Genomic DNA, 230,686 nt, shown 5'->3' with positions numbered 1-230,686 from the left:
AATCGTCTTCGCCGAAGGTGGTCTGGGCATTGATCGCACCTGTCAGGAAGCCTTTGCCGAGCGGGCTGAACGGCACGAAGCCGATCCCGAGTTCAGCACAAAGCGGCAGGATCTGCGCTTCGGGTTCGCGCCACCACATCGAATATTCGCTCTGGAGCGCGGTAACGGGCTGTACCGCATGGGCGCGGCGGATGGTTTCGGCACCGGCTTCGGACAGGCCGAAATGCCGCACCTTGCCCTCGGCGATGAGATCGCGCACCGTTCCTGCCACATCTTCGATCGGCACGTTCGGATCGACGCGGTGCTGGTAGAACAGGTCGATATGATCGGTTCCCAGGCGCCGGAGCGAGGCTTCGGCCACGGCGCGGATCGTTTCCGGTCGGCTGTCGAGCCCGCTGGCGGGCTTGCCGTCGATGAAACCGAACTTCGTGGCGATCACGACGTCGTTCCGAACGTCGGCCAGCGCCTTGCCGACCAGTTCCTCGTTGGCATAGGGGCCATAGGCCTCGGCCGTGTCGAAGAACGTGACGCCGCCGTCATAGGCGGCACGGATCAGGGCCATGCCATCGGCTTCGCTGACCGCAGGTCCATAGCCGTAGCTTAAACCCATGCAGCCCAGCCCGATGGCCGAGACCTGCAATTCATCAATTCCAAGGCTTCTTGTCTGCATGGCTGCATCTCCTGTCGTGGCGCATGTCATGGCCGCGATCTTGCAGGCGAGGAGATAGATTGCATCCGGCTGCACGATTAGTGCATAATTATGGCATGGCTCTATTAACAGGAATCATCAATGCAGCGCGATGACCTGATCGACCTGAACGCCTTCATCGCGGTGGCGGAGGAGCGCAGTTTCACCAAGGCTGCCAACCGGATGGGGCTGTCGCAGTCCGCGCTCAGCCACAAGCTGCGGCGTCTGGAGACGCGGCTGGGCGTGCGATTGCTGTCGCGCACGACGCGCAGCGTATCGCCTACCGACGTCGGAGAACGCCTGCTGGCAGGGCTCATTCCTGCCTTCGCGCAGATCGAGGGCGAGCTTGACCAGATCGGCGAATTGCGTGAACGGCCTTCCGGTTTGATCCGTATCACCGCCCCCTCGCATGCCAGCAAGACCGTGCTGTGGCCTGCCGTCGCTGGGCTCATGCGCGATTACCCCGAGATCGAGGTCGAGATCAGCGTCGATTCCGGCCTGCGGGACATCGTTGCAGATCGTTTCGATGCCGGTGTGCGTCTGGGCGAGCAGGTGGCGCGGGACATGATCGCGGTAAGGATCGGACCGGACCTGCGTATGGCGGCAGTGGCGGCGCCCGGTTATTTTACACAGCATGGCTATCCCGTCGTTCCGCAGGATCTGGCCGGCCACCGCTGCATCAATCTGCGCATGGTGACATCGGGGGGGCTCTATGCCTGGGAACTGGAGCGGGAGAGCCGCGAGCTGAACGTGCGGGTCGAAGGCAGTTTCACGTCGAACAATGTCGATCTGATCATCCAGGCGTCGCTGGACGGTTTCGGTATCTGCTTCGTGCCGGAGGATTACGTCGCGCAATATGTTGCGGCAGGGCGATTGGAGAGGGTGCTGGAAGACTGGACGCCGCCGTTTACCGGCTACCACCTCTATTATCCCAGCAGGCGTCAGCCCAAGGCCGCTTTCACGCTGCTGGTGGAGGCCCTGCGCTTTCGCGGCTGAGCCTCCGTTTGATTTGCATTTTCATTCCGATATCGGGGAAATTCTACCCGAGGAGGATATATGTTCTTCAAGGGGCGTCCGGTGATCTTTCGTATGTAGCCCTTGATCGGAAAGGGATAGGGATTCTCGATTTTACACTGCCGTACGGTTCGAAAGTCCAGTCTCGCTCATGCCAAGTAAAATGGGAAGGACGACGATCGCTACGAATGCAATCATCATGCCGGGAACCAAAGGAGCGCTTAGCTTATCACTCAGCAGTTGCGCGGTGTAAGGTGCGAGTCCCCCGAAAATGGCTGTGGCGCCAGTAGCGCCGATGGCCAGTCCGCTGAGCCGGCTTGCAGTGGGAAAAAGCTCTGCGGTTGTCACTGCGCCGACGGCACTGACAGCGCCGCCAAGCACGGCCAGAAGTAGAACCGAGCCCAAGATCAGACTGGAACTGTTTCCGCTCATTGTGGCGAAGAGGGCGATGGGCAGCGGGATTGCGCAAAGGCACACCGTGAGAAGGACGGGTCTGCGCCCGATCCGGTCAGCGGCGATGCCGACCAATGGCGTTATCGCAATCACGGCGAGCGCGGCTGCCGTGGAGAGCCGCAAGGCGGCGACTTCCTGCATTCTGCCGATATGGGTCAGGAATGTGGGGACGTAGGTTATGCCGATGTAATAGGTGATCGAACCCAGCGCGGAGATGGCAAAGCCCTGGGCAATCGCCCGGCGATGATGGCGCAGGGCGTCGAATAACGGGTTACGTGGCGTGCGACCGGTTGCGACCTGCTGCTGGAACGTTGGAGTTTCCTCGATGAACGAACGAGCGATCCAAAGTCCCACTGCAAGCAGGGCGCCAAGGAAAAAGGGTATGCGCCAGCCCCAGTCGGTCAGCGCCTGCGGGCTCATGAGGCTGACCGTGATGGTGCAGACGGCCGCTGCCAGCAGTCCGCCAACTTCGCTCGCCGCTGCGGCAAGGGACGTGACAAGGCCTCGGCGATGGGAAGGTGCGCTTTCCAGCAGATACGCGACCACGCCGGTATATTCACCGCCGACCGAGAACCCCATCGCACAGCGCAGAACGACCAGCAGAATGCCCGCCATATGGCCTATCATCGCACGGGTCGGCAGGCAGGCGGTGGCCAGCATGGCAAGGCTCATCAATCCCATGGAGATCAGCATCATGCGCCGACGACCGAAGCGATCGCCGATATGGCCGAACACCGCGGCGCCCAGAGGACGCATGAGATAGGCCACCGCGAAGCCCCCCAATGTGGAGGCAAGAGCGGCGTTGCCCTGACCGAAGAACACGCGGGAAATCACCGTTGCGAAGTAGAGGTAAAGCGTGAAATCGTACCATTCGACGATTGTCGACAGCGCCGCGACGATGATCGACATTTTCGAAACGCTGGCGGCCTCGTGCGTCGTCATGCCCGGCCATGGGCCTTGCGCTCAAGGCGGCGTTGCAGAAAGGCCAGAACGACGGCTTCTTCCGGGCGCAGGGTCGTGACATCTTCGCGCAGTTCCGTCTCAACGGCGTTTCTGGTTTCGAGCACCAGTTCGTTGTTCAGGTAACTCTCGAAGATCTCGGGGTGGATATAGCACTTGCGGCAAACAGTAGGCGTATTGCCCAACCGGGCGGCGACGGCTTCGATCGCGCTGCGGACATTGCGCTTGGCAGCAGCCTCGCTATCCACCTTTTCGTATTCCGCCAGCGCCATTGCGGCGAGCACGGTTCCGTTCCAGGTGCGGAAATCCTTCGCGGTGATCCGGGGGCCGGATATCTCTCCCAGATAGGTATTGATATCGCCGGAAGTCACTTCGCATTCCTGCCCATCTTCGTCGATATACTGGAACAGGTGCTGGCCCGGCAGGTCCTGGCTGCGTTTGACGATCGCGGCAATGCGCCGGTCTTTCAGTTTCAGGTTCCACTGCTTGCCGCTCTTGCCCTTGAAACGGAAGCGCAGTTCCGAGCCGTTCACCGTGACGTGGCGATCGCGCAGCGTGGTCAGGCCATAGCTCTTGTTCTGTCTGGCGTAATCGCTGTTGCCGATGCGGATCATCGTGCTCTCCAGCAGGTGAACCACGGCGGCGAGAACTTTCTCTTTGGGCAGGCCGCGCCGGGAGAGATCGGACGCGATACGGCTGCGGATGGCCGGCAAGGCCCGCGCGAAATCGAGCATGTGCTCGTATTTCGTGCTGTCGCGGACTTCGCGAAAAAGCGGATGATAGCGGTATTGCTTGCGGCCCTTCGCGTCCCGTCCGGTTGCCTGCAGGTGGCCGTTGGGGCGGGAACATATCCAGACATCGGTATAGGCGGGCGGAACGGCCAGAGCCGCCAGCCGTTGCAGTTTCTTCTCGTCCTTTATCAGATGGCCTCGGGTGTCGTGGTAGCGAAAGCGCCCGCGATAGGGTGTGCGGGTTATGCCTTTGCTCTCGTCCGAGACGTAGATGAGCCCCGCGTTTTCCGCAGCTTCGCGGGGATCGACGATGCCGCCGTCATACCGCTGTTCCGATTTTCCTGCCTTGGCCATACATGCTCAAGGCGTAACGGCGCGTCGCGTTCCTTAGCCTAGGACCGGCCGTGCGATTTTCATTGCCCACACTGCTTAGATGTCTTTCCGCCTTTGCAGAATCCGGCCACAGGCGCGCTTGATGTCCGCACGATGCGTTGCCCACGATGCCATGATCATGCGGAAGGCGTCCGGGGACATGACTTGTTCCTGTGCCCCTGCTTCATTGGATGTGGTGTGAGGGTTCATGCGTGGAACATCTCGGATCGCGGTTGTGATTGTCGCGATCGTAACATGATGCACGCGTGAGCGGTTCCGCTATGTGGCTCTGCCAGCCCTTCTTATGGAGCAATCCATCGCACAAAGGCGCCGAGTGACAGAATGTTGAGCAGGGCATGCATCTTATCCGGCCCCTTGCCGTTACGAAGGCATGGCGACTGTACTGGAAACATCGCGCGCGCCCCGCAGCGCCGCGCTTGAGCGCTTTCGGGCGGTAAGGGCGCTTTCGCAGGCACTTGCCGAGCCGCTCTCGGACGCCGATGCCACGGTACAGTCGATGCCGGATGCCTCCCCTGCGAAGTGGCATCTGGCGCACACCACCTGGTTCTTCGAGACTTTCGTGCTGCGCGATCACGTTTCGGGATATCGCCTGTTCGATGCGGACTGGGCCTTTCTGTTCAATTCCTATTACGAGGCAGAAGGGCCACGGCACGCGCGTCCGCTGCGCGGCATGCTTACGCGCCCCTCTCTGGCAGCGGTGCTGGATTACCGCCATCATGTCGATCGGGAGATGGAGCGGCTGCTGGAACGGGACGACCTTTCGGATCTGATCACGCTTGGTCTCAATCATGAGCAGCAGCATCAGGAATTACTACTGACCGACATCAAGCATGCGCTGTCGCTGAACCCGCTTGCGCCTGCCTATTCTTCCGTATCGACGCCCCGCACCTGTGTTGTCGATGTCGACGATTGGTGGCGCTGCGATGGAGGGATCAGGTCGATCGGGCATTCCGGCGAGGGTTTCGGCTTCGACAACGAAGGTCCGCGCCATCAGGTGGTGATTGAGCCCTTTGCGCTTGCGCGGCGGCTCGTCACGAATGGCGAATGGGCCGAGTTCATTACGGATGGCGGCTATCGCAATCCGGCGCTGTGGCTGTCCGATGGCTGGGCATGGATCAACGCGCAGGAGATCGAGGCGCCGCTCTACTGGCGCGACGAGCAGGCGTTCACGCTCGCTGGGATGCAACAGCGCCTGCCCGATGCGCCGGTCGCCCACATTTCGTTTTACGAGGCCGATGCCTACGCGACGTGGGCGGGCTACCGCCTGCCGACCGAATTTGAGTGGGAAGTGATGGCCGGCGATCACGATCCCCAGGCCGGTATTCAACTGGACACAGCAGAAGCCGTGGCGCCGTCAGGTTCGTCGGGGCTGTTCGGGGACTGCTGGCAGTGGACCCGCTCGGCCTATCTTCCCTATCCGCGCTTCCGACCGGCGGCAGGCGCAGTAGGCGAATACAACGGCAAGTTCATGTCGGGCCAGTGCGTGCTCAAGGGCGCCAGTTGCGCGACGCCGCGCGGCCATTCGCGCGCCAGTTACCGCAATTTCTTCCCCCCGAGAAACGCTGGCAGTTCACCGGCCTGCGCCTGGCAAAGGACATCTAGACCATGGCTACCGCAGTACACGATCTGATCGACACCGATCGCGACCTTTTGCGCGCGCAGTTCCGTCGCGATGTCCTGACCGGTCTGGCCCAGCGGCAAAAGGCTATCCCCGCGCGATGGTTCTATGACCATCGTGGCAGCGAACTTTTCGAGGCCATCACCCGTCTTCCCGAATACTATCCGACCCGGACCGAGGCGGGCATCCTGATGGCGCATGCGCCCCGGATCGGACGCATGGTGGGGTCGCGCCACCATGTCATGGTCGAGTTCGGTGCAGGCAGCGCAACGAAGACACCGTTGCTGCTCGACGCGATCTGGACAGCGGCCTACGTTCCCATCGATATCTCCGGCGACTTTCTGGAGGAGGCCTGCGCTGCACTGGCGCAACGTTACCCCGATCTGCCGATCCATCCGGTGGAAGGCGACTTTGGCACGCCGACCCGCCTGCCACCCGAAGTGGAGGGCCATCCGCGCCTCGGTTTTTTCCCCGGCTCCACCATCGGCAACATGGAGCCGATGGCGGCGGCGGATCTGCTGCGCGCGATGCGAAGCACACTGGGTGAGGATAGCCTGCTGCTGATCGGCTTCGACCGGATCAAGGCAACGACCGAACTGGTCTCGGCCTATGACGATGGCCAAGGCATCACCGCGGAATTCAATCTCAATCTCGCGTGCCGGATCAATCGGGAACTGGGCGGTAACATGCCGCTGGAAAGCCTTGCGCACCGGGCGGTCTGGAACGACGAGCGCGCCCGGATAGAGATGCATATCGAGGCGCTCGATCCCATCCGCTTCGATGTCTGCGGACGTCGCTTCACGATGCAGGCGGGAGAGACCATCCACACCGAAAATAGCCACAAGTACGACCCGCGCAGTGCCAACACGTTGCTGCTTGCTGGAGGCTGGGAGCCGCTGCACTGCTTTGGAGATGCAGAGGACAAGTTCATGGTGATCCTCGCCCGCGCCATCGGCAACGAACAGACCGCCTGAATTGATAAGAGCGCCGGTAGCGGGCGCTCGCCGGGTCTATCGTGCGGTTTTGCCTATCTTGCGGTTTTGAGCGCCCGGTACAGCGCGCGGAAATGCGGCTGTTTCGCTGCCAGACGTGCCGTGATGTCAGGTTCCGGGTCGATGCGTGCGCTGACGGGGCCGGGTTTCGCGATACTGGCGATGTCGTCTTCCCCCAGCGCCAGTCGGGCAAGGTGTGCGGCGCCCAGCGCCGGGCCGACGGCAGCGCCTTCATGCCAGACGAGGGGGCGGTCGAGTGCGCCCGCGATGATCCTGCCCCACAGGGCCGAGCGCGAGCCGCCGCCCGCCATCGACAGGCTGGTGATCCGCTCCCCGTTCGCCTCCAGCGCATCGAGACCATCGCGCAGGCCCATCGCCACCCCTTCGAGGATGGCAAGGGCAAGGTCTGCCCGAGCTGTCGCGCCGGTCATGCCGAGCCACGCCCCGGTGGCATCGGGATCGGCATGGGGAGAGCGCTCGCCGGAAAGATAGGGCAGGAAGATCACCCCGGATCGCGGATCAGCCTCCTCCGCTTCCTGAAGCAGTGCGGGAACATCGGCAAAGCCAAGAACACGCGCGCCCCAGTCCAGACAGGCGGCGGCTGACAGCATCACGGTCATGCGGTGCCAGGTGTCCGGAATGGCATGCGCGAAGGCGTGAATGCCGTGCGATACGTCCGGCTGGAAGCCATCCGAAACACTGAAGATCACGCCGGAAGTGCCCAGCGACAGGAACGCCTGCCCCGGTCGCACAACGCCCAGCCCGACCGCGCCCGCCGCATTGTCTCCGGCGCCGCCTGCCACCGGCACGCGGTCCATGCCCCAGCGGGCGGCAACCTCTGCGGTCAGGCGTCCGGATGGCGCGCTGCCCTCCACAAGCTCCGGCATCGCGCTGCGGGTGAGCCCGCAGGCTTCCAGCATGGCGTCGGACCACTGGCGGGCGCGAACGTCGAGCCACAGCGTGCCGCTGGCATCCGACATGTCGGACACCCGCTCACCGGTCATTTTCAACCGCAGCCAGTCCTTGGGCAGCAGGATGCCTTGCGTGGCGGCGAAGACATCGGGTTCGTGCTCTGCCAGCCACAACAGCTTTGGGGCAGTAAAACCGGCAAGGATCGCATTGCCGGTGATCGCGCTGGCATGCGGTTCGCGCTCCAGCAGCGCAGCGCATTGCGGCCCGGCGCGGCCATCGTTCCACAGGATCGCGGGGCGCAGCACCCGGTCGGCCTTGTCCAGCACCACCGCGCCGTGCATCTGCCCGGACAGGCCGATCCCGCGCACCTTGCCGCGCAGACCGGCATCGAGTTCGCCGATCGCGGCCTCGGTGGCAGCCCACCAGTCGGCCGGGCTCTGCTCCGACCACAACGGCTGCGGGCGCGACACGTCGAGCCGCGCAGTCGCCTGCGCGACGACGATCCCGCCATCGTCGACGATCACCGCTTTGACGCCCGAGGTGCCCAGGTCGATCCCGAGATACATGTCCAAGTCCTTGTTACTGCTGCCCCGAGCGGTATCATGATAGCAACGCATGATGGAGCCGAAAGGCCGCACGGGCGTTGCAAAGAAACGCAAACCTGCCGGGAAGAGGTATTTCGCTCATGGCCATCACCGTCACGCCGTCCTCGGTGCCCTCGCCTGACGGGAAGGGGCCGTCGCTCGCTAATCGCGGCCTGCTGGCGTGTATCGTCACCACGGCACTGGCGGGACTGCTGTTCGGGTTCGACACGGCGGTGATCTCCGGTACGACGGAATCGCTTCGGCGGGTCTATGCGCTCGACGATGTGTGGCTGGGTGTCACGGTGTCCTCGGCGCTGTGGGGCACGCTGGTCGGCGCGCTCACGGCAGGCATTCCCGGAGACCGCTTCGGCAGCCGTAACACGTTGCGTATCCTGGCGATCTTCTACGTGGTCGGCGGCCTAGGCTCGGCAATGGCGTGGGACTGGGGTTCGCTGATCGTCTTTCGTGTGATCGCCGGGCTGGCGGTGGGCGGTTCTTCGGCATTGGCGCCGGTCTATATCGCCGAGATTGCGCCGTCCTCGCGCCGGGGCGGACTGGTCGCCTCGTTCCAGTTCATGGTGATCTTCGGTATTCTGGCAGCTTACGTCTCCAACGCGGTGATCGCCGGAATGGACATCGGCGCGGACGACTGGCGCTGGAAGTTCGGCGTTTCCGCCGTGCCCGCTGCCGTGTTCCTGATCCTGCTGCTGCGCATCCCCAACAGCCCGCGCTGGCTCCTGGCCAAGGGGCGCGAAACCGAGGCACGTGAAGCCTTCGTCCATGTCGGTCTCGGCGATGCGGGCGCCGATGCGGAAATCGCGGCGGTCCGCGAAGCCCTGATCGAGCGACCGAGCGGGGCGAAGCTCTCGTGGTCGCGCCACCGCAAGCCGATCCTGCTGGCCTTCATGGTCGGTCGCAGCGTTCAACCAGCTTTCGGGTATCAACGCGCTGCTCTATTACCTCAACGACATCTTCGCGAAGGCTGGCGGAAGTCTTTCACCCGATCTTCAGGCGATCATCATTGGCGTGGTCAAGGCCGTGTTCACGGCTGTTGGCATGGCGCTGATCGACCGGCTGGGGCGGCGCACGCTGCTGCTGATCGGCTCGGCGGGGATGGGGGCGTGCCTTGTCGTTGCAGGCCTTGCGATGAGCGGCCTGCTGCCCGGATGGATCGTGCTGCCCGCGCTGATCGGCTTCATCGCCTTCTTTGCGCCCAGCACCGGGGCGGTCATCTGGGTCTATATCTCGGAAGTCTTCCCCACCAGCGTTCGCAGCCGGGGCAGCGCGATCGGCGCCTCGACGCACTGGGGTTTCGATGCGGTGATCGCAGCCGCGTTCCCGGCCATTGCGGCGGTGTCCGGCGGCCTGCCGTTCTTCTTCTTCGCCGCGATGATGGCGGCGCAGTTCTGCCTCGTGCTGTTCTACTTCCCGGAAACTAAAGGTGTTCCTCTGGAGGAAATGGAGCGGCGTCTCGGGGTGTCGAAGGATTGATTGTAATCATGGGTATAGCGCAGCAGGGCCGTTGAACGTCTTCTCGGCGCGCGCAAATCGCACGGTAAGGGAGATATGGCGGCAAGAACCACCTCTCGCGTGGCGATAGCACTGTTCTATGCGACGGCAGGAAGCCTGCATTTGTTTGTGCCGGAGCCGTTCGTCTCAATTGTGCCGTCCTGGGTTCCGGAACCGGCTCTGACTGTTCTGTTCACAGGACTGGCTGAGATTGCCGGTGCTGCTGGTATGGTACAGCCTTGGAGTGGTACCCTTCGTATTCTGGCAGGATGGGGGCTTGCCGCTTACGCGCTATGTGTCTGGCCAGCCAATGTTCAGCACATGCTTCTGGATATTGCACGTCCGGATCATGGCCTGGGTCTTGTCTATCATGTGCCCCGGCTGGCTTTGCAGCCCGCTCTGATGTGGTGGCCGCTGTGGTCGGTGGGTGTAATATCGTGGCCTTTTCGGAATTGCTGACCCTATCCTGACCGGTCGTGCAGAAACTGCGAGGTGGAGAATGATCCTGCTGGATGCTCGCAAGGGAGCCATTCAACCCTCTTCACCTTAAGGAAAATAGCTCTCATGTGAGCAGGCCCGATGACCAAGCGACTGACATCGCTGGTCAAGCTGACACTCAAGCCTGACCGTGTTCCTGAATTTCGCGATCGCTACGATGGCTGTCCAACGCCATCCCGCACGGGCGCGGACCTCAGGTGCAAATTTGTTCGTCGTCTTGCTGGCATCGGCTCTACTTTCTCAGAAGGTTGAGCCTCTGGCAAACCCGGTGGGGGATGCATGCTCGTTCTTTGCTTCTGTCTAGCCGATCGTCTGGCTGCTCTCAGGCAGAAAACCCAATTATCTCAGAGTGCAGATTTTCCAGACCGCCTCTCTTTAAATTGATTCCGATATCGGAGCGTTCCCGTGTGTCTGCTTGCTGAAGGCGTTGGGTTTGTGCCTGCCTGCGCGGCAGGCGCGTGCGCCTAATCAAGCGTCCGCAAATCCCGCGCAAATGCAGTTTCACAGGCATGTGAGCAGAAGGGAAATGCCATGGTTGCGCAGATCACGGATAAGGCCAGCGGTAAGACGCATGATGTTCCGGAAGAAGCCATCCACCTTGATCACCCAAGTGTCGTTAAGCTGCACATAAATCACGGCGATGTCGTTGCCATGAGCCGTGACGGCAACGACCTGATAATTCAGTTGCGTTCGGGCAAGAGCATTCGCATCGTCGATTTCTATAACGACTTCGCGGGCGCAGGACAAAGTGATGTTGTCTTTGAAGATCAGGATGGGCACGCTTGGGGCGTTTCCCACGATCTCCACCCTCACCTCTACGAACTTCAGGATACTAATGACCTTGGGGCAGGTGCTGCTGTAGCCGGGGAAGGTGGCGGGGGCGGTGGTCTTGGTATTCTTCTTCCGGTTCTAGGTGTGCTTGGAGGAGGTGGCTTGATCGCAGGATTATCCGGCGGTGGTCATAAATCCTCAGGGCAGGATACCAGCGTTGCCCTTCCGGGCTGGCGCTGGAGAGCGACACCGGGACCTCTGCGAGCGATCACGTGACGAGCGATGGCACGGTCTTGGTCAGCGGCCTGGAAGATGGGGCGAGCTACGAGTACTCCACCGACGGCGGCACCACCTGGGTGGCAGGGACCGGCACCAGCTTCACGCTGGGCGAGGGGACTTATGCCGACGTGCAGGTGCGCCAGAGCGATGCGGCGGGCAATGTGAGCGCGGCGGCCTCGCTGGGCGCGGTCACGGTGGATACGAGCGCGGCGGCACCGGTGGTGGCGCTGGCGAGCGATACGGGTACCTCGAACAGCGATGGCATCACCAGCGACGGCACCGTCACGGTGAGCGGGCTGGAAGACGGGGCGACCTACGAGTACTCCACCGATGGCGGCACCACGTGGATTGCGGGCACGGGCACCAGCTTCGAGCTGGCGGCAGGCACCTATACCGATGTCGAAGTGCGCCAGACCGATGTTGCGGGCAATGTCAGCGAGGCGGCGTCGCTTGGCAGCGTGACGGTGCTGACGCCCCCGACCGGGGATCTGACGGCGGTGCTGGCGAACGACACCGGGGTCTCGGCCAGCGATGGGGTGACCAGCGACGGCACAGTGACGGTCGGCGGGATCGCGGCGGGCTCGACCTACGAGTACTCGACCGACGGCGGGGCGACGTGGCAGGCGGGCACCGGAGAGACCGGGACGGGCGGTGCGAGCTTCACGCTGCCCGAGGGCACTTACAGCGACGTGCAGGTGCGCGAGGTGGATGCCGCAGGCAATCCCGGCGCGCCGACCTCGCTGGGCGGGGTGACGGTGGATACGGGCGCGCCCGATGCGCCGCAGGCCGGGCTGGTGCAGGATACCGGCATCTCGGATGCCGATCAGATCACCAGCAACGGCACGGTCGCGGTCAGCGGCCTGGAAGCCGGGGCGACCTTCGAATACTCCACCGACGGCGGCACGACCTGGGTGGCGGGGACCGGCACCAGCTTCACGCTGGGCGCGGGCACGTACGAGGACGTGCAGGTTCGCCAGATCGATGTGGCGGGCAATGTCGGCGAGGCGAGCTCGCTGGGCAGCGTGACGGTCGATGTGAGCGCGGCAGCGCCCACGCTGGCGCTGGAGAGCGACACCGGGACCTCTGCGAGCGATCACGTGACGAGCGATGGCACGGTCTTGGTCAGCGGCCTCGAGGATGGCGCGAGCTACGAGTACTCCACCGACGGCGGCACGACCTGGGTGGCCGGCACCGGCACCAGCTTCACGCTGGGCGAGGGGACTTATGCCGACGTGCAGGTGCGCCAGAGCGATGCGGCGGGCAATGTGAGCGCGGCGGCCTCGCTGGGCGCGGTCACGGTGGATACGAGCGCGGCGGCACCGGTGGTGGCGCTGGCGAGCGATACCGGGACCTCGAACAGCGATGGCATCACCAGCGACGGCACGGTCACGGTGAGCGGGCTGGAAGACGGCGCGACCTACGAGTACTCGACCGATGGCGGCACCACGTGGATTGCGGGCACGGGCACCAGCTTCGAGCTGGCGGCAGGCACCTATACCGATGTCGAAGTGCGCCAGACCGATGTTGCGGGCAATGTGAGCGAGGCGGCGTCGCTGGGCAGCGTGACGGTGCTGACGCCCCCGACCGGGGATCTGACGGCGGTGCTGGCGAACGACACCGGGGTCTCGGCAAGCGACGGGATCACCAGCGACGGCACAGTGACGGTCGGCGGGATCGCGGCGGGCTCGACCTACGAGTACTCGACCGACGGCGGGGCGACGTGGCAGGCGGGCACCGGAGAGACCGGGACGGGCGGTGCGAGCTTCACGCTGCCCGAGGGCACTTACAGCGACGTGCAGGTGCGCGAGGTGGATGCCGCAGGCAATCCCGGCGCGCCGACCTCGCTGGGCGGGGTGACGGTGGATACGGGCGCGCCCGATGCGCCGCAGGCCGGGCTGGTGCAGGATACCGGCATCTCGGATGCCGATCAGATCACCAGCAACGGCACGGTCGCGGTCAGCGGCCTGGAAGCCGGGGCGACGTACGAATACTCCACCGACGGCGGCACGACCTGGGTGGCAGGGACCGGCACCAGCTTCACGCTGGGCGCGGGCACGTACGAGGACGTGCAGGTTCGCCAGATCGATGTGGCGGGCAATGTCGGCGAGGCGAGCTCGCTGGGCAGCGTGACGGTCGATGTGAGCGCGGCAGCGCCCACGCCGGCGCTGGAGAGCGACACCGGGACCTCTGCGAGCGATCACGTGACGAGCGACGGCACGGTCGTGGTCAGCGGCCTCGAGGACGGGGCGAGCTACGAATACTCGGTCGATGGCGGCACGACCTGGGTGGCCGGGACCGGCACCAGCTTCACGCTGGGCGAGGGGACTTATGCCGATGTGCAGGTGCGCCAGAGCGATGCGGCGGGCAATGTGAGCGCGGCGGCCTCGCTGGGCGCGGTGACGGTGGATACGAGCGCGGCGGCGCCGGTGGTGGCGCTGGCGAGCGATACCGGGACCTCGAACAGCGATGGCATCACCAGCGACGGCACGGTCACGGTGAGCGGGCTGGAAGACGGCGCGACCTACGAGTACTCGACCGATGGCGGCACCACGTGGATTGCGGGCACGGGCACCAGCTTCGAGCTGGCGGCAGGCACCTATACCGATGTCGAAGTGCGCCAGACCGATGTTGCGGGCAATGTCAGCGAGGCGGCGTCGCTTGGCAGCGTGACGGTGCTGACGCCCCCGACCGGGGATCTGACGGCGGTGCTGGCGAACGACACCGGGGTCTCGGCAAGCGACGGGATCACCAGCGACGGTACGGTGACGGTCGGCGGGATCGCGGCAGGCTCGAGCTACGAGTACTCGACCGATGGCGGGGCGACGTGGCAGGCGGGCACCGGAGAGACCGGGACGGGCGGTGCGAGCTTCACGCTGCCCGAGGGTACTTACAGCGACGTGCAGGTGCGCGAGGTGGATGCCGCAGGCAATCCCGGCGCGCCGACCTCGCTGGGCGGGGTGACGGTGGATACCAGCGCCCCTGCCGAACCGCTGGCGGCGCTGGTGCAGGATACCGGCATCTCGGATGCCGATCAGATCACCAGCAACGGCACGGTCGCGGTGAGCGGTCTGGAAGCCGGGGCGAGCTTCGAATACTCCACCGACGGCGGCACGACCTGGGTGGCGGGCACCGGCACCAGCTTCACGCTGGGGCGGGCACGTACGAGGACGTGCAGGTTCGCCAGATCGATGTGGCGGGCAATGTGGCGAGGCGAGCTCGCTGGGCAGCGTGACGGTCGATGTGAGCGCGGCAGCGCCCACGCCGGCGCTGGAGAGCGACACCGGCACCTCTGCGAGCGATCACGTGACGAGCGACGGCACGGTCACGGTCAGCGGCCTCGAGGACGGGGCGAGCTACGAATACTCGGTCGATGGCGGTACGACCTGGGTGGCAGGCACCGGCACCAGCTTCACGCTGGGCGAGGGGACTTATGCCGACGTGCAGGTGCGCCAGAGCGATGCGGCGGGCAATGTGAGCGCGGCGGCCTCGCTGGGCGCGGTCACGGTGGATACGAGCGCGGCGGCACCGGTGGTGGCGCTGGCGAGCGATACCGGGACCTCGAACAGCGATGGCATCACCAGCGACGGCACCGTCACGGTGAGCGGCTCGAGACGGTGCGACCTACGAGTACTCGACCGATGGCGGCACCACGTGGATTGCAGGCACGGCACCAGCTTCGAGCTGGCGGCAGGCACCTATACCGATGTCGAAGTGCGCCAGACCGATGTTGCGGGCAATGTGAGCGAGGCGGCGTCGCTTGGCAGCGTGACGGTGCTGACGCCCCCGACCGGGGATCTGACGGCGGTGCTGGCGAACGACACCGGGGTCTCGGCAAGCGACGGGATCACCAGCGACGGCACAGTGACGGTCGGCGGGATCGCGGCAGGCTCGAGCTACGAGTACTCGACCGATGGCGGGGCGACGTGGCAGGCGGGCACCGGAGAGACCGGGACGGGCGGTGCGAGCTTCACGCTGCCCGAGGGTACTTACAGCGACGTGCAGGTGCGCGAGGTGGATGCCGCAGGCAATCCCGGCGCGCCGACCTCGCTGGGCGGGGTGACGGTGGATACAGCGCCCCTGCCGAACCGCTGGCGGCGCTGGTGCAGGATACCGGCATCTCGGATGCCGATCAGATCACCAGCAACGGCACGGTCGCGGTCAGCGGTCTGGAAGCCGGGGCGACCTTCGAATACTCCACCGACGGCGGCACGACCTGGGTGGCGGGACCGGCACCAGCTTCACGCTGGGCGCGGGCACGTACGAGGACGTGCAGGTTCGCCAGATCGATGTGGCGGGCAATGTCGGCGAGGCGAGCTCGCTGGGCAGCGTGACGGTCGATGTGAGCGCGGCAGCGCCCACGCTGGCGCTGGAGAGCGACACCGGGACCTCTGCGAGCGATCACGTGACGAGCGACGGCACGGTCGTGGTCAGCGGCCTCGAGGATGGCGCGAGCTACGAATACTCGACCGATGGCGGCACGACCTGGGTGGCCGGGACCGGCACCAGCTTCACGCTGGGCGAGGGGACTTATGCCGATGTGCAGGTGCGCCAGAGCGATGCGGCGGGCAATGTGAGCGCGGCGGCCTCGCTGGGCGCGGTGACGGTGGATACGAGCGCGGCGGCGCCGGTGGTGGCGCTGGCGAGCGATACCGGGACCTCGAACAGCGATGGCATCACCAGCGACGGCACGGTCACGGTGAGCGGGCTGGAAGACGGCGCGACCTACGAGTACTCGACCGATGGCGGCACCACGTGGATTGCGGGCACGGGCACCAGCTTCGAGCTGGCGGCAGGCACCTATACCGATGTCGAAGTGCGCCAGACCGATGTTGCGGGCAATGTCAGCGAGGCGGCGTCGCTTGGCAGCGTGACGGTGCTGACGCCCCCGACCGGGGATCTGACGGCGGTGCTGGCGAACGACACCGGGGTCTCGGCAAGCGACGGGATCACCAGCGACGGTACGGTGACGGTCGGCGGGATCGCGGCAGGCTCGAGCTACGAGTACTCGACCGATGGCGGGGCGACGTGGCAGGCGGGCACCGGAGAGACCGGGACGGGCGGTGCGAGCTTCACGCTGCCCGAGGGCACTTACAGCGACGTGCAGGTGCGCGAGGTGGATGCCGCAGGCAATCCCGGCGCGCCGACCTCGCTGGGCGGGGTGACGGTGGATACGGGCGCGCCCGATGCGCCGCAGGCCGGGCTGGTGCAGGATACCGGCATCTCGGATGCCGATCAGATCACCAGCAACGGCACGGTCGCGGTCAGCGGCCTGGAAGCCGGGGCGACGTACGAATACTCCACCGACGGCGGCACGACCTGGGTGGCAGGGACCGGCACCAGCTTCACGCTGGGCGCGGGCACGTACGAGGACGTGCAGGTTCGCCAGATCGATGTGGCGGGCAATGTCGGCGAGGCGAGCTCGTGGGCAGCGTGACGGTCGATGTGAGCGCGGCAGCGCCCACGCCGGCGCTGGAGAGCGACACCGGGACCTCTGCGAGCGATCACGTGACGAGCGACGGCACGGTCGTGGTCAGCGGCCTCGAGGATGGCGCGAGCTACGAGTACTCCACCGACGGCGGCACGACCTGGGTGGCCGGCACCGGCACCAGCTTCACGCTGGGCGAGGGGACTTATGCCGATGTGCAGGTTCGCCAGAGCGATGCGGCGGGCAATGTGAGCGCGGCGGCCTCGCTGGGCGCGGTGACGGTGGATACGAGCGCGGCGGCGCCGGTGGTGGCGCTGGCGAGCGATACCGGGACCTCGAACAGCGATGGCATCACCAGCGACGGCACCGTCACGGTGAGCGGGCTGGAAGACGGGCGACCTACGAGTACTCCACCGATGGCGGCACCACGTGGATTGCGGGCACGGGCACCAGCTTCGAGCTGGCGGCAGGCACCTATACCGATGTCGAAGTGCGCCAGACCGATGTTGCGGGCAATGTCAGCGAGGCGGCGTCGCTTGGCAGCGTGACGGTGCTGACGCCCCCGACCGGGGATCTGACGGCGGTGCTGGCGAACGACACCGGGGTCTCGGCCAGCGATGGGATCACCAGCGACGGTACGGTGACGGTCGGCGGGATCGCGGCAGGCTCGAGCTACGAGTACTCGACCGATGGCGGGGCGACGTGGCAGGCGGGCACCGGAGAGACCGGGACGGGCGGTGCGAGCTTCACGCTGCCCGAGGGCACTTACAGCGACGTGCAGGTGCGCGAGGTGGATGCCGCAGGCAATCCCGGCGCGCCGACCTCGCTGGGCGGGGTGACGGTGGATACGGGCGCGCCCGATGCGCCGCAGGCCGGGCTGGTGCAGGATACCGGCATCTCGGATGCCGATCAGATCACCAGCAACGGCACGGTCGCGGTCAGCGGCCTGGAAGCCGGGGCGACGTACGAATACTCCACCGACGGCGGCACGACCTGGGTGGCAGGGACCGGCACCAGCTTCACGCTGGGCGCGGGCACGTACGAGGACGTGCAGGTTCGCCAGATCGATGTGGCGGGCAATGTCGGCGAGGCGAGCTCGTTGGGCAGCGTGACGGTCGATGTGAGCGCGGCAGCGCCCACGCCGGCGCTGGAGAGCGACACCGGGACCTCTGCGAGCGATCACGTGACGAGCGATGGCACGGTCTTGGTCAGCGGCCTCGAGGATGGCGCGAGCTACGAGTACTCCACCGACGGCGGCACGACCTGGGTGGCCGGGACCGGCACCAGCTTCACGCTGGGCGAGGGGACTTATGCCGACGTGCAGGTGCGCCAGAGCGATGCGGCGGGCAATGTGAGCGCGGCGGCCTCGCTGGGCGCGGTCACGGTGGATACGAGCGCGGCGGCACCGGTGGTGGCGCTGGCGAGCGATACGGGACCTCGAACAGCGATGGCATCACCAGCGACGGCACCGTCACGGTGAGCGGGCTGGAAGACGGGCGACCTACGAGTACTCCACCGATGGCGGCACCACGTGGATTGCGGGCACGGGCACCAGCTTCGAGCTGGCGGCAGGCACCTATACCGATGTCGAAGTGCGCCAGACCGATGTTGCGGGCAATGTCAGCGAGGCGGCGTCGCTTGGCAGCGTGACGGTGCTGACGCCCCCGACCGGGGATCTGACGGCGGTGCTGGCGAACGACACCGGGGTCTCGGCCAGCGATGGGTGACCAGCGACGGCACAGTGACGGTCGGCGGGATCGCGGCGGGCTCGACCTACGAGTACTCGACCGACGGCGGGGCGACGTGGCAGGCGGGCACCGGAGAGACCGGGACGGGCGGTGCGAGCTTCACGCTGCCCGAGGGCACTTACAGCGACGTGCAGGTGCGCGAGGTGGATGCCGCAGGCAATCCCGGCGCGCCGACCTCGCTGGGCGGGGTGACGGTGGATACGGGCGCGCCCGATGCGCCGCAGGCCGGGCTGGTGCAGGATACCGGCATCTCGGATGCCGATCAGATCACCAGCAACGGCACGGTCGCGGTCAGCGGCCTGGAAGCCGGGGCGACCTTCGAATACTCCACCGACGGCGGCACGACCTGGGTGGCGGGACCGGCACCAGCTTCACGCTGGGCGCGGGCACGTACGAGGACGTGCAGGTTCGCCAGATCGATGTGGCGGGCAATGTCGGCGAGGCGAGCTCGCTGGGCAGCGTGACGGTCGATGTGAGCGCGGCAGCGCCCACGCTGGCGCTGGAGAGCGACACCGGGACCTCTGCGAGCGATCACGTGACGAGCGATGGCACGGTCTTGGTCAGCGGCCTCGAGGATGGCGCGAGCTACGAGTACTCCACCGACGGCGGCACGACCTGGGTGGCCGGCACCGGCACCAGCTTCACGCTGGGCGAGGGGACTTATGCCGACGTGCAGGTGCGCCAGAGCGATGCGGCGGGCAATGTGAGCGCGGCGGCCTCGCTGGGCGCGGTCACGGTGGATACGAGCGCGGCGGCACCGGTGGTGGCGCTGGCGAGCGATACCGGGACCTCGAACAGCGATGGCATCACCAGCGACGGCACGGTCACGGTGAGCGGGCTGGAAGACGGCGCGACCTACGAGTACTCGACCGATGGCGGCACCACGTGGATTGCGGGCACGGGCACCAGCTTCGAGCTGGCGGCAGGCACCTATACCGATGTCGAAGTGCGCCAGACCGATGTTGCGGGCAATGTGAGCGAGGCGGCGTCGCTGGCAGCGTGACGGTGCTGACGCCCCCGACCGGGGATCTGACGGCGGTGCTGGCGAACGACACCGGGGTCTCGGCAAGCGACGGGATCACCAGCGACGGCACAGTGACGGTCGGCGGGATCGCGGCGGGCTCGACCTACGAGTACTCGACCGACGGCGGGGCGACGTGGCAGGCGGGCACCGGAGAGACCGGGACGGGCGGTGCGAGCTTCACGCTGCCCGAGGGCACTTACAGCGACGTGCAGGTGCGCGAGGTGGATGCCGCAGGCAATCCCGGCGCGCCGACCTCGCTGGGCGGGGTGACGGTGGATACGGGCGCGCCCGATGCGCCGCAGGCCGGGCTGGTGCAGGATACCGGCATCTCGGATGCCGATCAGATCACCAGCAACGGCACGGTCGCGGTCAGCGGCCTGGAAGCCGGGGCGACGTACGAATACTCCACCGACGGCGGCACGACCTGGGTGGCAGGGACCGGCACCAGCTTCACGCTGGGCGCGGGCACGTACGAGGACGTGCAGGTTCGCCAGATCGATGTGGCGGGCAATGTCGGCGAGGCGAGCTCGCTGGGCAGCGTGACGGTCGATGTGAGCGCGGCAGCGCCCACGCTGGCGCTGGAGAGCGACACCGGGACCTCTGCGAGCGATCACGTGACGAGCGACGGCACGGTCGTGGTCAGCGGCCTCGAGGATGGCGCGAGCTACGAGTACTCCACCGACGGCGGCACGACCTGGGTGGCCGGCACCGGCACCAGCTTCACGCTGGGCGAGGGACTTATGCCGATGTGCAGGTTCGCCAGAGCGATGCGGCGGGCAATGTGAGCGCGGCGGCCTCGCTGGGCGCGGTGACGGTGGATACGAGCGCGGCGGCGCCGGTGGTGGCGCTGGCGAGCGATACGGGTACCTCGAACAGCGATGGCATCACCAGCGACGGCACCGTCACGGTGAGCGGGCTGGAAGACGGGGCGACCTACGAGTACTCCACCGATGGCGGCACCACGTGGATTGCGGGCACGGGCACCAGCTTCGAGCTGGCGGCAGGCACCTATACCGATGTCGAAGTGCGCCAGACCGATGTTGCGGGCAATGTCAGCGAGGCGGCGTCGCTTGGCAGCGTGACGGTGCTGACGCCCCCGACCGGGGATCTGACGGCGGTGCTGGCGAACGACACCGGGGTCTCGGCAAGCGACGGGATCACCAGCGACGGCACAGTGACGGTCGGCGGGATCGCGGCGGGCTCGACCTACGAGTACTCGACCGACGGCGGGGCGACGTGGCAGGCGGGCACCGGAGAGACCGGGACGGGCGGTGCGAGCTTCACGCTGCCCGAGGGCACTTACAGCGACGTGCAGGTGCGCGAGGTGGATGCCGCAGGCAATCCCGGCGCGCCGACCTCGCTGGGCGGGGTGACGGTGGATACGGGCGCGCCCGATGCGCCGCAGGCCGGGCTGGTGCAGGATACCGGCATCTCGGATGCCGATCAGATCACCAGCAACGGCACGGTCGCGGTCAGCGGCCTGGAAGCCGGGGCGACGTACGAATACTCCACCGACGGCGGCACGACCTGGGTGGCAGGGACCGGCACCAGCTTCACGCTGGGCGCGGGCACGTACGAGGACGTGCAGGTTCGCCAGATCGATGTGGCGGGCAATGTCGGCGAGGCGAGCTCGCTGGGCAGCGTGACGGTCGATGTGAGCGCGGCAGCGCCCACGCTGGCGCTGGAGAGCGACACCGGGACCTCTGCGAGCGATCACGTGACGAGCGACGGCACGGTCGTGGTCAGCGGCCTCGAGGATGGCGCGAGCTACGAGTACTCCACCGACGGCGGCACGACCTGGGTGGCCGGCACCGGCACCAGCTTCACGCTGGGCGAGGGGACTTATGCCGATGTGCAGGTTCGCCAGAGCGATGCGGCGGGCAATGTGAGCGCGGCGGCCTCGCTGGGCGCGGTGACGGTGGATACGAGCGCGGCGGCGCCGGTGGTGGCGCTGGCGAGCGATACGGGTACCTCGAACAGCGATGGCATCACCAGCGACGGCACCGTCACGGTGAGCGGGCTGGAAGACGGGCGACCTACGAGTACTCCACCGATGGCGGCACCACGTGGATTGCGGGCACGGGCACCAGCTTCGAGCTGGCGGCAGGCACCTATACCGATGTCGAAGTGCGCCAGACCGATGTTGCGGGCAATGTCAGCGAGGCGGCGTCGCTTGGCAGCGTGACGGTGCTGACGCCCCGACCGGGGATCTGACGGCGGTGCTGGCGAACGACACCGGGGTCTCGGCCAGCGATGGGGTGACCAGCGACGGCACAGTGACGGTCGGCGGGATCGCGGCGGGCTCGACCTACGAGTACTCGACCGATGGCGGGGCGACGTGGCAGGCGGGCACCGGAGAGACCGGGACGGGCGGTGCGAGCTTCACGCTGCCCGAGGGCACTTACAGCGACGTGCAGGTGCGCGAGGTGGATGCCGCAGGCAATCCCGGCGCGCCGACCTCGCTGGGCGGGGTGACGGTGGATACGGGCGCGCCCGATGCGCCGCAGGCCGGGCTGGTGCAGGATACCGGCATCTCGGATGCCGATCAGATCACCAGCAACGGCACGGTCGCGGTCAGCGGCCTGGAAGCCGGGGCGACGTACGAATACTCCACCGACGGCGGCACGACCTGGGTGGCAGGGACCGGCACCAGCTTCACGCTGGGCGCGGGCACGTACGAGGACGTGCAGGTTCGCCAGATCGATGTGGCGGGCAATGTCGGCGAGGCGAGTTCGTTGGGCAGCGTGACGGTCGATGTGAGCGCGGCAGCGCCCACGCCGGCGCTGGAGAGCGACACCGGGACCTCTGCGAGCGATCACGTGACGAGCGATGGCACGGTCTTGGTCAGCGGCCTCGAGGATGGCGCGAGCTACGAGTACTCCACCGACGGCGGCACGACCTGGGTGGCCGGCACCGGCACCAGCTTCACGCTGGGCGAGGGGACTTATGCCGATGTGCAGGTTCGCCAGAGCGATGCGGCGGGCAATGTGAGCGCGGCGGCCTCGCTGGGCGCGGTGACGGTGGATATTCCGGTCGCGGTCGACGATGCTTCAACTTTGAACATGGGGGCGCAGAGCAGTGTTACGCAACCTGCCCAGACGGATACGGACGTTCAGGTTCTGGGGCTGACGGAATCGACCATTGGAACCGATAACAGTGTCACGATCAGTGTGCCTGCCGGTGATACCGGATCGGTCCGCATCGAAGTGGACCAGACTGCGCTCGTTGCTGTGGCCGATGCATATCGCCTTGATGTCATCGATTCGAATGGCAACGTTGTCTATTCGGCAGTTACCCCGGATTCGCTGGTGGGGGATGTCGCAGGGCTGCATGTTCTGGGGCTGACCGGAAACGATGGCCTTGTTGCCATCGTCGAGGGTTTGCAGCCGGGTAATTACCAGGTCGTGGTGCGCAACGATGAAAGCGCTCTGGCACAGCTCCTCGATACGGATGGTGGTGGTGTTTCGCTTCAGGAACTCGGGCAGGCGGGCGTTGTTCTGGGGCCGAACAACCAGACACTCGTGCTCGATGCCGTCGACAATGCCTTGGGTGGGGGGCTGCTGGGTGATACGGCGCGAGGACTGTTGGAAACGACCCTTAATCTGACGACCAATCTGGGTGTGGGAGATCTGGTCGGCATTTTGACGACGCTGCTGAGCAACCCGTTGATCAATGCGCCGCAACTGCTCGATAATGTGCTTGGTGCTGTGTCCGATACGCTGTTGAGCAATACATTAACGCTGCTGCAGTCTACATCGATCACGACCCAAGTCACCGATTACAGTTATGCCAACGAGACGGTGACAGGAAACGCTATTCAGGGCGGAGCGAACGGAGGGCAGGACCACCTTGGCGGCGGAGCGACGATCACCCAGATCGCGAATAGCGATGGTGACACAGTCGCCTTGTCGGCCACCGGCAACACGTCGATCGTCGGAGAATATGGCGTCCTGACCATCGCAGCGAACGGAGCCTACAGCTATTCTGCCTTCGGTAATCCGAATTCGGCCGGTCACTCGGATGTGTTTACGTATACGCTTTCCGATGGGCACTCGTCGGATACGGCGACCATCACAGTCGGTATTCAAGGGGCTGCGGTAAGCGCTGCCGGAGACGTTGCGACTGCCGGAATCCACTGGAACAACGTGGTCGACAACAATTACTACAATGCAAATGCATCCCTGATCGGCGCGCTTGGGACGCAGACCTACAACAGTTCCAATATCGTGATCGGAGCCAATGAAACGGTATCGGGAAGCGTTATCGTTTCTACCACGGTATCGGCACTGGCCAACGGCGTGGTGCAGATACAGGAACTGACCGGGACCAATACGTGGACCACGGTAGGTACAGCCAGCTATAATATTGGAGTGGGCGTGCTGGGGCAGATCGCATCGATCAACCTTTCGACGCTCAATCTGGATGCGGGCACATACCGGGTGCATACGACCCTGAACGGGGTTCTATCGACGCTGAACATCGCTACCGATGTCAATGTCACGTATACCAATCAGTACGTGCACGACACGTCGACGATAGCCACGGGCAATATCCTGAGCAATGATCACCAGGGCTCGTTGGTGACGGAACTGGAAGTCTACAACCGGACGACCGGGGCATATGTGGACGTCGATGCTGGCAGCCCTGTCACGGTCGCAGGCCAGTATGGATCATTGCTGCTGAATGCGGACGGCAGCTATACCTACACGCCTTACGCCACTCAGTCCCACTTCACGACCGCGCAGGTTGACAGCTTCCAGTATCAGCTGGTCCATCCCTCCGGCCAGATCGCCACGGCGACACTGGCTGTGACAGTGCAGCCTTCGGGGGCAGGTATTCCGACTACGGCGATCGCCTCTACCCTGAGCACGGAGAGCGACACCGCAACGACCACGCATTCGCTGCTTGCGACGACAAGCGTCGGTGCCGAAACGGTTTCGACCGAAGGTTTGACCGCAGCGAACGATGATACGGCAAGTTCGCATGCCCTTGCGGCAAAGGCCGCCACGAGCGCGGTCGCCTACGATATGTTCGAAGGGCAGGGCAGTCTGGAAACGGTTCTGGAAGGATACCTCGATCGCGTGCATCCGCGCACCGAAACCGATACGACGACGCCCTTGCCAACCGTCAGCGAAAGTTCACAAGACACCAGTATTGCTGCAGTCTCCAATGATGACCCTCTGGGCTATCTGGATATGCATCCGCAAATCCTGCGGGAGGATCAGTCCAACCACCATCTGCAAGTATAATTAAATTTGTTCCCAATGGATAAGGGGCTTTACCTAACTGATAACTTACTGCAACCTCGCCCTTGCTAACTTCCTGGAGGTGGCGGGTGAGGATGATGCGGCGACCAGAAGCGGGCCTGCAAGATCTAGTCGGACTTGCTTGTCTGATTTCGATTGCATTGCCGGTATCTGTTGCAAGTGCGCAGAATATAGAACCCCTCAAGCCAGCCGGGCCATTGACTCTGGAAGTCGCGGCCCGGCGAGCCGTGGAATGGCATCCATCGATCCAGGCCGCTATCGATCAGCTCAAGGCGAGCGGGACGGCGGTCGATGTGGCCAAGTCTGGATATCTGCCGCAGGTGACGGCGGGCGGCAGCACCGCTTACGATAATCTCACGAATACCAGCTGGCGGCCGCGTGCCAGCATTTCCGCGACGCAGATGCTGTATGACTTCGGCAAAGTGTCCAGTTCGGTCGCCGCTGCGCGAGCGGGCACGCGGATTTCGGAAGCGGATGTGTTGCTGGCCGTCGATACGGTGGTCAGGGATACCAGTTACGCGGTCATCGAAATCCAGCGCAATGCAGCCCTCCATCAGGTTGCGGTGGAGCAACTGCATACCATTCAAGGCATCAGCGATCTGGTAAGCCAGCGCTTCAGAAAAGGCGCGGCGACGCGATCCGATGCGCTGCAGGCGGAATCTCGCGTGCAATCCGCGCAGGCCACGCTCGAACAGATCGAGGCGCAGCAGCGGCTTTGGAACAGCAATCTGGCGCATCTGCTGGGCGTAAGTGAAGCTCCGCCGGTGTCATCCGACGTCTCCGCTGAGCTTGAGCATGCCTGCTCCCGCGGAGAGCCGGATTGGGATCGCATTCCAGCGATGATGGAAATCACGGCGGAAAAGGATCAGGCCAAGGCCAATCTTCGCCTGAACAGGGCAAATTCCATGCCGACCATCTCGCTCGGTGCAGGGGCATCGGCGGATGTCAGCGATCCGCTGTCGCGAACGGCCGAATACAATTTCGGTCTCAGCGTATCGAGCCCGCTCTACAGCGGCGGCGCGAACCAGGCGCGGACAAGGGGCGCCTCGTTCGCGCTGGGCGCGGCTGAAGCAGCCGAAGCCAACGTGCGCAACGAAGTGAGCCGGGCATTGGCTGAATCCCAGCGGCAGATCGGCAGTTACGAAAGCGTGGTGAATACCCTTCAGGCTCGCCAGGAAAGCATGAAGGAAACGGGAACGCTGTATCAGCTTCAGTATCTGGACATGGGAACGCGCACGCTTGTCGATCTGCTGAATGCCCAGCAGGAGTTCCATCAGGCCCGCTTCGATCTTGTGAACACCCGGCACGATCTGCTGCGCCTGAATGCGGATTGCCTGTACAACTCCGGTGCTGAACGCGACGCTTTCAGGTTGACCGGCATGACTGTCGAGGGAGTCGAGCTGTGACCGAGAACCCTGGTGAAGCGGCCGAATTCCGGGTGGATGCTTGGCTGGAGGGGTTCCGGCACGTTGCGCAGCATTACCGGATTCCCGTCTCTGCGGAAAACGCGAAGATCGCGAGCCTGTGGCAGGGGCATAGCAGCACGGACGAGCGCATTCGCAACCTTGCGCGGGGGATGGGGCTGCGTATCCGGTTCGCGGATAGCAAGGCCTTTGCTGTCACCAGCGGGAGGCTGCCCGTCATCGCTGAACTGGCCAGTGGCGATCTTGCGATTGTAACGGCCATCAGTCTGGAAAACGACGCTGCGGTGATCGTGACCGGGGAAGGGGGGCTGCCGAATGCCTTGCCTCTGGACGAGATCATGCGCGAGGCGGTGCGCTTTGCGATCGCACGGCCTGCGCGCGGAGTGCCCGATGCTCGGGTGGACACGTATATCCGGCCCTATCAGGAGCATTGGCTGCGGCGCACGCTGCTGAAGGATGGCGGCTCCTACACCCATGTGGTTGTCGCTTCGTTTATCACCAACCTGCTGGGTCTCAGCACTGTCCTGTTCTCCATGCAGGTTTATGACCGGGTAGTACCGGCGGAATCCTTCCCGACCCTCTACGTGCTGTTCATCGGCGTGCTGCTGGCGATCGGCTTCGATTTTCTGCTGCGGCGATTGCGCATGAGCATCATCGACGTATTGGGCAAGCGGGCAGACATGCGCGTGTCCGATCAGGTGTTCGGACATGCCATAAGGGTGCGTAATCGCGATCGGCCTGCTTCCACGGGAACATTCATTTCGCAGCTGCGCGATCTGGAGCAGGTGCGCGAGTTGCTGACATCGACGACGGTTGCGGCTCTGGTCGATCTGCCGTTCTTCTTCCTTTTTCTGGTGTTCTTCTGGTTCATTGCCGGGAGCCTGATGCTGGTGCCGCTGGGCGCGCTGGTGCTGCTGGTCCTTCCGGGGCTTCTGGCGCAGCCGAAGTTGCGTGCCTATGCCACGGAATCGATGCGGGAATCGTCCCTGCGAAACGCAATGCTCGTCGAAGCGGTGCAGCGCTTGGGAGACATCAAGACGCTGCAGGCCGAAAGCCGCTTCCAGCATCACTGGAACCATTTCAATGCCGTCGCCGGAGAGGCGCAGCTGAAGTTGCGGGAACTGACGAACAGCCTCACCGTCTGGACCCAGAATGTTCAGAACCTGTCTTACGCCGCCGTGATCTTCTTCGGTGCACCGCTGGTGATGGCGGGCGAGATGACGACGGGCGCACTGGTCGCGGCATCGATCCTGGGGTCGAGGATGATGGCGCCGATGGCGCAGATAACGCAGGTTCTCGGGCGGCTTCAGCAAGCTCGGGTCGGCATGAAAAGCGTGGATCAAATCATGGCGCTGCCGGTGGACAGCCCGGCGGACGAGCACCGCATCCCGGTTCCCTCCGTCGCTGGCCATTTCACCTTGCGCTCTGCCGTGTTCCATTATGGCGATACCACCGCAGCGCCGGCCCTGAGCGTGAACGAACTCGACATCCGGCCCGGAGAGAAGGTCGCATTGCTGGGGCGCAATGGTGCTGGCAAGAGCACCTTGCTGCAAGGTCTCTCCGGAATGATGCAGCCCACTTCCGGAGAAGTGCTGCTGGACGATCTGGCGCTTCACCATATCGATCCGGGCGACGTGCGCCGCGACGTCGGCCTGATCACGCAAAGCAGCAGGCTGTTCCATGGCACCTTGCGCGACAATCTCCTGATGGGGGCGCCCAATGCCACCGGGGCGGAAATCGTCGATGCGCTGCACATGGTGGGTGCGGACGAATTCATCCGGCGAACGCAGGCCGGGCTGGAATACATGGTGCAGGAGGGGGGCGAGGGGCTGTCCGGAGGGCAGGTGCAGGCACTTCTGCTCGCGCGCCTGTTGCTTCGCCAACCGACGGTGCTGCTGCTCGATGAGCCTACCGCTTCCATGGATGATGCCACCGAACGGTTGTTCATCGAGCGGTTCAAGGCCTGGAGCGCGCCGCGCACCGTTGTGGTGGCCACGCATCGTCTGCGGGTGCTGGATCTTGTTGACCGTATCATCGTGATTCACGACGGACAGGTCACGCTCGACGAGGGCAAGGATACAGCGTTGCAGATCATGCAAGGGAAGGGGAAGCCCTCATGACTGGCTGGAACGATAGCGACGACGATCTGTTCGAGGACGAAAAGGACAAGCGTTTCACGCTGGCCACACGAACGATCTGGGCCGTGGCGGGACTGTTCGTGGTGGGGGTTGCCTGGGCCTCGCTCAGCCCGCTGGATGAGGTGTCCACCGGAACCGGACGAGTGGTGCCCACTTCGCGCGATCAGGTGGTGCAGTCGCTGGAAGGCGGCATCCTCAAGAAGATGTTCGTGCGCCAGGACGATATCGTCGAGCCGGGTCAGTTGATTGCGCAACTCGATCCCACGCAGGCGGGGTCGACGGTCGAGGAAAGCGAGGCGAAGTATCATGCCGGGCTGGCTGCGGCGGCTCGCCTGAAGGCGGAAATCAACGGCACCCCGATCAGTTTTCCGCCGGAACTCGACAAATATCCCGATCTCAAGGCATCCGAGACCAAGCTCTACAATGACCGGCGCCAAAGTCTGGCCAGCTCGGTGGCGCTGGTGGATGAATCCCTTGTGCTCATCAACAAGGAGGTGGGGATCGGTGAATCGCTCATTGATGTCGGTGCTGCAAGTACCGTGGAGGTTCTCCGCCTCAAGCGTCAACGCGCGGATCTTGAGCTGAAAAAGTCGGATCTCCGCTCTCAGTATGTCGTCGATGCCCAACAGGAACTGGCAAAGGTCAATGAAGACACGACGGCCCTGGCGCCGGTTGTTCGCGGACGCTCCGACACCTTGCAGCGCCTGACTTTGCGCTCGCCTGTGCATGGCATCGTGAAAAGCATCGATGTCTCGACGGTCGGCGGCGTCATCCCCCCCAATGGCGAGGTCATGCAGATCGTTCCGCTGGGGGATCAACTGTTGATTGAAGCGCGCATGTCGCCTCGGGATATTGCCTTCATCCATCCGGGGCAGCGCGCGACGGTCAAGATCACGGCTTACGATTACGCGATCTACGGAGGGTTGCAGGGAAGGGTCACGACCATTTCACCGGATACGATCCGTGATGAGGTGAAGCCGGATATATATTATTATCGGGTGTTCATTCGGACCAATTCGGAAGCCCTGGTCAACAAGCTTGGTAAGCGCTTGCCGATCAGTCCCGGCATGATCGCCACGGTTGATGTCCATACTGGCGAAAGGACCGTTCTGGAGTATCTTCTGAAGCCTTTCAACAAGGCTCGGGAAGCGTTGCGTGAACGATGAGCTATAGTTCACTTGTGTGCATAAAAATATGTAATAATTATAATAAATTACGTCAGTTCATAATCGAAAAAGTGAATTTTTTGTTAAGGCCTTTGCGTCCATTTTGGTGCTGGCGGTAGCAGGTGCAGGATGAGATGAATGGCTTATGCTGAAGCTTTCATTGAAGAGTTTGGGGTCGGCACATATTTGCGTGATGCTGCAAGAGGGCAAGGACCCTCCCATTCCAATCTCTGTGGAGGTGTAAATAATAGCCTTCTGGAATGTGCCAAGAGGCTGCTTTCTTCTCGTCAAAGAATTGCAAAAATTGCACCGAGAGGGCTATTTCGTGATTCTGCTTGGGATATGATGCTCGAGCTTTTCATAAGCTCGGAACAAAATACGACAATTTACATAAAGCAATTGATGCTTGTCTCCGGCGAAACAGCTGCTTCGGCGATGCGCCGAATAGACCGTCTCGCTGCAGCAAATTTTCTTGAGCGAATTCCCGATATATTTGATCATCGCCGAGTTGTTGTAAAGCTGACGCAGCGAGGTAAGGAAGCCATGAAGATCATGCTGAACGACCTTGATAGCGCGTCCTGCGCGTAATTCCCATTATGGAATTTTTGGCGAGCTGGGCGGCGTGGATATTATGCGGCGCGCGGCTTGCTGTGTCTGCGGATCAGGGCAGCGGTGTACCATCCGGTGCCCAAGTTCTTGATGTATTGTCTGCGTGACTATTGGGGCGGCCGATGCTTACGCGCTTGGCGGTGCGCCCGACAGGAATTAGCCGGTTTGGTGCTATCCGGCCCGATTTTGCCCGACATCGTTCAGCTGCCATCCGCTCGCCGACAAGGGATGTCAAAAGCCGCTGTTCTACCGTTTGGGCGCATACTGTATGATCGATCACACGGCGGTAGCTGTTCTTCACCAGTGAATCGGCACCGATCCGGATATCGCCATCTTCGCTTATCCGTGCCTCTGTAACGAATGCAGTATTTTTAGGCTATTACGCAAGACATGCCGCACGAATCGTTACTCCAGATACTTTGTCGAAGGGCATGGGGCCTTCTTTGCACACTGGCGCTTCTTGTGGTTGCGGGCGGATGGTCCGGGCCTGCGTCAGCTACAAACCTGCACATCAACCGGCCCTTGTGCCATGCCGTGAGCGCGGTCGAAGTTCCGCAAGGCTATATGCCTGCGAGGTTCAATTGTACGGGCATGCCCAGCGGGTATCAAAAAGGCGTTCTGTGGTTTTACGATGTCCTGCCTTCGGGCGTGGACCTGAATGACGAGTTGTCGCTCATCATCCACAGTTCGCGCTTCGACCGGTTGGCGGTGACTTTCGTCTATGCGGACGGGAAGACGGAACGACAGGGCGTGCGCAGCGGTGATTTTGGCGAACACTGGCGGGCAGGGGGGCAACTTGCTTTTCGCGCACCGCAACGCGACGCTCGCCTTGTCGGTTTCATTATGCGCTTCGACAAAGTCGCAAGCGCACGCCTTTTGCGTATGCGGCTCGTCGAAAACGGTGAGGAAGCTACGCAAACCACTGGCTTGGCGGCCCTGGTCGGCGCGGCTCTGACGCTGTTGCTGGTGGGCGCCATCTACAATGCATCCCTGGCGCTGACCATGCGCAACCAGTTTTCTGCCTGGCAGGCATCATGGGCAGTTTGCATGATCGCGTGGGGAAGTTGCTGGTCGCAGCTTCATCTCTTCTTCCTGCCCTGGATGGCCGGAGCAGTCTCGGCGCAGATCTGCACCGGCCTTTCCTGTCTCGCGATCTCTCTGGCAACCCTGAGCGCGGTCACGGCGCTCGACAAGAGCGATGTTGCCAAATGGCTCAGGGGGCTGGCTCTGGGGCTGACGCTTGCCGTCAGTCTTCTGGGCATTCCGATTTCACTGATGCGGTCTGGACCGATCGACCTGTTGGGCAGCGTGCTATCCTTGGCAGTTCTCGCCGATCTGCTCGTTGTCACGTGTTGCCTCGGCCAGGCCTGGCGGCGGGGCAGTCTCTCGGCGCGCCGCTTTGCGGGAGCGTGGGCAGTCCCGATGGTCGCGCTGGCCTCGACCAACTTTTTCGACGCCGACGCCATGTTCTGGGGAGGTGGATCCCAGATCCTGGTACTCTTCGCGGCAGCATGGCAGACCCTGTGGCTGTCTGTGGCAGCTTCCCGTTCGCACGCGCGCCTCAAGATGGAACGGGATTTGGCACGTCACGCTGAAGCCCAGGCGCAGGAACTGGCACGCCGAGATGTGCTGACCGGATTACCCAACAGGCGGGGGTTCATTGAACGTTCGCAAGCAATTATGGGCGCTGCGCACGATCGAGACGAGGCCATTGCGCTCCTTTTGATCGATGTCGATTGGTTCAAGTCCATCAACGACGTGTACGGTCACGATGCCGGTGATGCGGTGCTTCAGGCGATCGGCGAATGTCTTGCTGACCACGAAAGCGCATCTTGTGCGGTTGCACGGCTCGGTGGCGAGGAGTTCGCCATCATGATTGCTGGTCTGATGGACATGGATCTGATGAATTTTGCAGATGGCCTGCGCACGCAGATACGGGATTGCAGGCACGGAGAGCGAATTGGAAATCGTCCCGTCACGGTCAGCATTGGCGTCGCGCAAAGTGTACTGATCGCGGATTTTCAAGCGCTCTACCGCCTGGCCGATGAAGCACTTTACCAGGCAAAGCGGGGCGGTCGCGACCAGGTCTCGGTTCGCAGTCTGGATTTTTCGGAAGCAGGGCCGGACGGTGCAGAGGCCATGATCCTGCTAAAATGACAATTGCCAAGGTGGTTGCAGAAGTTTGGTCCAATCCAGGCAGGATGGCGAGGGCGAAATCCCCGTGTCGCGGCTGGTTGTCTCGATCTCGAGGCAGGCCTGTCATGGCGGCGGCGGGATTTTCGAAATCGCAGTCGGTGCAAGGGGGCATCTGATCATGTCTTGGTGGCGTGAAAGGACCAAGTATTACTGGATGCTCGAGATGTGATTTGCCCTACGAAAAATTGCGCCTGGACTGTCGAATATCCCGTATCTCCATACGGAATACGCTCACTGCCATGCGACAAGATGATGTTTTTGATGTTAATTTTCCGGTATCAGAGAGAAATCCTGTTGCGAGGTCGACACGCTCAGGTGTTTTGATAATCCTGACTTGATCCCGTCTGGCGGCATAGTAGACTTTAGCCGCATCGAATATCTTCGGTGCCGAGGCGTGAGAACCTCGCAAGTGTATGGATTTAGGGTTCATCCTGCCCCGCAGGGTGGGGCCGGGTTGCCGACACATATGTCCAAGCCGCTTTGAGCGGTCGAAAAGCGTCGGCGCATGTCACTTGCATGTTCTCGTACCCGGCCAGCCCGCAAGCCGGACCGGTGGTCGTCACAGCCGGTGCCCGGAGCGCAAAAGTGACCGGCGCCGTGTTCGACGCGACGACTGGGGAGGGCGCGTTGCAGATTGCCGCGCCGGACGTGCCGATCGCACTGGAAGAAACCGGCCCCGAGCGCGCCGTATTTCTGCGGGGAGTGCACTCGAGATGGACACTCCGGCCGTCCCCAAGACCATCGAGCGCCAGGACTGACGTGGGTTTCGGGGATGCTCACACTGGATGCGAGCCCGCTTGGGGACGCGATTGGCGCGATCAATCGCTACAACCGGGTCAGGATCAGACTGGCGCCTGGCGTATCGGGATCCCGCCCCTGACCGGTGCCTTCCGGGCGACCGATCCTCAAGGCTTTGCGCAGGCCGTGGCGCGGTTGCTGAGTTTGCGCGTGGTACAGGATAACGCAACCCTCCTTACCCTGTCGCCTCGAGAATAGTCTGCGCCAGGTCCGTTAAAAAATCTCATGGTGATTTCCTAATTCTGCGTCCCATCTCCTGAACGTCCAATAAGGTCTTCAGTGGAAAATAAAAAAGTGAGGAAAAATGCCTGTGCCGCCACGCTGTGGTTAGCAACGACTTCGCTTGCCGTCGGGATTGTTTTTTCATCGGCCGCTTTCGCGCGTTCGGACGATACGATTACGATCGATTTTCCGGAACAAAGCCTTGCACAATCGCTCGCGGACGTGGCTTTGCTTTCGGGACGAACCGTCCTGGCCGACGACAGCAGTGTGTCCGGTCAGCGCACGGCTGCTCTTCGCGGCACTTTCACGCTCCGGGAAGCGCTCGCGAGGCTCCTGGCCGGGACCGGTCTGCTCGCCGTGCGCGCGCAGGACGGATTTGTCGTACGACGCGCAGGCGCGCCTGTTGCGACGCACGGAACCTGATCAGCGCCGGAAGCGGATCAGCCGGCGATTATGGTGACGGGCAGCCGCATCCGCGGGGCGCCGGTTTCCTCGCCCGTCATTGCTCTCAGCCGCGAGCAGATGCAGGAGGAGGGCAAGGCCGATCTGGGCGATGTCGTTCGCAGCATTCCGCAGTCGTTCGGCGGTGGGCAGAATCTGGGGCTGGGCTCCAATATCCCGACGGCCAGCGGGGGCGATGTCGGCGACGAGCAGGCGTTGACAGAGGACATCATCGCCTTGGCGAAGCAATATGGTGGTTACGGTTACCGCCGGGCGACAGCGTTGCATGTGCCATGCGGGATGGACGGTAAACCATAAGCGGGTCGAGCGGATATGGCGGCGCGAAGGGCTCAAGGTGCCGCAGCGCCAGCCAAAGCGCGGACGTCTATGGCAGGGCGACGGATCATGCATCCGCCTGCGGCCTGAGTATCCGAGGCATGTGTGGGCTGGATCGTCGAACCGCTGAGAGCCTGCAAGAGCTGGAGCAGGGCACCCGACGCTTCAGTCGCAGACTGACCGGAAACCTTGAGCGCCGCCGACGTGCCGGACACGAACTCCAGCAACTGCGACTGGCTCAGGCCGAGGTCTTTGGCGCTGGCGGAAATGCGGCTGTAGAGCGTGCCGACGCTATCGAGCTCGGTGCCGTACTTCTGGGCGATCTCGTACAGGTCGTTCTGGGTCTTTGCGAGGTTCTGCCCCTCCAGACCAGCGACCTTCAGGCTGTTCGTGAAGCGGGTATAGCCGTCAGCCAGATTGGCAATTTCGCGGACAGAAAGGCCAGCGCCAATGCTGGCGGCGAGCCCCTTCACAGACGACGAGATCACGCCTGTCGACTGCCGCATCTGCCGCTCAAGCGACATGACGCCGCGCTCCATCTCCGTGAATCCGCCATTCGCAACACGGGTGGCGTTCTTCATGTCGGAGAGGAACTGACCGTTCTCGACGATCAGGCGCAGGATGACGGGATCGATTTCTGCCATTGCGGCAGGCTATCGGAGGGGGTTAGGTGGGATTACCGTTGTTGGAGGGATGCCATGCTGTAGATTATCGGTTGGCTCGGCTGCGCTTACCTGGTGATCAAAGCCTTGGAGATGACCGCGAACCCAGCCTATCGCGATGATGCTGGTATGCTGAAGTCCCCGGCAATGGGGGCTATTGGTCTGGCCTGGTTCGGCGCAGTTGGGTTTGCGCTATGGCTAGCGGCCCAAGGTGGCGCCTTTCCGCAAAAGTCCAGTGCTGAACAGGCTTCTGATGATCTGAGGGCTAGAATTACGGCTCAATGCATTGAACTCGCCCATACCCCGGAGGCCGCTGCAAAATGCGGAGGATCGGGGGGCAATTAAATCATTTCCATCCCCTTGCAGAATCAGCGGTCCGGGCTTTTACCTACCGGCTGATCTTGAGGGGATTCAATGAAACGACTTGTGATGGCTGCGGGGCTTGCATCGTGCTTGATGCTGACTGCGGCTGCGAAACCGCCGCGTATGGTCCGCCTGGACATTGCCACTGCACAGTCGCCGGATATTCTGATCCAGTGCATCAAGCAAAAGATATCAGGACTTCCCTCTAAGGAGGTGCCTATAGAAGGTGGCGGGGTGAGCGTTCAGTTCAGCCAGCAGATGAATTGGTTCAAGCGAGCACCGATGCTGTACTGGAACATCGTTCCGAGGGACGGGGCCAATCACATCACTTTAGGATACCGTCACCCGATGTCAGAAAAGACAGCGGCCAAAGACCTCAGGATCGTTGGCCGTAAATGCTTCCCTTACGAACTGGAGGCAGCGGGAGGAGGCAGGCTGTCGGATGATGCCGATGCTGTAGATACTGGCGCGCCAGTGGCTGATGGGTCTGCAGGAGCCCGGTGACGATTACCCAGCGCGGACTGCGAGAAGGCAGGGGGCTTATTTTTTCCCTGCTCCGTCATGCGAAATGTGAATGGGTAATCTGCCCCATTGAAGTGAACCGTAAGCGTAACATCGTAAGGAATGCGAACGCCAGACGGCTTTTCAATCACAACCACCCCGCCGTAGCTGTTGTCGGGATCAACGGTTGTGGTCTGCAGAATGTCCGTGGCGAGGGTTCCCAGGGTGTATTCTAGCCGGTTCTGGATTCCGACAATACCAGCGGTCCCCGCTGCGACCGCTCCAGTGGCTGCCAGCACCCCGAGAGAGTTGTCTCGATAGCTGGTCGCCCAGGAGTATGTGCCGCGCGGCGTTCGCACGTTACCGTAATAATGATCAGTTGTGTGAGCGGTGGACGCCGCTGCCGCTGCCACTCCAGAAAGTAGCGCAAGCCCGACCATGGACCAGGCGGCACGGCTCTTTGCCCTTTTTTGTAGCTCTTCGCGGCTTAAAACAGGGATTTCATTCTGCCCTATCGATGCCGTGACATTCTCGATGCCGACGTTCACGGAGTCATCACCCTTATTGTAGACCGCTACAGCGAAGGTCGCGTGATTGTGGTCCAGCGGCAGCGGTGTGACCGTCACCGATCCGGTAGCCGTCTCAATATTCAGCGTGGGAATGCCGGTGCGGTAACGGATAGTTTCTGGCCCGGATTGGATGGGATAGAGGATCAAATCCGCAGCCTCTGCCGGAACCGCTCCAAAACAAATCGCCGCAATCGCGATCCCATGCACAATCTTCATATTGCCCCCTCTATGTCGCCCTGATCAATTCGCATAGCATCGGCGCATGGGTTGCTAAAGTGTATTTGGCGACGTCTACCCCCGATGCGCATCAACAAACCGCCGCAACCGTTCCGGATCGCTGACGCCCGAAGATACTCCCGGCTCGGTATGCGCTTCCTGATCCGCGGCCGCTTTTTTTTGAGCGAAATGCCGGAGATCGCGGCGTGCAGAATTGACCAGGCGATGTGCAGACCCTCGATCATGGGCCGGTTCGGGAAGGTGTATTCGTCGACGAGATTGCGCGCCGTGATCGGCCCGACCTCGATCTCGGAGCCGTCGACAAACCCCGCATTGCTGCCCAGCAGGCCAAGCCGGATCGTCTCGCGAATGTCCGTGACCTTGGCCGATCCGCCACCCATGTAGACCGGCGCCTCGCCCTGCATACCAAGGCCCGCGCCCATTTCGTCGTACATCTGGAAGATCGACTTGTTGCCGCATACCCGCTCCAGTTCCAGCACACGGGGTAGCGGGAGCCAGAACGAGTAGCGACCGTTCGCGAAATCCAGTTCGACGCGGGTGTCAGGCATCAGGCGGCGACGGTCCAGACGAGATCGCCTTCACCCTCGATGGTGACTTCGATCGTGCCGGGGGTGTCGGTGGTCATCGCCTGGTTGCGCGTGGTGAGGATGCCGGTGCCTGCATCGGTGCCGTCGTCGCGGTAGAGCTCGACATTGTACGTCTTGCGGACACCGAACGCATCGCCGTACTCGGTTTCGAGGTCGATGTTGTCGTTGCCCGAGCCGCTGGTCTGCCACGACGAGCCCGTGACGCGCAGCTTGCGCTTGCCGGGGCGGTTCGGCTTGGCGCAGTCCCGGCGATACGTCTCGCTGGTCTGGGCCGAGCGGTTGATGGTGGCGCTCTCGACGCCGCACAGCAGGGTGAAAACTGCCGGCGGGCCGTCAGCGGTCTGCAGTTTGATCAGGGCGAAGTCGGCGCTATTCGGCTCGGACACGGGCAATCTCCAGCATGGGTTTGCTGGAAGGTAGGGCTGCTTAGTCCTCGGATTTACCGCCGTTGCGCTGGGCCTGCTTCTCCAGCCATGCGGTACGCTCGCGCATCTGGCGACGGCGATAGTCGGCCTCGAACTCGGATGCGGACATGGAGCTGGCTTCCAAGGCGAGCATGTGCAGGTTCGTCGATGCGGTCTGGCTGATCCGGGCCAGTTCATCGACGCCGACCGAGATATCCTCTTCCGTGATGATGCCCTTGCGGATCAGGATCTTCATCAGCTCCTTCATCACGAGATAGTCGGTGTCCTGCATGACGCGCAGGGTATCAGCCTGCGAAGGCCTGCGCCACTACAGATGCAATGCCATGCCAAGCGTCGGCCTCATCGCCATTGGCCATCAGGCGGGATGACTGGACGATGAACCGGTAGCGGCGACCCGCGACCGTGAAAGCGTGGTTGTGGATGGCCTCGATAACCGCGCTGTTCATCCGGCCGGTATAGTCCCGCGCCGTCTCGATCATCGCGCCGCTGGTGTCGTAGGCGGGCTTGGCGAAGCTGTGCAACTGGAAGCTCACCTGCGACCGGGCGGTGCATCCGCGACCCGCTGGGATCGCCTACGTCCCGTCAAGGCGGATGAACGGCCAGACCGCCGCGCCGTCAGCGTCAACACCGGCAGTACCGGGCTGGGGATCGATCAAGGCCTTCGCAACGATCTGGGCAAGCGGTGCATCGGACTTGAGCGAGATTATTGCGGCACGCTCAGTTTCCCTCAGCAGATCGCTCGCCATCGTCCGTCGCCTCCTCTTCCTTCACGGCACCGGCCTTCTGCGCGGCGCAGGCGACCTCGTTTGTCACCTCGATCTCGACGTTCGGCGGATAGACAGCCTCGCGGTGGCCGGGCAGGGGGTGGCGATATTCGCGGGTGAAGGTGACCGTCTTCATCATGTGTCTCCTGATTTCGATCTGCGCACCACGCTGTCCACGGCCTTGCGGACGAGCTGGGTGACTGCCTTGCGCTTGGCGTTCTTGGCGGGCTCCATGTACGGGCGCGCGGCCATCTTCGACGTGCCGAACTCCAGCGGGGCGGCGTAGGGCGCGTTGCTGCTGACCTCGACCGCATCCAGCTGGCTGACCGATGGGCCGAGGCCTATCACATTCTACCGGAGGGTTTCACGCGGGCCGCGACCCAGAAGTTCGCGCTCGAAATCGCGGAGGCCGATGCGGCTGCCGAGAGCGGCATGACCGTGCTGACCTTCGACCAGGCCGAAACGATCGAGGCCGTAGCTGCCGCGATCCGTCGCAGCGATCTGGCGGTGGCCACGCTGACCAATGGCGTGACAGAGGAAACGCTGTGCTGGCAGGACCCGGAAACTGGCGTGTGGCTACGCGCCCGGCCCGACTTCCGACCGAACAGCATCCTGACCAAGCGCGCCATGATGGTGGTGTCCGATCTCAAGTTCGTGGCCGAGAGCAATGCGAGCCCGGAAGGCTTCGCCAAGGCGATCCACAACTTCGGATATCACCAGAGTGCCGCCTTTTACATGGACGGCATCAAGGCGATCTACGGCCACTATCCGACCCATTGGGTCCATGTCGTGGTCGAGCGGGATGCCCCGCATTGCGTCGCTCTCTACGAGCTGCCCGGCGAGGACATTGAGCGGGGCAGGGTGCTGAACCGCCGCGCGATCAACCTGTTCGCCCACTGCCTGCGCGAGAACCGCTGGCCCGGATACGCCGATGAGCCCGCACAAGTCGGTTTGCCGACATGGGCCCGCATGCGCATCGACGACCTGACCCCCGAAGAAATGGCCTTCGCGGCCGCTGCCTGAGCAAGGAATCCCCATGGCTACCCAGATTGTGACCCACGAACCCGCCAGCGCCCCCATGAGCCGCGAGGGCGAGGTTTTCGCCCTTCGTCGGCGGCAGGCACGCATGTTTGCTACCTCTCCGCTTGTGCCCGATCATCTGCGCAAGGGCACCGCAGAGCAGGCGCTGGCCAACTGCTACATTGCGCTGACGCTCGCGGAGGCCATGGGCGAAGTCCCGCTGATCGTGATGCAGAATATCCATGTCGTGAACGGCAAGGCAGGGTTTGCCACGCAGTACATGATCGCGCGGGCCAATAGCTCCGGCATCTTCCATGGCCGGATCGACTGGCGCATCGATCGATCAAACCCTCAGAACCTTTCCGTGACCGCATATGCCGTGCTCAAGGACACCGGTCAGGAGGTTTGAGGAAGGAGCACTGCCGCTGGAAATGATGGACCGGGCCGTGAAGACTGCGGCATTCCTAGTGAAGTACTACGGCACAGATGGCGACGGTGAGACGTCGTAGATCCAGCCGGTCGATCGCCCGCTGGACACCGTCACCACCCGCGCTCGGTTCGCCGTCGTAACGGTTACGATCGATGCGAAGACTTACATCATCGTTGACATCGGCCTGCGCATGCTGACGCCGCGCGAGCTGGCTCGGGCGCAGGGCTTCCCTGAAACCTACGTGCTTGACCCGATCGTTCGCAAGTTCCTGCGCGGCAAGTGGGTAGAGCGCCGCCTGACGATCGCTGAGCAGATCAGCGCGATCGGGAACAGCGTTTGCCCGCCTGTTGCCCGCGCGCTCGTCGCCGCAAACCAGCCAGGCATTTCAGACCTGAGGATGGCCGCATGATCATCCCCTAAATCCAGAGCAACCTGCCCGGACTGGCGCGGAATCCTATCGAGCCGGGCGCACGCCTCGATGACCTCGGCGCCGACGCGCTGACCCGTCATGGCATTGCGCTCGATCTCGGCAACATCACGGGCCGCGACATTCCCGACGCAGAGGCGCTTGCCTGGGATACCGTGGGCGATGTGATGGCGAGTGCGGGGGAGGTGGTGACATCATGAACGCCATTGCTCTCCCGACCACCGTCGCCGACATCATCGCGGAGTACGCCGCGTATGCCGGTCTACTCCGGCCTTCGTGCCTTGCTGGACGCGATGCCCAGGACGGCAAAGACGATCCTGACGACGGCAAAGGGTGAGCTGCGGAAAGTCGATCCGCGACCGACCCACTTCATGCACAAATGGGGTGAGGCGACGAAGGCTGCAAAGCTGTCGGGCCTTCATTTCCACGACCTGCGCGGGACGGCCTGCACCATGCGGGCCGATGCTGGAGCGACCCCTTCGGAGATCGCTTCGATCCTTGGTTGGACCATCAAGACAGTGATCGAGATGTTGGAGCGGTATCAAGCCATGACCGCCACACAGAGTGATTCTGCCGTGGCGAAACTGGAGGCGCACCGCCTCATAACTGCTGAAAATGGAAAGTGCCTCAGATGATTGACACCATGAGACTCAGCAAAAACCCTTGGCTGGGGCGGCAGGATTCGAACCTGCGAATGCCGGTACCAAAAACCGGTGCCTTACCACTTGGCGACGCCCCATCAGGGAAGTGGCGCTTAGCGATAAATTACCGGGCTGAAAAGGCCTCTCGGCAGGAAAAATAGTCATTTCGCAGCCGGTGCGGCGGCGTTCCTCCGCACCGGCTGCAAAGCATCAGTTCGTGCCGAGGATTGCGTCGATATCCGCTGCGCTGTGACGGTTTTCTATGAAGCCTTCACCCTTGCGGTTGACGATCGAGCCGCGCTTCACGCCGCGACGCTGGCCAAGCTGGTTCGACCAGCGCACGAGATTTGCATATTCGCTGATCTGCAGAAATTCACCGGCATTGCCATAAGCCTCGCCATTCACCATGCGCGAGAACCAGCCGTAGGCGGCCATGTCGGCAATGGTGTAGTCTGCGCCGGCCAGATATTCACTATCGCCCAGGCGCTTGTCGGCCACGTCGAGCAGGCGCTTGGTCTCCATCGCGTAGCGGTTGATCGGGTACTCGTATTTCTCGGGCGCATAGGCATAGAAGTGCCCGAAGCCGCCGCCGATCATCGGTGCGCTGCCCATCTGCCACATCAGCCAGGAAAGGCATTCGGCGCGTGCCGGGCCGGACGTGGGAAGGAAGGCGCCGAACTTTTCTGCCAGATGCATCAGGATCGCGCCCGATTCGAACACGCGAAAGGGTTTGTCGCCCGAGCAGTCGAGCAGGGCGGGAATTTTCGAATTCGGGTTGATGGCAACGAAATCGCTGCCGAATTGGTCCCCATCCATAATTGATACGAGCCAGGCGTCATACTCAGCCTCGGAGAATCCGGCGTCGAGCAGTTCCTCGAACAGGATTGTCACCTTCTGGCCATTGGGGTGCCGAGCGAGTGCAACTGGAAGGGGTGTTCGCCGCGCGGCAGGTCCTTGTCATGCGTGGCACCTGATACGGGGCGATTGAGCGTTGCCCATTGGCCCCCGTTGGCCTTGTCCCAGGTCCAGACTTTGGGCGGGGTGTAAACGGGATCGGACATGGCAAGCTCCTGCGAGGAAAGGTCGCGAGGGGAAGTAGGAAGCGGTCTGCATCCCGACAAGGCTCCGATGAACCCATCATCAATCCAGTGAAAATACCTAAGGTTATCTTCAGGTGCGGATCAGTGATGTGCCGGTAAGGAGGGCGGCAGGCGCCATCGCCCAAGGGCACAGAAACGCCCGGTCGCACATCCATCCCTGAGGTCATGTCTGCATGTCGAGCCTTTCCGCGTTTTCGTCCCTGTTGCCGCGCCGTTTTTCCGCGCTGGAGCCTTTTGTCGCATACTGGGCTGTCGACGATGCGCACTTGCGGGCGACACGGCGCGATGCGGCCAGTCTTGAAGCGTGTCGGGATTTCGATGTCGCCGTGCGCGCTTTTCTGCCGCTGGCGCTGGCCTATCTCGATCTGCTGCCACGCACCGCGCACGGTCTGGAGGAGCAGCGCTTGCGGAATTTGCTGCTGGGGCATGCACATGCCTTGCAGGTTCTGCGCTGTGGTGAGGGTCTTGCGCAAGGTAAGCCGCTCTCCCCGTCACCAAGGCCGTTTCATTGATGGCGTGAAACGACAGAGGCCTAAGAAAATTCGGCGCATGAAAAGGGCGCCGAACCCTTATGGTTTCGGCGCCCTTTTTTAGATCCGGTCGATGCGGTGCCTGCTCAGGCGATCTTGCGGACCCAGCCGTGCGTGTCGCTTTCCTGGCCGCGCTGGATCGCGACAAGACGGGCCTTCAGCTTCTGGGTGAGCTGACCGGGGCCGCCCGTGCCTATTTCGAAATCGCCGTCATGGCCGCAGACCTTGCCCACCGGCGTCACCACAGCGGCAGTGCCGCAGGCGAAGGTTTCCAGCAGCTTGCCGGAAGCAGTATCGGCGCGCCATTCGTCCATCGAATACCGGCCTTCGATCACCTGCAGTCCTTCTTCGCGCGCCAGTGTGAGCAGGCTGTCGCGCGTGATGCCGGGCAGGATCGTGCCGGTCAGTTCGGGGGTCAGGAGAGTGCCGTCCGCAAACACGAAGTACAGGTTCATGCCGCCCAGTTCCTCGATCCACTTGCGCTCTACGGCATCGAGGAACACGACCTGATCGTGCCCGCGCGCGATGGCCTCACCCTGCGGCACGAGGCTGGCGGCGTAGTTGCCTCCGCACTTGGCCGCGCCGGTGCCGCCGGGCGCGGCGCGAACATAGTCGCTGACCCAGATCGAGACGGCGGGTGAGCCGGATTTGAAGTAGTTGCCTGCCGGGCTGGCGATGACGATGAACTTGTAGCTCTTGGCCGGACGCACGCCCAGGAACGCTTCGGTCGCGATCATGAAGGGGCGGAGATAAAGCGAGGCGCCTTCGCCTTCGGGAATCCAGCCGCGATCGGCGCGGACCAGTCGCTCGATCGCCTCGATGAACAGCGCCTCGGGCAGCTCGGGCATGGCGAGGCGGCGGGCGGAGTCGTTGAAACGGCGGGCGTTCGCTTCGGGGCGGAACAGCGAAACGCTGCCATCGGCCTGCACGTAAGCTTTCAGACCTTCAAAGATTTCCTGCGCATAATGAAGCACGGCGGCGGCCGGATCGAGGGCCAGCGGGCCGCGCGGGCCGAGCGTTGCGTCATGCCAGCCGGTGCCTTCGCTCCATTCGATGACGACCATGTGATCGGTGAAGTGCGAGCCGAAACCGGGGTTGGCGAGTACCGCCGCGCGCTGCTCGTCGCTGGCCGGAGCCGGATGGGGCAGGGTGGTGAATGCGAGGCCGGTATCGGCGAGAGTCGCCATCGAAGGGTCCTTTGAAACGGGTGGGGGACGGCCCCAGTGAACTAAAATTGCCTAAATGACAAGGTAATGGAAATTTTCCATCGCGTGCATTTTTCTTAGCACCTTGTGCAAGCCACGCAAACTGCGGAAAAAGCGAGGGCTCCGATGGCCTCACTGGCGTGCGGTTCGTGGATGCGGCAAGGCGCATGGATAATGCTCGACAACACTGCCATTGAATCTGCCGCTCTGGGCCTTCTCAACCGCTCGCTGCCCAAGGTGCAGTGGACGCATGAGGCGCATTTTGCGGCCGTGCTGTGGTTGCTGCGCCATCGTCCCGAGTCTTCCGAGCCTGCCGCTTTGCGCGCCATTATCCGCGCGTACAACGAAGCGACGGGAACGGCGAACACCGACAGTTCGGGCTATCATCACACGATTACCCTGGCCTCGCTGCGCGCGGCGAAAGCATGGCTCGATGATCGACAACTCGCTGATGTGCTTGCCGAAATCATGGCGTCATCGCTGGGGCGTTCCGATTGGCTGCTGATGCACTGGAGCCGGGGGCGGCTGTTTTCGCCGCTCGCCCGGCGTGACTGGGTGGCGCCGAATCTGGTTGATTTGCCGTTCTGAAGGCTGTGTTCGCGGCGACAGCTGAAACGCACTAAACCTGCGCAAGGCCGTCCTTTCCGTAAGGCCATAACTGAGAAGGGCCGCACCGATATCTCGGTACGACCCTTCGCATGGTCAGCGGCCGGGAAGTGCCGCCAGTGAGACCTTTATCGCAAGCGCTCAAAAGAGCGTATCAGCGATAATGCCTCACGACGGAAATTGCCGACCTCTCTGCTGAACCATGAGACATCGGATCACCTCCTTTCGCGCTGTTGAGCCATAGGCGCCGCATCGCTGCGGCTGGGACTTCGGCTGCGCCCAGGCGCGTAAACCGGGGGCCGTTGTCTTGAGGAAAATGTGTCGCATTCCGCAGTGCATCACAAGACTTGTAATCCTGTTTTTTGCGGTCAATATCGTTGCTTCCCGCCCGTTATCCCCAGCGAAACGGCGCAGGGATCGGAGCCTTTTCGCCGTTGTTTCGGCAAAGGCCCGCTGCGTGCCCGAAAGGCACGAAAACGGCGCAAATTCTCCCAATTACCTGCGCACTTTTACACAATTGACGCGAGAGAATCGCTGCCGGGACCGACCGAGAACGTCCGCTCTCAGCGGCAGTCCTCGATCACCCGGCCAACCTCGGCCCAGCTGGGCAGGTAGAGCGTGGGGGCGCCGCTGGTGAACACCGCGAAGCGGCCGCGGCTGAAGGCCATGGCATCGAGCTGCGGATCGTTTGCCGCCAGCGTGATGGCAAGTCCGCCGGGCACCGGGCTCGCGGTGAAGCTGCGCGCGCCGTAGGTCGTGGTGATCTGCATGGTTGCAGGCGTGGTTATCGAGGAGGTGCGCATCAGCACCACTGCGCGGGCGGCGCGGTTGCAGGTCAGCGAAAATAGGCTTCCACCTGATAGATCGCCATAGCTGGCGCGCGTGCCGCCGCTGACCGGTCCCCATGTCCAGTCGCCCATGGTGCGCGGGGCATCTCGCCAGTCCTGTGAAACGGGAGCGGCAGGTGCAGAAGGCGAGGTCGGCATATATTGCGGCGCGGGGCGCGGGGGCAGGTGATGACCGTGATGGCCTCCGCCGGGCGCCTCGGCCTGCGGTACGCACGCTGCTGCCAGCAGGGAGGTCAGGGCGGCGCCTGCCGCAAGAATTGTACGGCGCGGTGTCGTGGGCGCGCGGTTGTCTTGGGGGCGGAGAGCGCGGATAACGGGGCGGGCCGGATTTGCCTTCATCCCCTCGGTATGGAATGAGGCGCCGCCTATCACAAGGGCCCTTTGCCGATGACCGACCCACACCAGCCCCAATCTGCCCCAACGCCTGCCGAGGCGGATGCCGCCCGCAAGGCGCCCGAAAAGCCCGCCGCCAAGCAGCGCGTCGATCAGATGCTGGTGGACAGAGGCCATGCCGAAAGCCGCACGCGGGCACAGGCGCTGGTGCTGGCGGGGCTGGTCTTCTCGGGCGAGACCAAGATCGCCAAGCCCGGCCAGTCGCTGCGTGGCGATGCGCCGCTGGAGGTGCGTGGGCGTGATCATCCCTGGGTATCGCGTGGGGGGCTGAAGCTTGCTCATGCCATCGCGCACTTCGGTCTCGATCCGAAGAATGCCGTTGCCATGGACGTTGGCAGTTCGACCGGCGGCTTTACCGATGTGCTGCTGACGAACGGCGCTGCGCATGTCTTCGCGGTCGATTCGGGCACCAACCAGCTGGCATGGAAACTGCGGCAGGACCCGCGCGTCACGGTGATGGAGCAGACCAGCGCGCGGGTGCTGACGTCCGAGATGATCGACCGGCCTTATGGCTGGGTGGTTTGCGACGCCAGCTTCATCGGCCTGTCCAAAGTTCTGGAAGTGCCCTTGCGCCTTGCTGCGCCGCACTGCCGTCTGGTCGCGCTGATCAAGCCGCAGTTCGAGGTCGGGCGCGGCGAGGTCGGCAAGGGCGGCGTGGTACGCGATCCGGCGCTGCACCAACGCGTCTGCAACGAGGTGCGCGACTGGCTGGAAGCGGACGGCTGGCAGGTGCAGGGCATCGTCGAGAGTCCCATTACGGGACCTGAAGGCAACGTCGAGTTCCTGATTTCCGCGCTTCGTGCCCCTCAAGGCGAGGCAAATGCGGGATAAACCTTGCGATTGCGCGAGCGGCACACAGCCTGCACAAACCGTCCCCTGTTCCAGCGAACCTCCCGATTCGGAGGGTTCGCGCCACGGAGTACGAAACGCCGATGCACTCGATTGCCTCTCCCGGTCAGTTGCGGGCCAGTTTCTGGCGCTGGACTCTGGTGATCGTGCCGCTGGTGATCCTGCTCGGCTTCATCTCAAGACGCGCCTCGGTAAGCGGGCCGGACAACCCGTGGTTCGCCGCGCTGGTGAAGCCTTCGGTTTACCCTGCGCCGCTGGTGTTCCCGATTGTCTGGTCGCTGCTCTACGTGATGATGGGCCTGGCCGCCGCGATGGTTGGTGCTGCCAGAGGCGCGCGTGGGCGTGGGTTGGCGCTGGTGTTCTTCGGCGTGCAACTGGTGCTCAACCTTGCGTGGTCGCCGGTGTTCTTCGGCGCGCACAAGATGCATGCCGGGCTGGTGGTGATCAGCCTGCTCGACCTCGCGGTGATCGTCACCATCGCCGCCTTCTGGCGCGTGCGTCGCCCTGCCGCGCTGCTGCTGGTGCCCTACCTCGCGTGGATTCTGTTCGCGACGTATCTGAATTACGCCTTCCTTCAGGCGAACCCCGGACAGGACGGCGCGCAAGGCTCAGGCGCAGTGCAGCGGATCGAGATCTGAGGGGGAGGGGATGCCCGGCGCGCTGCGTTTCCTGTTACCTCTCCTGTTGCTGGCGAATGCGCCAGCAGAAGTCGATCATCCGCAGACCTATCTTCTTTCCATCGATAAGCTGGGGCTTACCGGGACGGATCAGCTCAACAGCTTCTCGTTCGATACTTGGGGTGTGACGGTGAACGCAGTCTGCCATATTCCGGAGGGTTGGACGATCACGGCGGGCGGGAGTCTTACCCCGGACGGTGTGATAAAAGGGGAGGGAAGTCTGGGCACAAGCTGGCTTATGGAAACGAGCGGGGGTGAACTGCAAAATCTTTTGCTCATCACGATGTATGCGCCGGTCCAGCAGGACGACATCAAATGGCCGGGTGGCGAAATCCCGGCGACCTTCAAGGGAACGGCGACCATTGGGGCAGGCGATGATACGCGCGAAGAGGTATTGAGCGCGAAGAATATCACATTAGTCCCCGCCAGCGCCTGCAAGGCTCCAACGACCAAGGACAGTCAAGGTGGGGTGACGGGTTCTCCATAACGTCACCCCAGCGCAGGCTGGGATTGCGGTGGGCAGGGCGCTTCATCGAGAGCGGTCCCAGCTTCCGCTGGGACGACGAGTGGGGAGGGAGACGAGATGTAACTCCCTCTTGCGATAACGCGCACAAGCCGCCATCTAGGCGCCATGCAGAGCGAAAACCCTTTCATCGCCGATGTCGTCAAGATGATGAACAGCGCCGCCGGCACCCTGGCCGGCATGACCCGCGAAGCGCGCGATTCGGCGCGCGAGCGGTTCCGCGAGATGCTGGGCGACATGGACTTCGTCAGCCGCGAGGAATTCGAGGCAGTGAAGGAAATGGCCGCTTCCTCGCGCGCCGAGGTCGAGGATCTGAAGGCGCGCATCGCCGTGCTCGAAGCTAAAGGTTGATCCTAAACCCCCATTTCGATTTCCGTGAGCGCGTCGGGCCTTCCGGCGCGTTCGTCGTTTGGGGTGTCTGAGACGTGCAGCTTCGCACCACCGCGCTGGTCTGCGCCGTGCGCGCACATGGGGAGACAGCCTCGATCGTCCGTCTGCTGACCGTTGAGGCGGGACTGGTCGCGGCCTATGTCGCAGGCGGGCGCGGGCGCGAATTGCGGCCCGTGCTGATCCCCGGAAACCGGGTGGAGGCGGACATCCGCTCGCGCACCGAAAGCCAGCTGCCTTTTGCGCGGCTGGAACTAGTGCAAAGCCGCGCGCCCTGGCTGACCGAGCCGCTGCCCGCCGCCGCGATCGGCTGGGTGACGACGCTGACCGCCGCCGCCTTGCCCGAGCGCCAGCCGTATCCGGCGCTGCCTCCTGCGCTCGATGCGCTGCTCGATGCGGTATGTCTGGCCCCCTCAGCACGCGGATGGCTGATCGCGCTGCTTTCCTACGAAGTGCTGATGCTGCGCGAACTGGGCTATGGCGTGCCGGTCAGCCGCCCGGAAGACGACGACTGGGAGGCGATGCTGGCGGTTTTCGATAGGCTGGGCACCCAGCTTTCGCGCTATCCGCTTGCCGATCGCCGCCAAGACGCTATGGCGGCCCGCGCTTTGCTGCGCGAGCGGCTGGCGCGTATCAGCGGTTGAAAGACGAGGAAGCGGACATCATGCGTATCGCGGTTTTTGCAGGCGACGGAATTGGCCCCGAAGTGACTGAACAGGCTGTTCGGGTGCTCAAGGCGCTTGATCTTCCGGGTCTCGAACTCGTCGAGGGCGATGTCGGCGGTGCGGCCTATCACAAGCACGGCCACCCGCTTCCCGCTGCAACGCTGGAGATAGCGCGCTCGGCCGATGCGATCCTGTTCGGCGCGGTTGGCGATTTCGCGCTCGATCATCTGGAGCGTGCGCTGCGTCCCGAGCAGGCCGTTCTGGGTCTGCGCAAGGAACTGGGTCTGTTCGCGAACCTGCGCCCCGCGCAGGTGTTCAAGGGGCTGGAAGACCTGTCCTCGCTGCGTCCTGAAGTGTCGGCCTCGATCGACCTCCTCATCGTGCGCGAGTTGAATGGCGACGTGTACTTCGGCGAGAAGGGCACCCGCACGCTCGAAGACGGCCGCCGTCAGGGCTGGGACATGATGTCCTACGCCGAGGACGAAGTGCGCCGCATCGCACACGCGGGCTTCAAGGCGGCGCTGACGCGTGGCAAGAAGCTGTGCTCGGTCGACAAGGCCAATGTGCTGGAAACCTCGCAGCTCTGGCGCGACGTGATGATCGAGGTCTCGGCGGAATACCCCGAGGTCGAGCTGACCCACATGTATGTCGATAACGCGGCGATGCAGCTGGTGAAGAACCCCGGCGCCTTCGACGTGATCGTCACGGGCAACCTGTTCGGTGATATCCTCTCCGATCAGGCCAGCATGTGCGTGGGTTCGATCGGCCTGCTGGCCTCGGCCAGTCTCGCGGAAGGCAGCTTTGGCCTTTACGAGCCGATCCACGGTTCGGCGCCGGACATCGCGGGTAAGGGCCTTGCCAACCCGATGGCGACGATCCTCTCGGCGGCCATGCTGCTGCGCCACTCGCTGGGCCTTGAGGTCGAGGCGCTGCGCATCGAGGCCGCGGTCGCGGCGACGTTGGCCGATGGCATCAAGGGCGGCGATCTGGGCGGCAGCCACGGAACGCGCGAAATCGGTGACGCCGTGCTCGAACGCCTGTAAGAGCGATCGCTGACGGAATTTTCAGGTTTAGATTTTAAGACACCCTACGCATGACCATCACCGGTACACACATCGCTCTCGATACTGCGCCGCAGGCAGACCTGCGCCCGCTCGAACTCGCCATCGTCCTGCCGACCTATAACGAGCGCAAGAACATCGCCACGATGGTCGAGCGGATCGACAAGGCACTGGCAGGCATCGCGTGGGAAGTGATCTACGTCGACGACAACAGCCCCGACGGCACTGCCGACGAGGTGCGCCGCATCGCGCAGGAAGACACGCGCGTGCGCTGCATCCAGCGCATCGGTCGCCGGGGCCTTGCCAGCGCCGCGATCGAGGGCATGTGCGCCACCAGCGCGCCCTTCGTCGCAGTGATGGATGCCGATCACCAGCACGATCCGGCGCTGCTGCGCGGCATGCTGGCGGCGGTGAACTCAGGCGAGTACGACCTCGCCTATGCCTCGCGCTTCGCGGAAGGTGCGAGCACCGAGGAGTGGGGCCGCCCCGACCGCGTGAAGGCCTCGGGCTTCGCCAACAAGATCGCCAACAAGGTGACGGGTGTCGAACTGACCGACCCGATGAGCGGCTTCTTCCTGATCCCCGCCAAGATACTGCGTGCCGATGCGCATCGCCTTTCGGGCGTGGGCTTCAAGATCCTTCTCGATATTCTCGCCACCGTTGACACGCCGCTGCGGGTCAAGGAATTTCCCATGAACTTCGCCGCCCGCGCGGAAGGCGAGAGCAAGCTGGACCAGACCGTCGTGTTCGAATTCCTCGTTGGCCTTTACGACAAGTGGCTCGGACGCATCATCCCGACGCGCTTCGCGCTGTTCGGCACGGTGGGCGCGATGGGCGTGGTGGTTCAGGTCGCCGCGCTGTGGGTGCTGCTGCACTTCGTGTTCGGCGTGCGTTTCGTGATCGGCAACTGGTCGGAAAGCACGACCTTCAACGTTGCCAACGCGATTGCGGCGCTGGTGGCGATGACCTTCAACTTCGTGTTGAATAACGAACTGACCTATTCCGACAAGCGCCTGCGCGGCTTTGGCCCGGTGCTGCGTGGCTGGGCGCAGTTCGCCGTGGCCTGCTCGCTGGGCCTGCTGACGAACGTTGGTTCGGCGGCCGTGCTCAAGACCATTGGCATCCACTCGGCCATCGCGGTCGTGACCGGCATCGTGCTGGGCGCGGTGTGGAACTTCGCGCTGTCGTCCAAGTTCGTCTGGGGCAAGTACTGACCCGGCGTTCCCTGCCGATCATCTGACGAAAAGGCCCGCGCAACCGGATGGTTTCGCGGGCCTTTTCGCATCTTCTGCATGTGCATTCGCCAGTTGTGGCTTCATAGGAATGACCAGGGAGGCAGTGTCCGCAAGCGCCCCGTTACAGACATTTCTCTATCTTGCACGATGGTCTGAAAGCAGACAGAACCAAGCCAAAATGAATGGCGTGAGAACCCAATGGTCTATGTATTTTGCCATGTTGAAGAAGTCGGGGACGGCTTTCCGCCAATGTGCGACATGACCTTTGAAATTATCGGCAAGGAATATGATGAAGCTAGCGCGTGTTGGCACCTAGCTTTCCGAGCAGATGCAACCGCTTATGAGCCTATTGGATTCGGCGCGACGATCCCGGTTTCTGGATGGCGAGAGCAAGTCGATGGGGATGGTGAAAATGCATTCCACAGCTTTTGGGGAACTGTCACCCTTCATTCACGCGGCGTCGAAAGTGATCGACTGCTGGGCCTTCTAGCAAAAGAATATGGCATCCCAGCGCCACAAGAAACAAGGGGTTTTCTCCAAAGAATACTAAAAAAGAAAAGCGATGGAATTGATCAGGGGTGGATTTTTGCAAATAGCATTGAATGCTTCGCTGTTGGTATCAATTCAAATCCATCATTAATCAATAATGAGGTTGTTCATATGAAGCTCTTCTTGGAAGACGGTGTCGAAAACGGCCGCTTTGCAGAAGTATTTTTCAATGTCGATATGGATCAGGGGTTCGCAGCGTTAAACGAAAAGGACCAAGAATATCGGGCAGATTTAGTTCATTGGTTATCGCTTCCGGGTAACGTCAATGCAAATCCATATTAAGGCGGACAACCTATCTGCTGGGAGTTGATGTCCTCTATAGCCTAACGTGCGCCCTAAAGCAGGCCGTCCGTTCACCACCCATAACAGAAGTTGCACTGGGGCCCCGTCCGGTTAGGTCTCTGCGTTCCCAAGCCTTTCGGCCTTCCCGCAGGCGGGAGGGCAAAACGGTGCGCGACGGATTCCCCTGTCGCTTGCCGGGGGGGGACGAGACTTGCAGAGTCGCAGCGGGGTGGGCCAACGCGACGGTTGCTCACCACCCATCGCAGATCGGTGATATATTCGGTCAGTTCGCTCTCTGGCGGGGCAAGCCAGACTGGAAACGACCACCGTGGGCGCCTAGCTTCCGGAGCCTCGCTGATTGCGTCGCGCTGCCTCGAAGGCTGGGAGTTTTATACCCTTGGTGCGGCTGGTGAGGTGGTATTGGCGACACAGCGCACAGCGATAGGGGCGCAAGGGGAAGGGCGCGCGTTCGGCCACGGCGAGGGCGTCAGCCTCGCTCGCATAACGGGTCTTGCGCTGGCAGACGCTCCAACTGGTCTTCGTGCCCAAGCGCGTCAGCCGAGCAGAGCGGCGCCCAGCGCCATCAGCAGCTTCACGTCCATCGCGTAGCCTGCCTCGCGAAAGTCGGCGATGGTCTGGCTGATGCTGGCGAGGGGGGCGCGGTGGACGCGGATATCCTCGTCCTCGACCCCGCCGCCTGCGCCGACCTTTTCGAGGCCGTGGGCGCGGAACAGGGTGAAGCTTTCGCTGACCATGCCGGGCGAGGAGTAGAATTCGCCCAGGTTCTCCATGCGCGCGGCGCGGTAGCCGGTTTCTTCCTCCAGTTCGCGCGCGGCGGCCTTGGCGGCGTCCTCACCCTCGCTGCCTGCCGTATCCCCGACGAGCCCGGCGGGCAGTTCGAGGCAGCGGCGGCCCAGTGGCACGCGATACTGGTCGACGAGGATGACGTGGCGCTCTCCGCTTTCATCCTCGTCCACTGCAAGGATCACCGCAGCGCGAATGCCGCGCGCGCGACCGACATATTCCCAACGCCCCTGCGTGTAGGCGGCGATGAACTTGCCCTGCCACATCGTCTCGCGCGGGACCTCGGCATCGAGGGGGAGCTTGGTTTCGGTCATACTTCGATCAGCCTGTCGGGAAGTTCGTTGATATCGTCATCGGCGCGCGGGAAGTGCGGGGCAAGGATATCGCCTACCTGCTCGACCGCGACGGCCATGCCTTCGGCCACGCGGCCTTCGCGGACATGCGAGAGCAGGGCGCTCATCGCGCTGCCCCAGACTTCTGGGGCTACTTTGGCGGCGATCGCGCGGTCGGCGACGATCTCGGCGCGGTGCTCGCGCATGGAGAGGTAGATCAGCACGCCGGTCTTGCCTGCGGTTCGCTGGTCGGCGGCAATGCGGAAGGCGCGCAGAGCACGATCCCGCACGCGGGCGCTCTTCACCGCTCCGGGGATCAGCCAGTAGCGCAAGGGCGCCCACATCTGGATCAGCATCATGCCTGCGAACTTGAAGCCGCAGACGAACAGCGCGACCATCAGCACCGAGTGCGGGGTCCATTCATGGCCCCAGTCGGCAAACAGCCGGTCATAGAGGCGCAAGTAGAAGTCCGGCGCCAGCGCCAGCCCCCAGAGCGCGAGGAAGGCGACGCCCGCCGCCCAGCTGAGCGCGACGTCGGTATAGCCGTCGGAACGCTCGGCCAGGATCGTGACGATCTCGCCCGAGCTTTTCAGTTCGGCCGCGGCGACTGCGTCGGCCACGCGCTGGCGGTCGGCGTCGGTCAGGCGCGATGGCGCGGATGTGGTCTTGGTCATTGCCCCCGGTTCCCTTTACCAGCTGCCGCTCGAACCGCCGCCGCCGAAGCTGCCGCCGCCGCCCGAGAAGCCGCCACCATCGCCGCCGCCAAATCCACCGCCGCCAAAGCCACCGAAACCGCCGCCTCCGCGATCATCGTCATCGTCATCCCAGCCGCCCAGCGGGGGCATCCAGATGATCGGCCCCCCACCCAATCCGCCACCCATGCGGCTGCGGCGGCCACGAGCGCGCAACTCGTTGAGAATCGGCAGGGCGACGAAGAACAGGATGAACAGGATGAAGATCACAGTGCCCAGCGAAACACCGTCGCCAGCGCTCTGCTGATGCGATTTCTGCGCTTGTGCGGCGACCTTCTGCGCTTCCTCTGGCGGGAGCGTCATCTGCTTGATGAGCGCGTCGGTCCCGGCCTCGATCCCGCCGGGCATGTCGCCGGCCTTGAAGCGCGGCAGGATCTGCTGGTTGATGATGAGGAAGGTCAGGCCGTCGGTAAGGATCGGCTCCATGCCGTAGCCGACCTCGATTCGCACCTTGCGCTCGTTGGGGGCGACAAGGAGGATGGCCCCGTTGTCCTGTCCCTTCTGGCCGATGCCCCAGCTGCGCCCCAGCTGATAGCCATAGTCCGAAATCTCGTAGCCCTGCAGGCTGGAGACGGTCGCCACCACCAGCTGGCGGTTCGACTGCTGTTCGAGCGCGGCCAGCTTCTGGTCCAGCCGCGCAACTTCGTCGGCAGGCAGGATATGCGCATCGTCGACGACGCGGCCGGTCAGCTTGGGAAACTGCGGACCGCTGGCAGCGGCGTCTGCCCACGCCGATGGCGCGGACAGACCCACAAGCAGCAGCAGGAAAAGCGCGGCAAGCGCGCGCAGGTGCTTCACCGGATCAGATCTTGCCTTCGAGGCTCGGCGCGACGTCGGCACCCGGCGTCACCGCCTTGTAGGGCACCATCGTCGAGGCACCGCGCAGGCGCGCGCCAATCATCGTCGGGAAAGTGCGGACGGTGGTGTTGTAGTCCTGAACCGAGGCGTTGTAGTCGCGGATGGCGATACGGATGCGGTTCTCCTGCCCCTCAAGCTGGCTCTGGAGCATCTGGTAATTGGTGTTCGACTTGATGTCGGGATAGGCCTCGACGCTGGCGAGCAGGCGGGAAATGCCCTGGCCCAGGTTCGCCTGCGCCTGCTGGAAGGCCTGCATCTTGGCCGGATCGTTCAGATCGTCGGCAGTGAGGTTGATCGAGGTGGCCTTGGCGCGCGCCTCGGTCACACCGACGAGGATCGACTTTTCTTGCTCGGCCGCGCCCTTGGCGACGGCGGCGAGGTTGGGCACGAGGTTGGCGCGTTCCTGGAAGGCCGCCTCGACATCGGCCCACTTGGCCTTGGCGGCTTCCTGCTTGGTCGGCACCGAGTTGAAGCCGCAGGCGGCGAGTGCGAACAGCGCCAGCGAAACGACGACGACGCGGCCCCGGCGGGCGGCAGCGGACAGGCTCATGAACAGGAATCCTTTTGTTCGAATGGGGAACAACCCCATCCCTGCTGCGATAGATAGCAAGCGGCGGGGCGCGTTCAAGCGGGATCGCTGCCGGATTGCCTGCGGGCAATGCTTCGTAACTATCGCGGCTCGATGTAGCGGGGCTGTCCGCAAGCCTGCGGCCAATGCGCGATAGTGAACAAAGAATTGAGGCGGTCCTGCGGCTGTGGCAGGGTCGTTTCCGTATCAGCCCATATATTACATGCCAGGGGAGAAACGGCGTGGCTCTGTTTGACGAATTCAAGAAGTTCATTGCGCGCGGCAATGTGCTCGATCTGGCGGTCGGTGTGATGCTGGGCGCGGCCTTCGGCAAGATCGTGACCTCGCTGACCGAAAACGTGATCATGCCGGTGATCGGCGCGATCTTCGGCACCATCGATTTTTCGCGCTTCTATATCCTGCTGGGCTCGATCCCGCCGGAACTGCAGTCCAAGGCGACCGACTATGACGCGCTCAAGACCGCAGGCGTGCCGATGATCGGCTATGGCATGTTCATCACGCAGGTGATCAACTTCCTGATCATCGGCTTCGTGCTGTTTCTGCTGGTCCGCTCGGTCAACAAGCTGGTCGAATCGGCCAAGAAGCAGGAAGCGGAAGAGGCCGCAGCGGCACCGGCGGCAGCGACCGTCGATCCGCAGCTCGAAGCGCTCAAGGAAATCCTTGAGGAACTGCGCAAGGGACGCGGGGAAGCCTGATCGCTTCCTGCCCCTTCGGGCATCATCAACAGGGAAGGGCGGGGCCATGCGGTCTCGCCCTTTTCTTTTGGCGCGAGTTCCCTATATGGACCCTTGCCGGTTTCGACCGGCTATGACGATAAATTGTGCCGAGTAATAGATGCAGCGGACCCGGGGGCGGTACCCGGCGGCTCCACCATCACCCGTCTTCGTTCACGGAGACTCCCTGTTGTCGCAGGGGTGATGACGGGGCCGAACTAGGATCGACGTGTGTTCAAAAGCGGTGTTTTCGTCCGGGCTGAGTAACCCGTTAAAGGCTCAAAACTCATAAGTGCCAACGACAACGAAGCACTTGCTCTCGCTGCGTAATTCTAGGGCCTAACGGCCTGACTTTACAAAGCCAGAACACGGTTGGACCCACCGGGTAACAGAAGGGATTCCAGGGGCTGGGGGCGAGCCTTGCAACAGAATCGCCCCACCGTTCCAGATAGAGGTGGTTCAGCCCGCGAACTGTGCAGCTTCAGGCTTCGCGGGCGTCCTTACGGCTGCGCGCATCGTTGTCGTTACCGGCGAGCGCGGCAGGAGCCGGGGCGAGGCGTTCGCGCTCGGCCTTTTCGTATTTCAGGCAATCGAACACCTTGGCGCCTGCAAGCACGACCGAGCCCATGCAGGCGAGGAACAGCAGCTTGCCGCCGAAACCCGGAAAACGCGCAATATAGACGGTCCCGCGCTCGGTCGCGCCGAGAGCCAAGGCGTAGATGATCATGCACGCTTCCCAGCGGGTCTTGATCGTGAACAGGCGGGCAATCTTGCGGAGCATCGTCATCCTCTTGCTGCCCGGCCTGCGAAGCAAGTCCCATGCCAATTGCGCAATTTACGCAAGAAGAGATGGCGTGAAGGGATGAGGGTGTAAACCGGGTCGACACAGGGTGTCGGATTTCGGGACAGGTTCTCGCAAGCGTTTCCGGCCATGTGGCGCTATCTCCCGGAAGGCGTCGCTTCCCCAAAGAAACAGCGTTTGAACGGCGGCGAAGTTCCCGCGCGGCGGCGAGCCTCAGCGATCGAGGAAGAACCGGGCGCTGCCGTTGTTCGGTGCCGGTTCGGCAAGATACTGGCCGCGGGAAATCATCATCACCCTGCACTGGTCCACGCGCATGTCTACTGCCATGAGCGTCAATGCTCCGGCTTTCGGTGTTTACGGTGCGGCATCTACGCTGAGGTGGTTATCCGAGGCGGCCGATTTTACTGGCGCGATGTAGGCCGGAGAGGGCGCCTGGGCGGCCTTAAGGCCGTCCGCAGGTGCGGAGGCAGGCGCTACGGCGCTGATGATCGCGGCGCCAGCGCCGATTGCAATCCAGAAGCTCATGGCAGTCTCCCTGTCTTGATCGCTATGATGACATGACCTTCCCGGCGAGATCCGTCCTGCGTAAAACCGTTCGGGATCAGCGCGTCAGGACGCGGGCGATGCTGACGAATTCGGTGACCGAGAGCGTCTCGGCGCGGCGCTGTGGGTCGATGCCGAGCGTCTCCAGCGCCTCCAGCGCGCCGGGAACGCCTTTCAGGCTCTGGCGCAGCATCTTGCGGCGCTGGCCGAAGGCGGCTTCGGTCACGCGCGCCAGCACCCGCATCGAAACGCCTTCGGGCGCGTCGCCGGGCACGACATGGACGATGGCCGACATCACCTTGGGCGGCGGCGTGAAGGCGCTGCGGTGGACCTTCATCGCCAGACGCGCATGTGACCGCCACTGTGCCAGCACGGCAAGGCGGCCATAGGCGGAAGTATCCGGCTCGGCGACGATGCGCCGGGCGACTTCCTCCTGGAACATCAGCGTCAGCGATTGCCACTGCGGGGGCCACGCCTCGCCGCCGAGCCAGCCGATGAACAGCGCGGTGCCGACGTTGTAGGGCAGGTTGGCGACGACATGCCACGGGCCCTCGAACAGCGTTTCGGGCGCGATCTTCATCGCATCGCCCTCGATCACTTTAAGCTGGCCGGGGAAGGCCTCTTCCAGTTCCGCCAGCGCGGGCAGGCAGCGGCGGTCCATCTCGATCGCGGTGACATTCGCACCTGCGCGCAGCAGCGCGCGGGTCAGGCCACCGGGGCCAGGGCCGACCTCAAGGACGTTCGCGCCGTTCAGGCTGCCGGGAATAGCGGCGATGCGATCGAGCAGTTGCTCGTCGAACAGGAAGTTCTGGCCGAGGGCCTTGCTGGCCGAAAGGCCATGCCTGGCAATGACTTCGCGCAAGGGGGGAGCTTGGGAGCGGTCACGAGGCGAGCGCTCCGGCGCGACGGGCGGCGCATTCGCCCGCCATCCGCAGTGCCGCGATCATGGCGCCGGGGCTGGCGATGTTCTGTCCGGCGATGCCGAACGCCGTGCCGTGATCGGGCGAGGTCCGCACGATTGGCAGGCCGAGCGTGACGTTAACGCCCGCGTCGAAGTCCAGCGTCTTGATCGGGATCAGCGCCTGATCATGGTACATGCACAGCGCCACGTCGTAGCCTTTGCGCTCGTGTGCGGCGAACAGGGCGTCGGCAGGACGCGGGCCGCTGACGTCGAGCCCCTCGGCGCGCAGGGCGGCGATGGCAGGGGCGATGATCTCGATCTCCTCGCGCCCCATGCGTCCGTCCTCGCCCGCGTGCGGGTTGAGGCCGGTAATGGCGATGCGCGGGCGCTCAAGGCCGAAATCGCGGGCGAGCGCTGCGGCCACGACGCGGGTGCGGCGCAGGATAAGGTCATGGGTGATCCGGGCGAAGACTTCGCTCAGCGCGCAGTGGACGGTCAGCGGCACGGTGCGCAGGTTCGGCCCGGCCAGCATCATCACCGCATCGCTGTGCGCAACGCCGCTGGCATCGGCCACGAATTCGGTCTGGCCCGGCTGGGTGAAGCCGACTTTGGCAAGGTGTGACTTGGCGATGGGGCCAGTGACGATCGCACCAGCCTCACCGGCAACGGTCAGCCGCGCCGCTTGGCTGAGAGAGGCGAGGGCGAGGCGAGCCCCGTCCTCGTCCGGCTTACCGGGGCGATAGGCTCCGTCGAGGCTTCCCAGTACGGGCAGCGCCGTGCCGAACGCGGCAGGCGCCTGCGCGGGGCTGTCGATGAGAACAACGGGCAGATCGATCCTGCGCGAGGCCGCGGCGGCGCGCAACACTTCGGCGCCGCCTACCGCGAAGAACGGCGCAAGGCCTTGCTCTTCACGCGCGGCCCAGGCGGCCGCGATCAGTTCCGGGCCGACGCCGGCCGGATCGCCGAGCGAGACCGCGATGGGCTGCTCGGGCGAGGGTGCTCCTGCCATGGCGTCAGCGCCTTTCGTCGGCTCAGTTGTACTCGATCACCGCGTCGCGGCGAAGGTCGCGCAGGTACAGCTGCGCACGCTTGCCGATGCGGTCGTCTTCCATCTGCGACTGCAGCTGCTCGAAGTTCGGGCCTTCGTCGTCAGCCTGCTGCGGATCGTCACGACCGCAGAGCATCAGCATTCGGACGCCATCCTGCAACGAGCCGAAAGGGGGCGAGACTTCGCCGACCTGCATCTTGAGCACGGTGTCTTGCAGCGAGGCGGGCAGATCGCGCGCCTTGACCTGATCGTTGGCGACGACCGTTGCACCGATCGAAGCGGCCACCTTGTCGACCGCGCCGCAGCCCTTGGCTGTGTGGATCGCGTCCGAGAAGGTCTTCGCCTTGTCCGAGGCCTGCTGCTCGGTCGTCCCCTTGGGGAAGGTGATCGAGATCTGCTTGAGGGCCAGCACCGCATCGCGCGGGTCGGCCGTGAGCACCTGGCGCTTGTCGATCAGATAGAGGATGTCAAAGCCGCCGGGCACTTCGACCGGGCCGACCATCTGGCCGGGCTGCATGGTCTTGGCGGTATCGGCCAGGACCTGCGGCAACTGGGCGAGGTGGATCCAGCCCAGATCGCCGCCGACTGCTGCCGTCGAGGCCTGCGAGTACTGGCGCGCATAGGCGACGAAGCTGCCGCCCTTCTTGAGCTGGTCCATGATCTGCGTGGCGTTCTGGTGAACCTGCTCGGCGTTATCAGGGTTTGCCGAAAGGTAGATTTCGCCGATGCGGTATTCGTCCGTGCCCTTCGAAGCCTTCAGGCGGGCGATCACTTCGTTCACTTCGTCTTCCGAGACGTTCACGAAAGGCGCGACCTTCTGCTGCAGCAGGCGCTGCCAGGCCATTTCGCCCTCGATCTGGCGCTTGAGCGAGGAGGGGGCGGAGCCGATGCGCTTGAGGTATGCATCCATCGCATCGCTGTCCTGCCCGAAGTTCTGGGTGGCGACGCGGTTGTAGGTCTGGTCGATGTCGGCCTTGTCGACGGTGACGTCGTTGGCCTTGGCTTCCTGGATCTCGAGCGTTTCGTCGATCAGGTTGCGCAGAATCTGCATGCGCAGGCGGTTCATTTCCTCGGGCTGGATCTTGCCCTGGTTGGCCGCCACGATCAGCGCGAGGCGCTGGTCCACATCGGTGCCGGTGATGACATCGCCGTTCACCACGGCGGTTGCGCGGCGCACGTTGGGGTTGTCATTGCCGAAGATCTTCACGTCACTGGGAATGACGATCTCGCCCTGCGCGGAAGCGGCGGGCTGCATGTCCTGATCGTCGTCCTGCTGGGCCTGGGCGACGGCGGCGACAGGCGCCAGGAGCGGACCGGCGACCGTGCTGCCGAGAGCGGCATAGGCGAGCGCGTGCTTCAGGAACCTGCTGCGAGTGAATGCTTGCACCGTTTAATCAATCCCGTCTTCGACCCGCCCGAACCTGACATGAAGGTTGCCGGGGCCTGAAATCCGTTAATCCTGCCGCTTCGACCGCTTGGGGAACCCGCGCCCCGCAGCCGGACATGGCGTGTGAAAATCGTGCCGCGCGGCGGCTTAACGCAAAATGAGCATAGCGGATAGCGCCTTTGCGCAAGGCTGCCAATGGTGCGCCGACCTGCGGCGCGTGCTTCGCGGTCCGATCAGCGATTCCCCAAATTCTTCAGCGCGAAGCTGACCATGAAGGAGTCGCCGCGTTTGGCGTCGCCGTTGGTGATGTAGTTGCGTCGCCAGGTGAGGGCGATCTGCATGCAGTCATCCTCGTAGGCGACGCCCATGCGCGTGCGCAGCGGCTGGAAGCCGTTCGAGCCATATGTCGGATCGTCCGCGCTGTTGGTCAGGTTGATGACCGTCGAGCCGAACATCGACCAGTAGCGGTGGAAGGCCGCGCGCGCGGCGACGCGAACTTCCTCGCGGTCCTGCAGATCCTCGATCGTTTCGTCGATATTGCGATCGAGCTTGGTGTAGCCGACTTCGAGATACGTCTTTGTCGAGCCGACCGAGGCGTCGATCTCGTTGCGGCGCACCGCCATCGTGTCCTTGTCGAGACGGAAGCGGTGAATGAGGCTGACGAAGTCGCGATAGCGGATTTCGGTGCGCCCCACGATATCGGAAAGCGTGCCGCTGAAGCCCGTTCCCTGCGGCATGCCGCTGGTGTCCCGCGTCAGCCGCACCGACTGGCCGATATTGGTCTTGATCTTCCAGCGCGGTCGCTCGAACTGCCAGTCGAATCCGTAAGTCAGCCGCACGCCGTCTTCCACCCGGTCATAGCCGGGTAGCGGTTGAGCGAGAACAGGTTGTCGTCTTCCAGCTCGATCGAACGCGAATCCTCGTCGGGGATCGAGAGGTTCTTGGTCTTGGGTGTCGCCACCAGCTGGATGCGTGGCGTGAAGACCTGCGTGCCGCCCCAGACCGCACCGACCAGCGGCCATTTCACATCGACCGCCGCAGTCGCCACGACACGGCCCTCCCAGCCGGGCGAACCGGCGTAGAGCGCGGTGTCGTTGAGATCGTTGTCGCTGGAGTGATAGACGTCCCCGCGCACGAGGCCGGTGAAGATCACTTCCTGGCCCCACGGCGTCAGCTTGCGCAGCGACCATTGCGCCTTGGCGAAGGCGCGCTGGGTGTCCTGCCCCTGACTGCGCTGGATGCCCAGCGTGTTGAGTTCTGTCTCGAACACGCCGCCCAGCAGCGGATCGTTGAAGCGATGGCGATAATCGATGACCGGCAGCGCGACCGGGATCTGCCCTTGCGCAGTGTCGGCGATCATCGTCTGCGTGGCGTAGGCGCCGATCGACAGATAGCTGTTCTGATCGATCCGCTCGACATTGACCATCGAGCGCAGGCGGTCGTCGTCGCTGATGTTGTAGCGGCGCAGGAACGTGCGGTCGGTCGCCCGGCGCAGCGAGAACGTCACGCTCCAGTTCGGATCGAGCTGGAACTTGCCGTTGGCGAAGATATAGCCACGCAGCGCGTTCTCGCTGTCGGGCGTGGTGATGTCGTCGATCGAGGTGCGTTTGCTCGACGTCAGGTAGCCGGTGATTTGGAACGCGCCCTTGCTCGTCAGCTGGCGATATTCCAGCTCGCCCATCGGCGCACTGTTGGTGAACAGCGTACCGGTGGTGGTGAGGTCCTTGTCAGGCGCGATCTTCCAGTAGTACGAACTGCTGACGGCCAGGCCGTTCGACGCGCTCGATCCCACGTTGGGCATCAGGAAGCCCGAGACGGACCCACCGTCGGTGCTGACCGTCACGCCGAACATCGGGATCTGCACGGCGTTGAACAGTTCGAGCCGCGCGTGGTGGAAGCTGACGCGCTGCATCGTCTCGCTGTACGTCACCTTGTCGGCGAGAATCTTCCACGTTGGCTGGCGTGGGCAGCCGTTGGCGCCGATCACGTCGCAGCCGGTATAGGCGGCGCGGTTCAGGGTGACATCGCCATTGGCGTTGCGCTGGCCGGAGTTCGCGGCAAGGCGGCCGCCTTCGCGCAGCGCGAGAAGCAGGTTCTGCATCGCGCCGGTCTTGAACTCGTCGGTCAGTTCGGCGCTGTCGGTGTAGACCTGATTGCCGTTCTCATCGACCATGCGGACATTGCCGGTGGCGAAAATCTTGCCGTTGGTGCGGTTCCACGTCACCTTGTCGGCACGGACGGACTGGTCCTGACGGCGCAGCACGACATTGCCGGTGGCCGTGACCGTATCGCCGTTCTTGTCGTACTGAACGTTGTCCGCCTCGAACGCGACGGGAATCGTATTGGGATCGGTGGACGCTGGCGGGGCAGGCGGCTGGCCGGGGATCGGTCCGCTTTCCACCGGGCGCATGAGATCCTGCGCAAAGGCAGCGGTCGAGCCGAAGCCTGCCGTCAGGCCGATGACCAGCGCGCCAAGCGACAGCGATCGCAGCGCAGGCAAACGATTACCCGAAAGGGGCAAGCGATTACCCGGCAGGGAGTATCGCGAACGGAGCCCGGAACGAACGATAAGGGCTTGGCGTGGTGTCGGCACGGCAGGGAGCATGGGTTGCCTATCGCACCGCACGTGCCTAACTGCAATCCGCAGTTGCGGTGAAGCGCACAACGATGCGTGTTCGCCGGGGCCGCTCGCGATTTTCAGGAGTCTTCATGCATATCCAGTTCCTCGATGCCGCCACGCCTTCGGCCGGTCTTCTCGTCAGCCTCGTGAATCAGGATGCACTGCCTGCCGCCATCGAGCCGGTGCTGGCCGAAGGCGCACGCCGTTCGCGCTTCGCGGGCAAGGTGGGGCAGGTCTTCGAAGGTTTCGCCGAGCGTGAGGGCAAGGTCGTGCGCGTGGCGCTGGCGGGCCTTGGTGCTGCCGATGCCGCAGATCGCGCCGAAGCCGCCGAAAAGGGCGCCGCCGCCGTGGTCGCGCGCTATCTCGTTTCGGGCGAGACGTCGCTCGCGCTCGATTTCACCGATGCCGGTCTGACGGCTGAGGAAGCCTCGCGCGCGGTGCTCGCGGCCTCGCTGCGTTCGTGGCGCCATGATGTCTATCGTACCAAGCTGCCCGAAGACGCGCGTCCCAGCCTCACCACCATCGAAGTGATCGGCGCGCCCGAAGGCACCGAAACGCTGTGGTCGGGCGAAGCGGCGCTGGCAGAGGGCGTGGCGTTCACCCGCGAACTGGTGACCGAACCTGCCAACATCATCTATCCCGAAAGCTTCGTCGCCCGCTGTCAGGCGCGTATGGCTGACACCGGCCTGAAGATTCGCGTACTCGGCGTCGAAGAGATGACCGCGCTCGGCATGGGTGCGCTGCTGGGCGTGGCGCAGGGCTCGGTGAAGCCCGCGCAGCTTCTGGTGATGGAGTGGAACGGCGGCGCCGAAGGGCAGGCTCCGGTCGCCTTCGTCGGCAAGGGCGTGTGTTTCGACACCGGCGGTATCTCGATCAAGCCCGCTGCCGGCATGGAAGACATGAAGTGGGACATGGGCGGCGCGGGTGCCGTCGCGGGTGCCATGCTCGCGCTCGCCAAGCGCGGCGCCAAGGCGAACGTCGTGGGCGTGTGCGGCCTTGTCGAGAACATGCCCGACGGCAATGCCCAGCGCCCCGGTGATGTCGTCACCTCGATGTCGGGCCAGACCATCGAGGTCATCAACACCGACGCCGAGGGCCGTTTGGTGCTCTGCGATGCGCTCACCTGGGTCCAGCGCGAGTACAAGCCCGCCCGCATCATCGACCTCGCCACGCTGACCGGCGCGATCATCCTCAGCCTCGCGCACGAATATGCAGGCCTGTTCACCAACGACGATACGCTGGCCGCCGATCTGACGGCGGCAGGCAATGCCTCGGGCGACCGTCTGTGGCGCATGCCGATGGGCCCGGCCTACGACAAGATGATCGACAGCCCGATCGCCGACATCAAGAATGTCGGCCCGCGCTGGGGCGGTTCGATCACCGCCGCGCAGTTCCTCCAGCGCTTCATCGAGAACGGCACCCCCTGGGCGCACCTCGACATCGCGGGCACGGTGTGGACCGACAAGCCCGGCGCGACGTGGGACAAGGGCGCCTCGGGCTTCGGCGTGCGCCTGCTCGACCGTCTGGTCCGCGACACGCTGGAAGGCTGAGCCTTGCAGGGATGAACGGCCGGAGCGGGTTTGCGCTCGCTCCGGCCCCATCCTTCAGGATACGACTGAGATATGCGCGTCGACTTCTACCAACTGAGCCAGGACCCGGCCGAGATCGCGCTGGCGCAGATCGCCCCCAAGGTGCTCGAATCCGGCGCGCGCCTGCTGGTCGTGAGCGAGAGCGAGGACTTGCGCGAGCGGATCGACCGCGCGTTGTGGTCTGCTCGCTCCGACAGCTTCGTGCCGCACGGGCGCGACAGCGAGCCCCATGCCGAGCGGCAGCCGGTCTTGATCTCGGACCGCCTCGAACCTCTCAACGCGCCTGCCAACGGCGCCACCTGCCTCGCACTCGCCGATGGCCAGTGGCGCGAGAGCGAGACCCCGTTCGAGCGGGTGTTCTTCTTCTTCGATGCCGATACCCTCCAGCACGCCCGCGAGATGTGGGTGGCCATGCGCAGCCGCGAGGGCGTGGAGCACAACTTCTGGCGGCAGGAAAACGGCCGCTGGGTAAAGGCCGCCTGAGGGTAGAGCGCTGGAGAGGGGAGTCGCAGGGGCAGTTCCGTTGGAAGCGGCTTTTCCGCAGCGTCCCCAAGCCGGTATTCATCTTAATTGCTGGATCGCCTCAAAGCGGGCATGCTACGCATGAAGAATGAGTAACTGGACCGCTGCGATCCGCCGCCACTATGAGGAGTTCTGGAAGTCAGCGAGTTCGCGATGCGAATTCAGCGATGGTCCTATTTGGCAGTTGCCGCCTGACTTCGAGGTGGTGCACCTCTTACGGTCTGACACTGTTGCGCTCCATGTCTATGCTACCGTAGGAATGTCACGGCCAAGCGACGTGGATCGGCTAGAACTCTTCGTGCTTTCGAGGCAGCAGAATATCAAGCTCGTCGAGCTTCTCTATATGGCTGCCCACTTCCACCGGACCGGCAACAGCCTCGGTTTAGATCACTCGATCAATATCGGCCGCCCTTGGCTTGAGGGGTCTCAATGTGATCACGCACTAATTTCACTGCCATATGGACACTTCGAAGAACCGCCTGATTTCGGCATGATAGCAAGGTGACGGCGCGCGGGGCGAATTGGGAGCGTCCGTTTTTGAGGCTGATTCAGTGATTTGCGTAACGGATCCGAGAGCATAGGCCGTGTTCGGCGTCATGCAGGCGCAATTCGCCCCTCGAGCCAGGCCAGTCGCTGGAAATTATAGGCGAGATTCGCCATCCCAATCTTGATGCGGGCGCGAGCGATGCCGATGGTCCGCACCACGAGGCCCATGCGGTGCTTTTGCCCGGCGAAGACGTGTTCGACGGCAGAGCGAACCACCGACCGCTTCGCATTGGCCCGTGCAATACGCTCGGGCATCGCTCGGCGGTGCGGCTTGCGCTGGTGGATGTGGCTGGTGAACATGCCCTTGGCGAGGAACGCCTCGTTCTTCTTTGATCGGTAGGCCGTATCGGCCCAGACGCCCGAGGCGGTGTTATCTGGACTGATCAACACCGGCAGCCTTGCACCATCATGGGCATTGGCGGCGCTGGCATCCCAGGTGCGGATCAAGCCATGTGCGCGATCGATCCCTATGTGGTTTTTGTAGCCGAACATGGGGATAGCAAGATCGACCGGCTTGAAGGCCTTGGGAGCCGCGCCTTCCTTGACCTTCGCCTTGGTGTACTTGACGCTCCAGCGGGCATCGCGATCCTTTTGCCGGATCTTCGCAGGGTTACCCTTCCAGCGCTCGGGTATCCGGCCCTCCTTGATGGCCGCCTTCTCCTCCTCGGTGTTCCGCTGCTTCGGGGCCGGCACTACGGTCGCGTCGATGATCTGCCCGCCCATGGCAAGGTACCCTCGCTCCGTGAGAGCGGCATCGAAGCGGGCAAATAACCTGTCGATCGCCTTGGCCTTCACCAGACGCTCCCGGAACAGCCACACTGTCGTCGCATCGGGCACCGTACCATCCAGACCAAGCCCCAGAAAACGCTGGAAAGAGAGGCGATCTTTGATCTGGAACTCGGTGGCTTCGTCCGAAAGCGAGTAGAGCGCCTGGAGCACGAGGACCTTGAACATGAGGACCGGATCAAACGGCGGGCGGCCACCCTTGCCGCGAGGGCTACGGCGCAGCGCCACTACCAGCGGTCCCCGGAAAACCTCGAAGTCCACCACTGCCGCCAGACGCTCCAGCGGATCGCCCGCCGCGCTCAACGCCTCATATCGGTCCGAAAGATCGAAGAAACCCGGCTGCCCTGCCATCATCACCTCCGCTATCGCGCAAAGGCAGTGAAGCACTTCACGCCGTCAGACGCCACGAGTTTTTCGAGGTGTCCATATTTAGACGGTCCAGCTCTCGAAAATGGAAAAGTTGGGTCAATGCCGTTTCAGGTGTGCTGGCTTATACCTGTTACATCGGATGAAATTGACTATAGGAAAGAGCATGGAACTGACGCTCTCGAAGAATTGTTCGAAACTCGACAATTCGACTACAGCGATCCCTTTAGAGCCTCTGTTGTGGAACTCTCTCGCTGAAAAGTAAGGATAGGGTCAGCTTTTATCGGGCGTTGGCGAGAAGTCGACCGTCGCAACCCACTCATCGTTGACGTCTGCAACGCCGGTGAGCGTTACCGATCACCCTCGCCACCCACCCACAATCCCCACTCCCGATCAGCGCATGCTTGCCGCCTTTGCAATTCCCGGCTAGGGGCGCGCGCAACTTTCCTCCTTATCACCAAGGACACTTCCCATGGCGCTGACCCGCACTTTTTCGATCATCAAGCCCGACGCCACCCGCCGCAACCTGACCGGCGCGGTCACCAAGATGCTTGAGGAAGCCGGCCTGCGCGTCGTCGCCTCGAAGCGCATCCAGATGACCAAGGAACAGGCCGAGGGCTTCTATGCCGTTCACGCCGAGCGTCCCTTCTTCGGTGATCTGGTCTCGTTCATGATCTCGGGTCCGGTCGTCGTGCAGGTGCTCGAAGGCGAAGATGCCGTGAAGCGCAACCGCGACATCATGGGCGCCACTAACCCCGAGAACGCCGATGCCGGCACGATCCGCAAGGAACTGGCCGAGTCGATCGAAGCCAACTCGGTCCACGGTTCGGACTCGGAAGAGAACGCCGCGATCGAGATCGCCTACTTCTTCAAGCCGGAAGAGATCGTCGGCTGATTTCAGAGCATTTTCTAATCAGGTGGAAACACCTGATGACTCGGAAAATGCGACCGCTACAGCCTGACCTTTCCGGTTGGAAAACACGAAAGGCCGTCCCGCAAGGGGCGGCCTTTTTTGGTGTTGCGGAGCGCTTTCAACGCTGATGCTTGCCCGAAACGCGGGGGTGGTTGCGCGTTTGCGCGCTAGACAGATACCAATCAGTATTTAAATTTGTCGGCAAGGGCACTCGCCCGATGGAAGCTGCTGCAAGGATGCTCTGCCGATGATCTTCGTTTCCCCATCGCTCGCCACGCGAGGTGCCGCGCGATGAGCTATCGCACCACGCTCGACACACTGCCGCTGGCTGCCGCTGACCGGCTGGCGGATCTCGCGATTGCCGAAGCCTCTGCACGCGGCCACCGGATCTGCATCGCGGTGGTCGATATCGCGGGGCAACTGCTGGCGTTCCGCCGCATGGACGGTGCGGTTCCGGTCGCGATCGAGGTTGCCATCGGCAAGGCGCGGACCTCGGCGCTGTTTCGCAAGCCGCTTCATCTGTTCGAGGGCATGATCGATGCAGGCAAAGCCTCGATGCTCTCTGTTCCGGGGGCGGTGCCGCTCAGCGGTGGGGTTCCGGTTACGATCGATGGCGACGTGCTGGGCGCGATCGGTGTCAGCGGCGCCGCCGGAGAGGAAGACGAAGCGATGGCGCAGGCCGTGCTCGCCGCCTTCGCGGGAGCAGCGGCATGAGCGGCGCACTGAAGGACAAGGTGGTTCTGATCATCGGCGGCACCTCGGGCTTTGGCCTCGAAGTGGCGCATCAGGCAGCGGGCGAGGAGGCAAGGCTGCTCCTCGTCGGTCGAAACGAGGCGAAAGTCGGCGAGGTGCTGCAACGCTTCCGGGCCGAGGGTGTCGGCGCGCAGGGTGCGGCGCTCGATGCCACCGAGAGCGCGGCGCTGGAGGCGTTCCTTGTACGGCATGGGCCGGTCGACCATCTTGTCTCGACAGTGGGCGGGGCGATGGGCGGTGGATTTCTGAGCGCAGAGGTGAAGGACATCCGCGAGACCGTCGAAGGCAAGGTCTTTGCAGCGATGACCATCGCCCGCGCCACCGCGCCGTACATCAACGATGGCGGCAGCATGACTTTCACCGGCGGCTCGGGCGGGCGGCCCGACAATGCCTCGGGTGCTTATCTGGGCAATATCGGCATCGCCGCGCTGGTGCGGGGACTGGGCGTGGAACTGGCAGGGCGGAACATCCGCGCCAATGCCGTCGCGCCGACCTGGACGCCTACGCCGCTGTGGCGCGACATGGCGCCGGAGCAGGTAGAGGACATTCGCGCCAGTTTCGCCTCGCGCATTCCGCTTGGCCGCGTGGCGCAGGTTCCGGAAATCGCCGAGGCCTATCTGTTTCTGATGCGCTGCACCTTCATCACCGGCCAGACCTTGACCGTGGATGGCGGGCTCACGCTGGTCGAGTAAGGCAGCGGCGAAGTCTCAGAACGCGTCGGCGGCGTCGAGCCGCGCGGTGAGCTTCTTTGGTGCCACCGAGCGCCATGACCGGGCGATGCGCGCAGCGATGTCTTCCCAGTCGGTATCGTCCAGATCGAGGCAAATGCCGATCCAGCCGTCGCCGAAATAGGCGGGGCGGAAATAGCGCGCCTCGTCCTGTTCGATCAGCATCGCCTGCTCGTCCACGCCGTCGATCTTGACGAGCAGCGCCTTGCGCCCGTCTCCGTGATGATCTGCGCTGAACCAGGCGAACTTCTTGCCTTTGACGATGCCGAAGCAGGCCATGCCGTGGCTGACGGTTTCCTCCGCCTCCGGCATGGCCATCGCAAGGTCGCGCACGCGCTCCAGCAGCCATTCCACGCTGCTCTCGCGCGTGACGAGGTGGGCAAGGCAGCGCGAATAGAGCTGGTGCTCGGCGATCAGCACGCGGCCTGCGAGGCTGTCCGGCGTGTCGCCGGGCAGGATCGCGACCGGGGTCTGGCCCAGGGCCGGGCCATCGTCGAGTTCCGCCGTGACGAGGTGGACGGTGACGCCGCCGTGGCTGTCGCCCGCCTCGATGGCGCGCTCGTGGGTGTGCAGGCCGGTGTACTTGGGCAGCAGCGAGGGTGGATGTTGACCATGCGGCCCTCCCACCCGGCGACGAATTCGGGGGTGAGGATGCGCATGTATCCGGCCAGCGCCACCCACTGCGCGCCGCTTTCGCGGATCGCGGCGTCCATCGCCATGTCATGATCGGCGCGGCTCATGCCTTTGTGGCTGAGCGCGAAGGTTGCCACGCCCTCCGCCGCTGCCAGCGCAAGGCCACCGGCATCGGCCTTGTTGCTGGCGACCAGCCCGATTTCGTAGGGGCAATCTTCTGCGCGGCTGGCATAGAGCAGGGCGGCCATGTTGGTGCCGCTGCCCGAAATCAGCACGGCGACTTTCGCGCGGCTCATGCGATCACCTCACAGCCTGTTGCGCTGCAGCTTATCGGATTGCAGACACGGAACAGCACCGTTACCCGTACGTTTGCCATGGCGATGCGTTTCCTCCGATCCAGCCGCGCACACCGCGCTTCCGCAATCCGGGCTCCCTATGCGTTCCCGCCGCGCCGGGCAACTCCTGCCGCACGGTTGACCGCCTTGGAGGCGCATCGCTGATGCGCGCGCCGTTCGCCCGCGCGAGGAAGACCTGCCGTTCCTGCGAAGGCTCGGCTGGCTGGTACTTGTCGTCCTCGCGCTGGCGCTGCTGTGGCGAGCGGGCAACCTGCTACTGCTGGCGTTCGGCTCGGTGCTGGGCGCGGTCATGTTCCGCAGCGCCGCGCGGCTGCTGCAACGGCTGGGTCTGAAGAACTGGCCGCTTGCGCTGGGCTTCGGCACCCTGATGGTCCTCGCGCTGTTCGGCGCCATCGGCTACCTGCTGACCGTCCAGTTCGGTAGCGAATTGGCGGGCATGCTGGGTAATCTGCCGGGCACGATTGCGAAGATCGAGGATGGCTTGTCGGTCAGTCCGGTGGGCGCCGCCGTGGTGCAGGCCTTCCGCGTCGCGACCGGCGGCAGCACCATCGCCACGCGCCTGAGCGACCTTGTGACCGGCGCGGGCGAGGTCATGCTCAATTTCGTGATCGTGATCGTCGGCGCGCTGTTCATCGCAGGCAATCCGGGGCCGTATCGGCGCGGCATCGTGCTGATGACGCCAAAGCCTGCGCGCGAGACGATGGAGCGGGCGCTTGATCAGATCGCGGGCGCGCTGCGGCTCTGGCTCAAGGCCAAGCTGATCTCGATGACGTTCATGGCGGTGGTGATCGGCGGATCGCTGTGGTTCGCAGGGCTCGAATCGTGGGCCTCGCTGGGGCTGCTCGGAGGCTCAGCGAGTTCGTGCCCTATGTCGGCCCGGCCATCGCCATGCTCCCCGCGATAGGCCTTGCCGCTGCGGCGGGCGGCGATGTGCTGTGGCGCACGCTGGTCGCCTATCTGGCAGTAAGGGTGATCGAGGGCTGGGCGCTGACGCCGGTGGTCAACCGGCAGGTTGTCTCGATCCCGCCTGCGCTGACGCTGTTCACGATTCTGGGCGTTGGCCTCGTCTTCGGACCTTACGGGGTGTTCTTCGCAGGGGCACTTCTGATCGTTGCCTTCGTGGCGGTGCGCGAGTTCTATCTGCGCGACACGCTGGGCGAGGATATCGAAGGCATTCCCCGCCGCCACTCGCGTGAGAGCGAGGCTGAAGACCCCGCTTCCGCGCCGCCGGATTGAGCCGCTGGCGCAAGCTCATCGCGTTCCCCATGCAAAACGGCGCCGGACCCTGATCGTGATCAAGGTCCGGCGCCGCTGAATTTCAGGCCCGGAAAGAAGCCGTAAGGCCTTATGCGTCGTGCCCGGCTTCCCAGGCGGCGCGTGCGCTCCAGACTGCCGCGCTGCCCGTCACCGTGCAGCCGCGCTGGCCTTCGCGGATCTCGCCGATGCGATGGACGGTCTCGCCCGCCGCTTCAAGCGCTTCGGTAACGCCGGCCACTTCGTCGGCCGAAACGGCCAGCACCATGCCGATGCCGCAGTTGAAGGTGCGGGCCATCTCTGCCGGCTCGATGTTGCCCTGCGCCTGCAGGAACGCCATCAGGCGCGGCTGCTCCCAGCTGTCGACATCGACATGCGCCCGAAGGCCTTCGGGCAGGACGCGCGGGATGTTCTCCAGCAGGCCGCCGCCGGTAATGTGGGCGAGGGCATGGATGCGGCCCGAGCGGACCAGCGGCAGCAGGCTCTTCACATAGATGCGCGTGGGCGCGATCAGTGCGTCGATCAGCAGCACGTCCTGATCGAACAGGGCCGGGCGGTCTAGCTTCCAGCCCTTGTCCTCGGCAAGACGGCGCACCAGCGAGTAGCCGTTCGAGTGTACGCCCGAGGAGGCAAGGCCCAGCAGCACGTCGCCTGCGGCCACCTTGTCACCGGTCAACTGCTCGCCGCGCTCGACCGCGCCGACGCAGAAACCGGCAAGATCATAGTCGCCAGCGGCATACATGCCCGGCATCTCGGCAGTCTCGCCACCGATCAGCGCGCAGCCGGAAATCTTGCAGCCCTCGGCAATACCCGCGACGACGCGCGTGGCGACGCCGTTCTCCAGCTTGCCGGTGGCGAAATAGTCGAGGAAGAACAGCGGCTCTGCGCCCTGCACGATAAGGTCGTTCACGCACATGGCGACAAGGTCGATGCCGATGTGATCGTGGCGATCGAAGTCGATCGCGAGCTTGACCTTGGTGCCCACACCGTCGTTCGCGGCGACCAGCAGCGGGTCCTTGTAACCGGCCGCGCGGGGATCGAAGAAGCCTCCGAAACCGCCGAGTTCGGCATCGGCGCCAGGGCGCGCGGTGGACTTGGCGAGCGGACCGATGGCCTTGACCAGCGCGTTGCCGGCAGCGATCGACACGCCGGCCTGCTCGTAGGAATAGCTCTTTGCGGGGGCTTCGTCTGACATGGCGCGCGCATAAGCTGCATTGGGGCGCGGATCAAGACGAACCGGATAAATGAGGCTTGTGCGGTAATATTGAACTGGTTGGAGGAAAAGGGCTGCCTTGCGCCGAAGTGTTGGGGTGTGGATAGCGTGGACAATTCCGGCTTGGAAATTCTCCGGGCATCGGCCACAAGGCCAGCCGGATTGCACATGGCAGACACCTTTTACAGGACATTCCGGCGGCTTGGTCGCAACGGAGCGGGCGCTTCCCGCAAGCGCTTCGGCAGCGGACGCGGAGTCGCGCTGGCGCTGGGCGGTGCGGGCGTATTGGCGCTCGGTGTCGTGGGGGGCTCGCAGCTCCTTGCGCAGATCGAGGGCGATCGCGGGATCGCGCCGCTGGCCAATTCCGAAGACATTCAGGTCAACAACATCAAGGTAGACGTCACCGGCAAGACCGGCGAAGACGCGCGTCAGGCCGGATGGAAACAGGCTGAACAGCTCGCCTGGAAGCAGATCGGCGGCCCGGCGATGCCGGTCGAATCGATCGATGCCATGGTTTCCTCGGTGGTCATCCAGCAGGAGCAGGTCGGCCCGCATCGTTATATCGCAACGCTGGGCGTGATCTTCGACAAGGCCAAGGCCGGGCAGTTCGTCGGCTCCAGCGGGCCGGTCTCGCGCTCGGCCCCGATGCTGGTGTTGCCGGTGCTCGATTCGGGCGGCGTGCGGCAGGTCTTCGAGGTGCGCGGCGCATGGCAGCGCGCCTGGGCCGAGTTCCAGACCTCGCAGAGCCCGGTGGACTATGTCCGTCCGGTCGGTTCGGGTGGCGAATCGCTGATCCTGACGGCAGGACAGTCCGGGCGGCGCAGTCGCCTGTGGTGGCGCACCGTGCTCGATCAGTTTTCCGCCGCCGACGTGGTGATCCCGGTCGCGCACCTGACGCGCGAGTGGCCGGGTGGCCCGGTCCACGGCACGTTCACGGCGCGCTTCGGCCCGGACGATACCAGTCTTGGCAGCTTCGAGATGACCGCGCTGGACGATGATGCGCTGCCCGCCATGCTGGCGCAGGCCGTTTCGCGCATCGACGGTATCTATCGTCAGGCGCTGATCGACGGCCGCTTGCGCCCCGATCCCACGCTGATGAGCAGCACGCTGGCGCTCGACAAGGCCTTCGCCGAACTCAAGACCAAGCTGATGCCGGGCGGCAGTGCGGCGGTGGGCGGTGATATGACCGCGCCGCCGATTGCGATCACGCCTTCTGCGCCACCGGTCATCACGCCCGAAGTGACGATTTCCGTGCCGACCGCGACTGTCTCGGTCCAGTTCCCTTCGCCGGACGCGGGCGCGGTCGATGCCGCGCTGTCTGCCGTTCGCGGCGTGCAGGGCGTGCAGTCGGCCACGATGAGCAGCCTTGCTATGGGCGGCACTTCGGTGATGCGCGTGACCGCAGAAGGCGGCGAGGAGCGTATTGCCGCTGGCCTTCGCGCGCGTGGTTGGAAGGTCGCCGGAAGCGGCGGTATCCTGCGCATCTCGCGCTAGGGCACCGCAAGGCTATTTCCGGCGTTTCCTCTTCGTCATGCGACAGATACCCCTTCCGCTGCCCACCGGGGCCGACCAGCCGACGCGCATCGTCGTGGGTGCCGCCAATATCGAGGCGGTCGATTCGATGATGCGGGCCGAGCATTGGCCGTTCCGTACGGCGATGCTCAGCGGCCCGGTCGCCTCGGGCAAGTCGCTGCTGGCGCGCTGGTTCGTCGAGAGCGGGCAGGGCGATGCCATCGACGATGCGCCCGATGTTCCCGAAGATGCGGTGTTCCATGCGTGGAACCGTGCGCAGGAAAGCGGACGTCCGCTGCTGATCGTTTCGGCCGAGCTTTACGGTGCGGGCGAGGGCCACTGGAACGTCAAGCTGCCGGACTTGCGCTCGCGTCTCGGCGCGGCGCTGCAACTCCAGATCGGCGCGCCCGACGACGAGATGCTGGCCGATCTGATCGAGGTCCACGCCGAAGCGCGCGGCCTCGCGCTCGATCATGCCTCTACCGCCTACCTTGCAGGACGGGCCGAGCGTAGCCATCTGGGCGCCAGGCAGCTTGTCGAGGTGATCGACCGGCTCAGTCTGGAGCGCAAGCAGCCGCCCACACAATCGATCCTGCGCGACGCGCTGGCTGAAGTGCGGGGGCAGGGATGAACCGGCGGCATGAGGGCCGTGTGCTCGTTCAGCCGATTCCGGCTCGGGCTTGCCAAAATGATGGTTTGATGGGAGTCTTGCGCCATGTTCGGTAATCTGACCCGCTATCTCGACTCCGTCGTCGCGCGCGATCCCGCGCCGCGTTCGCGTTGGGAAGTGCTGCTCTATCCGGGCGTGTGGGCGCTGTTCTTCCACAAGATCGCGCACCGCTTGTTTCTGGCAGACCTGTTCTTCGCTGCCCGCGCGGTGAACCACTTCTCGCGCTTTATGACCGCGATCGACATTCATCCTGGCGCGACGATTGGGCGTAACTTCTTCATCGATCACGGTTTTACCGTAATCGGTGAGACGGCGCATATCGGCGATAACGTCACGATCTACCAGTGCGTGACGCTGGGCGGCTCGAACCCCACCAACGGCAAGGGCGGCAAGCGCCACCCGACGCTGGAGGACAACGTGATCGTCGGTTCGGGCGCGCAGATCATCGGCCCTGTCACCATCGGTCGCCGCGCGCGCATCGGCGCCAGCGCGGTCGTGACCGAGAACGTGCCCGAAGGCGCCACGATGATCGGCGTCAAGGCGCGCTCCACGCTCGTTGCCGCAGAAACCTATGCGCGCGAATTCATGCCTTACGGCACGCCCTGCAAGGAGCCGTGCGAGCCTGCACCGAACCAGCGCGTTGACGAACTGGAAGAGCAGGTCGAGGCGCTGCGCCGTCAAGTAGAGGCGCTGGTCAGCGAGCGTGCCCTTGAGCAGGCCGAGGCCGTGCCGGTCGAGCAACTCGTCCACAAGAACGCCTGAGGTCGATGGTTTCCGGCCCCGCAGGACCTAGCGCCAGCGTCGTTCCCTTTCCGCCGCGCGTACCCTTGCAGATCGGTTTCGATCGCATGGAACTCCAGCGTATTCTCGATCTCTATGGCCGTATGGTCGCCGCCGGTCTGTGGCGCGACTATGCGATGGATTTCGACAAGGATGCGGCCCACTTTTCGGCCTTTCGCCGCGCCGCCGAGCGTCCGCAGGCCCGCGTGGAAAAGCGCCCGGCCCTGCGCGGCAAGCAGGGCATGTGGACGCTGTTCGGCGAGGCCGGACAGATCCTCAAGCGCGGCCACGAGCTGGCCAACGTCCTAAGCCCTCTGGAGCGCAAGCTACTGAAGGTAGTCGAGGATTAGGGCGAGGACTGCTCCGGCCCGTACAAGGGATCGGGAACAGTCCAAGCGGCGGGTAAATCCGAGAAATTGCCCCACAAGTTCCACGTTTCGGTAACTGTATCAACCGAAGCCAGCCCCCATTGAGGTGGATCAGGCCATCCGAACCAGTCCCGGTCGATCAGGAACAGGCGCTCCTTGCCCTGTTCGGCGACGAATCCAGCGCCCGTCTTTCGCGCCCAATCGTGGTCGTCTCCTAAGGCCTGCATCGCCGGCCAGTTCTCTGCCTCGGCATGCTGCCAGATAAGCGGCCATTTCGCGCGTTCGCGAAATCCCCTTTTCATGGCACGGGATCGTAGAAATCCCGATTTCCATGGGTGTGCTTCCCAGAACATTCGGCGGTTACCCTGCAGGCGGCAGTCGGTCGCGCCACGATGCAGGCAGGGGCTTCAACACGATCCGGCGGAGCGGCGCCCACAGGATCGACAGCGCCAGCAGCGTGCAGCCGATGGCCAGTGTGGAGATCGCGAGGTTCATCTCGATACCGTGGAGATGCTGTAACACGCTGTTCAGCGCGACCAGCACATAGAGCAGCGCCGAGACCAGCAGCGCCCGGCGGTCCACGATCAGCGCGATCAACGCAAACAGCGCGTAGATGGTGAGCACTCCGACCGCGTTGAGCGTCGACAGGTTGGTGTAGTCGAGCACATGCAGCCAGTAGAACAGCGGGTGCGCGATCAGCGGGGCGGCCAGCAGGTGGAGCCAGAAGGCGATGTCCGCACGTTGGGTCACGCGCGTCCGGTCCGACAGGTCCCAGCGCATGGCGAAGGCGAATACCGCGATCCCGCAGACGAGCGCAGCCGGGGCGAGGACCGGGTTGGTCTTCAGTTCCAGCCCCGTCGCCCATGCCAGCAGTGCGAGCAGCAGCAGCGCCAGCGCCGCGGTTCCTGCGGCAACAGTGATCGGCACGCGGAAACGCTTCCAGTGGGCGATGGCGCCGATCATGCTGGCGACTGCTCCGGCGGCGGCGATCAGCGAGATCTGCCAGGGCCAACGCTCGTAATGCGTCCAGCTGTTGACATGGCCTTGGTATGTATAGCTTTCGGTGACGGGATGTTCGGGCAGCGCCAGCATGGCAAGGCCGGAGACGAACATGCCGAGGCCGCCCACGAAAGCGACCAGCACCACGATCGAGGGCAGCGCCATGCGGCGCTTGCGGGTGAAGATCTCGGCCATCAGCCAACTGACTACGGCGACCACCAGACCACCGATCCACAGACGATCCCCACCGCCGACATAGACGCCGGAGAAGATCACGAGCAGGCAGGCAATCGTGACGAAAATGTCGTTGAACCCGGTGACGAGGCGGATGTTCTCCTCGTCTGCCATGGCGGGAATCGCAGGCCGTGCGGAAACGTGGTCGCGAAACGCCTGTGCGGTCCCGGCGTCCATCACGCCTGCCGCAACGGCCGATTGCAGATCTTCTTCGCTGAACATTATCGTCCCTGCCTGTTGTCGAAGTTCGAGGTGCTCGAGCAGGGAAGGGGCGTCAACCACGCCTGCAAGATGGTAATCGAGGGCGATCATGCGTTCAGACGGGAAAGAACGGGCAGGAGCGTCTTGCCCCGGCGCGCGTGGCGAGTCATAGGCGCACTTGAACGAATCTGTCGGATCATGTCGATCCGGTCCGAAGTTTGCGCTTCTGAAAGTTTGCGCATCATGCGAAAGGCCATGCGATGAAAATCCGCGTCCACGTCAGCCTCAAGCCCGGCGTCCTCGATCCTCAGGGTCGTGCGATCCACCACTCGCTCGAAGGTCTGGGCTTTGCGGGCGTCAATGACGTGCGCGCCGGCCGCCTGTTCGAGCTGGACGTCGCCGAAAGCGTCACCGACGAGGCGCTCGACGACATGTGCCGCAAGCTGCTCGCCAACATGGTGATCGAGAACTACCGCATCGAGAAGGTCGCCGCATGAGCTTCACCTCCGCCGTCATCACCTTTCCCGGCTCCAACTGCGACCGCGACATGGCGACGGCGCTGGAGAAGGTCTCCGGCACCGCGCCGCACCGCGTGTGGCACGGCGATGCCGAGCTTCCCGAGGGTCTGGACTTCATCGCGCTGCCGGGCGGGTTCTCCTATGGCGATTACCTGCGCTGCGGGGCAATTGCCTCGCGCTCGCCGGTCATGCAGGCCGTGATCGCGGCGGCGAACCGAGGCGTGCCGGTGCTCGGGGTGTGCAATGGCTTCCAGGTGCTGACCGAAAGCGGTTTGCTGCCGGGCGCTCTGCTGCGCAACTCGGTGATCCGCTTCGTGTGCCGCGATGTGAAGCTGACGGTCGAGAACAACCAGTCGCTGTTCACCGCCGGTTACGCGCAGGGCCAGGAAATCTCGATTCCCGTCGCGCACCACGATGGCAACTACCACGCCGATGCCGAGACGCTGGACCGCCTCGAAGGCGAGGGCCGCGTGGCGTTCCGCTATGCCGAGCAGGTCAACGGTTCGGCGCGCGGCATTGCCGGTGTCCTCAACGAGGCAGGCAATGTTCTGGGCATGATGCCGCACCCCGAACGCGCGATCGAGAGCACCCATGGTGGCACCGATGGCCGCGCGCTGTTCGAAAGCGCGATCCGGGGTCTGATAGAGGCCTGATCGAGGCTTGTTTCCGGACCGACAAAAGGGCCGCCTGCTTAATCTGCAGGTGGCCCTTTTTGTGTGTCAGGCCTGCTGGGTCTGCTGGGTGTGGAACAGCGAGCGGGCGTCGCTGGCGCTCATCGGGCGGCCGAACAGGAAGCCCTGGACATTGCGGCAGCCAAGCGCCCGGATCATGTCGAGGTCCCGCTGGGTTTCGACGCCTTCGGCGGTGGTGGAGAGTTCGAGACTTTCCGCCATCGCCACAACCGCGCGGATGATCGCCAGGCTTTCGACACTGCCGTCCGAGACGCCGCGCACGAACGAGCGGTCGACCTTGATCGTCGAGAACCGCAACTGGCGCAGATAGCCCAGCGCCGAGTAGCCGGTGCCGAAATCGTCGAGCGCGATCCGGCAACCCAGTGCCATGGCCTGCTCCAGTGTGGCCTGCGCCTGTACGGCATCGCGCAGGAAGATGCTTTCGGTGACTTCCAGTTCGAGGCGGTGCGGGGAAAGGCCGGTCTCGCTGAGCACAGACACCAGCGTGTCGCCGAAGTCGGGTGCGAGCAACTGCTCGCCCGAAACGTTGACGGCGACGCGGATATGGTCCGGCCAGTTCAGCGCCTCAAGACATGCCTCGCGCAGCACCCACTCACCGATGGGCACGATCAGGCGTGTTTCTTCGGCGACCGGAATGAAACGGTCCGGCGGAATCAGGCCGTGATCGCGGCTGTTCCAGCGCAGCAGCGCCTCGAAAGCGACGACATTTTCCTCGTTGGCCGCCACGACAGGCTGGAAGTTCAGGAACATTTCGTTGTTGTCGAGCGCCTGTCGCAGGGCAAATTCCAGCTGTCGTCGTTCTTCGGCCTGGACATGGAGCGCGGGTTCGTAAGTGAAGTGCCCATTGCCGCCCTTGCCTTTCGAGCGATAGAGCGCGAGATCGGCGTTACGCATCAGCGCTTCCACGCTCTGCCCGTCGCGCGGGCCGACAGAGGAGCCTACCGAAGCTCCTACGTAAAGCGTGTGACGGTCCACCTCGTAAGGCTGCGAGAGCCGCGCGATGACCTTTTCGGCAACCGCGCGCACTTGCGCATCGTCGCGGACATCGCGCATGACGATCGCAAACTCGTCGCCGCCGAGGCGCCCGCACAACTCAGTCTCGCTCAATAGATCCTTCAGTCGCTCGGCAACGCGGGCCAGCAGTTGATCGCCGATGTGATGGCCCAGCGTATCGTTCACCGCCTTGAAGCGGTCGAGATCGATCATCAGGAAGGCGCAGCGGGTTTTCCAGCGTTCGACATCGGCCAGCGCTTCGGCGAGCGCGTCGGTCAGCATGGTGCGATTGGGCAGTCCGGTCAGCGTGTCGTAGCGCGCCATCCAGGCGATTCGTTCAGAGCTTTCGCGGGCTTCGGTCACGTCCGAGCCGACGCCGCGAAAACCTTCGAATGCGCCGCTCGTATCGAAACGCGGGGTTCCGGAAAGTTCCCACCACCGCCACTCCTCGTCGATGTTGACGCGAACGAGCAGGTTGGAGAACGGTGCGCGATGCTTCAGTCGTTCTGCCAGTTCATGGAGGCTGGGGGGGAAGCGTCCGGTCTCCCAGGCAGAACCTGATACCAGTTGAACGAACGGCAGGCCTTCGGTGTCAGCGGCATGACGACCGAGCGCAAAGGCGAAGCGCGGGGAGGCCGTGCGAACACGGCGGTTCATGTCGGTCTGCCACAGCCAATCAGCCTTGTTGTCCTCGAATTCGCGCAGCAACAGCGAAACGACTTCCTGATTTTCGTCGCGTCCGGCTTCGGCGATACGCGCGGACAGGAACCGACGGGCATTCTCCGCCGTACCGAAGGCGATCACAGCCGTAAAGGCGAGCGAGATCGCGGTCATGTCGAACGCACGGGCCATGGCGAAGCCGGCGACGCTGGAAAGGCCTGTCACTATGATGAACGCCAGCGCGGCGAGCGGCGCTGCGGGCAACAGCAAGCCCGAGGCGGTCATGAGAACCGCGATCACGAACCACAGCTTCAAGGCCAGCATCTGTCCCAGCAATAGCGGCGTCACCAGGATCGGCACCGCCCAGACCGCCGCGTTCAACAGGGCAGAGGGCAAGGGAACCGGTTGGGCGCCTGTACGGGCAGCATGGCTGGCCTTTTTGGTGAGCAGCCACAAGGACGCCAGTAAGGCCGCGATCCAGCTGCTCAGAACGGCCGGGTGTACATCGTGGAGCGATAGCACGGCGGCCACGAAACCGCCGGCAAGCTGGATGGCAAGACGCATTCCGCGCTCGCTGGCACCGGCGTGCTGCAAAGCCCGCAAGCGCCCCCATTCGTTGATGTCGGCGCGCCCGGCAGGCGTCGTCAGGCCGACCACAGCCAGCAAGGGCAGCGAGCTAGAAGGGCTCGGCGAAACAGAAGCGCGCATGTTCACGGGTGCATGCATAGCCAACCAAGAGTTATCGCCCGGTAAAGCATGCGATGGGCGATAAGTTTCCCGAATGGGGCATCGTGTGACGAAATATCCGGCCTGGAGGCTTATTTTTTAAGAAATGCCGTAAAATATGTGAGAATTTCGGCGCCAAGACAGGGACTAGTACCGACCTGGCGAAGGGCGGAGCAGTAAGGACTGCGCCGCCCTTTGCGGATTATTCCACCGTGACGCTCTTCGCCAGATTGCGCGGCTGGTCTACGTCGGTGCCCTTCACGCAGGCCACGTGATAGGCCAGCAACTGCACCGGTACGGCATAGACCAGCGGCGCGATCAGCGGGTGAACCTTGGGCATCTCGATCGTGGCGAGGCAACCTTCGCCCGCTTCGGCGATGCCTTCGGCGTCGGAGATCAGCACGACCTTACCGCCTCGCGCGCGCACTTCCTGCATGTTCGAGACGGTCTTCTCGAACAGTGGGCCTGACGGGGCGAGGACGATCACCGGCACTGCTTCGTCTATCAGCGCGATGGGGCCGTGCTTCATCTCGCCCGAGGCATAGCCTTCGGCGTGGATGTAGCTGATTTCCTTGAGCTTGAGCGCCCCTTCGAGAGCGAGCGGGAAGTCCGGGCCGCGCCCAAGGTACAGAACGTCGCGCGCCGGTGCGATGAGGTGCGCCATCGCGGCGATTTCCTCGTCGTGCTCCAGCGCGGCGTTGAGGCTGGCGGGCGTCTGCACCAGATGCTCGACGACGTGCATTTCCTCGTCGCGATCCATCCGCCCCTTGCAGACGGCGAGGCGCGCGGCGAGCGCGGCGAGCACGGCCAGCTGGCAGGTGAAGGCCTTGGTCGAGGCGACGCCGATCTCCGGCCCGGCGTGCGTGGGCAGCAGCAGGTCTGCCTCGCGCGCCATCGTGCTGGTGGGCACGTTGACGACGACAGCGATGGTCTGCCCGGCAGCCTTGCAGTGCTTGAGCGCGGCGAGAGTGTCCGCTGTCTCACCCGATTGCGAGATGAACAGGGCGAGGCCGCCCGCTTCCAGCACCGGGTCGCGATAGCGGAACTCGCTCGCCACATCGATGTCGACGGGCACGCGCGCGAACGTCTCGATCCAGTACTTGGCGACCATGCCCGCATAGAAGCTGGTGCCGCAGGCGACGATGGTGATGCGCTTGATGGCGGAGAGATCGAAATCGATCTGGGGCACGGCGATGGACTGGTCCACCGGACGCACGTAGCTGCGCAGGGTCTGCGCCACCACGGTCGGCTGCTCGTAGATCTCCTTCTGCATGAAGTGGCGGAAGTTGCCCTTCTCGATGGCGACGGCAGAGGCGCCCGAGGTCACGATCTCGCGGGTGACGGGATTGTTCTGTGCATCGAAGATCTGCGCGCCCTCGCGGGTGATGATCACCCAGTCGCCTTCTTCCAGATAGGAGATGCGCTGCGTCAGCGGGGCAAGGGCGAGCGCGTCCGAGCCGAGGTAGGTCTCGCCTTCCCCATATCCCACGACCAGCGGCGAGCCGAGGCGGGCGCCGATCAGCATGTCGGGGTGCTGGCGGAAGGCGATGGCGAGCGCGAAGGCACCGCGCAGCTGTGGGAGGACGGTCTTCACCGCCTCCTGCGGTGAGGCGCCGGCCTCGACCTGTTCGGACACCAGATGGGCGACGACTTCGGTGTCGGTCTGGCTCTCGAAGGTGCGGCCGCGCGATTCGAGGGCTTCGCGCAAGGGGCGGAAGTTCTCGATAATGCCGTTGTGGACGAGCGCCAGCTCGCCGGTCGCATGCGGATGTGCGTTGGCCGCGGTGGGCGCGCCGTGGGTCGCCCAGCGGGTATGGGCGATGCCGATCAGGCCTGGCGCAGGATTGCGCGCCAGTTCGGTGACGAGATTGAGCAGCTTGCCCTCGGCGCGGCGCCGGACGAGCTGTCCGTCATCGACAGTACACACGCCCGCGCTGTCGTAGCCGCGATATTCCATGCGGCGCAGGCCATCGACAAGACGCTCGGCAACATCTTCCTTGCCGACAATTCCGATAATTCCGCACATAGGGCCGTGTTTCTTGCTGCTCCGCGCCGGGGTGGCCGCGAAAGGGAAGGGGTAGGGCGCAAGGCCCGTTACAGCGGACCTTACGATCCGCCCCCTGCACCTGCAATGCTGTGTGAAGGCTTAACGGCCTGACGGGTCAGCCAAGAGGGGTGCGATTTGCCTTGCGACCGCCCTGATGGAATAGCGCGCCAACAATCACCAGCGCTATGGCGATCCACAGGGCATTGTTGCCTCGCGCGGCGGCGGCGTGGTCGCAGAAAATTCGCACCTCGAACAATGCCGAGCCCGGTGTGGTATAACAGCGCGTCAGTAACGTCCAGGCGAATACCGCGATACCAAGAACGGCACCGGCCCAGCAAAACCAGGCCAAAAATCGCAGGGCATCCTTGAACGAGATCGGCACGGGGTTGGGGCTCCGGCGTTGCGAATAGTGAAGGCCGCGCTGTTATCCGCCAATTCGTAACGTCCGGTAAATAAACCTCAATCGCCGTCGATAAAATCACCCAACGGTCCCAGTATCGAGCCTTCGCCACGCCGTTGACCGCCTGGCAGCGCGGCCGAAAGCATGCGTCCGGCAAGTCGCGAGAAGGGCATCGACTGGATCCACACCTTGCCGGGGCCGCGAAGACGGGCGAAGAATACACCCTCGCCGCCGAAGATCATTGATTTGACCGAGCCCGCACGGATCACGTCGAAGTCGACGCTTGCCGTCATGGCCGCCACGCATCCGGTATCGACGTGCAGTTCCTCGCCGGGGGCAAGCTCGCGCTCGACGACCATGCCGCCCATCTGCACGAAGACCATGCCGTCGCCATCGAGGCGCTGCATGATGAAGCCTTCGCCGCCGAACAGGCCGGTCATGATCTTCTGCTGGAAGTGGATGCCCATCTGCACCCCGCGTGCGGCGCACAGGAACGCATCCTTCTGGCAGATCAGTCGTCCACCCACGTCGGTCAGCCGGATCGGCAGGATGGTGCCGGGCACGGGCGCCGCAAAGGCAACGCGCGCCTTGCCGGTGCCGTGGTGGGTAAAGACCGTGGTGAACAGGCTCTCGCCCGTGACCAGCCGCTTGCCCGCGCCCAGCAGCTTGCCCATGAAGCCGCCGCCCTGCTGGCCCGAACCGTCACCGAACACGGTGGTCATCTCGATCGAGGCATCCTTCCACACCATCGCACCGGCTTCGGCGATGGCGCTTTCACCGGGATCGAGTTCGATCTCGACGAACTGGAGTTCCTGGCCCCGGATCTCGTAATCGACCTCATCGGCGTCGGTCGTGCGGCGGCTCTGGCCCCAGGGACTGTCGGACATGGAATGCTCCTAAACGGAAAGGTTCAGTTCTCGGCCTTTTCGGCTTTCTTCTTCTTCATCGCGTCGTGGAACGCGTCGGCCCAGCCGGGCTTGACCAGCTGTTCGCCGCGCACGATGCGCAATTCGCCGTCGCCGACGTCGCGCGTGACGGTACTGCCCGCCGCGACGATGGCGTCGCTGCCGATCTTCACCGGCGCCACCAGCGCGCTGTTCGAGCCGACGAAGGCCCGCTCACCGATCACCGTCTGGTGCTTGAAGTAGCCGTCGTAGTTGCAGGTGATAGTGCCCGCGCCGATGTTCGCGCCCGCGCCGATCGTGGCATCGCCCAGATAAGTGAGGTGGTTGGCCTTGGCGCCTTCGCCCAGTTGCGCGTTCTTGATCTCGACGAAGTTGCCGACCTTCGAGCCCTTGTGCAGCACCGCGCCGGGACGCAGACGCGCATAGGGACCGACCGAGACACCGCTTTCCAGCGTTGCGCCTTCCAGATGCGAGAACGCGTGGATCACCACGTTGTCGGCAACCGACACACCGGGGGCGAACACCACGTTGGGCTCCACCGTCACGTCGCGGCCCAGCTGCGTATCCCAGCTGAAGAACACCGTTTCGGGTGCGATCAGCGTGGCGCCGTCGACCATCGCTGCCTCGCGGCGACGCACCTGCCAGCGCGCTTCGGCACCGGCCAGTTCGCCCCGGCTGTTGATCCCCGCCACCTCATCGGGATCGTCGGTGGCGATCACCGCGCAGGGCTTGCCCTCCAGCGTCGCGACATTGACGATATCGATGAGGTAGTATTCGCCCTGGGCGTTGTCGTTGCCGACGCGGGCGAGCAGGTCGAACAGATCGGCGCTGCGGGCCGCCATAAGCCCCGAGTTGCACAGGCGGCAGGCGCGCTGTTCCTCGCTGGCGTCCTTGTATTCGACCATCATCGCAATCCGCCCGTCCTCGTGCGCGAGGATGCGCCCGTACTGGAGCGGGTCTGCCGGCTCGAAGCCCAGCACCACCACGGCAGGCGCATCCGCCTCGTGCAGGCGGGCGATCATCGCGCGCATGGTTTCGGGGCGCACGAAAGGCACATCGCCGTAGAGAATCAGCACGTCGCCCGCGAAGTCCGCCAGCGGCCCTTGCGCTTGCTGCACGGCGTGGCCGGTGCCGAGCTGTGGTTCCTGCACGGCGATCGTCGCGCGTGCGCCGAGCGCCTTTTCCAGCTGCTCGCGCCCGTGGCCTGCCACCACGACCTGCCGCTGCGGCGCCAGTTGCGCGGCGCTGGCCAGCAGATGCTCCAGCATCGGGCGACCGGCGATGGGGTGAAGCACCTTGTGCAGGTCGCTTTTCATGCGGGTGCCCTTGCCGGCGGCGAGGACGACGATAGCGAGCGGGGCGGTGTCCGTGGTCATCTTGTCCGTTTGCCAGCAAAGTGTTGCAGTTTCCATCCCGAGGTTGCACCACACCGGCAATGACTTCGTTTCCCTTTGATATCGTTGGTTTCGACCTCGACGGAACCCTGCTGGACAGCCATCGCGACCTTGCCGGTGCCGTCAACCATGCGCTGTCGCTGGCGGGGCGTGCACCGCTTCCCGACGATGCCGTGCGTGATCTGATCGGCGGCGGCACCCGCGCCATGCTGCACAAGGCGCTGGAGGTCACGGGCGGCCCTCTTCCCGAAGAGCAGATGCCCGCACTCTATGAGGCGCTGATGGTCTGGTACGAAGCGCATATGACCGACCTGTCGCGCTTTTATCCGGGCGCCGAGGCGATGCTCGACGATCTGGCCGCGCGCGGCGTGAAGCTGGCGGTCGTCACCAACAAGCTGGAACGGCTGGCGACGAAAATCCTCGACGATCTTGGTCAACGCCATCGTTTCTTCACGGTGATCGGCGGCGATACGCTGGGGCCGGGGCGCAGCAAACCCGCGCCCGATCTGCTCGACCTGATGATCGAGCGGGCAGGGGGCGGAAAAGCGGCCTATGTCGGCGACAGCAGCTTCGATACCGGCGCGGCGAAAGCGGCAGGGCTGCCCTGCGTGGTCGTCAGCTTCGGTTTCAACGATGGCGACCCCGCCGCGCTGGGCGGCACGGCGGTTATCGACGGGTTCGAGGAACTGGCGCCGGTATTGTCGAAGCTTTGAGATGCGGCATCGACCCTCGCCCCCCCGGCCTCCCGACGATAGTATGCTATGGGAGGCCGGGTGGGGGCGAGGGCTGGTGTCGATGAAATTCGCCTACAGCGAATTTCCAAACAGTCTCAATGCCCGAAGCTGTCGGCATCGACGATCTCGGCGTCGGGCTGGCCAAGGCCGTTCAGCGTTTCCATCTCGTCGTCCTTCAGCTCGAACTCGAAGACGTCGAGGTTCTCGATCTGGCGCTGGGGATTGCCGGACTTGGGCACCGGCAGGTAGCTGGACTGGATGTGCCAGCGCAGCACGATTTGCGCGGGCGTGCGGTCATGCGCCTGTGCGATGGCAGTGATGGCTGGATCGCCCAGCAGGCTGTCACCGCGGCCGATCGGGCTCCACGTCTCGGTGGCGATGCCGTTGCCTTCGTGGAAAGCCACGATATCGTCGCGGCGGCGATAGGGATCGAGCTGGATCTGGTTGAGCTGCGGGACATGGCCTGCCGCCAGCAGCTTTTCGAGATGCGGGATCTTGAAGTTCGAGGTGCCCAGCGCCCGCACCAGCCCCTGTTCGCGCAGCCGCTCCATGCCTTCGTAGGCCGCGACATAGCGGTCCTGATCGGGGTTGGGCCAGTGGATCAGTAGCAGGTCGATGTAATCGAGCCCAAGGCGCTTGAGGCTGGCCTTGCAGGCTTCCTGCACGCCTTCGACCGAGTGCCATTCGCGGTTGAATTTGGTAGTGACGAAGATGTCCTCACGCGGCACGCCGCTGGTGCGGATGCCTTCGCCGACGCTCTGCTCGTTCCTGTAGTTCTCCGCCGTGTCGATTAGCCGATAGCCCGCCTCGATGGCCGTGCGCACGGCGTTTTCAGCCTCGGCATCCTCCATCGGCCAGGTGCCCAGGCCCAGGCGAGGGATCTCGACGCCGTTGTTCAGGCGCTGGACGGGGGCGGAGGAAAGCGTGACGGTCATCTGGAGAGCCTCATCTTTTGCGATGCAACATGGCCGAGTTAAGAACCGGGTCTGCCATTGAAATGGATGCACCTGCATCTGTCTGCGAACCGTGCCCCCTTCGCGATAAGGCGAGGGAGGCGTGCGCGATGTCAGCCGGTCGGTTGGGGGACGTCCTTGGGGATCACCAATACCTCAAGTCCCTGATCGGGCATCAGATAGCGCTTCGCCATGGCTTCGACATCGGCTGGGGTGAGCGCGGAAAGGCGCTGTGCGGCCTGCTGGAAGCGGTCGATCCGGTCCGAGTGGCTCTGCGCGCGCCCGACCAGACCCAGCCATCCGGCGTTGGTCTTGAGCGCGTTCTGGAAGCCTTCGAGCATCGGCGCGCGGGCGCGCAGCAGCACGTCCGCACTGACCGGCTCGCTGCCCAGCCGGGCAACGACACGCTCGATCGCCGCCTTGGTTGCGGAGACATCGCCGACGCTGATCGAGGCCGAGATCGAGAAGGAGCCATAACCCTTCCAGTCGCGGGACAGGTCGCTGCTGGCGGACGGTGAGTAAGTCTTGCCCAAGGCCTCGCGCAGTTCGTCGGTGAGTTCGATGCGCATCACGCTTTCGAGCAGTTCGAGCTTCATCGCCTCGACCGGATCGGCATCGTCGCGGGTCGGCCAGGTGATCCGCATCAGCGCCTGATCGGCAGGGCCGGTGTGGCGCAGCACCCGCTCGGAACGATCCGCCGAGAACGTGCGCGGCGGCTGGTCGTTGTCCCGGAAGGCGTCTTCACGCTGCGGAAGGGCGCCGAAGGTCTTGGCGACAAGCGCAATGGCCTGATCGGCATCGACATCGCCGACAAGGCCGATCTCCACCGCGCCGTGCGCCAGCCGGTCGGAAATATCGGCCTTGAGCTTCGCAAAAGTCAGCGCGCGGTAGACCTCGGGCGCGAGCAGCGAGAAACGCGGGTCGTTGTCCGAAAGGATGTTGCCCAGCTTGGCCTGCATCTCCGACTGAGGAGTTGCGCCCATCTGTGCGAAGAAGGTGTTCACTTGCTGGTGATACTGGACCTCGCCCTCGGACCGATAGCCGGGATCGGTAACGAGTGCGGCCATCAGTTCCAGTTGCAGACCGAGGTCGCTGGGCGTCGTGGCAAAGCGCCCGTCGAACGAGGTGCCGCTGCTCCCCAGTGCCATACCCACGGTATGACCCGCAGTGATCGTGTCTAGCTGGTCGAGGCTGTGCTTGCCGAGACCGCCCTTGTCGAGATAGCTCATCATGTCGGTGGCGGTGGGATCGGCCTTCGTCTCCAGACGGTCGCCGCCGTCGATGGCGAAGCTGGCATAGATCTGGTCGCGCACCAGATCGGTATGCCGGATGTTCAGCATCACCCCGTTGGCGAAACGCACTTCGCGAATGCCGAGGCGAGGATCGACGTGATCGCTGACCACGGTGCCAGGCGTGCCGAAATCGGTATAGGCGAAGGGGACATCGGTCTGCGCGGCGTCGGACCCGAGCGGCGCGTGAAGCGCTGCGCGCCATGTCTGGCGCAGCGCCTTTTCGCCGCCTGCGGGCGCGGTACGTCCCTGGAACCGAATCAGTGGATCGGTCAGCGGCAGGGCTTCGCGCTTCAGGGCAGCGAGTACGGCGTCGGGGGTGATCTTCGGGGCGAACGCCCGGAAGCGGTCGAGTACCGACTGCGGCGTGGTCGCCACCTTGCGATCGTCGATCAGCGCTTCGGCCGCGCCGACGAGTGCGGCGTTCGAGCGGGTGGATGAGGCTGCGGCCGCGTTTTCCAGCTGCGTGCGGATATTGGCGACCTGTTCGGCGACTTCGGACGGTTTGAACCCGTTCTCAAGCGCGTTGTGGTAACTTTGTGTCGCGCTCTCCAGCCCCTTTTGCCACCCACCGTCAACGGTATCGACGATCAGGCGCGTGGATCGGGCGGCCTCGAACACGTCTCCGGTGCCGAAGCCTGCGCCCTTGAACGGAGCATCCGCACGCCGGGCGATGCTCTGGAGACGGCGGTTGACGATGGCATAACCAATAGATCGTAAAAGGTTTTCCTCGCGCTGGGCAGCGCTGTCTGGCTCGTCCATCCATGGGCCGTTGCGCTGGATCGTCACCCGCTCGGACAGCGCCGGGTCGAGATAGATCGACGTGCGCCCCTTGCTCTTTGGCGAAACCGGTCCGCCATCGGGCTGGAGTTCAACCGGGGCTGCCCGCCAGTCTCCGAAGCGCGCCTTGATCTGGGCAATGACGGCATCGGTGTCGAAGTCTCCCACGACGATCAGCGTGGCGTTTTTCGGCACATATTCGCGGCGATAGAACGTATAGAGCGACTGCGAGGTGGCGGCATCGAGCGTTGTTTTGAGGCCGATCGGAAAGCGTTCGGAAAAGCGCGATCCGGGATAGAAGAAGCGCGTGGCATCCTGCGTGCTGCGATAGGCCCAGGTGTTGCGATCACGCATTTCCGACAGCACCACGCCGCGTTCGCGTGCCACGGCATCGGGGGCGAACGTCAGGTTTCCGGCGGTCTCGCGCATAAGCATCAGCGCGGTGCCGAGCAGTTTCGGATCGGCGCGCGGCAGGTCCAGCTTGTAATTCGTCCGGTCGAAACTCGTCGAGGCATTGGTGTCCGCCCCGAAGGCGAGGCCATCGCGCTCCAGCAGCGGGACCATCTGGCCTTCGGGCACATTGGTCGATCCGTTGAAGGCCATATGCTCGACGAAATGCGCGAAGCCCTGTTCGCTGGCCGTCTCGTCGAACGAGCCCACGTTCATATCGAGCCGCACCATCGCGGTGCCCGCGGGCATGGCGTTGTGCCGCACCATGTAGCGCATGCCGTTGGGCAGGCGGCCATAGCGCCAGTCGGGATCGAGGGGGAGATCGCTGCTCTCGAAGGCCCAGCTTGCCGGATCGGGCTTGGCAGCACGCGCGAGAGAACTCGCCGGAACCGGTAGCGTGTGCGCGGAAATCTGCGCGCAGCCGGTGAGCAGGAGGGCGGAGAGCGAGAGTGTCGCGAAAGTCTTTGCAGGCATCCTGCGGAGAAGATTTACCCGCAAGTCGCTAAAGCGCAAGGAGAAGGGTTCGCAATAGCGAGGGGGTGAGAGCGGTCCGGCCCGACAATCGCCATAGTACGACCGGCAGGCCTCGCGCGCTGGTGCGCGCGAGGCCTGCGATCAGATTACTTGCCGCGCAGCTTGCGGTGCTTCGACAGGTCGAGCACTTCGCTGGGGCCGTTGTCGTCCTGCAGCAGGCCAAGGCGACGGGCGACTTCCTGATAGGCTTCCTCTTCGCCGCCGAGATCGCGGCGGAAGCGATCCTTGTCCAGCTTCTCGCCGGTGTGCATGTCCCACAGGCGGCAGCCGTCGGGGCTGATCTCGTCCGCGAGGATCACACGGCTGAAGTCGCCGTCCCAGATGCGACCGAACTCAAGCTTGAAGTCGACAAGGCGGATGTCGATGGCGGCGAACATGCCGCACATGAAATCGTTCACGCGGATCGCCATCGACGAGATGTCCTGCATCTCCTCGTTGGTGGCCCAGCCGAAGCAGGCGATGTGCTCTTCGGCGATCATCGGATCGCCCAGCGCATCGTCCTTGTAGTAGTATTCGATCAGCGTGTGCGGCAGCATCTCGCCCTCGGGAATGCCGAGGCGCTTGGAGATGGAGCCGGCGGCCACGTTGCGCACCACGACCTCGATCGGGATGATCTCAACCTGACGCACCAGCTGCTCGCGCATGTTGAGGCGACGGATGAAGTGGTTGGGAACGCCGATGTGGTTGAGGCGCGAGAACACGTATTCGCTGATACGGTTGTTGATCACGCCCTTGCCCTGGATCGTGCCCTTTTTCTGGGCATTGAAGGCAGTCGCATCGTCCTTGAAATACTGGATGATCGTGCCGGGCTCGGGGCCTTCGTAGAGGATCTTGGCCTTGCCTTCGTAGATCTGGCGGCGACGGGACATGCGCTTCGTCCTTGAACAGTGAACACGGGCGTTCGAAAAGAGCGGTATCCCCGGTGCCGGGCCGCATCGCTGCGAGGACGGAAGGGCCGGGGTATTCCGGCGCGCATATAGTGCAAGCCGGTGCAAAAGCAAATCGCGCATGGGATCGGGCGATCCCATTGCGTGGTTATCGCCGGGCATGGGACGCAAGGCAAGCGAGAGGCGGGTAAAAGAGGTGACGATGGTGGAAGTGGAAAGCCTGACCGGCACGCAGATCGCGTCTGCCATCGCGGATCTGGCACGGCTGCGCATCGCGGTCTTTGCGGCGTGGCCCTATCTCTATGAGGGCGATCTCGCCCATGAGAGCGAATACCTGCGCGAATTTGCAGCATCGCCGGGCGCGGTGCTGGTAGTGGCAAGAGCGGGCAGAGCGGTCGTTGGGGCGGCGACGGCGGCGCCGATGGCGGGGCAGAAAGCCGCGTTCAGCGCACCGTTCCGGGAGGCCGGGCTCGATATCGAACACCTGTTCTATTTCGGCGAATCGGTCCTGCTGCCATCCTGGCGCGGGCAGGGCGTGGGCCATGCCTTCTTCGACCATCGCGAACGGCATGCACAGGCGAACGGCGCGCGGATGGCGACTTTCGCAGCCGTGGAGCGACCGGTCGATCACCCTGCGCGTCCCCAGGACTACGTGCCGCTCGACCGGTTCTGGACCGGGCGAGGCTACCGGCGCGAAGATGCGCTCAGCACCACCTTGCGCTGGAAGGACAAGGGCGAGAGCATCGAAAGCGAAAAGCCCATGCGCTATTGGTTGCGCCGGTTCTAGGCGGCGCGGACAGACGTCTGCTGAATGGCTGTTATGGGTGGGAGGCGGTCATAGCCCTCTCCCCTTCAGGGGAGAGGGTTGGGAGAGGGGAGCGCGCGGCCTAACCCCTCTCAACTACGGCTAGGCAGCAAGCTGCCAAGCCTTCGTTTCTCTCCCCTGAAGAGGAGAGAGGAAGCGTCCGCAATGGGGCCCCTTACAGACCATCCGAGTTTACCCATGCGATTTCTACGCAAGCTTGCCGAGCAGCCCTCTCGCTCCCGCCAGAACTTCGCGCCAGGTGCGCGCGAAATCGCGGGGCTCACCATAGTAGGGATCGTTGACATCGCGGCCCGCCATTCCCGGCACGTGATCCATCAGCATCGAGAGATTTGCCGTGCCGTCGTCCGGGGCCAGACGTTGAAGGTTCGCAAGATTGGACCGGTCGAGCGCCACGATGTGATCGAAGCGATGGAAATCCTCTGTCGTGACCTGTCGTGCGGCATAGTGCGAAATATCGATGCCGTGCCGGGCTGCTTCGGCAATGGAGCGCGGGTCCGGCGGATTGCCGACATGCCATGCGCCGGTGCCGGCTGAATCGATATCGAGCGTCAGTCTGGCTGCGAGAGCTTCGTGCTGCATCGCCGCCTCGGCCAGCGGAGAACGGCAGATGTTGCCGAGACAAACGAACAACACGGCAGGCACGGGATTGGCCATGATCTGCCTCCTATCGCTTCAGGCGCATAGCGTCAGGCCACCTTCTCGGTGCATTCTGCGGCAAGCTGTTGCAGCATCGCCCGCACGTCGGCAGGGAGGAAAGGTTTTCCGAGCATCGGGCGGTCGCGGTGCGCTTCGGGCAAGTGGTCGCGGTTGTAGCCGCTGACGAAGGCAAATGGCGTGCCCGCCTGCGCGAGCTTGTCGGCGACGATATCGACCCGTTCACCGTTGAGATTGCCGTCAAGCAGCGCGACCATCGGTGGGCGGGCCGCGATCATCGACAAGGCCTGTTCGCAGGACGAGGCCGGGCCGATGGCGATGCCGCCGTGATCCTCGATCTCCATGGTCAGTTCCATCGCCACCAGAGGTTCATCCTCGACGACGAGGACGACGATACCTTCCGTGGAGCAGGATACCGGAGAAGGGGCGGGGTGGGGAATGGCGGGCATCGCAGGCAAGGCGGGTATGGCCGGAGCGGCAGACGCAAGCGGAGCGATTGCCGCGGCGGAAGCGATCTCCGGTAGTGGAAGATGCATCGTCCATACCACGCCTGACGGCAGGAACTGCGCCTCGATCCGGGCGCCGTCAGACGCCATCGAGCGCTCGATCAATGTCGACCCGAAGCCGCGCCGCTCCGGCTGGCTTATCTGTGGGCCGCCGCTTTCCCGCCAGACCAGATGCAGTGCGCCGCTTTCCAGCGACCAGTCGAGATGGACGATGCCGCTGTCGTTTGAGAGCGCGCCGTACTTGTGCGCGTTCGTGGTCAGCTCGTGCAGGATCAGGGCGAAGCGCAAGGCGACTTCGGGCGGCATGTCGATGTCGGGACCTGACAGGTGCAGGCGATCCTCGCCCAGCGCACCGATGGCGACCTGATCGGCGATCAGGTTGCGCAGGCTGGCGGGCGCCCATGTCGTGTCCGAGAGCGAGGAATGCGCGCGGGCGAGCGCCTGCAAGCGGCCATTGAACGCCTCGTGAAAGTCGCTGAGGCCGCTGGCGTGGCGAAGACCCTGACTGGCGATGGCCTGAACGGTCGCCAGCGTGTTCTTCACCCGGTGGTTGAGTTCGCCAATCAGCAGTCGCTGCGTCTGTTCCGCCTCATGCCGCTCGGTGACGTCGAGCATGGCGACAGTCACGCTGGCCGGGCGCGAGCCGGTGGGAGGAAGCGAGGAGCAGTACCATTCGCCCAGCCTATCCTTGCCGTCGGCCCGCAGTATGTGCTGGTCGATCCGGGTGCGGTCGCTGTGCGGCCCCATCAGGGCGCGGAACCGCCCGGTTATCGTCGATCGGTCCTCGCTGCGCAGGAACGGCGCTTCGGCAAGGTGCAGGCCTAGCATATCGGCCTCGGTAAAGCCCAGCAGGCGTTCCGCGCTCTTGGCCCAGCGCACGATACGCAGGGATTCGTCGATTTCCAGCACCGCGAGCGGCGAGTTGTCGCCATGCGCGCGGGTGCGGCTGAGCGCCATGCCGAGTTCATCGCGCTGGCGAGCGATTTCCTGCCGCTGGCGCGCCAGTTCGACAAAGACCGCAACCTTGGAATTGAGCACATGCAGGTCGAGCGGCTTGAGCATGTAATCCACCGCGCCCGCCTCGAAGCCGCGGAAACGGCGGCGCTCGTCGGTGGCGACGGCGGTGAGGAAGATGATCGGCACACCGCGCGTGCGCTCGGTCCCGCGCATCAGTTCGGCAAGCTCGAAGCCGTCCATCTCGGGCATCTGCACGTCGAGCAGCGCCAGTGCGAAATCCTGCCGCAGCAGCAGTTCCAGCGCCTCCATGCCCGAGCGTGCGGTGACGAGTTCGACGCCCGGCTGGTCGAGCCCGGCCTCCAGCGCGACGAGGTTCTCGCGGATATCATCGACCGCGAGAATGCGGATCGGTTCACTCTGCAAAGGCGGCCTCCTGCGTATCGAGGGCGTTGCGGCGGTAGATCTTGTCCTGCGGGGCGAAGTCGTTGAAACGGCGCGCCTGATCGGAAAAGTGGATGGTCTCCTTGGAGCCCAGACCCAGGAACCCGCCGCGCGGCAGCGAGCGGGCGAACAGGTCCAGCGCGCGGTCCTGCAAGGTGCGGTCGAAGTAGATCAGCACGTTGCGGCTGGAGACGAGCTGCACTTCGGAAAACACCTCGTCGCTGGCGAGGTTGTGGTCGGCGAAGACCGCCCGGCGGCGCAGTTCGGGCGAGAAGCGCGCCATGCCGTAATTGGCGGTGTAGTAGTCCGATAGCGATCCGGTGCCGCCTGCCTCGATATAGTTGCGCGAAAAACCGGCGATACGCTCGATCTCGTACATACCGCCCTCGGCGCGCGAGAGGGCGCCGGGGTTGATGTCGGTGCAGTAGAACATCGTGCGGTCCGACAGGCCCTCTTCGTGGAAAAGGATCGCCAGCGAGTAGAATTCCTCGCCATTGGCGCAGCCTGCCACCCAGACCTTGATCGTCGGCCATGTACGCAGGTGAGGGATCACCTTCTCGCGCAGGGCCTTGAAGTAGGTGGGGTCGCGGAACATCTCGCTGACCTGAATGGTCAGGTAGCCGATCAGCGTGGTCAGACTGTCGGCATCGTGCAGCACGCGGTCGAGCATCCGCGACATCGTGGGATAGCCGAAGTGCGTCTGCGCACGCTGCATTCGCCGCAGCAGCGAGGGGCGCGAGTAGTCGCGGAAATCGTACTGATACCGACGCCAGATCGCCTCGACCAGCAGGTCCAGCTCGATGTCCTCGATGGTCTCGCCCGCGCGCATCAGCGGGGCATCCAGACGCGCACGAGGCTGAGCAGCTTGTCCACGTCGAGCGGCTTGGACAGATAATCGTTCGCACCGGCCTGAAGGCATTCCTGATGATCGCGCGCCATGGCCTTGGCGGTGAGCGCGATGATCGGCAGCCCGGCACGGCGCGGGTCCTTGCGGATTTCGCGCATGCAGGTGAGGCCGTCCATTTCGGGCATCATCACGTCCATCAGCACAAGGTCGATGGGCGAACGTTCGCCCCGTTCGGTTCTGGCCAGCTCGTCCAGCGCCTCCACGCCGTTGCGAGCGATTCGGACCGCTACGCCATGCGGTTCGAGCACGGCGGTGAGGGCATAGACATTGCGGATATCGTCCTCGACGACAAGGATCTGGCGGCCTTCCAGCGCGGAGTCCCGGCCCAGCGAGCGTTCGATCAGCTGGCGTTGCTCGGGCGGCAGGTCGGACACCACCTGATGCAGGAACAATGAAACCTCGTCGAGCAGCCGCTCGGGGCTCTTGGCGCCCTTGACGATGATCGACTTGGAATAGCGCCGCAGCCGCATCTCCTCTTCGGTAGACAGGTCGCGGCCGGTGTAGACGATCACCGGCGGGAAGCCGAGCCTGTCGTCGCCCGAGAGCTTTTCCAGTAGGTCCAGCCCGGACATATCGGGCAGGTTAAGGTCCAGCACCATGCAGTCGAAGGTCTCGGTGCCGAGGCGCTCAAGGCACTCGGCTGCGCTGGAAGCGGCGACCGTCTCGACATCGCGGGTGGCGAGAAGATGGTTCACCGCCTCGGCCTGCATCGCGTCGTCCTCGACCACCAGAACCCGGCGCAGGCGCTGCTCCATGCGGGCTTCCAGGCCCTCCAGCATATCGACCAGCGCGTCGCGGCTGACCGGCTTGAACAGATAGCCGACCGCACCGCTGGCCAGCGCGCCGTGATCGTCATGGTCGGCGGAGACGATGTGGACCGGAATATGGCGCGTGCGAATGTCGCGCTTGATCCGGTCCAGCACCGAAAGACCGGTGTGGTCGGGCAGGTGCATGTCGAGGATCACGGCATGGGGCAGATATTGCCGCGCCAGCATCGCGCCTTCGTCTGCGGTTCCGGCGATCAGGCAGTGGAAGCCGACTTCGTGCGCCAGATCGCACAGGATGCGGGCGAAGGCCGGATCGTCCTCGACCACCAGAATGATGCGGGAATCGCCGGAGAGCGCTTCGCGGTCATCCTTGGGGACGTTGCGTGGAGCGATCCTGTGGATCGCGGCGCGGGGGTGGCAGCTGACGGGCGGATCGTTTCCTGTTGGCGCACCGGCGCCTGTGCGGCCTCGCGGCTTCCTGCAAATGTGCAGGGAAGCGTCAGCGTGAAGGCGCTGCCCTTGCCGGGTTCGCTTTCGAGCGAGATCTGGCCGCCGAGAAGGCGGGCCAGCTCGCGCGAGATCGAGAGGCCAAGGCCGGTGCCGCCGTACTTGCGGGCAATGCCGCCGTCGGCCTGCCGGAAGGCCTCGAAGATCGCCTGCTGCTGCTCGGGCGCGATGCCGGGGCCACTGTCACGCACGGTGAAGGCGAGCGTGTCGTTCCCGGTGCTGCGGATCGCCAGTTCGACAGAACCGGCATCGGTGAACTTGAGCGCATTCGATAGAAAATTCTTGAGGATCTGTTCGAGGCGAAGCGGATCGGTCTCCAGCGAGGCTGGGGCCTCCGGCGCAACGCTCATCGTCAGGTTCAGCCCCTTGCGCTCGGCGCCCGGCGCGAACGTGTCACGCAGCTTGGCGAGCAGCGTGGCCAGCGAGGTCTCGTGCAGATCGAGGTCGATGCGACCGGCCTCGATCTTGGAAATGTCGAGCACGTCGTTGATCAGGGCGAGCAGATCGTTGCCCGCCGTCTCGATGGTCTCGGCGAAGCGAACCTGCTCGCCCGACAGGTTGCCGCTGCGGTTGTCCGCCAGCAGCCGCGCCATGATGAGCAGGGAATTGAGCGGGGTGCGCAATTCGTGGCTCATGTTCGCAAGGAATTCGGACTTGTAGCGGCTGGCCTGTTCCAGATCGTCAGCCTGCCCGCGCAGACGCGATTGCGCGCGCGCGAGTTCGTCGCGCTGGGCTTCGAGCGAGGCGGTCTGTTCTTCGAGCTGCGCGTTCGAGCGTTCGAGTTCGGCCTGCTGCTGTTCCAGCTCGGTCTGCGAATCGAGCAGCTGTTTGCTCTGCGCTTCCAGTTCGTCGTTGCTGGCGCGCAGTTCCTCGCTCTGGGCCTGTAACTCTTCGGCCTGGTTCTGCGTTTCGGCCAGCAGGTGCTCAAGGCGCGAGCGATATTTGGCGGAGCGCAGGGCAATCCCGAGAGGTCCGCCTACAAGGTCGAGGAACTCGGACACGTCCTCGGGGCGAGCGTTCGGCTGATCGAGAAAGCCCAGTTCGATTACCGCATTCACGAAGCCGTCGACCTGCGCGGCACCGATCACCAGGGCACGAGGCACCGCGCGCCCAAGCGCGCTGCCGATTTCGAGGTAGCCTGCCGGAACATCGGCAAGATGGATGGTATTTCCGGTGCGGATGACCTCGCCCAGCAGACCGTCGTCCGGGGATGTTGTACGCGGGATGTTCGCATCCTGCGGTACGCCGACGGTAGCGATGCGGCGATACTGGCCGTCTTCATGGGCGAACAGAGCCCCGGCACTGGCCCCGAACTGTTCGGCAAGGAAGGTGATGGCGCGGTGGCCCAGTTCGTCCAGCGGGACTTCACCGGCCATGGTTCGGGCCAGTTCGGCTTCGGCTACCCGCAGCGCCTGTGCATGGCGGTTGCGGTTGCGGTAGTGAATGATCGATGCACCGATGATGGCGACCAGCACGTTGGTCGCGCCAGAGAGTACCCGGTTCATGATCGCGATCGAGGCGGCAACGCCGTCAGGTGCGTAAAAATAGGCTAGCGTGACGCAACCAAGTCCACCGATTGCAGTAGCTATCGGCGCTACCGGACGTTTGCCTGCGTAGGCGATAACGGTGGGCAGGAGATAGAGGACGCTCACCCCGGTGCCGAGCGGCAAGGTGATGTCGGTCAGAAGACAGAGCCCCAGGATCAGTGGCAGGGCAAAAGCGAGAAGAATCTGGGAATTCGGTCCCTGGGATGACGTCATCGGTACTCTCGCGGGGAACGGCCGCAGGCGCGCGCGGGCTGCGCCCCCCGTGCGCGCAAAGCCCCGATTTGGGGCAATAACCGACAAGTTTCGGAAAGGTTCCGCATTTTTGCTCGCAGTTGCATTATTTCTCGGCCGTTAACGATCGTGAATGTCCATTTTGGCGCAGTGCGTCAAAGTGTTCGTTAAGCATTTGCCGGTAGGGGACGAGGATCAAGCGCAAAATCCGCAGAAAGCCTGCAAACTCATGGGTCGCATCGTTAAATCCTTCGTCGCTCTCCTTCGCGACACTGCCGGAAGCCTGCTGCCGATCGCGGCGGTAGGGATGATCGTTACCGCGATGATCGTCGGGGCCTCAATCGATCTCAGCCGGGCCTACAAGGTGAAGAACCAGTTGCAGGCCGCCTGTGATGCCGCTGTGCTTGCCGGGCGCCGCACAGTGACGACCAATGGCTATGACACGGCTTCGCAGGCAGCCGCGACGACCTATTTCGGCGCGAATTTCCTTGACGCTGATCAGGACACCCACGGCACCACATTTACGTCCAGCACGCCCGACAGCGGCTCGACAGTCGATGGTTCGGCCAGCACGGTCATGAACACCGCCGTGGTCCGCTTGTTCGGATTTTCGACGATCCCGCTGACTGCGACCTGTGCGAGTTCGATGGGCGTGGGCAATGCCGATGTGATGATGGTGCTTGATACCACCGGATCGATGGACGAAACTCTCGGCAGTACCACGCGTATCGCCGCCCTGCGCACGGCGATGAAGAACTTCTACACCACGCTGCAAAGCTCTACGTCGGGCACCAACGCGCGTATCCGCTATGGTTTCGTGCCGTACAGCACGACCGTGAACGTGGGCCAGTTGCTGTACAATCTGAACCCGTCTTATCTTGTCGATACGCGCACGTACCAGTCGCGCCAGTTCGTCACATCGACGGGTTCGGCTTCTTCGGCGTCGAGTTGGACAAAATACAACTCGACCGCCTATTCAACCCTGGCGTCCTGCAACACTGCTTTGGCGAAATCTGGTCTGACCAATGATTCCGATTATTCAAACTACGGAAGCTCGTCGACATCAAATGGCGTAACGACGCAGGCACAGAGGAAATACACCTACGCCTGTCAGGCCTTCACATCGAACAGAAATACATACTACTATATTTCTTACAGCTATACGTCGCGTAATGTGACCTCATACTATCTCTATGCGCCAATTAGCTATGATACGAGCAAGTATAAGGCATTCTCCACCGTCACCACGCCGACCGGAACCAATGGTGCTGCGGTCAGCTCGACCTGGGGTGGCTGCATAGAAGAGCGATCCACCGTGCCGGCTACGAATATCACGTATAGCTCGGCGACAGGGATCTCGCCCGCCGCAGCGCTGGACCTTGATATCGATGGCGCGCCGACGAGCGACGACAAGAGCAAGTGGGCGCCGATGTGGCCTGAAGTCACGTATCTGCGGACCGATTCCAGCGGCCGTATCCAGTATGCGAACGGCTACTATGGCTATTCCGTTATCAGTCTGGGCTACACCTTCTGCCCGGCGAAGGCGCAACTGCTCAGCGAAATGTCGCAAACCGCTTTCAACGCCTATGCTGACAGCCTGGTCGCCGAGGGGGGAACCTACCTCGATATCGGCATGATCTGGGGCGGCCGTCTGGCCTCGCCGACCGGGATGTTCTCGGCGAATGTTACCGCGGCTCCGCAGAACGGTGGTGAAGTCTCGCGCCACCTCATCTTCATGACCGACGGTGAGATGGATACGAACTACATGATCCAGCAGGCCTGGGGCGTGGAGTACTGGGACCGCCGCGTGACGGCCAACGGGTACACGAACGACGACGATTACCATACCTCGCGTTTCCGCGCGGCGTGCGATGCGATCAAGGCCAAGGGCATTCGCATCTGGGTGATCGCGTTTACATCCACCCTTTCCGACGATCTGCAGTACTGCTCGTCGGATGACAGTTCGTATTCCGCTACGGATGCCAGCGGCCTGAACACCGCGTTTCAGGAGATCGCCAAGCAGGTGGGCGAACTGAGGATTGTTCAGTGACGCCTCCTGCATTTCATCATCGGCCAGGCGTTCTGCGTGCGATTGCGAGCGACCGGGGTGGTGTCACCGTGGTGGAGTTCGCACTGGCGGCACCGGTGTTCCTGCTGATGATGATGGGCATCTTCGACATCGGGTATATGGCGTATATCAATTCCGTGCTGCACGGCGCAGTGGAACAGGTTTCGCGCAACGGCACTATCGAGACCGCCAATACGACCACCGAGGACGCCTATGTGACGGGGATCGTCCAGAAGGTGATTCCCAGCGCTACGCTGACGTTTTCGCGCAAGAGCTATTACGATTTCACCGACGTCGGCCGTGCGGAGTCGTGGAACGATTCCAATAACGACGGTACTTGCGACAATGGTGAAAGCTATATTGACGAGAACCAGAACGGGCAGTGGGATGCGGATATCGGCGTCTCGGGCAATGGCGGCGCGGATGACGTCATCCTCTACACCGCAACAGTAACCTACAAGCCGCTGTTCCCGGTCCCGCTGATGAAAAACTGGAATACGAACCAGACGCTCACGGCCACCTCGGTTCGCAAGAACCAGCCGTTTGCGACCCAGACGAGCTATGGTTCGTCGGTCGGGGTGTGCAAGTGATGCAAGGATTCGCCAAGGCCAAAGTCGCCGGATGGCTGCGGGCCATGCGGCGGGACCGGCGCGGTGTATCGATCCTGGAATTTGCTCTGGCGCTGCCGATCTTCCTGATCCTGGGGCTTTACGGCACCGAGGTCGCCTATATGTCGATGATCAACATGGAGGTCAGCGAGATCGCGACCTCGGTGGCCGACAACTCTTCGCGTATCGGCCAGACCGACAACAGTTCGGTTACGCCTACCGTGACTGAGACACAGGTCGCCTCGGTTATGACCGGGGGGCTCTATCAGGGTAACAGCTTCAATTTCGAGGCGCACGGGCGCATCATTCTCTCCAGCCTGGAGATCAATTCCAAAAGTCAGCAATACATTCACTGGCAGCGTTGCAGCGGTGATCTGACAGTCGCTTCCGCCTATGGTGTGGCCGGAACGATCGAGACCAACGGGATGGGGCGCACCGGTCACATGGTGATGGCCCCCACGGGCATGGCGGTGATGTATGTTGAAGTCTATTACGACTATCAGCCCCTGTTCGGGACGATGTTCGTCAAGAGTTCCCGGTTCGAAAGAGAAGCCGCACTGCTGGTAAGGGACGACCGCAATCTGACGCCGGGCGTGACCGGTGGCAATTCGACGACATCCTGCTGACCGGGTGCATCACGGTCCTGTCCACTCGCCTGAACATTGTGCCGGGGCGGCGGGAACCAGCCAGGTTTCGGCGATCTGCCTGCCGCGACCGCTACCGCCAGCTCCGGGCGGAGAGACGAAGGTGACGTCCAGTGTCCCGTCGTGAACGGTTTCTGCCGGAATGGCGGTCTGTTCGAACGCCGGATTATTCTTCCGGTTGTGGAACGGTACGATGACTTCGCCGCCTGCGCTGATTTGCAGCGGGCGCCAGTAATCTTCCCCGGCCCATGTGTAGCGCAAGCACCAACTTTGCCCCTTGGGCAGCTGTGTATAGCGCAGGTGTAGCGGCTGTTCGTACAGAGCTTCCGCATAGGAGAGTTCGGAAAGCGCCCAGCCGTCTTGCGGGAGGTGATCTGCTACGCCGTCGATTGCGCCTTGCCGTCCTTGCGGATCGGTTCCTTCGCCGGGGCCGGTAACGAGGTGTGGCTCGTGCCCTGCGTTTCCGAGGTCGTCGTAGAGCGCGCGATCGCGGGCATCGGGGCGGTCTCCCAGCCGAACAAGCGCTGCCGCGCGCTTGTTTTCTGCGGGAAGTGCCAGTGCGGCCTTGATCCGCGGGGCCAGCGCGGCCTTGTCCGTGAGGTCGATCATCGCGCGGTCGAGATTGGCGCCGCGCTCCCAGTTGGAGGCACCATATCGCGTCACGCTGAGTTGCATACGCGCATGCTGCCACAGGCGGGCTGCGAGCGTTTCCAGACGCGTGTAAAGCTGTGCTTCGGCGGGGGTGGCAACTGGAGACATCGCCGTGAGCGCTTGCTGTGCGGCGGTTTCGGCACCGAGCATAGAGGCGGATCGTAAAGCCCGACCGGCCTTGGCTTGTGCTGTACGCGCCCTTTTCCAGCGCTGGGCGTCGAGCGCATCGTAGACGGCGCGATAGCGGTAGAGGTCGATGCGCCAGTCGGCCCAAGGCGCGGGGTGCAGCGCGTCTATCTGGCGAAGGGTGGCAGGAATGGCTGCATTGTCCGCCGGATCGCCGTGCCAGTTGCGTTCAAGTGCTTCGGGGATGGCGGCAAAGCGATCATCACCGATAAACAGGCGGGCATAGCGCAGGGCCGTGTCGCTGGGTGTTTCGCTCGGATTCCAGCTCAGCGCCAGCCACTGGGCGACATTCCAGTCATCGTTCACGCCTTCGGAATAGGCGATGAAACCCCGCGTCTGCGGGATCTGGTCGCGGAAGGCGGCAGCCGTGGCGAGGGGGCGCGGATTGACCGGCTCGCGTCCCTCGGTCAGCGCGAACACTGGCGACCAGCGCTGGACCGGCAGTTGCGCGTGCATGGCGTGCGCGGTGTCGGGTAGAGTTCGAGCGGATAATAGGGGTCGATCAGTTCGCGATGGCGGGCGATGGAGCCCCGCGTCTGCGGACCGACGAACACGGCGGACAACCACGATGGTCGCTTGCGGATTTGCGCCACGAAGGCGAGGAAGCCCGCCTCGTCGAACCCTTGTGTCGAGACCAGCAGTTCCGCTTTGGGAAACCGTGCACGCAAGGGAACCGCGAGCTTGGCCAGCAGGGGAAACAGGATGTCGGGGTGCGTGTTGCCCGGATCTCCACCGGGGAAATAGACCGCATCGAGCGCCGGGAACCTGTCGATCAGATCGGTGAAGGTAGCCAGTTCGGCGGCATCGGCGCCGGGCTTGGCATAGTCGCGCAGCAGCGGCTGGTAGAGCGCGACCTCCAGCCCCAGTGCCTTGGCCTCGCGCGCGGTGGCGAGGATCGCGTCCATCGCCGGAACCGGGGCCAGCGGCGAGGCGCCTGCGTCGTCGGAAACCGGGCCGACCAGCTGGATGCGATTGGCGCCCATCAGCGCTAGATCGTCGACATGGCGCGCCAGCATGGCCGGGGTCCAGGCATCAAAGCTGTTGTTCTTGGCCCGAATGCCGATCTGGTCGCCGCGCACGGCAAGCGCCGGGTGCTCGTCAACCGGCTCATTCCAGTCGAGCATGGCGCCATGCAGGTGCGAGAGCAGCCATCCGGCGGCGTAGACATAGCCGCGCCGCTGGCTGGCCGAGACCATGAAGCCGTGGCCTTCACGGCGAATGCGGTAGCCCTCGCCAAGGCCCGAGGTGGCATCGAGCCGGATCGTCAGGCGACAGCCGCCCTGACCGGTGAGGCCGCGCTCGGTCAGGCGCTGCGCGAGAAGGTGTGCGGCGGCCTCGGCATCGCCGCTTCCCTCGACGCAGGCGTGCGCCAGCGATACCTGCGCGGTGCGGGCATGCGCGACCGGTGCCGCCAGCGCCAGAAACGACGCGGCGGCAAGCGCGGCTAAGCGGACCGTCATGCGCGCAAGGTCACGCGTTGACGGGCGGCCGGTCGGCAGCGGCGGTGGCGAAGCTCTTGTCGGGCGTCGCCTGCATATGAAAGGTCAGGCGGCCACCCTTCATCAGCTCTTCGTGGCTGATCCAGCACTTCGTCATCGGCTGGCCGTTCCACTCGACCTTGCCGTAATAGGGGCGGTCCGGCGCGTTGTTGCGGGCCTCGATGATCAGCGTCTTGCCGTTGTCGAGGAACAGCTTGGACTCGTCGAACAACGGGCTGCCGAGGATGTAGTTGGCGCTGACCGGATCGACGGCATAGAAGCCGAGCGCCGACAGCACGAACCACGCGCTCATCTGCCCACAGTCGTCGTTGCCGATCACGCCGTCCGGGTCAGCCTTGTACATGGTGGTCAGCAGACGGCGGACCATGGCCTGCGTCTTCCAGTGCGCGCCGCACCAGGCGTAGAGGTAGGCGACGTGGTGCGAAGGTTCGTTGCCGTGCGCGTACTGGCCGACAAGGCCCGAGATGTCTGGCGGCGCGTTCTTGGGCAGCGTCGAAGGCGCGTTGAACAGCGCATCGAGCTTCTTCTCGAACGCCTTGTCGCCACCCATTGCCGAAACGAGACCGGGAACGTCGTGCTGGTTCAGGAACGTCGCCTGCCAGCCGTTGCTCTCGGTATAGTCGCGCCATTTTTCGGGCGCGTGGCCAAGCTGGACCGGATCGTAGTCCTTCCAGAACGAACCATCGGCAAAGCGCGGCACCGCGAACCCGCGCGAGGTATCGAACACGTTCTTCCAGTTGCCCGAACGTCGCGCGAGATAGTCCGCATCTGCCGTGAAGCCGGTGGCCTTGGCGATCTTCGCGGCGGCATAGTCGTCGTAGCTGTATTCCAGCGTGCGGCTGACACTTTCGAACACTTCGTCTGCCGGGATATAACCGAGGCGGTCGTAGCGCGGGATGCCGAGCGAGTTGTCCATCGTGGGCATATTGAAGTCTAGCGCGCGACGGCGAATGCCTGGCCATGCGGCGGCATAGTCGCCGATGATGCCCTTGGCCTGCGCTTCGGCCAGAACCGGAACGGCGTGCCAGCCGATCATGCAGCCGGTCTCGACACCCTGCAGCGGCCAGACCGGCGGGCCATAAGGGCTCTGCTGCGTTTGCCGGATCAGGTCTGCCACCATGTGCCGCACGAGGCCGGGGCGCATGATCGTCTGCAACGGATGGAACGCGCGATAGGTATCCCACAGCGAATAGGCGCTGTACGAGGTCTGGTCGTAGCCCAGCTGGTGGATCTGGCGATCCAGCCCGACATAACGCCCGTCCACGTCGGAGAACAGCGTCGGCCCTATCGCTGTGTGATAGAGCGCGGTTGTCATGATGCGGCGCTGCGCATCGGTGCCGCCCTTCAGCTCGATCCGGGTCAGTTCCGCTGCCCAGGCGCGCGAAGCCATCAGGCGGTACTTGTCGAAATCGAAGTGCGGGGCTTCGGCGGCAAGGTTCGCCTTGGCGCCCGCGATATCGACAGCCGAAATGCCGGTACGGATCACGACCGGCTCGTTGCCCGCATCGCCAAACCACACGACGGCCTTCAGGCGCTTGCCCGAAACGGTCTCGCTGCCCGCCTTGGCAGGGGCGTTGTCGTCGCCGTAGAAGTCGATCCGGGTCGGCTTGCGGGAGAACTGCATCGCGAAATAGATGCGGCGTCCCTTGGCCCAGCGGAACACGCGGCGGGTGCCCGTGAGCGTGCCGTCCTGTTCAAGCGTGAGCTGTGCCTGGTCGATCAGCGGCGGATGATCGGACGAATCCTGCACCAGATGCGCAAGGTCGATCAGCAGATGGCCGATCCCTTCGGGGAAGGTGTGGCGCTGGATGCCGGTGCGCTCGGTGACGGTCAGTTCGCTGCGCACGCCGTTTTCGAGCGCGACCGCATAGTAGCCGGGCTCTGCCTGCTCCTGCGTGTAGCGCAGACGATAGCCCTGATCGGGCTTGTCGAGCGGGCCGGGTTCGAGGCGCACATCGCCACGGCATGGCTGGACCAGCACGTCGAGCATGTCGCCGATGCCGGTGCCCGACAGGTGCGTGTGCGAGAAGCCCATGATCGAGGCATCGCCGTGGTGATAGCCCGAGCAGGTGTCCCAGCGCGCGGTATCGGTGTCCGGGCTCAACTGCACCATGCCGAACGGCATCGAGGCGCCGGGGAAGGTGTGCCCGTCGCCACCGGTGCCGATGAACAGGTCGATCTCCTTGCCATGGCTCTTTGCCTCGCCAGACGAGGCACTCTTTCGCGCCAGGGCGGGAAGAGGGGCCAGAGCGGCCGAGGCGAAAAGGGCGAGGCGACAGGTGCCGGTCATCAGGGCACGGCGGGCGAGGTTGGTCATGCCATCATCCTGCGTCGAAAGGGGAGGGAAATGCAAAAACAAACCGCCTGCCGGATCGGGGGATCCGGCAGGCGGCAGGGACGGCGCACATGGGGAGGGAAGAAGAACCATGTGCGCCGAAGCTGGGATCAGAAGCTGAACTGCGCCGTGGCGGCGAAGGTGCGACCGTTCTTGTAGAAGGCGGTCGGCGCCGACTTGGTGCCGCTGTACGAGTAGTAGGTGGAGTCGAGCAGGTTCTGCGCGTTGGCCTGGATCGTGAAGTTCGGGCTGATCTTGTACGAAACCGAGGCGTCGAGCTGGTGGTAGCCCGCCGTCGAGTCGTTCGAGTTCAGGCGGCCGACACCGGTGAAGTAGTGGGTGCGGTAGTTCCAGCTGACACGAGCCTGGAATGCGCCCTTCTCGTAGTACGGGATCACGTTGATCGTGTGGCGCGAAAGGTAGGGCAGGTTGAGGACGTTGCCATCCGCATCCTTACCCGCGCTGGCATCGGCATAGGTGTAGTTGGTCAGGATGCCGAAGCCGTTCCAGATCGGCATCTGGAAGGCCAGCGACACGCCGTTCACGGTGGCGTTCGAGGCGTTGACCGGCTCGCTGACCTGATAGTCGACAGGGCTGTCAGAACCGGTCGGAGTCAGCTGCTCGGTAACGGTCTTGGTTACGACATACGACGAGATTTCGCGGCGGAAATATTCGACCGAAAGCAGGGCGCCCGGACGGAAGTACCATTCAGCCGACAGCTCGTAGTTGGTCGACTGGTAGGGCTTCAGATCGGGATTGCCCGAGCTGGCGGTCAGCGTGGTATCATCGCGGCTGAAGGCACCTGCAAGCTGGGCGTAGCGCGGACGGGCAATCACTTCGGCAATCGAGCCGCGCAGCTTGAACGTGTCCGACATGTCCCAGCTTACGTTGATGCTGGGCAGGCCCTTCAGGTAGTCCCTCTTGGCCACAGTTGGCGTGTAGGTGGTGCCGCCATCGGTGGTCGAATAATAGTGCGAGATGTCTTGCGTGTAGACGGCACGATAGCCGACGTTACCGCGGATCGGACCCGTCTCGAAGTCGAGCTGGACGTAGGCGTCTGCGGTCTTCTCACGCACGCGGAAGGTCGAGCTCTTGTCGAGGCCGCTGTCGACGTAGATGCCGTCGTTCAGCGCGTCGATCACGCCCTGTGCGGTCAGCGTCTGGAAGGAGTTCGCGTTGCCGCTGTCATTCAGGCCCGAGAACAGGCCCGACGGCGTTGCGTTGGTTTCGAAATCCGAGAGCGAAACCGGTGTGTCGTAATAGACCTTCGAGCCGTAGACGGTGGTGCCGTTCTCGTGCGTCGAGGCCTTCACGCCCATGCGCACGTCCTTGAAGAACGAGTCATCGACATCCCACTTGCCGTCCAACTGGCCGTAGAATTCCTCGTCCTTCTGCTGCGACCTGGCGATACCACCGATCTGGTAGCCGTTGATCGTCGTGCCGTCGGGCAGCGTGATCTCGGAAGACGACGTGCGGCCAAAGGTGCTCGCATCCGAGGGGGCGGTGTTATACGTGACGCTGGTCGAGGTGCCGGTGTAGTCGAAGCTGTAGCCACCGTTCGAATACATCGTCAGGTCGTATTCGGGGTTGGTGCCGCCAGTGGCCTTCGTCCAGCCGCCGTTGGCGGTCAGCGTGAAGCTGTCGCTGGCGTGCCAGGTGGTCGCCAGATTGTAGCTGTCGTTGGTGACCTTGGTCTTGCGGTAGTTCATGTCCAGCTCGGCCTGGGTCGACGTGCCGTCGGCGAACGAGGCCGAGGTGATCAGGCCGTTCGAAATGGTCGCCGAGGTCAGGTTGCTGCTGGCCCAGTTCGGGTAGATGAATTCCGACTGGCTGTAGTTGTTGTAGGTGCCCTGGATGTGCATGCCCGTCAGCGCGACTTCGAAGTCGCTGCTGGGGGCCCACTGCATGGCGAACTGGCCGCCGATGCGCTTGCGGGTCTGCTTGAAGTAAGCATGGTTGATGCCGACCGGGTAACGGGCGTTCGCAAGGTCGCTCAGCGAACCGCCGGTGATCGTCGCGTTCGGGTTCTTGAGGACGGTATTGCCGTCTGAGTCGGTCGTCAGGAAGTCAGCACCGGTCGAGTAGCCGAAGTATTCGATACCTGCGCGGGCCAGCGAATCTTCATCGTAGGTTCCAGCAACGAGGATGCCAAAGGTGCCGGCATCGTTCTTCCAGCTGTACATCAGCGAGCCGCGCGGATTGCCCTGCTTCGAGCGGTCGTTGTAGTTGTAGCCGACCGAGCCGTTCAGCGTGTTGGCCTTCAGGTCCAGCGGCATGCGGGTACGCACGATCACGGTGCCGCCCAGCGAGCCTTCGTCGATCCACGGCTCGGGCGACTTGTAGACTTCGACCTGCGAGACGATTTCGGGGGCGAGCAGCGAATAGTTGAAAGTACGGCCGGTCACGTCACCGGTGTTGCCGCCCCAGTCGGCCGAGGCGATCGAGTGACCGTCGACGAGGATGCGGTTGAGGGCAGGGTCGGTGCCCTGGATCGAGACGCGCTCGCCGATGCCGAACTGGTGGTCGACGCTGACGCCAGGAATGTGGGCCAGCGATTCGGCGACGTTGCGGTCGGGGAACTTGCCGATGCCTTCGGCGGTGATGACGTCAACGACGGCATTCGCGTTGCGCTTCACGTTGATTGCGTTCTGCAGCGAGGCGCGGATGCCGGTGACGACGATGCTGTTCGCCGGATTGACGTCGGCGTTGGCGGCGGTGCTGTCGGACTGGTCCGAACCGGTGGCGTCCTGCGCCATGGCTGGGGTGGAGAGAACGAAGACGGCTGTGGAAGCAAGAAGCGCGGCGCGTGCAAATGCCATGATGTAACCCCCGTGCGCGGCCGTCCTTGCAGCCGCGATCGTTTAACCCTGAGTGCCGCTTTCTGTTCTCAAGACTTGGTATGAAACCAATCAAGGTCCAGCGACAGGACCATATGTCACCTCAATGACACCTCTTGTCTACCAAAATTTGCATGCGCGGTGACGTTCTTTGCGGGAGTGTGTCTTTAAGGAAAATTGAATTAGAAACAGCTCGATAGCGCCATTGCGAGGAGGGACTTTGCTGAAATTCACCCCCCTCGGGAGCGGTGCCGAGGGTCTGAAAGTTTCGCTCTTGGTTGGATTTGAGAACCAAAATATGTCCAAAATAGACTTGGGCGAATCGAATCGCATGGGGGTGGCATGCTCGAAGTTTGTGTTGATGGTCTTGCGGGAGTCCGCGCTGCGCATGATGGAGGCGCGGCGCGCGTGGAGCTTTGCGCTGCGCTGGAAGTCGGTGGTGTCACGCCGTCCTTGGCAATGGTGCGGGCTGCTGTCGCAGGACCTCTGCCGGTTCATGTGCTCATCCGTCCGCGCGGGGGCGACTTCGTGTACAGCGAGGCGGAGAAGGCGCTGATCGCGGCCGATATTGTCGATATCGTTGCGGCGGGGGCTGCCGGGATTGTGATCGGCGCGGGAGATCGTTCTGCGCTGGATCTTGCCGTCCTGCGGTCATGGGGCGATCTGGCCCGGCGGGGTGCGGATGCACGGGGAGTGCCATCAGTCTGACGCTGCATCGTGTGTTCGACCTGCTCGATGACCAGGTTTCTGCGATTGATGCTGCTGTTGCACTCGGTTTTGATCGTATCCTGACGTCTGGCGGGAAGGTTCGGGCGGGTGATGCGGTTCCTGCGTTTGCCAGGCTGGTGGACCGCGCGGGAGCGGCTGTGGGCATCCTGGCAGGAGGCGGTCTTGTGCCCGAATCGGTCCCGGCGCTGCAGGCGGTGGGAGTCCGGGAATTTCATGCGTCCTGCCGAAGTGATGTCGCCGGTGATGTCGAGCCGAAGCTGACCGAACTGGGCTTTGCTCTGGGAAATCCGCGCGCAACCGATGTCGCGCGGGTGCGCGCTTACATCTCTGCAATCGCGTGAATTGGTATTAATCAGGTCTTGAGCAATACCAATATATAACTTATGTCTCTTGCGACGCAGGGGGCTTTCAAGACCAATGCAAGGATCGCCAGAGCCCGGCCGGACCGGTTGGGCGCCTGCCGCTCGAATATGGTGTTCGGCGGCGCGGGGCGAGCGATGGAGACGATATCGATGACTCTGATGGCGGCAGAAGCAGCTGAGGCACCCGAAGCAGTCGGCAGGCTGCTCGCGGCGAACGCCGGTGTTCTGGCCGAGCTTGGTCGTACGCTGCGCGAGACTCCTCCGTCGCTGGTGGTGACGTGCGCACGCGGCTCGTCCGATCATGCCGCGACCTACGGCAAGTACATGATTGAGACGAAGCTAGGGATTCCCGTGGCATCGGCAGCGCCTTCGGTGGCGTCGGTGTATGAAGCGCCGGTCGTGCCGGGTGGAGCGCTGATGATCGCGATCTCGCAAAGCGGCCGCAGCCCCGACCTGCTCGCGACGGTGGAAGCCTACAAGGCTGCCGGTGCGCGCATTGTCGCGCTGGTGAATGACGAGACCTCTCCGCTGGCGGCAATGGCGGACGTGTTCGTCCCGCTCAAGGCTGGTCCCGAGAAGTCCGTCGCGGCCACCAAGTCCTATATCGCTGCCCTTGCAGGCCTTGCCGCGATCGTCGCGCACTGGTCCGAGGATGAGGCGATGCTGACGGCGCTGAACGGACTGCCCGATGGTCTGGCCGCCGTGCGCTCGCTGGTGCCGTTCGGTCTTGTCGACCTTCTGAAAGACGCGAACAACCTGTTCATCATCGGTCGCGGTTACGGTTTTGCGGTGGCGCAGGAAGCCGCGCTCAAGCTCAAGGAGACCTGCGGTCTTCACGCCGAGGGCTTCAGCGCTGCCGAAGTGCGCCATGGCCCGATGGCGATCGTCAACGCCGGTTTCCCGATCCTCGCTTTCGCCGGAAGCGATGCGGGCGGTCCGAGCGTGCGCGAAGCTGCTGACGAGTTCGAGCGCCGGGATGCCGCCGTGCGCCGTCTCGATGCTCTTGAAAACATTCCCGGCGGCAGTGTCGCCCAGCTTGCCGGACATCCGGCGCTGGAGCCGCTGCTGATGATCCAGGCGTTCTATCCGGAAGCGAATGCGCTGTCGCTGGCGCGCGGGTTCGACCCCGATGCGCCCGCGCACCTGCGCAAGGTGACCGAAACACGATGAGCCGGATCGATTTCCAGAATGGCCGCGTGCTGGTCGAGGGCGAATGGCGCGAAGGCGCCTCGATCGCCTTTGGCGAGGATGGCCGCATCGTCGCGATCGACGAAGCGGGCAAGGGCGGCGAGGTCGTCGATCTGGACGGCGGCATGCTGGTTCCGGGGCTGATCGACGTACAGGTCAACGGCGGCGGCGGCGTGCTCTTCAACACCGATCCCACAGTCGAAGGTGTCGCGGCGATCTGCGCCGCACACGCGCGTTTCGGCGCCACCGGTATCCTGCCAACGCTGATCAGCGGGTCGCCCGAGATGATTTCTGCGGGCCTCGATGCCGTGGACGCCGCGATCGAGGCCGGGGTTCCGGGTTGCCTTGGCATTCATGTCGAAGGCCCGGTTCTGAACAAGGTGCGCAAGGGCATTCACGCCGAGGAACGGCTCCAGCCGCTCGACGACGAGATGCTCGAACTGCTGACCCGGCCGCGCAAGGGCCGGGTGCTGTTCACCATGGCGCCCGAGTACCTCAATGACGAGCAGGCGCGCGCGCTCAAGGAAGCGGGGGTAATCCTCGCCATCGGACATTCCGATGCCGATTACGAGACCGCTCGCCGCGCGTTCGAGCTTGGCGCGACAGGCGTCACGCATCTCTATAATGCGATGTCCGGACTGCATCATCGCGAGCCGGGCATGGTTGGCGCCTCGCTGGAAAACCGTGAGGCGTGGATCGGCGTGATCGTCGATGGCTATCACGTCCATCCGGCGGCACTGCGCGTGGCTCTGGCCTCGCGTCCGCACGAGCGCTTTGTGCTGGTGACGGATGCCATGCCCTGCGTCGGCTCCGACGAGCCCAGCTTCATCCTCGACGGTCGCGAGATTTTCGTCGAAGATGGGCGCTGCGTCGATGACAAGGGCACGCTTGCGGGCGCTTCGCTCGACATGGCGGCCGCTGTACGCAACACTGTCTCGATGGTTGGCCTGCCGCTTGAAGAAGCCCTGGCCATGGCGTCTGCCTATCCGGCGGCGTTCCTGGGCATGGCGGATCAGCGCGGGACTATCGCACCCGGTTTCGCCGCCGATTTCGCCTGGCTTGACGCGCAAGGCTATCCGCGCGGCACCTGGATCGCCGGTCGCCGCGCGGCCTGATCCTTACACCTTTTTCCTTTTCGGAGACCTGCAACGATCATGCCCGCCTCCACCGCCCCGACCACACAACACGCAACGGACGGGGCCGGAGGCCAGCCGATCCGTATCGTCTCTCCGCTTGCAGGCTGGCTCGGCCCGCTGGACGAGCTTCCCGATCCGGTCTTCGCCGGTCGCGCGCTGGGTGATGGCGTCGCCATCGATCCGACCGGCGACACGTTGCACGCGCCGTGCGACGGCGAGATCGCCTCGGTCGCCACGACAGGACATGCGGTAACGCTGCGCCTGCCGGAAGGCGCCGAACTGCTGATGCACCTTGGCATCGATACCGTCGCCATGGGTGGCAGGGGCTTCGAGCCTCTCGTCAAGGCAGGACAGGTGGTGCGCGCAGGCGATCCGCTGGTGCGGTTCGACCTCGATGCCGTGGTGTGCAGCGCTATCAGCGCGATGACGCCGGTGCTTCTGCTGGAAAGCGAGAGCTTTACGGCGCGGGATCTGCGCGCTGCCGGGCCGGTCGCGGTCGGCGATGCGATCATGACGCTGTATGCCGCCGGTGCTCCGGTCGCTGCGCCTGCGGTGGACATCGAGGGCGAGGACATCGACCGCCGTGTCACCGTGCCGCTGCGACACGGTATCCACGCGCGACCTGCGGCGCGCCTGCGCCAGACCGCAGGCCAGTTCGATGCCGTGGTCCGCATGGAGAAGGGCAACAAGGCCGCCAGCCTGCGCAGTCCTGTCGCGATGCTGGCGCTGGGCGTGCGGCTGTGGGACGAGATCACGCTTCATGCACGCGGTCCTCAGGCCCTTGCCGCGCTCGATGCGCTGGAGGAACTGATCGCCAGCGGCATGGGCGAACTCGCCAATCCGGGCGAGACGCCGCCTGCGCTGGTCGCGCCCGTCGCTGAGGCTGCGCCCAAGGTTGCGGCGGTCACGACCTTGCCGGACGATGGCGTGCTGCGCGGCGTCAGCGCGGCGCCGGGCATCGCGGTGGGCCGTGTGGTCCATCACCGGCTGGCCGATATTCCGGTTGCCGAAAGCTCCGGCGATGTGGCGGCAGAGCGTGCCGCGCTCGACGGTGCTCTGTCGCGCCTTGCCGCCGTGATCGCAGGCGAAAGCGCCCATGCCGATCCGCGCGCGGCCAGCATTCTGGCGGCGCATGCCGCGATGCTCGAGGACGAGGATCTGCGCCTCGCCGCGCATGAGGCCATCGGGCAGGGCGCCAGCGCCGGGGCAGGCTGGAAGGCCGCCGTTGGCCCGCAGGCGGAAGCGCTGGCGAAGTCGGGCGATGCTCGCCTCGCCGAGCGCGCCGACGATATGCGCGATCTCGAACGCCGGGTTCTGGCCGAACTGGCGGGAATCGAGGAGCGCGCGATGGATCTTCCCGAAGGCGCCGTGCTCGTCGCCGAAGACCTGCTGCCCTCGCAACTGATGTCGCTCGATACCGCACGCCTTGCCGGTATTGCGCTGGTTCATGGTGGCCCGACCTCGCACGTCGCCATTCTGGCAGGCGGCATGGGTGTGCCGATGGTCGTGGCGATGGGGCCGGTGCTCAGGACGCTGGACGAGGGCTCCGAAGTCGTTGTCGATGCGGCCTCGGCAGCGTTCGAGGCACGTCCCGATGCCGCCCGTATCGCTGCCGTGCGCGATCGTCTTGCCGTGTTGGCTGCCCGCCGCGCTGCCGCGCGCGAGGCCACCGCGCCCTGCACGACGAAGGACGGCACCCGGATCGAGGTGTTCGCCAATACCGGATCGCGTGAAGACGCCGAACTGGCAGTTGCCAACGGCGCCGAAGGCTGCGGATTGCTGCGCAGCGAGTTCCTGTTCCTCGACCGTCCGGCAGCGCCTGATGTCGAGGAGCAGACCGCCAGCTATCAGGCGATTGCCGATGCGCTGGAGGGCCGACCGCTGATCGTGCGCCTGCTCGATATCGGCGGTGACAAGCCTGCGTCCTATCTGCCGATCACCGGCGAGGAGAACCCGGCGCTGGGCCTTCGCGGCATTCGCGTGGGCTTTGCCTATCCCGATATGCTGGAGGCACAGGTCGAGGCGATTGCCCGCGTCCTGCCGGTCGGTCGCTGCAAGATCATGATCCCGATGATCGCCAGCCTGTCCGAACTGCGCGCCGTGCGCGAGGTTCTCGACCGGGTGAGCGCGCGTCTGGGCCTGACCGAGCGTGTGGAACTGGGCATCATGGTCGAGACACCCGCCGCTGCGGTTTCCGCCGACATTCTGGCGCGCGAGGCGGATTTCCTGTCGATCGGCACCAATGACCTGACGCAATATGCGCTGGCGATGGATCGCGGGAATGCCGCTGTCGCCGCCTCGCTCGATGGGCTCCATCCCGCCGTATTGCGCATGATCGCGCAGACTTGCGTGGGCGGGGCGAAGCATGGGCGCTGGACCGGCGTTTGCGGCTCGCTCGCGTCCGATCCGGTGGCCGTCCCGCTGCTGCTGGGTCTTGGCGTTACCGAGCTTTCGGCGAGTGCTGCTCTCGTCACCGATATCAAGGCGCTGGTCGGCACGCTCGATCTCGACGCCTGCCGTGCGCTGGCGCAGCGCGCGCTTGAATGCAGTTCGGCTGCCGAAGTGCGCAACCTTGTCGCTGCTTTCCAGGGGGAGAACGAGGCATGAGCAAGCCCAATTTCCGTGCCATCGTCGAGACGTTGCAGCCGCTTGGCCGCGCGCTCATGCTGCCTATCGCAGTTCTTCCTGTGGCGGGCCTCCTGCTGCGGCTCGGTCAGCCCGACCTGCTGAATATCGCGCTGTTGAGCGCGGCGGGCGATGCGCTGTTCTCGCACCTTGGCCTGCTGTTCGCGATCGGTGTCGCCACCGGCTATGCCAAGGACGGCAACGGCGCGGCGTGTCTTGCCGGGATCGTCTGCTTTCTCGTTTCGACCGAGGGCGCCAAGATCCTGATGCCGGTGCCCGCAGGGATAGATCCGACGCTCACCGGCGATACGCTGGCGGCGATGATCGCGGCGGCCAAGGCGCAGGGGATTGCCAAGCTGGACGTGCCCATGGGGATCATTTCCGGGCTTGTCGGCGGCAAGTTCTACAACCGCTTTTCCGCGTTCAAGCTGCCGGAATATCTGGCGTTCTTCGGTGGAAGGCGCTTCGTGCCGATCGTCTCGGGCGTGGCGGGACTGGTGCTGGCGGCGCTCGTCGGCTTTGCCTTTGCGCCGATCTCCGACGGCGTGAACTCGCTCAGCCTGGGTATTGCCGATCTGGGCGGTGCCGGGTTCTTCGTGTTCGGTGTGGTGAACCGCCTGCTGCTTGTCACCGGCCTGCACCACGTCTTCAACAATCTGTTCTGGTTCGTGCTGGGCGACTATCACGGCGCGCACGGTGATATCCGCCGCTTCTTTGCAGGCGATCCCACTGCCGGGGGCTTCATGACCGGCATGTTCCCGGTGATGATGTTCGGCCTGCCTGCGGCATGCTTTGCGATGTATCGCACTGCCAAGCCTGAGCGCCGCAAGGCGGTGGGCGGCATGCTGCTCAGCCTTGCGCTCACCTCGATGCTGACTGGCGTGACCGAGCCGATCGAGTTCACCTTCATGTTCCTGGCGCCGCTGCTTTACGCGATCCATGCGGTGCTGACGGGTATCTCGATGTGGCTGATGCCCGCGCTCGGCGTGCATCTGGGCTTCAGCTTCTCGGCAGGGCTGTTCGACTATGTGCTGAACTTCGGCAAGGCGACGCGCCCGCTGATGTTGCTGCCGGTCGGTCTGGTCTATTTCGTGGTCTATTACGGCGTCTTCAGCTTCGCGATCCGCAAGCTCGACCTCAAGACGCCTGGCCGCGAGGACGATCCGGTGGGTGAAGAGATCGCCGACAGTTCCGACCCTTCGCAGCGCGGTGCGGCCTATCTTGCGGCCCTTGGCGGCGCGGCGAACCTTGAAAGCGTTTCGGCCTGCACCACGCGCCTGCGTCTGATCGTCGCCAGCCAGTCCGCAGTTGACGATGCCCGTCTCAAGGCGCTGGGCGCACGCGGACTGGTCCGTCCTTCCGACAAGGCATTGCAGGTGATCCTGGGTCCGGTGGCCGACATCGTCTCGGTGGAGATCCGCGAGGCCATGGGGCGCCCGATGGTCGTGGTGTCCGCCGAAGTCGCAGCGCCCGCATCCGCAGCGGTTACCTCCGAAGTGAGCCTGCCCGACGATCTGCTGGCAGCGCTGGGTGGTGCCTCGAATGTTCGCTCGGCCACGCGCCATGGCAACCGGCTGCGCGTGGGTGTGGCCAATGTTGAGCGCGTGCAGGGCGACCTTTCGGCGCTGGGCGTGCGCAGCATCGCCAGACCGTCGAACGATTGGCTGCACCTTGTGCTCGATCCCGCCGACATGAACCGTTTCAGCGCCTGAACTCTCCCGGCTCAGGCGATCTGAAGAAGGGCGGGCGCCTCCCCGGCTGGCCCGCCCTTCGTATATCCAAGGCATGAAAAAGCCCCGATGAGTCTGGTCTCATCGGGGCTTTTCTCGTTATGCCGTCAGGGAAACGGGGCCGGTGAGGCCCGATGGCGTATCGGCCTCGGCCTGTACCAGCACTAGCAGCTTGCGCGTGTCCTTGCCCGCCGGAACCGGCGCATCGAGCGGTCCCGCAGCGCTTTGGGCCTTGGTGGCGATCTTCTGGCCGTCGAGCCAGACTTCGGCACGGCCGGTGATCGAGGCAAAGTGCAGGGTGCCGCCTTGCGCGCCGATCTTGCGCCATGGCGTGAACGCGGTGCGGTAGCCGCGCCAGCCTGCCGTGCCCTTGGGGGCGGGCGTGCCTGCGTGGACGAAATCCCACGAGTTGTTGTCGCCATCGGCAGGCGCGATCGAAGGATCGGGACGCTGCGCGAACAGCGCAGAGCGGCGCCAGTCGGCCAGCATCATCTGCGAAGGGATTGCGGGCACCTGATCCCGCACGGAGCGGGCCTCGCGCGCGACCTGAAGGCGGGCGGGCTTGAGACCATCCGCTTTGGCCGTCACGACGAGGCGCTGGGCGCTGGCACCGCCCTGCACGATAACTTGCGCAAGACCGTTGAACAGCGAGCGCTTCAGACCCTTGCCGCTTTCGTGACAGTTCGGATCGCCGTTGCCCACACCGATCACGTTGCCGCCCGATACGGTGAACTGGGCCATCGCATTGACCGTGGGCACATGGCGGCCTCTGGCGTCAACGGCATCGACCGTTACCATCGTCACGTCCTCGCCATCGCTGGCAAGGGCGGTGCGTGAAGGGGTGAGGCGCAGCGCCACCGCCGGGCCGACGGTTTCGTGTACCGCGCGGGCGACGACCTTGCCGTCATTCAGCGCCATCGCCTCGATCCGGCCGGGTTCATAAGGCACCTTGAAGGTGTGGCCCATGATCCGGTCGGCTTTGGCGACGGTTTCGATCACCTTGCCGTTGAGGCGCAGTTTTAGCGCCTCGGCATTCGAGATCACGAAGACTTCCAGCAGCTTGCCTTCGTGGCCCGGCCAGGTCCAGTGCGGCGCCAGCCAGACCATCGGAGCATCCTCGCGCCAGTGGGCAGAGCGGATGCCGAACGCGGTCTTGGGAAAGCCGCACAGGTCCAGAATGCCGAAGAAGCTGCTGACCGTGGGCCATGCGTAAGGGGTAGGCTCGCCGTGATAGTCGAACCCGGTCCACGCAAAGCCGCCCGCAATGAACGGGCGCGAGGCGATTTCGCGCCACGTCTCGCGGTGCGTGGCACCCCACGAGGCAGCTTCCTTGTCCAGCGAGGTGACGACATGCGCCTGCGGCACGCTGGCGAAGGCGCCGCGCGTCTCGTAGGCGCTGGTGTCCTCGGAACTGGTCAGCAGCCGCTCCGGGTACATCGCGTGGACCTTGTCGTAGTCCGCCTGATAGTAGTTGAACCCCATGACATCGAGCACGCCGCCGACATTCTCGGGATTGTAGAACGAGCCGTTCATCGCGCCGGTGACGGGGCGCTCGGTATCCAGCTTGCGCACGGCAGCGCGCATCCGGCGCACCATCTCGACACCGGCATGGGTGCCTTGCATCGGTTCTTCGTTGAACACCGACCATAGGATGATCGAGGGGTGGTTGCGATCGCGCCGCACCATCCATTTGAGCTGCGCTATGTAATCGGGCGCGGGATCGAACAGCCGGTTTTCCGCCATCACAAGGAAGCCGAGCCGGTCGCACCAGTCGAGCAGTTCTGCTGCGGCGGCATTGTGCGACATGCGGATGGCATTGCAGCCCATGGCCTTGAGGCGCTGGAGCCGCCAGTACATCAGCGCATCGGGCACGGCGACGCCGACGCCTGCATGGTCCTGATGCAGGCACACGCCTTTCAGCTTTACCGGCGTGCCGTTGAGCAGGAAGCCTTCGTTCGCGTCGAAGCGCTGGGTGCGGAAGCCTACCGCGATGCGGCGGCTGTCCACGACCTTGCCGTCCCGCTGGAGATCGACCTCCACGGTGTAGAGCACCGGCTCATCGGGCGACCACAGGCGCACCGCACCGGGGGTGAGGTTCAGGGTGGCCTGCGTGCTTTCCAGAACCGGAACGCTGGCCGACGCGCTGCCATCGGTGACGGGCTTGCCCTCGGGATCGAGCAGGCGCGCGTGGACGGAGACGTCGGCAGAGGCGGTCTCGATGTTCTCCAGCGTCACGCTGACAGGCACTGTCCATGCGCCGTCCTGCTGCACCGGGTGGCAATGGACACCGTCCGTCGCGATCGAAACCGGCGCGCGGCTTACCAGCCAGACGTGGCGATACAGCCCTGCGCCCTCGTACCACCAGCCTTCGCGGGCGGTGGCGTCCACGCGGACGGCGATCCAGTTGAGATCGTCGCCATAACGCGCGAACGGCGTCAGATCGACGATGGTGCCGGTATAGCCCGACCACGAATGCGCGACTTCGCTGCCGTTGACCCAGATGGTCGCGTGCGTGGCGATCGCGTCGAAATGGAGTTCGAGTTTGCGGCCCTTTTGCGAAGGATCGAGCTTCAGCAGGCGACGATACCAGCCGATTCCACGCCGGCGATAGCCTTCGGAAACGTTGGCGCTTTCGGTGACGTCCTGAAAACTGGCCCAGTCGTGCGGAAGCGTGACTTCCTGCCAGTCCGAATCGTCGAACGCGAAGGAGGCGGCGCCCGTGGCGTTTCCGGCCTTTACCGAGAGGTACGTGGCATTGTGGTCGGCCGGTTCGGGGAAGGGCACGTCGCCTTCGTGGAAGCGCCAGCCGTGCTCCATCAGCGTGCGTGATGGGTCGCTTTCGGGCAGGCGCGGCGTGGCGCCGGGCTCGGGCGGCGGCATCGGCAGGCCGTCTGCTTCGCCGGGACCGAAAGGTGCCGTCTTCGCCGCCTGCGTGGGGGAGACCAGTTCGCCTGCGAAGGCCAGCGTGGCGCCAAGCTGGGCGCCGCCGAGAAGGACCGAGCGCCGCTTCATCACATGTCCGTCAGTTCGGCGACGAAATCATACGAATCGCCGCGATAGTAGGAGCGGGTGAATTCGACCGCGCGGCCATCGCGCAGGAATCCGTGGCGTTCGATGAGCAGCCCCGCGTGGCCGGTATCGACGCCAAGGCGGCGCGCCTGCTCTCCGCCGAAGGGCACGGCACGCAGGCGCTGGAGGGCACGCACCGGGCGATGCCCGGCCTTGTCGAGCGCGGCATAAAGCGAATCATCGACCGCATCGACGCTGGGGAGGCAGAAGCTGGCGAGTGTCGAGTATTCGAGCGCCAGCGGCACATCGTCGGCATAGCGGATACGCGTGAAGCGCAAGACAGTGCTGCCGGGCGCAAGGCCCAGAGCCATGGCCTCGTCCGGGCCGACCGGACCGCTGCTGCGCGAGACCCAGCTGCTGGAGGCCAGGCGCCCGCGGGCGGCCATGTCCTCGCTGAAAGAGGTGAGCTTGGAGAAGCTCTTTTCCACGCGCGAGGCCACGAACGTACCGGCCCCCCGCCGGCGCGTCAGCATGCCTTCCTCGACCAGCCCGCCGATCGCCTTGCGCACCGTGATGCGCGAGACTTCGTACTCGGCAGCAAGGTCGCGCTCGGGCGGGATCGCTTCACCCTGCTGGAGCACGGCGCCAGCGATGGCGTCCCGGATCAGCTGCTGAAGCTGCAGGTAGAGCGGTGCCGCATTGTCAGCGCGCAACGACCCGATACGGTCGGAAAATGCCATGTTACCTCTTTCGCACCCCTTGAACGGGAACAAAGGCTTACATTGGTCATGCGGGTGGTGCAATCGTACCGTTTCACGCACTCGGACTTTCGGTTTATTCGCACGGGCTGCCGATCTTGTGTAATACCTGTTGTCTCAAAGGACATATTTTGGTTACACCTTGTGCCAGAAACCAATCAGGTCAGGGACGGGCGGGACATGACACAAGGGGCGATTGCCGGTTTCGGCGGTAAAGGCGCACGCAGGCTGGCACTTCTGGCCGGGGCGGCGCTGTCGGTAGTGAGTTGTGGCACGGCCTTCGCAAATCCTGCCGCTGCCGGGCAGGTTCTGCCGCTGGTGCCTTATCCGGCTTCGGTCGAGCGTGCATCGGGTGTGCTGACGCTGACCTCGGGCACGGTGCTGCAAGTCCCCGGCGGCGATCATGAGGCAAAGACCGCTGCGCAACTGCTCGCCGACCGCGCCAAATCCGAGCGCGGGCTGACTTTCGTTGTCTCCGAAAATTCGACCGGCAAGATCCGCTTCGTGCGCGATCCCGCGATCAAGGGGGCGGAGGCCTATCGCCTGACCGTGACGCCGCAGGGCGCGACCATTGCGGCTTCGGGTGCGCAGGGGCTGGTCTATGGCGCGATGACGCTCGATCAGTTGCTGGGCAGCGGCGATGGAGCGCCTGCACGGGTACCCTCGGTCGTCATCGACGATGCCCGCGCTTTGGCTGGCGCGGTCTGATGATCGATACGGCGCGGCATTTTCAGCCGATCGAATCACTCTATGCCGTGGTCGACCAGATGGTCGATGTGAAGCTCAATGTCCTGCACCTGCATCTGACCGACGATCAGGGCTGGCGCTTCGAGGTGAAGCGCTATCCGAAGCTCACGGAAGTAGGTGCATGGCGCAATGGTTCGGACAGCGGGCATGGCGAAGGTCCGCGCGTGGGCGGCTTCTATACGCAGGATCAATTAAAGGCGCTGGTCGCCTATGCGGCGGATCGCGGCATCACGATCCTGCCCGAGATCGACCTGCCGGGGCATGCTCAGGCGCTGGTCGCGGCCTATCCCGAGCTTGGCATCCTGCAATCGCCCACGGAAGTCTCGCATGACTGGGGCATCAATCCCTACCTGTTCAATCCCGGCCCCGAGGGCATGGAGTTCGTCGAGAACGTGCTCGACGAACTGATGGCGGTGTTCCCTTCCACCTTCATCCACCTTGGCGGTGACGAGGCGGTCAAGGACCAGTGGGAGCGTTCGCCCGCCGTGCAGGCGCAGATGCGCGCGCTCGGCATCAAGACCGAGAATGCCATGCAGAGCTGGATGATCGAGCAGCTTGGCCAGTATCTGGCAAAGCATGACCGTCGCCTGATCGGCTGGGACGAGATACTCGAAGGCGGGGTGCCGCCGTCTGCCTCGGTGATGAGCTGGCGCGGCGAGCAGGGCGCGATCGACGCTGCCAACGCCGGGCACGACGTGGTGCTCTCGCCATCGCCCAACCTCTATTTCGACAACCGCCAGTCGACGCTGGGCGATGGTCCGGCCGGGCGCGGCTTCGTCCAGACGCTGGAGAGCGTCTATCGCTACGACCCGATGCCCAAGGGATCGATCCGGCGAAGGCGGGACATGTGATGGGCGTGCAGGCCAATGCCTGGAGCGAATACCTCGTCACGCCCTGGCAGATGCAGCACAAGCTGTTTCCCCGCGCGGGCGCCGTGGCCGAGGATGGCTGGTCGCCGAAGGTGGAAGGCGCGAAGGACTATCCCGGCTTCCTGGCAAGGCTGGAGCCGCAGATTCGCCGCTGGAAGCAGGCGGGCGTCGAAGTGGCCGACAGCGCTTTTGCCGTGACCTTCGCGACCACGCAGTCGCGCGGTGTTGCGCTGGGCGCCCCCAAGGTCGGCGTGACGCTGGCGACGCAGGCGCCGTTCGGAGCGATCCGCTATACGCTCGACGGGACCGCGCCGACCGCGAAGTCCAAGCTCTATACCGGCGCGCTTTCGGTGAAGTCCGGCTTGGTCGTGACCGCCAGCAGCTTTGCGCCCGATGGCGCGATGCTGGCGGCGCCGCGCCGTTTCGATACCTCTCGCGAGGCGCTGCTGACCACGACCAACGGCCAGCTTGCGGCCTGTCCCGGCCAGTCGCTGTGGCTGCGCCTGCCGCTCGATGCCGATGCGACGACGAACGGCCCTGCCTACAACATCAACATCTTCGATCCGTGTCAGGCCGACGATCACGCGCCGCTGGCCCATGCCAAGGCGGTGACGGTCTCGATCGCGCGCATTCCGCGCAACTTCGGGCTGGCGCATGATGTGTGGACGCAAGCGACGCACTATCCCACCAGCGCCCACGGCGAACTGGTCGCCTCGCTCGGCTGCAAGGAAGCTGCTGCGGCGAACGCCAAGGACCCGAAGGCCGCGCACCACGATCCGCTGCCCGGCGCGAAAGTGCTGGCCAGCTGGGCTCTGCCCGATCCAAAAACCGCACCGCAGCGGTTCGATGTTCATGCCGTCCTGCCTGCCGACCTGGCGATGCAGGACGAAAGCAATGTGTGCTTCCAGTTCACCTCGCCCCTCTCCGATCCGCTCTATTCGGTCGAGAAGGTGGTGTGGTCGGAGCAGGGGCAATGAAGGGGGACACGATGAAGGGTATCGTCGCATTTACCGCTCTGGCACTGGCCGGAACCGCGCAGATCGCGCTTGCTGACACGCCGACACAGGCCTCGCTCGACGAAGGCTGGACTGCGCGCATCGCCCCGGCGGACGCTGCCATCGCCAAGGCGCACCCGAAGGAAGCCCGCTGGTTCCCGGTACGGGTGCCGGGCGAGATCCAGCGCACGCTCGTTGAGAGCAAGCGCGTGCCCGATCCCTATATCGGCACCAATGAAGCCGCGATCCAGTGGGCGGGCCTCACCGGCTGGGACATGCACCGCACGCTTCAGGTGACGCCGCAGATGCTTTCGCGCGGGCATCTCGATCTGGTGTTCGACGGGCTGGACACATTCGCCACCGTCACCGTCAATGGGCACGAGGTGCTCACCGCCGACAACGCCCATCGCCGCTGGCGGGTGGACGCGAAACCGTGGCTGAAGGCCGGTGCCAACGAGATCGCGGTGCATTTCGATTCGCCGATCCGCAAGCTCCAGCCGATGGTGTTGGCCGAGGCGCATCCGCTGCCGGGCGAGTACGACAGCGCGTTCGGCGATGAGCCCAAGGGCAAGCAGACCTCGCCCTATATTCGCAAGCCGAAGTACGATTACGGCTGGGACTGGGGCCCGCGCATCGTCAACACCGGCATCTGGCAGCACGTTCGCCTTGAGGCGTGGGACGACGCCCGCCTTGCCGGGTTCGAAGTGACGCAGACGGCCCTGAACGACGCAGAGGCCATGCTGAGCGCACGCTTCCATGTGGTCGCCGACAAGCCGGTGCGCATGACGCTGCGCGAAAACGTTACCGGGCCTGACGGACAGGCTCTGGCGCCGGTCGAGCGCACCGTGTCCGTGGGCGCAGGCACGACCGAAATCGACCTTCCGCTGAGCATCGACCACCCGCATAAGTGGTGGCCGGCAGGCTATGGCGATCAGCCGCTCTACAAGGTGGCAGGCGCCATCGCGGACGGCGCAGGCGCGGGAGCGACGGCGGATCGCACCGTGGGCCTGCGCACCGTTGAACTGATCCGCGGCGGCGGCGCGATGGGCTTCAAGGTCAACGGCGTGCCGATCTTCGCCAAGGGCTCGAACCTGATCCCCCTCGACATGTTCCCCAGCCGCGTGACCGAAGTCACGATGACTTCGTTGCTCACCGACGCGCGCGAGGCGAACATGAACATGATCCGCGTCTGGGGCGGCGGCACCTATCTGGACGATGCGTTCTACGATGCGGCGGACAGGCTGGGCCTGATGGTCTGGCAGGACTTCATGTTCGGCGGTTCGGTCACGCCGCCCGATGCCGCCTATCGCGAGAACGTGCGTGTCGAGGCCGAACAGCAGGTCGAGCGTCTGGGCTCGCACCCTTCGATCGTGCTGTGGGCAGGCGGTAACGAGGTGCTTTCGGGCTGGGAGAACTGGAGCGACCGCAAGGCGTTCAAAAAGGCGGTTGGCCCCGACGAGCAGGAGCGGATCGCGACGGCGATGACGGTGCTGTTCGATCAGGTGCTGCGCGGCGCGGTTTCGCAGCATTCGCCGGGCACGCCCTACTGGCCGGGGTCGCCCTCGAACGATTACGACGGCCCCACCGATACCGACGCGGGCGGTGACCGTCACTTCTGGGACGTATGGTCGGGATCGAAGCCGGTCGAGAACTACACGGCTTCGTGCCCGCGCTTCATGTCCGAGTTCGGCTTCCAGGCAATGCCGGTCATGGCGACGATCAATGACTTCGCAGGCAAGGGGCCGTTCACGCCGGACAGCCCGGTGATGAAGGCGCACCAGAAGTTCCTGGCGGGCGAGGGCAATGCCCGCCTCCAGTTCTATCTCGATGCACGCCTGCGTCCGGCGAAGGACTTCGCCGATTTCGTGTACCTGACGCAGGTCAACCAGATGCAGGCCATCGAGCTGGCCGCGCGCCATCACCGCGCCTGCGAGCCGGTGACGATGGGCTCGCTCTACTGGCAGCTCAATGACGTGTGGCCTTCGATCTCGTGGGCGAGCATCGATCACTACGGTCGCTGGAAGCTGCTGCAATATGCCGCCAAGCGCTTCTTTGCCCCGCAGATCGTCACGGCGGAGCACAAGGACGCCTCGACGCACGTCACGCTGGTCTCGGACGCTGTGTCGCCGGTCGCGGCGCAGTGGTCGCTCACCGGCTATGCGATGGACGGCACGAAGCTGGGGCAGGCTGGCGGCGACGTCACGCTGGCGCCGACTACCGCAACCACGGGCGCCGATGTGCCCGACGCGCAGGTGTTCGGCACGGCGGCGTCGAACGCCTCTTATGCCGTTGCGGAACTGACCGTGGGTGGAAAGCTGGTCTCGCGCCAGATCGTCGAGCGCGAATTGCCCAAGGCAATGGCCTATCCGGTGCCGCAGGTTGCGGTGACATGGGACGGTGACACGGTGACGCTGCGTGCGGCCAAGCTGGCCCGCGCGGTGATGCTGGACTTCGGTTCGGTCGATGCCCACGCCGCCGATAACGGCTTCGATCTGCTGCCGGGCGAGAGCCGCTCCATCCAGATCACCTCGAAGGCCGGTGAGGCCGCGCTGCGCAAGGCGCTGGTGGTCCGCACGCTGGCGGGAGCAAAGTAACGTGACTGCCCATTTGACTATACCCCGTATGTCCATGCCGCGCCTGCTCGCCACGGCTTCCGGCCTCGCTGTCCTCGCTCTCGGCAGCGTCTCGGCGCTGGCGGAGGAAGCACCGACCGAAACCATCGCGCCAGCAGTGGTTTCGGCCGTCACCAGGGCCAGCCTCGACCAGAAGGCGGCGCAGCTCCAGAGCACGGCGCCTGCCGACAAGGCGATGGGCCTGCCTGCCTACGACTGGTGGAGCGAAGGGCTGCACGGTCTTGCCCGCAACGGCGTCGCCACCGTGTTCCCGCAGGCTATCGGCCTTGCGGCAACCTGGGACCCGGCGCTGATGGAGAAGGTCGGCACGGTCGTCTCGACGGAGGCGCGCGCCAAGTTCAATGCGAAGCCCGTCGATGCCGACCGGCGTATCTACGAAGGGCTGACCATCTGGTCGCCCAACATCAACATCTTCCGCGATCCGCGCTGGGGCCGTGGGCAGGAGACCTACGGCGAGGACCCGTTCCTGACGGGCAGCCTTGCGGTGGGCTTCATCGACGGGTTGCAGGGGCCTGATCTCGATCACCCGCGCGTGATCGCCACCGCCAAGCATCTGGTCGCGCACTCCGGCCCCGAGGCGGGGCGTGACAGCTTCGATGTCGATGCCAGCCCGCAGGACATGGAAGCGACCTTCCTGCCTGCGTTCCGCATGGCGGTGACGCAGGGTCATGTCCTCTCGCTGATGTGCTCGTACAACTCGATCCACGGCACGCCCGTCTGCGCCAGCGACCAGTTGCTGAACCAGACCGTGCGCAAGGACTGGGGCTTCACAGGCTTCGTCGTTTCGGACTGCGATGCGATCGGCAACATCTGGCAGTTCCACCACTATGCCTACGACAGCGCGGAGGCTTCGGCGGCGGGCATCAAGGGCGGTACGGACTTCAACTGCGGCACGGCTTATGCTGGCGTGCCCAAGGCAGTTTCGCGCGGGCTGCTGACCGAGGCACAAGTGAACACCGCGCTCGAACGCTCGCTGGAAGCGCGCTGGAAGCTGGGTGTGGTCTATGGCGCGCCCAACCCGTGGGGCAAGATCTCGCCCAAGGCGATCAACACGCCTGCCGACCGCGCGCTGGCGCTCGAGGCCGCGCGCAAGGCCATCGTCCTGCTCCAGAACAAGGGCGGCGTTCTGCCGTTGAAGGCCAATGCGAAGCTGGCGGTGATCGGCGTCAATGCTGATGATCTCGGCGTGCTGGAGGGCAACTATCACGGCACCGCTGCCAATCCGGTGACGCCGCTCGACGGTATCCGCAAGCGCTTCGGCGCGGCGAACGTGACCTATGCGCAAGGCTCGGTGCTGGCCGAAGGCGCGCCGGTGGTGATGCCCGAGACGGCACTCAGCGCGAACGGCAAGCCGGGGCTCGCCGCCGAGTACCGTGATGCGGCGGGCAAGGTGGTGCTGGCACGGCAGGACCGCCGGGTGGACTTTAACTTCACCCGTACCGCGCCCGAAGGCCTCGACCCGCAGCGCTTCGATGCGCGCTGGACGGGTACGTTCGTGCCGCCTGCTGCGGGAACCTACCGCCTCGCGCTCGATGCGCCGCAGTGCTGGAAGGACTGCCACCGCCACGACGATGTGCGTCTGTGGGTGGGCGGCAAGCAATTGCACGATGGCCCGCTCGGCAAACAGCGGGTGGAGTTCACGGTTACGTCGGACGGCACACCGCAGCCGATCCGGCTGGAGATGGACCACTACGGCGAGGACGAAGGCCTGCGCCTGATGTGGTTGCCGCCTGAGGGCGCGTTGGAAGCAGGCGCGCTCAGCGCCGCGAAGCAGGCCGATGCCGTGGTCGCGGTGCTGGGTCTTTCGCCCGATCTCGAAGGCGAGGCGCTGCAGGTGCAGGTGCCGGGCTTCGTCGGCGGTGACCGCTCCGAGATCGAACTGCCCGAACCGCAGGCGAACCTGCTGAAAGCCCTGCGCGCCACCGGCAAACCGGTGATCGTGGTGCTTTCCAGCGGCAGTGCGGTCTCGCTCGATCCCGAGATGGCCGATGCGGTGCTGGAGGCGTGGTATCCGGGCGAGGAGGGCGGTACCGCCGTTGCCGATACGCTGGTGGGCGCGAACAACCCCTCGGGCCGTCTGCCGGTGACGTTCTACCGCCACACCACCGATCTGCCCGCTTTCGTCGATTATGGCATGAAGGAGCGGACCTATCGCTACTTCACTGGCACGCCGCTGTGGCGCTTCGGCCATGGCCTGAGCTACACCGCGTTCGATTATCAGGGCGCGGCGGCAGGCTCGACCACAACCGGTTCGCCGGTGACGGTCAGCGTCACGCTCTCGAACACCGGCGCGCGCGCGGGCGAGGAGGTCGTGCAGGCCTATCTGGTGCCGCCGTCGGATGGGCATCAGCCGATGCTGACCGAACCGGTGCTCCAGCGCCAGCTTGCCGGTTTCACTCGCGTTCAGCTGGCGCCGGGCAAGTCTTCGAAGGTGGTGCTGACGCTCGATCCGCGCCGCATCTCGGTGGTCGACAGGCGCGGCACTCGCCGCGTGGTGCCGGGCGACTACAAGGTGTGGATTGGCGGCGGCCAGCCGGGTGACGGCGCGGGCCAGTGGGCCAGCTTCACCCTGACCGGAGAGGCGAAGGAGTTGCCGAAGTGACGTTTGAAAAAGGCAAAATTCAGCTCGATCGCCGCATGCTGGTGAAAGGCGCCGCGGCCCTCGCGACCGGCGCTCTGGCGCCGACGCTGGCGGCCACGCAGGCAGCGGCAGACAGCTACACCAAGGATATCCCGATGCCGGTGGGCGGCGGACGCCCGCTGCCGGCGAACCGCAAGTTCGTCAGCAAGGCGGTCGAGGCCGAGATCGAGCGCGTTTCGGTCAAGATCTCCGATCCCAAGCTGCGAACGATGTTCGTGGGCTGCTATCCCAACACGCTCGATACCACGGTCGAGATGGGTGAGGTGGACGGCAAGCCCGATGCCTTCGTCATCACCGGCGACATTCCCTGTCTGTGGCTGCGTGACAGCAGCGCGCAGGTCATGCCCTATCTGCACCTTGCGAAGAGCGACAAGGCGCTGACGCAGCTGTTCCGGGGCCTGATTGCTCGCCAGTCGCGCTGTATCCTGATCGATCCTTACGCCAATGCCTTCATGAAGGACCCCACGGCTAAGACCAATCTGGGCTGGGCGCAAAAGGACCAGACGGCGATGAAGCCGGGCGTGGCCGAGCGCAAGTGGGAGATCGATTCGCTCTGCTATCCCACGCGCCTCGCTTTCCGCTACTGGCGCACGACGGGGGACAAGACCCCGTTCGACGGCCTTTGGGCCGATGCCGCGCGCACGATCATCCGCACCTTCCGTGAGCAGCAGCGCAAAGACAGCGCCGGTCCCTACAGCTTCCAGCGCACCAGCAACCGCCCGACCGAGACGATGCAGCTCGACGGCTGGGGCGCGCCTTCGCGCTCTGTCGGCCTGATCCACTGCGGCTTCCGCCCCTCGGACGATTCGTGCACTTATCCGTTCTTCATCCCCGCCAACCTTTTCGCGATGACCACCTTGCGCGAAATGGCCTATGTGGCCGAGGAAGCGCGCGGCGACGATGCTCTGGCCGCCGATGCGCGCCTGCTGGCAGACGAACTGGCAACGGCGCTGGGCCAGTGGGGCACGATGACGCTGCCCGACGGGCGCCGCGTATGGGCCTATGAAGTCGACGGTTTCGGCAATGCGATGTTCATGGACGATGCCAATGTCCCCTCGCTGCTGGGCCTTGCTTTCCTTGATTGCGTGAAGCCCGACGATGCCCTGTGGCAGACGACCGCCGCCGCTGTGTGGTCGGACGCCAACCCTTATTTCTTCAAGGGCAAGGCGATGGAAGGCATCGGCGGTCCGCATGTGGGGCTCGGGCAGGTCTGGCCGATGAGCCTGATCGTGAGGGCGCTCTCCACCGACGATCCGGCGCTGCTGCGCTCGTTGTTGCGCACCTTGCGCGATACCGATGCAAACACCGGCTTCATCCACGAAGCGGTGGACTGCAACGATCCCACCAAGTTCACGCGGCCCTGGTTCGCCTGGGCGAACGGCCTGTTCGGCGAACTGATCGTCAAGCTGGTCGACACGCATCCCGAAATTCTCGCCGCGCCGCTCTGACGCGCGCTGCCCGCCTCCGTTTCCCTGAAGGACAGACCATGGACTTTTCCCGCCGCCGCTTCCTGACCGAAACCGCTGCTGCCGGTGCCGTAGCCGGCGCGCTTTCGGCGGCGCCCGCGAATGCTGCCGTCGCCGCGAATGCACCCAAGCCGTGGGGCGCGACGCCCTCCGCGCGCCAGTGGAAGTGGCACCAGCGCGGGATGTATTCCTTCGTTCACTTCGCGATGAACACCTTCACCGACAAGGAATGGGGCTACGGTGACGAGAAGCCGGAGTGGTTCAACCCCACCGACTTCGATCCTGACCAGATCGTGGCGGCAGCGAAAGCGGCGGGCATGAAGGGGATCATCCTCACCGCCAAGCATCATGACGGCTTCTGCCTGTGGCAGACGCAGACTACCGAGCACTCGATCCGCAACAGCCCCTACAAGCAGGGTAAGGGCGATATCGTGCGCGAACTGGGCGATGCGACGCGCCGGGCGGGGCTGGACTACGGCCTGTACCTCAGCCCCTGGGATCGCAATCGAGCAGACTACGGCACGCCTGCCTACATCACCTATTACCGTACCCAGTTGACAGAGCTTTGCACCCGCTACGGCAAGCTGTTCGAGGTGTGGTTCGACGGTGCGAATGGTGGCGACGGCTATTACGGCGGCGCGCGCGAGACGCGCCACATCGACGCGCCGAAGTATTACAACTGGCCCTCGATCATCGAGATGGTACACAAGCTCCAACCCGATGCCTGCACGTTCGATCCGCTGGGGGCGGACATCCGCTGGGTGGGCAACGAGAACGGCGTGGCGGGCGATCCCTGCTGGCCGACCATGCCGAACAAGCCCTATGGGCAGGATGTCGGCAATTCGGGCCTTCGCGGCGGCGAACTGTGGTGGCCAGCCGAGACCGACGTGTCGATCCGTCCCGGCTGGTTCTACCACGCGGACGAGGACTCCAAGGTCAAGAGCCCGGAACGTCTGGTCCAGCTTTACGACGAGTCCATCGGGCGCGGCACCAACCTAAACCTCAACCTCCCGCCCGACCGTCGCGGACGGATCGCCGATCAGGACGTGAAGATCCTCAAGTCCTTCGGCGATGCGATGCGCGCGACGCTGGCCAACGATCTGACCAAGGGCGCGGTCGCCCATGCCAGTGCCACGCGCGGTCGCGGCTTTGAGGCCGCGCAGGTGCTCGACGGGCGTCGCGAGACGTACTGGTCCACGCCCGATGCCGATCTCACGCCCACACTCACGCTCGATCTGGCGCCGGGTACGCACTTTGACCTGATCCGCCTGCGCGAATATCTGCCGCTCGGCGTGCGCGTCACGCGCTTTGTGGTCGAGGCCGAAGTCGATGGCGCGTGGCAGCGTCTGGCTGAGAAGGAGTGCATCGGCGCGCAGCGGGTGATCCGCCTGCCGCAGAAAATCACCGCGCGCCGGGTGCGTCTGGTGGTGCTGGAAGCGCCTGCCTGTCCCGCGATCAGCGAGTTCGCGCTGTTCGCCGCCGTGGCACCGGTGCCGGTGCCCGCGATCGTCTCTAGCGATCCGACGGTACTGGACACCACCCGCTGGACGGTCGTTTCCGCCAGCGGCGAGGGCGCGGCGGTCCTGCTCGACAACGATGCAGCCACGATCTGGAAGCAGCCTGCGCCGACGCCGGGCCATCCGGTGCAGGTCGCGGTCGATCTGGGCGGTGGGGTGGAACTGGCAGGCTTCAGCCTGACGCCGGGCCGTCAGGTCGATGCCCATGCCGTGCCGCCCAAGGGCTACGTCGCGGAAACCAGCATGGACGGCAAGACATGGACGAAGCAGGGCGAGGGCGAGTTTTCGAACATCGCCTACGCGCTCTCGACCCAGCGCGTGGCCTTCGACAAGCCGGTCGAAGCGCGGTTCCTGCGGCTGACGTTCGCCGAGACGGCCCTGTCGGCGCCCGTGCTGGCCATTGCCGGTATCGGCGGCTTTTCGGCAAGGCGCTGAGCGGCGGGAGGAACACAGGCACGGCGCGCTTCGGAGAAATTCACCGACGCGCGCCTTGCCGGGAACAGGTCAGGCAGATCACACGTTTCTGCCTGACCTCGCGGTAATCCCGTCGCGACGTCGGTTGCTTGGGGCAACACGTCTTGAGCTTTCCCTTTAGCCGCAGCCATATGAGCGGCCTGATTGCCTCCCATGACTGGGCAGGGACGCCGCTCGGCCCGATCTCGGACTGGTCGGCCTCGCTGCGTGCGGTCGTCGATCTCGTGCTGGCCTCCAGGGTGCCGATGGCGCTGATGATGGGCGCGCGCGGGACGATGATCTACAACGATCCCTACATCCCCATCGCCGGAGGGCGGCATCCGCAGTCGCTGGGTTCCAGCGTGCTGGACAGCTGGCCCGAAGTCGCCGCGTTCAATCAGGACATCATCGCGCGGGTGACCGCCGGAGAGGCGATCAGCTACGACGACCAGATGTTCCGGTTCGAGCGCAATGGACAGCCCGAAGCGGTCTATCTCGATCTCGACTATTCCGCCGTTCGGGACGAACATGGCGAGGCGATCGGTGTACTCGCCGTGCTGTACGAGACGACGGCAACCCATGAAGCGCGTGACGCACTGGACCGGACCAGCGACAAGCTGGCGTTTCTCGATGCGCTGGGTCAGAAGGTGGCGGATTCCCGTGATGCGGACAGTATCCTGTCGATCACCACACGCATGACGGGGGAGCATCTCGCGCTATCGAACTGTGCCTATGCCGACATGGATGCCGATGAGGATGGTTTCACGATCCGGGGCAACTGGTTTGCCGACGGATCGCCATCGATACTGGGGCATTACAGTCTCTCCGATTTCGGTGCGCTTGCCGTTCGCGAGTTGCATGCGGGCCGTCCGCTGATCGTCAATGATAACTTGCGCGAACTGGCACCGCACGAAGCGGCGACGTTCCAGGCGATCGGTATCGGGGCGACCATCTGCATGCCGCTGGTAAAAGGGGGACGCCTGACGGCGTTGATGGCTATTCACACGCGCGGCCCGCGCCAGTGGAATGACTATGACCTGGACGTGATTCGCGAAGTCACGCAGCGGTCCTGGGCGCATGTCGAACGGGTCGGGGTCGAGGCCGATCTGCGCAAGGCGGCGATGGCACTGGGAGAACTGAACGAAACATTGGAACGCCGGGTGGAGGAACGTTCGCGACAGCTGTCGGAAGCGGAGGATGCCTTGCGGCAGGCGCAGAAGATGGAAGCTGTCGGCCAGTTGACCGGCGGTCTGGCGCATGATTTCAACAATTTGCTGATGGGACTGGGGGGCAGCCTCGAAATGATCCGCAACCGCGTTGGTCAGGGGCGGACGGAGGATCTCGACCGCTATTTTGCCGCTGCCGAAGGCGCGGTGGACAAGGCTGCTGCGCTGACGCACCGGCTGCTGGCCTTCGCGCGTAGGCAGACGCTCGATCCGCTCCCCACCGATGTCGGTCGGCTGATGGCGGATCTGGAGGATCTTGTCAGCCGCACGATGGGCCCGGCGATCAATGTCGGCTTCGAGGGCGGCGAATTGGGCTGGTCCGCCCTGATTGATCGGAACCAGCTTGAAAACGCCGTTCTCAATCTGTGCATCAATGCCCGCGACGCCATGCCGGATGGAGGGGCGCTGACGGTTGTGACCGAGAACCGCACTCTCGACGAGCCGACGGCTGGAAGTATGGGGCTGGTCGCTGGCGACTACATCTCCGTGTCGGTCAGCGATACAGGCTCCGGGATGTCGCCGGACATTGCTGCGAAGGCCTTCGATCCCTTTTTTACGACCAAGCCGCTGGGGCAGGGCACCGGATTGGGGCTTTCGATGATCTATGGTTTCGTGCGGCAGTCCGGTGGTCAGGTGGAGATCGTCAGCGAGCCGGGGCAGGGCGCGCGCATCACCATGTATCTCCCGCGCAGCGATGCGGGTGTGCCCGTGGGTCTCGACGAGCTTGATAAGAGGAGCCCGTCGGATACCGGTGGCCATGGGCAGGTTGTTCTCGTCGTCGATGATGAACCGATGATCCGCATGCTGATCGTCGAAGTGCTGGAAGACGAAGGCTTCACAGTGATAGAAGCCGCTGACGGGCCGAGTGCGGCGCAGCAACTGGAGCGTGCGGGCCGGCTGGATCTGCTTGTGACCGATGTTGGCCTGCCGAACGGGATGAACGGCCGTCAGGTCGCCGATCTGGCCCGCCAGACCCGGCCTTCGCTCAAAGTGCTGTTCATCACCGGCTATGCCGAGAATGTCGTGGCGGCCAATGGCCAGCTGGAGGCAAACTCTGCAATTCTCACCAAGCCCTTCATGATCGAGGCACTGGTTTCACGGGTTCACGAACTCGTCGCCTGACAGACCTCTTCAGGCCAGAGGAGGCAGGGCCAGCGTGATGCGCAGCCCCTTGCGTGGTTCTTGAGTGGCGTAGGACAGTGACAGCGCAGCGCCGTGGGCCTGCGCAATAGCGGCGACCATGCTGAGCCCGAGCCCTTCTCCGGCGGTGCGGGCCGAGGCATTGCCGCGATAGAACGGTTCGGTCGCGCGTTCGAGGTGTTCGCCGTCGATGCCGGGGCCGTCGTCGAGGACTTCCAGCAACAGGCCGTCACGCAGTTCGGCCGAGAGCAGGACATGTCCCTTTTCCGGCACATACTTGAGCGCATTGTCGAGCAGGTTGCTCAACAGTTGGAACATCAGATCGAGGTCAAGCGTCGCCACCAGAGGCCTGTGCGCGTTCAGCGCCAGGGTTATGCCGCGGGCATCGGCTTCGGGTTGGTAGAGTTCTACAACGTCTTCCAGCAACTGCACGACGTCGGTCGCCTGAAGGTGCAGCGGATGGCGCCCGCCTTCGAGGCGGGAGATGCGCAGCAGCGCCGCGAATATCTGGCGCAGGCGGTTGGCATCGTCGATCGCGGCCTCGATCGCGGCGCGCATCTCGTGATCGTCCCCGCGCGCTGTTCGATGTCCTCCAGTTGCCCGACCAGCCGGGCAAGGGGCGTGCGCAGTTCGTGCGCGACATTGTCCGATACCCGCCGTGTGGATTCGAACAGGGTCTGGATGCGCGAGAGCATGAGGTTCAGCGTTTCGCCAAGGCGATCGAAATCGTCGTTCGTGCCGCGCACGCGGATGCGGCCCGAAAGGTCGCCGTCCATGACCTGTCGTGCGGCCTTGGTGACGGCTTCCAGTCGCTTGCCGATGGCATGGCTCATCACCCAGCCTCCGCTCAGGCCCAGTACCATGGTGCCGCACAGAATCCAGAGAGCCGCCGTTTGCAGCATGTTCTGGTCGCGCACGATGTCATCGACGTCGCGCCCGACGAGCAGGCGCGTGCCATCGGGCATCAGGATGTCACGGGTGAGAGAGGAATAGTCGATCTCGAACCCGTCGAGAAAATTGTCCGCTTCGATGATCGTGAAGCGGTCATTGCCGTGAGGCGGCCAACTGGGCAGATTGCTGGAGATGACGGTCCCGTCCGGCGCGATCAGGGCGTGGAAGGGTTTGCGCGCGCCAGCCTGATGATCGCGCCTCTCCAGCATCCGGGCGACAGGCTCCATGCCGGATTTCGCCAGTTCGGCGGCGTAGAGCTGGGCTTCAGTCTCTACCGCTGCGCGCTGTTCCTCCATCGGCATCGTGACCCGAAGCCAATAACCGGCGCCCATGAGCAGGGCCATCGAGATGCACAGCATTCCGGCGTAAGTCAGGGCCAGCCGGAACGACAGGCTGCGCAGGATCCGCGTCATTCGGCGCGCATCACATAGCCGACGCCGCGTACCGTATGGATCAGCTGCGGTTCGTCATCGATCGTGAGCTTCTGGCGGACTTTGCTGATGTGCTGGTCTATCACGTTGGTCTGCGGATCGAAGTGATAGTGCCACACGTTCTCCAGCAGCATAGACCGCGTGACGACCCGGCCCGCGTTGCGCGCTAGATAGGCAACGATGCGCAGTTCGCGCAGCGTCAGCGCGATAGTGCGGCCACGCCGGGTTACCGTATGGGCCGCCAGGTCGATTTCGAGTTCGCCCACGCGCATCTGCATTGCGGGTTCGTTGACGCTGCTGCCGCGGCGCGCGAGCACTTCGATGCGCGCCAGCAGTTCAGACATCGCGAAAGGCTTGGTCATGTAATCATCGGCACCAGCGCGCAGCCCTCGTACCCGTTCGTCGACATCGCCGAGCGCGCTCAGGAGGAGGACCGGCGTGGCATCGTCCGTTGCGCGAAGGGCGGCAAGCAGCTTGAGCCCGTCGAGCGAGGGCAGCATCCTGTCGAGGATGATGACATCGAATGTCTCGCAGGTGGCGCGAACCAGTCCTTCGCGCCCGTCCCCGCACCGTTCGGCGACGTGTCCCGCCTCGGCAAGGCCGGCGAGAATGTGGCGCGCGAGGCTGTCGTCATCTTCGACAAGCAGGATCTGCATGGTTAGGGCGGCATATTCCTGAACGAGGGACCAGAACCGGCGATACCCGGCACGTCGCCGTGCGTCGAGGCATGGCGCGGAATCGCCTCGCGAACATGGGCAAAAAAACATGTTGGCGCCACATGTCACCGATCAGGCCGTGTCAGTACACGGTCATGACAGGCCTGCAGGTACAACGATTTTCTCATTTTCCAATGGTCGGCAGCGGCACGGGGCGCGTGCATGTCATGGCTATCGGCGGAGCCCATCAGTTCGCGCATATCATTCCTGTCGCGTGCGAGGTGGAGCGCCTGCTGCCAGGTGCGGTGACGATATTCGTGCCCTCGCACCGCGATGCGCGAGCGCTCGGAGCATTCCTTTCAGCGATAGGCGAGCCGATGCTGCGGGTCACGGTGATGACCTTGCCGCGCAGCGTGTCCTTCATCGGCAAAGTGGTGGGCAAGGTCGGGCGCTTGCTTGCATGGCGATCGCGACTGGTTCAGGCTGACGTGATCCTTTGCGCGGAACGGACTTCGACCATTCTTGCACGCACAGGCCGCGATTGCCCGCCGATCCTGCATATTCCGCATGGCGCAGGGGATCGGGCTGTCGGCTTCGAGCCGCGTTTCGCCTATTTCGACGAGGTGTTCGTTGCAGGCCGCAAGGATCGCGATCGCTTGCTGGCCGACGGCAGGGTGCCCGAGGATCGTTGCACTGTTGCAGGGCCGGTCAAGCTGGCGACCGTGCTTAAATGCCATGCGCAGCGCGCCCGTCTGTTCGACAATGATCGCAAGACCATTCTCTATAACCCGCACTTTTCCAAGCAGTTCGGTTCCTTGCCGAGCTTCGGAAAGCGGCTGGCCGAGGCGGTGATGCGGGATGGCCGCTATAACCTGGTGATCGCGCCGCATATCCGGATGGCGCGAAGCTGGAGTGCGCGCCGTCGCCGTGAATGGGAGGCGCTGGCCGTGCCGGGGCAGATCCGGGTGGATCTCGGGTCGGAGCGTGGTTGTGACATGACCTATACGCTTGGTGCCGACATCTATGTCGGCGATGTGAGCAGTCAGGTCTACGAATTCCTCGTTCATCCACGCCCTTGCCTGTTCATCGACGTGGCGGGAACGGCATGGCGTGACTGCGACAACTTCGCGATGTGGCATTTCGGGGAAGTCGTTGGCGCGGACGTCGATGTGATTGCCGCCGTGGATCGCGCCATCGCCGCACATGGCGCCTATGCCGCATGGCAGAAGGAGCGCATGGCCTATGCCATCCAGGGGATCGCATGGATGCATGACGGCACCCCCCGGATCGATGGACAGTCGCCTGCGGTTACGGTGGCGCAGGCGGTAGTCGCACGGGCCGAGTGGCGGGATGTGAATATCGCAGCTTGAGAGGCATGCATCGCCGATGCGCATTCAGGCGTATCGATCTGGCTGTGCCCTGCTTCTTTGTCGAGCGCTTGGATGATTGCCCGCTGTCGCGATCGGCACGTCGCCACACTCCTATACTGTGCCGATATGGATGCATTGCCAGGGTTGTGATCGCAGGTCGGGACAAGTGCGTCAGGGTTGTTGGAATTGGTTCCCCATGATTTTGGAGATTTTCGTCTGTTTTGGACGGAAAACGGCTATATCTTGAAAAGTAAATAACGATAAGTGCGGCTGATAAATGGCGGCATCACGTTGTACTGATAAATTATGGTATATCATTTTTGAAATTCTTCAATTTGAATGTAAAAATGAATTATATTGTTATATGTATTATTGACTAAGTTTTATCACATAAATTTGTCTCGTAGGATGTGGGTCGCCGCCAACCGGGAGACAGTCCATGGACAAGCGCGTCGAGATCACCAGCAAGGTAAAAGGATCGGCCAGCAAGACGCTTCATGCAGGAGATGGTGTAACATCGATTGCGGTTGAACAGGGAGCAGCGGTCAGGATCGACGTTGCTGCCGGTACCGTGACAGGCATGGTTCGTGACGGCGATGATCTGGTGATTTCGTTCGCGGATGGCAGCGTTGTACGGCTGGATGGCTATTTCGCCTGCGGAACCAGCGAGGCGACGCCCGTGACGTTTGCCGATCCCCTGACGGGAGATCAATGGCTTGCACATCTGGCGGACCTGACCTGCGTTGCGCCGGCGGAAACTTCGAGCAGCCCTGTCGACTTTACCATGGTGCCGCTTGAAAGCTCTTCTGCCGTCGCGGGAGGGTTGTCGAGCGGGTTGCTGATCGGTCTTGGTGGGCTGGCGGCGGCGGGGGCCATCGTCGCGGTGTCCAGCGGTGGCGGGCATAATGGCGGCGGCAGTACGCCTTCGGGCGACACGACGCCGCCTGCTACGCCGACGATTGCACCTAGCAACGGGAGTGTCCTCGATGGCACGGCAGAGCCGGGGGCCACAGTGCGGCTCGATCTCAACGGCGATGGAACGGTCGATGCCAGCGTGACGGCGGATACCAGTGGGCACTGGTCCTATACGCCGCCCAGTCCACTGGCCGATGGGACGAGCGTTACGGCGACGGCGGTGGATGCGGCGGGGAACGTTTCCCCGCCCGCAAGCACCGTCACGGATTCGCTCGCACCGCCTCAGCCGTTCATCAACGATGCCATGGACAATGCCGGAACGATCCAGGGCATTGTCGTTTCGGGAGGATTTACCGACGATGCGACGCCGACTCTGGAAGGAGTGACTGAAGCGGGGGCCAGCGTTGGAATCTACGATAACGGCACTTTGATTGCGACTGTAACGGCTGCTGCGAACGGGAGTTGGTCGTACACGCCTGGTACACCGCTGGGGGAAGGCGAGCACGCTTTCACCGTCGTGGCCACCGATGCGCTGGGCAATGCCAGCACGGCCTCTGCCCCGTATACTCTGACGGTGGACCTGACACCGCCCGCTGCACCGGTGCTTGCCGAAACGGACGGCACCACGATCGCCGGTACGGCAGAAGCGGGCGCTCTGGTAGGCGTGGATGTCGATGGTGATGGCGTAGCCGATCTCTTTGCAACAGCGGCTGATGATGGAAGCTGGACTGTCACCGCCGATCCCGCGCTGGCGGATGGCGCTGCGGTCAGTGCCACGGCAACGGATGCTGCGGGGAACGTGTCCGCTGCCGCGGCGGCGATTGTCGATCAGTCGCTCGATACCACGCCGCCGCCGGTGCCGATGCCTGTGGTGACGGACGATCAGGGCATGGTGCAGGGCGCACTGGCCAGTGGCGATGCAACGGATGACGCTGCCCCTATGTTGAGCGGCACCGGCGCAGAGGCAGGCGCGACGATCTCGATTTACGATGGGACGCAGGTGCTGGGGACAGCGCTTGTCCAACCGGATGGAACCTGGAGCTTCGAGGTATCTCCCCCGCTGGAGGATGGGCCGCATTCGCTGACGTTCACCGCTACCGATAGCGCGGGCAACGTCAGTGCTTCCTCTTCGGCGTTCGACCTTGTGGTCGATACGCAGGCGCCCGATTCTCCCTTTATCGATCCGACGAACGGTTCCGGGCTGGTCGGTACGGCGCAGGCCGGTGTGTTCGTCGATATTGATATTGACGGCGACGGCTCGGTCGATGCCACCGTACAGGCCGATGCCAACGGGCGCTGGAGCTACATTCCCGCGCAAACCATTCCGGACGATACCGTGGTCGAGGTGACGGCCCGCGATGCGGCGGGCAATGTCTCGTCACCGGCCAGTACGGTCGTTGACGCTAATTATCCCGTTGTGCCGATCATCAATGCCGTGTCGGACGATGTTGCCGCCGGAACCGGGCAGATCGTTGCAGGAGGGATGAGCAACGACCCGACGCCGACGCTCAGCGGAATCGCGGCGGCAGGGGCGACCGTCACCGTGCTCGACAACGGCACGGCGATCGGCACCGCGATGGCGAATGCAGGAGGGGCATGGACTTTCACGCCAACCGTTGCCCTGACAGAGGGCAATCACAGCTTTACCGTGACAGCGCTCGATCCGTACGGTGTGGGTAGCGGGCCTTCCAGCGCCTATCCTGTGACGTTCGATTATACGGCGCCAGCAGCCCCATTCTCAATCCCACGGATGGTGCAACGTTGAGTGGCACGGCAGAAGCAGGGGCAACCATCCTTGTCGACAGCGATGGCGATGGAACGCCGGACGCGACTGCAACTGCGGATGCGAACGGTCGCTGGAGCGTTTCGTTCGATCCGGCGCTGGCGGATGGAACCACCATCAGCGCGGTGACACAAGACTCGGCTGGAAATGCCTCGCCTGCGGCCAGCGGCACGGTCGATGCCTCGCTGGACAGCACGCCGCCGTCAGTTCCGGTGCTGACGGCGGTGACGGACGATGTGGGATCGATACAGGGGCAGCTTGCCAGCGATGCGGCCAGCGACGACACGACGCCGCTGATCGTGGGGACGAGCGAGCCGGGCGTTACGGTGTCGCTCTACGATCAGGGTATCCTGGTCTCCACGACCACTTCGGATGCTTCGGGCAACTGGTCATTTGCGCCAACGCTGGCGGAAGGTCCGCATGTGCTGACCTTCACGTCCACGGATGCGCAGGGCAACGAGAGCCAGCCGAGCGCCGCCTTCGCGCTTACGGTCGATACCACCGCACCTTCCGCGCCAGTGATCAATGCCAGCAACGGGGATAGCCTGACAGGGACCGCAGAGGCCGGCGCGACAATCAATCTCGACCTCGATGGCGATGGCACGGCCGATACCACGGTACAGGCGGGATCCGATGGGAGTTGGGCGTACACGCCTGATGATCCGCTTGCCAGCGGTGATACCGTAATCGCTACTGCCAGCGATGCCGCAGGCAATACATCTGCGCAAAGCTCGACAACGATCGACCGTACTGCGCCAGCCTCCCCTGCGATTTCGTCGGCAAGTGACGATACCGGCAGCAGGCAGGGGACGATGGCCAGCGGCGCCTATACCGACGATACCCAACCGATATTCACCGGGACGGCGGAACCGGGTGCACTCGTTTCGCTGTATGATGGTGCAGTGCTGCTGGGTTCTGCGGTCGCGACGCCTGCCGGTGCGTGGACTATCTCGCCCCAGAATCCACTGGCCCAAGGCGTGCATGTGTTCACGGCCACGGCAAGCGACGCTTTGGGCAATGTGAGCCCCGCGACATCACCATTCAGCCTGAACATCGATACCTCAGCACCAAGTGCACCTTCGATCACCTCGGCTCTCGATGACTTTGGCGCGGTTCAGGGTCTGGTCGCCTCGGGCGGTTCGAGCGATGACGCCAGTCCACTTCTGCGCGGGAGTGCGGAGCCAGGTAGCAGTGTCTCGATCTATGACGGGACGAGCCTGCTTGGTACGGCCCTTGCAAATGGGGTGGGAAGCTGGAGCTTTACGCCACATCGCCGCTTGCCGTAGGGCCGCACAGCTTCACCGCGACCTCGACCGATACGGCTGGCAATGTCAGCCCGGTGTCTTCTGTTTATGCGCTGGCGATCACTTCCCCGACCGTGGCAGCGCCCACTGTCAGCGCGGTACTGGACGACGCTGGCAGCGCGCAGGGACCGGTTCAGCCGGGCGGTATGACCGACGATGTGCTACCATCGTTTTCGGGAACGGCATCGCCGGGCACGGTCGTTACGGTCCTGATCGACGGTGCCTCGATTGGAACCGCACCGGTCGATGCGACCGGACGCTGGAGCCTGGTGCCTGCCGTCGCCCTGGCGGGCGGGCCGCATGTCCTGACCACATATGCCACCGATGCCAGCGGAACGCAGAGCCCGACGACGGCGCCGTTCGCGTTCACCGTCGATACGCAGGCACCCGCAGCGCCCGTCATCACGGCTGCACTGGATAACGCCGGTACGGTCCAGGGGCCGGTCGCAAGCGGCGGTGTCAGCGATGACGTTCTGCCGACTTTCACCGGTACGACCGAACCGGGCGCGACGGTCACGATCAGCGATGGTGCCACTGTCCTTGGCACTGCGCTGGCTGATGCCGGCGGGGCATGGACCTTTACGCCCACGATGGCACTGGCCGAAGGTCCGCACGCGATTACGGCCTATGCCACCGACATCGCAGGAAATGTCGGTGCCAGTTCTGGGCCGTTCACTCTGCGGATCGATGTGACGGCTCCGGCTGCGCCCACTATCCAGCCGAGCAATGGCGCGACGTTGACGGGAACTGCGGAAGCCGGGGCGACCGTCAATCTCGACCTCGACGGGAACGGCGTGGCAGAGACCAGCGTCGTGGCGAATGGATCGGGTCTGTGGACCTACACGCCGCCCATCCAGCTTCTCGATGGTGCTCGGGTGATTGCGACAGCGACCGATACCGCAGGAAATACGTCCGCGCCAACGAGCACGCTGGTCGATCGCACTGCACCGCTGGCGCCCGCCATAACCGGCGTCCTTGACGACGTGGCGCCTCAGACGGGAACAGTGGCAAACGGCGGCGGCACCAACGATACCCAGCCGGTGCTCACCGGCACGGCGGAGCCCGGCTCGACTGTCACGATTCTCGATAATGGCATGTCGCTGGGCACCGCTGCGGTCAACGCCTCTGGAAATTGGACTTTCCCGATTACGACTGTGTTGGCGACCGGCTCGCACGCTTTTACGGCAAGTGCCATGGACGCGGCCGGCAACAACGGTCCGGCGTCTGTGGCATATACGGTAACGGTGGATACGGCCATTCCGCCAGCCCCGGTCATCACCTTGCTGACAGATGATGTCGGGCCCGTTCAGGGTGGTGTCGCCTCGGGAGGAACAAGCGACGATACGCTCCCGGTGCTGGGGGGAACCTCGGGCGCGAACCTGACGATTGCCGTTTATGATGGTGCGACGCTGATCGGCACAGCAACAGCCGATAGCGCTGGGGCTTGGAGCCTAACGCCAACTTCCCCGCTATCGGGTGGGCCGCACAATTTCACGGCGATCGCAACCAATGCGGCTGGCGCGGTGAGCGGGGCATCGAATGTCTATTCCGTCACCATCGACACCTCGACGCCGGCGGCGCCCACGATCACGAATGTGGCCGATGACGCCCCCGACCATGTCGGCACGGTTCCCGCAGGTGGCCTGACGAACGATACCTCGCCGTTGATCGCAGGCACGGCAGCTGCGAATGCCGTGCTTCGGGTCTATGCGGACGGCGTGCTTCTGGGCACGGCCAATGCCGATGCCAGCGGCAACTGGAGCTACGGTGCTTCGCTGGGCGAGGGTGCGCACAGCATAACCGCAATTGTGGTGAGCGCGGCAGGCGTGACCAGCGGCTCCTCGAACACCTACAGCTTCACCATCGATGCGACCGCGCCGGGCGCGCCGGTTGTCGTCCGTGCCGGGGCTAGCCAGATCTCGGGCACGGCAGAGGCCGGGGCGAACGTGTTGATCGATGTCGGTAACAACGGATCTGTCGATGCGACGGTCACCGCCGATGGCACTGGCGCGTGGAGCTATACCTTCCCGACCAATCCGGGTAACGGCACCGTGGTCAGCGTGCGGGCGGAAGATCCCGCGGGCAATGTTTCCGGGCCGACGAGCGCAACGGTGGACGCCGTTCCACCGGCCGCGCCGGTTCTGGTCGCGGTGAACGACGATCAGGCGCCGGTGACAGGCGCGGTTTCGGCAGGTGGGGCGACGAACGACACGCAGCCTACCTTTACGGGAACCGCCGAAGCGGGGGCGACCGTCTCCGTGCGGGATGGCGCTACCGTGCTGGGAACGGCACTGGTCGACAGCAGCGGCAACTGGACCTTCACGCCCGCTGCAGCGCTTGCCCCCGGCGGGCATACGATCACGATCGTGGCAACCGATCCTTCCGGCAACACTGGCAGTGCATCTTCGCCTGCCTTCGCCTTCAGCATCGATGTCAGCGCTCCTGCGACGCCGGTGATCGCGAATGTCAGCGATAATGCCGCGCCGCAGACCGGTAACGTGGCCAGTGGCGGGGCGACCAACGACACGACGCCCACGATCACCGGCACGGCAGAGGCAGGCGCGCTTGTCAGCCTTTACGCCAACGCCAGCACCACGGCGCTTGCCACGGTGGCGGCCGATGGCAGCGGCAACTGGTCCTTCACACCGACGCTTGCGCAGGGGAGCTACAGTTTTACCGTGACGGCGACCGATAGCGCGGGCAATGTCAGCACGGTCTCGAACGCCTATGCGATCACGGTCGACACGGCGGCGCCTGCGGCTCCGGTGCTTTTCCCCACTGACGGCATCACGATAGCGGGAACGGGAGAGCCGGGCGCGATCATCCAGGTCGATACCGACGGTAACGGAACGCCGAATTACACGACCACGGTGGACAGTTTCGGAGATTGGAGCGTCACGGCCAGTCCCGCGCTGCCCGATGGGACCACGGTCTCGGCAGTCGCGGTGGATGCGGCAGGGAATGTCTCGCCGCCGGACAGTGAAGTGGTGGATGACGGCATAAACACGACGCCGCCGTCGGTCCCGTCGACACCTACCATCTTCGACAACGTGGGAACCGCGCAGGGTCCCGTCTCCAGTGGCGGGGCGACCGACGATGCCATGCCCGAGCTTTCCGGTACAGCGGACCCGCTATCGACGATCACCATATACGATCTGGGCGTGCCGATCGGAATGACCACGGCGGACAGTGCGGGTAACTGGAGCTACACGCCAACGCTGACCGATGGCACGCACAGCTTTACCGCGACAGCTGCCCAGAATGGATTGGAAAGCCTCAACAGCTCGCCCGTAGCTCTCAGTGTCGACACGGCTGCACCGGCTGCGCCGACGATTGCCCCCACCAATGGGAGCACGCTTTCGGGGACGGCGGAGCCCGGTTCACTGGTCAATCTGGATTTTACCGGGGATGGCGTGCCCGAAGCCGTGGTGCCGGTCGATAACGCTGGCAACTGGACGTATACGCCCGCCACGCCGCTGCCCGACGGCACTCTTGTAACCGCACGATCTGAAGACGCAGCGGGCAATCTCTCGTCGCCGAGCACGCAGAGCGTCGATAGTGCACCGCCCCCGACCCCGGTGATCGTCAACGCCAGCGACAACGTGGCGCCTGTGACCGGCAGCGTTTCCTCAGGCGGCGCAACCAACGACACCACGCCGACGCTTACGGGTACGGCAGAAGCCAATTCGGCCGTGACTATCCGGGATGGCAGCTCGGTGCTGGGGGTGGTGACTGCCGATGCTTCGGGAGCCTGGACGTTTACACCCACGCTGCCCCTGGCAACCGGCTCGCATTCCTTCACGGTGATCAGCACGGATGCCCTCGGGAATGTCAGCTCCGCCTCCAACATTTATGGCCTGACGATTGATACGGCTGTGCCGGTTGCGCCGGTTATTACCAGTGCGAACGACAATGTTGGCACCATTCAGGGCACGGTGGCATCGGGTGGTGCAAGCGACGATGCCACTCCAACACTGAGCGGCACTGCCGAAGCCAACGTGACGGTGACGATCTACGATGGCGGCAGCGCGATCGGCACTGCGACTGCCAATGCTGCTGGCGCATGGATATTCACACCCGCAACGGCGCTGGGAGGCGGCACGCATAGCTTCACGGCGACGGCGACCGATGGTGCCGGCAATGTCGGGCCGGCATCCAACACGTACAGCGTGACCGTGGACACGACCGCTCCGGCGGTTCCGATAGTCACCGCTGTCAGTGACGATGTCGGAGCGACGCAAGGCACGTTGTCCAACGGCGGCGTCACCGATGATCCTCGTCCGACGCTGACCGGCACATCCGAGGCTAATGCCACGATCACGGTCTACGATGGCGGTGCGGCCATTGGCACGACCACGGCGAACGCGGCGGGGACATGGACCTTCACGCCATCGGCGGACCTTGCTGCCGGGGCACACGCGCTGAGCGTTCGCGCCAGCGATGCCGTCGGCAATCAGAGTGCAGCCACATCGGCCTTCAACCTGACCGTGGACACCACCGCGCCTGCCGCGCCGGTGATCGTTTCCGCCACGGATGATGTGGGCGCGTCGCAAGGCGTGGTCTCCAGCGGCGGCACGACCGATGATGCCGCGCCGCTGCTCGCCGGCACCGCCGAGGCGAATACCATCGTGTCGATCTACAACAACGGTGCGCTGCTCGGCACGACCACTGCGAATGCATCCGGCGCATGGACGTACACGCCGCCCAGCCAGCTTGCAGAGGGATCGCACGCTTTCACCGCTACTGCGCGCGATGCGGCAGGCAACCTCAGCAGCACCTCGAACACGTATTCGATAACGGTTGATACCACCGCGCCTCTGGTGCCCTCCATTGCCAGTGTTACCGACGATGTCGGAAGCGTACAGGGCACACTGGCAAACGGGGCTGCCACCGATGATACGCGACCAGCCCTGACCGGCTCGGCCGAGGCGAATTCCACCGTTTCCATCTACGATAACGGTACGCTGATCGGAACGACCGCGACCAATGCCTCGGGCGTCTGGACCTATACGCCGACGACCGCTCTGGCAGATGGCAGCCACAGCTTCACGATCCGTGCGACGGATGCGACAGGCAATGTCAGCGCCGCGTCTTCGCCTTTCGCGATCCGGGTGGATACGGCTGCCCCGGTCGCCCCGGTTATCGCCAGCGTGACGGATGATGTCGGGACAGTGCAGGGCATCGTTGCGACTGGTGGCGTTACCAACGATACGCTGCCGCTTCTGCGGGGCACCGGTGAAGCGGGCTCGACTTTGACGATCCTGGCCAACGGCGTCTCGGTCGGCAGTACTGTCGTGGATGCCAGCGGCAACTGGAGCTTTACACCGGCTTCGGCTCTTGCGGAGGGGAGTTACAGCTTCACGGCAAGAGCGACCGATGCTGCCGGGAATACTGGGCCTGTGTCGAACACATATGCGATAACGTTGGATACGACGGCGCCTGCCGTACCGGTCATCACCAGTATCGTCGATGATGTGCCGCTGAACACCGGCGTGGTGGCGAATGGCGGTTCCTCAAACGACACGTTGCCGCAACTGACTGGGACGGCGCCAGCCAATGCTTCGCTGGTGATCTATGACAATGGCGTTTCCATCGGTTCGGCAACCGCGAATGCCTCGGGCGCATGGACGTTTACACCCGGTGCTGCGCTGTCGGATGGAACCCACAATTTCACAGCCGTCTCCGTCGATGCTGCGGGGAATGCCAGCGCTGCATCCAACACTTATGCAATGACGCTCGACCATACAGCGCCGACGAATACGATTGCGATCACTACCCTGTATACCGATACCGGGACGGTCGGTGACTGGAGCACGCAGGATAACAGTCCCACCATCAGCGGCTCGCTGGGGACTGCGTTGACGTCCGGCGATACGGTGCAAGTCCAGATCGATGGTGGGACATGGGTGAATGCCAGCGCATCGGGAACGAGTTGGTTCTACGGTCCCGGAACCTTGACCACGGGTTCGCATACCATTGCCGCGCGCGTCGTTGATGCGGCGGGCAACATTGGCAACAGCACCTCGCAGGGTATCACGATCACCAGCATTCCGGCGACAGCGCCCGTCGTGCAGGCGAGCAGTTCGTCGCTGCTGGGGCTCGTCGGCCTGAACGCGCTGAACCTGATCGACCTGTCCTCGCAGTCGCTGAGCGCGGCGGACGTGAACAACAACCTCCAGAGGGTGGTGGTATCCTATGCGCCGCTGCTGTCGGTCTCGCTGGGCGCCTATACGCTTACGGCGTCTGCAGCGCTGGCAGCGGAACTGGGATTGCAGATCGGCATCAGCAACAACTCGGGCTTCCTGGGCGTGCTTGCGCCGTCATCGACGCTCACCATCACCGCGATCGGCGGCGGCGTTATCGACAACCTGGCGGTCAACGAACTGCTGGCGACGGTCCACTTCCAGCAGAGCACCTCGCTGGTCAGTCTGGATGTGCTCAACGCGACCTCGATCACCGCCTACGACACGACCAACCTGTCGAGCACGACGACGGTCAGTACCTTGCTGGATGCCAGCCTGCTCAACACCAGCGGTGCCAGCAACATCTATCAGGGCACCAGCGGCAACGACACGCTGACGGGCACGGCGGCGAATGACCGCCTCTACGGTTTTGCCGGAAACGATACCTTGAACGGCGGCGATGGCGACGATCTGCTGCGCGGCGGTGCCGGAGCCGATACGCTGAACGGGGGCAATGGCAACGACACGCTGGTCTACGATGCGGCGGATACGCTGATCGATGGCGGGGCCGGCACCGACACGCTGCTGATCGCTTCGGGTACGGGGCCGGTGCTCAACCTCGATCTGGTCAACAACATCCGCAATATCGAGCGGATCGACCTCGGCACCGGCGATGCCGCGCGCCAGATCACGCTGACCGAGGCCGGTATCCTGCGGGCGACGGACAGCAACCATGCGCTGACCGTGCTGGGTGACGGCAGCGATCAGGTGACGATGACCGGCGCCGTCTTCCAGGGGCAGACCATCATCGGCGGGGAAGCCTACAATCACTACACGCTCGGGGCGACGAACATCTACGTCGATCATCCCGTGCTGGTGGTGACGTGAGCAGACGCGACGGGGCAAGGCAGGGCAGAGCAGGGCAGAGCAGGGCAACGAACAGATGAAAGGGCCTTATGGCGCGAGGCTGGCGGGATGTGGCGGGCGGCCTGCTGGCTGTCGTTTCGGGAATGCAGACAGGCGTGGGGGCTGCGCAAGACAAGGGCGAGCTTCCACCGGTGGAGGTCGGCCAGATGGCCGCTGTCGCCGATCCGGCGCCCTTGCGCGACGGGGATGAGAAGGCGGTCGATCCTGAACGGAAGGAGGGTGAAGCGCCCCGTCCTGCCGATCCGTTACGTTCCGCAGGAGTGCCGGCCAATCTCGATATCGCCACGGCGGTTGCGCTGACGCTGGAGCGCCATCCGCAGATCGCCCAGGCCAGTGCGACACTGGCGCGGGGAAAGGCCGATCTCGGCGCGGCTCGATCCGCCTGGTATCCGCAGGCGTCCTATCAGGCCAACCTTGGTCCGCACATGCTGTCCGGGGCGAACGCCTCCGGGCTCAATGAGAATATCGCCGGGCCAACGCTTTACGTACAGCAGCAGGTCTGGGATTTCGGGCGCAGCAGGGGCGAGATCGGCGCGGCCCGCTCCACCACCGCACAGCGCTGGTATGAGCGGGAGGCAACTGCCGACCAACTGGCAGAGCAGGGCGCGCTGGCCTTTCTGGAAGTGCGCCGTTTCGATGTTCTTGCGGTGGAGGCAGAGCGGCAGGTCGGTGAACTGGCGCACTTGCGCGAACTGATCGCCATGCGGGTGAATGCCGGGGTCTCGGACAAGTCCGACCTGATGCTGGCCGATGTGCGCGTCGATGGCGCGCGTGCGGATGCGATACAGGCCCGCACCTCGCTGGCGATGGCGGGGGCCACGCTGGCCAATCTGATCGGCGGGACGGCCAGCCATTATGCCGACCCTGCCGCGATTATCTCGCGCTTCGAACCGGCGGAAGAGGAACCCGATTACAATAGGCTGCCGCAGGTAATCGCGGCAGGCGATGCCGCGAATGCCGCCAAGGCGAAAGTCGGGCAGGCGCAGGCCGAGCGCTACCCCAAGCTGGGCCTGCAACTGGGCTACACCCGCAACAACTATACCTACAACTCGCGTGACAACGCGTTCACGGCGGTCGTGACGGTCAGCGGCGATCTTTACCGGCGCGGGCAGCGCTATCAGGTCGAGGCCGCCCGCGAGGACCAGCGCGCTGCCGAGGCGGCGCAGGACACCGCCGTGATCGAGGCGCGCGGCAAGGCGCTTACGGCGCAACAGGAAATCCGCGCCGGTCAGCTTCGCATCGATACTTATGCCCGGCAGGAGGACCAGGCGGTCACGGCCACGCGTATCTTCTTCGAGGAATACAAGCTGGGCAAACGCACGTTGACCGAACTGCTCAATACGCAGCTGGAGGTGTTCCGCGCCTCCAGCGCACGCATCGCTGCCGAATACGACATCATGGAGGCTCGCGTCCGGTTCGAGAATCTGAACGGCACGCTGCGTCCGTCGCTGGGTCTCCCGGCCCGGCTCGATCAGGGAGAGGAGGGGCCGTGATCCACGATACCATCAAGGCGCAGGCCTGGGCGGCGGCCATTGCGCGGATCGCCTCGATCAAGGGCGTTCCAGCCAGTGCGGAGGAACTGGAAGGGCGATTGCACTGGGCTTCGGGGGGCACGCTGGAGAGCAATCTCGTATCCGCCGCACGCCGCTCCGGCCTTTCACTGGAATTCGCAGCCATGGCGCTGGACGGCGTGCCCGTGCTGCTCATGCCCTGCGTGATCGAGTTGAGCGACGGTAAGGCCGCGATCCTGTTCGGGCGCGATGCCGAGAGCGTCCGTGTGCAGATCACGGGCACCGGCAGCGATACGCCGATAAGCCTGCCGATCTCCACTTTCGCCCCGATGGCGAGTGGCCGGGTGGGCTTTGTCGAGCCGCTGTCCAGCCGGTCGCGCGATGCGCGGCTGGAGGAATTCCTGCGTGCGCCTGCGCGCTCGTGGGTTCGCGACATCATCGCCAGGGACCGGCGCGGTTATGGCGAAGTGATGATCGGGTCGGTCTTCGGCAATCTGCTGACGTTTGCGACCTCGCTCTTCGCCATGCAAGTGTGGGACAGGGTGGTTCCGGCACAGTCGATCCCCACGCTCTGGGTGCTGGCGCTGGGCACCGGCATTGCTCTTGTGGTGGAACTGATGCTGCGCACCGCGCGCGTCCAGCTGGTCGACCGGATCGGGCGGCGCGCGGACATCGAGCTGTCCTCGCGCATATTCGCGCGTGCACTGGACTTGCGTTCCGATGCCCGGCCCCGCTCCACCGGAGCCCTGATCGCCCAGCTGCGTGAGATCGAGCAGATCCGCGAGATGCTGACCTCCACCACGATCTCCGCGCTGATCGACCTGCCGTTCATCGCTCTATTCCTGATCCTTTTTGCGCTGCTGGCGGGGCAACTGACGTTCGTGCTGGTGGCCGCCGCCGTGCTCATCGTCGTGCCGGGCCTGTTGCTGCAACGCCCGCTGGCGCGGCTGGCCGGGGAGGGGATGCGCGAGGGGGCGCTGCGCAACGCGATCCTCGTCGAATCCATCGAGCGGATCGACGAGATCAAGATGGCGCAGGCCGAACCGCGGTTCCAGTCGATGTGGGAACACCTCTCGCTGACGGGAACACGCGTGGGGGCAGAGCAGCGCTTCTGGTCCGCGCTGTTCGTCAACTGGACGCAAACCCTGCAACAGTTGGCCTATACCGCCGTGATCGTGGCGGGCGCATTCAAGGTGATGGACGGGGACATGACGATGGGCGCGCTGATCGCCTGCTCGATCCTGACCAGCCGGGCGCTGGTGCTGTTCGTACCGTTCGGCCAGATCTTCACGCGCTGGCAGAACGCGAAGATCGCTGTCACGGGCCTTGAAGACCTGTTCGCAAGGCCGGTCGATCACGATCCGGACCTTGGCCTGCTGCGGCGCCCCGCTCTGTCGGGCAATTTCGACATGACCGGCGTGCGCTATGCCTATGACGAACAGAGCCCCGAAGTGCTCTCGATCGACACCTTCGCGCTGCGCACCGGAGAGCGCGTGGCGCTGCTGGGGCGGATCGGGGCGGGCAAATCCACGATGCTGCGACTGCTGGCCGGGCTGGCGCGGCCGACCGGGGGCGACCTGCTGCTCGACAATACCCGGCTCTCGCTGATCAACCCGGCGGACGTGCGGCGCGATATCGCCTATCTGGGGCAGGGGGCGCAGCTGTTCCTCGGCACGATTCGCGAGAACCTGCTGATCGGCGCGCCGGGCGCCAGCGATGAGAAGATCCTGCACGCGCTGGCCGTCACAGGCGGGATCGGCCTTGTGCAGAACCAGCCTGAAGGCCTCGACCTGCTGTTGCAGGAAGGCGGCGTGGGCCTTTCGGGCGGTCAGCGGCAGACCCTGCTGCTGACGCGCGCGCTGCTGCGTGAGGCGAACATCGTGCTGCTCGACGAACCCTCCGCGCCGCTGGATGACATGTCCGAGCGCAGCCTCGTTGCGAACCTTCGGCAATGGCTGGGCGCGCGGACGCTTGTTGTCACCACCAACCGGCCGGGGATGCTCGAACTCGTCGACCGGATCGTCGTTCTCGATCGCGGGAAGATCGTGCTCGACGGGCCGCGCGATCAGGTCATGGCCAGCCTTTCCGGACCTGCCGCCTTGCGGGAGAAACGCGCATGAGCGGCTATTTCGGCGATGGCACGTACACGCACCTGCTCGAAGGGCTTGCGGCGCAGGAGCAGGAGAGCCGCTGGCTGCGCTGGATCGGACGCCTGCGGATCATTCCGGTGCTGTCGGCAGGCGTGCTGGCGTTTCTGGTCTGGAGCTATTTCGGCGTGCTTGACGAAGTGGCGACCGGCCCCGGCAAGGTCACGCCGCCGTCGCGCTCGCAGGTGATCCAGAGCCTTGAGGGCGGGATCGTCAACGGCATCTTCGTTCACGAAGGTGATATCGTCAGCCCGCGCGAGAAGCTGGCGACGCTCGACAAGGCGCGCTTCAGCTCGATGCTGGGCGAGGCCGAAGCGAAGGCGCGGGCGCTGGAGGCCACCTCGGCGCGGCTGGAGGCGGAGATCAGCGGCGGCAGCCCGCAATTTCCGGCAGATGTGCGCGCCACGCCCGGTCTGGTCGCCCGCGAGATGGAAGTGATGCGATCGCGTCGCCAGAACCTCGCCGTCGCCACGGCCAGCCTGCGCGAAAGCCTCGCGCTCACGCAACGGCAACTGACGATGACCGAACCGCTGGTCGATCTGGGGGCGGCGAACAAGGTCGAGATCATCCAGTTGCAGCGCCAGAAGAACGAGATTCAGGCCAAGCTGGACTCGCTGCGCAACCAGTACGTGATCGATGCCAGTGGCGATTATTCCAAGGCCCGCGCCGAACTCGATCAGGTGCGCGAAGTGATCGGCGGACGGCAGGATCAGCTTGACCGCACCACGCTCTATTCGCCGGTTCACGGCATCGTGAAAAACCTGGAAGTGACGACCATCGGCGGCGTGATCCAGCCGGGCGGCTCGCTGATGGAGATCGTGCCGCTGGAGAAGCAATTGCTGATCGAGGCGCGCATGTCGCCGCGCGATATTGCCTTCATCCGTCCCGGCCAGCCTGCGACGGTTAAGATCACCGCTTACGATCCCTCGATCTACGGAACGCTGGAAGGCACGGTGGATCGCATTTCGCCCGATACGCTTCAGGACGAGGTGCATCGCGATCAGGTCTATTACCGCGTCTATGTCCGCACCGCACGCTCCAGCCTGCGCACCAAGGACGGGCGCGAGCACGCGATCATGCCGGGCATGGTCGCCAGCGTGGAAGTGCGCACCGGCCGCAAGACCGTGCTCCAGTACCTCATGAAACCGATCAACAAGGCAAAGGAAGCCCTGCGCGAGCGATAGAACAAAGGGGGCAGGCGCGACTGTATCGCGCCTGCTCCTTCATCGGTGATCAGAACTTTGCCAGCAGACTCACGCTCCATTCGCGACCGGCCAGGAACTTGTACTGGTCATCGGTCGGCCCGTCGTTGATCGAAATGTCGGTGACAGCGCGGGAGTTGAACAGGTCCGAAACGGTGCCCTGCACGGCGAAGGGACCGAAGTCGTAGCCTGCCGAGATGATCGTCGTGTTGTAGCCGGCGATGCGGTAATCGGCGGGCTGGTCGTCATCGGCGTATTGCGCGCCGACGACCTTGTCGATGATCGAGGCGCGGATCGGGCCCTGCTTGTAGATCACGCCGGCTGCCGCCGTCATGTAGGGGGCATTGGCGATCTGTAGATGCGTCTCGTTCGACTTGGCAAAGTTGCGCGAGGCATTGGCGAACACGGCCAGATGCTTGTCGAACGCATAGGTGATCTGGCCTTCCGCGCCCTTATACGTCACGCCGCCTTCGTTGTAGTAGATGGTTTCACCATCGACCTTCATGTCGTTCAGCTTGTTCGAGAAATCGATGTAATAGATGTCGGCGTCGACCGAGAGGTGCGAGCCGTGGAAGACGAAACCGGTCTGGTAGTTGGTCGACTTCTGCGGCTTCACGGTGTTGAGCGAGGGGTCCTGAACCTGCATCACATCGAGCGGCGGGGCGAGGAAACCCTTGGCATATTCGGCATAGAACGCGAGCCGTTCGGTGGGCTGCCAGTTCACCGTCAGGAACGGCAGGTTTGCGCTCCAGCTTTCCGAGAAGTGCGCAGGCTCCTGCGTTTTCTGGTTCACCAGCGCATCGACTTCGCGGGTGATCTCCATGTGCTTGAAGCCGGGCGTGATCTTGATCGTCGAGGTCGGGCGTACTTCCAGCTGGGCGAAGACCTGCGCCTGATTGCTCGACGAGTTCTGGTCATAGTCGATGTAGGCGGGATCACCATCCTCGGCATAGTTGTACGCATCTGCTGCCGGACCACCGGCGGTCAGGTCGTAGTCGTAGCGCTTGCGGGAGGTGTTCTCCCAGTACAGCCAGCCGCCCGCCGTCAGCGTGGCTGGGCCGAAATCGACCGCCGTCTTCAGGATGTCACCCCAGACACGATAGCTGTTGAGCTTGGTGTAGCCGGGAATATCGCCGGAGATCTTGTTGCCTTCGGAATCGTAGGTCTTGAGCTTGTCGGTTCCGGTCGAATCTTCGGCCGACAGGGTCGAGTTGTTGTAGTGGAAAGTGTAGAAGCGGTTTTCCAGCTTGGTGCCGGGCGCGATATCTGCCTCGAACTTGGCAACCTCGAAGTCGGTGCTCTTGTTGGTGTAGTTATATTTGTAATACTGAGTCGACGTCGGATCGTTGTTCAGCTGGTAGTTCTTGCCGTATTCGGCTTCCTGCGCCAGCGTGATGCCATCGTCGTCGGGCTGGTTGAAGTGGTTCTTGTTGTAGGTCGAGAGCAGCGTCAGTTTCGCGCTCGAACCGATCGGGATCACGGCCTTTCCGAACAGGTTCAGTTGGTGGTAAGGGGAGTAGGTGAGACGCCCGTCGGTATCGACGTACTGTCCACCCAGCACCATCTGCGTGCCGCCCAGCTTGTCGATCGAGCCGGTCTGGAACAGGCCGCGCAGCATCCACGTATTGAACGAGCCGTACTGCGCGCGCAGCGAGGCGCTGGCATCTTCACGGGTCTCCCGCGAGTAGAGGTTCACTGTGCCGCCGAACGTCGCATCGCCCAGATTGTCGGCATTGCCGGGGCCGCGGTTGACCACCACCGTCTCGATCGTGTCCGACGGAAAGAATGTGTTGGAGTGGTGGGTATAATCGTTGGAATCGCCGAACGGCACGCCATCGTAGGTGATGTTGTATTCGCCGTCCTGAAAGCCGCGAAGACGTCCTGAGGATTCGCTGATCCCCATGCCGCCACCACCGCCGCTGGTGGAGAAGCTGGGCGTGATGAGGGCAAGCTGGTTGAAGTCTGCCGTTGCAGGCAGCGAATCCTCGATGAACGATCGTGAGACGATCGCCTGCGGTTCGATCGTCTGAAGCGAGGCGGTAACGGGCGCAATTTCGTTGGCGACCGTTGTAGTAACGACGATATCGGCGCCCTCGGCAATGCCGTTGGACGGGGCCTCGTCAGCGGTCTGAGAAGTGCTTGGAGGACTTGCAGTATCGGCAGCGGCTGCGAAGGCCGGAGATGCCATGAACAGTCCGAGCGTCAAAGCGGCGAGGCCAACTCCATGACGATCGGGAAAACGAGCGTTGTGCGGCAATGTCATGAATGGCCCCCTGATGGCAACTGTGTCGCGTTGCCGCTAAGTGGGGGATGTGACGCTTTTCGGTCTTGTTGGTGACGCGAACGTTACGGAAATTTATACTTCTATTGTATTGCAGGCTCTATTTTCAAAAAATGCCGGTTTTCTGCGCATTTCAAATGCGTTGTTGGCATCGAAAATTATTCTTCATTCTCAATAATAAACTGGCGCACGCACGCAGATCGCTTTTTATCTTTGGGCGATCGACGCCCAGATAATTTCATTGCCGGGTGATGACGACCTTGCGGGAATGCCTTGCCAGACCAGACCCGTTTGCGGCTGTTCTGGCGAGCAGGCTGAGGGGGGGCGGAGACGAATGCGAGGCACTGGATGGCGCAAGCTATGAGAGCTGCAATGCGTGCTACGAGCGTAGCGATGCATAATGTGCTCACGGTAGGAGCGGAGACCGGATTCAGAAAACCATGGTGCAACGATTGTTATGAAATGGTCGGGGAGACATGGTGATGCGACCACTTTTAAACTATTGAAATATATTAATTTATTTAAGTCTTGTTCGTACTGAAACCAAAGAATCCAACCAATTTTGCTTAAGCTGCTGCGATGCAAAATGGTTCGAAATGAGAATAAGGTAGGCCGAGTGTCGCGGAGGATGAGCCGTGGCATGGGCTGTGGATAACTTCTGAATGGGCATCCTTTCCGGATTAGTTCTTCGAACAGGATGGGCGACAGACGCGCCATTTGCTTGTCTGTCAGCCAATATAATCACTCATGTCCAGTCTCCTTACGGAGCATGAATCGCATTCTCGGCGGCGAATCAATGGATCCTGAGCTTAAGGACAGAATCGATCCGGCTCTGCTGGCGAATGAAGTCCGGTTAGAGCGGATTTCGACCGGTATGAATCGGTAGGGATTCCCTACGATAGCGTTTTGTGATTCATAATCCGTGCTGGTGAAGGAGGCTGGCATGGATGGGTCATCCGCTTTCGATGGATTTGCGCTCGCGGCTTTTGGCAGCGATCGATAACGGATTGAGTTGCCGGGCGGCGGCGGCGCGATTTGGTGTTGCCCCCTCGACGGCGATCCGCTGGCATGCACTTCGGCGCGACACGGGCGCCTTTGCCGCCAAACCGCAAGGCGGTGATGTGCGTTCGCGCCGGATCGAGGAACGAGCGGCGGAAGTCCTCGCTGTCTGGGAGGCGCGGAAGGACATTTCGCTGGAAGAACTACGGGTGGATCTGGCCGCAGCCGGACTGATCGTCTCGGTAGCGGGACTTCATCGGTTTTTTGTACGTCGGGGCATGACGCGCAAAAAAAGACTGGCCATGCAATCGAGCAGGACCGTCCCGACGTCCTGAAGCAGCGGCATGATTGGTTCGAGGGGCAGGTCGACCTCGAACCAGGACGCCTGGTCTTCATCGATGAAACCTGGACCGCCACCAACATGACCCGCAGCCATGGCCGCTGTGCCAAAGGCGAGCGACTGCGGATGGGTTTCCCTCACGGGCACCGCAAGACCACTACGCTGGTCGCGGCTCTGCGCATGACGGGCATGGTCGCACCGATGGTACTGGACGGTCCCATCAACGGCGATTGGTTCGAGGCCTACGTGGCCCAGGTTCTCGTACCTGAACTGCGGCCAGGTGACATCGTCATAATGGACAATCTGTCGAGCCATAAGCGTCCGGCTGTCCGGGATCGGATCGAAGCAGCAGGTGCGACACTGCGCTTCCTTCCGCCCTACAGCCCGGACTTCAATCCGATCGAGAAGGCTTTCTCCCGCCTCAAGGCCCTCCTAAGGAAAATCGGGGAGCGAACAGTCAGCGGTCTGTGGAGCCTCATCGGAAAGCTCGTCGACATCTTCCAACCCGCCGAATGCGCCAATTACTTCAGCTCTTGCGGATATGATCCAGACTGATCGAAATCCGCTCTAGCCCAAAAAAATGCCGGTAATCTCGCTCGAAATTACCGGCATTGCAGGTTCACAGAGTTACTGAGCAAAGGTTCAGCAGTCCTACAATTGCTTGGACCACTGCTTGTTCCGGTCACTTAGCTATCGGGCCGTCAGATAAGCGGGTTGTGGGTCTTTCAAGATTAATCAGCGGGAGCATGCTGAACCGCTCCAGGATCTGCACCGGGGCGCTTCATGATGTCCGCACCGCCCCACATGATGCCCACCGCAAGCACGAAAATGATGGTGATCACGCCGACAAGGGTGATGCTGAGTTTCCTGCCGCCCTTGTTTTCAGTCGAGCGCTGATTGCTGTTGTCCAAATCGATTCTCCAATTTTGTCTTGCTGGTCAAACGCAGCAAATGTCCCTTCGTTGCTGCCCTCGTAGGCTCGAGCGCTGCTCACAGCCGAACGTGAGGGAATTTAAAATCCTGAAACTGATTGATTTTACCGGCTGAGGGACAGAGCATGGTCCGAATGGGAAGAGAAATAGCGCCAACAATTCAGCGTGAGAAAAGCTGGGTAATAATGAATCAGGGATGGGTTGTACGCATCGGAGCCGAACCGAACATGCGCTCGATCCTGATAAAGAGGAGCGTGCTGGCGGGCGCAGCACAAGCGATAATACCTCCCTTGCGTGACTTGATTGGTGAAAGGGTCGAGGCTCTGTTCGACGAAATCGACCTTGTCTTGCCGGCCAAGCTCCTGCGTGCTCCGCCGGGCGCCATCTTTGCCGCCATTATTGGTGCAGAAGATATTCCAAACTGGTCACCGCAAACGGCTATGGAAAGGCGTGTACGCTGATCACCGCTACCAGCCGCTAGGCCTCGGCGGGCAGGGCTAGACTTTGCTGAGAACGCCAGCGCTAGAATATTTAAGTATGGTTCGTAAATTCCACGTGGATGTGCAATTGTAGATCGGAACCATTTATGACCGAGGTTGACTGATGGCGACTGAATGCACCGCTTACCTCGACGCCAAAGGTAACCTTCACAGCAATTTGGAAAAGGCCACGCTAGAGGATCTGGCCGGCGTGCTGGGCCGTGTCGGTGACGAAGGTGGAATGACGGCAGGGGTCGCGCGCATGATCTTTGACAAACGTAGAGAGATTGAGCGTGTGTTCGCCGAGCATGACGTGTTGGTCGCCAATAAGCGGGCCCATACAGGGGAGGCGGGCGACGTTACCCAGCCCAACCTGCACGTGATACACAAATTGTCCGATTGAGGCCCACCCTAGGCGGCCTGGATAAATTTGGCTCGCTGAATGTCTGCGATGGTTGGCTTTCGTCCAGCCCGGTATTGGCGCCGCATGCGGGTGAAGCCGACCGTCGGCTCCTGTGTACTGCGCGGTACCGCCCGACCCATTGTGGTCGTTCACCTCCCAAATTTTACACCCTCAGGCACGGACTGGCGGCGTTGCTATTCTAGATGCCGCCGACTGGCCGGCAATGGCCGTTCATCTCTACCCCGGACTAAAAGGGTGGGTGCGGGAATCCGCATGTTGCACCAACAACGTTTCGACCTAGTGCAACGCTATGTAACTTCTTTGCTTGCCGAGGGTTTAATCGTTGCTGCTGTTGAATTGGGCTTCGGCACGCGCAAACAAGATCATCGCTGGAGAAGATAATGACGCCCGTGACCACTTTGCCAATTCGTGCCTTCGAACTCGCCCGTGAAGGTCACTGCGTATCCATTAAGGAGCTGCGCTCGCGGTTGGCGCAGGAGGGCTTCACGCAAATCGATGCGCACTTCGATGGGCAATCATTCAAGAAGCAGCTGTCTGCGCTCATGCGCGAAACAAATGCGAACCCTACAGCCTGACGCCTTATGGCCGATTGCGGAAGGTCGTCTTACTGTTTCAGAGGGGCAAATAGCTGCCCGTCATTTCCGGGCGAGCCTTCGCCTTTTTTTCTCAATGGACGGCATTCCGGAAAACATTTGTGCCGCACGCTGCGACTTGCGCACACTGGTCGCCGTGCTTCATGGCTTGAAGAGCGGATGTCAGTAGACCGCCAATGATCAGAGGCAGCCATGGATCTCATCGCCAGTTACGCAATCGCAGCGGGGCCGACTTACAACGAGACTGAGGTCAGATATTACTTGATCGACCCGCTCATCCGGCACCTTGGTTATGGAGAAGATGAGACCTCATATCTCGATCTAGAGCGCGTTCTCAAATATCCGTATTTTCATATCGGACGCCGATCGGGAAAGGATGTGCCGCTTGGGAAGGCCGATTATCTGGCAGGGCTAAAAGGTGCTCGCGGCAGCTTCGTTGTTGAGGCGAAAGCTGGCAGCGTTGCAATTACAAATCTGGAAGTCGAGCAGGCTCATTCCTACGCCGCCCACGCGCAGGTCGGCGCTAATTACTTTCTGCTTTGTAACGGGCATGAGCTACGCATCTACGAGACCCTCTCCGGACCGAGCGCTCAGCCAGTCGTAGCCATTCCGATCGCCGAGGTTAATCAACGTTTTCACGAGATAGAGAATATTCTCTCGAAAGTTAATCTGGCGCGACTTTGCAAGGTTGAATATGATCGCGGTCTCAAGCTCTGCAATGGTCTAGGATCGGCCGTCAACCTGCGTTCGGGCTTCTACAAAATCATAGATCAGAACTATCGCATCTTTGTCGATGGAGAGGATCATACCCAGGTTCTACGTGCAAATCTCCCGCAGATTGCGCAGATGGAGCAGCAGCTAGAACAGCTCAAAAATGTTTTTATCTTGCGAGTCGAGTCAGGCAGGCTGGAGCGCGACGAGAACGGGCGTATCTTAGCCAGAGCGCAGATGAGTGGCGCGACTGAACCCAACCGGCAAGGCATGGAGATGATGGGAATTGACCAGCTTTCCTTCACCACAGCCGCAAAGTTCATCTCGATCGATGCAGATAATCTGACGCTCTTTGAGACCATCAAGGACTTCTCGATCCCGCAAGGTACGTTGATGCCCCAACTGATGGGCGAAGTAGGTCAGATGGCTAACACTGTCGACGGTGGCCTTTTTCTCCGTATTTGGATGTATTTCAATGGACAGGAGATAATCGGGGAATTTCATGCGTCGTCACATTATGACATCGCACTCCCCGTCCCCCAGTCATTCCGGATGGAAATTGAATTCACAGGCACGTTTAAGCTTGTGCCTGACCTCTAGTCCATCACTTCTGATGGTCTTGCGGTTCAAGTCGCCGGAAGATGTTCGCTTCGGAAAGGCGGTCGCCTGTCGCGCCGATCTCCGCGTTAATCACCGGGCGGTTGTCGATTGTGTGGAGCAGCTTTACAGCTTCAAAGCTTGAAATATCCTCTCCCGCCGCGACCTCCTTAACCACTTTTTCGATGATCTCGCGCAAATCATTGATATCTTTGCCTCGGTCCTTCAAGCTTAGAAGTATCCAAGGGACATCGGTTGCAGCACTATCCTGTCCACTGTCACTCTGTGCGAGCAGCTTAGGAATAAAATAGAACGGCGGCAGAGTGCAGATCAGGATCGCAGGGCATGTCTCATCGGCTTCGGGTCCAAAGCAATTGTCCCATGAGAGGGCCTCGTTGCCAAAATGTAGATTTTTGAGCGCCGAGATCGAAACGACATTGCCCGACTGGGAAAATTTAGCATTCATTTTGGGCACCGATGAAACCAACTCGTCGATGACATCTTCCTCTATATCATAGTAATTAATGATATAAACAAAATATCTTACCCCAGCTAGTTGGGGTTGGACTGCATTTATCTGAGCAATAGATGTAAGATGCAGGCCCATAATTCCACCTTCTTGCAAAAACGTTTAATGTATGACTGATTGTAGCGCAGTTGTTGATGCTTTAGAAGGACCGGAACAACGCCCCCTATCGTCATAAATCTAAATGTCCGCTTTCCGGCGAGAGAAAGCCATATTCGGATGGCGGCGACGGGCGCATAGGAGCCCAGCGGGCTCACAGAGAATTAACCGCCCACGCTGCCCGTCTGCAACCGCCCCAAGCTGGCCCTTCAACGGGCTGGACGCGGACCTCTGAAGCGGACATTCTCGCGTCCATGTCAAACACGCCTCTTGCCCTAAGAAATAGCCTGTTCTGGCTTGTGTTCATCGTATGGGTGGCAACAGCAGTTCCGGTCGCGTTGTTCAGCCTTTTCACGTTGGAACTTCCGCTCTGGCCCTCTTTTAGTGCGGAAAGCACACCCGAAGGCATCTCCGTCTGGGCCGCAGTAACAGCTTGGTTCTATATCACACCCGTCGCGCTATGGGTCATTCGCCGCCGGAAACGCCGAACGTTGGCTCTATAGCCCTTCGCGATCAGAAGCAGCCTGTCGCCTAGCCACCCCTGATTGCCGTTCCGCATGGCTCATCGCCAAATTTAGCGTTGTGAAGCCGTCAAACCGGTTTCAGGCGGCGCGAACCAACGGAGGTTAGATTGGAATGGGTGGATTGCGGACCGACTTCTACCGCTACCGAAGCGGCGTAGAGCGGACGTTCGGGTTGCCGACAATGGAGCTAGGCGCTGGTAGCTCTCGGATGGCCAACTCCGGCGTCAGTGCCACGGCCGAACACGGCACATAGGGCTAAGAGAGCTATACCGACATCGATAAAAACGTCTGCGGGATTGAATACCCAAATGAAGCCAGCCTTAGACGCATCAAACATATCGATAACCGAGCCGAGCCAAATCCGGTCGATTGCATTCCCAACCGCTCCGCCCGTTATGAATGCCAGTCCCGCCACCATAAGAGGCTCATGTTTTCTGGACCAGACCCAGTAGATAATGAAGCAGGCCACCACGGCGTTAAGCGCCGCCAAGCCCCATCGCGTTACGGTTCCATAATCGGGCGTCAGCCCAAATGCATTGCTGCGGTTGAAGATTAGCGTAAGGTTGACTGGCCCAGGTATGGAAAGGCTCTGCCCCAGCGCAAGCGTACTGTAGGCCCAGAGCTTCGTGATCTGGTCAATGGACAGCAGCATGACCACAATCAGGATCAGCAGACCAATCCGTGTCCCCTTCGACATCCAGTTCACCTCTCACCGCAAAAATGACCGTTCGACTTTCTGTATGAATAACGACCGCTCACGGGAAAGCCAATCTGGTTGATGGGAGGCGACGCTGGGGCGGTTGCGGACGGGCCGCGTGGGCGGTTAGTTCTCTGTGAGCCCACTGGGCTCCTACGCGCCCTTGTCGGTCGCTCCAAGGGCGATCTACCGCCCCAGCAAGCCGTCTGTCCGGTTAGGCTTGTCGATCCGAGCAACCAGCAGCCGGGATGGGTGGGAAGCAGTCGTTGAGCGAGCTGCCTCATCGGGCTATGACGGCAGCGTGATCAAGGTGTCCGAATGACTGTTACGCCCAGCGACTGGAAGCGACTCCCGTTCGAGGACATGGTCGCGATCCCCTATCGTGCCGATTTCTCCCAAGAGCAGTTTGAAAAGCTATCTGCAGGTTTGCTCCCCCGAGCAATGGAAGATAAGTGGTTTGTCTATCTCGATGATAACGAACTCTGCTTTCACAGAAGCTGGACCGGGCAAGGCATTTACAAAATTATGATTGCGCAAGACGGCGAGATATACGCCGTCACCAACGCGCTCTGCTCAACCAAGATGCTGGAAGCGAGTGATCGGGAATATCAATCAGAGCTTCTTGATTTCCTGATCTGCAACCTACTGCTTGGCGAGACAAAACCATTCCCCCGGCCAGCGGGCATCACTGAGCAGCTTCCGGGCGTGTATCAGCACGCTATTTCCGGCACTGGCTATCGAGAAAAAATCGTCGCAAAAAAGCCGTGGTGGAAGCTCTGGACGTAATGACCGCAATGGGGCGGTGGCCGACAAGCAGCTTTTTCTCGTCAGACAAGCGGGTCCACCCCGAACGAATGACCGCTTCTGCGCAATGGGTACGAGCCGCCGGACGACGACAATAGGCGCCATCCGGAAGGATCATAGTTCAACGGCGACCCTTGCATGCCGCCACTATCTGGGCTGGCGTTGCAATTTTACCAGAGCCTCGTCGAGGCTGGAGAGAAATCGCGAGCGGTCGGCCTGGCTGAAAGGCGGCGGCCCACCGAGGCTGTCGCCACCGGCGCGCAGATCGGCCATAATGGCACGCACGGCGATGGCGCCGCCGATCGAGGACGTGGTGAACGGCTTGCCGTTAGGCGCGATAACAACTGCCCCCAGCTTCAGGCAACGGTCTGCCAGCAGGATGTCCGCCGTGATGACGACCGTGTTGGGCGTGGTGTGCTCGGCGATCCAGTCGTCCGCGGCGTCGAACGCATCGCTCACCACCTTGCGCGATATGCTAGGCTCGCGCGGTATGCGGATCGCGCTGTTGCTGACGACAACGACGGGCACCTTGTATCGGGCCGCAACCTTGTAGGTCTCGTCCTTCACAGGGCAGGCGTCGGCGTCGATCAGAATCTGTATCATGCCTTGCCATAGCGGCGGTGCGGAGGAATGGCGAACCTTGGTGATCTAAGGTTTTTATTCGCTGTCGGGGCATCAGCGCGCCGCCTGGAATTGCCAACGACGGCTCGATCGTTCAGCAAGCCTGCATGTCAGCCTGTCGAAGGAGCGTTTGAATATGCCGCAGCACCTCAGGATCGATTTCGTGTCGGATGTGGTCTGTCCCTGGTGCGTCATCGGCCTCAAAGGCCTGGAGGCGGCGCTTGAGCGGCTTGGCGGGGAAGTCACGGCGGACATCCATTTCCAGCCTTTCGAACTCAATCCGAACATGGGACCCGAAGGGCAGGACCTGCGCGAACATATTTCCCAGAAGTATGGCAGTACGCCGGAACAGTCGGCAGCGGACCGGGCGGCGATCCGGGAACGGGCGGCGGGCGTCGGCTTCACGATGGCCATTGCTGACGATAGCCGCATCTACAACACGTTCGATGCCCACCGTCTGCTGCACTGGGCGGCAGGGCAGGGGCGGCAGTCCGCCCTCAAGCATGCGCTGTTCGAGGCCTATTTCACGCAAGGGCGCAGTGTCGCGGATCATGAGGTGCTGGTGGATGCAGCGACGCGGGCAGGCCTCGATCGCGCGCGGGCAGGGGACATTCTTTCCGGCGATGAATTTGCAGAAGAAGTGCGTGGCGAGGAGGAACTGTGGCGCTCACGCGGCATTTCCAGCGTGCCGGCCATCGTCATCGATGAGAAGTATCTGGTTTCGGGCGGCCAGCCCGTCGAGGTGTTCGAGGATGCGTTGAGGAAGATCGCTGCCGAGCAGGCGGCGGCTTCTCGCTAGCGGGTTGGCCAGGCGTCTACGGGTTTGAGCCGGGTGAAGTCGATGAAAGCCCTGAGCGGCGGGGGAAGCTGCCGGCGACCGGAGTAGTAGAGCATCGGCCCCGAGAACGGCGCGTCCCATTCGCCAAGTATCCGCTCGAGCGTGCCTGCCTGTATGGCCGGGGCAAGCCAGTCCTCGAACAGATGTATGATGCCCAGACCTGCTGTTGCGGCCTCGATCAGCAGGTCGCAGGCAGAGTCCGGCTGGATTAGCAGAGGGCCGGGGGAATCGAGGCGGACACCTCCTCGCCGCGCTCGAACTCCCAGGTGGCGCGTGCGCCGCTGGAAAAGCGCAGGCAGGCATGATCGAGCACGCCCGGCGAGCCATGGTGCATTTGGAATTTGGGCACTGTCGGCCTCGCCGTCAATTCCGGTGCGCGCGAAAAAGGGGACTTTGTATTGCAGCGTATAAAATTTGCGTCTGTAGAAGACGGCGCAGTCCTGCTGCGCCGTCCTCCCCATGGCCTCTATCAGCCGTTGAGCTTGTCCTTGACCGCCTTGGCAGGCGCGAAGGTCAGCTTCTTGGAGGCGGCGATCTGGATGGTCTCGCCGGTCGATGGGTTACGGCCTTCGCGCGCCGGGGAATCCTTGACCTTGAACTTTCCGAAGCCGTTAAGCGAAATTTCGTCACCGGCTGCGGCGGCATCGGCGATCGCTGCGAAAACAGCATCGACCGCCTTCTTGGCGTCGGCCTTGGTCATGCCGGTTTCGGTAGCCAGCTTGTCGGCGAGGTCTGCATTGTTCATCTGAAGTGATCTCCTGCCGTCTTGGTGCTTTGTGGGTGAGAGCTATATCGGGTTGCTCTGGCCATCAACGTGCCCGCGACCATCTCTGTGCATAGCTTTGACCAAGACCGAATTCTTGCAGAGGCGTGCGTACAGTGAATGGTTTTCGTTGGGGGAAACCACGCCAGTCATCGACCCTCGTCGATCGTTCAGCCGTCGAATTTCAACCTCCAGGTGCGGCCCGTCGGCTAACCCATCCTAGACGCCGAAGATTGGCCGTTAGGCGAATGTCCGGTCCGGAGTAGGGCACCGGAAATAGCTGACGTTCAAGACGAGGCGGCAGCCGATTAGTTCGTGCCATCCAACGACCGGAGGGCGAATGACCGGATCTGGTAACGATACAGCGGCTGTTCTAAGGTATCGATGCCCCTGAGGCGCTACAAGGACTTACGCGGCACGTTCCGCCGCGATTGAAGAGCGTTGCAAAGTGCTGCTTCGAGATCTGCTGCGCGGAACGGTTTAGCTAGCGTCGCAACGTCACTGAAATCCTCTCCATCGCTCGCATGACCATAGCCTGTGGCAAATATGAAGGGGATGCCGCGCGATCTCAGTAGGGTGGCGACCGGATAGGATCGCCCGCCATGAATGTTCACGTCCAGCATGGCGACGTCGAACTCCTCGCGTCCGGCGAGTTCCAGCGCGGTATCCAGTCGCATGGCCGGGCCGATCACGATCGCGCCCAGGTCCATCAAAGTGTCTTCGATATTCATGGCAACGATCATTTCGTCTTCCACGATCAACACGCGCTTACCCGCGAGAGACATCGCGACCTCCCAGGTTGGCCAGTGGCGCTGCGATCAGGCACTTCAACCCTTCGCGCGCGAAGGACATTTCCGCCGTGCCGCCCAGTTCGGCTGCAAGGCCGCGCTCGATGAGGCGCGACCCGAACCCCTGCCGCGACCTTGCCGAAACAGGCGGGCCACCATGTTCTTCCCAACTCAGGTGGAATTTCGGATCTTGTTCCTCCTCCACATCCCACGAGACCCTCACACGTCCTCGAGCAGCCAAAAGCGCGCCGTATTTGGCGGCATTGGTGCAAAGCTCATGAAGCGCGAGGGCGATGCTGACCGCTGCTTTTGGTTCAAGGGCGATCGCCGGTCCAGTGACATCGAAACGGCTTTCACCAAATGGCCGGATTGCATTCTCAACGATATCCGCCAGCATGGCGTAATCCCAGCTTTCCTGGGTCAGCAGATTATGCGCATCCGACAATGCGAGCAGGCGCCCTTCGAATGCCGCGCGGGCCTCCGCAGGCTGACGATCCCCTTTGAAGGACTGCGCGGCAATTGACTGTACGACGGCGAGCGTATTCTTGACTCGGTGGTTCAACTCATCGACGAGCAGTTCGCGATGCCGCTCGGCGAGCTTGCGTTCGGATATATCCTGAACAAGCCCATAGAATCCCTCAATCGAGCCATCGGGACCGCGCTGCGGAATATAATCCACGCGAATATGTCTCGGTCTGATGCCGGAGTACGGCATGAAGGTTTCGAATTGAACTTCCGTACCGGCCAGCGCGGCGTCAATGTGCTGTTGAACGTGGCCAAGCGCTTCCGAGCCGATCATGTCCTCAACGCGGGCCCCGAGAATTTCGTCGATCGGGCGGCCCAGCCAGCCTTCATACGCGCGGTTTACAAAGCGATAGCGCAAGTCGCGATCGACATGTGAGATCAGCACGGGCAGGGCGTCAGTGAGCGCCTGAAGGTGCTGTTCGCTGCGCCACTGCGCAGCCTGGGCAAGGTCAGTTTGCTCGCGCGCCCGAGAAACCCGCTCGCGGGCCGCCTTTTCACCGCGCAGCTCGGCAAGGTCAAGCGCCCCGCCGATACGCGCGCGCAGCTCTAGGGCGCTGAAGGGCTTTACAAGATGATCGTCTGCGCCTGCCTCGAGGCTTTCGATCCGTGCGTCCTCACCAGCCCTGGCAGAGAGGAAAATGACGGGGATGGTCTGCGTCGCTGGCTCGTCCCGAAGCGCGCGAAGGAGTCCGAATCCATCCAGGTGCGGCATCATGATGTCCGACAGCACAAGGTCCGGCCTCGTCTCGCGGGCCAGGGCTAGAGCCTCAGCGCCGTCAGCGGCGACGGTGACGTTGAAATCCGGTGCCAACAGTCGTCGCACGTAGGCGCGCATGTCGGCATTGTCATCGGCCAGCAGGATCCGTGGGCGCTGTGGCGCGGGCTCGGACAGGGGGAGTGCCTCCTCAGGGAGCCATCGCAATGCCTCCTCGACGTAAGCGCTCGCGCGAACGGAGGTTGATTCAAATTCACCTGTGCCGAGAGGAGCGGAGCCCGTTCCCGGCTGCGCAAGAGGGAGCGTGACCGTGAATGCCGACCCGCGCCCTTCACCCGCGCTTTCAGCCACGATGGTGCCGCCCTGGAGTTCGACCAGCTGCCTGACCAACGCCAGACCGATACCCGAGCCTTCATAGCTGCGAGATTTTTGCCCGGCGATGCGGTGGAACCGAACGAACACGTTATCAAGTTCGTGGGTTGCAATACCAGCGCCGGTGTCGCTCACGGTCAGTATGGCCGCATCGTCGGCTTCACTCAAACGGACCTCGATCGACCCTTCGTGCGTGAACTTGAAGGCGTTGGAAACGAGGTTGAGCACGATCTTCTCATACATCTCGCGATCGACGCGGGCAGGCCGCGACAGCGCAAGCGCCTTGACACGAAAATCCAGACCGGCCTTTTCAACCGCCGCCCGAAAATTGGAGGCCAGGTCAACCGTCAGCGCAGCAAGATCGACAGGCTCGGGCGCTGCTGCCATCCGGCTCGCCTCCACTCGGGAGAAATCGAGAAGGGTGTTCACGAGACGCAGCATGCGAAGCGCATTGCGGTGCGCAAGCTCGAGCGCATCGCGATGGGCCGGCATGGAGGCGGGCTCATCGCTCAGCGCTTCCTCGAGCGGTCCGAGTATCAGCGTGAGGGGAGTGCGAAACTCGTGCGAGACGTTGGAGAAGAACGTCGTCTTGGCTCGATCGAGTTCGGCCATTTCGGCGGCACGGCGCTGCTCATGCTCACGCGCCTTGGCATTGCGTATCGCAACGGAAACCTGCCCACCTACAAGCTCGAAGAATGACCGGTAGGCCTCGTCGAGCGCCCGGTTGGGCGAAATTGCGCACACGAGAAGACCATCGATCGCATTCTGCTCGCCCAGCACGGGTAGGCAAATGGCTGAGACTACTGGATCGAGATAGGCGCCGCCTTGCGCTGCTACATGGATGTTCGCCGTATCAATGACGAAGCTGGAGCCTCGCAGTGCAGCGGACAAGCCCCAAGGATCGCCTTCGTCTGCCATCTGGCGAAGAATATCGGCCGCAAGACCAAAGGACGCGGCAACTTCATGTCCGGTCGCAGCGCGCAACAGCAGCGCAGCATAAGGTATGTCGAGGGGGTCATCGGCAAGCGCGGCCATGATATCGAGCGCGGCTTGCCTCGTCTGCACTGCGCTGGCCGCCCTGGCAGCGAGTTCGCGAAGCAGCTTGAGGCGGCGCTCCCCCACTATCTGCTCAGTCACCTCCGAGCACACCGCAAGCATCCCGGAGATCACACCATTGTCATCCTCCGCCGGAGCGTGGCTTACCGAAAAATAAGCCTCTTCCCGATAGCCCGAGCGATGCATCTCGAGGGTAACGCCGGTGTCCAGTTCGCATCTCCCGTCGCCATCACCCGCTCGATCATCGGGCCAAGCGTCCCCCATGCCTCTGCCAGCGTTATTCGAATATCGGCACCGAGCCCGGCAGGATGTCTGTCTCCGATCAGCTTGGAATAGGCATCGTTGTAAATCTGGGTGAAATCACCGCCCCACGTCAGAACCATCGGATATTGTGACGACAGCAGCGTCCTTACCGTCGAGCGAAGGCTCTGCGGCCAACTGTCAACAGGCCCCAAAGGCGTTTTCGCCCAATCCAGATACCGACCTATTGAGCGAATTTCACCGGAGCCGGAAAAGAGCTTCTGCGCCGAATGATGGCCCGGCGGATCGATAACAGGCAAAGGAACGCTTTCAGGAGGGGCAACTCGTAAGAGCCGCTGCAATGATGGCATGCCATCAACGCTTCTTCTCCCGAAAGGTGCCGGATGGGCGCAGAAAAATTTTTTTATAGCGCATTGTTTCTGCGGCAAGGGAGCACAAGTTGGAATTCGCAGTGGAGCGAGATCTTATGGTGTCAGCGGCCAATCTCCATTTAGCGGGCAGCGGGACGTCAGCTTGGCGACCGTCGAAGCGCCTGCGCAGAGCATGAGGGTTTTCGACCGAATATAAGCCCGTCATCGCCTTTGACGCCCAGCACCGCTGTGATAGCGTTGGGGCCTTGCGCGACGATTCCTACCGGTTTCGTCCCTATCAAGTGAGCGTCCCGCTCCCGCGCGCGCCGATGGGAGTCAAAGTTGAGCCTGACGAATACGACCGCAGAACATGGCGAACAGGTCTGCCACGATATTCAAACTGAGCCGGATATGCGTGCGCGCGTCGATGCCTTCGACTGGAGCACGACGCCGCTGGGACCGAGGGCCAACTGGCCTTCAGAACTCGAAATCGTTGTGCGCCAGATCCTGGATTCGAGCTTTCCCAAGGCCATTGTCTGGGGCGATCGTTACACGACGATCTATAATGACGCCTTCATCCCCATTCTGGGGAACAAGCATGTCGCACTGGGACGCTCCTTTGCCGACATATGGTCGGAGGGGTGGGCCTCTATCGGCCCCATTGCGGAACGCGCCTATACTGGCATCCCAACATATATTGAGAACTTTCCACTGATTATCGACCGTAGCGGCGAGGAAGAGCAGGCCTGGTTCACCTTCTGCTACAGTCCGCTGCGCCTCGCGGACGGGACCGTGGTCGGAATGCTCGATACGGTCGTGGAAACCACCAACACCGTCAGGGCGCAGGAAAGCCTGAAACTGGTCAACCAGGAACTCGGGCATCGCCTTAAGAACACGCTTGCGCTGGTTCAGGCGATTGCCGTGCAGACGTTGCGGGATGCGGCTGCGACAAAGCAAATGGAGAGTTTCTCGAAGCGGTTGGGTGCGCTTGGACACGCGCACGACATCCTGCTGCGTCAGGACTGGTCATCCGCGTCACTCTTGGAAGTCGTCTCAGCATCGTTGGAACCGCATGATCCCGGTGGACAGATCGTCGTCGAAGGGCCTGACACTGCGATCGGATCCAGGGTCGCGGTCGCGCTGACTCTGATGTTGCATGAGCTTTGTACGAACGCCGCCAAGTATGGCGCGCTATCGACGCCAGAGGGACGAGTGACCCTGTCATGGAGCATCGACGACACCCATCTCTCGCTTTCCTGGGCCGAGCGGGGTGGACCGCTGGTATCGCCTCCATCGCGTAAAGGATTTGGATCCCGGCTAATCGGGATGGGCCTTGGCAGGTCGAGTGTCGTCGACCACCGTTTCGAAGCGGGCGGATTGTACTTCGAGATGCGCTCGCTAATTGCCGAGTTGGCCGACTGAACGGACCGCACCGCATTGACGCGAGCGACGCCTACTGGCGAACGCTTCGCGTTGGTGGCTGGATTGGCGGCTTTCGCGGACTGGGTCTTAGCGCCTGAATGACCTGGATGGGCGCATATTCGACTGACAGAATTGTTGCCTAATCCATCAAGCGCTGCAGTCTGGTCAGCTGCCTGGGTCAGGATCTATTGCAGACAGTGCGGGCGTCCCGGCCCCTTGCGGCCCCGGCCGCGCTCTACCTCCGCATGCGCTTCGGCCGAGCCCCAAGGGTCTCGTCGGCAAAGCCGTAACGATCGCCTGACGCTTGTGAGCGCCCCTGCGGTGCAGGCGCGCCATGCGGTCGCCGCGTGATGTCACGCGGCGGGGTTAGGTATTGTGGGCCTGGCGGCTCCAGGTGACGGGGGGCGTCGCTACCCGATAGCCCCGCCTCGCCGGGGCGCAACCCGGCCGCTTGCGCTGTCCGGGTCTTCCACTTCGTTGCAGCCTTGCAGGTGCGCCCCGCCTTGGCCGGCGGGGCTGTCCGGTGCGCTCCTGCCGCCCCCCGCCACCCTGGCGCCGGGCCATGGCGGTTGAGGAAGGAGCGAGAGACACTATGGCCAAGGACGAACGGCACAGCCTCTATGGCGAGGTTACCAACCGGATCATCGCGCAGCTGGAAGAGGGACGGGTGCCATGGGTACAGCCATGGGAGGCCGACAGATGCCCGGTGACGATGCCGGGCAATGCCGTGACCGGTAGGTTGTATTCGGGGATTAACGTGCTGCTGTTGTGGTGCGAGGGGATCGAGCGCGGGTTCACCTCGCAGCGCTGGCTGACCTACAGGCAGGCCGCAGCGGCAGGGGGCAATGTCCGGCGCGGCGAGACCGGGACAGTGGTATGCTATGCCGACCGCTTCACGCCCCGTGAAGAAGCCGAGAAGGCTCGCAGCGAGGATCGTGACGCAAGGACGATCGCCTTTCTCAAGCGCTTCGTGGTGTTCAACTTCGACCAGTGCGAGGGGCTGCCCGAGACGCTGGCGGATAGCGCTGCACCAACCGACCCGGTGATCGCGATTGCCGAGGTGGATCGCCTGATCGCCAATTCGGGCGCGGACTTCCGCATCGGTGGGCCATCGGCCTTCTATTCCCCGCTCGAGGACTATGTGCAGGTGCCCCCGCAGGCCGCGTTCCCCGAGCCGATCAACTGGTTCCGGACGGCGCTGCACGAGATGGGGCATTATGCCGGAGGGAAGGGGCGGCTGGAGCGTGACCAGAGCGGTGCATTCGGTTCGGCTTCGTACGCAAGAGAAGAACTGGTCGCCGAGCTGACATCGGCCTTTGCCTGTGCCTCGCTCGGGATCGAGCCGACGGTACGACACAGCGATTACATCGGATCATGGCTCGAGGTGCTGCGGGCCGACGAGAAGGCGATCTTCCGCGCGGCCAGTGCTGCCAGCAAGGGCGCCGATTACCTGCTGGCCTTTGCGACAGGAGGCCAGTGATGCGCGCTGCGATCATCCTGCACCAGCGGGTGCGCGAATGGGCCCAGCGCTGGCGGTTTCGCCGGATCACCAATCCCCAGTTGCGCCGCATGCTGTGTGCCGTGCACGCCTTGCCGGCACGCGAGCAGGAAGTGTTCCGGCTGGCCTGTTACGAAGACCTCTCCAACGAGCAGGTCGCAGCTCGCATGGGTCTGAGTACCGATGAGGTAGTGCAGCACCTGTCGCTGGCCTTGCGGCTGGTTGCAGACTCCTACGAGCGGCAGCAGCAGGGGCGATGGTAGCCAAGGAGCAGGAGCCGCCCGGCACGCCGGTCGGCTCCCACCTTCGTTGCAAGCGGCAGGTTTAGCCGGGCGCGTGATCGGCGGCGCGATAGCCGACGGGATTGCGTTGCCATTCGCTGATGGCGCTCTCGCGCCATCCGGCACAGCGCTGGGCGATACGCACTTGCCTCGGGAAAGTGCCTTCCTGGATCTTGCGATAGAGCGTCGCACGCGACAGCCCGGTGCGGTCGAGCACGACATGGAGGCGCAGGTAACGGTCGGGAAGCGGGGTATTCATGGGCGTAGTCCTTCATCGAAGGTGAGGGGGACTGGCCGGCCACGAGTAGAATTGAGGCATTTCGATACGAGCGCAAGACCTGTCACCGGTGCCTGTCAATGAGGCAGGGGCACGGTGGCGAACCGTGTACGGCCATGGCGAACCTTGTCGCACTGTAGCGCAGGCAAAAATATTTTTCAGATGTGCGCACACGGCTCGCGCTGGAGGCGTAAATCCTGCCCCATTGGGCGGACGGGGCAGTGCCATTTGCCTGATCCGGGACGCTTCGCGCTTGCGCCGTGAAGTGCAAATGCGCAGAGTCGCTGGAAAGGCCTGTCATGAAAACCGATCTCGATCATCTTCCTGCGAACAAGCAACGCGAACTCGAGCGCGTGGTGCAGCTCGTCTTCGAGGAATTCGAGGACGCTTTCGCGCTCTCGACCCACGAGTGGAAGAAGAAGGGGCGCATCGCCAAGATCGTGCTCTACGGCAGCTATGCGCGCGGCGGTTGGGTCGATGAACCGCATACCGCCAAGGGCTACCAGTCGGACTATGATCTGCTGATCATCGTCAGTGACAAGCGGCTGACCGACCGCGTCAAATACTGGTCGAAAGTCGATGACCGGCTGATGCGCGAATACGGGATGACCGGGACGATCCGCACGCCGGTCAACTTCATCGTTCATACCCTGCAGGAAGTGAATGATGGCCTGGCCCATGGCCGTTATTTCTTCATGGACATCGCCCGCGACGGGATCGTGCTCTACCAGAGCGATAACAGCGAGCTTGCCCAGCCCCAGCCCAAGACGCCGCAGGCCGCGCTCGATATGGCGCGGGAATATTATGGCGAGTGGTTTTCTGCCTCGATGCGAAAATTCAAGCTGGCGAATGATGCAGTGGCTCAAGACTTTCCAAAGGAAGCAGCCTTCCTGTTTCATCAGACGAGTGAAAGCCTCTACCACTGCGTGCTGCTGGTCAGCACTTTCTACACGCCCCACGTGCACAATCTGGCGTTTCTGCGCACGCACGCCGAGCGCCTCGATCCGCGGCTTGTCCACGTCTGGCCGCGCGACAATCGCTGGCAGCGCGGAACCTTCGAGAAGCTCAAGGAAGCCTACGTCAAGGCGCGCTATTCGAAGCACTACAAGATCACTGCCGAGGAACTGACCTGGCTGGGTGAGCAGGTCGAGGAACTGGGCCGCGTGGTGCACGCGATCTGTTCAGAGCGGATCGCCGATCTCGAAGCACTCGCAGGCAAGCGTGCGGTCGGCCACAGCGCCTCCTGATCGTATCCGCAGGCCCAGCCTGGTGCCTGCCCATCATTCCCTGTCTTCGGCAAAGGCGCGCGCCCCGCGCCGCCGCCACAAGGTCAGCGCCGCCTCGCGCTCTGCGGTGCGCAAGCGCGCGGCGGCGTCGACGAGAACGCCAAGGATCACCGCCCGATCATCACCGGTCAGATCGACCAGCCCGGCCTTGGCGACAAGCCCGCCAAGCTCGATCAGCTGGCGCGTACGCTCGCGCCGCTTCACCTGCCAGTCCCGGGTGTCATGCCGGGCCTTCGCTGCGAGCAGACGATGGCGCGCTGCCCGGCTGCGCCGCAGCGCCGCGCTCGTCGCTGCCAGCGCCGCCGCCAGGGCCTTCGAGTTGACGACCGCTCGTCCCGGTTCGCTCGCCAGAAAAGAAGGCGGCGCCGCGCTTGCGCCACGCCTCCCGTCGCGCAGGCTCTGCGCTGCTCACCATGGCAAGCAGAGCGCCTGCCAGTTCCTCGATCGAGAGCGCATCGGCACCGGTGGCGGTGACGAGCTCGCCCAGCTGCTGGACCTTGCGGTGCTTGAGCTGCCGGGCCTTGTCGTCGAGCGCCTTGAGCTCGGCATCGTAATCACGCGGTTTGCGCATGGGGGGTGTCCTTCTTCTGGAGGGAAGCGGACAGTCCAGCTATCGGGTGTCTCACAGGCCAGCAAGAGGCTGGAACGCCCTGAAACAGCGTGATCCCGAACGCGAGCAAATCGTGTGAGGGCGCGCTTATACGTCGTGCCGACGTGCTGCTGGAGGAGTAAATCGATCGCCGCCATGGCGATCTATCACTTCTCGGCCAAAGTCATTTCCCGCGCCGCCGGATCCTCGGCGGTGGCGGCGGCTGCCTATCGCTCGGCCTCGCGCCTTCGCGACGAGCGGCTCGATCGCGACCATGACTTCTCCAACAAGAGTGGCGTCGTGCACAGCGAAGTGCTGCTGCCTGAGAGTGCCCCTGACGCCTGGCACGATCGCGAACGGCTGTGGAACGACGTCGAAGCGGCCGAGAAGCGCAAGGACGCGCAGCTCGCCCGCGAAGTTGAGTTTGCCATCCCGCAGGAGATGACGCAGGCCGAGGGCATTGCCCTGGCCCGCGACTTCGTAACCCGCGAGTTCGTCGCGCGCGGCATGGTCGCCGATCTCAACGTCCATTGGGACATCGGCGCCGATGGCAGTCCCAGGCCCCATGCCCATGTGATGCTGGGCTTGCGCGAGGTCACCGAAGAAGGCTTCGGCGCCAAGGTGCGCGACTGGAACCGCACCGACCTGCTCACCCACTGGCGCGAGGCCTGGGCCAATCATGTGAATGCGCGGCTTGCCGAACTCGATATCGCGGCGCGCATCGATCACCGCTCGCTCGAAGCGCAGGGGATCGATCTGGAACCCCAGCACAAGATTGGCCCTGCTGCCGGTCGCATGGCAGGCCAAGGCCTGGAGAGCGAGCGGCTCGAGGAACACCATGCCATCGCCAGGGCCAATGGCGAGAAAATCCTGGCGCAACCGGGCATAGCACTCGAGGCGATCACCCATTGCCAGGCGACTTTCACCACGCGGGATCTGGCAAAGTTCGTCCACCGGCACAGCGAGGGCAAGGAACAGTTCGATCAGGTCATGGCCGTCATCAAGGCCTCGCCCGAACTTGTCGCCCTGGGCAAGGACGGACGCGGCGAGCATCGCTTCACATCACGCGCCATGCTCGAGACCGAGCAGCGGCTGACCAAGGCCACCGTACATCTCGATGCCGCGCGCCGCCACGGCGTGCCCGAGCGGCATATCGAGGGCGCTATCACCCGCGCCGAGACCCGCGGGCTTGTTCTCTCGCCCGAGCAGCGCGGCGCCCTCGAGCATGTTACCGGCGCCAGGGGCCTTGCCAGTGTCATCGGCTATGCCGGGACCGGCAAGAGCGCGATGCTGGGCGTGGCCCGGGACGCCTGGGAGCAGGGGGGCTACGAAGTGCGCGGCATTGCGCTTTCCGGCATTGCCGCCGAGAGCCTCGAGAGTGGTTCGGGGATTGCCAGTCGCACCATCGCCGGGCTCGAGCACCAGTGGGGACAGGGGCGCGAGCTGCTGAGCGACAAGTCTGTCCTCGTCATCGACGAGGCCGGGATGATCGGCACTCGCCAGATGGAGCGGGTACTCGCCGAAGCCGAGCGCCGCCGCGCCAAGGTCGTGCTTGTCGGCGATCCCCAGCAGCTCCAGGCGATCGAGGCGGGCGCCGCCTTCCGCGCCATCGCCGAGCGCCACGGCGCGATCGAGATCACCCAGGTGCGCCGCCAGGTCGAGGACTGGCAGCGCGAGGCGACGCGTCAGCTTGCCACCGGGCGCACCGGCGAGGCGCTCGCCGCTTACGAGGAAGCAGGCCATGTCCATGCCGCCTCCACGCGCGAGATCGCCCGCCAGAAACTCATCGATCGCTGGGACAGCGATCGGCAGGCCAGTCCGGATACGAGCCGGATCATTCTGACCCATACGAATGACGAAGTGCAGGTCCTGAACGAGGAGGCCCGCCAGCGTCTTCGCGAGGCCGGCGATCTGGGCGAAGACGTGCGCGTGCAGGTCGAGCGCGGCACCCGCGACTTTGCCACGGGAGACCGGGTGATGTTCCTGAAGAACGAGCGCAGTCTGGGCGTGAAGAATGGAACGCTCGGCACTGTTCGCAGCGTCAATGCACGGGCCATGGGCGTGACGCTCGACGATGGGACTTCCGTTGCCTTCGACCTCAAGGACTATGACCGGCTCGATCACGGCTATGCCGCCACCCTTCACAAGGCACAGGGCATGACCGTCGACCGGGTCCATGTCCTGGCAACGCCAGGTCTCGATCGTCACGGTGCCTATGTGGCCTTGACCCGGCACCGGGCCGGGGTCGAGCTGCATTATGGGGAGGATGACTTTGCCGATCACACCAGGCTTGCGCGCGCGCTCAGCCGGGATCGCGGCAAGGACATGGCGACGGATTATGGCAAGACGCCAGAGGAGGAGGCACACGTTCGGCAGGTCGAACCGGCGGGCCGTACACCCCGCAGCCGCTTCGATGGGCTACGGTTGCCCAGTGGTCCGCTCATCGATCCGGGCAAGGCAGGCCCCCTCCATGCGCCACCGGCCAAGCGAAAGCCGCCGACAGAGCGAGAGCCGGAGGCTAGGACGCCGGATACCGGGGCCCCGCGCAAAGGGCGCTTCGATGGTCTGGACCTGAAGCTCCCCGATCATGTGCGGCGCACGCTGGAGCCGGGGCCCAATCCGGCCCTGGCATCGGCGCCGCAACTCTCGGCAGAGGCGCAAGCCGAGGCACGTGCCGTGCAGTTGCGTGAAGAGCGGACCGATGCCTTGAAGCGCCATGCCCGCGCCGTTGCTGCCGTCTTCGAGGTCCGCGAGGCCGGGCAGCGGGCAAGCCCGGAGCAATGGTCTGAACTCGAAGCCTCGCGCACCCACTTCGAGGCGGTGCGCCCCTACGGCGCACACGATGCCGAGAAGGCCTATGTGAAGGAGCCCGAGCTGGCCCATGAAGCGGCGCAGGGACGGATCAACCGGGCGGTGCGTGCGCTGCAGCTGGAGACGCAACTGCGCACCGATCCCGAACTGCGTGCCGACCGGTTCGTTGCCAACTGGACAGCGCTCAGGACGAAGAGTGAGCAGCAGTATGTGGCAGGCCATATGAGCGCCCGCCGGGAAACCCGGGCCGTGATGGCAGACCTTGCCAACAACCTCCATCGCGATCCTCAGCTCGAATCGGTGCTGGCCCAGCGCAAGCAGCAACTCGGCATCAGGTTCACCACCGGGCGTTCGCTCGGCGCAGACCTCGCGAGCAGCCTGGGGCTGGGACGGGGCAGGGGCTTGGATTGTAGGGGTGCCGACGTGCTGCGATCTGCGAGTCGCGGCGCAACGAGAGCCACCTGCTTCCTCTCGGCACCGGCAAACGTGAGGCGCCGCGAGACAGAATCGTGCAGCGCGCAATTCTCAGGATCTGTCCGGACATCCCAGCCTCTGGCGCCGTGGTGCGCGGCAGGCATAGCCTTGCGCCCATGACCTCATCCCCAGACCCCGGCGCCGACATCGCCCCTGAATCCGCCGCGAGCCCCGCCGAAGCTTTCGAGGCTCTGCGCCATGAACTCAGCCTGCTGCACAATGCCGTGGCGGGCCTCACGGCCGCGCGCGAGAAGATCCCGGATTACCGCGCGGATTTCGATGAGCTCAAGGAGGTGATCGAAGACAGTTGCGACCGGCTTGCAGGGATCGAGCAGAGCCCCTCGCTCAAGCTGACCCCTGCGGTCCTGACGAAGGAAATCGTGACGGCTGCCCAAGCGGCGCGTGCCGATGATGAGCGCTTGCTGGAGACGGCGCGTGTCTCGATCCATAAGTCGGTGGGCGCCATCAACTCCATCGTCCAGCGTGGGCAAGCTGCCGATCGTCAGCATCTGCGCCTCGTTCAAGCCGGCATCGCCGGGCTGCTGGCAGGGATCGTTCTGTGGTCTTTCCTGCCCGGCGCCGTCGCGCGCTCGCTGCCCGCTTCATGGCATGTGCCCGAATGGATGGCGGCGCGTACCTTGGGGAGGACGATGCCGGGGGTGCTGCCGGCACTGTCGCCAACATCTGTGCCGGTGTTGCCCGATAAGGCTGGCGAGGCCCGCAGCGTGCATCGGAAAGCCAAGTCGAAGGATTGAGCGGTCGGCAGCGTGTGGGATTGATTGATGCTCGAACGCGTCGCGGCCCATCCACGCTGTATGCTGGCTCACTGCTCTTCTCGGAACCAGGATTTCAAAAACGTCGATGACCATCCCTATCATGGCAAGCTCTGGGACACTCGCGACGGTCGGCTTCGGAGCGATGACACCAAGATAACGGACATTGCAGGCTTAGGGAGCCGGCGTCGGTTGCCGCCAACATAGCCGACGTTCGCAGCACCCCAAGCTCGTCCTAAAACCCGTCGTACATTCATCCGCCCCGAGCGGCTTACCGACGGCCTCAGTGCCGTTATGTTTTCTTTCCGAAGAACACCTGACGCGCCTCATCCTTGTGAAGGTCAAATTTTGCGGTGTGGTACTGGGACGGCTGAGCGGCGTCCGAGGTCATTTTGAACGGCAGTTCGTCGATGCAAATCTCCGAGATCAAGGCGGAGAAATCCTTGTCGTAGCAGTCCGCCAGCACCTTCAGGTTGGTCGACGGGAAGCTCTCCTTGAACTCCTTGTTGAACGGTGGTTGGAAGTACCGGATTAGCGACGCTTCGTAGAGGGTCACGCGCTCGGCGTCGGAAGTCCCGAACAACTTATCCAGGCCCGCCGAAATGCGGGCGCTTCCGTCCTCCTTATTCTCGGCCCACGGGTTCATGAAGGTGATCATGCGATTGCCCGGTTCGATCTCGAGCATGAGCAGCGTGAGCCGGCGATCAGGCGGCACGCCCTTGACCGAGATCCGCTGCAGGGTCTCGTGCTTGAGCAGCCGGTCGAGGGCGTTGCGCGACCCGTCCTTGCCATAAGCCTGACCAATGTAGAGGACGTCGAAGCCGATCGCATCTTGTTCATCGTTCAGCCGTCGCGCCATCTCTTCGTCAGAGGGTGCCCAGTAGCCATCACCGTTCTTGATGAACCACCCCCGCTCGGTCTCGACCAGCTCGACGCCGTCAGGCATCGGCCAAGCGAGTTCATGGCGTTTGCCGGCAACGAGGAGACCGATGACAAGCCGTCCATCCTCAAGGCGCTGATCGACGGTCTCTATCGCCGGCATAGTACCGATGACGTAGATGTGGCATTTCGCGAGATGCGGCTTGAACGCCGCCACGATCTTCTCCTCGTAGATTCCAAAGGCAGGCATGAGCACGAAGCTCGTCGCGTACATGTTGAGAGCGTGTTCAACGTCGAACCGCTTGCCGCCGAACAGATGGGCGGGATCGCGCTTCGGTTTTTTATCAGGTAGTTTTTCGGCCATCCACTGATTCTACTTTTACCTGCCGGCGCGAAGCAAGTCACATGCATCCATAAATCAGCTCAGGCAGGTACGATGCCGCCTTGATTCCTGACGTCCGCGAACCAGATTTCCGTGATCCATTCCTGCCGGTCGTTCATTGTGCTTAAGCCATGGTGGAAAGATTTGGTCTGTGACAAAGCGGCCGAACCGGCTTGGTAGCTTGAACGTCCGGTCATTCCAGAATCCGACGTTCGCCCGCATAGGCTCTCGCCTTCCTGAGAGGGGAAGTCTGGCTGTTTAGGGGCCGACCGGTTCGTGCGGACGATCCTGAATAGCTAAAGGTCGCCGCTAAAGGTGCGCGGCTCGGCAAATCATTCGTGGACTGCGCTGGCTGATGTGCCAACAGAGCGCGCGCCTTTTGCGCGGCGCCGATCGCTTGGCGACAATGGACCGTACCGAACGTCTCGGCCTTATCCCGCCCGACTGGCCCCCAGTCCTCCCTCAGATAGCAGTCCTCGTAAATCGCTTGCGCGGCGGCACGCAACTGGAGATCACGCTCCAATCCCATTGCTCCATCGATATCAATTCACCGGTGCGACAGCGCTAGGCCATATGGAACAAATAGGGAATATCTCCTGATGATTCCTGCTATGTTCCGTGTTCAGCGATTCTCGCGACGGTCGTGGGCGCAGGTTCGAGAAGACGGCATGCCGCCGTCGAGGCGTGTTATTAATCGATTTCGTACGAAATCGGATGTCACTCCAAGAGCAATGGAAATTGCCAAATAAGAAATTTAACTTACAACGTCGGGTGGGGGCACTTCTAGTTCAGCAATTCCTGCAGCCGCGCGACATGCGGAGACCCGGGAAGAGCCTTCGTCGACAGGATGAGCAAGCGCGGGTGATCGTGGACATAGAGGCTTGGGACGGAAAGGAATGGGAGGCTCACGTCCTCCGTCTTCTCCAGGATCAGTACGGGCATGAGAATGTCCAGAAGGTCCCAGCGAAGCATAAGGGCGACTGCGGGCTTGACTACTTCTGTCTGAACAAGCGCGTCGTGTACCAATGCTACGCGGTAGACGAGCCCGTCGGCGTGGCGGAGCGGGCGACCAAGCAGAAGTCGAAGATCACCACCGACATAAGCAAGTTCTGCGACGTCTCGAAGGGGGCTGCGGAGATGTTCGCCGGCTATCAAATCAAGCGCTGGATCCTTGCGGTTCCGCTCAACGACAGCAAGGACGTCGTCCAACACGCGCTCAAAAAGACCGCAGACGTAATCGCAAAGAAGCTCACGTATGTTGATGAGGACTTTCAAATCCTCGTACACGACAAGGAGGATTTCGACGATGCGTCTTGGGACCGGCGCGTCCAGCTTCGCAACCGCATCCGCCCCGAGATCGTCGGACCGACCAGCGAGGACGTCGCAGAACTGGCCGACGGCAACCGGAACCTGACCGAAAACCTTCGGCGCAAGCTCGAACCCCGCTTCGAGCATCTGGGCGAGCTGGACGAGGCTATCGACGATGCGCTCCGCGTCTTCATGGAATCTCAGATCATGGTGTCGCAGCTTCGCAACATGGCGCCCGAGGCTTTCGAGCAGGTTACCAGGCTCGTCGCCGAACGCCTCCGGCGGCTCCGGCTTGGTTCCAAGGGTGGAAGCGGTGGCGACCGGCTAGAAGTTGAGATCGACGCGCTGAAGGCCAGCATCCTCACCTCGGTGCCAAACCTCGATCATGGGACAGCTGAGACCATTGCCTTCGGCTCCGTGAGCGACTGGCTCATGCGCTGTCCACTGAAGCTCGACTGACATGGCCGATATCAAGACGTTCCGCTCGGTCCTGACAGGCGACTTCACCGTGACGGCGCGACCTGCGCCGATCCCTGGAGACCTGCGCTTGGGGTGGGGGCAGTCGCTCCTCATCATGGTCCTGGCGTCGGCGCGCGGACAGCGCTGCTCGATACAAAAGGTGCATTTTCTCGCCCATCTCAGCCGTACCGGTGACCTTCGCGACAAAACGCGCGAAGTGCTCGCACGAAAGCGCGATCCGATCGAACTCGCGGTCCGGATCGAACCTTGGGTCAATCGGGCGGCAGCCTTCGCCAAGGCTAACGGACTCGTCGAGGTACGAGACGGCAAGGCACTCGCGCTCAGCGGCCAAGGCAAGGCCGCAGCCGAGGCGATCCGCAAGGCGGGCCTGCTCGCCGAAGAGACGGCCTTCCTCGACGAAGTGGGCAAGCTGGTTACCGAAAAGGTTGTCGAAAGCATTATGAAGATGGAGTCGTTCTGATGTCGCTCAGGATCAGCCATATCAGGCTCCGCGTGCAGACCACCGCCGGCCTCTACGGCACGGACGCTTCGCTTGGATCCAAGCTTACGATCCTCTACGCGCCGAACACCTCGGGCAAATCCACACTGCTGCACGCCTTCCTCTACGCTCTCGGTCTCGAGCAGATGCTGAGTCCTAAGCGCGAGATTCCGCTATCCTACGCGATGCGCGACTATGTCGAGGATCCGAGCACCGGAGTGCGCGCCGATGTCCTCGAATCCTACGTCGCAGTCGAGATCGTGAACGCTCGCGGCGAGCATATGACCGTTCGCCGCAACGTCGTCTCGCAGTCCGACCGGAAGCTGGTGTCCGTCGTTGAGGGACCGGAACTCTCACAGGGGCCGGGCGAATATCGGCGCGGAGACTATTTCGTGCTGGATCCCGGCGCGGCTCAGCGGGAAGCTGGCTTCCATCGCAAGCTCGCCGGGTTTCTGGACTGGGATCTTCCGGTGGTGAAGCGCTACGACGGTAGCGACTGCCCTTTGTACGTCGAGACCGTCTTCCCTCTGTTCTTCGTCGAGCAAAAGGTAGGCTGGACCACGATACCCGGCGCCATTCCGACGCAGTTCCGGATTCGCGAGGTGCACAAGCGGGCGGTCGAGTTCCTGATGGATTTCGATACCCACGAGAACGAGCTGCGACGGCAGGACCTCGAGCTTCGTGCCGCTGCCGCCCGCACGGAGTGGGCCAAGGCGGTCGAGGCGGCCACGGCGCTCGCCACGGCTTCGGGACTGCGTGTGGTCGCACTTCCCGCCGCCCCGGCCGCAATCGAGGCGGACGTTCGCAACGCTTATCTTGAGGTCTCCACCAAGGACGGCTGGCGCCGGCTACCCAACCGCATTGCGGAACTGGCGGCTGAACTGACCGCGCTCGAGGAACAGCACATCCCCGAGGTCGAGACGGTCGCCGAAGGTGCAGCCGCAGAAGCCGACGAGCTCGCAGCTGAGATCCAAATGATCAACGCCGAGCGGGCAACGATCTTCCGTGCGCGCCAGACCGAACTGATCCAACAGGCCTCAACCGCCCAGCGCCTCATTCAACTCGAAGAAGATCTGAAGAAGAACAAGGATGCGCTTAAGCTGCAGAAGTTCGGCTCCACCCTCGCGCGGGAACTTGACCCGAACCACTGTCCTACGTGTGAGCAGGCCATTGATGACGCGCTTCTGCCGCAAGGCACTCTCGATGCCGTGATGTCACTCGAGGACAACATCGAATACGTCGACGCGCAGAGGAAGGCGTTCAAGCGTATCGCCGATCGGTCTGTGGCGATCATCCGCGATCTTGACCTCGAGCTCGTCACGACCGGCGAGGAACTCCGTCGGCAGACTTCCCGTCTGCGCGCTCTGCGCTCGGACCTAATTGCGCCGTCACATGCGGCATCCGCCTCGTTCATCGAGGAGCGGCTCCGCATTGAGCAGAATCTCATCCAGCTTAGGGACATCGATGCGCGCTTCGCCGAGCAGATCAACGGTCTCGCCGAACAGGTCGTGCGCTGGGCCAGCCTGCAGGCCGAGACGAAGCAGCTCCCCGCCGAGCGCCTAAGCGCGGCCGACGTCGTCAAGATCGATGCGCTCCAAGGGTCGATCCGGCGTCAGCTCGTCCGATATGGCTTCAACACCTTCGGGGCTGCCGATCTCACGGTCTCCAAGGACACATATCGCCCCGAAAAGGAGGGCTTCGAGATCGGCTTCGAGCTTTCGGCCAGCGACAGCATCCGTCTGAAGTGGGCGTATCAGCTTGGTCTGCTCGACGTAGCTAAGGTTGGGGATACCAACCACCCGGGCCTGGTCGTCTTCGACGAGCCGCGACAGCAGGAGGCTGCGTCGGCGAGCGTCGCCGGGCTGATTTCCGAGGCCGGCCGGATCGCGTCGACGGGCAAGCAGATTCTGATCGCCACGAGCGAGGATCTGGAAAGTGTCCGCAGGTTCGTTGCGAACGTTGATCACAAGCTCATTGAGTTCGGCGGCCGTATCATTGATCGGATTAGAGACGAGGCCTGAACCCAGCCGCCTCTCTCGAACGCTGGATGCTCGGCCTACCGCTTCCTCAGATAATCGACGAGCAGATTTCGCGAAATGCGTCGAAAGCTGTCCGGACGGCGATTAGAAACACCCTCGATTTGATTGAGGGCGACACCCGTTTCCAAGCCGTTCGACTGTTTGGTTGCTATAGTGCCCTTGTTGTCTACACCCTCGACAGCGCGGGGTTGTTGGACATGGTCTCGAGCATTCCGTCTTTGCCCCTTTATCTGGAGATCGGCGCATCCGACAAAACGATGATCAGCTTTATCTCGCTGGGCTTGTCGCGTGTAACCGCCATGAAGCTGAACGACATGTCCGCCCGTAAAGACCTAACACCGCCGGTGCGTTACAGCGGCTGCGTACCCGGCCGCTGGAGACGCTGGGGCTTTCCCCTCTCCTGCTCGCCGAAGTACGCGCTATCGCGACTGTCTCTTTGGCGAACTAAACATACGACTGGCTTGCAAGCCGTCATCGCCCAGGTCGAGCACAACATGAAACGGATTAATATTGACGCCCTTCAACCGGGCGACATCGTTCTCACCGCCAGCAAGTCAGCGGCGGGTAAGGGCATTCGCGCCACGACCTTAGCCGTCGTCTCCCACGCAATGATCTGCGTACAGCACGGTTCGGTGATCGATTCCACCGGAGACGGCGTGCAGGCCCGCAATCTCCAGCGCGAGCTCTTCAAGCCATTCGAGCGTGTGTATGCATTTCGCCTGCGCGAGCAGCTTACCCAGAGCGACTCAAGCAAGTCATCAACTTCGCCCGATCGGAAGTGGGTACACGCTATTCGGTGCGCGAAGCCGTCCGCTCGGTGCTCCCAGGGAAGCGCCCGCGCGAACGCCGACAGTTCTGCTCGCGGCTTGTCGCCCGCGCCTACGCCCACGTCGGCGTGCAGCTAGTTGCCGACGAGGACTATTGCACGCCCGAGCAGCTGCGCCGCAGTCCGCTCCTCCTCGAGCTCAAGGGCATCACCGAGACCGTCCCGGCCCAAGAGCTCGCCGCGTGGCGAGCCCGGCCAAACCCCATCGCGATGACGCACGCGGCCCAGAACGCGATCCTCGATGGGGTGCGCAAGCTCGATCCGACGGTGGAGAACTTCACCGACGTCGACCAGATCGTCCGGAACCACCCGGAGTGGGATCTTCAGATAGCGGCCCTGTTTAGAGTCTCGGGCTACCTCGAACTCTGGAAAACAGACTTCCAGACTAATCCTTGGCATTACAATGTCGAAGCGCTGGAGGCGGTCCTCACTCCGGCTAACCACGACGAAATTCGCACCTACTGTCGCGCGGTGATTGCCGAGACGATCTCAGGCGGTCAGCGATATCACACTATGCTCGAGCATCACCGGCAGTCCCATCGGCTCGAACCGCGCCAGACCACGTTCCAGCTCGTCGAGCTCTACGACCAGCTTGTTCGGAACGATACGCTGCTCCGCGCCACGGCACGCGAGTGGCTGGAACGACATCATCCAGAGGATATCGACGACTATCTTGAGCAATAGCTGCCGCCTGATCGCGGCTAGCCAGACGTTGCCGGCGTCCACCGACTTTGAGGTCGTAGTGTTGGAGATGGTTCATAGTTCGACTATCGGGAAATAGCCGCACAGACAGGTTTCGGGCTCGTCGGCTTCAGAAATCTCGACAAGCCGCCATTCTTTTTTGGCCACTTCCCAATCAGTGGCGCGGCTCAGCGCCAAGATGGCGGCCTTGAGCTGCTGAAAGTTGTATCTGTCACCGGAAGGTCAGCATCCTGCTTTCGGTGGTAGAACCGGACAGGCCGCAACCGCGAAGAGTTTCGGGTATCCAGAATGAGAAAGCAGACCGACCGCAGCTGGGCACGGAAAATCGGCGGTTGAAGGGCCGCAAAGGGTCGAGGGCCGCCACGCACTTATGAAAAAGCGCGAATGATGCCCATTGCCTCGCTTCGAGCGGCGCCTTGAGACCAATGGGAACTACCTCTCCCGCTTCGGGCTTGTATTTCCGATGAAGGAGCCTGCTGATGCCCGCACGCGCATACTGGAAAGGCCAGATCCGTCTGGCACTCGTCTCAATCCCGATCGAGGTCTATCCGGCGACGCGATCGGGGCGGCGATTGCCTTCCACCAGATTCATGAACCGAGCGGCAAGCGGATCCGCTACGAAAAGGTTGCGCCCGGCGTCGGACCCGTGGACCGCGACGAGATCATAAAGGGCTTCGAGGTCTCCAAGGGCAGCTACGTGCTGCTTGACGAGGAAGAGATCGAGGCGGTCAAGATCGATAGCCGAAAGACGCTGGAACTCATCCAGTTCGTCGATGCCGACGAGATAGACGTGCTCTATTACGAAAAGCCCTATTTCGTCGTCCCGGCCGATGATCTGGCTGAGGAGGCCTATAGCGTGTTGAGAGAGGCGCTGCGCAAGACCCGGAAGGTCGGCCTTGGCCAGTTGGCAGTGCGCGGGCGTGAACAACTGGTTTCGATCAAGCCCTGTGGGCGCGGACTGGTGATGGAAGTGCTGCGCTATGCCGACGAGGTCCAGAAAGCCCAGGGTTACTTTGGTGAGATCAAGGAATCGGTACCTGATGCAGATCTTCTCGACCTTGCAACCACGCTGATCGAAAAGAAGTCCGCCCCGTTCAAACCTGCCGAATTCCACGATCGCTATGTCGATGCGCTCCATCGCCTGATCGACAAGAAGGCCAAGTCGAAGAGCAACAAACGGATTTTGGAGGATGTCGAGGAACCGGCCAGCGGCAAGGGCAATGTGATCGACCTGATGGCGGCGCTCAAGAAGTCGATTGGGGACGGCAAGCCCGCCAGCAAGTCGACCTCATCAACGCGCACGCCTGCGGCGAAGAAAACCTCGCCCTCGGGTGGCAGCCGTGCCCGCAAGCGGGCGTAGCGGCGAGCCCGGTGACCCCGGCGCCGATCTCCTCGCGGAATACAACCGTAAGCGCGACTTCGCGAAGACCGCCGAACCTGCTGGCAAAAGTGGCAGGATTGGTGGCAATTCCTTTATCGTACAGAAGCACGCCGCCCGGCGGTTGCACTGGGATTTCCGTCTCGAAGTGGACGGCGTGCTCAAGTCCTGGGCGGTAACGCGAGGCCCGAGCGCCGACCCCTACGACAAGCGCCTTGCCGTGCGTACCGAGGACCATCCGTTGTCCTACGGCGTGTTCGAAGGCGGGATCCCAAAGGCGAGTACGGTGGTGGTACAGTGATGCTCTGGGATCGGGGGACCTGGGCGCCGATCGCGGGCAAGAGCGCGAAGGACATCGCAGACGGCCACCTCCACTTCGCTCTCGACGGCGAGCGGATGAAGGGCGAATGGCTGCTCGTGCGCATGAAGTCGAGGCCCGGCGAGAAGCGCGAGAACTGGCTGCTGCGCAAGGTGCAGGATGCCCATGCGCAGGCAGGCGACGCCCTCGTCGAGCAGGGCCTCACCAGCGTCCTGACCGGCCGCACCATGGCCGAGATCGAAGCCGACAAGCGCGGCACCCATTCGCTGAAAGGCAAAAAGGGCGATGCCTTTGCGCAGGTCATGGAAAAGGCTGCCTCTCGCAATGTGCGGCACCAGCGGCCCTTCCGTAAAGGCGCGGGCGAGCCGCCGAAGTTCCGTGCCGTCCAGCTCGCCACTCTGGTCGACACCGTGCCCACCGGCAACCTGTGGATGCATGAGATCAAATTCGACGGCTACCGCGCGCTTATCGCAGCGGCGGGAGACAAGGTCGTCGTCCATACCCGCAGTGGCCTCGACTGGACCGAAAAGTTCGCCCCGCTTGCCGCCCATATCGCCGCGCTGAACCTGCCGCCTTGTCTGATCGACGGCGAGATCATTGCCCGAGGCGCGGACGGTAATCCGGACTTCTCCAGCCTCCAGGCCGTGCTTAAGCGCGGCAAGGGCAGCCAGGGTGAAGGCCAGCCCCTGGAATTCCACGCCTTCGATCTCCTCGAACTGGATGGCGAGGATCTGGCGGCGATGCCCAACATCGAACGCAAGGAACGGCTGGAGGCGCTGCTTGCGGATGCCGCACCGCCCGTCTTCGTCGCCAACCACGTGATCGGCGCGGGCGAGACGCTCTACGATGCGATGTGCGGCGCCGGGCAGGAGGGGATCATCGCTAAGCGCATCGATGCACCCTACCGGGGCCGCCGCACGAAGGACTGGGTCAAGGTAAAGTGTACCCGGCGGCAGGAGTTCGTCATCGTGGGATGGGCGAAGTCGAGCGCGAAGGGCCGTCCGTTCTCCTCGCTGCTGCTCGGTCAATACGAGGGAAAGACCCTTATCTATCGCGGCAAGGTCGGCACCGGCTTCGACGCCGACGGTCTCACTGACATGGCGGGGCGCCTTAAGAAGCTGGCCCGCAAGACCCCGCCGCTGAACGTCGACAAGGCCGAAGCGCGCGGCGTCAGCTGGGTCACTCCAAAGCTGGTGGCGGAAGTCGCCTTCGCCGAACTGACCGATGAGGGCCGCGTGCGCCATGGCAGCTTCGTTGGCTTGAGGAGCGACAAGAAGGCTCGGGCGGTGAAACCGGAGCAAACAAAGCCCACACCGCAGGCCGAGATCGCCGTGACAATCAGCAACCGCGAGCGCGTGATCTTCCCGAAAGCGGCGACACTAAGGGCGACCTTGCGGATTACTATGCCGCCGTCGCGCCGCTGATGCTGCCTTTCGTGGCGAACCGCCCGATGAGCCTCGTGCGCTGCCCTCAGGGACGAGCGAAGAAATGCTTCTTCCAGAAACATGACAGCGGCACATTCGGCGATCACGTCCATCACGTGCCGATCCGCGAAAAGGACGGCAGCGCGGAGGACTACCTCTACCTGAACGATGCCGAAGGGTTACTTTCCTGCGTGCAGATGGGCACGATCGAGTTACACGCCTGGGCGGCAAAGACCGACGACGTCGAGCACCCAGACCGCATGATCTTCGACCTCGACCCCGACGAGGGGTTGGATTTTAAGGAGTGCGTCCGAGCCGCCAGCGATATTCGCGTCCGGCTCGCCGACCTTGGGCTGGTGACTTTCGCCATGCTGTCCGGCGGAAAGGGCGTTCATGTCGTCGTCCCGCTCAAGCGCGGTCACGACTGGGATACCCACAAGGACTTTGCTCGCCGCTTTGCCGAAGCCATGAGCATTTCCGAGCCGGACCGCTACGTCGCGACGATGAACAAAACCAAGCGCAAAGGCCGCATCTTCATCGACTGGCTGCGGAACCAGCGCGGTGCGACCGCCGTGTTGCCGTACTCCGCACGGTCTCGCGAAGGCGCTCCGGTAGCAGTGCCGGTAAGCTGGGATGAACTGAACGACATGAAAACGGCGCATCCGTTCTCGATCGGCGATGCTGGGGCGCTAATCAGGCGTGCCGAACAGCTGCATGGCTGGGGTTTCGCCGACCAGCGGCTCCCGGAAATCTGAAATTGATTGAGCTCTTTCAACCGAATCTGGCAAGTTGGAGCATTGATTGCATCATCGCAAAAACGTGCTTTTTAAATTGCAGTTTCAAACAAGCATCTTCGGTGTACTTCGTGTATCGGCAGACGGTGGTCGTTATCTGCCAGCCTTGAATATTTAGGAAGGGAAAGCGGTCGTTCTGCACTTGGGGGACGGAAATCAACGGCTGAATGTCTTTGATGGTTCGGAATCCCTCCGTCCCATGCGCCAACCATCCATCGCTGCGGTGAGGAACTGCGGCGGCCTTGCGGAGCTTAAATGACTAGGCACCTGACCGGTGCCGTCGCTCCATGGAGGATATTACATGACGCTCGAAGGCAGAAACATAGCCATACTTATTGCCCCTCGCGGGACCGAGGAACCCGAATTCGTCCAGCCCAAGCAGGCCATCGAGCAGGCTGGGGGCACAATAACGGTTATCGGTCTCGAGGCGGGTGAGGCCAAGACCAATAATGGCGATCTGGACCCGGGTGGCAGCTACAAGGTCGACAGGGCGGTAGCGGACGTTAGCGCTGACGAATTTGACGGCTTGATCATTCCGGGAGGTACGGTCGGCGCCGACAAATTGCGTGCGGACGATGATATGGTAAATTTCGTCAACGCTTTCTTCCAACAGAACAAGCCCGTGGGAGCGATTTGCCACGGACCATGGCTCCTCGTCGAGGCAGGCGTGGTTGAGGACCGCGATCTGACCTCCTATCAATCGATCCAGACCGACATCGAGAACGCAGGAGGCAACTGGACGGATCAGGAGGTGGTCGTCGATGAGGGCCTGGTCACGAGCCGCACCCCCCACGACCTACCTGCCTTTTGTGCTAAGCTTATCGAGGAGTTCGCAGAGGGCCGCCACGCTGACGCATGAAGCATGCGCTTGTGACTGCCGGAAATCGGACCTTCCTTTGTTAGGACGGTGATTTTGGTGCTGAATGGCCGGGTAGGGCGACCGTTGAGGCCGAGGTATCAACCTTTCGCTCAGCTTTGTCCCCATGTTGGACGTGGGAGTCAAATCTAGGCAGTTGACCACGAGGTGTCCGAAGTGAGAACATAAAAGGAACAAAATCGAGTCTTAAGAATCGCTATGCTTCCTACTTCTCCCTTCGCGCATCCGGATATCGATACGCTTCGTGCATTGGCAACTGCGCTTGCTGATTATCGGGTCATACCCTTCGGCGTCGAAGAATTGGATTCCCGTTTAGGTTGTGGTGGCCTGCGCGCTGGCGCATTGCACGAGGCAACTGCGCTGACCTGCTCACTGGCGGACGATGCGGCAGCCACACTGTTCCTTGCTGGCGTAGCTGCGCGCGAGGCCCAGGCGGCAGCAGCGCCCGTTCTTTGGGTCAGCTGTCGCAACGACCTCTACGCCCCAGGTCTCGAACAGGCGGGCCTCGCCTCTGCCCATGTGATCCATGCGCAGCCCCGCAACGATGCCGCATCACTGGCGGTGGTCGAAGACGCCGTACGCGATGGAACTCCGGCTGCCGTCGTTGCCGAAGCCAGCAAGATTTCAATGGTCGCCACGCGCCGCCTGCAGCTTGCTGCCGCCGAGGCTGGCATCCCGGTGCTTTTGCTGCGACGTCACCGAGGTCGAGGCAGTGATCCTCTGGCCGACCCGTCGGCCGCTTGGACGCGCTGGCGGATCGCCAGTGCGTCCTCCGAACGTCTTGGCGTCGCCGGTGTCGGGCGCCCGCGCTGGCTTGTCGAATTGGTCCGTCAGCGCGGCGGCGAAGGCTTTTCCCTGATCGTGGAGGGATGCGATGCGACGGGTCGTCTCGCTGTTCCTGCCCTTCTTGGCCATCGAACGGCTGAGGCGGCAGGACCGGTTCGCCACGCCGCGGCCTGAGCCGCGCGTACTCCAGATTCCCGTTGACGATAATCCCGGTGCCTGCTCGGTCCCTCGAGGGGGCGGGTGGCGACCGGGCGCGCGTTGGGCACGTGAGCAGAGCCGTGAAGGGCAGGGCGCTGTCAGGGAGGAAGGACGTTCGCGCACGGATGTCGAGCGAGAAATTTCCGCGCTGCCACTGCACGCCAAGCCGCCAATGAGAGAATTGGGGCGCCGATCCGAGGCGGCCGAACATCCATTCAAGCGCTCGGTCTCAGCAGTGGCGGCCATAGAGGCGTGCGTCTCGCTGCCGAACATGACTGCTCCATTGGCGTTCATCGGCAAGGTTGGCGGCCGCGACGAGATCGTCTCGGCTTGTCCGGCGGCGAAAGCTCTGGGCATCCATGTCGGGATGGCGGCAACGCATGCCCGAGCGCTTGTCTCCAATCTCGACTTTCGCGCCGCGGAGCCTGAGGCCGATGCGGCGCTGCTTGATCGCCTGGCACTGTTCGGCGTTGGCCGCTGGTCGCCCATCGTCGCAGTTTCCCCGCCTGACGGCATCTGGCTAGATCTGACCGGCGCGGCGCACCTTCATGGCGGTGAGGAACGTTTTTGCCAGAGGCTCCATGCCTTCTGCCAGCGGGCAGGGTTCTCAGCGCGCATCGCCATAGCCGACACCCCAGGAGCCGCACACGCGCTGGCGCGCTATGGGCGCGAGGACATTGCCATCATTCCGCCCGGCGGCGTGGTGAAAGCCGTGTCGCCGCTTCCGGTTGCAGCCCTTCGCCTCGAAACTGGTGCGCTTAACGCGGCGCGCAAATTCGGTTTCGAGACGATCGCCGACTTGCTGCCGGTGGCTCGTGGGCCGCTGGCGAGGAGGCTCGGCCTTGCCACCATCGATCGGCTGGATCAAATGCTGGGCGGTAAAGCCGAACCGATCACCTCGCGCGAGGACGTCGTCACACCGGCGGTCGAGCGTCGGCTGCTCGAGCCGATCAGCACCGCTGAGGCAATCTCACAGGTGATGCACGACCTGTTGAAGGATCTGGCAGAGGTGCTTCAGTGCCGGGGACTAGGCGCGCGCTCGCTGCGCCTGATTGGTCTGCGCATCGATGGCGGTGAGCAGGTGGTGGCAATCGGAACCTCTCGGCCCACCCGCGACGTGCCGCACCTGCTACGTCTGCTAAAACTGCGCATCGAGCGTATTGATCCCGGCATGGGTCTCGAACAGTTCCGGTTGCTGGCGCCGCATACCGAACTTCTCGACGCTGAGAATCTGGGGGCGATCCTGGCGGGTGAAAGTACAGTGCGTGATCCGGCGCGGCTCATTGATGTCGTGGCGGGCAGGATAGGACCGGGCGCAGTGTTCCGCATCGCGCCGGTTGAAAGCCACGTGCCCGAGCGTGCGGTGAGGCCAACCAGCCCGATCGCGATTGCTGGTTCATGGCCGGCCTGGCAACGGCCGGTTCGCCTATTCGCTCGGCCCGAGCCTTTATCGCGCGTGATCGCGCTGCTGCCTGATCAGCCTCCGCGGCGCTTCGAATGGCGGGGTCGGTCTTACATGGTGGTCGCAGGCGATGGGCCCGAGCGCGTGCATGGTGAATGGTGGCGGCGCAATGCTGAAGTCTGGGCCGTGCGCGACTACTACCGTGTCGAGGACGAGGCGGGTGGCCGCTACTGGGTGTTCCGCCGCGGCGACGGCGTTACCAGCGAGAGCGGCGATCTCTCGTGGTGGATGCACGGGGTCTTCGCATGACCGCCTATGTCGAACTCCAGGTGCTCACGCACTTCTCGTTCCTGCGCGGGGCTTCAAGTCCAGACGAACTGTTCTCGGTCGCGGCGAAGCTCGGATATCCCGCGGTCGGTATCGCCGATCTCGGCAGTGTCGCAGGGGTGGTGCGCGCCTGGGAGGCCGAGAAAACCACGGGCGTGCGGCTGATCGCCGGAACTCGGGTCGATCTTTCCTGCGGTCGCCGCCTGCTGCTCTATCCGACCGACAGGCCTGCCTGGTCGCGAATCACACGCCTCCTCACCATCGGCAAGCGCCGGGCAGGGAAGGGGGGCTGCCTGCTGCACTGGCACGAACTTGAAGCTTGGTCCGAGGGCGTGATCGCCATTCTTCTTCCCGAAGAGGCCGACGCTGAAAACGCCACGGCGTTGGCCGATCTGCGGCTAATTTATGGGCGACGCGCCTATATGGCGCTGTTCCAACGGCGACGGCCCGACGATGCAGTGCGCATCGATGCGCTAGCGCGGCAGGCCAGGGACGCCGAAGTGCGCGCCGTCGTCACCGGCGACGTGCTCTACCATGCGCCCGATGCGCGGCTTCTGCAGGATGTGGTGACCGCCATTCGGCATAATTGCCGGGTGGACGACCTAGGCTATCGACGCGAGGTCAACGCCGATCGCGCCTTCAAGTCCGCAGAGGAGATGCAACGCCGCTTCGCCGCCTATCCCGATGCGCTGCGTGCCAGTGTTGATATCGCAAATGCCTGCACCTTCTCGCTTAGCGACCTCACCTATCATTACCCTCAGGAGAAGGTGATCGAGGGCCTGACCGCCCAGCAGGCGCTGGAGGCGATGGCGCATAAGGCACTTGACGCCATGTTCGAGGGCAATCCGGCGCAGGAATATCGCGATCAGATCGAGCATGAGCTGAAACTCATCGCCGAACTGAACTACGCGCCCTATTTCCTGACCGTTCATTCTATCGTCGCCGAAGCGAAGCGCCGAGGCATCTTGTGCCAAGGGCGCGGATCGGCGGCGAACTCCTGTGTCTGCTTTGTGCTCGGCGTCACCTCGATCGATCCGATCAAGCACGAATTGCTCTTTGAACGCTTCGTCTCAGGCGAGCGGCGCGAGCCGCCCGATATCGACGTCGATTTCGAGCACGAACGCCGTGAAGAGATCATTCAATGGATCTTCGAGACTTACGGTCGTGACCGGGCCGCGCTGACCGCCGTCGTTACCCGCTTTCGCGCGCGAGGTGCGGTGCGTGATGTTGGCAAGGCCATGGGGCTGCCCGAAGATCTGACCTCGGCGCTCGCAGGACTGGTCTGGGGCTGGTCGGCCGAAGGTGTCGGCGAAAAACAGGTCGAGGAACTGAATCTCGACATGTCTGACCGGCGTTTGCGCCTGACTCTCGACCTTGCGCGCCAGCTGATCGGCGTACCGCGCCAATCCAGCCAGCACCCAGGCGGTTTCGTGCTGACCCATGATCGCCTTGACGACCTCGTCCCGATCGAGCCGGCCGCGATGGCTGACCGGCAGATCATCGAGTGGGACAAGGACGACATTGATGCCCTCAAGATGATGAAGGTTGATGTGCTGGGTCTCGGGATGCTCGGCTGCATGAACCGCGCCTTCAACATGCTGGAGGAAAGCAAGGGCCTGAAGGTGGGGCTTGCGGACCTCCAGAGCGATGATCCGGACGTATATGCCATGATCCAGAAGGCTGACACGCTCGGCACCTTCCAGATCGAGAGCCGGGCCCAGATGTCCATGCTGCCGCGCATGAAGCCGCGCCGCTTTTACGATTTGGTGATTCAGGTCGCGATCGTGCGTCCCGGCCCGATCCAAGGCGACATGGTCCATCCCTACCTGCGCCGCCGCGAGGGGCTGGAGAAGCCGGAATATCCACGCCCCGAATTACGCGCGGTTTTGGAAAAGACGCTGGGCGTGCCGCTCTTCCAGGAACAGGCGATGAAAGTGGCGATCGTCGGAGCGGGTTTTACCGCCGTCGAGGCCGACCAACTGCGGCGCGCGATGGCGACCTTCAAGATGACCGGAGGGGTCTCGCACTTTTCGGAAAAGCTGATCGAGGGGATGGTTGGCCGCGGCTATCCGCGTGACTTCGCTGAGCGCACCTTTCGTCAGCTGGAAGGCTTTGGTTCCTACGGCTTCCCGGAGAGCCATGCCGCGAGTTTCGCCAAGATATCCTACGCTTCGAGCTGGATGAAGCATCATCATCCGGACGTCTTTTGTGCCGCCCTGATGAATGCCCAGCCCATGGGGTTCTATGCACCGGCCCAGATCGTCGGCGATGCACGCCAGCATGGCGTCGAAGTTCGCCCGGTCTGTATCAACGCTAGCCGCTGGGACTGTTCGCTGGAGCCGACAGGAGGTCGATACCAGGCGGTGCGGCTCGGCTTCAGGCAGGTGCGCGGACTTTCCAACGCCGATGGCGCGAGCATCGTAGGTGCACGTGGTGAAACTCCATTCGGGTCCGTCGAGGACGCGTGGCGCCGTTCCGGCGTCGCCCGCGCGGCGATCGAAAAGCTGGCCGATGCCGATGCCTTCCGCGTTTTCGGGTCCGACCGGCGACAGGGGCTGTGGAAGGTGCGGGGGCTGGGCGAAGCGCCGCTGCCGCTTTTTGCGGCAGCCGACCGGGCGGCGCAGGCAGTCAGCGCCGAAGGGGTGGAGCCGGATGTTGTTTTACGCTCGCTGACCGACGGCCGTGAAGTGATCGAAGATTATCGCGCGCTACAATTGTCGCTGCGCGCGCACCCGCTGACGTTCGTACGCGAGGAACTGGCCCGGCGTGGCGTTACTCGCTGCGCCGATCTTGCGAACATCCGCGATGGCCGAAAAGTCGAGGTCGCCGGCATCATCCTGGTGCGCCAAAAGCCGGGCTCGGCGAAGGGTGTGCTCTTCATCACTATCGAGGACGAGACCGGCATCGCCAACGGGATACTCTGGCCCGATCGCTTCGAGGCCCAGCGCCGCATCGTCATGTCCGCATCGATGGTGGGCCTGAATGGCCGGGTGCAAAAGGAAGGGGAGGTGATCCACGTCATCTGCGACCGGATCATCGATCATGGCGACCTCTTGCACCGCGTCGGCGAGATGTCGTTTCCGCACCAGACCGGGCGGGGCGACGGCGCCCGGCATGCCAGTGCGCCTGATCGTGGCGATAAGGGGTGGAGCCCAAGGCCGACGAATAGCTATTGGCCCCCGCACTCCGAAGGCCACGACCCTGAAGGCGTTGTGCGCTTCAAGTCGCATGACTTTCACTGAGTCATGGCCACGCTTCCCAGACATCAGCAGGTTATCATCGCCCTGTCCGTGCATATCCTGCGCGGCGGCGTCATCCGCTGTGCGGAGACTAGGGTCGATACCGTCGAGGTGCGCCTCGCGTTGCGGTGCCTGCTACCTCATTGCCGCGAGCGTTGGCCGCTCGAACTCTACTGGGATGCGGCCCGGCAGGACAACGAGATTGGTCGCGCTCAGGGGGTGACCGCAGCCTTCAACGGGATTGTGCGGCAGTTGCGGCTTGCCGGAAGGTATGATGAAAGCGAAGCGGCATGATATGGGCCGGAGCAATCGGCTTGCCGACCTGTTTTGGTGCTTCGATACAGTCACGAGCGTGCGGTGTGCCGATCAGGGAGCAATGCGTTCAATGTGCAACCGAGCCCGTATGAAAGGCGAGATCGAGACTATCTGGGGCTCGATCGCCGAACTCTTCACCGAGCGACCTCGCGACAACCGTTTTGATCCGCAAGAGCTGCGACCCAAGGGACGTGCCTATGTTGTCCGGGAGCAGGATGGTGTGCGGGGATGGGATGTGATGGGTTGGGATGTCTTGGGCGGCAGGGCCGTCTGGCCAATGACCAATGTGCGTAACCTCTCACTTCCTCAATGGCAGCGGCTCGCCGAACGCCCGGAAAATCGTTGCCTAGTGCCACTCACCGAGTTCTGCGAATTCACTACGGAAAAGTATGATCTTGGCGACGGCAAGCCGCCATTGAAGGGTGAGATCTGGTTCTCGGTCACCGATCAGCCGGTATTCGCGGTCGGCCGCACCGTGCGTAATAAGGCAGTGCCTTGGTGCCGATCTTGTCCGAATGTCTATTTTGCTTACCGCTGGATACTCGTGATATTGGAGAAGTGGCGAGGCTCTAAATGGACGAAGGCATTTCAGACCGTATGCTGCGGCGCGGGTTAGTACTCGAGCGCACCGGCTTCTTGGCCTTCATGAAGATTGAGCGGCTGGCGACCTTTGGGGCGATGACAGCTGAATGATGAGCTATTCTGATCCGGCTCGCTCAGCCTCGTCCAGATAATCGGCCCACCAAACCATCATCTTGCGCCGATGAACGAGATAGCGGGCCGAATTGTAAGCCGCACGAACACCTCGGGCTGCATGCGCAAGCTGAAACTCGATCCAGTCTGGTTCGAAAAGCCCGGATTCGTTCAGCACCGTACTGGCGAGGCCGCGAAAGCCATGAACGGTGGCCTTTCCACGAAGGCCGATGCGATACATGACGTCCAGCATTCTATTTTCGCTGATGACGAGTGATTTCGAATAATGGACCGGGAAGAGGAAAGCCCCGAGTCTCTCGTTTCCAGCGGCGAGATAGATATTTCGCTCGCGGATCTCGTTCAGCATAGCGATGGCTTGAGGTGGAAGGGGCACGATGTGCTCCGTGCTCATCTTCATACGCTCAGCCGGGATGCGCCAAATCGGCTCAGCCGTATCGAGCCCTTCGAATTCTATCCATCGCGCGAACCGGGTCTCTTGCGTGCGCACCATTGTCAGCATTGTCCATCGCAGCGCGAGGTGACTGGTGCGATCGCCTCCATCCTTGTTCAGTTTTCCGAAAAATTCCGGCAGGTCTTTGGCTGCGACTTTGGCATGGTGCTTGACTGGGGCTGGCTTTGCCATGCCGGGAGCAAGATCGCGGCATGGATCGCTTTCGCATCGTCCATCAGGAATAGCGTAGCGGAAAACTTCGCTGCAGTGGTTTCTCACCCTGTGCGCCATTTCAACAGAACCGCGTCCCTGAATGGCGCGCAAAGCTTCGAGCATCTGGCGTGGTGTTATGGCTGCGATCGGCAGTGCGCCTACCGCGGGGAAGATGTCGGCCTCCAACCGCCGCATCGTCACCCCGGCGTAACGTGGGGTCCAGGCTACCTTTCGGGTATCAAACCATTCGCGGGCAACTGTCTCGAAGGATTTGCTGGGTGTCGTTGCCACCTGTTCTGGTAAGCCTGGCTCCAGATTTCCTGGTTTCGCTGTAGGAGCCAGGCCCAAGATCAATTGAGCCTTCACGGTATCGCGCCAAGCTCGCGCCAGTTTGACGGTGATTTCTGGATAGGCGCCACCCGTAAGGAACTTCTGCTTACCCTCTACCCGGATTGCGAGCCCCCAGACCTTTTTGCCGGACGGATGAATCGTGACGAACAATCCCTTGCTGTCGGATTTCTTGTATGCGGCCTTCTCCGGTTTCAAAGCGCGCAGGGCAATGTCTGTCAGCATAGGACCTCCGATCAAAGAACGTTGGTTGGGTTTTCGCCTTGTTGGTTGGCTGTTGGTTTCTGTTGGTTGCAACCAACAAATAACCAACAGTTAGCCTGCGACGCAAGGCGACCATCTGATGCAGAATGGCGCAGAAGTTTGCTGATTCTATTGGATAAAATTACGGTCCACGAGCCGATATGGCATCGAGCGAAACATCGTGAAAAAGGAAAATGGTCGGGGAGACAGGATTCGAACCTGCGACATCCTGCTCCCAAAGCAGGCGCGCTACCAGACTGCGCTACTCCCCGACCGGATCGGGATGAACGGATAACCAAGCCCCTGCAATTCCTGCTGCCAGGAAATGCGGTGGTAGGCCCGGCAGGATTTGAACCCGCGACCTAGCCGTTATGAGCGGCCAGCTCTAACCACTGAGCTACGGGCCCTTATCCGTCGAACATCCGTCGAGCCGAAGCCCTCTCGGGCGTCGGTGACATGCCCGTTAGCGTGCCTCAGGCAACTAGGCAAGCGTTACACTGTCCATGATTTCAGCGACACTGGTGGGTTTTACACCGCGACGTTCAAGATGGGCGAAAAGCGTGCGCCACCAGGTGTAGAGCGCGTCAAGATCGTCCTCGGTCCGCACGTAGGGCGTGTGTCCTGGGGCCAGCGACGGGCTGTGGAACGAGAATACCAGTACGGGCAGGCCTTCGCCAAGCGCGATATCGACGCCGCGCAGGGCCTCTTGGCTTGTGATGCCTTCCGGCGTGAGCGGGATTCGTTCGAGCAGTTTCGTCCGGGCGAGCACACCGCGCAACTGGGGCGCGCGCCAGAGGTGAGGGTAGACCACGTTGCCGATCTGCCGCAGTGCGCCCCAGTAAACCGTAGTCAACGGAAGTTCGAGCAACTGACGATCGGCATCGACCCAGTAGGGCTTCAGCGGGTGCTGTCGATAATTCGGGCCGCCCGAGCCGCTGTAATCAAACCGTGCCCGCACGGATGTGTCTATGGCGATACCGTGTTCGCTGAGGATCTGCGCGGTATCGGGGCCAAGACCATAGCGCCCGGCGCGATAGATGCGCGGTGCAGTGCCGAATGTTTCGGCGATGCGGTTGTAGAGGCGATGGAACTTCTCGCGCTCCAGTTCGAGCGGCAGGTTTCCGGCGTAACTGTTATATTCGGAAACATCCTCCTCGAACGGAGGGCTGACCCAGGGATGCAACTGGACGCCGACTTCCGCGCGCCCGGCAGCGACAGCATCTCCGATGGCCTGCGCTGCGTAAGGAGAATTGGCGATCGGCCAATCGACAAGGTAGGTCGGGATAACGCCGAAGCCTTCGCAGAATTGCTGGAAGTCGCGTAATGCGGGGATCGTCAGAACCGAATGACGGTCGCGGTCCAATGGCGCGCCCCAGTCGAATTCCTCTTCGGTATCGACGGTCACGAGGAAACGCTGGCCGAAGTCTTGCCGGAACCCTGCCAGTTGTGACGGGTCGGGGACGTCCAGAAGATTTGCCTGAGCCATTCGCGTGTCCCCTGTTCGGCTGCCGCAAGCCGTATCAGCTGCCAAAGCAGGCTGCGTCGAGAGTGCTATGGTGTGCCGAGGCGGCGGTCAAGGCGGGGAGCCACAGCACCAAGTCATTGCCTTCGCGCCGCAATCCACCGCCCGCTGCGCGCGCTTCTGCTGCGGCGAGGCGGAGCGTGAAGCCTGTGCCGAATGCGCCAACGGCCAGCGAATGGCCTCGATCGCCCGGAATCGCAGCGAACAGGTCGTCCTGATCGCGAGCGGAAAGTCTGGCAGGCAAGGCGCTGCGAATGGCGATCGTATCGCGGCTTGCGCCGGGCGTGCTGTCTCGCACCCAGCCAAGCTCGAGTACCTCGTCGGGCGCGGTGGAGCCGGCGAGTGCGGCCAGCAGCCGCCATGCCAGCATCTCCGCATCGGCGCCGGTCAGCGAGACGCGGATGTCGTCGGGGGCGCTCAACAGCGAGAAGCCGCTGCGCCGGGGCTGGGTCCAGGCGCGCAGCCGTTCGGCGACACTGGCGAGAACCGAGGTGAATTCGCATTCGCCGGGATCGAGCCTCATCGCGCCGGTCTCCAGTTTGACCAGTCGTTCAAGCTCTTCAAAACCGGCGAGGATATGCGCGCAATCCCCGGCTACAGCGGCGGCCAGTGCGCGATATTCATGCGGCGCCGGGCCATAGAGCTGCTGCTGGATGATCTCTGCCGCCACCTGAATGGCATTGGCCGGCGTGCGCAGTTCGTGAAGGACTTCGCGTAGCCGGTCTCCCGGTTTGTCGGCTTCGGCCGGGGTATGGGATTCGGGTTGGGACAAGCCGCCTGCCCGTGCCGCGACGCGTCGGCGAAGGCGGCCGAAATAGCCACGGAATGCGCCGCCGGAGGAAAAGTCCGGCATGGCATCGATGTTCCAGTAGCCGCAGATGAGCGCGGAGCCATCCAGTTGGACGACGTGGCCGACCAGCGGGCGGCGTTCGGCGAACGCTATATGCAAAGCGTCGGTCGTCGCGGTGAGCGGCAGTTGCATGCCGACGATGCACGGCGCGCATGGCCCCTCGGCCCAGGTTACGCGGCCAAGGCTGTCGGTTTCGAAATCGATGGCGGCGGGGAGGCGAGACGGTGGCGGCGAAGCGTCAGTCGCTTCCCGCGTATCGTCCTTGCCTGACTGGACGTCGAGCCGGGATTCCCGCGCTTTGCGATAAGCCTCGATCCGCCGGACGATAGCGCCGATCTCGCTGTCCGAATGGTCTTTCCCTGATCGGGCCGGACGTAATGCGTGGACATTGGCCGGGAGTGGCGGCGTAGTGTCCGGGAATGCGCCATCTGGCAGTGCAGCAGTAACAGGCGTGGTCGCGATCACTGTGACCGGTGCGTGAGCGATGCCGTCGGCGAGAGGCGACATGCTGCCGGGCGCGTCGAAATCTTCGCCGAATATCGCGGCGAGTTCCAGTTCGAGCGGAGGAAGCGGTGTGGCAGGCTCCGATAGCGTCGAGATGGCCTGTTCCGAGGAGGCCTGTTTCGGGATGAACTGGGGGGCGCTGGCTAGAGGCGGCGCCTCGATCTCCGGTGTCTTGGGTATATATGTCTCGGTACGGACCGCTTCGGCCTGCGGCAGCGTGCGGTCCTGCACGCCAAGACGATCGAGCAAAGCTAGAACGTTGGCGGGAAGGTCGCTGCGATGACGCACGATCCCGCGTGCGCCCACCGGCAACTTGGGCACCAGTGCAAGCCAGGTGCTTTCGGACAGTTGTGCGCGGGCGATCGCGGCGAGGGCAATCGGGGGCGCACCCAGCGCCAGTTGCTCGACCAGTCGTGGATTGGAGATCGGGTGTCCGCTCTGCGCAATCAGCCGTGCGCATTCGGCTGCCGGAATACGTTTTTTCAGCGAATCGAGCGCGTCGAAGGCGCTGTCGAGCAATGATCCCGAATCGGTTCCACGGACCGAATCAGGCATGCGACTCAGAATGTCGACGAGTTGCCGATACTGGATGCGGGCGAGGGAATCCCCCGTCGCCGGCAGGCGCAGCACCGTGGCAAGGCGATCGTCAAAATGCATTCTGGCTCCAAGTGGGTCTCAGGGCTTAGCCTCAAACCGGTTAAGAAGCGCCCAACCTTGCAGAATTTTCCGGAATGCATTCGAATTTTTCCGGATCGCGCAGCAAGGGAGCGATGCACCGTCCTAGCAATCTGCGCGAAGAGCGAAAGAGTTGCATTCCAAACGTTGCAAAGCGGGACGATTACGCTAAGGGCTAATAATATTTCAGGCGCGGTGGTTTTTCGATGGTGAAGTTTCAGCGCACCCGCCCAGTCACGATGCGTTCAAGGAAAGTCCGATGATCAATCTCGATGAAATCGACCGGCGGCTGCTTGCGCAGTTGCAGGCAGAAGGCCGAATTACCAACGTCGAGCTCGCCCAGCGCGTAGGCCTGACCGCGCCGCCGTGCCTGCGCCGTGTGCGCAGCCTTGAAGAGGCCGGTGTCATTCAGGGCTACCATGCCGATCTCGATCCTTCCAAACTCGGCTTTACCATCACCGTCTTCGCGCTGGTGAGCCTCAAGAGCCAGGCCGAGGAATCGCTGCGACAGTTTGAAGAGCACATGCGCGGTCTTCCCGAGGTTCGCGAATGCCACATGCTGAACGGCGAGATCGACTTCATTCTGAAGATCGTCAGCCGCGATCTCCAGAGCTTCCAGGAATTCCTGACCAGCAAGCTGACGCCCGCCCCGAACGTGGACAGCGTCAAGACTTCGCTGACGATCCGCACCGCCAAGAGCGTGCCCGGCGTTCCGCTGGAAGGCTGATCGCTTTCGCGTCGGCTCGGGTGAGGATCGTATGACTCCCCGTAAGCGACGCCTGCTGCTGGCCGGATTAGCCGTGGCAATGATGGCAGGAGAGGCGGTCTGGCTGCTGAAGCCGCCGCCCCCGCCACCTGTTCCCGATTTCGTGATCGCTCCCACCGGCCTTGTCGCGGTGCTGGAGCCTGACGACATCGCCGAGATGCCCGCCTTCGATCCGAAGGCGGGGCGCTGGGTCGATGGCGGCGAGGTACTGATCTCGCCACGTTCGCGCGCCTGGCTGGGGCACGCTGCCGGGGCAGTTGGTCCGAAAGGGCGATATGCCTATGTCGTGGCGCGCCTGCCGCATCAGGCCGACGCGCAGATGCTGCATCACGCGCTGGCAGACATCGCTGCTGCCAATGTCTGCCATGCCGGTATCTTCGATCCCGGCGGCAAGCTGCACGACGGGAAACCCGAAGTGTTCCTCTATCGAATCGTCTCGACCCGTGCGCCCGATGGCCGGGTGGTCGCCTGCCATGAGCGGTTCGACGGCCTGCGCGAGCCGGAAACGCGGTGGCTGAAGGTGCCCGGCAAGTCGATTACAGCCGCTCAGAAGCGCGAGACGGCGTCCAGCCCCAGCAGATAGCCCTTGGCGCCGAATCCTGCGATCGTCGCCTTCGCGGCCTTGCCGATCCACGAGATGTGGCGAAATTCCTCGCGGTTATGAGGATTGGAAAGGTGGATCTCGATCACCGGCACCTTGATGCCTTTGATCGCATCATGCAGCGCGATCGAGGTGTGCGTGTAGGCTCCCGCGTTGAGCAGCACGGCCTTGATGCCTTCGGCCTGTGCTTCGTGCAGCCAGTCGATCAGATGACCTTCATGGTTCGACTGACGCATATCGATGGCAAGGCCCAGCGTTTCGGCATGAGCGGCAGTCATTTCGCCAATGTCGTCTAGCGTCTGCGAGCCGTAGATTTCGGGTTCGCGCGTGCCCAGCAGGTTCAGGTTGGGCCCGTTGAGAACATAGACGAGATTGCTGGCCATGCTGCGCTCCGTAGATAGTGCTGCCCTGGGGGCAGCGTCGGGGCGAGGCATAGGCAGGCGGTCGCGCGCCTGCAAGTGCGCGCTGCCTGATGATGGCTATTCAATAGGTTGGGTGGAGGCAGGGCCGATGGGGCGTCTGGCTGGCTGGCTGGGGTCCGCTTGCTGCTGGACGATGGTGACGCGCGGCGGGGCGATGATCGGCGCCGGTCCGCTGTCTGACGGCGCGGGAACGTCGGGGCCGGCATTGCCGCTGTCGGCGCCACCATCTGAGGCGCCTGCGTAGAAAGCGGATAGATCCGACCCGCCTTGTGTCTTTTGCGGGGCAGGAGCGATGGGCTGGCTCTGGGCCATCTGCGGAGCAGGCATTTCGTCGGTGGCAGCGGAAGGCGCCGTCGCAGGCGTCGGCGGCGCCGGCTTCCAGGCGACGGCGAACAGAACGCCGGCAACGCAGACGAACAGGGCACAGGCAGCGAGGGGGCGCGAGACCGGAATGGACAAGGCGTGATCTCCCATGGGTACGGACAAGAACCCATCACAACGGTCTCGCACAATATTCCGCAGATGTTAGCGATCGGTTAGCGGATCAGGGCAAGGGCAGGGCGGGGCGTTTCAGTCGCCCGTGCCATGGGGGCGGAAGGTCTGCATCAACGCTCCAACCCCTTGGCCTTGCCCCACTGGCGAATGGCGGAGTAGCCGAGATAGCCGGTGCCAAAAAGCGTGTAGAGTGCCTCGGGAAGCCCTTGGAGATAGCTTGTCATGCCGCGTCCGATCGCAGCCGCGGTGTTCGGGCTGAACGCGCCGATCACGCCCATCGGCAAGGCCCAGAGGATCATGACGTACATGACATAAAGAAAGCTGGGCCGCGCGCGGCTGGTCCAGGGATCGTTCGCATTGGCCTCAGCAACGATGGCGGAAAGCGAGGCTTCCATCACTTTCACTTCCTGCGAGCCCTGCATCTGCAGCAGTTCCAGCTTGGCCCGGTCCCGCGCTTCGGGATCGGGAATCACCTTGTCGATGATGCTGGTCAGCGGGGTAAGAAGGGTGTCGAACAGGGCCATCGCGGGGCACTCCATGCAGCAGGGGAGTGCAAGGAGATAACCATATCGGTTCGTGTAGGAAAATGCTTCAGGGAAAGCCCAACGAAAAAAGCCGCCCCGAAGAGCGGCTTTTCGTCTGTCTCGCCAAGCGAGAGAGAATTGGTCGGGACGAGAGGATTCGAACCTCCGACCCCCACACCCCCAGTGTGATGCGCTACCAGGCTGCGCTACGTCCGACCGGAGCGCGGCCTATAGGCAGGTGATTTGAAGAGCGCAAGCGGGTTTGAAAGGAATTTGTCGTCATCTTGAACCGGATGGTCCCGTGCCTACCTGTCGGGAAGCGGGGAAGGGAGGCTTTCCGGCGCGGAAAACCGCGCTGGCGCGTTGCAGTTGCAGCGCTTTGTTGCTAACCGCCGCCGCTATCCATTTTACCGCGCGACCTGTGCGGGGGATGCGGGTGCGAGTGCGGGAGGCGGTTTCAGGACGCGCGCCGGATTCGCGCAGCCGTTTGTTCCCGTCCGCTCAGGCCCGTGACAACGAAGGCTTTTCGCGTCCCATGCACAGCTCGATCCTTTCGACGCTCGCCGCCGCCGGTGCTGCCGGTGGTCCTCCCGCCTGGATCCAGTATCTGCCGTTCGCGGCGATGGCTGTCATCATGTGGTTCCTGATCATCCGTCCGCAGATGAAGCAGCAGAAGGAGCACAAGGCGAAGCTGGCATCGATCACGCGCGGCAACGAGGTCGTCACCGGTGGCGGCCTTGTCGGCAAGGTGATCAAGGTCGACGAGACTTACGCCGAGGTTGAAATCGCGGCCAACGTTCGCGTCAAGGTGGTCAAGAGCACCATCGTCGAAGTGATGGGCGTGAAGCCCGCCAACGACTGACATGCGGCCAGCGGACGGTGCCCTGCGATGGGGCCCGTCCTTCGGAGAAAAGCCATAGGCTATGCTTGAATTTCCCACCTGGAAGAAGCTCTGGTACTGGGCGCTGACTTTGGTCTTCGCCGCCGCTGCCGTGCCTTCGCTCGTATCGGTGACGGGGGCCGCCTGGCCCTCGTTCCTGCCCAACCCGAAGGTCGCGCTGGGTCTTGACCTTGCCGGCGGCAGCCAGCTGCTGCTGGAAGCCAACCCCGATCAGGTCGCCCGCCAGCGGCTTGAGAACATGGAAGAGGATGTGCGTTCGCGCCTGAAGGCTGCAACCACGCCGATCGCCATCGGCGACATCTCGGCCCAGAACGGCACGCTCAGCTTCATGCTGAAGAACCCCGGACAGGTCGATGCCGCCCGTGAGGCAATTCTGCCGTTGACCACGGGGCGGGCCTCACCGGCCAGCGCGACTGGAACATCCAGGTGCAGGATTCGAGCCGCTTCGTACTGACGCAGACGAAGGCCGGTCTCGACGAGGCTGTCTCGAATGCGATGGATTCGGCGATCACCGTCGTGCGCAAGCGTATCGACGCGCTGGGCACCCGCGAGCCCACGATCATCCGTCAGGGCAGCAACCGCATCGTCGTGCAGGTTCCCGGCCTCAAGGACCCGACCGAGCTGAAGGCGCTGCTGGGCCAGACCGCCAAGCTCGAATTCAAGATGGTCGACGAGAACGCGGCCCCCAGCGATGTCGCGCAGGGCATTGCCCCTCCGGGTGACGAGATCGTGCCTTACGCAGCGGCGACTCCGGGGCCGGACGGCAAGGTCGCCTCGATCGCGGTCCAGCGTCTGGGCGGCATCAAGGGCGATCAGCTGACGAACGCCAAGCAGGAGTTCGACCAACAGGGCGGCAATCAGGCGGTCGTCTCGATCACCTTCAACCAGCAGGGTGGCGAGAAGTTCGCCGCACTCACCAGTGCCAATGTCGGCAAGCGCTTCGCCATCATCCTCGATGGCAAGGTGCTTTCGGCGCCTTCGATCAACACCCCGATTCTGGGCGGCAGCGCCATCATCCAGGGCCAGTTCACCGTGCAGTCGGCGACCCAGTTGGCCGTCGCGCTGCGTTCGGGCGCTCTGCCGGTTGACCTCACGGTCGTCGAGGAGCGCACCGTGCGCGCGGAACTGGGCAACGATTCGATCCATCGCGGCCTCGTCGCCATGGGTATCGGCTCGCTGCTGGTCGTGCTGCTGATGATCGCCAGCTATGGCCGCTTCGGTATCTATGCCACCTGCGCGCTGATCCTGAACCTGCTGATGATCCTGGGCGTGATGGCCATGATGGGCACCACGCTGACCCTGCCGGGTATCGCAGGTTTCGTGCTGACCATCGGTGCGGCGGTGGACGCCAACGTGCTGATCTACGAGCGCATGCGCGAGGAGCGCAAGAAGGGTCGCCGTGTCGTGGCTGCCGTGGAAACCGGCTACAAGGAAGCCAGCCGCGCGATCTACGACGCCAACGTCACCAACGCGATCGCCGGTATCCTGCTCTTCGCCTTCGGGTCGGGGCCGGTGCGCGGTTTCGCGGTGGTTCTCATCATCGGTCTGTTCACCTCGGTGTTCACCGGCGTGACCCTGACCCGCATGTGGGTCGCCGACTGGCTGCGCAAGTCGCGCCCGACCGAACTGAACGTGTAAGGGACCGCCATGCGACTTCTCAAACTCGTCCCCGAGAATACCAACATCCGCTTCCTGCGGTGGCGCGTGCCGTTCTACGCGATCAGTATCGTGCTGATCTGCGCAAGCTGGGCGCTGATTCTCACCAAGGGCTTCAACTATGGTGTCGACTTCGCCGGTGGTCAGGAAATCCAGGCCACCTTCGTCGGCGAGGCGCAGGCTCCCACGGCGCAGCTGCGCGAGCAGCTCGACAAGCTGGGCTTCACCGATCCGGTGATCCAGGGCTACGGTGCCGACAATCAGGTCTCGATCCGCGTGCGCCTGCCCGCCAGTGCCGAGGGCAATCCCGGTGCTGCCGACGCCATCGCCAAGCGCATCACCGACACCATCCGTCAGGAGCACCCGCAAGTGCGCATCGACGGCGTTTCGGCGGTGTCGGGCAAGGTATCGGGCGAATTCCGCACTATGGCGATCTACTCGCTGCTGGCGGCGATGCTCGCGATCTCGATCTACATCTGGGTCCGTTTCGAGTGGCAGTTCGGCGTGGGCGCGCTCTTCGCGCTGTTCCACGACGTGTCGCTGACGCTGGGCATGTTCTCGCTGTTCGGGATGCAGTTCGACCTGCAGATCGTCGCGGCGATCCTGGCCATCGTCGGTTACTCGCTGAACGATACCATCGTCGTCTACGACCGTATCCGCGAAGATCTGAAGAAGTATCGCCGCATGCCGCTGCCCGAGCTGCTGGACATGTCGGTGAACGAGACGCTCGCGCGCACGGTGATGACCTCCGCCACGCTGCTGGTCGCGCTGATCCCGTTGCTGTTCTTCGGCCCGGAAAGCCTGTTCGGCCTTACCGCCGCGATCGTGCTGGGCATCTTCGTGGGTACGTACAGCTCGATCTACATGGCCGCGCCGATCCTGATCTGGCTGGGTGTGCGTTCGGACAGCTTCGTGAAGACCGAAAGCGAGATGGATCGTCAGGAGCGTCTTGCGCGTGAGCGTAGCGCCAAGCCGTAAGGGCTGACGCTCGAAGGGACAGAAAAAGGGCCGCTCCGGATAACCGGGGCGGCCTTTTTCGTGGTGCGGTTTGCCGCCCCATGCACCCGCCCGCTCAGGCTGAGTGGAAGTGGTGGTGGAATGACGGGGGCGGAAAGGCGCCATCCTCCCCGAGCGTCATCCCAGCGCAGGCTGGGATCGTTGTGCAATGGGCGCGACATCGAGAGCGATCCCAGCCTGCGCTGGGATGACGGTTGGAAGAGTGGAGACGGCTAGGCGATCGCCACCGCCTCCACATCAGGCCCCACTGCTGCCGCGCCGCCGATAAATCGGCCTTCGGCGACATCGTGCCAGAAGTGCACGATATTATCGGCGTTGGTGCCCCAACTGAAGCGCGTCGCGTTCTCGGCGACGTCGGCCTGTGTGGGGGGATCGGCGAGAATGTCGGCGACGGCACCGGCAATCGCCTCGCTGGTGCGCGCGACAAGGCGCCCGGCGCTCTTGTCCTTCACCACCTCGCGCGCGCCGCCGACATCGGGGATGACGATGGGGGTGCCGCAGGCAAGGCCCTCGATCCAAGCATTGGCAAGGCCCTCGCTGGCGGACGGCAGCACCAGCGCATCGGCGGCGCACAGGACATGCGGCAGATCGTCGTGGTTGACGATGCCGAGGAAATGCACGCGGTCCTCGACGCCCAGCTTTCCGGCGAAGGCGCGCAGGCGAGCCTCGTCCTCGCCCGCGCCTGCGAGCGCAAGGCGCGCTTCGGGCAGGCGGGTGAGTGCTTCGATCACCAGCGCCTGCCCCTTGCGGGGGATCAGCGCGCCCGGCGTCACCAGCAGCGGTCCCTGTGACCAGATGCCGAGGTGCGGCATGGCCGAAACCAGCGCGCGGGCGGCGCCGCGCTCGATCGGGCGAAAGCGCTCGCGGTCAAGGCCGGTGTAGTGGATGCCGATCCGGGCCTCGGGCATGCCCAGCGCGATCATGTCCTCGCGCAGCGCGGCGCTGACCGCCAGCATTCCGGCGGCCTGATTCGCCGCTTCGCGCATCTGCCTGAGCGCGGCGGGGCGCTGGCCCCAGTAGTGGATGTCCGCCCCGCGCGACTTGATCGTCAGCGGTACGCCAAGCTCGCGCGCGACCACGGCGGCGGCAGGCCCGTCGGGGAAGAAGAACTGCGCGTCGACCAGATCGAACGGACGCTCGGCATGGAGAGCGCGGGCGAGCGGCAGGACGGAGCGGGCGATGCGGCCCGGATTACTGTCTCCGCCCACCTTGGGTATCACCGTGAACTGGGGGTAGTGGACCATGAGACCCGCCGCATCGCTGGTTTCGGGAATGTCCTTCAGCCGCACGTAGGGCTCCTGCCGGGACAGCGGCCAGGGCGGTATGCCGATCGGGCTCACCATCGTCAGTTCGACATCGCCGCGCGCCACGACCGCGCGCATCTGGTTGCCCACGAAGATGCCGAAGCTGGGGCGAACCGGGTTGGGGAACAGGGTGGCGATGGAAAGGACACGCATGGCCAGTTCAATACCCCGAAAGCGTCAAAGTTTCCTGACCAGCATCTCGGCGACGGCAATCCATGTCGGGCCGGTCAAGGTGGTCGGCACGGCGCTGCGACCGAGCGGAAGCAGGCCGATGCCGTTTTCATCGCGCGCGAAGAGGCGACCATAGGCGAACCGTTCGCCGGGCAGGGGCACCAGCACCTCGCGGCCGAGCGGCGCCATGTCCGGCGACAGGCGCCGCAGCCAGATCTGATCGCCGGGGCGATGATCGTCGAGCGGTTCGGTGACGGTGACGACCAGCCACTCGGCATCGGCGACAAGCGTGCCAGGCAGTATCGCCTCGCGCGGCGCGGCCAGCGCCTGTGCGCCGCGTGCGGTCAGGTCGGCGACAATGCGCGGTGTGGAGGCCGCGCTCTCGCTGGCGAGCAGCATCTCCGGCTCCACGTCCAGCGCCGCGGCGATGCGGTTCATCCAGTCGAGCGAGAGATTGCGCATCCCCGTCTCCAGCCGCCCGATGGTCTGCGCCGTGGTGGGCGGCGAGCAGGCCGCAGCCACCTCGGCAAGGGTGAGGCTCTTGAGCTGACGGATATCGCGGATACGGTTCTTCATGATACGCGTGATTAACCTATTCGGATAATGCAGGCCAGCGATTACGGCCGGGGCCGGTGAAAATATCGTAACGGAAATGGTGCTTTAACGCGCGCGTGGCATAGTGTTCAAAGACAACAAGGGGAAACTCATGGGTGATGAGAGAGCCGTGCTGGCAAGTGCCCGCGCGCAGATGATGTATGATGCCAACAGAAAGTCGCCGGGGGTGGCGTATTTGCTGTGCATCTTCTTCGGTGGTTTCGGGGCGCACCGGTTCTATCTGGGCTCGAAGCTTGGCGGCGGTTTGCAGCTGGGATTGTGGCTGCTGGGCTGGGTCACGCTGTTCATTGCGTGGATTCCGTTGGGAATCTGGATCATCATCGACCTGTTTCTCATTCCCGGCATCGCGCGGGAAAAGAACATGGCCCTGGCCGATCACTTCGCGTTCGATTGACCGGGCAACTGACCAGTAACGGAGGGGCTGAGCGTCTTGCTCAGCCCTCCACCTGCTCCGCCAATTCCAGCCAGCGCTCTTCGGCGGCGTCCTTGTCGGCGCGGGCCTTGGCAATGGTGTCGGACAGGCTGGCGAATTTCTTCGGGTCGCGGGTGTAGAGCGCCGGATCGGACATCGCCTCCTCGTCACGGGCGATGGCGGCTTCCAGTTCCTCGATGCGCTTGGGAAGCAGATCGTAGTCGCGCTGGTCCTTGTAGGAGAGCTTGGCCTTCTTGGGCGGCATCGGCGGGGGAGGGGCGGCGCCTTCCGCCTTGGCCTTCTTCGCCGCGCCCGAGGTCCGCTCGCGCCGCTTGGCCTCCCAGTCGGCATAGCCGCCGACGATCATGTCGACATAGCCCGAGCCGTCCAGCCCCAGCGTGATGTTCACCGTGCGGTCGAGGAAGTCGCGGTCATGGCTGACGATCAGCACGGTGCCGTCGTAGTCCGCGATCACTTCCTGAAGCAAGTCGAGCGTTTCGAGATCGAGATCGTTGGTCGGCTCGTCGAGCACCAGGAGGTTCGAGGTCTGCGCGAATTCGCGGGCGAACAGCAGGCGCGAGCGCTCGCCGCCCGACAGTGTGCCGACCTTGGCCTCGACCAGCGAGGGTTCGAACAGGAAGTCCTTGAGGTAGCCGTGGATGTGCTTGCGCACGCCGCGCACGTCGATCCAGTCGCTGCCCTCGGCCACCACTTCGCGCACGGTCTTTTCAGGCGCCATGCGGCTGCGCTGCTGGTCGATCACCGTGGCATCGAGCGAGTTCGCGAGCGTGATGGTGCCCGAATCGGGTTCCAGTTCGCCCATGAACAGCTTGAGCAGCGTCGACTTGCCCGATCCGTTCGCGCCGACGATGCCGATGCGGTCGCCACGCTGGATGCGGATCGAGAAGTCCTTGATGACAGTGCGCTGGGTGTCTCCGGCCCCGAAGGCCTTCGTCACCTTCTCGGCGACGATCACCGACTTGGTCTTCGAATCGTCGGCCACCACCGCCAGCTTGGCGGCGCCCTGCGGCCCGACCATCGCGGCGCGCTGCGCGCGCATTTCCCACAGCTTGGCAAGGCGGCCCTGGTTGCGCTTGCGCCGCGCGGTGACGCCGCGTTCCAGCCAGTGCGCCTCGATCTTGAGCTTGGCGTCGAGCTTCTGCGCCGCGCGCGCTTCCTCGGCGTAGACTTCCTCTTCCCACGCCTCGTAGCCGCCGAAGCCGATGTCCTTGCGGCGCAGCGCGCCGCGGTCGAGCCACAGCGTCGCATTGGTCAGGCGGGTGAGGAAGGTACGGTCGTGGCTGATGACGACGCAGGCGCCGTTGTAGCGCTGGAGCCAGCTTTCCAGCCAGTCGATCGCGGCCAGATCGAGGTGGTTGGTCGGCTCGTCGAGCAACAGCAGGTCAGGCTCTGAGGCCAGCGCGCGGCACAGCGCGGCGCGGCGGCGCTCACCGCCCGAGGCGCTCTTGGCCTCGCGCGAAAGGTCGATGCCGAGCTGGTCGGCGATGGCCTCCACCTCGTGCCGGGGCGGCGGATTGTCGCCGTGGATCGCAAAATCGAGCAGCGTGTCGTAGCCGGTGAAGAACGGGTCCTGCTCCAGCGTGACGACGCGGATGCCGGGCTGCACCGAGCGCGTGCCCTTGTCGCCTTCGACCGTACCGGCGATCAGTTTTAGCAGGGTGGACTTGCCGGCGCCGTTGCGCCCGATCAGTGCCAGCCGGTCACGCGGGCCGATATTGATGTCGAGGCCCTGAAAGAGCCAGCCATTGCCCTGGACGAGGCCGAGGTTTTCCCAGCTGAGGATCGGTGCTTGTGCCATGGAGCGCGCCTTACAGGCGAGGGGGTATCACTGGCAAGCGGGGAGCGGATGGCGGGGAGCGGGCGGGAGAACGGGCACGCTGCCCCCGTTGTCGCCATAAGATTTCCGACACGATCACCCGTTTATCCCGCGCGACGATATTCAGCACTTGTTCAATGGTTGGGACTTAGGCACGGACACCATGATGACACCGCGTTCCGGCCTTCTTCTCGCGCTCAGCAGCGTAGCGAGCGTTTCAGCGCTGATGCTTGTCCCGGTCGTTTCGGCGCATGCCGACGATCCGGGGCGGGGCGATCAGGGCGAAGTGCGCAAGGAACGGCGCGCGGGCAACGTGCGCTCGCTGCGCGAGATCGAGCGCGAAATTCTGCCGCGCATGGCGGGCATGCAGTATCTTGGCCCTGAATACGATCCGGCGGCCATGGCCTATCGCCTGAAGTTCATCCGCAACGGGCGCGTGTCTTTCGTCGATGTCGATGCCCGCACCGGCCGGATCATCGGCCAGAGCCGCTGACGCCCCGCAAAGTATTTTCCACCTTAGCGGTATTTTCCACCTTGTCTGAACAGCCGCGCAGCCATTGTGCGGTTCGGGCGTTCAGCTTGACGCAACACGTCAAGGCGCCCATTTCCAGCTTATCCAACAGGGAGACGGCAATTGCGCATCCTGATCGTCGAGGATGAACCCACACTCGGCAACCAGCTCAAGACCACGCTTGAACAGAACGGCTATGCCGTCGATCTGTCGGTGGACGGTGAGGACGGCCATTTTCTCGGCTCGACCGAAGACTACGATGCGGTGATCCTCGATCTCGGCCTGCCCGAGATCGACGGCCTGACCGTGCTGGGCATGTGGCGCCGTGAAGGCCGCACCTTCCCGGTGCTGGTGCTGACCGCGCGCGACAGCTGGTCGGACAAGGTGGCCGGGCTCGATGCAGGGGCTGACGATTATCTGGCAAAGCCCTTCCAGACCGAGGAACTGATCGCTCGCCTGCGTGCGCTGATCCGCCGTGCTTCGGGCAATACCTCCAGCGAACTGATCGCCGGGCCGGTGCGCCTCGATACCCGTTCGGGCCGCGTGACGCTGTCGGGCGAGCCGGTGAAGCTGACCGCGCAGGAATACAAGCTGCTGTCCTACCTCATGCACCACAAGGGCAAGGTGGTGAGCCGCACCGAACTGATCGAGCATATCTACGATCAGGATTTCGACCGCGATTCGAACACCATCGAGGTTTTCGTCACCCGCATCCGCAAGAAACTGGGCGCGGACGTCATCACCACCATCCGTGGTCTCGGCTACAGCCTCGACGATCCGGAGGCGCCGCGCGGCTGATCGCGTGACTGCGAGACGCCGGGTAGACCGCAATGCGCAAGGGCGACGCCCAGGAACCTGACGGCACGGGCCGGACTGCGGCGGTGAAAACCGCACGCACCGGCTCGCTTGCCCGGCGCATGATGCTGATCGCGGCGGGGTGGATCTCGATCCTGCTGCTGCTGGGCGGTGTCGCGCTCAACCATACGCTGACCGGGCTGCTGACGCGCAATTTCGACGATCAGCTGGGCTACATGCTCACCGGCATGATCGGTTCGGCGGAAATCGGCCCCGATGGCGAGGTGTTCTTCATCCGTCCGCTGGTCGATCAGCGTTTCCTCGAACCCAACAGCGGCCTCTACTGGCAGGTGCGCGCGGCGGGGCATGAGGACGTTCCCTCGCGTTCGCTGTGGGATCGCAGTCTCGACGTTCCGGCGGGAGACTACGACACGCAGTTGCACACCTACAATTCCAAGCAGTTTCCCGGCGAGCCGCTGCGGGTGATGGAGCGCGCGGTCGTGCTGCCCGGCAGCGATGCCAAGTGGATGTTCACGGTCGCGGCCAGCCGCACCGAACTCGATGCGCAGATCAAGCCGGTCCGCGCGATCCTGATCTATTCCTTCGTCGCGCTGGGCGTCGGCCTGCTGCTGATGGCGGGCATGCAGACGTGGTACGGTCTGTTCCCGCTACGTCATGTCCGTCGCGCGATTCAGGCGATGCGCACCACCGGTTCGGCCCGCCTCGACGCGCCGCTTCCCAAGGAGGTCGAGCCGCTGGTGCACGAACTCAACATGCTGATGGCGCATACCGACCGGCAGGCTGAGGAAGCGCGCACGCATGCGGGCAATCTGGCCCACGCGCTCAAGACGCCGCTGACGGTGCTCAACAACGCCGCCAGTGCGCAGGCGCCCGATCTGGCGGAAACGGTGCTGCGCGAAGGTGCGGCGATGCGGCGGCATGTCGATCACCATCTGGCGCGCGCCCGTGCGGTCGGTCGCCGCGCGGCAGGGCTTTCGCGCACACCGGTATGGTCCAGCGTGGAGGCGGTCTTGCGCGCGGTCGAGCGTCTCTATGAAGAGACGCGATTCGATCTCGACGGCAATCACGACGTTTCGGTTGCGCTGGAAAAGCAGGACCTTGAGGAAATTCTCGGCAACCTGATCGAGAATGCCGCGAAGTACGGCGGCGGCAGCGTGTTCGTGACGGTCGATGCTGTGCCCGGCTCGTCCTTGTGCGAGATCTGGATCGAGGATGACGGCATGGGCATTCCCGAGGCCGAGCGGCATCGCATCTTCGATCGCGGCGCGCGGCTCGACACCGGCAAGCCCGGCACGGGGCTGGGGCTTGCCATCGTGCGCGATGTGGTGCGGATCTATGACGGCGATGCCGAACTCGACGAAAGCGAGGATCTGGGCGGTCTGCTGGTCAAGCTCAAGCTGCCGCGCGCGGCGCAGTAGCCGATCGTAGTTCGAGGCCGTATTTCGAGCCCGTATTTCAAGACTGCCCTTCGAGGCATCGGGGGATTATGATCGCATCGCCCATTGCACGACCGCGCCGGTCTTGGCAGGCGGCCCCTCTGACGGGGTCTCTTCTGACAGGGACCGGCCCCACAACGAGCAGAAGGAATTTTGGAACATGAGCGAGCAGATCAAGCTGTCGCTGACCGCCGACGAGATCGAGATGCTGGTCGATGCGCTGGAAGTCGATCTGGAAGGTTATGCCGAAGCGGCAGACGAAGCACGCGGCAGCGGCAGCCGGGATGACGTGGCCACGTTCAACGAGGCTGCGGTGCGCATTCAGGCGCTCAAGACGCGGCTCGAAGCGCTGATCGAACAGTGATCGGTCACTGAATTTGCCGGGAAGGGCGGCAGCGTCGCACTATGCGATGGCTGGCCGCCCCTCGGTACACCCTAGATACGTCTTAGGTACGGCTTAGGGTGCTTTTACCCCGTCTTGGCCCGTTTCAGTGCTCTGCGGGGATTTTTCGATATAATTGCCTGAATTATCAGGCGTTCTTGGCGCGTTCGTGGTGGCGGATCACTTCGTCGATGATGAAGCGCAGGAACTTCTCACCGAAGTCCGGGTCAAGATGGGCGTCCTCGGCAAGGGCGCGAAGCCGCTCGATCTGGCGCTCCTCGCGGCCCGGATCGGAGGCGGGCAGGTCGTGCTCGGCCTTGTAGGCGCCGACCGCCTGGGTGATCCTAAACCGTTCTGCCAGCATGTGAATCAGGGCCGCATCGATGTTGTCGATGCTGGCGCGATAGCCGGCGAGAACCGGGTCCGGAGCGGTGGTCTGGGCTTCCTGTGTCATCGCGCCGAGCGCTAGCACGGCTTTGTCCCCCGTTCCAGACGCTCCAAACCCACATTCGGCAGCATTCGCTCTTGCGTTGTCGCGCTGCAACGCGCAATGCGCGGGACGATGAGTGCAGATGTCGTCCCCTGCAGACGCGCAGGCAGCAGCCCTCCCTCGCTCCCATGCTGGCGCTGACCGCGCCGGGCATGAACAGCGTCAACGCCGTGATTCTCGATCGCATGCAGAGCGAGATTCCGCTGATTCCGGCGCTTGCCGGGCATCTGATCTCGGGCGGAGGCAAGCGCATGCGCCCGATGCTGATGGTCGCAGCGGCGGAACTTTGCGGCTATCAGGGGACACGCCATCACAAGCTGGCAGCAGCGGTGGAGTTCCTCCATACCGCAACGCTGCTGCACGATGACGTCGTGGACGGCTCGGATATGCGCCGCGGCAAGGCGGCTGCCAACATCGTCTTCGGCAACCCGGCCACGGTGCTGGTGGGCGACTTCCTGTTTACCCGCGCTTTCGAGCTGATGGTCGAGGACGGCAGCCTAAAGGTCCTCAAGGTCTTTTCCAAGGCCAGCTCGATCATCGCCGAGGGCGAGGTCGATCAGCTGACCGCGCAGCGCCGGATCGACACCAGCGAAGAGCATTATCTCGGCATCATCGGTTCCAAGACGGCAGCGCTGTTCGCCGCCGCTACGCGGATTTCCGCCATCGTCGCGGAAAAGAGCGAGGCCGAGGAAATGGCGCTCGATGCCTATGGTCGCAATCTCGGCATCGCCTTCCAGCTTGTCGACGATGCCATCGATTACGATTCGGATGTCACCGAATCGGGCAAGGATAAGGGTGACGATTTCCGCGAGGGCAAGATGACGCTCCCGGTCATTCTCGCCTATGCGCGCGGCAATGCCGAGGAACGCAAGTTCTGGGAGGAAGCCATCGCCGGTTTCCGCACCGAGGACAGCGATCTGGCCCATGCTGTAGAGCTGATCAACCGGCACGGCTGCGTCGAGGAAACGCGTGAACGCGCTCGCCTTTATGCCCGGCGCGCGGTCGATGCCATCGCCGGTTTTCCGGCAGGCGAAGCCCGTTCGGCGATGGTCGAAGCCGTCGAATTCGCGGTAGCTCGCCGCTACTGACGGGTCGATGGTCGCAAGGGGGCTGGCGGGCCGATCTGCGACCATTTGCAAAAGTGTAACGGTGGTGACGAAATCGTCCGGGCCGGATTGTTCGGTCCGGTGCGTGAGGATAATCAGGCCCGCAATGTTTCTCGAATCCGAACCGGGCGCACGTGGCTATCAGCCCGGCTCACCGCGACAGCGCGCTATTTCCATGGCCCTTTCGCTGGCCATCATCCTGCTCGTCCTGCTGGCGGCGATCCTGGGAGGCACGGTCGTGCCCAACCTGATCCACCAGTCCAATCCGACGACGTTCGATATTGCTCCAGGCAAGACGAACAAGTCGAAGAGCAAGGAAAAGGCCTCCAACGCCAAGCAGACCAAGCCGGAGGTCAAGAAGCACGAGAACACGCACGAGAAGACGCCTTCGCAGGCGCCGGTGCCGACGCCGGATGTGAAGGCGGACAAGCCGCCGCCGCTCAGCTTCATCAAGATGTCGAGCCAGGACTTCGCGTCGGCCGATATTGCGGGCCTTCCCAAGGCAGGAGGCTCGTCCTCTGCCAGCAAGAGTAGCGGTGGCGGCGCGAGCTATGGTCCGGGCGAGGGCCTGGCGGCGAAATTCTCTATAATGCGGAATGGTATCGCGAGCCAACCAATGCCGAACTGGCAACGTATGTTCCGGCCAAGGCGCCGGGTACGGGCTGGGGCATGATCGCGTGCCAGACCGTTGAGCACTTTCATGTCGAGAATTGCCAGATCATCGGGCAGGGGCCGCAAGGTTCGGGCTATGGTCGCGCCGTTCTGGACGCCTCGTGGCAGTTCCTGGTGAGGCCGCCGCGCGTCAACGGCAAGGAACAGGTCGGTGCCTGGGTCCGGATTCGCATCGACTATTCGTCCAGCGGAACGCGGCTTCATTAAGTTTCGGCTATGACGTCGGAGGTCTAGCCGAACCGGTTGCGGGGATGCGGTGAGGCTGTGGGCGCAGGGGCGAGCAGCCTCAGAATGTCGGCCATTTCCAGTGGCCGGTGCATGTAGTAGCCTTGGGCGAGGGTGAAGCCGCCAAGGCGTGCGCCGATGAGTTGGCTTTCTGTCTCGATCCCCTCGATCACACAATCGAGGGACAGCGCCCGTGCAAGATTGCGGATGGCTGCGATCAACCGGCGTCCTGATGGTTCGTCCAGGCGGGTGGCGAAGCTGCGGTCGATCTTGACAATATCCAGCGGCAGCATGTGTAGCGATGACAGGCTCGAATAGCCTGTTCCAAAATCATCCAGCGCAATCTGTGCGCCTACTGCGCGCAGGCGACGCAAGGCGACCTCTGCGGCTTCGATCTCGGCGATGAGCGAACTTTCCGTGATCTCGAACACCAGTCGATGCGCGAGGTGATGCTCCTGCCCGATGCGCGAGAGCAGCGCCTCGATCGTTCCCGGATCGCCAAGATCGATGCCGGAAAGGTTGAACGACAGGCGAACGTTCGCCGGTAGTCTGGCCAGCGAGACCAGCGCCTTGTCAAACAGCGTCAACGTCACTTCGCGGGCGCGGCCAACACGCTCTGCGGTCTGGATAAGCTGTTCCGGTGAAACCACGCCAAGGCGAGGGGATGTCCACCGGGCCAATCCCTCCACGCTCACCACCTCGAGAGTGTCGGTATAGACGATCGGCTGAAATGCCAGCCGAAGTTCCGTTTGCAGATCGGCGCCTTGCAGTGCAGCCTCCAGCGCCTGTTCGGTGCGGATCAGGTTTTCCAGTTCGCCGGAGAAGCGGACACATTGGCCGCGCTTCTGGTTCTTGGCGTGATAGAGGGCAAAGTCGGCACGATCATAAAGCGCGTGGGCTGTCGTTCCAGCTTGGGGAAACACGACCAATCCGGCAGAGCATCCTACCGAGACTCCCAGATCGCCCAAGCGGACCGGGGCACGGACCGCAGTGCACAGCGAATTTGCGATGGCTTCCGCTTTATCCGCGCCGCCGTTGATGATCAGTCCGAACTCGTCGCCGCCGAGTCGGGCGACGATCACGTCGTCGGGACGCGAAGACTGCAGTCGTTCGCCGATGATCTGCAGAAGCCTGTCACCCTGCGCATGGCCGTGCGTGTCGTTGATTGGCTTGAAGCGATCCAGATCAATCAACCCCACGCAGAAGCTGTGATCTGCGCTGGCCTGCTCGATCATCGAATCGAGCATGGCGAAAAAGAAACGGCGATTGGGAAGGCCTGTGAGAGCATCGGTCTCGGCAAGGCGGGCATTTTCCGTGCCGAGCGCCTGCGCCTGACGCCGCTTGCGGTGAAGGTCACGTTGCGCGAGTTCAAGATCGACGAAGCCGTGATAGCTATCGTTCAGCAATTTTAGGATCATGGCTGCAACAAGGCCGATGTTGATCGCGATGGCGATCAGGATTTCGGTCTGCTGGAGTAGCGCATAAACAAGAAACGTGCCGATTACCGTTACGCCGACCAAGGTCGCAGCCAGCGGTAGGTAATTAAGGCAAAAGATGCAACCAAGCACGGTAACGGCCACATAGATGGCGACATGACCGTGTTCCCAGGCGTTGCCATACTGGTCCAGTCCCAGTGCCCAGGTCACGAAGCCGATGGCCAGCGCCACGGCCACTGCCACGGCGCTGCGCAGTTTCGCTTCGACCTTTGCCACGGCCAGATCTTCGGCACGAATCGGTGTCAGCCACATGGCCATGCGGACCAGAGTGGCCAGAATGAGAACCGCCGGGACGGTGATTGTCAGGGTGGTGGGGGCAACTGCGCGGTGCGTATATGCCAGAATGACGGAATTGGTCGCCAGCAACCCGTAAAGCCAGGGAATTTGATCGCGCAGGCGCAGGAACTGGGCAACGGGCAGCGGGAGCTGGCCGGCGGGATGGATCACGTGCTCGCGCGGACGCATAAAGGTGAGAAGTCGAAAGAACACGATCATTGCGTTTATCGACCAAACATTGAAAAAAAGTGCACGCGGGTCTCTCGGAACGGGCGGGCATGGCCGCAGGTGACAATTTGTGAACTGCCCATCGAGAGGGTATGGGGCGCAAGCCATGAGCGCTGTTGATCAAACTCTTCCCGTTCACGCTGTGCTGCCGGCACTTCTTTCAGCTCTTCGCAGGCAGAATTCGGCAGTACTCATCGCACCTCCAGGGGCAGGCAAGACGACGACTGTCGGACCGGCTTTGCTGAGCGAATCCTGGTGCGAAGGAACGGTGATTTTGCTGTCTCCACGCAGAGTCGCTGCCCGTGCCGCTGCCGAGCGCATGGCCGAACTACTGGGAGAAAATGCGGGCGAGACGATCGGCTACGCGACTCGTCTCGATACCCGCCGCTCGGCGCGTACGCGGGTGATGGTGATGACGGAGGCGATTTTTGTCGCCACAATCCTTGCCGACCCGGAACTTGGCGGGATCAGCGCGGTACTGTTCGATGAAGCTCATGAACGGCATCTCGACAGCGATCTGGGACTGGCACTGGCCATCGAAACGCAAGCCGTACTGCGTGAGGATTTGCGGATTGTGGTGATGTCCGCGACCATCAATGGCGCCCGGTTTGCCGATCTTCTGGGGCCAGATACGCCGCTGATCGAAAGCGAGGGACGCGCCTGGCCATTGGAAGTCCGTTGGCTGGGAAGCGTTGCCGATGAGCGCGTGGAGGACGCGATGGCAAGGGCAGTGCTTGCCGCATGGCGGGAGCAGGACGGGGATATCCTTGCGTTTCTTCCGGGGGTTCGCGAAATCGACCGAACGAAGGAGCGTCTTGGCGAGCGACTGCCCTCGGCGGTAATCCTTCCGCTACATGGACAGTGCGATCCGGCAGCCCAGCGTCAGGCAATCCGCAGAGATCTGGAAGGTCGACGGCGAATCGTTCTGGCAACGGCGATTGCTGAAACGTCGCTGACTCTGGAGGGGGTTTCGGTCGTAGTCGACAGCGGTCTAAGTCGCCGGGCCGAGTTTGACCGCGCGGCAGGTGTGACCCGTCTTGTTACTCATCGATCGAGCCAGGCATCTGCCGGGCAGCGTGCAGGGCGTGCCGCCCGCCAGGGTGCGGGGACAGCCTATCGGTTATGGGCTGAAGCAGCTCATGCAGGTCGACCGGCCTTCGACCCGCCGGAGATCGTCACCAGCGACCTTGCGCCGCTTACGCTCTCTCTGGCTTCGTGGGGGACAGTGGATCCGCAGGCGATGGCTTGGCTGGATGTGCCGCCGTCGGTATCGCTCGATGTGGCACGGGAGCGCCTTCTCGCACTTGGAGCGCTGGATACGGAGGGACGGATCACGGCGTTCGGGCGCAAGGTCGCAACGCTGCCGATGGAGCCTTCGCAAGCGGCCATGATCCTTCGTGCGACAGAGCGAGGCGCTGGCCGTACGGCGGCGCGCCTGGCAATGCTCTTGCAGGAACGCGGACTTGGCGGGCGCAGCGAGGATCTGGCGCAGCGGTTGTCTCGCTGGAATTCCGATCGCTCGTCTCGTGCCGATGCTTCGCGCCAGCTCGCCGATGGATGGATGCGGCGTGCAGCGGGTCTTTCGCCCGCTGTTCCCGAAGTTCGGGATGATATCCCGTTGGGTATCCTTCTTGCTTTCGGGCGCCCCGATATGGTCGCGCGCCGTCGTGATGTGGCAGGCGAGCATTGGCTTTCCGCCGGCGGGCGTGGCTATGTCCTCGATCCGGCCTCGCCACTTGCCGCGCGTGAATGGCTTGTCATCGGCGATGCGCAAGGTCAGGCGAAGGGCGCGCGGATACTTGCCGGCGTTTCGCTCGACGATGGTGAGGCCGAGCAGTGGCTTGCGACTGACGTGCAGCGCCGTTCGGTGCTGCGCTGGAATGCGCAGGACGAGCGTGTCGAGGCGCGGCTTGAGCGGCGGCTTGGGGCCATCACGCTGGCAAGTGGTCCGGATCCTGCGCCGTCGCCGTCCGCCATCACTGCCTTTTTGCTGGAACGGATACGCATCGAGGGCCTGGGCCTGGTGCCTTTCGGAAAGTCCGCGCTGACACTTCTCAAGCGAGCGCGATATGCTGGCGTTGAGGCTCTGGGCGAAGCGGCGCTGCTGCAGGATCTGGAGGAGTGGCTTGGACCATTGCTGGGGCGGCGTCTCGATTCGCTCGATAACGGAGCTGTGTACGAGGCGCTGCGTAACCGGATGACATGGGACGAGCAGCAGGCGCTTGACCGTCTTGCGCCTGCCTCGTTCACCAGCCCCGCAGGTAGCACGCATGCGATTGATTACGAGGACGAGGGCGGACCCAGTATCGAAGTGCGCGCGCAGGCTCTGTTTGGTCTCGATCGCCATCCCGGATTTGGCCGTCCGGAACAGCCGTTGCTGCTAAAGCTGACCTCGCCTGCCGGTCGCCCTATTCAGTCGACGAAAGACCTGCCGGGATTCTGGCGGGGGTCGTGGCGCGATGTGCAGCGCGATATGAAGGGGCGCTATCCCCGGCATCGCTGGCCGGACGAGCCATGGACGGAAGACCCCAGCCTAAAGACGCGCAATGCGTTTGAGGCAACGCGCAAGCGGTGATTTGCGCCTTGATTTGAAGGCCGATTCGGAGGCAAGGAAGCAGTCATGAGTGCACGCATCTTTCAGCGCCCCAAGAACGCCATGCAGTCTGGCAAAGCGCTTCTCGCCGAGTGGATCCTCGAATTCGCGCCGGCAGACGCGCAGAAGCCCGATCCTTTGACGGGATGGGCTGGCTCGATGGACACGCAGCGTCAGGTCCAGCTCAAGTTCCCGGATGTGGAAGCGGCCAAGGCCTATGCCGACAAGTACGGTATCGAGGCTGAAGTGCATGCAACCCCGCCGCGCCGTCTGAAGATTCAGGCGTACGCGGACAACTTTCGCTAATGCTTGTTTCCAGTCCTTGCGACCATACTTGACCGTAAGTGAGTAGTGGGGCTGGACAAACCTTTCCGGCTCGCTCATAGGGCGCGCCGGGAGTCGGTCGGACGTTTGCGTTCGCCAATCTGGTCAGGTCCGGAAGGAAGCAGCCACAACGGATTGCGGCGGGTCGTCCGGCTCCTTCAAACGTTCACATTATGATGAGCACGCCAAAAGGCCGCGTCACGACGCGGCCTTTTGCTGTTTCGGGACAAGCGTTTCGGGCTGGCAAAGTGGAGATGTCTCAGGCGCCTGCCTTGGCGATGCCCGCGTCGAACACGTCCCAGATTCGCTGGGACGCTGCGAGCATGGCGGAAAACCCCTGTGAAACATGCGCTGTCGCCATGCAGGCGCCTGCACCCCGAGGGTCGGTCTTCAGCTTTTCGTACCAGGGCTGCGTCTCGTCCCACGCGTGCTGCCCCGCCGCAACGGCTTCTCGCACGGCTGCCGACCCACCGAGCTGGTGCATCAGCGCGCCTCTTTCATCGACACTCATCTTCGAGGCGTTGAACCGCGCGACGAGAGCTTCCTGACGGGCGACACCGTAGGAGCGAATGGCATTCTCGATCTCGCCCGAGGCGAAGTTCGCAGTGATGGCGTCGCGGGCGCGATCCGGATTCTGGCAGTCCGCCACGCTGAATTGCGGGATCGAGGGCGGTGTCGGGATGGTCGCCGTGGCGGCTGCTGGCGTCAGCGTCGTCATGAGGAGAGCAAGGATCATCGAGAGCTGTTTCCTGAATATGTTCGGCCAGATCGGGGCGTCTTCCCGTCTGACTGCTGCGGCGCAATGTTCGCCTTGGCAAGCCTGCCTCTAACAAACCCGGCATGAACGTCAGCCCAAGGCCTGACAATTGCCTCGCCAGCGCCTAGTCTGGCAGATGCAATGAGCGATTCACACGATACCGACGGCCAGACGCCGCCTTGGCACGACGATATGTTCGCGGCGCTGCCCGACTCGTCGTCGGCGAGCGACGAGGCCGAGGCTGCGCCCAGCAAGGCAGACCTCGAAGCGGCGGGGCAGTTCTCCATGTTTGGGGAGCCCGCACCGATGCCCGCCGAGGTGCCAGCATCTACCCCGAAAAAATCCCCCGAGCCTGTCGCTGAGGAGGCTACACCGGCCGAGGCACTGGAACCGCCGGTAGCAGTGCCTGCGCCGCAGGAGGCGCCGGTCGCTGTATCGGCGGAGAAAGTGGAGCCCAGCGTGCTTCCGGAAGCTGAACCCGATCTCGACGAAGCCGAAAATCTCCCTGCGCAGGCACCGGTTGTGAAGCGGCCTCCGCAAGAGGCTGCTACAAAGGCTCCGGAGGCTCTCCCGGACAAGGCCGCGCAGCCTTACCGTGTGCTGGCACGCAAGTACCGTCCGCAGACTTTCGCCGAACTGATCGGGCAGGAAGCGATGGTTCGCACGCTTGCCAATGCGATCAAGCGCGACCGACTGGCGCACGCCTTCCTGATGACCGGCGTGCGCGGGGTCGGCAAGACATCGACCGCGCGGCTCATCGCCAAGGCGCTGAACTGCATCGGCCCGGACGGGCAGGGTGGCCCGACGATCGATCCTTGCGGCGTCTGCGAGCCCTGTCGGGCGATCGCGGAAGGGCGCCATATCGATGTGATCGAGATGGACGCCGCGAGCCATACCGGCGTCGACGATGTGCGCGAGATCATCGAGGCGGTGCGCTATGCCGCCGTCTCGGCTCGCTACAAGATCTATATCATCGACGAAGTTCACATGCTTTCACGCAATGCTTTCAATGCCTTGCTCAAGACACTTGAGGAACCGCCTGCGCATGTGAAGTTCCTCTTTGCGACGACCGAGGTGGACAAGCTCCCGGTCACGGTGCTCTCGCGCTGCCAGCGTTTCGACCTGCGCCGGATTCCCAGTGCCATGCTGGCCGAGCACTTCGGGAAAATCTGCGAACTCGAAGGTGTCGAGGCCGAAGGCGAAGCGCTGGCGATGGTCGCTGCCGCTGCCGAGGGTTCGGTGCGCGATGGCCTCTCGATCCTCGATCAGGCGATTGCCCATGCCGACCTTGACGGCGAGGGGAAGGTGCAGGCGGTCCGCGTGCGTGACATGCTGGGGCTTTCGGACAAGAGCACTCAGCGCCGACTGGTCGGTGCGCTGCTTGATGGTGATGGTACTGGCGTGCTGGAGGTCGTGACGCACCAGTATTCGCTGGGTGTCGAGCCGGTTTCGATCCTGCGCGGGCTCATGGAGCTTACGCATCGCATCGCGGTGGCGCAGGTCAGCGGGAATGCCGCCGATGCGCCCTCCAACGAAGAGCGCGAGGCGATCGAGGGCTGGGCGAAAGCGCTCCGGGCCGGACAGGTCCATCGCCTGTGGCAATTGCTGATAAAAGGGCATGACGAGGTCAAGTCGGCGCCCGATCCGCTGGTCGCGGCGCAGATGGCGCTGCTGCGGATCATGCATGCAGCCGATATGCCCGATCCCGGTTCTCTGGTGCGCAAGCTGGAAGAGATCGCGTCCCGCGCCCCTGCGCCTGTAGCCGCGACGGCGAATGACGCGGCGCCGGGTGGGGCGGCCATGACGGCTCCGCAAGGTAAGGGGCAAAACCCGGGCGCGGTCGTGACGCAGTGGGAGGCGCTGGTCGATGATGTCGAGCATATCGGCGAGATGTCGACCGCGAACACCATGCGTATGCAGGTGAGGGTGGTGGAACTGGCGCCGGCCCTGCTGCGCTACGCGCAACCGCCCGGTTTCAATGAGGATATCGCCGCGCTCATGCGCAATGCGCTGGGCAAGGTCACGGGCGAGCGCTGGCAGGTCGAGCGCGTTACCGGAGAAGAGGGCGTTCCCACCCTTGTCGAGCAGGCCGAAGGTCGCAAGGCAGAGGCGGGCGCGGCACTTGTCGCGCATCCGCTGGTGCAGGCGACTCTGGCGGCCTTCCCCGAAGCCGAAATGATTGAAGACGAGCGTCCCGCTGCCATCGGCGGCGGACGACGCCAATGGAGACGATGACATGAAGTCGATGGAAGAGATGATCCAGGCCGCCCAGCAGGCTGCCGAGACGATCCAGAAGCAGATGAACGAGACGCAGGCCAAGCTCGACAAGATGGAAGTCGAAGGGCTTTCGGGCGGCGGTCTGGTGAAGATCCGCTGCTCGGCAAAGGGCCGCGTCATCGGTGTTTCGGTCGATGAAAGCCTGATGAAGGTCGAGGAAAAGCAGATGCTCGAAGACCTGATCGCGGCGGCCTACAACGACGCGCGGACCAAGGCGGACTCGGTCGCCAACGAGGAACTGGGCAAGGCGCAGCAGGGCATGGGCCTGCCGCCGGGCTTCAAGATGCCGTTCTGATGACGCATTTGCGTCGGTTTGGGCGCATGGTGCATTGCACTGCTACGGTGAAGCCCCATATTCTCCCGGCAAGCCGGGGGTAACTCCGGGCTTTCCGGCCTTCCGGGCCGGCACCTGATGGATTGGATATGTCTGTGAATTTGCTTCCCCTTCTGCCTCTTCGCGACATCGTCGTGTTTCCGGGCATGGTGGTTCCGCTCTTCGTCGGTCGCGACAAGTCGGTGGCCGCGCTCGAGGCCGCCATGGCAGGCGACAAGGATATCTTCCTGCTCGCGCAGCTCGATCCCGGCTGTGACGATCCCGATCGCGACGATCTCTACGATACTGGCGTGATCGCCAGCGTGCTGCAACTGCTCAAGCTGCCTGACGGCACCGTGCGTGTACTCGTCGAAGGCAAGGAGCGCGCTGCGCTCGAAAGCCTTGGCACCGAGCAGGGCGCCGAAGGCGAGATGCTGGTCGCGCAGGTTGAACTGATCGATGCCATCGAGGCGGAAGGCACCGAAGTTTCGGCGATGATGCGCACGGTGATCGAGCAGTTCGGCGAATATGCCAAGCTGTCGAAGAAGCTGTCGCAGGATGCAGGCGAGCAACTGGGCGAGATCGAGGATGCAGCAAAGCTGGCCGATACCGTCGCGGCCCAGCTGACCGCCAAGGTCTCCGACAAGCAGGCGGTGCTGTCCGAGCCCGATCCGCTCAAGCGCCTCGAAATGGTCTACTCCTTCATGGAGGGCGAACTCGGCGTTCTGCAGGTGGAGCGCAAGATCCGTGGCCGTGTGAAGCGGCAGATGGAGAAGACGCAGCGCGAGTATTACCTCAACGAACAGCTGAAGGCGATCCAGTCCGAGCTGGGCGGCGAGGGCGATGAAGCCAATGAGCTTCTCGAACTGCAGGAAAAGATCGAGAGCACCAAGCTTTCAAAGGAAGCGCGCGAAAAGGCCAACGCCGAACTCAAGAAACTGCGCTCGATGCAGCCGATGAGCGCCGAGGCGACAGTGGTGCGCAACTATCTCGACGTGTTGCTGGGGCTTCCCTGGGGCAAGAAGAGCAAGCTCAAGCGTGATATCTCGGCGGCACAGGATGTACTCGATGCCGATCACTATGCCTTGGACAAGGTCAAGGACCGGATTATCGAGTATCTGGCGGTGCAGGCGCGCACCAACAAGCTGAAGGGGCCGATCCTGTGCCTCGTCGGACCGCCGGGTGTGGGCAAGACCTCGCTGGGCAAGTCTATCGCGAAGGCAACCGGGCGCGAGTTCATCCGCCAGTCGCTGGGCGGCGTGCGCGACGAGGCCGAGATCCGTGGCCATCGCCGTACCTACATCGGCTCGCTGCCGGGCAAGATCGTCAGCAACCTGAAGAAGGCAGGCAAGTCCAACCCGCTGTTCCTGCTCGACGAGATCGACAAGCTGGGTCAGGACTTCCGTGGCGATCCGGCCTCAGCGCTGCTTGAGGTGCTTGACCCGGAACAGAACGCCAAGTTCCAGGATCATTATCTCGAACTCGATATCGATCTGTCGGATGTGATGTTCGTTTGCACCGCGAATAGCCTGAACCTGCCGCAGCCTCTGCTCGATCGCATGGAGATCATCCGTCTCGAAGGCTATACCGAAGACGAGAAGGTCGAGATCGCTGAGCGCCATCTGGTGCGCAAGCAAGTGGAGGCGCACGGTCTCAAGAAGGGCGAGTTTACGCTGACGCAGGACGGCCTTCGTGACCTGATCCGCTATTACACCCGCGAGGCCGGCGTGCGTACGCTGGAGCGCGAAGTGGCGCGTCTGGCCCGCAAGTCGCTGCGCCAGATCCTCGAAGGCAAGGTCACCAGCGTGACGATCACGCCGGAAAATCTTGCCGACTATGCCGGTGTGCGCAAGTTCCGCCACGGGGTGTCCGAAGAGGAACATCAGGTCGGTGCAGTGACGGGCCTCGCCTGGACCGAGGTGGGTGGCGAACTATTGACCATCGAGGCGGTTACGGTGCCCGGCAAGGGTCAGATCAAGGCCACCGGCAAGCTGGGCGAAGTGATGAACGAGTCGATCCAGACGGCGTTCAGCTTCGTGAAGGCTCGCGCGCCTGCCTATGGCATCAAGCCTTCGGTGTTCAACCGCAAGGACATCCATATCCACCTGCCCGAAGGCGCGGTGCCCAAGGATGGCCCTTCGGCGGGCATCGGCATGGTGACGTCGATTGTCTCGACGCTGACCGGCGTACCGGTGCGCAAGGATATCGCCATGACCGGCGAAGTTACCCTGCGTGGCCGTGTGCTGCCTATCGGCGGTCTCAAGGAGAAGCTGCTCGCAGCATTGCGTGGCGGCCTGACCACGGTGCTGATCCCAGAGGACAACAGCAAGGATCTCGCCGAAATCCCCGATAACGTGAAGCAGGGGTTGGAGATCATTCCCGTCAGTCACGTCGATCAGGTTCTCGCCAAGGCGCTTACCGAAACCTTGACCGAGATCGAATGGACGGAGGCTGATGAACTGGCG

Annotated in this window: 194 protein-coding genes, 4 tRNA genes, 2 other RNA genes and 11 pseudogenes (2 of these 211 running past the window's edge); 125 read left to right on the top strand and 86 right to left on the bottom strand. The window is 63.4% G+C overall.

From position 1 onward, the window contains the following. Nucleotides 1-670: the 5' portion of an aldo/keto reductase gene (locus tag CI805_RS11695; RefSeq protein ID WP_260923489.1), read on the bottom strand. 314 nt of this gene lie to the left of the window's left edge; 670 of the gene's 984 nt are visible here — the first part of the coding sequence; it begins with the start codon at nucleotides 668-670; its stop codon lies beyond the left edge, outside the window. A 120-nt stretch (nucleotides 671-790) separates the two neighbouring features. Here CI805_RS11695 and CI805_RS11690 point away from each other — a divergent pair, with 120 nt between their 5' ends. Then, nucleotides 791-1,684 carry a LysR family transcriptional regulator gene (locus CI805_RS11690; protein ID WP_260923486.1) on the top strand — a complete coding sequence of 298 codons (894 nt, stop codon included), beginning with the start codon at nucleotides 791-793 and terminating at the stop codon, nucleotides 1,682-1,684. Nucleotides 1,685-1,816: 132 nt separating this feature from the next. Here the strand turns inward: CI805_RS11690 and CI805_RS11685 are convergent, their stop codons facing one another. Further along, nucleotides 1,817-3,097, bottom strand: coding sequence for an MFS transporter (locus tag CI805_RS11685; protein ID WP_260923483.1), 1,281 nt, complete (start codon nucleotides 3,095-3,097; stop codon nucleotides 1,817-1,819). Next, entirely contained in the window at nucleotides 3,094-4,200 is a 1,107-nt protein-coding gene (locus CI805_RS11680) for a DNA topoisomerase IB (RefSeq protein ID WP_260923480.1), read from the bottom strand. Before CI805_RS11680 ends, CI805_RS11685 begins: the two co-directional genes overlap by 4 nt. A gap of 409 nt (nucleotides 4,201-4,609) precedes the next feature. Here CI805_RS11680 and egtB point away from each other — a divergent pair. Next, nucleotides 4,610-5,841 (top strand): annotated as a pseudogene (gene egtB, locus CI805_RS11675) (ergothioneine biosynthesis protein EgtB). Between the two features lie 3 nt (nucleotides 5,842-5,844). Next, the gene (gene egtD, locus CI805_RS11670) at nucleotides 5,845-6,831 is read left to right on the top strand and encodes an L-histidine N(alpha)-methyltransferase (RefSeq protein ID WP_260923478.1); all 987 of its coding nucleotides are present in this window, start codon (nucleotides 5,845-5,847) and stop codon (nucleotides 6,829-6,831) included. 53 nt (nucleotides 6,832-6,884) lie between these two features. Here egtD and xylB read toward each other — a convergent pair whose 3' ends face one another. Next, entirely contained in the window at nucleotides 6,885-8,327 is a 1,443-nt protein-coding gene (gene xylB, locus CI805_RS11665; protein WP_260923475.1) for a xylulokinase, read from the bottom strand. A 119-nt stretch (nucleotides 8,328-8,446) separates the two neighbouring features. Between xylB and CI805_RS11660 the strand changes: the two are divergent. The 21 genes and pseudogenes from CI805_RS11660 to CI805_RS11560 all read left to right on the top strand — a co-directional run. Continuing rightward, nucleotides 8,447-9,196, top strand: a pseudogene (locus tag CI805_RS11660) (MFS transporter); the annotation flags it as partial. 88 nt (nucleotides 9,197-9,284) lie between these two features. Then, the gene (locus CI805_RS11655; RefSeq protein WP_313958550.1) at nucleotides 9,285-9,836 is read left to right on the top strand and encodes an MFS transporter; all 552 of its coding nucleotides are present in this window, start codon (nucleotides 9,285-9,287) and stop codon (nucleotides 9,834-9,836) included. Nucleotides 9,837-9,911: 75 nt separating this feature from the next. After that, entirely contained in the window at nucleotides 9,912-10,313 is a 402-nt protein-coding gene (locus tag CI805_RS11650; RefSeq protein ID WP_260923473.1) for a DoxX family protein, read from the top strand. Nucleotides 10,314-10,883: 570 nt separating this feature from the next. Continuing rightward, nucleotides 10,884-11,399, top strand: coding sequence for a BapA/Bap/LapF family prefix-like domain-containing protein (locus CI805_RS11645; RefSeq protein ID WP_260923471.1), 516 nt, complete (start codon nucleotides 10,884-10,886; stop codon nucleotides 11,397-11,399). After that, entirely contained in the window at nucleotides 11,396-15,733 is a 4,338-nt protein-coding gene (locus CI805_RS11640; protein WP_260923468.1) for a hypothetical protein, read from the top strand. The genes CI805_RS11645 and CI805_RS11640 overlap by 4 nt, the downstream gene beginning before the upstream one ends. Beyond that, a complete protein-coding gene (locus CI805_RS11635; protein WP_260923466.1) occupies nucleotides 15,670-16,836 on the top strand; it encodes an Ig-like domain-containing protein in 1,167 nt (388 codons plus the stop codon). Before CI805_RS11640 ends, CI805_RS11635 begins: the two co-directional genes overlap by 64 nt. After that, nucleotides 16,824-17,375: a hypothetical protein gene (locus tag CI805_RS11630; protein ID WP_260923464.1), complete on the top strand. Its 552-nt coding sequence runs from the start codon at nucleotides 16,824-16,826 to the stop codon at nucleotides 17,373-17,375. The genes CI805_RS11635 and CI805_RS11630 overlap by 13 nt, the downstream gene beginning before the upstream one ends. Continuing rightward, nucleotides 17,318-18,307 (top strand): hypothetical protein, encoded by a 990-nt coding sequence (locus CI805_RS11625; RefSeq protein WP_260923462.1) that lies wholly within the window; start codon nucleotides 17,318-17,320, stop codon nucleotides 18,305-18,307. Before CI805_RS11630 ends, CI805_RS11625 begins: the two co-directional genes overlap by 58 nt. A gap of 112 nt (nucleotides 18,308-18,419) precedes the next feature. Continuing rightward, entirely contained in the window at nucleotides 18,420-18,554 is a 135-nt protein-coding gene (locus CI805_RS11620; protein WP_260923461.1) for a hypothetical protein, read from the top strand. After that, on the top strand, nucleotides 18,551-19,039 hold the full coding sequence (locus CI805_RS11615) for a hypothetical protein (RefSeq protein ID WP_260923459.1): 489 nt from the start codon (nucleotides 18,551-18,553) through the stop codon (nucleotides 19,037-19,039). The genes CI805_RS11620 and CI805_RS11615 overlap by 4 nt, the downstream gene beginning before the upstream one ends. Continuing rightward, nucleotides 18,976-19,578, top strand: coding sequence for an Ig-like domain-containing protein (locus tag CI805_RS11610; protein WP_260923457.1), 603 nt, complete (start codon nucleotides 18,976-18,978; stop codon nucleotides 19,576-19,578). Before CI805_RS11615 ends, CI805_RS11610 begins: the two co-directional genes overlap by 64 nt. Continuing rightward, on the top strand, nucleotides 19,575-20,384 hold the full coding sequence (locus CI805_RS11605; RefSeq protein ID WP_260923455.1) for an Ig-like domain-containing protein: 810 nt from the start codon (nucleotides 19,575-19,577) through the stop codon (nucleotides 20,382-20,384). Before CI805_RS11610 ends, CI805_RS11605 begins: the two co-directional genes overlap by 4 nt. Continuing rightward, nucleotides 20,348-21,784, top strand: coding sequence for a hypothetical protein (locus CI805_RS11600; RefSeq protein WP_260923452.1), 1,437 nt, complete (start codon nucleotides 20,348-20,350; stop codon nucleotides 21,782-21,784). The genes CI805_RS11605 and CI805_RS11600 overlap by 37 nt, the downstream gene beginning before the upstream one ends. Before the next feature lie 34 nt (nucleotides 21,785-21,818). After that, a complete protein-coding gene (locus tag CI805_RS11595) occupies nucleotides 21,819-24,848 on the top strand; it encodes a beta strand repeat-containing protein (RefSeq protein WP_260923451.1) in 3,030 nt (1,009 codons plus the stop codon). 245 nt (nucleotides 24,849-25,093) lie between these two features. Then, on the top strand, nucleotides 25,094-26,272 hold the full coding sequence (locus tag CI805_RS11590; protein WP_260923446.1) for a TolC family protein: 1,179 nt from the start codon (nucleotides 25,094-25,096) through the stop codon (nucleotides 26,270-26,272). After that, nucleotides 26,269-28,410, top strand: a complete 2,142-nt coding sequence (locus CI805_RS11585; protein ID WP_260923444.1) for a type I secretion system permease/ATPase — start codon at nucleotides 26,269-26,271, stop codon at nucleotides 28,408-28,410. The genes CI805_RS11590 and CI805_RS11585 overlap by 4 nt, the downstream gene beginning before the upstream one ends. Next, nucleotides 28,407-29,594: an HlyD family type I secretion periplasmic adaptor subunit gene (locus CI805_RS11580; protein ID WP_260923442.1), complete on the top strand. Its 1,188-nt coding sequence runs from the start codon at nucleotides 28,407-28,409 to the stop codon at nucleotides 29,592-29,594. The genes CI805_RS11585 and CI805_RS11580 overlap by 4 nt, the downstream gene beginning before the upstream one ends. A gap of 138 nt (nucleotides 29,595-29,732) precedes the next feature. Then, nucleotides 29,733-30,182, top strand: coding sequence for a MarR family transcriptional regulator (locus CI805_RS11575; protein ID WP_260923439.1), 450 nt, complete (start codon nucleotides 29,733-29,735; stop codon nucleotides 30,180-30,182). A gap of 555 nt (nucleotides 30,183-30,737) precedes the next feature. Beyond that, a complete protein-coding gene (locus CI805_RS11570) occupies nucleotides 30,738-32,360 on the top strand; it encodes a sensor domain-containing diguanylate cyclase (RefSeq protein ID WP_260923437.1) in 1,623 nt (540 codons plus the stop codon). Nucleotides 32,361-33,476: 1,116 nt separating this feature from the next. Further along, nucleotides 33,477-33,842: an STN domain-containing protein gene (locus CI805_RS11565; protein ID WP_260923435.1), complete on the top strand. Its 366-nt coding sequence runs from the start codon at nucleotides 33,477-33,479 to the stop codon at nucleotides 33,840-33,842. Nucleotides 33,843-34,064: 222 nt separating this feature from the next. Continuing rightward, nucleotides 34,065-34,308, top strand: a pseudogene (locus CI805_RS11560) (IS3 family transposase); the annotation flags it as partial. Here CI805_RS11560 and CI805_RS11555 read toward each other — a convergent pair. The 9 genes from CI805_RS11555 to CI805_RS11515 form a co-directional block, all read right to left on the bottom strand. Next, nucleotides 34,211-34,702: a tape measure protein gene (locus CI805_RS11555; RefSeq protein WP_260927956.1), complete on the bottom strand. Its 492-nt coding sequence runs from the start codon at nucleotides 34,700-34,702 to the stop codon at nucleotides 34,211-34,213. The pseudogene CI805_RS11560 and the gene CI805_RS11555 overlap by 98 nt on opposite strands. A gap of 923 nt (nucleotides 34,703-35,625) precedes the next feature. Further along, on the bottom strand, nucleotides 35,626-36,507 hold the full coding sequence (locus CI805_RS11550; RefSeq protein ID WP_260923434.1) for a hypothetical protein: 882 nt from the start codon (nucleotides 36,505-36,507) through the stop codon (nucleotides 35,626-35,628). Beyond that, the gene (locus CI805_RS11545) at nucleotides 36,504-37,076 is read right to left on the bottom strand and encodes a gene transfer agent family protein (RefSeq protein WP_260923431.1); all 573 of its coding nucleotides are present in this window, start codon (nucleotides 37,074-37,076) and stop codon (nucleotides 36,504-36,506) included. Before CI805_RS11545 ends, CI805_RS11550 begins: the two co-directional genes overlap by 4 nt. After that, complete coding sequence (locus CI805_RS11540) at nucleotides 37,076-37,501, bottom strand: phage tail protein (RefSeq protein WP_260923428.1); 426 nt, start codon at nucleotides 37,499-37,501, stop codon at nucleotides 37,076-37,078. Before CI805_RS11540 ends, CI805_RS11545 begins: the two co-directional genes overlap by 1 nt. Before the next feature lie 40 nt (nucleotides 37,502-37,541). Then, the gene (locus CI805_RS11535) at nucleotides 37,542-37,811 is read right to left on the bottom strand and encodes a hypothetical protein (protein WP_260923426.1); all 270 of its coding nucleotides are present in this window, start codon (nucleotides 37,809-37,811) and stop codon (nucleotides 37,542-37,544) included. Between the two features lie 13 nt (nucleotides 37,812-37,824). Further along, complete coding sequence (locus tag CI805_RS11530; protein ID WP_260923423.1) at nucleotides 37,825-38,073, bottom strand: hypothetical protein; 249 nt, start codon at nucleotides 38,071-38,073, stop codon at nucleotides 37,825-37,827. Nucleotides 38,074-38,112: 39 nt separating this feature from the next. After that, a complete protein-coding gene (locus tag CI805_RS11525; RefSeq protein WP_260923421.1) occupies nucleotides 38,113-38,286 on the bottom strand; it encodes a hypothetical protein in 174 nt (57 codons plus the stop codon). Beyond that, nucleotides 38,258-38,443 (bottom strand): hypothetical protein, encoded by a 186-nt coding sequence (locus CI805_RS11520; RefSeq protein ID WP_260923418.1) that lies wholly within the window; start codon nucleotides 38,441-38,443, stop codon nucleotides 38,258-38,260. The genes CI805_RS11525 and CI805_RS11520 overlap by 29 nt, the downstream gene beginning before the upstream one ends. Further along, nucleotides 38,440-38,652, bottom strand: a complete 213-nt coding sequence (locus tag CI805_RS11515) for an HK97-gp10 family putative phage morphogenesis protein (RefSeq protein WP_260923415.1) — start codon at nucleotides 38,650-38,652, stop codon at nucleotides 38,440-38,442. The genes CI805_RS11520 and CI805_RS11515 overlap by 4 nt, the downstream gene beginning before the upstream one ends. 84 nt (nucleotides 38,653-38,736) lie before the next feature. On the opposite strand from CI805_RS11515, the gene CI805_RS11510 reads away from it, so the two are divergent. The 4 genes from CI805_RS11510 (at nucleotide 38,737) to CI805_RS11495 (ending at nucleotide 40,816) form a co-directional block, all read left to right on the top strand. Further along, nucleotides 38,737-39,327 carry a PD-(D/E)XK nuclease-like domain-containing protein gene (locus CI805_RS11510; RefSeq protein WP_260923412.1) on the top strand — a complete coding sequence of 197 codons (591 nt, stop codon included), beginning with the start codon at nucleotides 38,737-38,739 and terminating at the stop codon, nucleotides 39,325-39,327. 13 nt (nucleotides 39,328-39,340) lie between these two features. Next, nucleotides 39,341-39,733 (top strand): hypothetical protein, encoded by a 393-nt coding sequence (locus tag CI805_RS11505; RefSeq protein WP_260923409.1) that lies wholly within the window; start codon nucleotides 39,341-39,343, stop codon nucleotides 39,731-39,733. Nucleotides 39,734-39,944: 211 nt separating this feature from the next. Continuing rightward, nucleotides 39,945-40,163 carry a DNA cytosine methyltransferase gene (locus CI805_RS11500; protein ID WP_260923406.1) on the top strand — a complete coding sequence of 73 codons (219 nt, stop codon included), beginning with the start codon at nucleotides 39,945-39,947 and terminating at the stop codon, nucleotides 40,161-40,163. 272 nt (nucleotides 40,164-40,435) lie between these two features. Continuing rightward, complete coding sequence (locus CI805_RS11495) at nucleotides 40,436-40,816, top strand: hypothetical protein (RefSeq protein ID WP_260923404.1); 381 nt, start codon at nucleotides 40,436-40,438, stop codon at nucleotides 40,814-40,816. Nucleotides 40,817-40,845: 29 nt separating this feature from the next. On the opposite strand, the gene CI805_RS11490 is transcribed toward CI805_RS11495, so the two are convergent. Beyond that, nucleotides 40,846-40,920: transfer RNA gene (locus CI805_RS11490), tRNA-Gln, on the bottom strand. 112 nt (nucleotides 40,921-41,032) lie between these two features. Beyond that, nucleotides 41,033-41,883, bottom strand: a pseudogene (gene yghU / locus CI805_RS11485) (glutathione-dependent disulfide-bond oxidoreductase). 212 nt (nucleotides 41,884-42,095) lie between these two features. Between yghU and CI805_RS11480 the strand changes: the two are divergent. Next, nucleotides 42,096-42,434 carry a hypothetical protein gene (locus tag CI805_RS11480; protein ID WP_260923402.1) on the top strand — a complete coding sequence of 113 codons (339 nt, stop codon included), beginning with the start codon at nucleotides 42,096-42,098 and terminating at the stop codon, nucleotides 42,432-42,434. A 104-nt stretch (nucleotides 42,435-42,538) separates the two neighbouring features. On the opposite strand, the gene CI805_RS11475 is transcribed toward CI805_RS11480, so the two are convergent. Then, on the bottom strand, nucleotides 42,539-43,639 hold the full coding sequence (locus tag CI805_RS11475; RefSeq protein ID WP_260923400.1) for a branched-chain amino acid aminotransferase: 1,101 nt from the start codon (nucleotides 43,637-43,639) through the stop codon (nucleotides 42,539-42,541). Nucleotides 43,640-43,831: 192 nt separating this feature from the next. Between CI805_RS11475 and CI805_RS11470 the strand changes: the two genes are divergently transcribed. Continuing rightward, complete coding sequence (locus CI805_RS11470) at nucleotides 43,832-44,245, top strand: hypothetical protein (protein ID WP_260923392.1); 414 nt, start codon at nucleotides 43,832-43,834, stop codon at nucleotides 44,243-44,245. A gap of 581 nt (nucleotides 44,246-44,826) precedes the next feature. Here CI805_RS11470 and CI805_RS11465 read toward each other — a convergent pair. Further along, nucleotides 44,827-45,450 (bottom strand): hypothetical protein, encoded by a 624-nt coding sequence (locus tag CI805_RS11465; protein ID WP_260923391.1) that lies wholly within the window; start codon nucleotides 45,448-45,450, stop codon nucleotides 44,827-44,829. Between the two features lie 48 nt (nucleotides 45,451-45,498). On the opposite strand from CI805_RS11465, the gene CI805_RS11460 reads away from it, so the two are divergent. The 8 genes from CI805_RS11460 (at nucleotide 45,499) to CI805_RS11425 (ending at nucleotide 51,732) form a co-directional block, all read left to right on the top strand. Further along, complete coding sequence (locus CI805_RS11460; RefSeq protein ID WP_409934891.1) at nucleotides 45,499-46,335, top strand: TlyA family RNA methyltransferase; 837 nt, start codon at nucleotides 45,499-45,501, stop codon at nucleotides 46,333-46,335. 101 nt (nucleotides 46,336-46,436) lie between these two features. Beyond that, on the top strand, nucleotides 46,437-46,991 hold the full coding sequence (locus CI805_RS11455) for a TspO/MBR family protein (protein WP_260923390.1): 555 nt from the start codon (nucleotides 46,437-46,439) through the stop codon (nucleotides 46,989-46,991). A gap of 10 nt (nucleotides 46,992-47,001) precedes the next feature. Then, complete coding sequence (locus tag CI805_RS11450) at nucleotides 47,002-47,517, top strand: hypothetical protein (RefSeq protein ID WP_260923381.1); 516 nt, start codon at nucleotides 47,002-47,004, stop codon at nucleotides 47,515-47,517. A 144-nt stretch (nucleotides 47,518-47,661) separates the two neighbouring features. Further along, nucleotides 47,662-47,904, top strand: a complete 243-nt coding sequence (locus CI805_RS11445) for an accessory factor UbiK family protein (protein WP_260923380.1) — start codon at nucleotides 47,662-47,664, stop codon at nucleotides 47,902-47,904. A gap of 74 nt (nucleotides 47,905-47,978) precedes the next feature. Next, nucleotides 47,979-48,584: a DNA repair protein RecO gene (locus tag CI805_RS11440; RefSeq protein WP_260923371.1), complete on the top strand. Its 606-nt coding sequence runs from the start codon at nucleotides 47,979-47,981 to the stop codon at nucleotides 48,582-48,584. Nucleotides 48,585-48,604: 20 nt separating this feature from the next. After that, nucleotides 48,605-49,648, top strand: a complete 1,044-nt coding sequence (gene leuB, locus CI805_RS11435; RefSeq protein ID WP_260923369.1) for a 3-isopropylmalate dehydrogenase — start codon at nucleotides 48,605-48,607, stop codon at nucleotides 49,646-49,648. A gap of 50 nt (nucleotides 49,649-49,698) precedes the next feature. Beyond that, complete coding sequence (locus CI805_RS11430; protein ID WP_260923367.1) at nucleotides 49,699-50,880, top strand: glycosyltransferase; 1,182 nt, start codon at nucleotides 49,699-49,701, stop codon at nucleotides 50,878-50,880. Between the two features lie 279 nt (nucleotides 50,881-51,159). Next, complete coding sequence (locus CI805_RS11425; RefSeq protein WP_260923365.1) at nucleotides 51,160-51,732, top strand: hypothetical protein; 573 nt, start codon at nucleotides 51,160-51,162, stop codon at nucleotides 51,730-51,732. A 554-nt stretch (nucleotides 51,733-52,286) separates the two neighbouring features. Here CI805_RS11425 and CI805_RS11415 read toward each other — a convergent pair. Genes CI805_RS11415 through CI805_RS11400 form a run of 4 tightly spaced genes read right to left on the bottom strand, consistent with a single transcriptional unit; the run spans nucleotide 52,287 to nucleotide 55,028 of the window. Continuing rightward, entirely contained in the window at nucleotides 52,287-52,850 is a 564-nt protein-coding gene (locus CI805_RS11415; RefSeq protein WP_260923361.1) for an NUDIX hydrolase, read from the bottom strand. Continuing rightward, on the bottom strand, nucleotides 52,847-53,542 hold the full coding sequence (locus CI805_RS11410; RefSeq protein ID WP_260923358.1) for a TPM domain-containing protein: 696 nt from the start codon (nucleotides 53,540-53,542) through the stop codon (nucleotides 52,847-52,849). The genes CI805_RS11415 and CI805_RS11410 overlap by 4 nt, the downstream gene beginning before the upstream one ends. A gap of 15 nt (nucleotides 53,543-53,557) precedes the next feature. Beyond that, a complete protein-coding gene (locus tag CI805_RS11405) occupies nucleotides 53,558-54,418 on the bottom strand; it encodes a TPM domain-containing protein (RefSeq protein ID WP_260923350.1) in 861 nt (286 codons plus the stop codon). A gap of 4 nt (nucleotides 54,419-54,422) precedes the next feature. Further along, nucleotides 54,423-55,028 carry a LemA family protein gene (locus CI805_RS11400; RefSeq protein ID WP_260923344.1) on the bottom strand — a complete coding sequence of 202 codons (606 nt, stop codon included), beginning with the start codon at nucleotides 55,026-55,028 and terminating at the stop codon, nucleotides 54,423-54,425. Between the two features lie 260 nt (nucleotides 55,029-55,288). Here CI805_RS11400 and mscL point away from each other — a divergent pair, with 260 nt between their 5' ends. Together mscL and ssrA are read left to right on the top strand one after the other, a co-directional pair. After that, nucleotides 55,289-55,762 carry a large conductance mechanosensitive channel protein MscL gene (mscL, locus tag CI805_RS11395; RefSeq protein ID WP_260923343.1) on the top strand — a complete coding sequence of 158 codons (474 nt, stop codon included), beginning with the start codon at nucleotides 55,289-55,291 and terminating at the stop codon, nucleotides 55,760-55,762. Between the two features lie 56 nt (nucleotides 55,763-55,818). Continuing rightward, nucleotides 55,819-56,221, top strand: a transfer-messenger RNA (tmRNA) gene (gene ssrA / locus CI805_RS11390). Nucleotides 56,222-56,261: 40 nt separating this feature from the next. Here ssrA and CI805_RS11385 read toward each other — a convergent pair. From CI805_RS11385 to CI805_RS11360, 6 genes and pseudogenes are all read right to left on the bottom strand, one after another. Continuing rightward, complete coding sequence (locus tag CI805_RS11385) at nucleotides 56,262-56,561, bottom strand: hypothetical protein (protein WP_260923342.1); 300 nt, start codon at nucleotides 56,559-56,561, stop codon at nucleotides 56,262-56,264. 375 nt (nucleotides 56,562-56,936) lie between these two features. Beyond that, entirely contained in the window at nucleotides 56,937-57,107 is a 171-nt protein-coding gene (locus CI805_RS11380) for a hypothetical protein (RefSeq protein WP_260923339.1), read from the bottom strand. A 76-nt stretch (nucleotides 57,108-57,183) separates the two neighbouring features. Then, complete coding sequence (rsmA, locus tag CI805_RS11375; protein WP_260923334.1) at nucleotides 57,184-57,987, bottom strand: 16S rRNA (adenine(1518)-N(6)/adenine(1519)-N(6))-dimethyltransferase RsmA; 804 nt, start codon at nucleotides 57,985-57,987, stop codon at nucleotides 57,184-57,186. A 19-nt stretch (nucleotides 57,988-58,006) separates the two neighbouring features. Further along, complete coding sequence (gene pdxA / locus CI805_RS11370; protein WP_260923333.1) at nucleotides 58,007-59,035, bottom strand: 4-hydroxythreonine-4-phosphate dehydrogenase PdxA; 1,029 nt, start codon at nucleotides 59,033-59,035, stop codon at nucleotides 58,007-58,009. A gap of 22 nt (nucleotides 59,036-59,057) precedes the next feature. Next, the gene (locus tag CI805_RS11365) at nucleotides 59,058-60,329 is read right to left on the bottom strand and encodes a peptidylprolyl isomerase (RefSeq protein ID WP_260927954.1); all 1,272 of its coding nucleotides are present in this window, start codon (nucleotides 60,327-60,329) and stop codon (nucleotides 59,058-59,060) included. Nucleotides 60,330-60,694: 365 nt separating this feature from the next. Continuing rightward, a pseudogene (locus CI805_RS11360) lies at nucleotides 60,695-62,871 on the bottom strand (LPS-assembly protein LptD). Between the two features lie 299 nt (nucleotides 62,872-63,170). Between CI805_RS11360 and CI805_RS11355 the strand changes: the two are divergent. The 3 genes from CI805_RS11355 (at nucleotide 63,171) to CI805_RS11345 (ending at nucleotide 65,697) form a co-directional block, all read left to right on the top strand. Next, nucleotides 63,171-64,631 carry a leucyl aminopeptidase gene (locus tag CI805_RS11355; RefSeq protein WP_260923332.1) on the top strand — a complete coding sequence of 487 codons (1,461 nt, stop codon included), beginning with the start codon at nucleotides 63,171-63,173 and terminating at the stop codon, nucleotides 64,629-64,631. Between the two features lie 72 nt (nucleotides 64,632-64,703). Beyond that, on the top strand, nucleotides 64,704-65,153 hold the full coding sequence (locus CI805_RS11350; RefSeq protein ID WP_260923331.1) for a DNA polymerase III subunit chi: 450 nt from the start codon (nucleotides 64,704-64,706) through the stop codon (nucleotides 65,151-65,153). Between the two features lie 127 nt (nucleotides 65,154-65,280). Then, the gene (locus CI805_RS11345) at nucleotides 65,281-65,697 is read left to right on the top strand and encodes a hypothetical protein (RefSeq protein WP_260923328.1); all 417 of its coding nucleotides are present in this window, start codon (nucleotides 65,281-65,283) and stop codon (nucleotides 65,695-65,697) included. A gap of 89 nt (nucleotides 65,698-65,786) precedes the next feature. Here the strand turns inward: CI805_RS11345 and CI805_RS11340 are convergent, their stop codons facing one another. Beyond that, the gene (locus tag CI805_RS11340) at nucleotides 65,787-66,875 is read right to left on the bottom strand and encodes an IS5 family transposase (protein WP_260927953.1); all 1,089 of its coding nucleotides are present in this window, start codon (nucleotides 66,873-66,875) and stop codon (nucleotides 65,787-65,789) included. Nucleotides 66,876-66,992: 117 nt separating this feature from the next. On the opposite strand from CI805_RS11340, the gene CI805_RS21115 reads away from it, so the two are divergent. From CI805_RS21115 to CI805_RS11325, 4 genes are all read left to right on the top strand, one after another. After that, a complete protein-coding gene (locus CI805_RS21115; protein WP_409934890.1) occupies nucleotides 66,993-67,148 on the top strand; it encodes a suppressor of fused domain protein in 156 nt (51 codons plus the stop codon). A 214-nt stretch (nucleotides 67,149-67,362) separates the two neighbouring features. After that, entirely contained in the window at nucleotides 67,363-67,785 is a 423-nt protein-coding gene (ndk, locus tag CI805_RS11335; RefSeq protein ID WP_260923326.1) for a nucleoside-diphosphate kinase, read from the top strand. A gap of 309 nt (nucleotides 67,786-68,094) precedes the next feature. After that, entirely contained in the window at nucleotides 68,095-68,517 is a 423-nt protein-coding gene (locus CI805_RS11330; protein ID WP_260923323.1) for a GlcG/HbpS family heme-binding protein, read from the top strand. Then, entirely contained in the window at nucleotides 68,514-69,248 is a 735-nt protein-coding gene (locus tag CI805_RS11325) for an SDR family NAD(P)-dependent oxidoreductase (RefSeq protein ID WP_260923322.1), read from the top strand. Before CI805_RS11330 ends, CI805_RS11325 begins: the two co-directional genes overlap by 4 nt. 15 nt (nucleotides 69,249-69,263) lie before the next feature. On the opposite strand, the pseudogene purN reads toward CI805_RS11325, so the two are convergent. Beyond that, nucleotides 69,264-70,213 (bottom strand): annotated as a pseudogene (gene purN / locus CI805_RS11320) (phosphoribosylglycinamide formyltransferase). Between the two features lie 196 nt (nucleotides 70,214-70,409). Here purN and CI805_RS11315 point away from each other — a divergent pair. Beyond that, nucleotides 70,410-71,509: pseudogene (locus CI805_RS11315) on the top strand (AI-2E family transporter). 109 nt (nucleotides 71,510-71,618) lie between these two features. Here CI805_RS11315 and purM read toward each other — a convergent pair. Then, nucleotides 71,619-72,722: a phosphoribosylformylglycinamidine cyclo-ligase gene (gene purM, locus CI805_RS11305; RefSeq protein ID WP_260923320.1), complete on the bottom strand. Its 1,104-nt coding sequence runs from the start codon at nucleotides 72,720-72,722 to the stop codon at nucleotides 71,619-71,621. Between the two features lie 186 nt (nucleotides 72,723-72,908). Here purM and CI805_RS11300 point away from each other — a divergent pair, with 186 nt between their 5' ends. The 4 genes from CI805_RS11300 to CI805_RS11285 all read left to right on the top strand — a co-directional run bounded on the left by CI805_RS11300 (nucleotide 72,909) and on the right by CI805_RS11285 (nucleotide 76,052). After that, nucleotides 72,909-74,234, top strand: a complete 1,326-nt coding sequence (locus tag CI805_RS11300) for a heavy-metal-associated domain-containing protein (RefSeq protein WP_260923319.1) — start codon at nucleotides 72,909-72,911, stop codon at nucleotides 74,232-74,234. A gap of 37 nt (nucleotides 74,235-74,271) precedes the next feature. Then, nucleotides 74,272-74,883, top strand: a complete 612-nt coding sequence (locus CI805_RS11295; protein ID WP_260923318.1) for an ATPase — start codon at nucleotides 74,272-74,274, stop codon at nucleotides 74,881-74,883. An 84-nt stretch (nucleotides 74,884-74,967) separates the two neighbouring features. Next, nucleotides 74,968-75,684: a serine O-acetyltransferase EpsC gene (epsC, locus tag CI805_RS11290; RefSeq protein WP_260923317.1), complete on the top strand. Its 717-nt coding sequence runs from the start codon at nucleotides 74,968-74,970 to the stop codon at nucleotides 75,682-75,684. A 5-nt stretch (nucleotides 75,685-75,689) separates the two neighbouring features. After that, on the top strand, nucleotides 75,690-76,052 hold the full coding sequence (locus CI805_RS11285; RefSeq protein ID WP_260923316.1) for a DUF2794 domain-containing protein: 363 nt from the start codon (nucleotides 75,690-75,692) through the stop codon (nucleotides 76,050-76,052). On the opposite strand, the gene CI805_RS11280 is transcribed toward CI805_RS11285, so the two are convergent. The 3 genes from CI805_RS11280 to CI805_RS11270 form a co-directional block, all read right to left on the bottom strand. After that, nucleotides 76,049-76,423 (bottom strand): hypothetical protein, encoded by a 375-nt coding sequence (locus CI805_RS11280; protein ID WP_260923314.1) that lies wholly within the window; start codon nucleotides 76,421-76,423, stop codon nucleotides 76,049-76,051. The genes CI805_RS11285 and CI805_RS11280 overlap by 4 nt on opposite strands. Before the next feature lie 7 nt (nucleotides 76,424-76,430). Next, a complete protein-coding gene (locus CI805_RS11275) occupies nucleotides 76,431-77,525 on the bottom strand; it encodes a hypothetical protein (protein WP_260923312.1) in 1,095 nt (364 codons plus the stop codon). Between the two features lie 86 nt (nucleotides 77,526-77,611). Beyond that, nucleotides 77,612-77,761, bottom strand: coding sequence for a hypothetical protein (locus CI805_RS11270; protein WP_260923310.1), 150 nt, complete (start codon nucleotides 77,759-77,761; stop codon nucleotides 77,612-77,614). A gap of 3 nt (nucleotides 77,762-77,764) precedes the next feature. On the opposite strand from CI805_RS11270, the gene purS reads away from it, so the two are divergent. Beyond that, a complete protein-coding gene (gene purS, locus CI805_RS11265) occupies nucleotides 77,765-78,001 on the top strand; it encodes a phosphoribosylformylglycinamidine synthase subunit PurS (protein WP_260923308.1) in 237 nt (78 codons plus the stop codon). Continuing rightward, complete coding sequence (gene purQ, locus CI805_RS11260) at nucleotides 77,998-78,675, top strand: phosphoribosylformylglycinamidine synthase subunit PurQ (protein ID WP_260923307.1); 678 nt, start codon at nucleotides 77,998-78,000, stop codon at nucleotides 78,673-78,675. The genes purS and purQ overlap by 4 nt, the downstream gene beginning before the upstream one ends. A 66-nt stretch (nucleotides 78,676-78,741) precedes the next feature. Here the strand turns inward: purQ and CI805_RS11255 are convergent, their stop codons facing one another. The 5 genes from CI805_RS11255 to glmU all read right to left on the bottom strand — a co-directional run bounded on the left by CI805_RS11255 (nucleotide 78,742) and on the right by glmU (nucleotide 85,821). Beyond that, nucleotides 78,742-81,075, bottom strand: coding sequence for a putative bifunctional diguanylate cyclase/phosphodiesterase (locus CI805_RS11255; protein WP_260923305.1), 2,334 nt, complete (start codon nucleotides 81,073-81,075; stop codon nucleotides 78,742-78,744). A 220-nt stretch (nucleotides 81,076-81,295) separates the two neighbouring features. Then, entirely contained in the window at nucleotides 81,296-83,119 is a 1,824-nt protein-coding gene (gene glmS / locus CI805_RS11250; protein ID WP_260923304.1) for a glutamine--fructose-6-phosphate transaminase (isomerizing), read from the bottom strand. 136 nt (nucleotides 83,120-83,255) lie between these two features. Next, nucleotides 83,256-83,522 (bottom strand): hypothetical protein, encoded by a 267-nt coding sequence (locus CI805_RS11245; protein ID WP_260923303.1) that lies wholly within the window; start codon nucleotides 83,520-83,522, stop codon nucleotides 83,256-83,258. A gap of 77 nt (nucleotides 83,523-83,599) precedes the next feature. After that, a complete protein-coding gene (locus CI805_RS11240) occupies nucleotides 83,600-84,427 on the bottom strand; it encodes a TIGR00266 family protein (protein ID WP_260923302.1) in 828 nt (275 codons plus the stop codon). A gap of 23 nt (nucleotides 84,428-84,450) precedes the next feature. Beyond that, nucleotides 84,451-85,821, bottom strand: a complete 1,371-nt coding sequence (glmU, locus tag CI805_RS11235) for a bifunctional UDP-N-acetylglucosamine diphosphorylase/glucosamine-1-phosphate N-acetyltransferase GlmU (RefSeq protein ID WP_260923301.1) — start codon at nucleotides 85,819-85,821, stop codon at nucleotides 84,451-84,453. A 59-nt stretch (nucleotides 85,822-85,880) separates the two neighbouring features. On the opposite strand from glmU, the gene CI805_RS11230 reads away from it, so the two are divergent. Next, complete coding sequence (locus CI805_RS11230) at nucleotides 85,881-86,552, top strand: HAD-IA family hydrolase (protein WP_260923300.1); 672 nt, start codon at nucleotides 85,881-85,883, stop codon at nucleotides 86,550-86,552. Between the two features lie 116 nt (nucleotides 86,553-86,668). Here the strand turns inward: CI805_RS11230 and CI805_RS11225 are convergent, their stop codons facing one another. From CI805_RS11225 to purC, 3 genes are all read right to left on the bottom strand, one after another. Continuing rightward, nucleotides 86,669-87,508, bottom strand: a complete 840-nt coding sequence (locus tag CI805_RS11225; protein ID WP_260923299.1) for an aldo/keto reductase — start codon at nucleotides 87,506-87,508, stop codon at nucleotides 86,669-86,671. Nucleotides 87,509-87,639: 131 nt separating this feature from the next. Further along, nucleotides 87,640-90,519, bottom strand: a complete 2,880-nt coding sequence (locus tag CI805_RS11220; RefSeq protein WP_260923298.1) for a M16 family metallopeptidase — start codon at nucleotides 90,517-90,519, stop codon at nucleotides 87,640-87,642. A gap of 146 nt (nucleotides 90,520-90,665) precedes the next feature. Then, nucleotides 90,666-91,448, bottom strand: a complete 783-nt coding sequence (purC, locus tag CI805_RS11215) for a phosphoribosylaminoimidazolesuccinocarboxamide synthase (protein WP_260923296.1) — start codon at nucleotides 91,446-91,448, stop codon at nucleotides 90,666-90,668. A 178-nt stretch (nucleotides 91,449-91,626) separates the two neighbouring features. On the opposite strand from purC, the gene CI805_RS11210 reads away from it, so the two are divergent. Next, a complete protein-coding gene (locus tag CI805_RS11210) occupies nucleotides 91,627-92,253 on the top strand; it encodes a GNAT family N-acetyltransferase (RefSeq protein WP_409934888.1) in 627 nt (208 codons plus the stop codon). Nucleotides 92,254-92,478: 225 nt separating this feature from the next. Here CI805_RS11210 and CI805_RS11205 read toward each other — a convergent pair whose 3' ends face one another. From CI805_RS11205 to CI805_RS11185, 5 genes are read right to left on the bottom strand one after another with little or no spacing between them, the layout of a single operon-like run. Then, nucleotides 92,479-92,946, bottom strand: a complete 468-nt coding sequence (locus tag CI805_RS11205) for a low molecular weight protein-tyrosine-phosphatase (protein ID WP_260923295.1) — start codon at nucleotides 92,944-92,946, stop codon at nucleotides 92,479-92,481. A gap of 32 nt (nucleotides 92,947-92,978) precedes the next feature. Beyond that, nucleotides 92,979-94,832: a response regulator gene (locus CI805_RS11200; RefSeq protein ID WP_260923294.1), complete on the bottom strand. Its 1,854-nt coding sequence runs from the start codon at nucleotides 94,830-94,832 to the stop codon at nucleotides 92,979-92,981. Then, complete coding sequence (locus CI805_RS11195; protein ID WP_260923293.1) at nucleotides 94,822-95,679, bottom strand: CheR family methyltransferase; 858 nt, start codon at nucleotides 95,677-95,679, stop codon at nucleotides 94,822-94,824. Before CI805_RS11195 ends, CI805_RS11200 begins: the two co-directional genes overlap by 11 nt. Then, a complete protein-coding gene (locus tag CI805_RS11190; protein ID WP_260923292.1) occupies nucleotides 95,679-96,851 on the bottom strand; it encodes a response regulator in 1,173 nt (390 codons plus the stop codon). Before CI805_RS11190 ends, CI805_RS11195 begins: the two co-directional genes overlap by 1 nt. Next, nucleotides 96,779-98,791, bottom strand: a complete 2,013-nt coding sequence (locus CI805_RS11185) for a GAF domain-containing sensor histidine kinase (protein ID WP_260923291.1) — start codon at nucleotides 98,789-98,791, stop codon at nucleotides 96,779-96,781. The genes CI805_RS11190 and CI805_RS11185 overlap by 73 nt, the downstream gene beginning before the upstream one ends. Before the next feature lie 151 nt (nucleotides 98,792-98,942). Between CI805_RS11185 and CI805_RS11180 the strand changes: the two genes are divergently transcribed. From CI805_RS11180 to CI805_RS11170, 3 genes are read left to right on the top strand one after another with little or no spacing between them, the layout of a single operon-like run. Beyond that, nucleotides 98,943-100,859 carry a TadE/TadG family type IV pilus assembly protein gene (locus tag CI805_RS11180; RefSeq protein ID WP_260923290.1) on the top strand — a complete coding sequence of 639 codons (1,917 nt, stop codon included), beginning with the start codon at nucleotides 98,943-98,945 and terminating at the stop codon, nucleotides 100,857-100,859. Next, nucleotides 100,856-101,467 carry a TadE/TadG family type IV pilus assembly protein gene (locus tag CI805_RS11175; RefSeq protein WP_260923289.1) on the top strand — a complete coding sequence of 204 codons (612 nt, stop codon included), beginning with the start codon at nucleotides 100,856-100,858 and terminating at the stop codon, nucleotides 101,465-101,467. Before CI805_RS11180 ends, CI805_RS11175 begins: the two co-directional genes overlap by 4 nt. Then, nucleotides 101,467-102,111, top strand: a complete 645-nt coding sequence (locus CI805_RS11170) for a TadE/TadG family type IV pilus assembly protein (RefSeq protein WP_260923287.1) — start codon at nucleotides 101,467-101,469, stop codon at nucleotides 102,109-102,111. The genes CI805_RS11175 and CI805_RS11170 overlap by 1 nt, the downstream gene beginning before the upstream one ends. 9 nt (nucleotides 102,112-102,120) lie before the next feature. Here the strand turns inward: CI805_RS11170 and CI805_RS11165 are convergent, their stop codons facing one another. The 4 genes from CI805_RS11165 to CI805_RS11150 form a co-directional block, all read right to left on the bottom strand. After that, nucleotides 102,121-103,422 carry a hypothetical protein gene (locus tag CI805_RS11165; protein WP_260923286.1) on the bottom strand — a complete coding sequence of 434 codons (1,302 nt, stop codon included), beginning with the start codon at nucleotides 103,420-103,422 and terminating at the stop codon, nucleotides 102,121-102,123. Beyond that, nucleotides 103,374-104,426 (bottom strand): hypothetical protein, encoded by a 1,053-nt coding sequence (locus CI805_RS11160; protein WP_260923285.1) that lies wholly within the window; start codon nucleotides 104,424-104,426, stop codon nucleotides 103,374-103,376. Before CI805_RS11160 ends, CI805_RS11165 begins: the two co-directional genes overlap by 49 nt. Before the next feature lie 10 nt (nucleotides 104,427-104,436). Next, nucleotides 104,437-106,782, bottom strand: a complete 2,346-nt coding sequence (locus CI805_RS11155) for a GH92 family glycosyl hydrolase (protein ID WP_260923284.1) — start codon at nucleotides 106,780-106,782, stop codon at nucleotides 104,437-104,439. A 128-nt stretch (nucleotides 106,783-106,910) separates the two neighbouring features. Then, nucleotides 106,911-109,619, bottom strand: a complete 2,709-nt coding sequence (locus tag CI805_RS11150; RefSeq protein WP_260923283.1) for a TonB-dependent receptor — start codon at nucleotides 109,617-109,619, stop codon at nucleotides 106,911-106,913. Between the two features lie 360 nt (nucleotides 109,620-109,979). Here CI805_RS11150 and CI805_RS11145 point away from each other — a divergent pair, with 360 nt between their 5' ends. The 6 genes from CI805_RS11145 (at nucleotide 109,980) to nagE (ending at nucleotide 117,389) form a co-directional block, all read left to right on the top strand. After that, nucleotides 109,980-110,345 (top strand): copper homeostasis protein CutC, encoded by a 366-nt coding sequence (locus tag CI805_RS11145; RefSeq protein ID WP_260923282.1) that lies wholly within the window; start codon nucleotides 109,980-109,982, stop codon nucleotides 110,343-110,345. Nucleotides 110,346-110,356: 11 nt separating this feature from the next. Then, a complete protein-coding gene (locus CI805_RS11140; protein WP_260923281.1) occupies nucleotides 110,357-110,707 on the top strand; it encodes a copper homeostasis protein CutC in 351 nt (116 codons plus the stop codon). 171 nt (nucleotides 110,708-110,878) lie between these two features. After that, nucleotides 110,879-111,898, top strand: coding sequence for an SIS domain-containing protein (locus CI805_RS11135; protein ID WP_260923279.1), 1,020 nt, complete (start codon nucleotides 110,879-110,881; stop codon nucleotides 111,896-111,898). Next, complete coding sequence (gene nagA / locus CI805_RS11130) at nucleotides 111,895-113,031, top strand: N-acetylglucosamine-6-phosphate deacetylase (RefSeq protein WP_260923277.1); 1,137 nt, start codon at nucleotides 111,895-111,897, stop codon at nucleotides 113,029-113,031. The genes CI805_RS11135 and nagA overlap by 4 nt, the downstream gene beginning before the upstream one ends. A 39-nt stretch (nucleotides 113,032-113,070) precedes the next feature. Continuing rightward, a complete protein-coding gene (gene ptsP / locus CI805_RS11125; protein ID WP_260923275.1) occupies nucleotides 113,071-115,659 on the top strand; it encodes a phosphoenolpyruvate--protein phosphotransferase in 2,589 nt (862 codons plus the stop codon). Next, entirely contained in the window at nucleotides 115,656-117,389 is a 1,734-nt protein-coding gene (gene nagE / locus CI805_RS11120) for an N-acetylglucosamine-specific PTS transporter subunit IIBC (protein ID WP_260923274.1), read from the top strand. Before ptsP ends, nagE begins: the two co-directional genes overlap by 4 nt. A 117-nt stretch (nucleotides 117,390-117,506) precedes the next feature. Here nagE and galA read toward each other — a convergent pair whose 3' ends face one another. Continuing rightward, the gene (gene galA, locus CI805_RS11115) at nucleotides 117,507-120,419 is read right to left on the bottom strand and encodes a beta-galactosidase GalA (RefSeq protein ID WP_260923272.1); all 2,913 of its coding nucleotides are present in this window, start codon (nucleotides 120,417-120,419) and stop codon (nucleotides 117,507-117,509) included. Next, on the bottom strand, nucleotides 120,419-121,156 hold the full coding sequence (locus CI805_RS11110) for a GntR family transcriptional regulator (protein WP_260923270.1): 738 nt from the start codon (nucleotides 121,154-121,156) through the stop codon (nucleotides 120,419-120,421). Before CI805_RS11110 ends, galA begins: the two co-directional genes overlap by 1 nt. Nucleotides 121,157-121,354: 198 nt before the next feature. Here CI805_RS11110 and CI805_RS11105 point away from each other — a divergent pair, with 198 nt between their 5' ends. The 8 genes and pseudogenes from CI805_RS11105 to CI805_RS11070 all read left to right on the top strand — a co-directional run bounded on the left by CI805_RS11105 (nucleotide 121,355) and on the right by CI805_RS11070 (nucleotide 134,843). Further along, nucleotides 121,355-121,882, top strand: coding sequence for a glycoside hydrolase family 20 zincin-like fold domain-containing protein (locus CI805_RS11105; RefSeq protein WP_260923268.1), 528 nt, complete (start codon nucleotides 121,355-121,357; stop codon nucleotides 121,880-121,882). Next, nucleotides 121,882-122,819, top strand: a pseudogene (locus CI805_RS11100) (beta-N-acetylhexosaminidase); the annotation flags it as partial. The gene CI805_RS11105 and the pseudogene CI805_RS11100, both read left to right, overlap by 1 nt. A 3-nt stretch (nucleotides 122,820-122,822) precedes the next feature. After that, on the top strand, nucleotides 122,823-123,767 hold the full coding sequence (locus CI805_RS11095) for a chitobiase/beta-hexosaminidase C-terminal domain-containing protein (protein WP_260927950.1): 945 nt from the start codon (nucleotides 122,823-122,825) through the stop codon (nucleotides 123,765-123,767). A gap of 11 nt (nucleotides 123,768-123,778) precedes the next feature. Beyond that, nucleotides 123,779-126,379: a beta-mannosidase gene (locus CI805_RS11090; protein WP_260923265.1), complete on the top strand. Its 2,601-nt coding sequence runs from the start codon at nucleotides 123,779-123,781 to the stop codon at nucleotides 126,377-126,379. Nucleotides 126,380-126,407: 28 nt separating this feature from the next. Further along, the gene (locus tag CI805_RS11085) at nucleotides 126,408-129,020 is read left to right on the top strand and encodes a glycoside hydrolase family 3 C-terminal domain-containing protein (protein WP_260923263.1); all 2,613 of its coding nucleotides are present in this window, start codon (nucleotides 126,408-126,410) and stop codon (nucleotides 129,018-129,020) included. Nucleotides 129,021-129,055: 35 nt separating this feature from the next. Then, entirely contained in the window at nucleotides 129,056-130,507 is a 1,452-nt protein-coding gene (locus tag CI805_RS11080; RefSeq protein WP_260927949.1) for a glycoside hydrolase family 125 protein, read from the top strand. 38 nt (nucleotides 130,508-130,545) lie between these two features. Continuing rightward, nucleotides 130,546-132,477 (top strand): alpha-L-fucosidase, encoded by a 1,932-nt coding sequence (locus CI805_RS11075; protein WP_260923262.1) that lies wholly within the window; start codon nucleotides 130,546-130,548, stop codon nucleotides 132,475-132,477. 170 nt (nucleotides 132,478-132,647) lie between these two features. Then, nucleotides 132,648-134,843, top strand: a complete 2,196-nt coding sequence (locus tag CI805_RS11070) for an ATP-binding protein (protein WP_260923260.1) — start codon at nucleotides 132,648-132,650, stop codon at nucleotides 134,841-134,843. A gap of 9 nt (nucleotides 134,844-134,852) precedes the next feature. On the opposite strand, the gene CI805_RS11065 is transcribed toward CI805_RS11070, so the two are convergent. Genes CI805_RS11065 through CI805_RS11055 form a run of 3 tightly spaced genes read right to left on the bottom strand, consistent with a single transcriptional unit; the run spans nucleotide 134,853 to nucleotide 136,899 of the window. Further along, on the bottom strand, nucleotides 134,853-135,293 hold the full coding sequence (locus CI805_RS11065; protein WP_260923258.1) for a sensor histidine kinase: 441 nt from the start codon (nucleotides 135,291-135,293) through the stop codon (nucleotides 134,853-134,855). After that, on the bottom strand, nucleotides 135,269-136,225 hold the full coding sequence (locus CI805_RS11060) for a HAMP domain-containing protein (RefSeq protein ID WP_260923256.1): 957 nt from the start codon (nucleotides 136,223-136,225) through the stop codon (nucleotides 135,269-135,271). Before CI805_RS11060 ends, CI805_RS11065 begins: the two co-directional genes overlap by 25 nt. Then, nucleotides 136,222-136,899 (bottom strand): response regulator transcription factor, encoded by a 678-nt coding sequence (locus CI805_RS11055; RefSeq protein ID WP_260923255.1) that lies wholly within the window; start codon nucleotides 136,897-136,899, stop codon nucleotides 136,222-136,224. Before CI805_RS11055 ends, CI805_RS11060 begins: the two co-directional genes overlap by 4 nt. Nucleotides 136,900-137,126: 227 nt before the next feature. Here CI805_RS11055 and CI805_RS11050 point away from each other — a divergent pair, with 227 nt between their 5' ends. From CI805_RS11050 to CI805_RS11020, 7 genes are all read left to right on the top strand, one after another. Continuing rightward, on the top strand, nucleotides 137,127-138,269 hold the full coding sequence (locus CI805_RS11050; protein WP_260923252.1) for a glycosyl transferase: 1,143 nt from the start codon (nucleotides 137,127-137,129) through the stop codon (nucleotides 138,267-138,269). Between the two features lie 439 nt (nucleotides 138,270-138,708). Next, nucleotides 138,709-140,949, top strand: a complete 2,241-nt coding sequence (locus CI805_RS11045; protein ID WP_260923250.1) for an Ig-like domain-containing protein — start codon at nucleotides 138,709-138,711, stop codon at nucleotides 140,947-140,949. Next, a complete protein-coding gene (locus tag CI805_RS11040; RefSeq protein WP_260923248.1) occupies nucleotides 140,946-142,253 on the top strand; it encodes an Ig-like domain-containing protein in 1,308 nt (435 codons plus the stop codon). Before CI805_RS11045 ends, CI805_RS11040 begins: the two co-directional genes overlap by 4 nt. Before the next feature lie 92 nt (nucleotides 142,254-142,345). Beyond that, the gene (locus tag CI805_RS11035) at nucleotides 142,346-149,341 is read left to right on the top strand and encodes an Ig-like domain-containing protein (RefSeq protein WP_260923247.1); all 6,996 of its coding nucleotides are present in this window, start codon (nucleotides 142,346-142,348) and stop codon (nucleotides 149,339-149,341) included. Nucleotides 149,342-149,409: 68 nt separating this feature from the next. Beyond that, nucleotides 149,410-150,873, top strand: a complete 1,464-nt coding sequence (locus tag CI805_RS11030) for a TolC family protein (protein ID WP_260923245.1) — start codon at nucleotides 149,410-149,412, stop codon at nucleotides 150,871-150,873. Continuing rightward, entirely contained in the window at nucleotides 150,870-153,011 is a 2,142-nt protein-coding gene (locus CI805_RS11025) for a type I secretion system permease/ATPase (protein WP_260923244.1), read from the top strand. The genes CI805_RS11030 and CI805_RS11025 overlap by 4 nt, the downstream gene beginning before the upstream one ends. Continuing rightward, entirely contained in the window at nucleotides 153,008-154,222 is a 1,215-nt protein-coding gene (locus tag CI805_RS11020) for an HlyD family type I secretion periplasmic adaptor subunit (protein ID WP_260923243.1), read from the top strand. Before CI805_RS11025 ends, CI805_RS11020 begins: the two co-directional genes overlap by 4 nt. A 49-nt stretch (nucleotides 154,223-154,271) precedes the next feature. Here CI805_RS11020 and CI805_RS11015 read toward each other — a convergent pair whose 3' ends face one another. Next, the gene (locus tag CI805_RS11015) at nucleotides 154,272-156,503 is read right to left on the bottom strand and encodes a TonB-dependent receptor (protein WP_260923238.1); all 2,232 of its coding nucleotides are present in this window, start codon (nucleotides 156,501-156,503) and stop codon (nucleotides 154,272-154,274) included. Between the two features lie 965 nt (nucleotides 156,504-157,468). On the opposite strand from CI805_RS11015, the gene CI805_RS11010 reads away from it, so the two are divergent. Beyond that, nucleotides 157,469-158,415, top strand: a protein-coding gene (locus tag CI805_RS11010; protein WP_260923236.1) for an IS630 family transposase whose coding sequence is annotated in 2 segments (ribosomal slippage) — nucleotides 157,469-157,805 and nucleotides 157,805-158,415 — 948 coding nt in all. Because the reading frame shifts where the segments join, the coding sequence is not laid out codon by codon here. A gap of 176 nt (nucleotides 158,416-158,591) precedes the next feature. Here the strand turns inward: CI805_RS11010 and CI805_RS11005 are convergent. After that, nucleotides 158,592-158,771: a hypothetical protein gene (locus CI805_RS11005; RefSeq protein WP_260923233.1), complete on the bottom strand. Its 180-nt coding sequence runs from the start codon at nucleotides 158,769-158,771 to the stop codon at nucleotides 158,592-158,594. A gap of 146 nt (nucleotides 158,772-158,917) precedes the next feature. Between CI805_RS11005 and CI805_RS11000 the strand changes: the two genes are divergently transcribed. The 4 genes from CI805_RS11000 (at nucleotide 158,918) to CI805_RS10985 (ending at nucleotide 161,599) form a co-directional block, all read left to right on the top strand. Continuing rightward, nucleotides 158,918-159,253: a hypothetical protein gene (locus CI805_RS11000; RefSeq protein ID WP_260923232.1), complete on the top strand. Its 336-nt coding sequence runs from the start codon at nucleotides 158,918-158,920 to the stop codon at nucleotides 159,251-159,253. Between the two features lie 142 nt (nucleotides 159,254-159,395). Continuing rightward, nucleotides 159,396-159,674 (top strand): hypothetical protein, encoded by a 279-nt coding sequence (locus CI805_RS10995; protein WP_260923226.1) that lies wholly within the window; start codon nucleotides 159,396-159,398, stop codon nucleotides 159,672-159,674. 401 nt (nucleotides 159,675-160,075) lie between these two features. Further along, nucleotides 160,076-160,270: a hypothetical protein gene (locus CI805_RS10990; RefSeq protein ID WP_260923225.1), complete on the top strand. Its 195-nt coding sequence runs from the start codon at nucleotides 160,076-160,078 to the stop codon at nucleotides 160,268-160,270. 210 nt (nucleotides 160,271-160,480) lie between these two features. After that, entirely contained in the window at nucleotides 160,481-161,599 is a 1,119-nt protein-coding gene (locus tag CI805_RS10985; RefSeq protein WP_260923224.1) for a type I restriction enzyme HsdR N-terminal domain-containing protein, read from the top strand. 4 nt (nucleotides 161,600-161,603) lie between these two features. Here CI805_RS10985 and CI805_RS10980 read toward each other — a convergent pair whose 3' ends face one another. Further along, the gene (locus tag CI805_RS10980) at nucleotides 161,604-162,203 is read right to left on the bottom strand and encodes a hypothetical protein (RefSeq protein WP_260923222.1); all 600 of its coding nucleotides are present in this window, start codon (nucleotides 162,201-162,203) and stop codon (nucleotides 161,604-161,606) included. A gap of 729 nt (nucleotides 162,204-162,932) precedes the next feature. Then, nucleotides 162,933-163,442: a signal peptidase II gene (gene lspA, locus CI805_RS10975; RefSeq protein ID WP_260923220.1), complete on the bottom strand. Its 510-nt coding sequence runs from the start codon at nucleotides 163,440-163,442 to the stop codon at nucleotides 162,933-162,935. A gap of 318 nt (nucleotides 163,443-163,760) precedes the next feature. On the opposite strand from lspA, the gene CI805_RS10970 reads away from it, so the two are divergent. Then, nucleotides 163,761-164,228 (top strand): hypothetical protein, encoded by a 468-nt coding sequence (locus CI805_RS10970; RefSeq protein WP_260923217.1) that lies wholly within the window; start codon nucleotides 163,761-163,763, stop codon nucleotides 164,226-164,228. A 165-nt stretch (nucleotides 164,229-164,393) separates the two neighbouring features. On the opposite strand, the gene CI805_RS10965 is transcribed toward CI805_RS10970, so the two are convergent. Beyond that, on the bottom strand, nucleotides 164,394-164,849 hold the full coding sequence (locus CI805_RS10965) for a YaiI/YqxD family protein (RefSeq protein ID WP_260923215.1): 456 nt from the start codon (nucleotides 164,847-164,849) through the stop codon (nucleotides 164,394-164,396). A gap of 154 nt (nucleotides 164,850-165,003) precedes the next feature. Here CI805_RS10965 and CI805_RS10960 point away from each other — a divergent pair, with 154 nt between their 5' ends. Continuing rightward, on the top strand, nucleotides 165,004-165,666 hold the full coding sequence (locus CI805_RS10960; protein ID WP_260923213.1) for a DsbA family oxidoreductase: 663 nt from the start codon (nucleotides 165,004-165,006) through the stop codon (nucleotides 165,664-165,666). Here CI805_RS10960 and CI805_RS21110 read toward each other — a convergent pair. The 6 genes from CI805_RS21110 to CI805_RS10935 form a co-directional block, all read right to left on the bottom strand. After that, the gene (locus CI805_RS21110) at nucleotides 165,663-165,848 is read right to left on the bottom strand and encodes a hypothetical protein (RefSeq protein WP_409934955.1); all 186 of its coding nucleotides are present in this window, start codon (nucleotides 165,846-165,848) and stop codon (nucleotides 165,663-165,665) included. The genes CI805_RS10960 and CI805_RS21110 overlap by 4 nt on opposite strands. A gap of 65 nt (nucleotides 165,849-165,913) precedes the next feature. Beyond that, nucleotides 165,914-166,054, bottom strand: coding sequence for a hypothetical protein (locus tag CI805_RS10955; RefSeq protein ID WP_260923211.1), 141 nt, complete (start codon nucleotides 166,052-166,054; stop codon nucleotides 165,914-165,916). 120 nt (nucleotides 166,055-166,174) lie between these two features. Continuing rightward, nucleotides 166,175-166,450, bottom strand: a complete 276-nt coding sequence (locus tag CI805_RS10950; RefSeq protein ID WP_260923210.1) for an HU family DNA-binding protein — start codon at nucleotides 166,448-166,450, stop codon at nucleotides 166,175-166,177. A gap of 416 nt (nucleotides 166,451-166,866) precedes the next feature. After that, nucleotides 166,867-167,232 (bottom strand): response regulator, encoded by a 366-nt coding sequence (locus CI805_RS10945; protein ID WP_260927948.1) that lies wholly within the window; start codon nucleotides 167,230-167,232, stop codon nucleotides 166,867-166,869. Between the two features lie 4 nt (nucleotides 167,233-167,236). Continuing rightward, entirely contained in the window at nucleotides 167,237-170,110 is a 2,874-nt protein-coding gene (locus tag CI805_RS10940; protein WP_260923209.1) for an ATP-binding protein, read from the bottom strand. Further along, nucleotides 170,068-170,613, bottom strand: a complete 546-nt coding sequence (locus CI805_RS10935) for a hypothetical protein (RefSeq protein ID WP_260923208.1) — start codon at nucleotides 170,611-170,613, stop codon at nucleotides 170,068-170,070. The genes CI805_RS10940 and CI805_RS10935 overlap by 43 nt, the downstream gene beginning before the upstream one ends. 264 nt (nucleotides 170,614-170,877) lie before the next feature. Here CI805_RS10935 and CI805_RS10930 point away from each other — a divergent pair, with 264 nt between their 5' ends. The 3 genes from CI805_RS10930 to CI805_RS10920 all read left to right on the top strand — a co-directional run bounded on the left by CI805_RS10930 (nucleotide 170,878) and on the right by CI805_RS10920 (nucleotide 173,718). Then, entirely contained in the window at nucleotides 170,878-171,957 is a 1,080-nt protein-coding gene (locus CI805_RS10930) for a sensor histidine kinase (protein ID WP_260923207.1), read from the top strand. A gap of 592 nt (nucleotides 171,958-172,549) precedes the next feature. Next, the gene (locus tag CI805_RS10925; protein WP_260923206.1) at nucleotides 172,550-173,437 is read left to right on the top strand and encodes an ArdC family protein; all 888 of its coding nucleotides are present in this window, start codon (nucleotides 172,550-172,552) and stop codon (nucleotides 173,435-173,437) included. Continuing rightward, complete coding sequence (locus CI805_RS10920) at nucleotides 173,437-173,718, top strand: RNA polymerase sigma factor (RefSeq protein ID WP_260923205.1); 282 nt, start codon at nucleotides 173,437-173,439, stop codon at nucleotides 173,716-173,718. Before CI805_RS10925 ends, CI805_RS10920 begins: the two co-directional genes overlap by 1 nt. Nucleotides 173,719-173,779: 61 nt before the next feature. On the opposite strand, the gene CI805_RS10915 is transcribed toward CI805_RS10920, so the two are convergent. Beyond that, nucleotides 173,780-173,995: a helix-turn-helix transcriptional regulator gene (locus CI805_RS10915; protein ID WP_260923204.1), complete on the bottom strand. Its 216-nt coding sequence runs from the start codon at nucleotides 173,993-173,995 to the stop codon at nucleotides 173,780-173,782. Between the two features lie 317 nt (nucleotides 173,996-174,312). Here CI805_RS10915 and CI805_RS10910 point away from each other — a divergent pair, with 317 nt between their 5' ends. Beyond that, on the top strand, nucleotides 174,313-175,260 hold the full coding sequence (locus CI805_RS10910; RefSeq protein ID WP_260923203.1) for a nucleotidyltransferase and HEPN domain-containing protein: 948 nt from the start codon (nucleotides 174,313-174,315) through the stop codon (nucleotides 175,258-175,260). Nucleotides 175,261-175,293: 33 nt separating this feature from the next. Here CI805_RS10910 and CI805_RS10905 read toward each other — a convergent pair whose 3' ends face one another. Further along, nucleotides 175,294-175,503 carry a conjugal transfer protein TraD gene (locus CI805_RS10905; RefSeq protein WP_260923202.1) on the bottom strand — a complete coding sequence of 70 codons (210 nt, stop codon included), beginning with the start codon at nucleotides 175,501-175,503 and terminating at the stop codon, nucleotides 175,294-175,296. Between the two features lie 16 nt (nucleotides 175,504-175,519). Next, nucleotides 175,520-175,870, bottom strand: coding sequence for a conjugal transfer protein TraD (locus CI805_RS10900; RefSeq protein WP_260923201.1), 351 nt, complete (start codon nucleotides 175,868-175,870; stop codon nucleotides 175,520-175,522). A gap of 174 nt (nucleotides 175,871-176,044) precedes the next feature. Here CI805_RS10900 and traA point away from each other — a divergent pair, with 174 nt between their 5' ends. Both traA and CI805_RS10890 read left to right on the top strand, forming a co-directional pair. After that, nucleotides 176,045-179,293, top strand: coding sequence for a Ti-type conjugative transfer relaxase TraA (traA, locus tag CI805_RS10895; RefSeq protein ID WP_260923200.1), 3,249 nt, complete (start codon nucleotides 176,045-176,047; stop codon nucleotides 179,291-179,293). Then, on the top strand, nucleotides 179,290-179,928 hold the full coding sequence (locus CI805_RS10890) for a DUF6118 family protein (protein ID WP_260923199.1): 639 nt from the start codon (nucleotides 179,290-179,292) through the stop codon (nucleotides 179,926-179,928). The genes traA and CI805_RS10890 overlap by 4 nt, the downstream gene beginning before the upstream one ends. 310 nt (nucleotides 179,929-180,238) lie before the next feature. On the opposite strand, the gene CI805_RS10885 is transcribed toward CI805_RS10890, so the two are convergent. Then, complete coding sequence (locus CI805_RS10885; RefSeq protein WP_260923198.1) at nucleotides 180,239-181,189, bottom strand: hypothetical protein; 951 nt, start codon at nucleotides 181,187-181,189, stop codon at nucleotides 180,239-180,241. A gap of 879 nt (nucleotides 181,190-182,068) precedes the next feature. On the opposite strand from CI805_RS10885, the gene CI805_RS10880 reads away from it, so the two are divergent. The 5 genes from CI805_RS10880 to CI805_RS10860 are packed head-to-tail and all read left to right on the top strand — an operon-like array spanning nucleotide 182,069 to nucleotide 187,022. Continuing rightward, entirely contained in the window at nucleotides 182,069-182,974 is a 906-nt protein-coding gene (locus tag CI805_RS10880) for a hypothetical protein (protein ID WP_260923197.1), read from the top strand. Nucleotide 182,975: 1 nt separating this feature from the next. Further along, nucleotides 182,976-183,455 carry a hypothetical protein gene (locus CI805_RS10875; RefSeq protein WP_260923196.1) on the top strand — a complete coding sequence of 160 codons (480 nt, stop codon included), beginning with the start codon at nucleotides 182,976-182,978 and terminating at the stop codon, nucleotides 183,453-183,455. After that, a complete protein-coding gene (locus CI805_RS10870; RefSeq protein ID WP_260923194.1) occupies nucleotides 183,455-185,494 on the top strand; it encodes a hypothetical protein in 2,040 nt (679 codons plus the stop codon). The genes CI805_RS10875 and CI805_RS10870 overlap by 1 nt, the downstream gene beginning before the upstream one ends. Nucleotides 185,495-185,520: 26 nt before the next feature. Further along, nucleotides 185,521-186,417: a hypothetical protein gene (locus CI805_RS10865; protein ID WP_260923193.1), complete on the top strand. Its 897-nt coding sequence runs from the start codon at nucleotides 185,521-185,523 to the stop codon at nucleotides 186,415-186,417. Then, the gene (locus CI805_RS10860; RefSeq protein WP_260923191.1) at nucleotides 186,408-187,022 is read left to right on the top strand and encodes a hypothetical protein; all 615 of its coding nucleotides are present in this window, start codon (nucleotides 186,408-186,410) and stop codon (nucleotides 187,020-187,022) included. Before CI805_RS10865 ends, CI805_RS10860 begins: the two co-directional genes overlap by 10 nt. 72 nt (nucleotides 187,023-187,094) lie before the next feature. Here CI805_RS10860 and CI805_RS10855 read toward each other — a convergent pair whose 3' ends face one another. Then, nucleotides 187,095-187,217 carry a hypothetical protein gene (locus CI805_RS10855; RefSeq protein WP_260923189.1) on the bottom strand — a complete coding sequence of 41 codons (123 nt, stop codon included), beginning with the start codon at nucleotides 187,215-187,217 and terminating at the stop codon, nucleotides 187,095-187,097. Between the two features lie 302 nt (nucleotides 187,218-187,519). Between CI805_RS10855 and CI805_RS10850 the strand changes: the two are divergent. The 8 genes and pseudogenes from CI805_RS10850 (at nucleotide 187,520) to CI805_RS10815 (ending at nucleotide 198,715) form a co-directional block, all read left to right on the top strand. Then, nucleotides 187,520-188,400, top strand: a pseudogene (locus CI805_RS10850) (Ku protein). Further along, a pseudogene (ligD, locus tag CI805_RS10845) lies at nucleotides 188,372-190,916 on the top strand (DNA ligase D). The pseudogenes CI805_RS10850 and ligD overlap by 29 nt, the downstream one beginning before the upstream one ends. 340 nt (nucleotides 190,917-191,256) lie before the next feature. After that, nucleotides 191,257-191,814 carry a type 1 glutamine amidotransferase domain-containing protein gene (locus tag CI805_RS10840; protein ID WP_260923187.1) on the top strand — a complete coding sequence of 186 codons (558 nt, stop codon included), beginning with the start codon at nucleotides 191,257-191,259 and terminating at the stop codon, nucleotides 191,812-191,814. 216 nt (nucleotides 191,815-192,030) lie between these two features. After that, a complete protein-coding gene (locus CI805_RS10835; RefSeq protein WP_260923185.1) occupies nucleotides 192,031-192,792 on the top strand; it encodes an ImuA family protein in 762 nt (253 codons plus the stop codon). Nucleotides 192,793-193,087: 295 nt separating this feature from the next. After that, the gene (locus CI805_RS10830) at nucleotides 193,088-194,527 is read left to right on the top strand and encodes a DNA polymerase Y family protein (RefSeq protein WP_260927947.1); all 1,440 of its coding nucleotides are present in this window, start codon (nucleotides 193,088-193,090) and stop codon (nucleotides 194,525-194,527) included. Beyond that, the gene (locus tag CI805_RS10825) at nucleotides 194,524-197,787 is read left to right on the top strand and encodes an error-prone DNA polymerase (protein WP_260923183.1); all 3,264 of its coding nucleotides are present in this window, start codon (nucleotides 194,524-194,526) and stop codon (nucleotides 197,785-197,787) included. The genes CI805_RS10830 and CI805_RS10825 overlap by 4 nt, the downstream gene beginning before the upstream one ends. A gap of 3 nt (nucleotides 197,788-197,790) precedes the next feature. Beyond that, entirely contained in the window at nucleotides 197,791-198,078 is a 288-nt protein-coding gene (locus CI805_RS10820; protein ID WP_260923181.1) for a hypothetical protein, read from the top strand. A 91-nt stretch (nucleotides 198,079-198,169) separates the two neighbouring features. Next, nucleotides 198,170-198,715, top strand: coding sequence for a DUF159 family protein (locus CI805_RS10815; RefSeq protein ID WP_260927946.1), 546 nt, complete (start codon nucleotides 198,170-198,172; stop codon nucleotides 198,713-198,715). Between the two features lie 81 nt (nucleotides 198,716-198,796). Here the strand turns inward: CI805_RS10815 and CI805_RS10810 are convergent, their stop codons facing one another. The 5 genes from CI805_RS10810 to CI805_RS10790 all read right to left on the bottom strand — a co-directional run bounded on the left by CI805_RS10810 (nucleotide 198,797) and on the right by CI805_RS10790 (nucleotide 203,580). Beyond that, a complete protein-coding gene (locus CI805_RS10810) occupies nucleotides 198,797-200,029 on the bottom strand; it encodes a tyrosine-type recombinase/integrase (RefSeq protein ID WP_260923179.1) in 1,233 nt (410 codons plus the stop codon). Nucleotides 200,030-200,242: 213 nt separating this feature from the next. Further along, nucleotides 200,243-200,319: transfer RNA gene (locus CI805_RS10805), tRNA-Pro, on the bottom strand. Between the two features lie 59 nt (nucleotides 200,320-200,378). Beyond that, nucleotides 200,379-200,454: transfer RNA gene (locus CI805_RS10800), tRNA-Ile, on the bottom strand. Between the two features lie 74 nt (nucleotides 200,455-200,528). Continuing rightward, nucleotides 200,529-201,533: a polysaccharide deacetylase family protein gene (locus CI805_RS10795; RefSeq protein ID WP_260923177.1), complete on the bottom strand. Its 1,005-nt coding sequence runs from the start codon at nucleotides 201,531-201,533 to the stop codon at nucleotides 200,529-200,531. Nucleotides 201,534-201,567: 34 nt separating this feature from the next. Then, a complete protein-coding gene (locus tag CI805_RS10790) occupies nucleotides 201,568-203,580 on the bottom strand; it encodes a sensor histidine kinase (RefSeq protein WP_260923174.1) in 2,013 nt (670 codons plus the stop codon). A gap of 277 nt (nucleotides 203,581-203,857) precedes the next feature. Between CI805_RS10790 and CI805_RS10785 the strand changes: the two genes are divergently transcribed. Both CI805_RS10785 and CI805_RS10780 read left to right on the top strand, forming a co-directional pair. Further along, nucleotides 203,858-204,325 (top strand): Lrp/AsnC family transcriptional regulator, encoded by a 468-nt coding sequence (locus CI805_RS10785; RefSeq protein ID WP_260923172.1) that lies wholly within the window; start codon nucleotides 203,858-203,860, stop codon nucleotides 204,323-204,325. A gap of 31 nt (nucleotides 204,326-204,356) precedes the next feature. After that, the gene (locus CI805_RS10780) at nucleotides 204,357-204,947 is read left to right on the top strand and encodes a hypothetical protein (RefSeq protein ID WP_260923170.1); all 591 of its coding nucleotides are present in this window, start codon (nucleotides 204,357-204,359) and stop codon (nucleotides 204,945-204,947) included. Here CI805_RS10780 and aroQ read toward each other — a convergent pair. The 4 genes from aroQ to CI805_RS10760 form a co-directional block, all read right to left on the bottom strand. Then, a complete protein-coding gene (gene aroQ, locus CI805_RS10775) occupies nucleotides 204,911-205,348 on the bottom strand; it encodes a type II 3-dehydroquinate dehydratase (protein ID WP_260923168.1) in 438 nt (145 codons plus the stop codon). The genes CI805_RS10780 and aroQ overlap by 37 nt on opposite strands. Before the next feature lie 96 nt (nucleotides 205,349-205,444). After that, nucleotides 205,445-205,846, bottom strand: coding sequence for a hypothetical protein (locus tag CI805_RS10770; RefSeq protein ID WP_260923166.1), 402 nt, complete (start codon nucleotides 205,844-205,846; stop codon nucleotides 205,445-205,447). Between the two features lie 146 nt (nucleotides 205,847-205,992). Beyond that, nucleotides 205,993-206,406, bottom strand: coding sequence for a holin family protein (locus CI805_RS10765; protein ID WP_260923164.1), 414 nt, complete (start codon nucleotides 206,404-206,406; stop codon nucleotides 205,993-205,995). A 139-nt stretch (nucleotides 206,407-206,545) separates the two neighbouring features. After that, nucleotides 206,546-206,625 (bottom strand) — tRNA-Pro (locus CI805_RS10760). 316 nt (nucleotides 206,626-206,941) lie between these two features. Between CI805_RS10760 and yajC the strand changes: the two genes are divergently transcribed. The 3 genes and pseudogenes from yajC to secF all read left to right on the top strand — a co-directional run bounded on the left by yajC (nucleotide 206,942) and on the right by secF (nucleotide 209,941). After that, the gene (gene yajC / locus CI805_RS10755; RefSeq protein WP_260923161.1) at nucleotides 206,942-207,268 is read left to right on the top strand and encodes a preprotein translocase subunit YajC; all 327 of its coding nucleotides are present in this window, start codon (nucleotides 206,942-206,944) and stop codon (nucleotides 207,266-207,268) included. Between the two features lie 61 nt (nucleotides 207,269-207,329). Continuing rightward, nucleotides 207,330-208,945, top strand: a pseudogene (secD, locus tag CI805_RS10750) (protein translocase subunit SecD). 9 nt (nucleotides 208,946-208,954) lie between these two features. Then, entirely contained in the window at nucleotides 208,955-209,941 is a 987-nt protein-coding gene (gene secF / locus CI805_RS10745) for a protein translocase subunit SecF (protein WP_260923159.1), read from the top strand. Between the two features lie 251 nt (nucleotides 209,942-210,192). On the opposite strand, the gene CI805_RS10740 is transcribed toward secF, so the two are convergent. Next, on the bottom strand, nucleotides 210,193-211,437 hold the full coding sequence (locus CI805_RS10740) for a glycosyltransferase (RefSeq protein WP_260923158.1): 1,245 nt from the start codon (nucleotides 211,435-211,437) through the stop codon (nucleotides 210,193-210,195). Nucleotides 211,438-211,461: 24 nt separating this feature from the next. Then, entirely contained in the window at nucleotides 211,462-212,031 is a 570-nt protein-coding gene (locus CI805_RS10735; RefSeq protein ID WP_260923157.1) for a helix-turn-helix domain-containing protein, read from the bottom strand. A gap of 103 nt (nucleotides 212,032-212,134) precedes the next feature. Between CI805_RS10735 and CI805_RS10730 the strand changes: the two genes are divergently transcribed. Next, a complete protein-coding gene (locus CI805_RS10730) occupies nucleotides 212,135-212,464 on the top strand; it encodes a TM2 domain-containing protein (protein ID WP_260923155.1) in 330 nt (109 codons plus the stop codon). 40 nt (nucleotides 212,465-212,504) lie between these two features. On the opposite strand, the gene CI805_RS10725 is transcribed toward CI805_RS10730, so the two are convergent. Further along, nucleotides 212,505-214,301, bottom strand: coding sequence for an ABC-F family ATP-binding cassette domain-containing protein (locus CI805_RS10725; RefSeq protein ID WP_260923154.1), 1,797 nt, complete (start codon nucleotides 214,299-214,301; stop codon nucleotides 212,505-212,507). Nucleotides 214,302-214,485: 184 nt separating this feature from the next. Between CI805_RS10725 and CI805_RS10720 the strand changes: the two genes are divergently transcribed. The 4 genes from CI805_RS10720 (at nucleotide 214,486) to CI805_RS10705 (ending at nucleotide 217,446) form a co-directional block, all read left to right on the top strand. Beyond that, complete coding sequence (locus CI805_RS10720) at nucleotides 214,486-214,812, top strand: PepSY domain-containing protein (protein ID WP_409934954.1); 327 nt, start codon at nucleotides 214,486-214,488, stop codon at nucleotides 214,810-214,812. 141 nt (nucleotides 214,813-214,953) lie between these two features. Continuing rightward, nucleotides 214,954-215,628 carry a response regulator transcription factor gene (locus CI805_RS10715; protein ID WP_260923153.1) on the top strand — a complete coding sequence of 225 codons (675 nt, stop codon included), beginning with the start codon at nucleotides 214,954-214,956 and terminating at the stop codon, nucleotides 215,626-215,628. A 119-nt stretch (nucleotides 215,629-215,747) separates the two neighbouring features. After that, complete coding sequence (locus CI805_RS10710) at nucleotides 215,748-217,064, top strand: sensor histidine kinase (protein WP_260927944.1); 1,317 nt, start codon at nucleotides 215,748-215,750, stop codon at nucleotides 217,062-217,064. Between the two features lie 178 nt (nucleotides 217,065-217,242). Then, nucleotides 217,243-217,446: a hypothetical protein gene (locus tag CI805_RS10705; RefSeq protein WP_260923151.1), complete on the top strand. Its 204-nt coding sequence runs from the start codon at nucleotides 217,243-217,245 to the stop codon at nucleotides 217,444-217,446. A 166-nt stretch (nucleotides 217,447-217,612) separates the two neighbouring features. On the opposite strand, the gene CI805_RS10700 is transcribed toward CI805_RS10705, so the two are convergent. Next, complete coding sequence (locus CI805_RS10700; protein WP_260923149.1) at nucleotides 217,613-217,918, bottom strand: chorismate mutase; 306 nt, start codon at nucleotides 217,916-217,918, stop codon at nucleotides 217,613-217,615. Nucleotides 217,919-218,082: 164 nt separating this feature from the next. Here CI805_RS10700 and CI805_RS10695 point away from each other — a divergent pair, with 164 nt between their 5' ends. The 3 genes from CI805_RS10695 to CI805_RS10685 all read left to right on the top strand — a co-directional run bounded on the left by CI805_RS10695 (nucleotide 218,083) and on the right by CI805_RS10685 (nucleotide 219,939). Next, on the top strand, nucleotides 218,083-219,042 hold the full coding sequence (locus tag CI805_RS10695; RefSeq protein ID WP_260923147.1) for a polyprenyl synthetase family protein: 960 nt from the start codon (nucleotides 218,083-218,085) through the stop codon (nucleotides 219,040-219,042). Nucleotides 219,043-219,166: 124 nt separating this feature from the next. After that, complete coding sequence (locus CI805_RS10690; protein ID WP_260923145.1) at nucleotides 219,167-219,733, top strand: hypothetical protein; 567 nt, start codon at nucleotides 219,167-219,169, stop codon at nucleotides 219,731-219,733. Further along, nucleotides 219,730-219,939, top strand: a complete 210-nt coding sequence (locus CI805_RS10685) for a hypothetical protein (RefSeq protein WP_260923143.1) — start codon at nucleotides 219,730-219,732, stop codon at nucleotides 219,937-219,939. The genes CI805_RS10690 and CI805_RS10685 overlap by 4 nt, the downstream gene beginning before the upstream one ends. 23 nt (nucleotides 219,940-219,962) lie before the next feature. On the opposite strand, the gene CI805_RS10680 is transcribed toward CI805_RS10685, so the two are convergent. Then, the gene (locus CI805_RS10680) at nucleotides 219,963-221,948 is read right to left on the bottom strand and encodes a putative bifunctional diguanylate cyclase/phosphodiesterase (RefSeq protein ID WP_260923141.1); all 1,986 of its coding nucleotides are present in this window, start codon (nucleotides 221,946-221,948) and stop codon (nucleotides 219,963-219,965) included. 115 nt (nucleotides 221,949-222,063) lie between these two features. Between CI805_RS10680 and hrpB the strand changes: the two genes are divergently transcribed. The 3 genes from hrpB (at nucleotide 222,064) to ffs (ending at nucleotide 225,037) form a co-directional block, all read left to right on the top strand. Beyond that, complete coding sequence (hrpB, locus tag CI805_RS10675; protein WP_260923139.1) at nucleotides 222,064-224,532, top strand: ATP-dependent helicase HrpB; 2,469 nt, start codon at nucleotides 222,064-222,066, stop codon at nucleotides 224,530-224,532. A gap of 45 nt (nucleotides 224,533-224,577) precedes the next feature. Continuing rightward, entirely contained in the window at nucleotides 224,578-224,856 is a 279-nt protein-coding gene (locus CI805_RS10670; protein ID WP_260923136.1) for an ETC complex I subunit, read from the top strand. Between the two features lie 86 nt (nucleotides 224,857-224,942). Continuing rightward, an RNA gene (gene ffs / locus CI805_RS10665) (signal recognition particle sRNA small type) lies at nucleotides 224,943-225,037 on the top strand. Between the two features lie 96 nt (nucleotides 225,038-225,133). On the opposite strand, the gene CI805_RS10660 is transcribed toward ffs, so the two are convergent. Then, nucleotides 225,134-225,610 carry a hypothetical protein gene (locus CI805_RS10660; protein WP_260923135.1) on the bottom strand — a complete coding sequence of 159 codons (477 nt, stop codon included), beginning with the start codon at nucleotides 225,608-225,610 and terminating at the stop codon, nucleotides 225,134-225,136. 162 nt (nucleotides 225,611-225,772) lie between these two features. On the opposite strand from CI805_RS10660, the gene CI805_RS10655 reads away from it, so the two are divergent. The 3 genes from CI805_RS10655 to lon form a co-directional block, all read left to right on the top strand. Beyond that, entirely contained in the window at nucleotides 225,773-227,866 is a 2,094-nt protein-coding gene (locus CI805_RS10655; RefSeq protein ID WP_260923134.1) for a DNA polymerase III subunit gamma/tau, read from the top strand. A gap of 1 nt (nucleotide 227,867) precedes the next feature. Next, nucleotides 227,868-228,203: a YbaB/EbfC family nucleoid-associated protein gene (locus CI805_RS10650; RefSeq protein ID WP_260923133.1), complete on the top strand. Its 336-nt coding sequence runs from the start codon at nucleotides 227,868-227,870 to the stop codon at nucleotides 228,201-228,203. A gap of 128 nt (nucleotides 228,204-228,331) precedes the next feature. After that, on the top strand, nucleotides 228,332-230,686 hold the 5' portion of the coding sequence (gene lon / locus CI805_RS10645; RefSeq protein ID WP_260923132.1) for an endopeptidase La. Its footprint extends 45 nt past the window's final position; 2,355 of the gene's 2,400 nt are visible here — the first part of the coding sequence; its start codon is at nucleotides 228,332-228,334; the stop codon falls past the right edge of the window.

The sequence above is a fragment of the Novosphingobium sp. 9 genome (assembly GCF_025340265.1).
Taxonomy (GTDB): Bacteria; Pseudomonadota; Alphaproteobacteria; order Sphingomonadales; family Sphingomonadaceae; genus Novosphingobium.
Note: the sequence above shows the minus strand (reverse complement) of the source record. Positions and strands in the feature narration are given on the sequence as shown.

Coding starts and splice junctions, on each gene's coding strand:
- CI805_RS11690 (WP_260923486.1), top strand. CDS start 791: ATGCAGCGCGATGACCTGATCGACCTGAACGCCTTCATCGCGGTGGCG.
- CI805_RS11685 (WP_260923483.1), bottom strand. CDS start 3,097: ATGACGACGCACGAGGCCGCCAGCGTTTCGAAAATGTCGATCATCGTC.
- CI805_RS11680 (WP_260923480.1), bottom strand. CDS start 4,200: ATGGCCAAGGCAGGAAAATCGGAACAGCGGTATGACGGCGGCATCGTC.
- egtD (WP_260923478.1), top strand. CDS start 5,845: ATGGCTACCGCAGTACACGATCTGATCGACACCGATCGCGACCTTTTG.
- xylB (WP_260923475.1), bottom strand. CDS start 8,327: ATGTATCTCGGGATCGACCTGGGCACCTCGGGCGTCAAAGCGGTGATC.
- CI805_RS11650 (WP_260923473.1), top strand. CDS start 9,912: ATGGCGGCAAGAACCACCTCTCGCGTGGCGATAGCACTGTTCTATGCG.
- CI805_RS11645 (WP_260923471.1), top strand. CDS start 10,884: ATGGTTGCGCAGATCACGGATAAGGCCAGCGGTAAGACGCATGATGTT.
- CI805_RS11580 (WP_260923442.1), top strand. CDS start 28,407: ATGACTGGCTGGAACGATAGCGACGACGATCTGTTCGAGGACGAAAAG.
- CI805_RS11575 (WP_260923439.1), top strand. CDS start 29,733: ATGGCTTATGCTGAAGCTTTCATTGAAGAGTTTGGGGTCGGCACATAT.
- CI805_RS11555 (WP_260927956.1), bottom strand. CDS start 34,702: ATGCGGCAGTCGACAGGCGTGATCTCGTCGTCTGTGAAGGGGCTCGCC.
- CI805_RS11550 (WP_260923434.1), bottom strand. CDS start 36,507: ATGAAGATTGTGCATGGGATCGCGATTGCGGCGATTTGTTTTGGAGCG.
- CI805_RS11545 (WP_260923431.1), bottom strand. CDS start 37,076: ATGCCTGACACCCGCGTCGAACTGGATTTCGCGAACGGTCGCTACTCG.
- CI805_RS11535 (WP_260923426.1), bottom strand. CDS start 37,811: ATGCAGGACACCGACTATCTCGTGATGAAGGAGCTGATGAAGATCCTG.
- CI805_RS11525 (WP_260923421.1), bottom strand. CDS start 38,286: ATGGCGAGCGATCTGCTGAGGGAAACTGAGCGTGCCGCAATAATCTCG.
- CI805_RS11520 (WP_260923418.1), bottom strand. CDS start 38,443: ATGATGAAGACGGTCACCTTCACCCGCGAATATCGCCACCCCCTGCCC.
- CI805_RS11510 (WP_260923412.1), top strand. CDS start 38,737: ATGACCGTGCTGACCTTCGACCAGGCCGAAACGATCGAGGCCGTAGCT.
- CI805_RS11505 (WP_260923409.1), top strand. CDS start 39,341: ATGGCTACCCAGATTGTGACCCACGAACCCGCCAGCGCCCCCATGAGC.
- CI805_RS11500 (WP_260923406.1), top strand. CDS start 39,945: ATGCTGACGCCGCGCGAGCTGGCTCGGGCGCAGGGCTTCCCTGAAACC.
- CI805_RS11495 (WP_260923404.1), top strand. CDS start 40,436: ATGCCGGTCTACTCCGGCCTTCGTGCCTTGCTGGACGCGATGCCCAGG.
- CI805_RS11480 (WP_260923402.1), top strand. CDS start 42,096: ATGTCGAGCCTTTCCGCGTTTTCGTCCCTGTTGCCGCGCCGTTTTTCC.
- CI805_RS11475 (WP_260923400.1), bottom strand. CDS start 43,639: ATGGCGACTCTCGCCGATACCGGCCTCGCATTCACCACCCTGCCCCAT.
- CI805_RS11470 (WP_260923392.1), top strand. CDS start 43,832: ATGCTCGACAACACTGCCATTGAATCTGCCGCTCTGGGCCTTCTCAAC.
- CI805_RS11465 (WP_260923391.1), bottom strand. CDS start 45,450: ATGAAGGCAAATCCGGCCCGCCCCGTTATCCGCGCTCTCCGCCCCCAA.
- CI805_RS11460 (WP_409934891.1), top strand. CDS start 45,499: ATGACCGACCCACACCAGCCCCAATCTGCCCCAACGCCTGCCGAGGCG.
- CI805_RS11455 (WP_260923390.1), top strand. CDS start 46,437: ATGCACTCGATTGCCTCTCCCGGTCAGTTGCGGGCCAGTTTCTGGCGC.
- CI805_RS11450 (WP_260923381.1), top strand. CDS start 47,002: ATGCCCGGCGCGCTGCGTTTCCTGTTACCTCTCCTGTTGCTGGCGAAT.
- CI805_RS11445 (WP_260923380.1), top strand. CDS start 47,662: ATGCAGAGCGAAAACCCTTTCATCGCCGATGTCGTCAAGATGATGAAC.
- leuB (WP_260923369.1), top strand. CDS start 48,605: ATGCGTATCGCGGTTTTTGCAGGCGACGGAATTGGCCCCGAAGTGACT.
- CI805_RS11430 (WP_260923367.1), top strand. CDS start 49,699: ATGACCATCACCGGTACACACATCGCTCTCGATACTGCGCCGCAGGCA.
- CI805_RS11425 (WP_260923365.1), top strand. CDS start 51,160: ATGACCTTTGAAATTATCGGCAAGGAATATGATGAAGCTAGCGCGTGT.
- CI805_RS11415 (WP_260923361.1), bottom strand. CDS start 52,850: ATGACCGAAACCAAGCTCCCCCTCGATGCCGAGGTCCCGCGCGAGACG.
- CI805_RS11410 (WP_260923358.1), bottom strand. CDS start 53,542: ATGACCAAGACCACATCCGCGCCATCGCGCCTGACCGACGCCGACCGC.
- CI805_RS11400 (WP_260923344.1), bottom strand. CDS start 55,028: ATGAGCCTGTCCGCTGCCGCCCGCCGGGGCCGCGTCGTCGTCGTTTCG.
- CI805_RS11385 (WP_260923342.1), bottom strand. CDS start 56,561: ATGCTCCGCAAGATTGCCCGCCTGTTCACGATCAAGACCCGCTGGGAA.
- CI805_RS11380 (WP_260923339.1), bottom strand. CDS start 57,107: ATGAGCTTCTGGATTGCAATCGGCGCTGGCGCCGCGATCATCAGCGCC.
- pdxA (WP_260923333.1), bottom strand. CDS start 59,035: ATGGCAGGAGCACCCTCGCCCGAGCAGCCCATCGCGGTCTCGCTCGGC.
- CI805_RS11365 (WP_260927954.1), bottom strand. CDS start 60,329: ATGCAGCCCGCCGCTTCCGCGCAGGGCGAGATCGTCATTCCCAGTGAC.
- CI805_RS11355 (WP_260923332.1), top strand. CDS start 63,171: ATGCATATCCAGTTCCTCGATGCCGCCACGCCTTCGGCCGGTCTTCTC.
- CI805_RS11350 (WP_260923331.1), top strand. CDS start 64,704: ATGCGCGTCGACTTCTACCAACTGAGCCAGGACCCGGCCGAGATCGCG.
- CI805_RS11345 (WP_260923328.1), top strand. CDS start 65,281: ATGAGTAACTGGACCGCTGCGATCCGCCGCCACTATGAGGAGTTCTGG.
- CI805_RS11340 (WP_260927953.1), bottom strand. CDS start 66,875: ATGGCAGGGCAGCCGGGTTTCTTCGATCTTTCGGACCGATATGAGGCG.
- CI805_RS21115 (WP_409934890.1), top strand. CDS start 66,993: ATGCCGTTTCAGGTGTGCTGGCTTATACCTGTTACATCGGATGAAATT.
- ndk (WP_260923326.1), top strand. CDS start 67,363: ATGGCGCTGACCCGCACTTTTTCGATCATCAAGCCCGACGCCACCCGC.
- CI805_RS11330 (WP_260923323.1), top strand. CDS start 68,095: ATGAGCTATCGCACCACGCTCGACACACTGCCGCTGGCTGCCGCTGAC.
- CI805_RS11325 (WP_260923322.1), top strand. CDS start 68,514: ATGAGCGGCGCACTGAAGGACAAGGTGGTTCTGATCATCGGCGGCACC.
- purM (WP_260923320.1), bottom strand. CDS start 72,722: ATGTCAGACGAAGCCCCCGCAAAGAGCTATTCCTACGAGCAGGCCGGC.
- CI805_RS11300 (WP_260923319.1), top strand. CDS start 72,909: ATGGCAGACACCTTTTACAGGACATTCCGGCGGCTTGGTCGCAACGGA.
- CI805_RS11295 (WP_260923318.1), top strand. CDS start 74,272: ATGCGACAGATACCCCTTCCGCTGCCCACCGGGGCCGACCAGCCGACG.
- epsC (WP_260923317.1), top strand. CDS start 74,968: ATGTTCGGTAATCTGACCCGCTATCTCGACTCCGTCGTCGCGCGCGAT.
- CI805_RS11285 (WP_260923316.1), top strand. CDS start 75,690: ATGGTTTCCGGCCCCGCAGGACCTAGCGCCAGCGTCGTTCCCTTTCCG.
- CI805_RS11280 (WP_260923314.1), bottom strand. CDS start 76,423: ATGTTCTGGGAAGCACACCCATGGAAATCGGGATTTCTACGATCCCGT.
- CI805_RS11275 (WP_260923312.1), bottom strand. CDS start 77,525: ATGTTCAGCGAAGAAGATCTGCAATCGGCCGTTGCGGCAGGCGTGATG.
- CI805_RS11270 (WP_260923310.1), bottom strand. CDS start 77,761: ATGGCCTTTCGCATGATGCGCAAACTTTCAGAAGCGCAAACTTCGGAC.
- purS (WP_260923308.1), top strand. CDS start 77,765: ATGAAAATCCGCGTCCACGTCAGCCTCAAGCCCGGCGTCCTCGATCCT.
- purQ (WP_260923307.1), top strand. CDS start 77,998: ATGAGCTTCACCTCCGCCGTCATCACCTTTCCCGGCTCCAACTGCGAC.
- CI805_RS11255 (WP_260923305.1), bottom strand. CDS start 81,075: ATGCGCGCTTCTGTTTCGCCGAGCCCTTCTAGCTCGCTGCCCTTGCTG.
- glmS (WP_260923304.1), bottom strand. CDS start 83,119: ATGTGCGGAATTATCGGAATTGTCGGCAAGGAAGATGTTGCCGAGCGT.
- CI805_RS11240 (WP_260923302.1), bottom strand. CDS start 84,427: ATGTCCGACAGTCCCTGGGGCCAGAGCCGCCGCACGACCGACGCCGAT.
- glmU (WP_260923301.1), bottom strand. CDS start 85,821: ATGACCACGGACACCGCCCCGCTCGCTATCGTCGTCCTCGCCGCCGGC.
- CI805_RS11230 (WP_260923300.1), top strand. CDS start 85,881: ATGACTTCGTTTCCCTTTGATATCGTTGGTTTCGACCTCGACGGAACC.
- CI805_RS11225 (WP_260923299.1), bottom strand. CDS start 87,508: ATGACCGTCACGCTTTCCTCCGCCCCCGTCCAGCGCCTGAACAACGGC.
- CI805_RS11220 (WP_260923298.1), bottom strand. CDS start 90,519: ATGCCTGCAAAGACTTTCGCGACACTCTCGCTCTCCGCCCTCCTGCTC.
- purC (WP_260923296.1), bottom strand. CDS start 91,448: ATGTCCCGTCGCCGCCAGATCTACGAAGGCAAGGCCAAGATCCTCTAC.
- CI805_RS11210 (WP_409934888.1), top strand. CDS start 91,627: ATGGGACGCAAGGCAAGCGAGAGGCGGGTAAAAGAGGTGACGATGGTG.
- CI805_RS11205 (WP_260923295.1), bottom strand. CDS start 92,946: ATGGCCAATCCCGTGCCTGCCGTGTTGTTCGTTTGTCTCGGCAACATC.
- CI805_RS11195 (WP_260923293.1), bottom strand. CDS start 95,679: ATGCGCGCGGGCGAGACCATCGAGGACATCGAGCTGGACCTGCTGGTC.
- CI805_RS11185 (WP_260923291.1), bottom strand. CDS start 98,791: ATGACGTCATCCCAGGGACCGAATTCCCAGATTCTTCTCGCTTTTGCC.
- CI805_RS11180 (WP_260923290.1), top strand. CDS start 98,943: ATGTCCATTTTGGCGCAGTGCGTCAAAGTGTTCGTTAAGCATTTGCCG.
- CI805_RS11170 (WP_260923287.1), top strand. CDS start 101,467: ATGCAAGGATTCGCCAAGGCCAAAGTCGCCGGATGGCTGCGGGCCATG.
- CI805_RS11165 (WP_260923286.1), bottom strand. CDS start 103,422: ATGCACGCGCAACTGCCGGTCCAGCGCTGGTCGCCAGTGTTCGCGCTG.
- CI805_RS11160 (WP_260923285.1), bottom strand. CDS start 104,426: ATGACGGTCCGCTTAGCCGCGCTTGCCGCCGCGTCGTTTCTGGCGCTG.
- CI805_RS11155 (WP_260923284.1), bottom strand. CDS start 106,782: ATGACCAACCTCGCCCGCCGTGCCCTGATGACCGGCACCTGTCGCCTC.
- CI805_RS11150 (WP_260923283.1), bottom strand. CDS start 109,619: ATGGCATTTGCACGCGCCGCGCTTCTTGCTTCCACAGCCGTCTTCGTT.
- CI805_RS11145 (WP_260923282.1), top strand. CDS start 109,980: ATGCTCGAAGTTTGTGTTGATGGTCTTGCGGGAGTCCGCGCTGCGCAT.
- CI805_RS11135 (WP_260923279.1), top strand. CDS start 110,879: ATGACTCTGATGGCGGCAGAAGCAGCTGAGGCACCCGAAGCAGTCGGC.
- nagA (WP_260923277.1), top strand. CDS start 111,895: ATGAGCCGGATCGATTTCCAGAATGGCCGCGTGCTGGTCGAGGGCGAA.
- ptsP (WP_260923275.1), top strand. CDS start 113,071: ATGCCCGCCTCCACCGCCCCGACCACACAACACGCAACGGACGGGGCC.
- nagE (WP_260923274.1), top strand. CDS start 115,656: ATGAGCAAGCCCAATTTCCGTGCCATCGTCGAGACGTTGCAGCCGCTT.
- galA (WP_260923272.1), bottom strand. CDS start 120,419: ATGAAGCGGCGCTCGGTCCTTCTCGGCGGCGCCCAGCTTGGCGCCACG.
- CI805_RS11110 (WP_260923270.1), bottom strand. CDS start 121,156: ATGGCATTTTCCGACCGTATCGGGTCGTTGCGCGCTGACAATGCGGCA.
- CI805_RS11105 (WP_260923268.1), top strand. CDS start 121,355: ATGACACAAGGGGCGATTGCCGGTTTCGGCGGTAAAGGCGCACGCAGG.
- CI805_RS11095 (WP_260927950.1), top strand. CDS start 122,823: ATGCAGCACAAGCTGTTTCCCCGCGCGGGCGCCGTGGCCGAGGATGGC.
- CI805_RS11090 (WP_260923265.1), top strand. CDS start 123,779: ATGAAGGGTATCGTCGCATTTACCGCTCTGGCACTGGCCGGAACCGCG.
- CI805_RS11085 (WP_260923263.1), top strand. CDS start 126,408: ATGTCCATGCCGCGCCTGCTCGCCACGGCTTCCGGCCTCGCTGTCCTC.
- CI805_RS11080 (WP_260927949.1), top strand. CDS start 129,056: ATGCTGGTGAAAGGCGCCGCGGCCCTCGCGACCGGCGCTCTGGCGCCG.
- CI805_RS11075 (WP_260923262.1), top strand. CDS start 130,546: ATGGACTTTTCCCGCCGCCGCTTCCTGACCGAAACCGCTGCTGCCGGT.
- CI805_RS11070 (WP_260923260.1), top strand. CDS start 132,648: ATGAGCGGCCTGATTGCCTCCCATGACTGGGCAGGGACGCCGCTCGGC.
- CI805_RS11060 (WP_260923256.1), bottom strand. CDS start 136,225: ATGACGCGGATCCTGCGCAGCCTGTCGTTCCGGCTGGCCCTGACTTAC.
- CI805_RS11055 (WP_260923255.1), bottom strand. CDS start 136,899: ATGCAGATCCTGCTTGTCGAAGATGACGACAGCCTCGCGCGCCACATT.
- CI805_RS11050 (WP_260923252.1), top strand. CDS start 137,127: ATGGCTATCGGCGGAGCCCATCAGTTCGCGCATATCATTCCTGTCGCG.
- CI805_RS11045 (WP_260923250.1), top strand. CDS start 138,709: ATGGACAAGCGCGTCGAGATCACCAGCAAGGTAAAAGGATCGGCCAGC.
- CI805_RS11030 (WP_260923245.1), top strand. CDS start 149,410: ATGGCGCGAGGCTGGCGGGATGTGGCGGGCGGCCTGCTGGCTGTCGTT.
- CI805_RS11020 (WP_260923243.1), top strand. CDS start 153,008: ATGAGCGGCTATTTCGGCGATGGCACGTACACGCACCTGCTCGAAGGG.
- CI805_RS11015 (WP_260923238.1), bottom strand. CDS start 156,503: ATGACATTGCCGCACAACGCTCGTTTTCCCGATCGTCATGGAGTTGGC.
- CI805_RS11000 (WP_260923232.1), top strand. CDS start 158,918: ATGGTCCGAATGGGAAGAGAAATAGCGCCAACAATTCAGCGTGAGAAA.
- CI805_RS10995 (WP_260923226.1), top strand. CDS start 159,396: ATGGCGACTGAATGCACCGCTTACCTCGACGCCAAAGGTAACCTTCAC.
- CI805_RS10990 (WP_260923225.1), top strand. CDS start 160,076: ATGACGCCCGTGACCACTTTGCCAATTCGTGCCTTCGAACTCGCCCGT.
- CI805_RS10985 (WP_260923224.1), top strand. CDS start 160,481: ATGGATCTCATCGCCAGTTACGCAATCGCAGCGGGGCCGACTTACAAC.
- CI805_RS10980 (WP_260923222.1), bottom strand. CDS start 162,203: ATGGGCCTGCATCTTACATCTATTGCTCAGATAAATGCAGTCCAACCC.
- lspA (WP_260923220.1), bottom strand. CDS start 163,442: ATGTCGAAGGGGACACGGATTGGTCTGCTGATCCTGATTGTGGTCATG.
- CI805_RS10970 (WP_260923217.1), top strand. CDS start 163,761: ATGACTGTTACGCCCAGCGACTGGAAGCGACTCCCGTTCGAGGACATG.
- CI805_RS10965 (WP_260923215.1), bottom strand. CDS start 164,849: ATGATACAGATTCTGATCGACGCCGACGCCTGCCCTGTGAAGGACGAG.
- CI805_RS10960 (WP_260923213.1), top strand. CDS start 165,004: ATGCCGCAGCACCTCAGGATCGATTTCGTGTCGGATGTGGTCTGTCCC.
- CI805_RS10950 (WP_260923210.1), bottom strand. CDS start 166,450: ATGAACAATGCAGACCTCGCCGACAAGCTGGCTACCGAAACCGGCATG.
- CI805_RS10940 (WP_260923209.1), bottom strand. CDS start 170,110: ATGCATCGCTCGGGCTATCGGGAAGAGGCTTATTTTTCGGTAAGCCAC.
- CI805_RS10925 (WP_260923206.1), top strand. CDS start 172,550: ATGGCCAAGGACGAACGGCACAGCCTCTATGGCGAGGTTACCAACCGG.
- CI805_RS10920 (WP_260923205.1), top strand. CDS start 173,437: ATGCGCGCTGCGATCATCCTGCACCAGCGGGTGCGCGAATGGGCCCAG.
- CI805_RS10915 (WP_260923204.1), bottom strand. CDS start 173,995: ATGAATACCCCGCTTCCCGACCGTTACCTGCGCCTCCATGTCGTGCTC.
- CI805_RS10910 (WP_260923203.1), top strand. CDS start 174,313: ATGAAAACCGATCTCGATCATCTTCCTGCGAACAAGCAACGCGAACTC.
- CI805_RS10900 (WP_260923201.1), bottom strand. CDS start 175,870: ATGCGCAAACCGCGTGATTACGATGCCGAGCTCAAGGCGCTCGACGAC.
- traA (WP_260923200.1), top strand. CDS start 176,045: ATGGCGATCTATCACTTCTCGGCCAAAGTCATTTCCCGCGCCGCCGGA.
- CI805_RS10890 (WP_260923199.1), top strand. CDS start 179,290: ATGACCTCATCCCCAGACCCCGGCGCCGACATCGCCCCTGAATCCGCC.
- CI805_RS10885 (WP_260923198.1), bottom strand. CDS start 181,189: ATGGCCGAAAAACTACCTGATAAAAAACCGAAGCGCGATCCCGCCCAT.
- CI805_RS10875 (WP_260923196.1), top strand. CDS start 182,976: ATGGCCGATATCAAGACGTTCCGCTCGGTCCTGACAGGCGACTTCACC.
- CI805_RS10870 (WP_260923194.1), top strand. CDS start 183,455: ATGTCGCTCAGGATCAGCCATATCAGGCTCCGCGTGCAGACCACCGCC.
- CI805_RS10865 (WP_260923193.1), top strand. CDS start 185,521: ATGCTCGGCCTACCGCTTCCTCAGATAATCGACGAGCAGATTTCGCGA.
- CI805_RS10840 (WP_260923187.1), top strand. CDS start 191,257: ATGACGCTCGAAGGCAGAAACATAGCCATACTTATTGCCCCTCGCGGG.
- CI805_RS10835 (WP_260923185.1), top strand. CDS start 192,031: ATGCTTCCTACTTCTCCCTTCGCGCATCCGGATATCGATACGCTTCGT.
- CI805_RS10830 (WP_260927947.1), top strand. CDS start 193,088: ATGACTGCTCCATTGGCGTTCATCGGCAAGGTTGGCGGCCGCGACGAG.
- CI805_RS10825 (WP_260923183.1), top strand. CDS start 194,524: ATGACCGCCTATGTCGAACTCCAGGTGCTCACGCACTTCTCGTTCCTG.
- CI805_RS10820 (WP_260923181.1), top strand. CDS start 197,791: ATGGCCACGCTTCCCAGACATCAGCAGGTTATCATCGCCCTGTCCGTG.
- CI805_RS10815 (WP_260927946.1), top strand. CDS start 198,170: ATGTGCAACCGAGCCCGTATGAAAGGCGAGATCGAGACTATCTGGGGC.
- CI805_RS10810 (WP_260923179.1), bottom strand. CDS start 200,029: ATGCTGACAGACATTGCCCTGCGCGCTTTGAAACCGGAGAAGGCCGCA.
- CI805_RS10795 (WP_260923177.1), bottom strand. CDS start 201,533: ATGGCTCAGGCAAATCTTCTGGACGTCCCCGACCCGTCACAACTGGCA.
- CI805_RS10790 (WP_260923174.1), bottom strand. CDS start 203,580: ATGCATTTTGACGATCGCCTTGCCACGGTGCTGCGCCTGCCGGCGACG.
- CI805_RS10785 (WP_260923172.1), top strand. CDS start 203,858: ATGATCAATCTCGATGAAATCGACCGGCGGCTGCTTGCGCAGTTGCAG.
- CI805_RS10780 (WP_260923170.1), top strand. CDS start 204,357: ATGACTCCCCGTAAGCGACGCCTGCTGCTGGCCGGATTAGCCGTGGCA.
- aroQ (WP_260923168.1), bottom strand. CDS start 205,348: ATGGCCAGCAATCTCGTCTATGTTCTCAACGGGCCCAACCTGAACCTG.
- CI805_RS10765 (WP_260923164.1), bottom strand. CDS start 206,406: ATGGCCCTGTTCGACACCCTTCTTACCCCGCTGACCAGCATCATCGAC.
- yajC (WP_260923161.1), top strand. CDS start 206,942: ATGCACAGCTCGATCCTTTCGACGCTCGCCGCCGCCGGTGCTGCCGGT.
- secF (WP_260923159.1), top strand. CDS start 208,955: ATGCGACTTCTCAAACTCGTCCCCGAGAATACCAACATCCGCTTCCTG.
- CI805_RS10740 (WP_260923158.1), bottom strand. CDS start 211,437: ATGCGTGTCCTTTCCATCGCCACCCTGTTCCCCAACCCGGTTCGCCCC.
- CI805_RS10735 (WP_260923157.1), bottom strand. CDS start 212,031: ATGAAGAACCGTATCCGCGATATCCGTCAGCTCAAGAGCCTCACCCTT.
- CI805_RS10725 (WP_260923154.1), bottom strand. CDS start 214,301: ATGGCACAAGCACCGATCCTCAGCTGGGAAAACCTCGGCCTCGTCCAG.
- CI805_RS10720 (WP_409934954.1), top strand. CDS start 214,486: ATGACACCGCGTTCCGGCCTTCTTCTCGCGCTCAGCAGCGTAGCGAGC.
- CI805_RS10710 (WP_260927944.1), top strand. CDS start 215,748: ATGATGCTGATCGCGGCGGGGTGGATCTCGATCCTGCTGCTGCTGGGC.
- CI805_RS10705 (WP_260923151.1), top strand. CDS start 217,243: ATGAGCGAGCAGATCAAGCTGTCGCTGACCGCCGACGAGATCGAGATG.
- CI805_RS10700 (WP_260923149.1), bottom strand. CDS start 217,918: ATGACACAGGAAGCCCAGACCACCGCTCCGGACCCGGTTCTCGCCGGC.
- CI805_RS10695 (WP_260923147.1), top strand. CDS start 218,083: ATGCTGGCGCTGACCGCGCCGGGCATGAACAGCGTCAACGCCGTGATT.
- CI805_RS10690 (WP_260923145.1), top strand. CDS start 219,167: ATGTTTCTCGAATCCGAACCGGGCGCACGTGGCTATCAGCCCGGCTCA.
- CI805_RS10685 (WP_260923143.1), top strand. CDS start 219,730: ATGATCGCGTGCCAGACCGTTGAGCACTTTCATGTCGAGAATTGCCAG.
- CI805_RS10680 (WP_260923141.1), bottom strand. CDS start 221,948: ATGATCGTGTTCTTTCGACTTCTCACCTTTATGCGTCCGCGCGAGCAC.
- hrpB (WP_260923139.1), top strand. CDS start 222,064: ATGAGCGCTGTTGATCAAACTCTTCCCGTTCACGCTGTGCTGCCGGCA.
- CI805_RS10670 (WP_260923136.1), top strand. CDS start 224,578: ATGAGTGCACGCATCTTTCAGCGCCCCAAGAACGCCATGCAGTCTGGC.
- CI805_RS10660 (WP_260923135.1), bottom strand. CDS start 225,610: ATGATCCTTGCTCTCCTCATGACGACGCTGACGCCAGCAGCCGCCACG.
- CI805_RS10655 (WP_260923134.1), top strand. CDS start 225,773: ATGAGCGATTCACACGATACCGACGGCCAGACGCCGCCTTGGCACGAC.
- CI805_RS10650 (WP_260923133.1), top strand. CDS start 227,868: ATGAAGTCGATGGAAGAGATGATCCAGGCCGCCCAGCAGGCTGCCGAG.